We start from the raw sequence: 228869 nt of genomic DNA on the forward strand, positions 1-228869 counted from the left end.
CTCGCGACGGTCGTGGTCGGCGCCGGCCTGACGGCCGCCGACGCCGTCGCGTGGGCCGTGGACCCCCGGGGCGGGGCGGCCCGGTGAGAGCCTTCCGGACGCGTGCGGCCGCGCTCGCCGCCGGCTGCGTGCTGGTGATCGCCCTGGGCGGGGAGGCGCTGGCCGGCCGGGATCCGATCCGCACCGTGGCCGTGCCGTGGGCTGCCGCGGGACCGGGCCTGCCGCTGGGCGCCGACGCCCTGGGCCGCGACGTCCTGGCCAGGGTGCTGGCCGGCGGGCGCGAGCTGACCCTTCTCGCCCTGGCCGCGGCCGCCGCCGCCTGTGCCCTGGGAGTGGCGGGCGGGCTGTGGGCGGGATGGAGCCGGAGCCGGGCCGTCCGCACGGTCACCGCCCTGTCGGATCTGCTGCTGGTGCTCCCCCTGCTCCTGGTGGCGATGCTGGCGGTGGTAGTGCTGCCCGGCCCTTCGGCGGTCGTCGCCGGGACGGTGCTCGGCGGCGCCCCGCTGACCCTGCGGGTGGTGGCCGACGCCACCGCCCAGGCCCGGCACGCCGGTTACGTCGAGGTCGCGCTGGCCCGGGGAGAGCGCGGCCTGTCCGTATTGTGCAGGGAGGTGCTCCCCGCGCACGCCGGACTGATCGGCGCCGACCTCGGTCAGCGCACGGTGCTGGCCGTGCAGCTGACCGCCGCGCTGAACGTCCTCGGTTTCGGGCCGCCTCCGCCGGCCCCCGACTGGGCGGCGATGCTCCGGGAGAACCTGCCGGGCATCGGCCTCAACCCGGCCGCGCTGCTCGCCCCCGCCGTGGCGCTGGCCCTGCTGGCGGGCACCGTGGCGGGGTTGTCGCACGTCCTGGCGGCCCGCCCATGAGCGGGCGGGCCGCAGGGCAGGCCGTGAACGGACGGGCTCCGGACGGGCGGGCTCCGGACGGGCTCACGGTGAGCGGGCTGACGGTCACCGGCCCGGACGGGGCCCCCGTGGTCCGGGATCTCGACCTGAGCGCCGCGCGCGGCGAGGTGCTCGCCCTGACGGGCCCCTCCGGCGCGGGCAAGACGACGGTGCTGCGCGCCGTCCTGGGCGCGCTCCCGCCCGGTCTGACCCGGGCCGCGGGCCGCGTCGAATGGGATCGCGCGCCCCTGAGCGCCACCCGGCACTGGCGGCGCCGGCACGTCGGCTACCTCGGCCAGGACCCCTCCTCCGCGCTGCACCCGCTGCTGACGGCGCGGGCCGCGGTGCTCGAACCCCTGCGGGCGCTCGGGTTGCCTCGCGCCGAACGGCCGGCGCGGGCCGAGCGGATGCTCGCCGAGGTCGGACTGGAGCCGGCCGAGTTCGCCGGCCGGCTGCCGCACCAGCTCTCCGGCGGGCAGGCGCAGCGGGTCGCCCTGGCCAGGGCGCTCGCCGCGGATCCCGACCTGCTCATTCTCGATGAGCCCACCAGCGCGCTCGACCCGGCGGCGCTGGCGACCGCCGTCGCCCTGATCCGCCGCCGCCGGGCGGAGGGCCGCTCGGTGACGCTGGTCGTCTCGCACGACGGCTCCGTGGTGACCGGGCTGGCCGACCGGATCACACGGCTGGGCGCACCCCCCGCACCGTCCGCGCCGGCGGCTCCGGTCGGCGCCGTCCGCCCGGCCGACCGGATCACACGGCTGGGCGCACCCCCCGCACCGTCCGCGCCGGCGGCTCCGGTCGGCGCCGTCCGCCCGGCCGCGGCCGGGCCGGCCGACGCGGTGCTCGCGGCCGACGGCCTGAGCCTCGACCGGCCGGACGGCGCGCCCCTGCTCGGCGGCGTCCGGATGACGGTCGCCCCCGGTGAGTTCGTCGCCGTCCTCGGCCCTTCCGGGTGCGGCAAGAGCACGCTCCTGCGCGCCCTGGCCGGGCTCTGCCCGGTCCGGGCGGGCCGCGCCACGCTGCTGGGCGAACCGCTGCCCTGGCCGGTGCGGGACAGGAGCGTCCGCGCCCTGCGCGCGCTGGCCCTGGTCGGGCAGGACCCGCTGGCCGCGCTCAACCCGGCGCGGCCGGTCGCGGCCGCGCTGCGGCGGCCCCTGCGCCTGCTGCGGGGACTCGACCGCGCGGCGGCCTCCGCCGAGGCGGAGCGCCTGCTCGCCGCCGTGGGACTGCCCGCGGACACGGCGCACCGCCGTCCCGCGGCCCTGTCCGGCGGGCAGCGGCAGCGGGTCGCCCTGGCCAGGGCGCTGGCGGCGGGCCCGGCGCTGCTGCTGGCCGACGAGATCACCGCCGCCCTCGACGCCGAGGCCGCCGAGCGGGTCCTCGACCTGCTCGACGGGCTGCGCCGCGACACGGGCCTGGCCGTCCTGGCGGTCACCCATGACGAGGCCGTGGCCGCCCGGGCCGACCGCGTCCTGCGGATCGACCACTGCACGATCAACGATCGGAGGAAGACCACCGATGTCCGGTGAACAGATCGAGCGGACGCTGCTCGCCCACCCGTGGATCACCCGCGTGGAACGCGGCGGCGCCGTCGTCACGGCGTCCCCGCAGGCGCTGGCCGTCCGGCGCGGGCCGACGGGATCGCCCGTCCTGGGCGAGCTCGTGACCGAGCACCTGGAGCACTGGGGAGAGGTCTACGACTGGACCTACCGTTCCGGGCAGGACGCCCAGGACCCCCTGCTCGACCTGTCCGGCTGGCGGGCGACCGGCACCGGCGAGCCGCTGCCCGCCGAGCACATGGCCGAGTGGGTGGACCGCACGGTGGAGCTCGTCCTGCGCGCCCGGCCGCGCACCCTGCTGGAGCTGGGCTGCGGCACCGGCCTGCTGCTGCACCGCCTGCACCCGCACCTCGACGGCTACGTCGGCACCGACATCGCCGGGCACGTGGTCGACCGGCTGTCCGGGCTCGGCCTGCCGAACGTGCGCGTGGTGCGGGCCGCCGCCCACGAGACCGGCGGCGCGATCGTGCGCGGGGCGCTCGGCGAGCTCGGCGAGCGGCCGGACTGCGTGCTGCTCAACTCGGTGACCCAGTGCTTCCCGAGCGTGGCGTACCTGGCCGCCGTGCTGCACGACGCGATCCGGCTCGTCGCGCCGGGAGGAACGGTGATCGTCGGGGACGTCCGCCACTCCGGACTGCTCGACGCCCACTGCCGGCGGCTGGAGCGGGCGGCCGATCCCGGCGTCACCGAACCGGAGCTGACCCGCCGGGCGGAGCGGCGCGCCGCCGCCGACACCGAACTGCTGCTGGACCCCGCCACCCTGGCCGCCGTCGCGGCGGGTTCGGGCAGGCGGATCACGGTGAGCCTGCTCGCCAAGACCCTGACCGCCGACAGCGAGCTGACCCGCTACCGGTTCGACGCCGTGCTGCACGTCGAGCCCGCGGACGCGCCCGAACCGGCCGTGCACGCGTGGGACGCCCTCGGCGCCGACCCGCTCGCCGGGCTCACCGGCCTGCTGACCGGTCCCGTCCGCGTGCGCGGCATCCCCAACCGGCTGCTGCCCGGCCCCGGCTCCGGTTCCGGCGCCCGGCGCGCGGTCACCGGGGCCGAACTGCGTGCCGCGCTCGCCGGTCACGACGCCGTGGTCCTGATCGACCCCGACGACCCGGCCCTGCTGCAGGTCGCCGCGCCCGCCGCCGCGGGCGCGACCCCGCTCGACGCCCTGGCCGGGGTGAGCCGCCCGCACGAGCCGCTCGGCGCGTTCGCCAGGACCCGGCTGGTGGAGGTGGCCCGCCGTACCCTGCGCGCGGCGGGGCTGCCGGTGCCCGCCGAGATGACCGCGCTGCTGCCGAGCGGGCCCGGTCACGACGCCGTCACCCTCGCCCGGGACTGCGCGGACGCCGACCGGGCCGGCCTGCTCGCCCTCGGCGGCGGGGGAGCCTCGGCGGAGATCCCCGCCGCGGTCGCAAGGTTCGACGAGATCGCGCTGCACGCCCTGGGCCGGCTGATGGCCGGGGCGTTCGACGGCCGGCACACCGCCGAGCAGGTCCTGGCCGGGCTGGGTACGGCGCCGCGGCACGCGTGGATCGTGCGCAGGTGGCTGCACGTCCTGCACGCCGAAGGGCGGGCCGAGCGCGACGCGGACGGGCGCCACCGGTTCCCGCCGGTCGCCGACCGCCCCGACCTGGACCCCTCCGGCCCGCTCCTGGCGCAGGCGTGCGCCGCGCTGGGCTACCCCGCCCAGATGACGACGTTCTTCCGCGAGGCGCTCACCCTGCTGCCGGAGCTGCTGCGCGACGAGATCCCGGCCCAGGCGCTGCTCTTCCCCGACGGCGACCTGCTCACCTCGCTGAGCAAGGACCAGGACAACGCCAGCAACGCCTACCTGAACGCCGCGTTCGCATCGGTGATCCGGCAGGCCGCGCGGACCCGGGCGACCCCGCTGCGCGTGGTCGAGCTGGGCGGAGGGGCCGGCGGCAGCACCGCCGCCGCGCTGCGCGGGCTGGCCGGGGCGGAGGCGGACTACCTGTTCACCGACGTGTCCCGGTTCTTCACCACGGCCGCCGAGGACCGCTTCGGCGGCCTGCTCCGCTACGGGCTGTTGGACATCGACGCCGATCTGGTGGAGCAGGGCGCACCGCGGGGCGGCGCGGACGTGGTGCTCGCCGCGAACGTCCTGCACTGCGCCCGGGACGCGGGTCGGTCGCTGCGGTGGATCCGGGAGCTGCTGGCACCGGGCGGGCTGCTGATCGTGACCGAGGCGGTACGGGAGCACCCCCTGGTGCTGGCGACCATGCAGTTCCTGCTCTCACCCCGGGACGGCGCACCGGCGCCCGGCGGCGGCGACAGGCGCGGCGGCACCGGCCGGGTCTTCTTCACCGGCCGGGAACTGCCCGCCGAACTGGCGGAGGCGGGCCTTCGCGTGCTGCTCGAACTGCCGGGCGCGGAATCGCCGCTGGCCGCGCCGGCGCAGCACCTGTTCGTGGCCGCCGCCGTCTGAGCCCGCCCCGCCGAGTCCGGTCCGGGCCCGCCCGGCGGGGCGCCGGCGCCTCGCAGCGCCCGCGCCCCGCCGGGGCACCGGGGCTCAGCGCGCGGCGGGGTCGACCGGGAGACCCGCGCGGAACAGCTCCTGCTCCAGCCAGACCGCCGCGCGCACCCCGTCGGCCGCGCTCGGGCCCACCAGGGTCACCGGCTCCGGCACGGCCTCCAGATGGGCGAGGTCGCCGGCGGCGTAGACGCCCGCGACGGTGGTCCGGCCGTACTCGTCGACCTTGACGCACCGGTCGGGCAGCAGCCCGCATCCGAGCTGGACGGCCAGGTCGTTGTTCGGCCGGGTGGGCGCGCGGTGGTAGACCGCCTGCCGTTCCAGGGCCGTGCCGTCGGCGAACCGGAGCGTCAGCCCGTCCGGCTCCCCCTCGATCGCGGCCACCGGGGTCTCGACCACCGGGATGTCCCGGGCCTTGAGCACTGCGGCCACCGGCTCGGGCAGGGCGCCGGGCCCGTGCGTGCACAGGACGACGTCCGTGCTGTACCGGTCGGCCACGTAGGCGGCGAGCATCGCGTCGGAACCGTTGCCGATGACCGCCAGGACCTTGCCGTCGGTCTCGTACCCGTGGCAGAACGGGCAGTGGAAGACGCTCACGCCCCACCGCTCCGCCAGGCCCGGGATGGCGAACGGCACGTCCGTCTGACCGCTGGCCAGCACCAGCCGGGCCGCCCGCGCGCTCCTGCCGTCCTCCAGCGCGACCGTGAAGGCGCCGGACCGCCCGCCCGCCGTGCTCGCGCGCCCCCGCCAGAACTCCACCGTCGGATAGGCGGCCAGCTCGGCGCGGCCGTCCGCCAGCAGCCGGGCCGGGGATCCGCCGTCGCGCCCCAGGTACATGTGCATCTCCGCGGCCGGCGCGTTGCGCGGACGGCCGGCGTCGATCACCAGGACCCTGCGGCGCTGCCGTCCGAGCACGAGCGCGGCGCTCAACCCGGCGGGGCCGCCACCGGCCACGATCACCTCATACATGCGGATCCTCCTCGACGACGTACATCCCGAGGCCCTCCGGCCCGGTGGGGGTCAGGGACAGGCCGCGCCCGCGGAGCTCCTCGCGCAGCGCCCGCTCGCCGAGCACCCGCCAGGCGTAGGACGTCTCGACCTCGCGGACGAGCCGTTCCCCCTCGTAGACCCGGTAGGACATGTGCCAGACGACGCCGTCGGGGCCCGCGGGCTCGGCCCGGCCCCACCCCTCGTAGCGGTGCCGGCCCAGCCGCACGTCGGCGAAGCGGGCCGGCGGCACCTCGACCGGTTCGGCGGGGGGCTGCAGGTTCAGCACCGCGCGACCGCCGGACGCCGGCAGGTCCCACAGCCGGTGCCGCTCCTCGGGGGTGAGGTGGCCGAGGACGTTCATCGCGACCACCCCGCTCACCTGGGGGCTCACCTGGGGGCTCACCTGGGGGCTCACCTGGGGGCTCACCCGGGGGCCCGCCTGGGGGCCCGCCTCGGACGGGAGCGCGGCCTGCGGCAGGCCGCCGGGCAGCACGGTCACCCGGTCGCGGAGCCCGGGGCGTTCGGACACGCGGGCCGTCAGCACCGACCGGAGCGCGGCGGACGGCTCGATGGCGATGATCTCGGCGTCCGGCAGCGCTTCGGCGATCACCAGGGTGCCCAGCCCGCCGCCCGCGCCGAGATCGACGACCGGGCCGGGCCCGAACGCCTGCAGCGCCTTCGCCAGCGCGGGACCCAGGGCCTCCCAGTGCGGCGCCATCATGACGTCGATGAACTCGGCCGACCGTTCGTACGGATCGGTCCGTTCCACCCCCTGCAGCGGGTCGCCCTTCCTGCGCGGGGTACGGCGGGGCTTCATGCGCTCTCCTGGAGAGTGAGGATGGGGGCGAAGGGGTCGTCGTAGCCGGCCCAGGCGTCGGAGCCGGCCAGCGCCTCCTCCTCGGTGAGCAGGCAGGAGTCGAGCAGTGCGGTGATGCGGCCGGCGTCGAGGTCCGGGCCGGTGAAGACCAGGTGCTGCACGCGGTCGCCGGTGATCTCGTTCCAGTCGAGGGCGGCGGCCGTGCGGCGGGCGGGGGAGACCAGCTCCCACGCGGCTCCGGGGAGGGCGGCGAGCCACGGGCCGGCGTCCTCCACCGAGACGACGCCGGCGACCGCGTCCCAGGCCAGCAGGCGCTCGTGGCGCGTGGCCAGCCAGAACCGGCCGCGGGAGCGCACCGACTCGGTGACCAGCTCGTCGACGGCCTCGAACAGGCGCGCGGGGTGCAGCGGGCGCAGCCGGTGCCAGACCACCGTGGTGATCTCGTCGGTGCGGGCGTCGCAGGGCAGCCGGGCGGTGGCGGGGTCCACCCGCTCGGCCAGCTCGGTCGTGCGCACCGCACCGCCGCGGACCCCGGGCAGAGCGGTGATCCGGTGGACGGGGGTGAGCGGGGCCAGGTGCGCGAGCACGGCGCGGGACAGGTCGTCGTCCTCGGCGTCGCCGCCGTGCAGCACCAGGCCGGTGGCGTACTCGATCTGCCGGGCCAGCACCTCGGCCAGGTGGCGCTCGTCGCCGTCGGCCGCCATCCGGCCGGTCTCGGCCAGGCGGTCGCCCCGGGTGATGTCGATCGGCATGTGCGCGGCGTCGAGCGCGGTCAGCACGGCGGTGAGCCGCAGGGCGGCGCGGGCCTCCTCGCAGCCGACCGCCTCGGCCACCGGCCGGGGCTCGACCGCGTCCCACAGGTCCACCACCAGCAGGGAGGCCGCCGGAGCACGCCGGACCAGTTCGGGGAGCAGGTCCTCGCGCACGGTGCAGGTGACGCAGCCGTGCGCGAGCCGGACCTCGGCCAGGTCGAGGACGCCGGAGCGGTCGCGGACGACGCGTTCGACCCGGCCGGAGGCCACCTCGCGCAGGTCGTGGTGGACGGCGACGGCGCCGGGATGGTCGTGCAGCAACCGGTCGACGGCGGCGCTGCGGGCCCGGGCGTGCAGGCCCGCGACGAGGACGACGGGAGTGGACACGGGATCCTCCTTTGCGGATGGAGGCGCGGACGCGGGCGCGGTGACGCTCCCGGTGCCGCGGTCGGATGGCGGTCGAAGAAATGAAAACCATTCCCATTATCATTACACGATCCGACCGCCCGGAGGGCACCCCCGCGGGTGAAGGCGACCTCCACCCGCGCGGAGGCCACCGCGCCGCTTCGGTTTTGCGTGGCACCTCATGCCCGTCTGTGGCGTTATGTGCTCTTACGGAACCTCGCATGGGGCATGAAGGGGGCAGACCAAGCAAGCGTCAGAGGGCGATTCGTGAGCCGGCACGCCTTTCGCCTCTGGGATTGGGAGAGGTGGGCCGGTCGGAAACCCGTCGCCGGGGCTACGGGCGCGGCCGAGCGGGCTTCCCTCCGCTCCGCCGGGACGGAAGCCACCGCGCCCTCTACGCCTTGCCGGGCTGCAGCCGGCCGCTTCGGAGAAAGGGCGGAGGGACGCGCCAGAGGCGGCGTTGGCGTGACGCCATGCCGATGGAGAGTGTTTCCCCGCGATGCGACCGCTTCATCCTCGGCGGGCGGTCGGCGGTGAAGCAGGAATCCCTTAGGGAGGGGAGCAGTCAAGTTCGCGCCGCACCACCGGCGGTGATGCCGGCCTGGATGCCGTCAAGCAGCCAGACCAGGCCGAGAGCGAAGCCGGTGTCCCGGTCGCCTTCCGCGACGAGCGGGCCGTAGGCGGCGAGGGCCGGGTAACGCCCCCCATTGGCCTGGAGGTGTTCTCGAGCGGCCCGTCGCGTTTCCTGCTCCGCGTCGGCCGGCCAGGTGGCCTGCATCAGCCCCGAGCCGATGACGTAGTTGGACAGTCCGTACGCCGCGGCGGTGAGGTGGGGCTCGACCACCCCGGCGTCCAGGAGGGTCGCGTACAGGAACTCGCTGCGGGCCAGCACGTTGGGGCCCAGCATCGGACGGCCCAGCAGCGCCGCCGACCAGGGATGCCTCAGCAGGACCGCGCGCCATCCGCCGATCAGCGCGGTGATGTCGGCGCGCCATCCTCGGTCGCTCTTCGGCGGGATCTCGACCTCGGCGAAGATGGCGTCCAGGGCCAGATCGAGGACGTCGTCCTTGGTCTTCACATGCCAGTACAGCGTGGTGGAGCCGGTGCCGAGCCGTTCGGCCAGGCGTCGCATGGTCAGCCGGTCGACGCCTTCGGCGTCCAGGAGGGCCACGGCCTCTTCGACGATCCGGTCCCGGCTGAGCGGCGGGGCGTCGCGTCCCGTCCGCGTGGACGGCCGCAGCCACACGTCCCCTGCCGCCCCCGCGCGGCGCTTTCCCGATCCTGCCTTGCTCGTATCCATAGACGTGAGTCTAGTATGGGGATCGGGTACCGGATCATTGATCCGGTACCTGGAACATCGATCCGGAAGTGGCGGGGAGCCCGAACCCGCATCAGGGAGGCGCCGTGGCAGGACACATCGAGGCGGACCGGCTGACCTACGTGCTGCCGGACGGGCGGCTGCTCCTGCACGAGGTGTCGTTCCGCGTCGGCGACGGGGTCAAGGCCGCCCTGGTGGGACCGAACGGCGCGGGCAAGACCACCCTGCTGCGGCTCATCGCCGGAGATCTGCGACCGGACGACGGCCGCGTGGCCTCCTCCGGAGGGCTGGGAGTGATGCGGCAGTTCATCGGCGGCATCCGCGACGACCGGAGCGTGCACGACCTGCTGCTGTCGGTGGCACCGGACCGGGTCCGGGCCGCCGCCGCGGCACTGGTGCGGGCGGAGGCGGCGATCGCGGCCCGCGACGACGAGGAGACGCAACTGGCCTACGCCCAAGCCGTCGCCGACTACGCCGACGCCGGCGGCTACGACATGGAGGTCGTCTGGGACGTCTGCGCCACCGAGTCCATGAGCCTGCCCTACGACGCGATCCGGGGCCGCCCGGTGACCTCCCTGTCGGGAGGCGAGCAGAAACGCCTCGTCCTGGAGGCCCTGCTGCGCGGCCCGGACGAGGTCCTGCTGCTGGACGAGCCGGACAACTACCTGGACGTGCCCGCCAAGCAGTGGCTGGAGGGCCGGCTGCGGGCCACGGACAAGACCGTGCTGCTGGTCTCCCACGACCGCCGGCTCCTGGCCGAGGCCGCCGACCGGATCGTGACCGTGGAAGACCGCGGCGCCTGGATCCACGGCGGGGGTTTCGCCACCTACGCCACGGCGCGCCAGGAGCGCATCAGCCGGCTGGAAGAGCGCCGCCGCCGCTGGAACGACGAACACGCCAAGCTCAAGCAGCTGGTGCGCACCCTGCAGCAGAGCTCGGCCAACAACGACGCGCTGTCCTCGGCCTACCGGGCCGCGCGCACCCGGCTGAGCCGCTTCGAGGAGGCCGGCCCGCCCGAGCGCCCGCCCAGGGCGCAGAACGTGCGGATCCGGCTGCGCGGCGGCCGCACCGGCAAACGCGCCGTCGTCTGCGAGAGCCTGGAGCTCACCGGTCTGATGCGGCCGTTCGACACCGAGATCTGGTACGGCGAGCGCGTCGGGGTGCTCGGCTCCAACGGCTCGGGCAAGTCCACCTTCCTGCACCTGCTGGAGCAGGCCGCCGACGGCGCGGTGCCCTCGATCCGGCACAGCGGTTCGGTCCGGCTGGGAGCGCGGGTGGCCCCGGGCAGGTTCGTGCAGACCCACGCCCGGCCGGACCTGCACGGCCGCACCCCGGCCGAGCTGGTCATGACCGGCCACGCCCTCACCTTGAACGAGGCGATGGCCGCTCTGGCCCGCTACGAACTCGCCCCCGCCGCCGGCCAGCGGTTCGAGTCCCTGTCGGGCGGTCAGCAGGCCCGGCTGCAGATCCTGCTGCTGGAACTGTCCGGTGCCACCCTGCTGCTGCTGGACGAGCCCACCGACAACCTGGACCTGGCCAGTGCCGAGGCCCTGCAGCAGGGCCTGGCCTCCTTCTCCGGCACCGTGCTGGCCGTCACCCACGACCGCTGGTTCGCCACCGACTTCGACCGCTTCCTGATCTTCGCCGCCGACGGGACCGTCTACGAGAGCGATGAGCCGGTCTGGAACGAGGGCCGGGTCGAGCGCGCGCACTGACGTCGCAGGCCGATGAGCGGTATCGCCGGGATCACCGAGGACCGAAGTGCTGCCCGGCATGGCAGGAGAAGGCTCCTGCGGATTCGGCCTCCGGCGGCCCGGCGCCGGCGACCGCGGTTCAGACGCCGGTCGGCCGGTAGGTGAGGACGACGACGCCGGAGTCGAAGGCGGTGCTGTCGGCCAGCTCGACGCCGGTGACGCTGCCGGGACGGAACAGCGGCTCCCCCTCGCCCTTGAGGACGGGGTAGATCCACACCTTGTACTCGTCCAGCAGCCCGTGCCGGGCGAGGTCGTCGGTGAGCCGGCCGTTGCCCCAGATGAGGATGTCCTTGCCGTCCTCCTCCTTGAGCTTGGCCACCTGCGCGGCCAGGTCGTCGCCGGGGATCACGACGGTGGGGTCCCAGGCGCCCGTGTCGACCGGCCGGGAGGCGACGACGTACTTGGTCATGGCGTTGACGTGGTCGGCGTAGGGGTTGCCGCCCATGTTCGGCCAGGCCTGGGCCATGCCCTCGTAGGTGACGCGGCCCAGCAGCAGGGCGTCGCAGCCGGTGGTCATGGCGAAGGCGTAGGCCATCGCGTCCTGGCTGTTGTGCTGCATGGACCACAGGTGCGGGTCGTCGATGAAGCCGTCGAGGGTGGTGTAGGTGGAGGCGATGACCTTGCGCATGTCGGGTCCTTTCGGGGGCCGGTGGCGGTCGACTGATGAAGACGTTATAGTCATGATTATTGATAGTCAAGATTCTTGATTGAATTTTCCGGGGGAGCCCGCCATGCGAAACGACACCCCGTCTCCCGACCTGGGCATGCTGACCGGCCGGCTGATGCGCGCGATCCAGGAAGAGCTCTTCTCGACCCTGGCCGAGCAGGGCCATCCCGACGTCCGGCCACGGCACGGCTCGGTCCTGGCCCATCTGGATCCGCGGGGGACACGGGCCACCGACCTGGCCGAGCGTTCCGGTCAGCACAAGCAGATCGTCGGCACGATCGTCGACGAGCTCGTCGCCCTCGGCTACGTCCGGCGCGAACCCGACCCCGCCGACCGGCGCGCCAAGCTCGTGGTCTTCACCGACCGCGGCCGCGACGAGGTCGCCAAGGCGCGCGCCATCCTCGCGGCGATCGAGCAGCGCCACGAGCGGGCCCTGGGCGCCGACGCCTACACGACCTTCAAGGAGATGTTCCAGCAGGTCACCGACCGGCAGAGCGCCTGGCGAACCCACGGCGGCCACCGGTAGCCTCGCGCCGGCGCCGCGCTCGGGCGAAGCCCCGGCCGGCAGGGCCGGTCAGCCCTGCCCCGCCAAGGGGACGGTCGTGCGGAGCGCGCCGTCGTGGCTGCGCGCGCCGGACAGCGCCCCGGTGGTCTCGGCCAGGCCGTCGAGCGCCGTGACCGCCCGCGCCCGGGCCGCGGCGTCCAGGTTGCGGGCGAGCGTCACGTGCGGGAGCCACCGTCCCGGCGCGTGCAGCGGGTTGCCGCCGCACGCGCCGCCCAGCACCCGCCACACCTCCGCGTGTACGGCCAGCAGCCGGGCCTCCGGCACCACGCCCCAGGCCAGCGTCCGCGCCCGGCCGGCGAACAGCAGCAGCGGCCCCAGCCTGACCGGCACCGGCAGGCCGCCGAACGCCTCGGCGAACGCGGCCGGCGCGTCGGGCGGCAGCCGTTCGCAGACCGCCAGCGTCAGGTGGGGGCGGTTGGTGGGGTGCGGGTGGCGGGCCTGGCTGGGCAGCCCCTCGGCCACCAGCCGGTCCCAGGCCGCGCGCACCGCCGAGTCGAGCACGTCGTCGCAGGTCAGCTCGATGGTGTGCATCCGGCAACGGTAGCGGGCGCACCGTGTCCGATCACGGACCTCGACCGGCCTCCCCCCACTCGACGATGCCAACTTGCGGGAATTGCCATTCCCGGTAGTTGGTGAACATCTTCGCCAACGCAACAGATCAGATTTATTTATTTTTATTTTCTGGAAAACAGAAAATGCTAGGCTCGGGGCATGACACAGGAGCCGACCGCACCGCGGCCGTGCCGGCACTGCGGCACACCCGTCGAGCAGCGCCCGGGGCGGGGACGGCCCCGCGCCTACTGCCCGCAGGGCGACTGCCAGGCCGCCGCCAAACGGGAGCGGGAGCTGCGCCGCGCCACCCCCGGCCTGGAGGGCGCACTGGCCCGGGCCGAGGAGTTCTACGAGCGCATGGAGAAAGGGATGGCCGCCGCGATCGCCCCGCTGGCCCAGGTGCTGGCCGAGGAACTGAGCCCGGCCGGGGTGGAGGCCCGGGTGAGCGCGGTGCAGGCCGAGGCGCACACCCGGGTCGCCATCGCGCGCACCGAGCGGGAGCAGGCCTTCGAGCAGGTACGGCTGGCCCGCGAGGCGGCCGAGCACGCCCGCCGCGAGCGGGACGGCATGGCCGAGCGCACGGCCGAGGCGCTCGCCGAGCGCGACACCGCGCTGCGCGACGCCGAGACGGCCCGCGAGCAGGCGCTGGCCGCGCTGCGCGAGGCGGCGGCCACCGAACGCCTGGCCCGCAACGCCGAGGCCCAGGCGCGCCGCCGCGCCGAGCAGGCGGAGGCGGCCCGGGACGCGGCGGTGCGGGAGATGACCGAGCGGGTGGAGGCCGCCGACGCCGAGCGGGACCGGGCACTGGCACAGGCCGCGCAGGACCGGGAGCGCACCGCCGAGGCACTCGCCGAACGCGACGAGGCGCGCCGTGAAGCGCAGTCGGCGCGCCGGGCCGGAATCGAGGCCGAGCAGGCCGCCGCCGCCGCCGCGGCGCAGGCCGAGGCCGCCGCGGCCGAGCGGGACCGGGCGCTGGCCCGCGCCGAAGAGCAGTCCCGGGCGCGGGCCCGCGCCGAGACCCGAAGGGCCGAAGCGCTGGCGTCGCAGGCGCAGGCCCAGGAGCGCGCCGAGGCCGCCGGATCCGCGGCCGCCGAGCGGGTGGCGCAGGCCGAGGCCGCGGCGGCCGAGCGGATCGCCGAGGCCGAGGCGCGGGCCGCGCGCTCGCGGGAGCAGGCGGAGGCGATGCGGGCCGAGCGCGACGAGGCGCGCACCGGGCTGCTGCTGGAGCGCGCCCGGGTCGCCGACCTGCGGGAGCAGGTGCAGGCGGCGCGCAGCGAGGCGGCCGGCCTGCGCGAGAGAGCCGTCACGGCGGAGCTGCGCGGCGGCGGCCCGGCCGGACCGCCGCCCATCCCCTGACGCCCGGCGACCACCGCGGCACCCCTTCGACGACGGGCACCGCTATGACCTGCCTCGATGCTGGGTAGGGCAACCGGTGCCCCCGCCCGTCGGCACCGCAGCGGGACCGTCCGGCACACCGACGGGCACACCGGGAAAGTGAGGCAAGGGGTGATGGCCTCTCCACCGTGGCCGAGCGACGAGGCCGGGCGGCTTCAGGAGCTGCGAGAGCTGCACGCCCTGGACGCCGTGCTGGAAGGCGACCTTCGCGCCATCGCCGAGGTCGCCGCCTACGTCTGCCGCACGCCCATCGGCGTGGTCAACCTCATGGACGCCGACTACCAGCACTTCAAGGGACGCCACGGCATCGACCTGCCCGGTATCGGCCGCCGCCAGATGTCCTTCTGCTCCCACGCCATCCGCGGCCGCGACGTGCTGGAGGTCCGCGACGCCCTGGCCGACGAGCGCTTCCGCGACGACCCGGCCGTCCGGGGCGAGCCGTACGTGCGCTTCTACGCCGGCGCCCCCGTCGTCACCGGCCGCGGCCACGCCCTGGGCGCCGTGTTCGCGGCCGACCACCGCCCCCGCCGGCTGCTGGGCGAACAGCGGCGCGTCCTGCGCACACTGGCGGCCGGCGTGGCGCACCTGGCCGAGCTGCACCACCACGTCCGCCGCGCCGAACTGGTCGAACGCCGGATGCAGGAGCTGGAGGAGGTGAAGAACCAGTTCCTGCGCACCGTCAACCACGAGCTGCGCACCCCGCTGACCTCCATCCGCTCCTACCTGCAGCTCCTGCAGGACGGCGACCTGGACGAGACCACCGCGCAGCGGTTCCTGAGCGTCATCGACCGCAACAGCTCCCGTCTCGGCGAGCTGCTGGACCGGCTGCTGCTGATCGCCAGCCTCAACGCCCGCACCACGCTTTTCACTCCGGCGCCGGCCGACCTGGCGGCGCTGGCCCGCCAGGTGGCCGACGCCGCGGCCGAGCGGGCCCGCGCCGGAGGCCTGACCGTCACCGTGCGCGCGCCCGCTCCGGTGATGGCCTGCGCCGACGCCGTCCGGACCCGGTACGCGATCGAGCAGCTGCTCGACAACGCCATCAAGTTCACCCCGCCGGGCGGCCGCATCGAGATCGCCGTGCACGCCGACCCGGTCCCGGCGGTGGAGGTGTGCGACACCGGCATCGGCATCGACCCGGGCGAGCTCGACCGCGTCCGCGACGACTTCTACCGGGGCGTCGGCGCCGAGGACCGCGCGATCGGCGGCGCCGGGATCGGCCTGTCCCTCGCGGAGAAGATCGCCCGGATGCACGGCGGTGACGTGCGGATCGACAGCCGGCCCGGGCACGGGACCCGGGCCCGGCTGACCCTGCCCGGCCCGGTCTCCTGCCCGTAGTCCGCGCCGGGCCCGGCCGCCTGCGAGGCCCGAGGTCCCGGCCGGAAAGGACCTTGGTCGGTACCGGCGGCGGGTGCGGGCCGATGTCATGGAGGTCGCCGACACGGCGACCTATGTGACGAGGAGCGATGTGATGACCACGGCCAAGTCCGGCGGGCAGGACCCGGCCGCCTCCGGGGGGCGGGCGGCGGCGATGCTCGCCCTGGCGACCCTGGGGTTCGCGGTGAACTTCTGGGCCTGGGCGCTGCTGAGCCCGCTGGGACCCCGCTTCAAGGAGCTGCTGGGCCTGTCCGCCGCCCAGCAGGCGCTGCTGGTCGCGGTCCCGGTGGTGGTGGGCTCGCTGGGCCGCATCCCCGTCGGCGCCCTGACCGACCGGTTCGGCGGCCGGGTGATGTTCCCCCTGGTGTCGGCCGCGACCATCGTCCCGGTGCTGTTCATCGGCGTGGCCGGGCAGGGCTCCCTGCCCGTGCTGCTGGCCGGGGGCTTCTTCCTGGGCATCGGCGGGACGGTGTTCGCGGTGGGCGTGCCGTTCGTCAACGCCTGGTTCCCCCCGCACCGCCGCGGCCTGGCCCTCGGCGTCTTCGGCGTCGGCATGGGCGGCACCGCGATCAGCGCCCTGACCACCGTCCCGCTGGTGAAGACCGGCGGCTCGGCCACCCCGTTCCTGATCACCGCGGCCGTGCTGGCGCTGTACGCCGTCGTCGCGTGGCTGGTCATGCGGGACGCCCCCGGACGCGTCGCCCCGGTCCAGCCGATGGCCGCGCGCATGGCGGCCGCCGCGCGCCTGCCGATCACCTGGCAGGCCTGCGCGCTGTACGCGGTGGCCTTCGGCGGCTACGTCGCCTTCTCGGTGTACCTGCCGGCCTACCTGCAGACCGCCTACGACCTGGAGCAGGCCGACGCCGCCAACCGGATGGCCGGATTCGTGCTGCTGGCGGTCCTGATGCGCCCAGTGGGGGGCTGGCTGTCGGACCGGATCGGGCCGCTGCCCGTCCTGTCGGGCGTCTTCGCGGTCGTCTGCGCCGCGGCGGCCGTCGTGGCCTTCACCCCGTCACTGGTGCCGGTGGGCACCGCGGCCTTCCTGGTCATGGCGGCGGCCCTGGGCGCCGGCAGCGGCGCCACCTTCGCGCTGGTCGCCCAGGTCGCCCCGGCCGACAAGGTGGGATCGGTCACCGGCCTGGTCGGCGCCGCCGGCGGGCTGGGCGGATTCGTCCCGCCGCTGGTGATGGGCTTCCTGTACGGACGGTTCGGCTCCTACGCGCTGGGACTGGCGCTGCTGGCCGTGGTCTCGGCGGCGACGCTGGCGCTGACCGTGACCGTGGTCCGCTCGGCCGCCCTGCGGCGCGCGGTGCCGGCCGCCGCCGGCTCGGGATCCTGAGAGCAGGGGAGAGAGGGCTCGGCGATGACGACGGTGGGAGACGTCATGGGGGTGGTGGCGATCGCGGTCCGGCGGGAGGCGTCGTTCGCCGAGCTGGTCGAGACGATGCGGCGCTTCCAGGTCGGCACGGTCACCGTCATCGACGCCGAGCGCCGCCCGGTGGGGATGGTCTCGCGTGAGGACGTCCTGCGCAGGGACGTCGTGCGGCGGGGCGGCCCGGCGGGCCCGGAGACCGGTCCGACCGCCGGGGAGCTCATGACCGGTCCGGCGGTCGCGCTGGTCCCGGGCAGCGCGACCGCGGAGGCGGCCCGGCTGATGCGCGTCCACGGCGTGGCGCAGCTGCCGGTGGTCGATCCCGTCACCGGCAGGATCGTGGGGACGATCCACCTGCACGACCTGCCGCACGGGCCGCCGGCGCGCGGACGCGGTCCCCGGCGGCTGGCCGCCCCGCCGGGCGGGCGGTAGCGGCCCGCGGCCTGCCCCGGCCGAGCGGCCCGCCCCCGCCGCTCGGCCGGGGCAGGCCGGAGACGCAGACACCGACGCCGACGCAGACGCCGAGGCGCTCGCCGGAACGTCCCCGGCGAGCGCCTCGGCGGCGGATCCGCTACGCCCCGGTCAGCACTTGCCCGCGCCGTCGAAGGTGCGCACCCCCCGGGGGACCTTGCTCGTGATGGTCCCCCCGGGGCGGACGGTCCGGCACTCGCCGTCGCCGCCGCGAGCCCAGACGATCTTGATGCGCACGGTGTACGTGCAGTTGTTCTTGGCGTAACCCGTCTTGGTGATCCTGCCCACCTTCTGCCAGACGTGGACGCAGCCGGGTGCGTTCCCGGCGGGCTTCGCGACGGTGACGGCGGACGCCTCGGCCGCAGCCGGGACCGACAGGCCGAGCCCGGCCACGGCGCACAGGGCCAGAACGGACGTACGGAGCTTTCGCATGGAACCTCGTTTCGGGAGTCGCGCCGCCTCTCCCGGCGGCGCTGCAACGACGAGAGCCATCGAAACACCGGGGGACGATCCGCCGAATCCCGCGGAAAACTGAGATCGCACGGACTTCGGCGGTACACGACGCCACCGGTCTACGTCGTCTGCCGTACACCTCCGGCGGGACGGCGCACCCACCGCAGGAGCTCCGCGCAGGGCCGGGCCGCCGCGGCCCGCCCTCTCCCCGCCCTTCTCCCGGGTCCTTCCCCGGCTCCCGCCTCCGCGCCGGGGCGGTCCGCCCTCCCAAGTGGCCGCAGGTCCGGCGCGGGTGCGAGACTCGCGATATGACCGACAGGCAACGGCGCTCCCTGAACACCCACATGCGGCTGGACGACCTGCTGTCAGAGCTGCGGACGCGGCTCGAGGCGGTCCTGGCCACCCGCGACCGGGTGCACGCGCTGCTGGAGGCCGTCGTCTCGGTCGGCAGCGACCTGGACCTGGAGACCGTGCTGCAGCGCATCGTCAGGACCGCCACCACCCTCGTCGACGCCGGCTACGGCGCACTGGGCGTGATCGGCGAGGAACGCACCCTGGTGCAGTTCGTCCCGGTCGGCCTCAGCGAGGAGGAGATCGTCCGCATCGAGCACTGGCCGCACGGCCTGGGCCTGCTCGGGCTGCTCATCGACCAGCCGCAGACCCTGCGGCTGGCCGACATCGGCGACCATCCCGCCTCCTACGGCTTCCCGCCCGGCCACCCGCCGATGGGCTCCTTCCTCGGCGTGCCGATCCGGGTGCGCGAGGAGGTGTTCGGCAACCTCTACCTGACCGAGAAACGCGGCGGCGGGCAGTTCGACGAGGAGGACGAGTCGATCGTCGTCGCGCTGGCCGCCGCGGCGGGCGTGGCCATCGAGAACGCCCGCCTGTACGAGGACACGCGGCGGCGCGAGACCTGGCTGCAGGCCTCGGCGGAGATCACCACCAGCCTGCTGTCGGGGGCCGAGCCCGCCGACGTGCTGAACCGCATGGCCCAGCGGGCGCGCGAGATGGCCGGCGCCGACATCGTGGCCGTCATGCTCGCCGACGAGGCCCGCCAGGACCTGCAGGTCGTGCTCGCCGACGGCGAGGCCGCCGGCTCCCTGATCGGCCGCCACGTGCCCGTCGCCGGCTCCCTGGCCGGCACCGCCCTGCTGCGCGGCGAGCCCGTCATGCTCAACGAGCTCGCCGAGACCGACCTGCTGACCCTGACCGCCGAGCACCTTTCGGTGGGGCCGGTGGCCGCCGTGCCGCTGGGCGCGGCCGGCGCCGCGCGCGGCGTGCTGAAGCTGGGCAAACGCGCGGGCCGCGTCCCGTTCAGCCACGCCGACGTGCGCACCCTGCACGCCTTCGCCGGTCAGGCGGCCCTGGCGCTGGAGCTGGCCGAGACCCGCAGGGACGCCGAACGGCTCGGCCTGCTGGAAGACCGCGACCGCATCGCCCGCGACCTGCACGACGTCGTCATCCAGCGGCTGTTCGCCGTGGCGATGACGCTGATGAGCACGGTGCGGATGGTGGAGCGGCCCGAGGCCTCCGGACGGCTGCAGCACGCGATCGACGAGCTGGACGAGACGATCCGGCAGATCAGATCGACGATCTTCGCGTTGCAGACGCCGCGCCAGGCGGCCGGGCCGAGCCTGCGGGCGCAGATCGTGGAGCTGGTGGAGAGCTCGCGCGGCCATCTGGGCTTCATGCCGGGCCTGCGCATGGAGGGCCGGCTCGACAACGAGGTGCCCGAACCGCTCGCCGAGCAGCTGCTGGCGGTCCTGCGCGAGGCCCTGTCGAACATCGTGCGCCACGCCAAGGCCTCCCGGGCCCAGGTGTCGGCGCAGGTCACCGCCGACCGGCTGGTCCTGGCGGTCGGCGACGACGGCGTCGGCCTGCCCGAGGGCGGCAGGCGCAGCGGCCTGCGCAACATGGCCGAGCGCGCCGAGCGGCTGGGCGGGTCCTTCCAGGTGGCGGCTCCACCGGAGGGCGGCACCCTCCTGGAGTGGAGCGTGCCGCTCACCTGATCCGGTGCGGTGCGAGCAAGGAACAACCCCGCAGTCCCCTGAGCCCTCCGCCCTCGCCATGGCTCCAGGACCTGGGCGTTCTCCGTGCATGAGTCGACGTCGCCCCCGCCCTCGGGTTCTCGGCGGTGATGCCACGGATCCAGCGGTCCTGGGAGGCTTGATCGCTTACCTGGTCAGGGCTGTGTGATGCGCTCGAGCCATCGCTGCAGGAGGGCGGTTTCGACCGGTTCGAGGGCCTCGGCGCCGCCGAGCTGGAGTTGCGCGCGCAGGCGCAGCGCGGCGGTCCGCAGAGGGTCGCCGTCCTGCCGGTCGGACGTGTGGGCGAGCACGTGCGAGAACACGGCGTCGCGCATGCGGTGGGACGGCGCGGGATCGTCGAACAGGGCCGGCCTGGCGATGTGGTCCAGCGCGGTCCCGATGTTCGCCGACAGGATCAGCTGAGCGGCGGTCCGCGGCTCGAGCTTCAGCGCGCCCACCGCCGCGCACCGGGTGAGCGCCGCCACCAGCAGGTCCATCACACGCTCTCGCGCCGTCGAGTGCGACCACGGCCGCGGAGTGAACATCAACTGGTAGAGCGCCGGGTTCGCCTGAGCGAACGCCATGTGGCCGTCCCAGCCGGCGTGCAGGTCGGCGACCGGGTCGCCGGTCCGCTCCTGGGCGGCCTTGAGCGCGGCGTACCGCTCGTACCCGTGGTCGGCGACGGCGTCGAGCAGCCCGCGCTTGTCACCGAACAACCGGTAGAGCACGGGCTGGCTCACGCCGACCGCCTCGCAGACCGCGCGTGTGGCGATCTCGTGGTCTGAGGACGACGCCAGCTGCCGCTCCGCGGCCTCGATCATCGCCGCGCGGAGCGGGTCCGTCTCTGCCATGCGATCAATGATACCGACACACGATAGCGATGGTACGAATCTGTGCTACCGTCATCTCTTAGCGACGATATTGAGAATCCGTATCGACGATAAGGCGGGAGGTTTTCATGAGTGATCAGCGTGTGGCCGTCGTCAGCGGCGGCTCCCGCGGGATAGGCAAGGCGATCGCGGTGGCGCTGGCGGCGCGCGGCTGTGCGGTCGCGGTGGGCTTCCACGGGGCGGCCTCCGCCGCGGCGCAGGTGGCCGAGGAGATCACGGCGTCCGGCGGCCGGGCCATCCCGGTCCAGGCCGACGTGGCCGACGAGGACGCCGTCGCGGAGATGTTCGACGCGGCGGAGGAGTCCTTCGGCGGGGTCGATGTGGTCGTCAACTCGGCGGGGCGGCTGTCGCTGTCCCCGATCGCCGACCTCGACCTGGACGAACTGGACGCCCTGCACCGCACCAACATCCGCGGCGCGTTCGTGATGGCCCGACAGGCCGCACGCCGCGTGCGCGCCGGGGGAGCGATCGTCAACCTGTCCACCTCCGTGGTCGGGCTGCAGTTCCCCGCCTACGGGGCGTACGCCGCGAGCAAGGCGGCCGTCGAGGCGATGACGCTGGTGCTCGCCCGCGAGCTGCGCGGACGGGACATCACGGTCAACGCCGTCGCGCCCGGCCCGACCGCCACCGAACTGTTCCTGAACGGCAAGGACGAGGCGACGATCCAGCGGCTCGCCGAGCAGCCGCCGCTGGAACGGCTCGGCACCCCCGAGGACATCGCCGAGGTCGTCTCCTTCCTGGCGGGTCCGGCCGGGCACTGGATCAACGGGCAGGTCGTGCGCGCGAACGGCGGAATCGTCTGATGGCCGCGTCAACGTCCTCGCACCCCACAGGCCGACCGCATCGTCCTCGGCCGCCTCACTCCGAACCACCACCACACGAAAGGTGATCATCATGCCGTTCGCCAACCTCAAGGTCCCCGCCGGCACCCTGACGCCCGAGTCCAAGAAGAAGCTCATCGACGCCGTCACCGACGCCTACGCCGCCGTGTACGGCGAGCGTGCCAGGGCGACCACCCTGGTCCTCCTCGAGGAGGTCCCCGACGGCGGCTGGGGCCTCGGCGGCAACATCCTCACCGCTGAGATGCTCGGCCGTAGCTGACGGCTGCGCCACCCCATCGAGGCCCGTCGACCCTTCCGGTCCGAGGCCACCCGGGACGGACTCGCCGCGGCCGTCGCCGCCGGCCGCAAGCCCGGCCGACGGCCAAGCACGCCCCCACTCACCCGAGAGCAGGAAGAGCCGGCCGACCGACTGCAGGCCACCGGTCATCCGGTCGTCGAGATCACCGGCCTGATCCGGTGCGGTGCGAGCACCGCACCGGGAAACCGGCCGACCGGCACGGTGTTCCTCGACGCCGTACCGGTCGGAGCATGGGCCGCCGTCCCCTCCGGGGGGCGGCGGCACGTCAGCGCGACGGCTCCCAGCCGCGCCGCGGGGCGCGCGAGCCGGTCGGCTGATCGTCGCGGCTGCGGTAGACCACGTACGGGCGGGTCAGGTAGCCGACCGGCGCGGTCAGCATGTGCACCAGCCGGGTGAACGGCCAGACCGCGAACAGCACCAGCGCACTGAGCGCGTGCAACTGGAACAGCAGCGGCGCGCCGGCCATCAGCGCCGGATCCGGCTGGAAGTAGAAGATCGACCGGAACCACGGCGAGATGGTCGTGCGGTAGTCGTAGCCGCCGCCGACGATGTTCGCCATCACCGTGGCGGCCAGGCCCAGCACGATGGTGACGGCCAGCACCGCGTACATCAGCTTGTCGTTGCGGGTGGTGGCGGTGAACACCGGGCCGACGGTGCGGCGCCGGTAGACCAGGATCGCCAGGCCGCCGAGGGTGGCCACCCCCGCGATCGTGCCCAGCACGACCGCGACGATGTGGTAGGTGTGCTCGCTGACGCCCACCGCCTCGGTCCAGCTCTTGGGGATCACCAGCCCGCCGATGTGGCCGAGCAGCACCACCAGGATGCCGAAGTGGAACAGCGGGCTGCCGATGCGCAGCAGCCTCGACTCGTACATCTGCGACGAGCGGGTGGTCCAGCCGAACTTGTCGTAGCGGTAGCGCCAGACATGCCCCAGCACGAACACCGTCAGCGCCACGTACGGCGCCACCACCCACAGCACCACGTCCAGTGCGTTCACCTGCTCGCCTCCATCACCGCGTACGGTTCCAACCCGACCTCTTCGGCCGGCGGGCCCTGGGAGGCCAGCCGCAGCGCGGCCTCCTCGTCGCGCAGGCTCGCCGGGCCGAGCGTGGCCAGCACCGCGGCCACCACGTCGGCGTACGGCGAGTGCTCGGCCTCCAGCGCCTTGCGCAGCAGCTCCACCCCGGCCCGGTTCTCCTGCAGCAGCCGCCGGGCCTCCCGGACGGCGCCGCGCGCCAGCAGCTCGCACACCACCGCCAGGTGGTCGGGCAGCTCGCCGTCGGCGAGCTCGAAGCCCGCGCTGCGGAAGGCGTGCTTGAAGCGCAGCAGCGCCGCGCCGCGCTTGCGGGTGTCACCGTAGGCGTAGTACGTCAGGTACGGGCAGCAGCGCCGCTTCAGGTCGAACGTCGCCACGTAGTGGGCGGCCAGCTCGACCCGGCCGGCGGTCTCGGCGTGCTCCAGGAAGGCCGCGAGCCGCGTCCGGACCTCCCCTTCCGGCAGGCCGGCCACCGCCCCGGCGAGCACCTCGCGCTCGCCGTACAGCCGCTCGTCGGGGTAGCCGAGCAGCACCGAGGCCACCATGTGGGCGGTGCGCAGCGCGCCGGGGTCCAGCTCGCTCACGACTCCTCCTTCTTGCCGTTCTTGGGGAACAGCCCGTCCGGGGTGCCCTTGCCGTCCCAGTTGAGCAGGTTGACCCGGCCGCGCAGCTCGCTGGCGTCGTCCAGGTCGTCGCCGCGCTGGCGCTCCTTGAGCGCGTGGAAGTTCTCCACCGCGATCGGGGCGGGCGTGCCGGAGGCCTCACCGAACGGGCCGCCCATCCCGGGGCCGCCCTCGTAGTCGAGGCTGCAGCCGCTGCCCAGCGCCAGCTCCTCCAGCTGCGCCCCCTGCTCGGCGTGGGCCTTGGGGATCACGTAGCGCTCGTCGTAGGCGGCAATGGCCAGCAGCCGGTGCATGTCCCGGATGTTCTGGCCGGTCATGCCGACCGCCTCGGCGATCGACTCGTCGGCCTCCTGGCCCAGGTTGAGCCGGCGCATGTAGGAGCGCATCGCGGCCAGGCGGCGCAGCACCGCGCGCACCGGCTCCGGATCCCCGGCGGTGAACAGCTCCGCCAGGTAGCCGATCGGGATGCGCAGCGCGTCGATCGCACCGAACAGGTTGCCGGCGTCCTCGCCGTCGTGGCCGGTGCCGCTCAAGACGTCCACCACCGGCGACAGCGGCGGGATGTACCAGACCATCGGCATCGTCCGGTACTCGGGGTGCAGCGGCAGCGCCACCCCGAACTCGAAGATCAGCTTGTGGATGGGGGAGCGGCGCGCCGCCTCCAGCCAGTCGTCCGGGATGCCCGCCGCACGGGCCGCCTCGATCACCGCCGGGTCGTGCGGGTCGAGCATCACGCTCTTCTGCGCCTCCAGCAGCTCCTTCTCGTCGGTGACGGAGGCCGCCTCGGTCACCCGGTCGGCGTCGTACAGGATGAGCCCGATGTAGCGCAGCCGGCCTACGCACGTCTCCGAGCAGACCGTGGGCAGGCCCACCTCCACCCGCGGGAAGCAGAACGTGCACTTCTCCGCCTTACCGGTGCGGTGGTTGAAGTACACCTTCTTGTACGGGCAGCCCGTCACGCACATCCGCCAGCCGCGGCAGCGGTCCTGGTCGACCAGGACGATGCCGTCCTCGGAGCGCTTGTAGATCGCCCCCGACGGGCACGAGGAGGCGCACGAGGGGTTGAGGCAGTGCTCGCAGATGCGCGGCAGGTAGAACATGAACGCGTTCTCGAAGTCCAGCTTGACCTGGTCGGAGACCTTGCGCAGCACCGGGTCGGCCGGCGCCAGCTCCGGACCGCCGGCCAGGTTGTCGTCCCAGTTCGCACTCCAGCTGATCTTCGTGGGCTCGCCGGTGATCAGCGAGCGCGGCCGCGCCACCGGCGTGTCGGCCTGCATCGGCGCCGAGAACAGCCGGTCGTAGTCGTAGGTCCAAGGCTCGTAGTAGTCCTGGATCGACGGCATCAGCGGGTTGGCGAAGATCGAGAACAGCTTCTTCAGCCGCCCGCCCGCCTTGAGCTTCAACCGGCCGCGCGAGTTGAGCTCCCAGCCGCCCTTCCACTTGTCCTGGTCCTGGTAGGTGCGGGGGTAGCCCTGCCCGGGACGGGTCTCGACGTTGTTGAACCACACGTACTCGGTGCCGGCCCGGTTGGTCCACGCCTGCTTGCAGGTGACCGAGCAGGTGTGGCAGCCGATGCACTTGTCGAGGTTCATGACCATGGCGAGCTGTGCCATGACGCGCATCAGTAGTCGACCTCCTGGTTGCGGCGGCGGATCACGGTGACCTCGTCACGCTGGTTACCGGTCGGACCGAGGTAGTTGAACGCGAACGACAGCTGGGCGTAGCCGCCGATCAGATGCGTGGGCTTGATCATCAGACGGGTCAGGGAGTTGTGGATGCCGCCGCGCTTGCCCGAGGTCTCGCTCTTGGGCACGTCCACCACCCGCTCCTGGGCGTGGTACATGTACACCGTCCCGGTCGGCATGCGGTGCGAGACGATCGCCCGCGCCACCACGACGCCGTTGCGGTTGAGGGCCTCCACCCAGTCGTTGTCGCGGATCTCCGCCCGCTCGGCGTCGGCCGGGCTCATCCAGATCGTCGGCCCGCCCCGCGACAGCGTCAGCATCAGCAGGTTGTCCTGGTACTCCGAATGGATCGACCACTTGGAGTGCGGCGTCAGGTACCGCACCGTGATCCCGCCCGCGCCCTCCTGCCCGGCCGAGCCGATGCCCGGCTCACCGAACAGCGCCGTCATGTTCAGCGGCGGCCGGTAGACCGGCAGCGCCTCGCCCACCTCGTGGATCCAGTCGTGGTCGAGGAAGAAGTGCTGGCGGCCGGTCAGGGTGTGCCAGGGCTTGCGGTGCTCGACGTTGATGGTGAACGCCGAGTAGCGGCGCCCGCCCGTCTCGCTGCCCGACCACTCCGGCGACGTCGTCACCGGCACCGGCCGCGCCTGCGTGTCGGCGAACGTGATCTTCTTGTGCTCGTCGGCGAGCCCGGCGAAGCTCGTGCCGGTGCGCCGGCCCAGCGTCGCGAAGCCCTGCGCGGCCAGATGCCCGTTGGTGGTGCCCGACAGCGCCAGGATCGTCTCGCACATGTGGGTGTCGCGGGCCAGCGACGGCCGCCCGTCGGCCACCCCGCCGCGCACCGTGCCGTTCATCCGGCCCAGCCGCTCGATCTCCCCCGACACGTCGTAGGTCAGGCCCTTGGTGGTGGCGCCGAGCTTCTCCATCAGCGGCCCGAGCGCCGCCATCTTCTGCGCGATCGCGCCGTAGTCCCGCTCCACCGTGACGATCTTCGGGAAGTCCCGGCCCGGCACCGGCGTGCGGCCCTCGGCCCGCCAGTCGCGCACCACGCCGCCCGGCGTGGCGAACTCGTCCGGCGTGTCGTGCAGCAGCGGCACCGCCACCACGTCCTTGCGCACCCCCAGATGGGTGGCGGCCAGCGCGCTGAACGCCTCGGCGACGGCCGTGAACGCCGCGAAGTCGGTGCGGGTCTGCCACGGCGGGTCGATCGCCGGGCTGAAGGCGTGCACGAACGGGTGCATGTCGGTCGAGGACAGGTCGTGCTTCTCGTACCAGGTCGCGGCCGGCAGCACGATGTCGGAGAACAGCGTCGTCGACGTCATCCGGAAGTCCAGCGACAGCAGCAGGTCCAGCTTGCCCTGCGGCGCCTCCTCGCGCCAGCGCACGTCACCGGGACGGTGCTCCGGCCCGGCCTCGGTGGCGCGCAGCGAGGAGTCGGCGCCCAGCAGGTGCCGCAGGAAGTACTCGTTGCCCTTGGCCGACGAGCCCAGCAGGTTGGCCCGCCACACCGTCAGCACCCGCGGCCAGTTGGCGGGGGAGTCGGGGTCCTCGCAGGCGAAGCCCAGCTCGCCGGCGGCGACCTTGCCCGCGATGTACGGCCCCGCCTCCTGCCCGGAGGCGGCCGCCTCCTCGGCCAGCTCCAGCGGATTGCGGTCGAACGTCGGATACGACGGCATCCAGCCCATCCGCGCCGAGGCCGACAGCAGGTCGGCGGTCGCCTTGCCGGTGAACGCGCCGCCGCCCAGCGGCGAGGAGACCGTGCCGGCGCTGTAGGTGTCGTAGCGCCACTGGTCGGTGTGCAGGTACCAGTAGGCGGTGCCGATCATCTGCCGCGGCGGGCGCGACCAGTCGGTGCCGAACGCCATGTGCGCCCACCCGGTGACCGGCCGGCACTTCTCCTGCCCGACGTAGTGCGCCCAGCCGCCGCCGTTGACGCCCTGGCAGCCGGTCAGCGTGGTCAGCGCCAGGAACGAGCGGTAGATCGTGTCGGAGTGGAACCAGTGGTTCGTCCCCGCCCCCATGATGATCATCGATCGGCCGCCGGACTCCTCGGCGTTGCGCGCGAACTCCCGGGCGATCTTCACGGCCTTGGCCGCCGGCACCCCGGTGATCGCCTCCTGCCAGGCCGGCGTGTACGGCGCGGAGGCGTCGTCGTAGGAGGCCGGCCAGTGCCGCTCGCCGCCCGCCTCCGGCCCCTCACCGCCGGCGCGGCTCGAGCCGCCCGGCCGGGCCACGCCGTACTGGGCGAGCATGAGGTCGAAGACCGTCGTCACCAGCCGGCCGGCGACCTCGCGCACCGGCACGCCGCGCCGCAGCACCCCGCCCGCGCCGTCGTCGCCGGCCTCATCGAAGCGGGGCAGCAGCACCGTCGCGGTGCGCCCGCCGTGCAGGCTCAGCAGCGGATCCACGCCCTGCAGGTCGAGGTTCCAGCGCCCCTGGCCCTGCTCGGAGTAGCGGAAGCCGAGCGAGCCGTTGGGCACCACCGGCTCACCGGTCGCCGCGTCCATCAGCACGGTCTTGAACGCCGCCTCCTGATCCGCCTGGCCGAGGTCGGCGGCGGTCAGGAACTTGCCCGGCACGTACCCGCCGTCCTCGCGCTCGACCAGCGTCACCAGGAACGGCAGGTCGCTGTGGCGCTTGACGTAGTCGGTGAAGTACGGCACCTGCCGGTCGACGAAGAACTCCTTGAGGATCACGTGCCCCATCGCCATGGCCAGCGCCCCGTCGGTCCCCGGATGCGGCGCCAGCCACTCGTCGGCGAACTTCGTCGCGTCGCTGTAGTCGGGGGTGACCACCACGACCTTCTGCCCCCGGTAGCGGGCCTCGGTCATGTAGTGCGCGTCCGGGGTGCGCGTCACCGGCACGTTGGAGCCCCACAGCATCAGGTAGGCCGCGTCCCACCAGTCGGCCGACTCCGGCACGTCGGTCTGGTCGCCGAACACCTGCGGCGAGGCCACTGGCAGGTCGGCGTACCAGTCGTAGAACGACAGCATGGTCCCGCCGATCAGCGAGACGAACCGGGCGCCGGAGGCGTGCGAGACCATCGACATCGCCGGGATCGGCGAGAACCCCGCGACCCGGTCGGGACCGTAGGCCTTGATGGTGTGCACGTGCGCCGCGGCGATCATCTCGGTCGCCTCGTCCCACGTGACGCGGACCAGACCGCCCTTGCCGCGCGCCGACTGGTAGCGGCGCCGCTTGTCCGGATCGGAGGTGACCTCCGCCCAGGCCGCCACCGGATCGCCGAGGCGCGCCTTGGCCTCCCGGTACATCTCCACCAGCACGCCGCGCGCGTACGGGAAGCGCACCCGGGTGGGGGAGTAGGTGTACCAGGAGAACGCCGCACCGCGCGGGCAGCCGCGCGGCTCGTACTCCGGCCGGTCGCCCCCCACGCTGGGGTAGTCGGTCTGCTGCGACTCCCAGGTGATGATGCCGTCCTTGACATAGACTTTCCACGAGCACGACCCGGTGCAGTTCACCCCGTGCGTGGAGCGCACCACCTTGTCGTGGCTCCACCGGTCGCGGTAGAACGCGTCCGCCTGGCGGCCGCCGATCTGGTGCAGCGTCCGCAGGTCGTCGGAGACCGTCCCGGCGCGCAGATGCCGCCCCAACCGCAGCAGCGCGTCGTCGACCGGCCCGTCCATGCCCGCCATATGTGATCCTCTTTCTCTCGTCACAGACCGCACATCCCCGCGATGCCCGCTTCCATGACCGTTTCCGCTGATCGTTTTCTACCGATCATTCCATGGGCGTGCATCCCGGGAAGGAACGCGGCCGGCTCCGGCCGCGGGATCCGTGGCGGGTCCCTGCCGCCCCAGGCGTCCCCTGAGGCGGTCCTCATCCTCCCGACAGGGCATATCCCGACCTCAGGGTCTTTAGTCCCGCAGGTCGGGCCCAAAGGCCCAAAGATCTACGCAATTCCGCCCGCAACAGCGCGCCTCCTCCACGGGGTGCGGCCGGCCGTCAGGGGTCCGCCGTCAGGCCGCCGACGGCGCCGAACCGGCCGGTGCGCGCCGGACCGTCACCGCGCACCCACCCGGAACAGGCCGTGCGCACCGCCCTCGGCCTGGCGCATCGTGTGGTCGACCACCGGGTAGACGCCCGGCTCGGCGAAGACCAGCTCGGCGAACCCGCCCTGCGCCGGCGCCAGGTCCAGCACCTGCGCGCCCCCCGCGTCCCCGGCGCGCAGCAGGTAGGCGCCCTCCTTGTAGACGGTGTCGAACGGCGCCCCCACCACGTGCAGCGCCGTACCCGAGCTCGGTCCGGCCGCCACCGCCCAGATCCGCACCCGCTCGCCGGCCTTCGCCTGCAGCGGGGCGTGGTCGTAGCCGGCCGCGGTGCCGTTGAACATCCACCCGTCGGGCCGGCCCTCGCGCAACCTGGCGACCTGGGCGTCGCCGCCCGGCTCGCCCAGGTACAGCTCCCCCTGGACCAGCAGGAACTCGCGGTCCACCCGGGACAGGCCCGGCGGGTCGATGACGACCGCGCCGTACATGCCGGAGGCGATGTGCTGGGTCATCGGCATCGTCGAGCAGTGATACAGCCACGCCCCGGCGAAGTCCGCCCTGAACCGGTAGGTCAGCCGCTCACCCGGCTGAATCGTGCGCATCACCCCGTCGGGGGCGTTCGCCCCGGCGTGGAAGTCGATCCCGTGCCCCATGGTGCCGCCGTTGACGAACGTCACCGTGAACACGTCCCCGACCCTGCCGCGCAGCACCGGCCCGGGCACGGTCCCGTTGAACGTCCACATCCGCTGCCGCACCCCGGGCGCGACCTCCAGCACCGCGCGGTCGTCCACCCGGATCTCCACCTCGTGCGCGGTGCCGCCCGGCGCGGGCTTCAGCGCCGCGTCGTACGGCCTCCACCCGGGCGACATCGGCGCCCCCAGGTCCAGGCCGCCTCCCGCCGCGGCGCGGTCGGCCGCGGCGCCGTGCGCACCGTGCCCCGTCGCACCCGCGCCCGTGCCCGACGCGTCTGCACCGGCGCCCGTGCCCGCCGCAGCGCCGGCCGCGTCCGGAGCCGGACCGGCGAGCGCACCCACCGGCACGATCCGCAGCGTCATGCCCGCGGCGCGGTGCCCCGCCACGGTGCACCAGCCCTCGACCGGCCCGCCGAGCGGCGCCAGCGTCAGCACGGCGCTCTGCCCGGCCGCCAGCATCGGGGTGCGCTCCCCGGTGCCCAGGCGCAGGTCGTGCCGCTGGGCGTCGGTGTTGGTGACGCGCAGCGTCAGCACGGTGCCGGGCGCCGCCTCGATCACCGCCGGCCGCACCCGCATCCCCGACAGCGTCACCTCGACCGTCCTGGCGCCGGTGGCCGCGACCTGCGGAGCGGAGGCCGGAGCGCCGGTGACGGCGACCACGACCGCGGCGGCCGTCAGCAGGCACCCGGCGACCACCCCGGCCCGCGCGGGCGACGTCCACGCCGCCCCGGCCCGCCCGCCGTCCGGACCGCCGCCGTCCGGACCGCCGGATCCGGGCCGCGCCCGCTCGGCGGCCCGCACCAGCGCCAGCGCGGCCAGCGCGACGAACACCGCGACCGGCGCCAGCACCAGCGCCCAGCCCAGCACCTCCAGCGGCCGCGGCACCGGCAGCGCCAGCAGCGGCACCCCGGCGTTGAACGCCGCCAGCCGCACCGCCCAGCCCCGCTCCAGCAGCGCCGCGTTCTCCTTGAACCGCGCCGGACCGCCGCCCAGCACCGCCGGCAGCAGGTGCAGCAGCGACCCCAGCAGCACCTGGCCGACGAACCCCGCCACCACCAGCGGCAGCAGCGGCTCCAGCCCGGCCGCGACCTCGCCCGGCGCACGGCCCGCCACGACCACCACGTCCGCGGCCAGCGCCACCTCGAACCACACGACGCCGGCGCCCAGCATCCAGGCCGCCCCCGTGTGCGGACGGCGCGAGCGCACCGCCTCGGCCAGCGGCACCAGCGCCGCCAGCGCCCCGGCCGCGTACACCGCCAGCCCCACCGCCGCCACCACGCGCAGATCCGCCAGCAGCCCGCCCACCAGCAGCGCCAGCCCCGGCACCGCCAGCCGCAACCCGAGCACCGACGCCCGCCGGGTCCGCTCCGGCATCCGGGTGCGCAGCACCGTCGGCCACAGCGTGAACAGCGTCCCCACAACGGTCAGCCCCACCCAGCCCAGCAGGTTCACCTGGGCGTGCGCCGCCTGCAGCCGCTCGTACGCCGCGCCGCCCGCGACGTGCGCGGCCAGCAGCCCGCCCAGCGTGCCGCCGGCCGCCAGCGCCCCGGCCGCGCACACGTACCAGGCGATGACGTGGCCGAAGCGGCCCGGCAGCGCCCGCCGCGCCAGCCGCACCAGCGCCGCCGCGTGCCACACCACGACCCCCACCACCGCACCCGCCCCGCCGACCGCCACCGCCGCCGGACCGGCCGCCACGCCGTACAGCACGGCCAGCGCCCCGCCGTTCAGCAGCGCCAGCCGGGCCAGGCTCCCGCGCGGATCCGGCGTGCGGGCCCGCAGCAGCGCGACGGCGAAGTGCTCGCTCCAGATCAGGACCGCCGTGCTCACCGCACCCAGCAGGAAGACGTGGATCAGCAGCCAGCGCGGCGCCGGCAGCCCCTCCCCGGCCACCGCGACCGCGACCGTCGCCCCCAGCCACGCCACCACGAGCGCGTTGGCCCGCAGATGCCAGGGCGCGCGGCGGCGCCCCGCCCCCGGCGGAGGCCCCGGCTGCGCCGGCGGGCCCTTGTCGATCCGCACCTCGACCGATGCCACCTTCAGGTCACCTTCCCCTCGGCGCCCGGCGCGCCCGCAGCACCAGCGCGGCGGCGCACCCGGCGAACACCAGCAGAGCGATCTCGGCCCCCAGCCCGCCGGCCACGCGCACCGCCTGCTCGGCGGCCAGATCCCCGGCCACGCGCACCGCCACCGCCGCGTGCAGCAGCGCCGCCGGCACGTACAGCACCGGCCGGTACGGCAGGGCCACCCGCAGCACGGCGGGCAGGATCACCGGCGCGTGCGCGAACACCATCGACATGACGAACCCCAAGAACAGCGCGTGCAGCGCCGCGTCGTACAGGTACTCGCCGGCGGCCAGCCCGGTCGCCCCCCACAGCAGGCCGGCGACCGCCAGCCAGCCGTACCCGGCCAGCAGGCACACCGCCGCATACCGCGGCAGGCCGCTGCCGCGCACGGTGCGCCGCGCCACGTCGAACCAGGCCAGCCAGAGCGCCGTGGCCAGCAGGCCCGCCCCGGCCAGCCGCGTCCCCGCCTCGGGATGCCAGGCCGACCCCGCCGCGCCGGCGGCCAGCAGCGCCGCCGCCCCCGTCAGCGCCGCCGCCGCGCCGCGCCGCAGCACCGCCACGTGCGCCAGCTCCAGCCGCTCCCCGGCGATGGTCAGCACGTGGAAGGCCGCCAGCCAGCCCACCAGTTCCGCCACCGGCCGCCCGGCCAGCCACAGCAGCCCCCCGGCGTACCAGGCCAGCGCGCCGCCCAGCTGCAGCAGCGTCTCGCGGCCGACCCGCCGCCCCAGCAGCGCCAGGTAGATCCCGGCCAGCCAGCCCGCGGCGGCGGCCAGCGCCAGCCGGCCCGCCTGCTCGGCCCCCGCGACCAGGAGCACCGCGCCCAGCGCCGAGACCGCCGGTGCGATGTAGCCCCAGCGGCGGCGCAGCGCGACCGCACGCTCCAGGCAGATCAGCGTGCCCAGGAAGCCCGAGGCCATCAGCGGCCCGTGCTCGCGCGCCAGCGCCTCCGGTGCGGGGGTCTCGGGCAGCAGGAGCGCGAGACCCCCGTAGAGGCCGGCGAGCAGGGCGACAGCGGCGCCGGCCAGCATCGGAAGCCGCCCGGCGGCCGGGCGGAGCCGGGAGCGCGGGGCGGCGGCCGGCCCGGTGACCGGCGGACGGCCAGCGGAATGCGCCGTCGTCGGTTCTGTGGGCACGGCCGTATCTCTTCTGGTCGTCGTACGGAACGCCCTCCACACTAGGCGGCGGCCCCCGTCCCGGTCCCGGGCTCAAAGGCCGTCACCGCAAGGACCAAAGTCCCCTTCCGTCCCACTACGGGACTTTCAGCCCGGCCATCAGGGGCCTGTGGCCCTTCCCCCCACCCCACCCCCCGCCAAAAGCTCCTAAAAAGGGCGGACCCGGACCTCGGGCCCGCCGCCGCGCCCGAGGGAGAACCACGCATGAACCACCTGCCCGGACCGGCCACGGCACTGGTCGGCGCCGCCGGCGCCGCCGCGCTGACGGCCGGCGCCGTCATGACGGCCCTCGGCCTGCAGGCCAGGGGCCAGATCCGGGACGAACTCATCCGCCAGAAGATCACCTTCCCGGACAAGGGGCTGCCCGACGGCCTCACCGCATGCGCCGGCCGGCGCGTGCAGACCGGACCGCAGGCACGCGCCTTCGCCGACGTGATCGGCGGCAACGTCCGCAAGGCCACCCAGGGCCGCACCTACTCCGAGATCAGCGCCGACCTGCACGCCGCCGGCGGCCACGACGAGACCCTCGGCGCCCTGCGCCAGACCGCCTTCATGGGCGAGACCCTGCGCGCCTCGCTGATGACCGCCTACCAGGCCTGGCAGCTCACCTCCCTGACCGCCGGCCTGGGCGCGGTCCTCATGGGCACCGGCGGCGCCTTCCTCACCCTGAGCGCCGTCCTGCACTCCAGCGACCGGACACCCCGCCGCTGAACCGCCGCCGGACCGCCGCCGGCCACCCCGCGGCCCGCCGGACACGCACCCCGCCCCGACAGGCCCGCAGACACCCGACGGACCGGGCCCCGCCCGCGCGTGTGACCGCCGACCCCGCCACCGGGGACTTTGGTCACTACGCCGCGCAGGACCCGGCCCGTTTGAATCATGTCCATGCCCCGACGGGGCGCCCGCCGCCCGCGCCGACCAGGAGGTCCCCGCCGTGACGATCGCCGAGAACGCCCCGCCGAGGACCGCGCCGAAAACCCCCCGCCCCCTCCTCATCCAGGGCGGCATGGGCGTCGGCGTGTCCGGCTGGCGCCTGGCGCGGGCCGTGGCCCGCACCGGACAGCTCGGCGTGGTCTCCGGCGTCGCCCTGGACGTCGTGCTGGCCCGCCGACTGCAGCAGGGCGACCCCGGCGGCGACCTGCGCCGCGCCCTGGCCGCCTTCCCCTTCCCCGACATCGCCGCCCGCATCCTGCAGCGCTACCACGTGCCCGGCGGCCTGGCCCCCGGACGCCCCTACCGGCCCGTCCCCAAACTCGGCCTGCGCCCCCACCCGCACCGCACCGAACTCACCGTGGCCGCCAACTTCGCCGAGGTCTTCCTGGCCCGCGAAGGCCACGACGGACCCATCGGCGTCAACTACCTGGAAAAGATCCAGATGGCCACCCCCGCCGCCGTCTACGGCGCACTGCTGGCCGGCGTCGACTACGTCCTCATGGGCGCGGGCATCCCCTCGGAGATCCCCCGGCTGCTCGACACGCTCGCCGCCCACCGCCCCGCCGAGATCACCGTCACGGTCGCCGGCGCCGAATCCGACCGGCGCCACACCACCGGCATCGACCCCGCCGACCTGCACGGCGCCACCCGGCCCGCCCCCCTCAAACGCCCCGACCTGCTGGCCATCGTCTCCTCCGACGTGCTGGCCGCCTACCTCGCGCGGCGCCCCGAGACCCGGCCCGACGGATTCATCATCGAAGGCCCCGCCGCCGGCGGCCACAGCGCCCCGCCCCGCGGCCGGCTGCGCCTCGACGAGACCGGCCAACCCCTGTACGGACCCCGCGACCACCCCGACACCGGCAAGATCGCCGCCCTCGGGCTGCCGTTCTGGCTCGCCGGCGGCTACGCCGGCCCCGAAGGCCTCCAACGCGCCCTGCAGTCCGGCGCCACCGGCGTCCAGGTCGGCACCGCCTTCGCCCTGTGCCGCGAATCCGGCCTGGACGAGCACCTGCGCCGCCGCCTGCTCACCGGCGCCGCCGACGGCACCCTGACCGTCCGCAACGACCCCGACGCCTCCCCGGCCGGCTTCCCCTTCAAAGTCGCCGACCTGCCCGGCACCGCCGCCGCCGCCGACGTCTACACCACCCGGCCGCGCCTGTGCGACCTGGGCCACCTGCGCACGCCGTACCTCAAGACCGACGGCACCGTCGGCTACCGCTGCCCCGCCGAACCCGTCGCCACCTACGTCCGCAAGGACCGCCCGGAAAGCGACACCACCGGCCGCAGATGCCTGTGCAACGGCCTGGTCAGCGCCATCGGCCTGGCCCAGCACCGCCCCGACGGCTACACCGAACCACCGCTGCTCACCCTCGGCCAGGACCTCGCCTTCCTGGCCGACCTGCCCGCCGACCACACCGCCGCCGACGTCGTCGCCGGCCTCCTCGGCACCCGCCGAGCCGAAAGGACCGCCCCGTGAACCACCGCCCGCTGCGGTCCGTCCGCCGCGACACCGCCGCAGCCCCGTTCATCGTGATCTGGGAGGCGACCCGCGCCTGCCCCCTGGCCTGCCGCCACTGCCGCGCCGAGGCCCGCCCCGACCGCGACCCCGCCGAGCTGACCACCGACGAGGCCACCGACCTGATGCGCCAGATCACCGCCTTCGGCCGGCCCTCCCCGCTGTTCATCATCACCGGAGGCGACCCCTTCTCCCGCCCCGACCTGTACGAACTGATCGCCCGCGCCCGCGCACTCGGCCTGCCCCCGGCCGTCTCCCCATCGGCCACCCCCGCCCTGACCCCCGAGAACCTGACCCGCCTGTACCGGGCCGGCACCTCGGTCATCTCCCTCAGCCTGGACGGCGCCACCGCCGCCGCCCACGACGAGTTCCGCGGCTTCGGCGGCGTCTTCGGCCGCACCCTGCAGGCCTGGCAGGCCGCCCGCGACACCGGCCTCAAAGTGCAGATCAACACCACCGTGACCCGCACCAACCTGCTGGACCTGCCCGACATCGCCCGCCTGGTCCGCGAATACGGCGCCCTGACGTGGAGCGCGTTCCTGCTCATCCCGACCGGCCGCGGACGCGCGCTCAACTCCCTGACCGCCGCCGAGACCGAGGACGTGCTCAACTTCGTCTACGACATCGGCCGCACCGTCCCCGTCAAGACCACCGAGGCCCACCACTTCCGCCGCGTCGCCCTGCAACGCCACATCCTGGCGGCCCGCGGCGCCGACCACGAGCGGATCCTCGGCCTCGGACCGCTCTACCGCGACCTGCGCCGCCGCGCCGAGGAGCACGGCCTCATCGGCGCCGACCGCACCCGCAGGCCGCCCATCGACGTCAACGCCGGCCGCGGCCTGGTGTTCGTCTCCCACACCGGCGAGGTGTCGCCCTCCGGATTCCTGCCGCTGCCGGCCGGCAACGTCCGCGACCGCCCGCTGACCGCCATCTACCGCGACTCGGAGGTCTTCACCTCCCTGCGCGACCCCGCCCGGCTGGGCGGCCGGTGCGGCGCCTGCGAGTTCGCCGCCGTCTGCGGCGGCTCACGCTCGCGCGCGTTCGCCGTCACCGGCGACGCCCTGGCCGAGGAGCCCTGGTGCGGCTATGCGCCCGGCAGCTTCCCCTACGCCGAGGACCTGGCGGCACTGCTTTGACGTCCTCCTCCGCCTGAAGACGGGGGATTCCAACGGCAACCACCCCGCAAGGAGGAGGCCGCGTTGAGGTTCGCGGTTCACCGGCCCGCCCAACGGCGAGCCTCCCCGCGCAGCCACCGTGCGCCCCACGGCGGTGTCCCGGAGGTTGCAGGCCGCGTTCACGTCGGCGTCGGTCCGATGCCCGCAGGCGCGACACCGGAACACCGCTTGGCTCTCGCGGTTGTCCGGGGCGCGGTGCCCGCAGGCGTTGCAGGTCTGCGACGTGTACGCGGGGTTGATCTTGACGACGCGTCCGGGGGCCTTGTCCTCCAGGCGGGTCACGAGCCGCCCCCATCCGGCGGCGAGAATCGACCGGTTCAGCCCTGCTTTCTGGCGGACGTTCGTTCCCGGCTGCTCGACGGTGCCCTTCGCCGACCGGGTCATGTTCCGGATCCTCAGGTCTTCGACGGCGATGACGTCGAAGCGGCGCGCCAGATCGGTGGAGGTCTTCTCCACCCAGTCCCTGCGCCGGTCGCTCTGGCGGGCCTTCAGCTTCGCGAGGGCGGCCTTGACCTCGGCCCGCCGGTGGGAGCCGCAGCGGGCGCGGGCGAGTTTCCGCTCAAGCCGCAGCAGCCGCCTGGCCTCGGGCTCGCGCAGCCCGGGAGCGGTCAGCAGTTCCCCGGTCGACAGCGCCGCCGAGGCGGCCACGCCCCGGTCCACGCCGACGGCCTCACCCGTTGCGGGCGCGGGCACCGACTTCGGGACGGCGGCGAACGCGACATGCCAGCGTCCAGCGCTGTCGCGGGTGATCCGGTAGGACTTCACCCCGTCGGGCACGGCGCGGGACCAGCGGAACCGCACCCAGCCGACCTTCGGGATCTTCACCTCGCCGGTGTTGCGCGACAGGCGCCGCACATGGCCGGGTTCGACGGCGACGATGCGGAACCCCTCACTCCGGCCGCGTCTGCGCCACGTCGGGCGCCGGTGGGTGCCGCCGAAGAAGTTCGCCATGGCCTGGGCGAAGTCCTTGAGGGCCTGCTGCTGCACGACGATCGACCCGGCGGCCAGCCAGCCGAAGGCCGCTCGCGCTTCGGTGAGCTGGCGGCACTGCTCGGCGAACCCCGGCGCGCGCTTGCGGCCCGGCTTCCAGTGGGCGTGCTGCTCGACGGCGAGGTTCCATATGAACCTGGCGTGCGCGCAGTGCTCCGCCAGCGCCGCTTCCTGGGCGGGGGTGGGGGAGAGCCGGTACCGGGACATGCCATCAATTTACCATCGGAGAGATGGGTCGTGGCGGGTATTCTGCCGACATGAAACAGATCACGTTGCGGCTTCCCGACGACCTTCACGCACGACTCAAGGAGTTGGCCGAACATGAATACCGATCCCTGCACGCGCAGGTGCTGCACATCGTGCAGCAGGCCGTCCCGGCTCCGCCGGACCGTCCCTGACGGGACGCCCATTCCTCCCCGGCCTGAAGGCCGAGGCATCCTGGGCGGACTGAGGTGATGCGCGCCCGGCCCGGACACGCGCTCGTCCCCCGGCCCGCCGTCGAGGCGGTCCGGGGGACGAGCGAATCCACCGCGGCCGGGCCCGGCCCTACTGATCGACGCCCTACTGATCGATGCGCCGGCCCGACACCTGCTCGGCGGCGATGACGACGAAATGGTCACGCGTTCCCGGCGCCCACGGCGTCAACGGCAACGCGGCCAGCCGGACGACCTCGGCCGGATCCTCCACCGCCCGGGCGTGCCCCACCACCGTCACCGACCACCCGGTGCGCATGACCGGGTCGAACTCGTCGACCTCGAAGGCCACGACGGTCTGGCGGGTGGCGGCGGCCAGCTTGGAGCCGACCGTCGTACGGATCACGATCTCCTCGCCGTCGAGGCAGAAGTTGACCGGCTGCACCGCCGGCAGGGCACGGTCGGTGAACACGATCCGCCCGATCGGGCATGAGCCCAGCAGGCTCATGCACTCCTCGTAGGAGAGCACCTGCAGGCCGGCCGAGTCCAGTCTCATGCCCACAGCCTGCCACAGTCCCGACCTGCACGGTTAGGGGCGAAAGTCCCTTGGCCGCCGCCGGAGGCCCCGCCCGCACCCGGCCGGGCGGAGCACGGCCCCTCCAGAAAACGCCCCTGGACCGGCCCGACGGAACCGACGAACATTCTTGATCGCGAAAGGACCTTCTCCCCTAGATGATCAAGAGAAAAGAGGGAACTGTCATCCCCATGGAGAAACTGCAGCGAATCGACGCCTACTGGCGAGCCGCCAACTACCTGTCCGTCGGACAGATCTACTTGCTGGACAACCCCCTGCTGACCGAGCCCCTCGCACCCGAGCACATCAAACCCCGCCTACTCGGACACTGGGGCACCACACCCGGACTGAACTTCTGCTTCGCCCACCTCAACCGGATCATCTCCGAACGCGACCAAGAGATGATCTACATCGCCGGCCCCGGCCACGGCGGCCCCGCCGCGGTCGCTCACGCCTGGCTCGAAGGCTCCTACACCGAGAAATACCCCGAGATCACCCAAGATGCTCCAGGAATGCGGAAACTGTTCCGCCAGTTCTCCTTCCCCGGAGGCATCCCCAGCCACGTCGCCCCGGAGACCCCCGGCTCCATCCACGAAGGCGGCGAACTCGGCTACGCCCTCGCCCACGCCTACGGCGCCGCCTTCGACAACCCCGGCCTCGTCGTCGCCTGCATCGTCGGAGACGGCGAAGCAGAGACCGGACCACTGGCCGCCAGCTGGCACTCCAACAAGTTCCTCGACCCCCAGCGCGACGGCGTCGTCCTGCCCATCCTCCACCTCAACGGCTACAAGATCGCCAACCCGACGGTCCTGGCCCGCATCCCCGAAGAAGAGCTCGTCAAGCTCATGGAGGGCTACGGCTACCGCCCCCACATCATCTCCGGCGACGACCCCGCCACCATGCACGAACTGACCGCCCGCACCCTCGACACGGTCTTCGACCAGATCGCCGAATTCAAGAACGGCCAGGCCGCCCGCCTGCCGATGATCATCCTCAGGACCCCCAAGGGTTGGACCGGCCCCCGCGAGGTCGACGGCCTGCCCGTCGAAGGCACCTGGCGCTCCCACCAGGTCCCGCTCGCCAACGTCCGCGGCAACGACGAATACCAGCGCATGCTGGAAGAGTGGATGCGCTCCTACCGGCCCGAAGAGCTCTTCGACGCCGACGGCCGCCCCAAGCCCGAGATCCTGCAGACCGTACCCGCCGGACCGCGCCGCATGAGCGCCAGCCCCCACGCCAACGGCGGCGAGATCCTCCGCCCCCTGGCCCTGCCCGACTTCCGCGACTACGCCATCGAGGTCAAGGCGCCGGCCGCCCAGCACAGCGAGCCCACCCGCGCCCTCGGCGCCTTCCTGCGCGACATCATCACCGCCAACCCCCAGACCTTCCGCCTCATGGGGCCCGACGAGACCGCCTCCAACCGGCTCGGCGCCGTCTTCGAGGCCACCGACCGCACCTGGAACGCCGAGATCGTGCCCGGCGACGACAACCTCGCCGCCGGCGGCCGCGTCATGGAGGTCCTCAGCGAACACCTCTGCCAGGGCTGGCTCGAAGGCTACCTGCTGACCGGCCGCCACGGCCTGTTCAACTGCTACGAAGCCTTCATCCACATCATCGACGCCATGTTCAACCAGCACGCCAAGTGGCTCGACGCCTGCGACGACATCCCCTGGCGCCGTCCCATCGCCTCACTCAACTACCTGCTCTCCTCCCACGTCTGGCGCCAGGACCACAACGGCTTCAGCCACCAGGACCCCGGCTTCCTCGACGTCGTGGTCAACAAGAAAGCCGACGTCGTCCGCGTCTACCTGCCGCCGGACGCCAACACCCTGCTCTCCGTCGGCGACCACTGCCTGCGCTCCCACGACTACGTCAACGTCGTCGTCGCCGGCAAGCAGCCCGTCCTGGACCTGTTCACCATGGACGAGGCCATCGCCCACTGCACCCGCGGCCTGGGCATCATCGAATGGGCCAGCAACGACGGCGGCACCGACCCCGACGTCGTCCTGGCCTGCGCCGGAGACGTCCCCACCCTGGAGACCCTCGCCGCCGCCGCCCTCCTGCGCGAGCACCTGCCCGAACTGAAGGTCCGCGTCATCAACGTCGTCGACCTCATGCGCCTGCAGCCCCCCAGCGAGCACCCCCACGGCATGTCCGACGCCCAGTTCGACGCCCTGTTCACCGCCGACAAGCCCGTCATCTTCGACTTCCACGGCTACCCCTGGCTCATCCACCGCCTCACCTACCGCCGCAACGGCCACAACAACATCCACGTCCGCGGCTACAAGGAGGAGGGCACCACCACCACCCCCTTCGACATGGCCATGCTCAACGACATCGACCGCTACCACCTGGTCATGGACGTCATCGACCGGGTCCCCGGCCTGGGCACCCGCGCCGCCCACCTGCGCCAGCAGATGTCCGACGCCCGCCTGCACGCCCGCGCCTACACCCGCGAGTACGGCGAAGACGTCCCCGAGATCCGCGACTGGGTCTGGAACCACTGATCGCCCCTCACGGGCCCGGCCGATCCGCACCCGGGCCCACCAGGGCACACCCCGGCCGCGGGAGGACACCCCTCCCGCGGCCGGCCCCTTTTCCGGCGGCGGACCACCGCTTCCCAACCACCCCACCAGGCACGATCATGGGGGAGAGGAGCACCCGGACCACCCCGCCGGACAGGCCCGGCCCACCGGAAAGGACCAGCCACGATGGACCTCATGAGACTGGCCGAACAAGCCCGCGACACCACCGCCGTCAACCGCGTGTTCGGCGAACCCGTCACCCGCGACGGCGTCACGGTCATCCCCGTGGCCAAGATCGCCGGCGGCGGGGGAGGGGGATGGGGCGCCGGACGGCAGACCGGCACCCGCCCCGGCAACGACACCGGCAACGACACCGGTGAAGGCGGAGGCGGCGGATTCGGCCTCGGCGCCGCCCCCGCCGGAGTGTTCGTCATCAAGGACGGCGACGTCCGCTGGCAGCCCGCCCTCGACGTCAACCGCATCGTCCTCGGCGCCCAGATCGTCGGCGTGGTCCTGCTCCTGACCATCCGCACCGTCACCCGCCTGCTCACCCGCCGCCGCACCAGACGCTGACCACCCCGCCCGCACCGGGGCGGCCCGCCCGGCGGCCGGAACCCCCGGCCGCCCTTCCCCGAACACCGCCACGACACCGCCGGCCCCCGCCACCCGGAACCTCCCGCCCGACCGACGCCCCGAGGGCGAAAGTCCCGCCGACCGGGGACTTCGGGACAAGGGCCCCATGCCGTACGCCTCTGCGGATCCCCGGACCCGAACCGATGTACTGGGTGACGTAACCGAGAGACGAACGCCCGGCAAGGGAACCCGCAAGGAGACGATCATGGCCATCATCGAAGGAAGCGCCCCGGTCACCGGACGCCACACCACCGCCGCGACCACCACCCCGGCCGCCGCGCTCACCCCCCGCACCCCCGCCGCCTACGCCTTCGGGGTCGCCCGCATCGCGCTGGGCTGGGTCTTCCTGTGGGCCTTCGTCGACAAGATGTTCGGCCTCGGCTTCGCCACCCCCGCCGCCAAGGCGGTCGTCAACGGCGGCAGCCCCACCACCGGCTTCCTCAAGGGCACCGGAGAGAACGCCCTCGGCGGCTTCTTCGGCACCCTGGCCGGCCAGGCCTGGGTCGACTGGCTGTTCATGACCGGCCTGCTGGGCATCGGCCTGGCCCTCATCGCCGGCGCCGGCCTGCGCATCGCCGCCGCCAGCGGCACCGCGATGATGCTCCTGATGTGGGCCGCCGAACTGCCCCTGACCACCAACCCCTTCATGGACGACCACATCGTCTACGCCATCGTCATGATCGCCCTGGCCCTGGCGAGCGCCGGCGACACCCTCGGCCTCGGCGCCTGGTGGGGCAAGACCGCCCTGGTCAAGCGGCTCCCCATCCTGAAGTGACCGCCCGCACGCAAAGCGCCCGCCCTCCCTGACCCGGAGGACGGGCGCTTTCCGCGTCCCCGCCCCCGCAAGGCCCCGCCCCCGCAAGGCCCTTCGCCCCCGACCGCGCAGGCCCTCGGCCCCTACAGCGCCCCACCCGCCGGCGAGACGCTGAAAACACCCGGACGGAGGCGGCACACCCCGCACACGCCCCCGCCGCAGAGAGCACCGAGACGGAAAAAGGAGACCGATCCCCATGCGCGCACTCGTGGTCTTCGAATCGATGTTCGGCAACACCCAGACGATCGCCGAAGCGATCGCCCAAGGCCTCACCACCCGCATGGACGTCGAACTGGCCGAAGTCGCCGACGCACCGACGGCCATCGCCGACGACGTGGACCTGATCGTCGTCGGCGGCCCCACCCACGCCTTCAGCATGAGCCGACCCGCCACCCGCCAGTCGGCCGCCGAACAGGCGCCCGACGGACTGGTCTCCAAAGGACAGGGACTGCGCGAATGGCTCGCCTCCCTCGACGGACGTCCCGCCCACACGACGGCCGCCGCCTTCGACACCCGCGTCAAGAACCCCTGGGTCCCCGGCTCGGCCGCGCGCGGCGCCGCCAAACACCTGCGCAGACACGGCTTCCCCATCGTCACCGAGGCGCACAGCTTCTACGTGGCGGGCACCTCCGGCCCGCTGCTGGAGGGGGAGGCCGAACGCGCCCGCAACTGGGGCGCCGAACTCGGCGCAGCCCTCCTCGCCGCCACGCGCTGAGCGCGGCTCAGATCTCGACGCCGCGGCGGAGCATCCGCCAGACCCTCTCGGCGATCTGCGTCCGCTCGGCCGCGACGGGGACCTCGGCCAGGAGGAGGGCCAGCATGCCGACGGCCAGAAGCAGATCGTCGGTCGTCACCTCCGCCCGCACGCGGCCCGCGCGCTGGGCCTCGGCGAGCCCCGCCTCCAGAAGCCTCCCCACGCGCTCGCGCAGGCCGAGGATCCGCGGATCAGGCTGCGGCGGAACGCTGACCAGGCGGATGAACGTGGTCGAGGCGATCGTCTGCTCGGTGACCAGGGCCAGCACCTCGTCCAAGGAGGTCCCGGGTTCGGCGGCCAGCGCCTCCAGCTCGGCGATGCTGTCTTCGAAGACGGCCAGGACGAGACTGAGGCGATCGGGGAAATGCCGGTAGAGGCTGCCCTGCCCGACCCCTGCCGCCCGCGCGACATCGGTGAGCGAGGTGTCGTATCCGGAGACGGCGAAGGCCTCGCGAGCCGCCGCGATCAGCGCCGCCCGGTTGTGCGCCGCGGCTTTCGGTCCTCGGTTGGGTCGGCGGGCGGCGGTCACAACGGACATGATACCGACCGGACGCATGAGTCCGGTCGGGGGCGGGGCCCTGCGCACCCGGCGAAGGCGCCTCCGGCCCCCGGCGGCGGACAGGCCGCGCCGCCGTCGTCCAGGCCCGGCGCCCCGCCGTGCACGGGGGGAGAGGCCGTGCATGCCGGAGACGCGTCCCCGGCCGGGCGACGGCCGTACGGGATGACAAAAGGGTCTTTCATCCTTATACCAAACAGAATTCAGCTTCTGTCTGGTATAAGGATGAAAAGGGCGAAATCCGCCTCACCGGGGCCGGCGCAGCCACCGCAGAGCCGCGTCGGCGCAGTCTTCGGGGCCGGTGTTGAAGGCGATGGCCGCCCCGGGCGCGTGCCGCCGCACCAGGTTGACCACCTCCTCGAAGAGTTCGAGCAGCGATTCCTCTTTGCGGATGCCGCCACCGATCACCACACAGGCATGGTCCGCGCGGGTCAGCGCCTCCGTGATCACCCCTTCGGGATCCTCGTCGAGCGCCACCAGGCACCAGTCGGCATCGATCCCGTGATCGTCGAAACGGGCCCGGCCGCGTGCCATCGCCGCCTGGACCGGCTCCGGGTCCCAGCCCTGGATCTTGGCGGGATCGAGACCGATCACCAGTACCCGTGCCGCTGTCACGCGTCCTCCTCGCGGGACGTCCCTACGCCCGGCCGACGGCGCCGCCGACCGGAGTGATGCCACGTTATCCCGGCCTCGCCGCAGGCGCGCTCCGGGACGTCGCGCACGGAGCGGCGCCTCGACCGCCATCCGGTCGGAGCCACGTTTGATGCATAATTTTACTTATGCTGCATTCGCGGTGCGCTCCCCCTCGGCGTACCGGGCACCTCGAGGACCGCGGCGGTGGCCCGTCGTACGAGATCGCCCTGCTCAGGCTTCCGACTGCTCAGGCTTCCGAAGGCCGGGGCGGGATGTCCTCCGGTGACGGCCGGGTGAGCCTGTCCGGGATACCGAAGTCCCAGTGCTCGCTGGTCATCGAGATGAGCCCCTGCGGGGTGCGCCAGCTGCGCGGCGTGATGACGCGGGAACGGACGCGCCACGGGCGGTCGTCCGCGGTGAGCCACAGTTCCCACGTCATCTGGTCGGTACTGTGCAGTTCCAGGTATCGATGCAGCTCGGCGGCCATCGGGTCCTCCTGCTGGGCGGACGGCCGCAGCAGGAACACATGGCGGCGCAACCGCTCCCCGTCCCGCTTCTCCGGGGTGACGGACCGCAGTCGGCCCAGTCGCTCGATCATGGTGATGGCCGGGTGCAACCCGTGGTTGGTGCACCCCGGAAGGCTGTCGGCCCATATCCATCGCTCACCCGTTGCGCGCGGCCCAGCCCCGCACGGCTCAGTTCCAGGCGGCCGGTAGTAGATCTCTGTGCCGATCCGCAGGATGTCCATGCACCCGTCCTCGATCGTCTCCACGCTCCGCTCGAGATCGTTGGCGAAGTCCGTGACGCCCAGGATGCGTAGGACGGTGTCGCGGTTGTGATCGTCCCTCACGATGGTGTGCGCGGTCCTGGCGGTGCCGAGCCCCCTCCAGATCCGCTGGAGGTCCGGGGGCGGGCCGAGCGGTGGGCGGCGTGCGGTCAGCAGGCGGCGGAGTCGCGACATGCGCCGCAGCATATTCCCGCGACCTGCAAGGGGATACGGGCGGACATCACCGGCCGGGCGGTGCGGAGGCCGGCGCCGGCCGGTGGACACTACCCGGCGGGGCGGTCGATCCCGAAGGACCGGCGGACGCCCTGGTCCGGGAGATGCGGGAGGAGCTCGGCTGTCGAGGTGCCCGGGGGGCATAATTCTGCCCACGCGTCGTCGGGGTCGTGGTGCCGGATGGAGGCTGTGGTGGGCGGTGGTGATCCGCTGGTGCTCATGCGGGTTCCGGAGGCCGCGGCGGAGTTCGTGTCCTCGCTGCGGACGAAGAAGCTGTCGGTGAACACGGTGGCGGGGTACGAGCGGGACCTGCGGCTGGTGGCGGGGATCGCGGCGGATCTGGCGGGTGTGGCGGCGGCGGATCTGGAGGTGCGGGCGCTGACGGGGCGGCTGGTGCGCAGGGCGTTCGCGGAGTTCTCGCAGCCGCGGTCGGCGGCCAGTGTCAACCGGGCCTGGAGCGCGTGGAACCGGTTCCTGACCTTCTGCGTGGCGGAGGGGCTGCTGGAGGGCAATCCGATGGCGGCGGTCCCCCGGCCGCGGCAGCCGGCCAAGGCGCCGAAGCCGTTCCTGGGGGACGGCACGGCGTCGGCGACGCTGCTGGAGCGGATCGCGGCGGGGGCCCGCAAGGCGCGTGATCCGTGGGTGGAGCGGGACCTGCTGGCGCTGGCGCTGGCGCTGGTGACGGGGATGCGGTCGGCGGAGCTGCTGGGGCTGACGCTGGGGTCGATCGGGGGTTCTCCCGGGGACCGGCGGATCCAGGTGCTGGGCAAGGGCGGCCGGACGCGGTCGCTGCCGATCGAGCCTGCGGTGGAGCGGCTGGTCGAGCGTTACCTGCGCAGCCGGATGGAGCGGTTCGGGCTCGCCTCGCTGCCGGGGTCGGCGGTGCTGCTGGTGGACACGGCGGGTGAGCCGCTGCGGCGGGGCGGGCTGCAGTACCTGGTGCGGCAGTGCTATCGGTATGCGGGTGTCCACGACCGGGTGCAGCGGGGCACGCTGGTGCACGCGTTGCGGCACGAGTTCGCGACGCGGCTGGCGGAGCGGGGGGCGTCGGCGCACGAGCTGATGGAGTTGCTGGGGCACTCGTCCATCGTGACGGGGCAGGCCTATGTGGCGTCGTCGGCCCGTGAGGTGCGGCGGGCCGCGCAGGGCAATCCGGTGTACGGCGTGCTGGACCGGTTGCCGGCCGGGGGCGGCGGTGCGCCGGGGGGCGAGGGGGGTTCGGCTCCGGCGGGGTGAGGTGGGGGCGGGGCGGGGTCGGGCCTCGCCCGTCCCGTCGCCGTGCCGGACGGCGTCGGTGGCGACCTCGTTCACGGCGGAGTCGAGTGCCTCGGCGTCGTCGTGCGGCAGGCCGAGGGCCGCCGCCCGGGCGGCGGGTCTTCCCGCGGTCAGCGGATCTTCTTGACGAAGCGGCTGGCCGCGCGGTGGCTCATCCCGGTCTCGCCGCGCACGATGAAGACCGCCTGGTCGAGTTCGCCGGTGGATTTGAGTTCGCGGACCTGTTCGACGAGTTCGGGGCTGAGGGTGCTGCCGAGCAGGGCGTTGCGGGGCCGCTGGGCCAGCCGTACGGCCAGCAGGATCAGGCCGATGACCAGTGCTGCGAACAGCGCGGTCAGCAGGATGATGGAGAGCGTGTCGGTCATGGGGGTGCGGTCTCGCTTTCTCGGCGTGGATCAGTGTTCACCGGCCTATTCAATCCCGGGTGCCGCTGCGGCGGTAGGCGGTCGGGGGGCGTGCGGGCTGAGGGTGCGCGTGCGGGGTCCGGGCCGGGCGGGGTTAAACCGTTTGCGGAACTGTCGCAGGCTTCTGTTACGGTCGCGGGCGTGTCTGAGCAACCTCTCATCTACGCGCGTGGTCTGGTCAAGAGATTCGGTGACTTCACCGCGGTCGACGGCATCGATCTGGACGTGGCCGCGGGTGAGGCGTTCGGTTTCCTGGGGCCTAACGGGGCGGGCAAGTCCTCGACGATGCGGATGATCAGCTGTGTGTCGATGCCGACCTCCGGTGAGCTGCGGATTCTGGGGATGGATCCGGTGCGGGACGGGTCGCGGATCCGGGGCCGGCTGGGGGTGTGCCCGCAGTTGGACAATCTGGATCCGGATCTGAGTGTGCGGGAGAATCTGACGACGTATGCCCGGTATTTCGGGTTGTCGCGGGCTGAGGCGCGTCGGCGGACCGAGGAGTTGCTGGACTTCGCGCAGTTGCGGGAGAAGGCCTCCGGTGCGGTGGAGCCGTTGTCGGGTGGGATGAAGCGGCGTCTGACGATCGCGCGGGCGCTGGTCAACGATCCGGATCTGGTGCTGCTGGACGAGCCGACGACGGGGCTGGATCCGCAGGCGCGGCATCTGCTGTGGGAGCGGTTGTTCCGGCTCAAGCAGCGGGGTACGACGCTGGTGCTGACGACGCACTACATGGACGAGGCCGAGCAGTTGTGCGATCGGCTGGTGGTGATGGACGGCGGGCGGATCGTGGCGCAGGGGTCGCCGCGTTCGCTGATCGAGACGTATTCGACGCCCGAGGTGGTGGAGCTGCGGTTCCCCGACGAGGCCGACTACGCGGGCAAGCTCGAGGGGATCGGGCGGGTCGATCCGCTGCCGGACCGGATCCTGCTGTACGCCGAGGACGGCGACGCGGCGGTGGCGGAGGTGCACCGGCGGGGGCTGGCGCCCTCCAGCGTGCTGGTGCGGCGCTCGTCGCTGGAGGACGTGTTCCTGCAGCTGACCGGCCGGACGTTGGTGGACTAGCGGTGGCGCATCCGACGGTGGCCGTGCTCGAGCGGCATCTGTTCCTGTATCGGCGGCTGTGGCGGGCGTCGGTGTTCTCCTCCTTCGTGCTGCCGGTGCTGTTCCTGGTGAGCATCGGGATGGGGGTGGGGGGTCATGTCGGCCGGATCGGCGGGGTGGACTACCTGGCGTGGATCGTGCCGGGGGTGATGGCCTCGACGGCGTTCCAGATGGCGATCGGCGAGTCGACGTATTCGGTGCTGGGCGACTTCAAGTGGGTGCGGGGCTATCACGCGATGCGCGCCACTCCGGTCGAGATCCGCGACATGCTGGCCGGCTGGCTGCTGTACATCCTGTTGCGGGTGGAGATCGCGGCGGTGGTGTTCCTGGGGGTGACGGGGCTGTTCGGGGCGCTGCGTTCGCCGTGGGCGGTGGTGACGCCGCTGGTGGCGGCGCTGGTGGCGGTCGCGGCGGCGGCTCCGGTGACGGCGTTCGCCGCCAGCATCGAGCACGACAGTTATTTCGCGTTGCTGTTCCGGTTCGTGATGATCCCTTCGACGTTGTTCGCGGGGGTGTTCTTCCCGGTGGAGCAGTTGCCGGCGGCGGTGCGTCCGCTGGCGTACGTCTCGCCGCTGTGGCACGGGGTGGAGCTGAGCCGGGCGGCGACGCTGGGCGGTGCTCCGCCGTGGCCGGCGGCGGTGCACGTCGCCTGTCTGGTGGTGTTCGCCGTCGTCGGGCTGGTGTGGGCGCGCGCGGCCTTCCGCACGCGGCTCCAGGACTGAAGGAGGACCAGGTCATGGTCACCACGATGCTGGCCGCCCGGGTCTCCCCCGGCCGGGTGGGTGCGGTGCTGGGCCGCAATGTGGCGGCGCTGCGTACCGGCCCGTCGTACTGGCTGGTGCTGCTGTCGGGGTTCTTCGAGCCGGTGCTGTACCTGCTGTCGATCGGGGTCGGGGTGGGGGCGCTGGTCGGGGGGCTGGAGCTGCCCGGCGGCGGGGTGGTGGACTACGCGGTGTTCGTGGCTCCGGCGATGCTGGCGGTGTCGGCGATGTCGGGGGCGCTGTCGGAGACGACGTTCAACTTCTTCTTCAAGATGAAGTACTCCAAGACGTTCGAGGCGGTGCTGGCCACGCCGGTCCGGCCGTTGGAGATCGCGCTGGGTGAGTTGTCGTGGGCGCTGGTGCGCAGTTCGCTGTACACCGGGGCGTTCTTGGTGGTGATGGTGGCGTTGGGGCTGACGTCGCCGGTGGGGGCGCTGGCGGCGTTTCCGGCGGCGCTGCTGGTGGGGGTGGCGTTCGGCGGGGTGGGGATGGCGATCAGCACGCTGATGCGGGGCTGGCAGGACTTCGATCTGCTGACCACGGGGCAGTTCGCGTTGTTCCTGTTTTCGGGGACGTTCTCTCCGGTGCGGGATTATCCGGCCGTGATGGAGGCCGTGGTGGCGGTGACTCCGTTGTTCCACGCGGTGGAGCTGGTGCGGGGGCTGGCGGTGGGGCAGCCGGGGTGGGGTCTGCTGGGGCATGCGGCGTACCTGGTGGTGATGGCGGTCGCGGGGTTGGTGTTCGCGGCGCGCCGGATCCAGCGGACGCTGTGCGTGTGAGGTCTGCGGCTGCGGGTTCCGCACCGGGGGTGCGGTGGTCCCGCAGCGCGGGGCGGGGTGTCAGGGGAGGGTGAACGGGGTGGTCGTGACGACGGCGGAGAGCGGGATCGGTCCGTAGACGTGCGGGAAGGTCTCGGTGGGGGCGGGGTCCGGCGCGGGGGTGGCCGGGGGGCCTGCCGGGGGTTCCATGCGGACGTCGAGTCCGGTGGGGTCGATGGTGAGCAGGGTGAGCGGTTCGGTGACGTCGCGGTAGAACCGGTCGGCGACGCCGTCGAGTTGGGCGCGGTCGGCGCAGGCGTGGATGAAGCCTTCCTGTTCCAGCGTGCGGCCGAGGGTGGAGACGCGGTACTCCCCCGTCGTGCGGGCGTTCTGCCAGTCGGCGTCCAGGGCCAGGTGCAAGATGACCGCCGGGACGGGTGCCGGGCCGTTCGCCGGGTCGTGGGCGGTGCCGTTCACCGGGGCGCTCTCCCGGTCGCCTGCCGCCAGTCGCGCTGCAGGATCGCGTACACCAGTTCGTCGGTCCACTCGTCTTTGACCCACTCGTTCTCCACCAGGTGGGCCTCGCGTCGCAGGCCCAGGCGTTCCAGTACGCGGGCCGAGGCGGTGTTGCGGGCGTCCAGGCGGGCGGCGACGCGGTGCAGGTCCAGGCCGTCGAAGGCGAGTTCCAGCAGGGCGCGGGCGGCCTCGGTGGCGTAGCCGCGGCCGTGGTGGTCGGGGTGGAAGACGTAGCCGATCTCTCCGGCGCGGTGGGTGCGGCTGTGCCAGAACAGCAGGGCGTCTCCGGCCAGTTCGCCGGTGGCGGCGACCTCCACCGCCAGGGAGAGGGCCTGGCCCTCGTCCAGCAGCGCGCTCTGGCCGATCTTGGTCTCCAGGGCCTGGCGGACCTCCTCGCGGTCGCGGGGTCCCCAGTACAGGTAGCGGGCGACTTCGGGCAGTGACTGGAGGGCGTGCAGGGCGTCGAGGTCGTCGGGGGTGAAGGGGCGCAGCAGCAGGCGTTCGGTGCGGATCGGGTAGGCGGGTTTCAGCATCCTTTCAGCCTAGGACACGATCTTCAGGGATGGGCGGCTCCGCTGCGGGTGGAGCGGGTGGAGCGGGTGGAGCGGGGGTGGTGGGCCCGGTGGCGGGCGGGGAGAAGGCCGGGTGGCTCCGTGGTCGGCGGGGTGCGCGGGGCGGTCCGGCCGCGAACCGGTTGCGGCCGGAGTCGAAAGCGTGTTCCACTGGGCCGTATGGGTTGGGACTCCCCCGCGCTGGTGGCCGAGGTGCCCGACACCCGGCCGCGGATCGAGCGCACCGCGGTGAGGCGGGTCCACGGCGCGCTGACCTGCTACGAGGTGCGGGCCCGCACCGCGTTGGAGGCCGTCGCCGGCGGCTGGGCGGTGAACCCGTACCGCGGGTGCGCGCAGGCGTGCCGCTATTGTCCGGCGCGGCGGGGTCACCGCTATCTGGGGCTGGATGCGGGCGCCGACTTCGATTCGCGGATCGTGGTGCGTACCGACATCGTGCGGCGGCTCCGGGCCGAGCTGTCCCGCAGGTGGGACGGGGGGCCGGTGGCGGTGGGCCTGACCGGCGACTGCTACCAGCACGCCGAGGAGGTCTACCGGCTGATGCCCGGGGTGGTCGCCGCGCTGGCCGAGGCGGGGGCGGCGTTCACGGTGCGCACCAAGAGCCCGCTGGTGCTGCGCGACGCCGGTCTGCTGGCCGGGGCCGCGGGGGCGAGCGTGGCGGTGTCGGTGGCGTTCGTCGACGACCAGGTGCGGCGGGCGGTCGAGCCGGGGGCGCCCAGCGCGCAGAAGCGCCTGGAGCTGGTGGCGGGGCTGGCCGAGCGGGGGGTGGTGTGCGGGGTGGCGATGGCGCCGGTCCTGCCGCTGCTGACCGATTCGCCCGACCAGTTGGCCGCGACCGTGCGGCGCGTCGCCGCCGCGGGGGCGGTGAGTCTGGAGCCGCAGGTGCTGCGGCTGCCGCCGGGTGCCCGGGAGTGGTATCTGTCGTGGCTGGCCGGGCGGCATCCTGGGCTGGTGGACCGGTACGCGGAGCTGTACGGCGGGGGGCCGGAGGCCGAGGCGGGGTACACGGCGCGGGTGATCGGTCAGGTGGAGGCGCTGGCCGCCCGGTACGGCCTGGCCGTGGGCCCGCCGGCGGGCCGGCCCGCGGTGGCGGCGGCCCGGCAGCTGTCGCTCATCTGAGGCGGCGGTGCGGGGGCGTTCCCGCGCCGCGGGAGGGTCGCCGCACCGGCCGGGGTCAGGCCAGGGCGCTGCCCTTCTTCCACTCCTTGAACGACAGCTGCCAGTAGCTCCAGCCGTTGTTCCACTCGACTTCGCGGTCGGTGCCCTTGATGGTGATCACGTCGCCGCGCTGGGCGTTGTCGTAGAACCACTTGGCCTGGTCGGGGCGGGCGTTGATGCAGCCGTGGCTGACGTTGCGCCGGCCCTGGGCCCAGACGTTGTTCTTGGCGTGGACGTATTCGCCGCTGTTGGAGAACCGGACCGCATGGTTGATCATGACGTCGTAGTACTCCGGGTGGCCCTTCTCGAAGCCCGGGGAGATCATCCGTTCGGGGTTGGACTTGCCCATGACCAGGTGGACGCCGCTGGTGGTGGTGTAGGCGCGGGTGGTGGCCATGCCGGCGCTGATCAGCATCTTCTTGACGACCTTGCCGTCCCGCTTGACGATCATGTTCTTCTTGCGGGTGTCGACGGTGGAGATCTGGGCGGCGCCGATGCGGATGGTCTTGGTCAGGTCCTTGGTGCCGTACATCTCCTTGCCGCCCTGCACTCCTTCGAGGCGGGCGGTGAAGGTCACCTTCTGGTGGGCCTTCCAGAACCTGGCGGTGCGGTAGATCACCGTGGTGTCGTCGACCCACCGCCACGCGCCCTGGACGGGGTGCTCGGCCTCCACCTGCAGGGCCCGCTCGACGTTGGCCTTGCCGGCCTTGGAGGGGATCGGGTGGTTGAACCTGACGATGATCGGCGCCCCCACGCCGACCTTCTCCCCCTTGACCGCGGGGGTCACGTCCGTGACGGCCAGTTCGATCTTCGGCTTGAGCGTGGTGAAGGAGCTGCTGGCGGTGGTGCCGCCCGCGGCGGTCGCCGAGACGGTGTAGTCGCTGGCGGGTTTGAGCGGCGTGGTGGAGACCCATCTGCCGCGGGAGGCGTCGAATTCGCCTTCGACCTGGTCGCCGCCGCTTTCGACGGTGACCTGCTCCAGGGGGCCGCCGGCGGCGGTGACGACCACCTTCTTGTCCGGGCGGACGGTGTCGCTGCCCTCGGCGGGGCTGATCTTTATGACCGGCGCGGCCGGGGTGGCCTGCGTGGTGCCGGCGCCGGCGTCCTTGCGGTCCGCGACGGGCGCGGTCTCGGCCGATCCGCTGGAGCAGGAGGCGACGAGCACGGCCGTGGCCGCCGCGGCCAGTCCGGCCAGCGGCGTCCTGAGTCGTCGTGATCCCAGGTTCAACACAACCCCATCCCCCATACGGCAGCAAACTGCGTCTAAAAACACTAATAGGAGATGCGTGTGGGACGTCCAGGGTTCAGACCGAAAGTGTCACATTTAAGTAACATTCACTGGTCGGACGGCTGTTGACCAGGAGTCACCGGACTCATCATGATGAATCCGGCCCCATCCGCCCGCCGACGGGCCGCCGCCCGGCCCGGAACGATCCCGGCCCCGCGCCGCCCCCCGCCGCCCCCCGCCGCGCCGCCCGCACCGCCCCGCGGCGCCTGCCGCCGAGCGCGCCGTCCGCCCCGCCATGATCGGTGGATAGGCTGAGGCGATCCGATATGGCCCGGCATGGAAGGTTCGGTATGCCAGAAGGATGTGCGCGGGGCGGCCCCGCCCTCCCCGCGGCGGCCCGTCCCCCTGCCGGGTGGTCCGCCGGCCCGTCCGCCGAGGTCCCGCCGGCCGCTCCCCGCTCCCCCGGCCCCCTGCCGGGCGAGCGCCGGGCCACGGAGTTCCTGCTGGAGGCCGGCCGCCGCCTGTCGGCCTCCCTCAACACCCGCCGCTGCGCCCGCGCCACCGCCGAGCTCGCCGCGTCCTTCCTGGCCGACGCCGCGCTGGTCGTGCTGCCCCCCGACGAGACCCGCCGCTCGGCCTGGCTGCGCGTCACCGCCGGACGCCCCGGCCTGCAGGAAGGCGCCGTGTCCGTCGCCGAGGCCGCCCGGGTCCCCGGTCTGGCCGAGGCGCTGGCGGGGTTCCCGCCCGTCCCCAGCCGCTGGCTGGACCCCGCGCAGGCGCCCGGCTGGCTGCTGCCGCCCGGCTTCGGCCCGGCCGGGCACCTGCTGGTGACGCCGCTGCCCGGCAACGGCGTGGCCGCCGGGGCGCTGGTCCTGGCCCGCCGCCGCGGCGGCCCCGCCTTCCACGACGGCATCGAGACCCTGGTGCGGCTGTTCGCCGCCCGGGCCGGCGCGGCGATCTCCGCCGCCGCCCTCCACCAGGAGCAGAACGCCGTCAACGCGGTGCTGACCGCCGCGCTGCTCCCCCCCGATCTGCCGTCGATCGACGGGGTGGAACTGGGCGGATCGCTGCGCGTCGCCCATCAGGCCGCCCGCGTCGGCGGCGACTTCTACGACGTCTGCCTGCCCGCCGCAGACGACCCGCCCGCGGCCTGCGGGCAGGTCCCGGCGCCGCTGGCGGTCCTGGGCGACGTGTGCGGCAAGGGCGCCCAGGCCGCCGTGCTGGCCGGGCAGATCCGCCAGTCGCTGCGCGCGCTGCTGCTCGTCGAGCGCCGCCCCGCACGGCTCGCCTCGCTGATCAACCGGTCCCTGCTCGCCTGCCCCGCACCCGACTCCTACGCGACCATGGTGATGGCCGAACTGCACCGCACCGGCGGCGGGCGCCTGCGCCTGGACCTGGCCGTGGCCGGGCATCCGACGCCGCTCGTCCTGCGGGCCGACGGCACGGTGGACGAGCCGCCCGGGCACGGGACCCTGCTCGGTCTGCTGCCCGACGCCGAGCCCGCCCTGTGCGCCGTCGACCTGGCTCCGGGCGAGCTGTGCCTGCTCTACAGCGACGGCGTCACCGAGGCGTTCGGCGGCCCCACCGGCCGGGAGATGTACGGCGAGCAGCGCCTGAAGGACGCCCTGGCCACCTGCGCCGGGATGCCGGCCGAGGCGGTGGTGCAGCGGCTGGAGCAGCTCGGCACCGAATGGCTGGCCGGCGGCGGGCACGACGACCGGGCCCTGCTGGCGATCAGGGCCCGCCCCCGGTGAGGCCGGTGACGCCTGTCCCCGCCGCCGCCGTCGGCCGCTACCTGGAGCTGATCGGGCGGGGCGAGGAGTACGCCGCCGTCGACCTGGCCCTGGAACTGCTCGACGGCGGCGCGTCGGCCGAGGCCGTGCTGCTGGACCTCGTCGCCCCGGCCCAGCGGCGCGTCGGCGACCTGTGGGCCGGCAACACGTGGTCGGTGGCCCGCGAGCACGCGGCCACCGCCGTCAGCGAGCGGGTCGTGGCGGCCGTCGCGGCACGCGTGCGCCCCCCGTCCGTCCGGGGCCGGATCACCGTCGCCTGCGCCGACGGCGAGTACCACGCGCTGCCCACCCGCCTGCTGGCCGAGGTCCTGCGCCTGCGCGGCTGGCGTGTCGACTTCCTGGGCGCCAGCGTGCCGGGCCCGCACCTGATCGCCCATCTGCACCAGGTGGGTCCCGACGCGGTCGCGCTCAGCTGCACGCTGCCCACCCGCCTGCCGCGCGCCCACGCCACCATCACCGCCTGCCGGTCCGTCGGCGTGCCGGTCCTGGCCGGCGGGCGCGGTTTCGGGGCCGACGGCCGCTTCGCGCGGCTGCTGGGCGCCGACGCCTGGGCGCCGACGGCCGACGCCGCCGCCGACCGCCTCGACCGCGGCCTGCCGGGCTTCCCGCCGGAGGCCCCGTACACGGGCGTGCCGGCGCATCTGGCCGACGACGAGTACACGCAGCTGGTGCGGCGGCGCGGCGAGGTGCTCGGCGGGGTGCTGGGCGCCCTGACCGCCGCCCACCCGCCGGTGGCGTCCTACAGCGCGCGGCAGCGGGAGGCGACCGCCGAGGACCTGGCCCACCTCGCCGACTTCCTGGCCGCCGCGCTGTACGTCGACGACGCCCGCCTGTTCACCGAGTTCGTCGCCTGGACCGCCGGGGTGCTGCGGGCGCGGGGCGTGCCGGCCGCCTCCCTGGCCGCGGGTCTGGAGGCCTTCCGCGGCGAGCTGCGGGACTTCCCGCGCGCCCGCCGCATCCTGGCGCAGGCCGCGGCCGCGTGCGCGGCGGCCGTAGGCCCGGACGCGGCCGTAGGCCACGGGGACGCGCCACGCGACGGCGACCCGGCGGGCCCGCTCAGCCCTGGCGGATCCGGTGGGTGAGGCTGGTGTGGCGGCGCCCGGCGCCGCGGGTGCGCACCGCCTGGCCCAGCGCCCGGCGTGAGCCGACGATGACGACGAGCCTCTTGGCGCGGGTGATCGCGGTGTAGAGCAGGTTGCGCTGGAGCATCATCCACGCGCTGGTGGCCAGCGGGATCACCACCGCGGGGTACTCGCTGCCCTGGGAGCGGTGGATGGAGACGGCGTAGGCGTGGGCGAGCTCGTCGAGCTCGTCGAAGGAGTACTCGACCTCCTCGTCCTCGTCGGTGCGCACCAGCAGTTTGTGGTCGTCGGGCCGGATGTCGGTCACCCCGCCGACGGTGCCGTTGAACACCCCGGCGGCGCCCTTGTCGTAGTTGTTGCGCAGCTGGGTGACCTTGTCGCCGACGCGGAACACCCGCCCGCCGTAGCGGCGCTCGGGCATGCCCTCGCGGGCCGGGGTGAGCGCCTCCTGCAGCACGGTGTTGAGGTTGCCGGCCCCGGCCGCGCCGCGGTGCATCGGCGCCAGCACCTGCACGTCGCGGCGGGCGTCGAGCCCGAACCGGCGCGGGATGCGGTTGGCGACCACGTCGACGGTCAGCGCCGCGATCTCCTCCGGCTCCTCGCACGGGAACAGGAAGAAGTCCTTCATGCCCTCCAGGGCGGGCATCAGGCCGGTGTTGACCCGGTGGGCGTTGGTGACCACGCCCGACTCGGCGGCCTGGCGGAAGATGTGGGTCAGCCGTACCCGCGGGATCTCCTCCTCGGCGGCCAGCAGGTCGCGCAGGACCTCCCCGGCGCCGACCGACGGCAGCTGGTCGACGTCGCCGACGAACAGCAGGTGCGCGCCGGGCGCGACGGCCTTGACGAGCTTGTTGGCCAGCAGCAGGTCCAGCATGGAGGACTCGTCGACGACGACCAGGTCGGCGTCGATCGGGTTGTCGCGGTCGAAGGTGGCGTCCCCGCCGGGGCGCAGCTGCAGCAGCCGGTGCACGGTGGTCGCCTCGTGCCCGGTCAGCTCCGCCAGGCGCTTGGCGGCCCGGCCGGTGGGCGCGGCCAGGATCACCTTGGCCTTCTTGGCGCGGGCCAGGGTGACGATGGAGCGCACCGTGAAGCTCTTTCCGCAGCCCGGGCCGCCGGTCAGCACCGCGACCTTCTCGGTGAGCGCCAGCCGTACCGCCTTCTCCTGCTCGGCGGCCAGCTCGGCGCCGGTACGGCCGCGCAGCCACTGCAGGGCCACCGGCCAGTCGACGTCGGCGAAGGCCCCCAGCCGGTCGTGCCCGGCGCCCAGCAGCGCGCGCAGCGACCGGGCCAGCGACAGCTCCGCGCGGTGGAACGGCACCAGGTAGACCGCGGGGATCGTCACGTCCCCGGCGGGCAGCTCCTCGCGGACCACGCCCTCTTCGGCGACCAGGTCCTCCAGGCACTGCGCGGTCAGCTCGGCGGGCACGTCCAGGATCTTGACCGCGTCGCCGATGAGGTTGGGCGCCGGCAGGTAGCAGTGGCCGTCGTCGGCCGCCTGCGACAGGGTGTAGCGCAGGCCCGCCTTGACCCGCTCGGGGCTGTCGTGGGGGATGCCGACGGCCTGGGCGATGGTGTCGGCGGTCTTGAAGCCGATGCCCCACACGTCGTCGGCCAGCCGGTACGGCTCGCTCCGCACGACGGTGATGGAGCGCTCGCCGTACTGCTTGAAGATGCGCACCGCGATGGAGGTGGACACCCCGACGCCCTGCAGGAAGATCATCACCTCTTTGATGATCTTCTGCTCCTCCCAGGCGGCCGCGATCAGCTTGGTGCGCTTGGGGCCCAGGCCGGGGACCTCGACCAGGCGCTCGGGGGCGGTCTCGATGACGTCCAGGGTCGCGGTGCCGAAGTGGCCGACGATCCGCTCGGCCATCTTCGGCCCGATGCCCTTGATCAGCCCGGAGCCGAGGTAGCGCTGGATGCCCTGGACGGTGGCCGGCAGCACCGTGGTGTAGGACCAGACCTCGAACTGGCGGCCGTAGCGCGGGTGCGAGCCCCACCGGCCGGTCAGCCGCAGCGACTCGCCCACCTGCGCGCCCAGCAGCGGCCCCACCACGGTCAGCAGCTCCGAGCCCGAGCGCTCGGTCGCCACCCGGGCGATGGTGTAGCCGGTCTCCTCGTTGGCGTAGGTGATGCGCTCGAGCACCGCCTCCAGCACGGTGCCGCCGGGCCGCTGGGCCTCCGCAGTGGTCATGGCGGGTATTGTGCCGCAGATCCCCGACATGCTCCCCGCCGGGCGGCCCGGCCCCGGTCCGGGCGGAGGCGGGCGGAGGCGGGTTTCGCCGGGGCGTGGCGTGGCAGATCACCAGGGTGAGCGGTGCGGTGGACGGCGTATGGGATCTGGTGGTCGTCGGGGCGGGTCCCGCGGGTGCGGCGGCGGCGCTGCGGGCCAGGCAGCTGCGTCCCGACGCGCGGGTGCTGCTGCTGGACCGGGAGGACTTCCCCCGGGACAAGGCCTGCGGCGACGGCATCGCCGCCCACGGCCGCGACGAGCTCGCCCGGCTCGGCCTGCCCGGCCTCATCGACGACTACCGGCCGGTGCGGCGCCTGGAGGTGGTCTCCCCGGGCGGTGAGCGGGTCCGGGCGACCGTTGCCCGGCCCAACCACGTCGTACCCCGCCGCGTCTTCGACGCCCGCCTGGTGCAGGCGGCCCGGGCCCGCGGAGTCGAGGTGCGCCGCCACCGCGTGCGGGCGCTGGCCGAGCGCGGCTCCCACGTGGTCGTCGACGGGGTCTTCGCCGCCCGCGCGGTCGTCGCCGCCGACGGGGCCAACTCGGCCGTGCGGCGCCTCATCGGCCTGCCGGCCACCCCCGAGCGGCACACCGCGATCGCGGTGCGCGGCTACGCCGACGTGCCCGTCGGCGACGACGTCCAGCTCATCGCCATGCAGCGGGAGGGCTGGCCCGCCTACGCCTGGTCGTTCCCGGTCGGCGACGGCAGCGCCAACGTCGGTTTCGGCATGCTCCTGCCCCGGTTGCAGTCCTGCGACCTGCCCGGCCGCCGGGTGCTGCACGGCCGGCTGGCCGAGCTGCTGCCCCATCTGCCCGCCCGGGACCTGCGGGCCCACCACCTGCCGCTGTCGTGCGGGCGGCCGGGGCCGGGCGCGGGCCGGGTGATGCTCGCCGGTGACGCCGCCAGCCTCATCAACCCGCTCACCGGTGAGGGCATCTACTACGCGCTGCTGTCGGGTCGGCTGGCCGGGGAGGCCGCGGTGCGGGCGGCGGGCGACCCGCTGCCCGCCTACCGGCGGGCCCTGCGCGGGGTCCTGGGGCGGCACCTGCGCACCACCGACGTGCTGGCCCGCGCCGCCCGCTGCCCCGGTTTCATCGACGCGGCGATCGCCGTCGCCTCCCGGCGCAGGGAGGTGTTCGACCTGCTGGTGGAGGTGGGTCTGGGGGCGGGGACCGTACCGCCGCGGCTGGTGGGCGCGGTGGCCGGTCGCTGGCTGCTGGACGGGGTGCGGCCGCGCGGCCGGTGAGCGGAAGGCGGCCCGCCGCTCGCCGGGGTGCGCTGCGAGGCGCTGCGAGGAGGCGGTCCCGCGCTGCGGGCGCACTGGCCGGCGGGTCGGCACAGGAATACGGAAGTACGGCGAGAGCGCTACACTCAAATCGCCTTCACTTCACAGAAGTCCTATCACACAGGAGTCTATCAAAGAGATGGGATCCCGTCAACCCGGCCCCGCGACCGCCGAAGCACTGCGGACCGAGCAGGCCCGCCTCACCGCCCTCTACGAACGCCTGGACGCCGTCCGCGAACGGACCCGCGCCGCGCTCGCCGCCGCCCATGCCGGCGGCGAGCGCGGCGGCACGCACCAGGCCCGGTTCGAACGCGAGGTCTCCGCCGCCGAGCACGCCCGCCGCCTGGCGCAGCTGTCGGGCGTGGAGCACGGCCTGTGCTTCGGCCGGACCGACGACGCCGACGGCCGGACCCTCTACATCGGCCGGACCGGGCTGCGCGACGCCGACGGCGAGATCGTCCTGACCGACTGGCGCGCCCCGGCCGCCCGCCCCTTCTACACCGCCACGCCCGCCGACCCCGGCCAGCTGGTGCGCCGCCGCCACCTGCACACCCGCGAGCGCACCGTGGTCGGCCTCGACGACGAGGTCTTCGACCTGGACCGCCTCGCCGAACCCGACCGGCGCACCCTCGTCGGCGAGGCCGCGCTCATGGCGGCGCTGCGCCGCAGCCGCACCGGCAGGATGAGCCAGGTGGTGGCGACCATCCAGGCCGAGCAGGACCGGGTGATCCGCTCCGGCCCGGCCGGGGCGCTGGTCGTCGAGGGCGGCCCCGGCACCGGCAAGACCGTCGCCGCGCTGCACCGCGCCGCCTACCTGCTCTACACCCACCGCGAGGTCCTGTCGCGGCGCGGCATCCTCGTCATCGGCCCCACCCCCCTGTTCTCCCGCTACATCGGCCAGGTGCTGCCCTCCCTCGGCGAGACCGACGTGGTGGTGGCGACCGTGGGCGAACTGCACCCCGGCGTGCGGGCGCACGCCGACGACCCCCCGGCCGCCGCCGTCGTCAAGGGCGACCTGCGCATGGCCGCCGTCGTCGCCGCCGCGGTCCGCGACCGCCAGCGCCTGCCCGACGGCGACCTGGAGGTCTCCTTCCCGGTACGGACCTCCCTGCGCGGCGGCGTCGAGGTCGCGGTCGAGGAGATGACGATCAGCGCCCCCCGCACCGCCTGCGCGGCCGCCCGCGACCGGGCCCGGCGCTCGGGCCGCCCGCACAACGTCGCCCGCAGACTGTTCGTCCTGGACGTGCTGCGGGCCCTGGCCGCCGACGAGGCCGCCCGGCTGGACGCCCCCGCCGACGCCGAGGACCTGGCCTACGCCCGCAAGGTGCTGTGGAACCGCCCCCAGGTGCGCGCCGCACTGGACTCCCTGTGGCCCGACCTCACCCCCGAGCGGCTGATCGGCGACCTGCTGTCCGACCCGCAGGCGCTGCGCCGGGCCGCGCCGGAGCTGTCGGCCGACGAACGCGGCGCCCTGCTGCGTCCGCCCGGCTCGCCGTGGACGACCGGCGACGTCCCGCTGCTGGACGAGGCCGCCGAACTGCTGGGCGTCGACGACTCGGTGAGCCCGGCCGCCGAGCGGGCCGCCGCCGAGACGCGGCGCAAGGAGGAGGCCTACGCCCGGGGCGTGCTGGAGTTCACCGGCCTGGCCGAGGAGGAGACGATGGAGGCCGCCGCGCTGGCCGAACGCCACCGCTCGACCGGGCCGCACGCCACCACCGCCGAGCGGGCCGCCGCCGACCGCACGTGGGTCTACGGGCACGTCATCGTCGACGAGGCCCAGGAGCTGTCGGCGATGGCCTGGCGGACGGTGATGCGCCGCATCCCGGCCCGCTCCCTGACGATCGTCGGCGATCTCGCGCAGACCGGCTCGGCCGCCGGGGCCCGCTCCTGGGGCGAGGTCCTGGACCCCTACGTCGCGGGCCGGTGGCGGGTGGAGCGGCTGCAGGTCAACTACCGCACCCCGGCCGAGATCATGGAGGTCGCCGCCGACGTCCTGGCGGCGGTCGCGCCGGACCGGCGGCCGCCGGAGTCGGTGCGCGCCGGCGGCGACCGGCCGCGCGCGGTGCGCGCCGGCCTGCGGGAGCTGCCGGACCTGGTCGGGCGGGAGCTGGAGGCGATCGGCGCGGGCCGGCTGGCGGTCATCGTGCCCGACGCCCGGTACGCCGAGACCGCCGCCGCCCTGGCCTGCACGCACGCCCCCGGGCAGGACGCGCGGCCCAGCCTGCCGGCCGCGGGGGCGCGCGCCCGGACCTGCGCGGAGCCCGGGGCCCCGGCCGCGGCTCCGCGGCCGGGCGCACCGGCCGGGCCCGACGCGCTGGACCGCACCGTCGCGGTGCTGACGGCCGCCGCCGCCAAGGGACTGGAGTTCGACGCGGTGATCGTGGTCGAGCCCGCCGAGATCCTGGCCGGCTCCCCCATGGGCGGCCACGACCTGTACGTCGCGGTCACCCGCGCCACCCGCCGGCTGACCGTGGCCCACACCGGCCCCCTGCCGCCGATGCTGTCGCGGCTGGCCCGGCACTGACGCGGGCGTCCGGCGGGCCCACCGGCACTAACGTGGGCGGTCAGTGGTCCCAGTCGTCTCACAGGGGAGGAGCCCCGTCGATGTCACCGGTGCTGGAGGGTACGGCTCGCGCGCTGCTGCGCAGGATCGCGGCCGAGCAGTCCGAGTCGAGGCTGCCGTCGCTGGCGGCGGCCGTGGTGCGCGACGGGCGGATCGCCTGGTTCGGCGCGCGCGGCCGCCTCGGCACCGGCCCCGGCGGGGGCCCTGGCGGGGGCCCTGGCGGGGGCCCTGGCGGGGGCGGGGCCGAAGGAGACGGCGCGCCCACCGCGGCCACCCAGTACCGGATCGGGTCGATCACCAAGAGCATGGTCGCCGTCGTGGTGATGCGGCTGCGCGACGAGGGCCGCCTGGACCTGCCGGACCCGATCGGCAAGCACCTGCCCGGCACCCCGGTGGGCGAGGTGACCGTCGCGCAGCTGCTGTCGCACACCTCCGGCCTGACCGCCGAACCGCCCGGCCAGTGGTGGGAGCGCACCCCCGGCCTGCCGTTCGCCGAGCTGCTGGCCCTGCTCGGGCCGGAGACGGCCCGGCACCGGCCGGGTCGCCGCTACCACTACTCCAACCTCGGCTTCGGCCTGCTGGGCGAGCTGGTCGCCCGCCACCGCGGCGCCGACTGGGCCGCCGCGGTGCGCGAGGAGGTCCTGGAGCCGCTCGGCATGCGCGACACCACGACGCGGCCGCGCGCACCGCACGCACGCGGCTACGCCGTCCACCCGTGGGCCGACGTGCTGCTGCCCGAACCCGAGCACGACGCCGGCGCCATGGCCCCGGCCGGGCAGATCTGGTCCACCCCGGCCGACCTGGCCCGGTGGGCGGCGTTCGTGGCCGGTGACACCGGCGGCGTGCTGGAGCCCTCGACGCTGGCCGAGATGCGCGAACCGGCGACCGTCGACGACGGCGACGCCTGGACCGGCGGCTACGGCCTGGGCCTGCAGCTGGCCAGGGCGGGCGGGCGCCGCCTGGCCGGGCACACCGGCTCCATGCCGGGTTTCCTGGCCACGGTCTGGGCCGATCCGGCCGACCGGACCGGCGTGCTGTTCTGCGCCAACTCCACCTCCGGAGCGAGCCGGACCCTGCTGACCGACCTGCTGGCGATCCTGGACGCCTGCGAGCCGCGGCTGCCCGCCGAATGGGCGCCCGCCGAGGTCGACCCGGCCCTGCTGGAGCTGGCCGGCCCCTGGTACTGGGGGCCGGCCGCCTACGCGCTGCGGCTGCTGGGCGGCCGGGAGCTGTCGCTGACGCCGCTCGGCGGCGCCGGCCGCGCCTCCCGTTTCACCGCGCGGCCCGACGGCACCTGGCTCGGCCTGGACGGCTACTACGCCGGGGAGACGCTGCGGCCGGTCCACCGTCCCGACGGGTCGGTGGGCCACCTGGACCTGGCGACGTTCGTCTTCACCCGCACCCCCTACGACCCTCAGGCCGGCGTGCCCGGCGGCGTGGACGAGGGCGGCTGGCGCAGCTGAGCGACGAGCGCCGCCACAGCGTCCTCAGCGTCCTCAGCGCCCCCGCCGTCTCCGCCGCCCCCGTCCTCGGCGCCCCCGCCGTCTCCGGGAATGCCGAGCGCGCCGTGCAGCACCTCCACCCGGTGCACCACGCGCGGCGCGCTCAGCGGGACCGCGACCACCGCCGTCCCCCCGGCCGAGGCCGCCGAGGCCGGCAGCAGGGTCAGCCCGTGCCCGGCGGCGACCAGGCTCAGCACCGTACGCAGGTCGTGGCCGTCGTAGCCGGAGCCCGTCCGGAACCCGCCGGAGCCGGGCGGCTCACCCGCCAGCTCGCGCAGCCGCTCCACCGCGACCGCGGCCGGGGCCTGCAGCCACAGCGCACCCGCCAGGTCCGCCAGCGCCAGGCCGCCGCGCCCCGCCAGCGGATGACCGGACGGCAGGACCACCGCCAGCGGCTCGGCCGACGCGCCGACGGCGGTGAGCGGGCCGACGTCGGGCAGGCGCAGCGGGTCGCTGGGCGCGGCGATCCCGTCGACGAGCCCCAGGTCCGCCGCGCCGGAGGCGACCTGCTCGGCGACCCGGCGGCGATCGGCGGTGCGCACCGTCACCCGCAGCCGGGGCCCGCGCAGGGCTCGGGCGAGTGCGGGCGGGCAGGCCAGCGGGGAGGCGGCCACGACGACCGTCCGCGCCGGCCGGGCCGCGGCGCGCAGCACGTCGGCGCGGGCCGCCCGGTGGCGCAGCAGCAGCGGGCCGGCGTGCTCCAGCAGGCGCCGTCCGGCCGGGGTGGGCGCAACCGGCCGCCGTCCCAGCAGCGCCACCCCCAGATCGGCCTCCAGGGCCGCGATCTGCTGGGAGACCGCCGACTGGGTGTAGCCGAGCCGCCGGGCCGCGGCGGAGAAGGAGCGCAGGTCGGCCACGGCGACGAAGGTGCGCAGCAGATGGGGGTCCACAGCGCATCAGTATCCCCCATCGGATCAGCGTTCCTTATCAGAGCAGCAGGGATCATCGTTGGCGCTTACCGTCCGGAGGCGGCCAGGATGGGCGCATGACCACCGCGACCGTCGCCCTCGTCGGCGACCGATCCCCCCACGTCCAGGCCCACGCCCGCATCCCCGCCCTGCTGTCGGCGCTGCGCGAGCGCGACGGGCTGACACTGGACGCCTACTGGATCCCCACCACCGACACCGGTGATCTGGAGCGCTTCGACGCCGTCTGGATGCTGCCGGGCAGCCCCTACCGGAGCGAGGCTGGGGCCCTGCAGGCCGCCCGCACCGCCCGCAAGCACGCCGTCCCCTTCCTGGGCACCTGCGGCGGCTTCCAGCACGCCCTCCTGGAGTACGCCCGCACCGTCCTGGGCCTGGCCGTCTCGCACGCCGAGAACGACCCGGCCGCCTCCGATCCCCTGCTGGTGCCCCTGGAATGCTCCCTGGCCGGCCACGAGGACACCGTACGGCTGGCGCCCGGCTCCCTGGCCGAGCAGATCATCGGCGCCGAGCAGACCGTGGAGCGCTACTCGTGCAGCTACGGTCTCGACGCCCGCTACCTGCCGGTCCTGGCCGGCGGCGGGCTGCGCTTCTCCGGCCACGACGCCGCCGGGGCCGCGCGGATCCTGGAACTGCCCGGCCACCCGTTCTTCCTGGCCACGCTCTTCCAGCCCGAACTGGCCGGCGACGGGAGCCGTCCGCATCCGGTCATCACCGCCTTCGCCGCGGCGGCCGTCGCGCACGCCGCCGGCCGGGCGGGCCGTTGTGATCGCCGTGCGGGACGAGTGTGATCGTCGCAGAACTCCGACTCGGCCATGTCCGGCACCGGCGCGCCCAGGTCGGCCTGCGCCCGGACGGGCCGCAGGTGCTCGCGCAGGAGGGGTGCCGTGCACCGGCCCACCTCGCCGGCGGCCCGCCTGTTGTCCTCAGCCGGCGCCCGTCCGCGCCGATGGTGCGGCGACATCCCCTCGCGGCCGTCCACGGGCGGACCGCCGGCGGCCCGCCGGAAAGGACCTGATCGTGCCCTCCCTTGACGAATCCGTACGGCCCGTGGTGACCGTGCGCCGCAACCCGCTGCTGGGCAGGTTCTCCGACCTGCGCATCAGCACCAAGATCCTCGTCGCGGTGGCGCTGGTGGCCTCCATGGCGGGCGTGATCGGCGTGACCGCGCTGGGCCGGATGTCGACGATGAACGACAACATGCAGGCGATGGAGCGGGGCAACACCAACCAGGCCCGGCTCGGCGTGGTCCGCGCCCGGCTGGCCGACATGTACAACACCTCCGTCGGAGCCGTCGTCGAGGCGACCGCCGAGAAGCGGGCGGAGCGCACCCGGCAGGTGCACGACTTCACCGAGCAGGTGACCGCGGCGTTCGAGGCCTACAAGACGGACACCGCGGGCTACCAGCCCCTGCAGAAGGACCTGGCCGCCTTCGAGGAGACCTGGCGGGAGTTCGTGGCCCTGCGCGACGCCGTGATGTTCGGCGCTCCCCTGCCCGCCGGGGCGGGCACGGACCTCACGGCGGCCGGCGTACGGCTCGGCGAGACCTCCATGGAGATCAACACCTTGATGGACGCCCTGGCCGACAACGAGCGGAACTGGAGCAGGGCGATGGCCGCCGACGCCGACGCCGGCTACGACAGCGCCCGCCTCTCGGTCATCGCGCTGCTGACGGTCGGCCTGGTGCTGTCGGTGGTCGCGGCCCTGCTGATCTCCCGCACGATGGTCGGCACGCTCAAGACGCTCTCGGGGGCCCTTGCGGCGATGGCGCACGGCGACCTGACCCGGCGGGCGGAGGTGACCTCCCGCGACGAGGTCGGCCGGATGGCGGTGGCGGTCAACCAGGCCACCGGCGCGATGCGGCAGGCCATGGAGGCGCTGGCGGGCAGCGCCGACACGCTGGCCGCCAGCTCCGGGGAGCTGGCGTCGGTCAGCGACCGGATCGCCGCCTCCGCCGACGAGGCCTCCACCCAGGCCGGGAACGTCGCCGCCGCGGCCGGGCAGGTCTCGCAGAACGTGCAGACCGTCTCGGCCGGCAGCGAGGAGATGGGCGCCTCGATCCGGGAGATCGCGCACAACGCCGGCGAGGGCGCCAAGGTCGCCGCGCAGGCGGTGGCGGTGGCGGAGTCGACCAACGAGACGGTCGCCAAGCTGGGGGCCTCGTCGGCGGAGATCGGCTCGGTCATCAAGACGATCACCTCGATCGCCGAGCAGACCAACCTGCTGGCCCTCAACGCCACCATCGAGGCGGCGCGGGCCGGGGACGCCGGCAAGGGCTTCGCGGTCGTGGCCGGGGAGGTCAAGGACCTGGCGCAGGAGACGGCCAAGGCCACCGAGGACATCTCCAAGCGGGTCGAGGCCATCCAGGCCGACACCGAGAGCGCGGTCGCCGCGATCGCCGAGATCAGCGGGATCATCAGCAGGATCAACGACTACCAGCTGACGATCGCCGGCGCGGTGGAGGAGCAGACCGCCACCACCGGCGAGATGAACCGCAGCGTGACCGAGGCCGCCCAGGGCAGCGCCGACATCGCGGCCAACATCGCGGTGCTGGCCGACGCCGCGCACATCACCGCCGAGGGCGTGGGGGAGAGCCGCCGGGCCGCGGCCGACCTGGCCGGCCTGTCGCAGCAGCTGCGGGAACTGGTCTCCGGCTTCCGCTACTGACGGCGCTGTCCATCGGCCGCGCCGTACGCCCCGCGGAGCGGACGGGTGATCCGGCGGCCGGATGTCGGTGCCGGCCGGTAGCATCCGGGCAGATCGAGAAAGGGCGTCCCCGAAACCATGCGGCCTGCGGAGCTGAACCGTCTCACCGTGCAGGAGTCGGCCGATCGCTATGTGGAGCTCATCCGGGCCCGGACCTCGACCGGCGCCCTGTCACCGGCCACCGCGGAGCTGTACGCCCGGGACGTGGCGACCTTCGTGCGGCTGGCCGGCGCCGGCCGGGTGCTGGACGATCTGACCGGCGAGGACGTCGACGCGGTCCTGCTGGCGTTCGCCCGCAAACCCGACGAGCGGCGCACCCGGCCGGACGGGGCGGCCCGTCCGGCTCCCGGGCAGGCCGTGCAGTCGGCGTCGTCGCAGGCGCGGTTCCGGCGGTCGGTCTCGGCGCTGTTCAAGCACGCGACGCTCGCGGGCTGGGTGCAGATCAACCCGATGGCGGCGGCGACGGTGACCGCCAGGGAGCGCGGGGGACTGCGCCCGGAGCGGCGGGCGCTCACCCGCGAGCAGGCGCAGGGCCTGATCGGCGCGGCCCGGGAACTGGGCGGTGCCGGCGGCGCGGAGGCGGGTCCCGCCGCCGCGCCGGGTCCGGCCCCCGGACCGGAGAGCGGCGCCGATCCGGGCGCCGATCCGGGTGCCGGCCACAAGCGGCGCAGACGCCGCGACCAGCGCACCGAGCTGCGGGACGCGCTGATCGTGCTGCTGCTGACGACGCTGGGCCCCCGGGTCTCTGAGCTGGTCCGCGCCAACGTCGAGGACTTCTACACCAACGACGGGGTCCGCTACTGGCGGATCTTCGGCAAGGGCGGCAGGACCCGCGACGTGCCGCTGCCCGCCGACGTGGCGCGGGTCCTGGACGCCTACCTGGAGCGGGGCAGGTCCGGCGGCTCGCCGGACAAGGCGCTGCTGCTGTCGTGGCGGGGACGCCGGCTGGCGCGGGGGGACGTGCAGGCGGTGATCGACCGGGTGCAGCGGCGGGTGGAGTCCGACCGGCGGCGTTCGGTGACGCCGCACGGCCTGCGGCACACCACGGCCACGCACCTGCTGGCCGACGCGGTGGACATGGACGCGGTGCGGCGGGTCCTGGGCCACAGCGACCTGGCGACGCTGGGCCGCTACCGCGACGAGCTGCCCGGTGAGCTGGAGGTGGCGATGCGCGCCCACCCGCTGCTGCGCCGGCCCGCCCGGCGCGCCGACGGCGCCTGACCCGCGGCGCCCGCCGTCCCGTACGGCGGGGCGCCGGGTGGCGGTCAGGCGGCGCGTTCGGCGGCGCGTTCGGCGGCGCTCACCTCGGCCAGGACGTCCAGGGAGATGTCCAGCGCCTGGGCCAGGGCGGCGACGGTGAAGAAGGCCGGAGTGGGGACCCGGCCGGTCTCGATCTTGCGGAGGGTCTCGGCGGACAGGCCGGCGGCGGCGGCCACCTCGGCCATGCTCCGGTCGCCGCGCGCCTGGCGCAGGATCGTGCCCAGCCGGTGGCCGCGTTCGCGGTCCAGTTCGCTCAGTGGAGGTCGCACCATGCACGCGATCCTAACAACCGTGATAGTAATACCGGTATAAGTATTGGATCCGCGGGAGTGGTGAGGAGCGCCGACCATGGTGGAGATCAAGACACCGGCCGAGATAGAGGCCATGGCCGAAGCCGGCAAGGTCGTCGCGGCGGCCCTGGCCGCCGTCGGCTCCCACGCCGCCGTCGGGGTGAGCCTGCGGGAACTGGACGAGATCGCCCGCACCGTGATCGACGGATCGGGCGCCACCTCGGCGTTCCTCGGCTACCGGCCGTCCTTCGCCCCGACCCCGTTCCCCGCGGTGATCTGCACGTCCGTGAACGACGCCATCGTGCACGGCATCCCCGACGGCTACCGGCTGCGCGACGGCGACCTGCTGAGCGTCGACTGCGGCGTCCTGCTGGACGGCTGGGCCGGCGACGCCGCCGTCAGCCTCACCGTCGGCCGCCCCCGCCCCGCCGATCTGGCGCTCATCGCAACCGCGCAGGCCGCACTGGAGGCCGCCATCGCGCTGTGCGTGCCCGGCGGCCGGCTCGGCGACCTCGGCCACGCGATCGCACGGACCGGCCGGGCCGCCGGCTGCGGCACGATCGAGGAGTTCGGCGGGCACGGCATCGGCCGGGCCATGCACGAAGACCCCCACGTGCCCAACCGGGGCCGCCCCGGCCGCGGGCTGACGCTCCGGCCCGGCCTGGTGCTGGCCATCGAACCGATGTTCACCGCCGGCGGCGCCGACGGCCACGTGACCGCCGCCGACGGCTGGACCCTGTGCAGCACCGACGGCAGCCGCGCGGCCCACGTCGAGCACACGGTGGCGGTCACCGACGACGGACCGCGCGTGCTGACCCGGCGGTGACGGCCGCCTCCCGCGCCCCACCCGGGACGGACCGCGCACGGCCCGCACAGGTCAGACCCGCACAGGTCAGACCGGACCCGGGAGCGCCCTGCCTCCGGGCTGCCTCCGGGCTGCCTCCGGGCTGCCTCCGGGCTGCCTCCGGGCTGCCTCCGGGCTGCGGCGGTGAGCGCGTCCGCAACCCGCACCGCGGGGCCGGCCCGTCGCATCCCCGCCCTGCGGAGAGCACCGCCGGCGCCAGGCTCTAGGCTGAAGGCCGCTCCCGCCCGAAGGAAGGTGCCCCACCGTGCCCGGCCTCCCCGCCGCCCCCGCCCCCGCCCCCGCCGCGCTGCGCCTGTTCCGCCACGTCGCGATCGCCGAGGCGTGCTCGTGGGCGGGCCTGCTCACCGGCATGTACGTCAAGTACGTCGCCGCCGCCGGCGACCTCGGCGTGAAGATCTTCGGCCCGGTCCACGGCGCCCTGTTCGTGCTCTACGTCCTGAGCGTGTTCGCCGCCGCCCGCACGGCCCGCTGGAGCACCGGCACGATCGTCCTCGGCCTGGCGTGCGCGGTGCCGCCGTTCACCTCGCTGTGGTTCGAGCGGCGTGTCTCCGCCCGCGTGCGCGCCGCCGCGGCCCCCGCAAGCTGAGACCCCGCCCCTCGCCCCCTGGACAAGACGCTCAAAGACCCAGCACGGCCCGCGTGACGGCACGGCACCGATCCGGGCGCGTCAGCACCTCGGCCGAATCGGCGAACTGGTCCACCGACCCGGCCGGCGGCAGCCCCGCCACCACCGGATCGGTGATCGCCGCCTCCAGCGCGTCGGCGAACCGCCCCGCGCCGATCACCTCGAAGGGGCGGCCCGACAGACCCCGCACGGACGTCTCCGGCGCCCCGGCCAGCCCCACCCGGTTGTGCAGCGCGGCCACCCGCTCGTACGCCCGGCCCAGATGCCGCTCACGCTCCCGCCAGCGCGGCGCCGCCACCGCCCGCGACAGCGCCTCCCCCAGCTCGGACGCCCCCGACAGGCGCGCGAACCCGCTGCCGAGCCATTTCGCGTACGGCGGATAGCGGCGGCGCATCAGCAGCGCCAGCCGCATCACCTCCCGCGCCAGCCCGGCGGTCAGCACCGCCGAACCCAGATCGTCGCCCGCCTCACCGCACCGCCCCGGGAACGTCTCCTCCCGCGCCAGGCGCCGCCACTGCCCGGCCAGCACGTACCGCCACAGATCAGCCGGATACCAGCGCAGCGCCGCCCGCGCCGGCTCCAGCACCCCCAGCCCGTCGTGGAAGACCTCCCCGCCGGTGACCTCCGCCAGCCGCTGCCACGGCGCCGACAACCAGTCCAGCACGGTCGTCCCCCGGCCGGGATCGAACCCCAGCCGCTCGGCGAACCACTCCCCGGCATCGGCGACCACGACGCCGCTCCCGCCGCCGAACACCGTCGGATACCCGCCGAACACCTCGGGCAGGCCCGACCCGACCGCCTCCCGGACCTCCTGCACCCGGCCGCCGGCGGTGAACAGCACCACCCGGGGCCCCCAGCCGCGGTCGGCCGAACGCTCGGTGTCGAACGCCAGCACCTCCGACCCCGCGCCGATCAGTGCGGCACTGTGCGGCACCCCGGCGACCAAGGGCCGCACCACCTCGGTGTAGAAGTCACGCGAAAGCTGCAGACCCGGCACGAAACTGGACATCATTTCGTCCACTCTGCCCGGGGCCCTCCCCCTGCGCACCCGGTTTTCCCTCCGCCGCAACACCGCCGGCGCCAGGACGCGTCCGGACGGGCCGACCCCGCGCGGCCCCCTCCGCAAGCCCTCCTCGCCAGGGTCCTCCCTCCGCGGCCCCCGGCCGACCCCTCAGCCGGCCCCTCAACGCCGACCCGTCCCTCAGCGGGCGCCGACCGCGGACAACTCCGCCGCGGCGACCGGCCGGATCCGCAGACCCAGCCGCGCGTAGACGCGGATCGCGCCCCGGTTGCCGGTGTCGACCATCAGCGCCACCCGGCCGTGCTCGGCCGCCAGCTCGCCGACGACGAACCGGCACACCGCCTCACCCAGCCCCCGGCCCCGCCACGGCGGCGCGGTCCCCACCCCCGCCACGAAACCGACCTGCGGCGCCGACCACGCATCGGCCGCCACCGCCACCAGCTCCCCGCCGACACCCCGGATCCCGGCCCACCGGCGGATCCCCGCCACCCCGGGAACCGCCCACGCCGACGGCGACGCCACCGCCAGCAGCGCCGCCACCTGACCGTCGGCCTCCGGCGGCAGCCACACCGCACCCCCGCCGCCCGGCCGCACCTCCCCCGCCGGCCCCGCCCCGGCCGCCACCGCCCCGTCCCCCCGAACACCGCCGGCCGCGACCGCCTCCCCCGTCTCCATCCACTCGAACCCCGTCGGCGGACGCGCCCCCGGCAACCGCCCCACCAGCTCGGCCACCAGCGACCGCTCCCCCAGCAACCGGTAGGACGGCCCCAGCCCCGGCAGCACCCGCCGCACCAGCTCCGCCGCCTGCGCCGCCGGGCCGCACACCGTCAACCGGTCGCGCCGGTTCAGCCGCGGACTGGCCACCGCCACCGCCCCGTCCAGCGCCCACGCCCGCACCCCGCCGCGCAGCCCCTGCGCGGCCCACACCACCATGCAGTCGTCCCCGGACGCGGCCGCCACGTCCGCGACCGTGAACAGCTCCACCACCGGCTACAGGATCGCACCCGGAACATAGGCGGCCGCCTGCGGATACCGGGCGGCGATCTCACCGACCCGCGCCACGACCGCCTCGACCTGCTCGGCCGCCGCCCCCGTGAAGGAGACCCGGTCGGCCAGCAGCGCCCGCAGCGCCGCCCCGTCCAGCGGGAACCGCTCATCGGCCGCCAGCCGCTCCAGCAGCTCGTTGCCCGCGCCCCGCTCCCGCATCGCCAGCGCCGCCGCCACCGCGTGCTCCTTGATCAGCTCATGCGCCGTCTCCCGGCCCACCCCGGCCCGCACCGCCGCCATCAGCATCTTCGTCGTCGCCAGGAACGGCAGATACCGGTCCAGCTCCGCCGCCACCACCGCAGGGAACGCCCCGAACTCGTCCAGCACCGTCAGCATCGTCTCCACCAGCCCGTCGAAGGCGAAGAACGCGTCCGGCAGCGCCACCCGGCGCACCACCGAACACGACACGTCCCCCTCGTTCCACTGGTCCCCCGCCAGCTCCGACGCCATCGACGCGTACCCGCGCAGCACCACCGCCAGCCCGTTCACCCGCTCGCACGAACGGGTGTTCATCTTGTGCGGCATCGCCGACGACCCGACCTGCCCCTCGGCGAACCCCTCGGTGACCAGCTCGTGCCCGGCCATCAACCGGATCGTCGTGGCCAGCGACGACGGCGCCGCCGCCAGCTGCACCAGCGCCGTCACCACCTCGTAGTCCAGCGACCGCGGATACACCTGCCCCACACTGGTGAACCGGCGGGCGAACCCCAGATGCGCCGCGATCCGGTCCTCCAGCCCCGCCAGCGCCCCCCGGTCCCCGCCCAGCAGGTCCAGCATGTCCTGCGCGGTGCCCACCGGACCCTTGATCCCGCGCAGCGGATAGCGGGCGATCAGCTCCTCCAGCCGCGCGAACGCCACCAGCAGCTCGTCGGCCGCCGACGCGAACCGCTTGCCCAGCGTCGTCGACTGCGCCGCCACATTGTGCGAACGGCCCGCCATCACCGTCTGCGCGTGCTCGGCGGCCAGACCCGCCAGCCGCGCCAGCAGCGCCACGCACCGGTCCCGCACCAGCACCAGGCTGTCGCGGATCTGCAACTGCTCGACGTTCTCCGTCAGGTCCCGCGACGTCATGCCCTTGTGCACCTGCTCGTGCCCGGCCAGCGCGTTGAACTCCTCGATACGGGCCTTGACGTCATGCCGGGTGACGCGCTCGCGCTCCGCGATCGACGCCAGGTCGACCCGCTCGACCACCTTCTCGTAATCGGCCACCACCCCCGCACCGACCTCCACGCCCAGCTCGGCCTGGGCGGCCAGCACGGCCAGCCACAGACGGCGCTCGGCCACCACCTTGTACTCGGGGGACCACAGACGGGCCAGCTCCGCCGAGGCGTAGCGGGCGGCCAGGACATTGGGGATACGCGGCTTGGCAGTCACGTTGCCTCAGCTTATCGGCGCCCCCGCGCACCGCGCGCCCGGGGTCCTCCCATCGGCGCACCGCCCCCGCGCACCACCCGCCGGCACCCGCCCGGCGCGCCCCGGCCCCGGCGGCCCCGCCGCAGACCGGACCCCGCGAAAAAGCCGACCGCCGTACGGCGGGCGCACAACCCACCGCACGGCGACCGGCCCACGCACCGCTAACGCGAGGACGCCAACTCGTCGGCGTCGTACACCTTCACCTCCGGCCCGTCCTGCACGGCCCTCCCCCGACCACGGCTCAACCGCTCCTTGGTCCGCTCCAGCATCACGTACAGCGTCGGCACCAGCACCAGCGTCAGCAGCGTCGACGACAGCAGCCCGCCGATCACCACGATCGCCAGCGGCTGGGAGATGAACCCGCCCGACCCGGTCAGCCCCAGCGCCATCGGGACCAACGCGAAGATCGTCGCCACCGCGGTCATCAGGATCGGCCGCAGACGCCGGCGACCCCCCTCGATCACCGCCTCCACGACGCCCAGCCCCTGCTCCCGGTACTGGTTGATCAGGTCGATCAGCACGATCGCGTTCGTCACCACGATGCCGATCAGCATCAGCATGCCGATCAACGCCGGCACGCCCAGCGGCGTACCCGTGGCCAGCAGCAGCCCGATCGCGCCCGTCGCCGCGAACGGCACCGACACCAGCAGGATCAGCGGCTGCACGAAACTCCGGAACGTCGCCACCATGATCATGAACACGATCGCGATCGCCGCCAGCATCGCCAGCCCCAGCTGACCGAACGCCTCCTCCTGATCCGCGCTCACCCCGCCGATCTCGTACGAGGCGCCCTCCGGCAGCGACAGCTCCGCCAACCGCGTCGTCAGCGACGCCGTCACCGCACCCAGGTCGCTGGCCGTCGCCGTACCCGACACCGTCGCACTGCGCTCACCGTCGATACGGGTCACCTGCGGAGGACCCTCGACCTTCTCCACCTCCGCCACGTCCGACAGCTCCACCATGCCCGCCGCCGTCGGCAACTCCAGCTTCCGGACCGCCTCGACGTCCTCGGGCGCGTCACCGGTGCGCAGGACCAGGTCCTCCGCCCGGCCGTCCAACGTCACCTGACCCAGCGGAGCACCCCGGAACCGCTGCGCCAGCACCTGGCCGATCGACGACTCCGTCAACCCCCTGGCCGCCGCCTTCTCCCGGTCCACCCGGACCTCGACCCGCTCGGCGCTCGCCGTCAGGTTCGACGAGACGTCCCGCAGCCCCTCCAGGCCGGCCATCGCCTTGCGCACGGTCTCCGCGGCCGTCTCCAGCACCGCGATGTCCGGCGCCTGCACGACGACCTGCACCTGGTCGACCGAACCGCCCATACCGCCGCCCTGGCCGCCGCCCACGGTGATCTCACCGGCGCCGGCCAGAGCCCCCAGCCGCTCGCGCAGCGTCTCCTCCAGCGCCGGGGTGTCCGTGCCCTCGGCCACCGTCACCGAGTACGACGCGCGGTCACCGCCGCCGCCCATCGCCCCCAGGAACCCGCCACCGGCCCCCACGTTCACCTGGTAGGACTGCACGCCCCGGTCCTTCAGCCCGGCGAGCACCTCCTCGACCTTCTTCGCCGCCGCGTCCGTGGTCGCCAGATCCGTTCCCACCGGCATCTTCTGGCTGATCGAGACCGTGTCCTGCCCGGAGGAGTCCAGGAAGTTCGTCTCCAGCCGCCCCGCCAGGCCCATCGTCGCCACGAAGACCACCACGCCCACCAGGACCGTCACCAGCCGCCGCCGCGTCGCGAACCGCAGCACCGGAAGATACGCCCGCTGCAGCGGACTGCGCAGCTCCTTGGCCTCGGCCTCCTCCCGGGCCGCCCGCGCCTCCTCCGTGCCCAGCACCGGAGCCTTCAGGAACCAGTACGCCAGCACCGGGATCACCGTCAGCGACACCAGCAGCGACGCCAGCAGCGCCACCGTCACCGTGATCGCGAACGGCGCGAACAACTGCCCCACCATGCCGCCGACCACCGCGATCGGCGCGAACACCGCCACCGTCGTCAGCGTCGAGGCCGTCACCGCCCCGCTCACCTCGCGCACACCCGCCAGCACCGCGTCGCGCTTGGCCTCGCCGTACTCCAGATGCCGCTTGATGTTCTCCAGCACCACGATCGAGTCGTCCACCACCCGGCCCACCGCGATGGTCAGCGCGCCCAGCGTCAGCATGTTCAGCGAGTAGTCGCCCAGCCACAGCGCGATCAGCGCGATCACCACCGACAGCGGGATCGACACCGCCGTCACCAGCGTGGAGCGCACCGACAGCAGGAACACCAGGATCACCAGCACCGCGAACGCCAGCCCCAGCAGGCCCTCGGTCGTCAGGTCCTCGATCGACCGCTCCACGTACGGCGCCTGGTCGAAGATGACCGTCACCGCCGCGGTGTCGCCGATCGCCCGGACGATCTCCGGGATCCGCTCGCCCACCTCATGGGAGATCGCCACCGCGTTGCCGTCCGGCGCCATCGTCACCGACACGCCCAGACTCGGCTCACCGTTCGTCCGCGTCAGCGACGTCGCCGCCTCCTCCGTGCGCTCGATGTCGGCGACGTCGGCGAGCCTGACCGGCTTGGGCGCCTTCGGCGCCGCCGCGGACCGGGACTGCCCCGCCTGCCCCATCGCGCCGGGCACCTGACGGCCCTGCGGGGCGGCCTGCTGCTGGGCCTGCGGAACCTGCACCGCCGGAGCGGCCGGCGTCAGGTAGAGGTCCTGCAACTCCTTCAGCGACCCGATCCGGCTGCCCACCTGCACAGTCAGCGACTTGCCGTCCTCGGTCAGGCCGCCCGCCGGAACCGGCTGGCCGTTGGCCCGCAGCACCTCGGCGACCGCGGTCGGCTGCAGGCCGAGCAGCGCGAGCTTCTTGAGGTCCGGAGTGATCACCACGCTCTCGTCGCGCACACCGGTCACCGCCACGTCGCGCACGCCCTCGATGCCCCGCAGCTCCGGAACCATGATCCGCTCGAGCTTGTCGGCCATCGCCCGGCCGTCGCCGCCGTCCTCCACCGCCAGCACCAGCACCGGGATGTCGTCGGTGCCGCCCGTCATCACCCGCGGGTCGGTGCCCTCCGGCAGGGAGGCCTCGATCCGGGCCACCGACTGCTGCATCTTGGCGACCGCGTCATCGATGTCCGTGCCGTACTCGAACGCCACCTGGACCTGGGACAACCCCTCCCGGGAGGTGGAGGTCACCTCGGTGACCCCCGCGATGCCCTGGAAGCTGTCCTCGATCGGCTTGGTCACCTGCTCCTCGACGATCTCCGGAGAGGCGCCCTGGTAGGCGGTCACCACGAACGCCCCCGGGAACGAGAGCGAAGGCAGCAGCTGCTGTTTCAGCGACGGGATCGCGAAGGCGCCGAACGCGCTCACCACAACCGCGATCATTATGACGAGGCTGCGGTTGGCGAGGCTCAACCTGGCCAGGGCTGTCATAAGAGGGGGCTCCTCGAGGACGTCAGAAGAATGTTCCCGCCAGCCTAACACTTCGCCTCGAACGAATATTTAACGGATCCTCACGATCCTGATAACCTTCTCAGGAAACGAGAGGTGAGCGTGGACGACGAACGTGACCGGCTGATCGACCGGATCGGCGAGATACAGCGCGACCTGGGCCGCATCTTCGCCCAGAACCGCCCGTCCTCCCCCCTGTTCGACTCCAACCTGACCATGCGCCAACTCAAGGTCGTCATGCTCCTGGCCGCCCGCGGCTCGGCCTCCGGCCAGGAACTCGCCCACCACCTCGGAGTCGGCCTCGGCACCGTCACCGGCCTCGTCGACCGCCTCGTCGGACACGGCCTCGTCGCCCGCCACGAAGACCCCCACGACCGCCGCGTCCGCCGCGCCGAACTCACCCCCGCCGGCCACTCCCTGCTGGAGCGCATCTCCAACGCCGGCCTCGACGACTTCCGCCGCCTGCTGATGCACCTCGACACCCCGACCCTGCACGACCTGCACTCCGTCATGGACCGCATCCAGGCCGTCGCCACCGCACTCCACGAAGAAGAACCCCCCACCAGAAAAGTAGGATGACAGGCTTTCCGACCATGCCCGGATACCTCGACGCCCTCTTCTCCCTCGCCGGACGAACCGCCCTGATCACCGGCGCCAGCTCCGGCATCGGCTACGCCATCGCCGAAGCCCTCGGCCGCGCCGGCGCCGACCTCGTCCTCGTCGCCCGCCGCCCCGAACCGCTCACCGCCGCCGCCGACCGCCTGCGCGCCCACGGCGTCAGCGCCACCGCCGTCAGCGCCGACCTCGCCGACCCCGCCGACCTGGCCCGCCTCCGCCGCGACGCCGCCACCCACCACGGCGACATCGACATCCTCGTCAACAACGCCGCCAACAACATCCGCCGCCCCATGGCCGACCTCACCACCGACGACTACGAGCAGACCATCGCCGTCAACCTCACCGCCCCCTACCTCCTCGGCCAGCACTACGGCCCCCGCATGGCCGACCGCGGCTGGGGACGCATCATCAACATCGGCTCCCAGCAGTCCATCCGCGCCTTCGGCGACAGCGGCGCCTACGGCATCGCCAAAGCCGCCATCACCGGCCTGACCCGCTCCCAGGCCGAAGCCTGGTCCCGCCACGGCGTCACCAGCAACACGATCATCCCCGGATTCGTCCTCACCCCCCTCACCGAACCCGCCCAGGCCGTCCCCGGCCGCGTCGAAGCCCTCGCCGCCCGCACCATGACCGGCCGCAACGGCCTGCCCACCGACTTCGCCGGCCTCGCCGTCCTCCTCGCCGGACCGGCCGGCGCCTTCATCACCGGCCAGGCCCTCTGCGTCGACGGAGGCTTCTCCGTCCACTGACACCGGACACGACCGGCCCGCACCGACCCGAGAGGCCAATGAGCACCCCACCCCGGCAGGCCGCAGGCGCCCGCCGCGCCGTCTCCTTCTTCTTCATCGTGCTCGGCACCGTCTCCGGCGCCTGGGCCGCCCGCATCCCCGCCGTCAAAACCGACCTCGGCCTCAGCGACGGCCGGCTCAGCTACGGCCTGCTCGCCATGGCCGTCGGCCTCATCGTCGGCATGCGCTTCGCCGGCCGCCTCACCGACCACTTCGGCAGCGCCCGCGTCATCGTGCCCGCCGCCGTCGGCACCGCCCTCGCCATGATCCCCCCCGGCTACGCGCCCACCCTGCCCGCCCTCATCGCCTCCCTCTTCGTGTACGGCCTCGTCAACGCCTCCCTCGACGTCTCCATGAACGCCCACGGCGTCGAGGTCGAACGCCTCTACGGCCGCCCGATCATGTCCTCCTTCCACGGCATGTTCAGCATCGGCGGGCTGCTGGGCGCCGGCATCGGCGGGCTGTTCGCCCTCCTCGGCCTCGGCGCCGGCGCCACCCTCGCCGCCACCGGCGTCCCCCTGGCCCTCGTCTCCCTGTACGCCGGCCGCCACCTCCTGCCCGCCGGCCCCCGCCCCTCCGCCCAGGACGAGCCGAAGACCGCCGAACCCGCCCGCTGGACCGGCTGGATCGTCCTCATGGGCGTCGTCGCCTTCGCCGGGCTCGTCGGAGAGGGCGCCGCCGTCGACTGGACCTCCGTCTACCTCTTCGAGGACCTCCACGCCTCCGAGACCGTCGCCGCCCTCGGCTTCGCCGTCTTCTCCGTCGCCATGACCGCCGGCCGCTTCGCCGGCGACCGCCTCGCCCTGAGACACGGCCCCGTCCGCCTCGTCCGCGTCTCCGGCGTCATCGCCGCCCTCGGCCTCGGCGGCGCCCTGCTGGTCGGCAGCATCCCGGTCGCCATCGTCGGCTTCGCCCTGTTCGGCCTGGGCCTGGCCACCATCGTCCCCCAGGTCTTCTCCGCCGCCGGCAACCACGACCCCGCCCGGGCCGGACAGGCGATCGCCCAGGTCGCCACCGTCGGCTACAGCGGACTCGTCGCCGGACCCGCCATCATCGGCGGCGTCTCCGAACTCACCGACCTGCCCACCGCCCTGGCCGTCCCCGCCGCCCTGGCGATGTTCATGGCCGCCTCCGCCGGAGCCCTGCGCCCCCGCGCCGTCGGAGAGGACGCCGCCGCGACCGCACGCCCCGATCCCTGAGACCGAACGGGGCCTGCCCGGGCTCTTGTCGTGTTGTTCTTCGGGTGGGGAGGATTCATGAACCCTCCCCACCCCTTTACAAAGTAGATTTATTGATTACCGCCGCCGGACCTCGCGGAAGCCCCGGCCCTCATGCCACATCTGGATGACCAGGTGCTCTCCGTCCGCGTCCACGAACGTACGGACCACCTCGGCGACATCGATCCGGAACAGGTGCGACTCCTGCCCCTCCGGCAGCTCGAATCCCCCGAGCACCTGCGGATCGGTCACCTCCACCGCCCGGCCCGCCAGCTTGGCGTCCCCCGCCCACCCCGACGGGTCCTCGTCGTCGGGATCCTCCGACCCGCTGTGCAGGGCGAGCCGCGGATCGCGCCGCAGGTCCTTCGCCTTCACCGAACCCGGCATGGACCCCAGCCACAGCTCCCCGTCCTGGAACCGGGCCTCCGTCCCGCTGATGCGGGGCGAGCCGTCCCTGCGGAGCGTCGCCATCGTCTTGTGCCGGTGCGCGTCCAGCAGCTCGCGCACCCTGCCCGCCAACTCGGGCACTTCCGTCTCGATCTCCCGCCACGAAGCCATGCCGGCCATCGTGCACCCCGCCACCGACAATCCGGCGGTGCCCGCCGCCGACATCATCACGAGCCGACCGCCGACCGCACGCCGCGCCCGGTCGGCGCCGCACCCGGGACCCGCTCGGGCGCGGCGCCCCGGCCGTCAGCCCTCCGGGGCCGCCGGCGGGCCGTACAGCAGCGCGAGCGCGGCGGCCGTCTCGGCCATCGCGGCGCGCAGCTCGGGCGGCTCCAGCACCTCGACGTCGGTCCCCAGGCGCAGCAGCAGCCACCGGGCGTGCCGGACCGACTCGACCGGCAGGCGCAGCACCCTCCAGCCGCGCTCGTCGGGCGGCCCGGCGCCGGCCAGCGCGGCGTCGGCGGCGTCCTCCCCCACCGTGTAGCGCAGCAGGCCCTCCAGCCCGGGGGCCAGCCGGATCAGCGCGTGCGCGGTGTACATGCGCTCGCGGAAATCCGCGGTGTAGCGCGCCCAGAAGTCCGCCAGGCCGAACCCCTCGGGCCGCTCGAAACGGCCGTCGAGCACCTCGGCGTCCACGATCCGCCCCACCTTGTAGGTGCGCGGCGCCTCCTGGCCCGGGGCGGCCACCATGTACCAGGAGCCGCCCTTCAGCACGAGACCGTACGGATGGACCAGGCGCTCCACCTCCTTGGGGCCCCAGCGGCGGTAGGCCATCCGCACCGGCCGCTGCTCCCACACCGCTCCGGCGACCAGCCCCAGGAACGGCGCCTCCTCCGCGCTGTGGTACCACCCCGGGACGTCCAGGTGGAAGCGCTCGCGCATCCGGGCGGCGTGGGAACGCGGCTCCGGCGGCAGGGCGGCCAGCAGCTTCAGCTCCGCGGCGGCGGCCACCTCGCCCAGCCCCAGCTCCGCCGCCGGCCCGGGCAGGGCCGCCAGGAAGAGGGAGGAGGCCTCCTCGGCCGTCAACCCGTTGAGCCGGGTGCGGTACCCGTCCAGGAGCCGGTAGCCTCCGGCCGGTCCGCGGTCGGCGTACACCGGCACCCCCGCCGACGACAGCGCCTCCACGTCCCGGTAGACCGTCCGGACCGAGACCTCCAGCTCCTCGGAGAGCTCGGTGGCCGTCATCCTCCCCCGCGTCTGCAGCAGCAGCAGGAGGGAGAGGAGACGACTCGCACGCATGCGCCCATTCTCCCCCGGGCCGCGCCCCGGGTCGGCGGCCTCGCAGTGCCGGCCGGTCCGGCGCCCCGCCCGCCCGAGGCGCGGCCCGCTTGCACGAACGGCTTCAAGCCGGTTGAAAGCGGTCCGGCGCACACTGCGCTCAGTCGCAGACGGAAAGGATCCCCCCATGCACACCGCTCGCACCCTGGCCGGGCTCTCCATCGCCGGTCTCACCGGTCTGGCCGTCCTCACCCCCGCCACCGCTCACGCCGCCGGCCCCGCCGCGGGCGCCGCGGACGCACGCTCCGCGCAGACCGCCGCCCCGGGCCCGTGGGGGCCCCACTACGCCGCCGGCCGCAAGGCCAGAGCGGCCGGTTCGCTGACGGCCACGGCGAAGGACGACCCGAGCAGGCCCGCCGACCGCGTCACGGTCACCGGCCGCGTCACCGACCTGACCGGCTCCCCCTCCACCTGCGGCTGGGCCGTCTTCCGCCTCTCCGTCGCGGAGGCCGGCGGCCGGGTGTCCCTCAAGCAGCGCCACTACCGCGCCTGCGCCCACGGCAGGCCGCTGACGTTCACGTTCTCCCACAAGAACGTGTACCAGGTCGAGCTGAAGGTGTGCGCCGAGGCCAAGGCGTCCAAGCCGTCCCTCCACTGCCTGTACGCCGGAACGTGGAAGCCCCTCTACACCTACTACGCGTGAGCCCTCTCCGGGATGAGGCGCCGCCCGGTCAGGCGGCCTCCGGTCAGGCGGCCTCCGGTCAGGCGGCCTCCGGTCAGGCGGCCTCCGGTCAGGCGGCCAGGAACCGGTCGTAGCCGAGCTTGGCGACCATCGCGGCGACCACGCACAGCAGGACGATCCGTACGAACTTCGCCCCCCTGCGCAACGCCATCCGCGCGCCGAGCTGGGCTCCGGCGATGTTGCACACCGCCATCCCCAGGCCGAGGAGCCACAGCACCTCCCCCTGGAACCCGAAGACCAGCAGCGCCCCCACGTTCGTGCAGAAGTTGACGATCTTCGAGTGGGCCGAGCCGTCCACGAAGTCCATGCCGAGGATCACCGTGAAGGCGATGATCAGGAAGGTGCCCGTGCCCGGTCCGATGATGCCGTCGTAGAAGGCGATGCCGACGCCGGTGACGCCGATCGCCGCCAGCGTCCTGGCCGGGGTGCCCAACTGGGGCCGGGGATGGGTGCCGAGAGCGGGGCGGAAGGTGACGAACAGCGCCACCCCCACCAGCACGGCCATCACCAGCGGGATCAGCGCCTCCTTGGAGATCAGCGTCACGGCCGAGGCGCCGAGCCCGGACAGCAGCACCGCGGCCAGCCCGGCGGGGACCGCCACCCGCTTGTCGATCTTCGTGGTGAGGGCGTAGGTGACGGCCGCCGAGGCCGTGCCGAAGACGGAGGAGAACTTGTTGGTGGCCATCGCCTGGACCGGCGGCACGCCCGCCACCAGCAGCGCGGGGAGCTGCACCAGCCCTCCCCCGCCGACCACGGCGTCGATCCACCCCGCCCCGGCAGCGGCCACCATCAGCAGCACGATCTGCCCCATGTCCATGCACAGCCCCCAAAATCACACGTCCGCCGGCCAGAGCGTACCGACCGCTCCCCGCGAGGGGAGTCCCGGCTCAGATCGCGGACATCGCCGGACCGCAGGAGGGGACCGACGACTGTGCGGGGGCCGCCGGTGCTAGGCAGGGTCGCGGTACACCGGTGCCGGCTCCCCGTAGTGCACCCGTCGAACGGCACCGGGCAGGGCTTCGGCCAGAGCCTGGGACGCGTCGGCGGAACATCCGACGGTGAACTCGATCTCCTCGTCGACCTCGCAGGCCAGGCACCAGGCTTGATCTTCGGGCCACACGAGGTGAGGGTCTGGACCGCCCAGCGCAGAGCCGTACCAGGCGAGGGCGGGCGCGTCGCTCAGTACGTCGACAGGGCCGGTGAAGAGCAGCATCTCTCGATGGGGAACGGCCACCCGTGGCGCTTCAGGAGCCGGCGGGTGCCCGCTCCACCCCTCCCAGATCGCCGCGTATCCGCTGGAAGGCGTGGCCGTGCATGTCGCGAGAGTCGCGAGTGCCACGCGAACGGCGCGGTCTTCTCCCTCCGGGTCGACACCCTCCGCCCCATGGGCGAAGGCGATACGCACGTACACGTCGAAGCCCGGCGGGCCGTAGCGAACAAGATCCCACCAATCGACATCAGCCCGGAGCAACCATCGAGCCGCGTCGGCGTTCGGAGCGGGTCGCACCTCGGTCATGTCCTCAGTTTGTCGCAACCGCAGGCGGTACCCGAGGCGGGGCCGGCTCCGGCGGGTGGCGGAGGAGGCCGCCGGGCGGGGTGCGCTTCCGGTTCAGCACCTTTCCCGGCCGGGTCCACGACGGTCTCGAGCCGGCCGCCGGCCGGCTCGGCCTCGAACGTCCTGGGCTCGTAGCAGGGGAACGCCTCCGACGCCTTCCCGATCGTGGTGTCCGGATCGAGCTGCTGGAACTCCGCCCTGTCGGCCTCGAGGTTCCGCCGTTCCGCCGTGTTCGTCTTCGGCGGCACGCAGTTGATCGAGATCGACACCGGTGTTCTCCCGGCGGCCGGGGCTCCGGTGTCCCGCGCCGGCGGGGCGCCGTCCCGGGCGGACTCGCCGGAGCCGCACGCGGCGGGCCGCACCGCCCCCGGGCACCGCTTCGGACCGGCCGGGCCGCACCCCGGGTCACCCCCCGGCGACATCGCCGAGCCGCCCCGGCCTTCCGGCGCACGGTCTCACCCCTCGCCGGAGGCCCTGAGCAGCGACTCGCGCCGGACCTCGAGCTCGCTGATCAGGTTCTCCTGCTCGTCGGCCAAGTTGATCATCTGCGCCCGCTCGTTGGCGTCGGTGGCGCCGAGCTCGCCGACCTGGTCGCGCATGGCCGCGACCTCCGCGCGCAGCCGCGCCAGCTCCTCGTCGAGCCTGCGCAGTTCTTCCTCGTTGCTCATCCGCTGTCCATACCCCGCGATGTCCCGAGATCACGCGGACGGGGCGGCCCCCGCCCGCCTCTCAGATCCCGCTGCGCGGATCCTCCGGCCCCTCCAGGTCTCCCGGCTCCCCCGGACCCGTCCCGCTCTCCGACGGCGACGGCGACGGCCGTCCCGGCTCCGGGGTCGCGGGGACCGGCGGCGGCGTCGGCTCGAACCTCGTCGGCGGCAGCGGCCCGGGGAACTGCCCGGCCTCCTCCTCCGGGCGGAGGAACTGCCAGAGCATCACCGCCAGCAGCACCAGCAGGACGGTCAGCACCGCCCCGGCCAGGAGCACCGACCTGCGGGTCTCCACCGCCGGAGGGGCCCCCGGGGAGGGCGCCGGCAACGCGGGCGAGCGGTCGCCCACCCAGTGTGGCGCGAAGTCCGGGCCGTGCCGCTCACCGATCAGCGTGCCGCGCACCAGCACCGGCTCCAGGAACCGCTCGGCCCCCACCCGGCCCGGTTCGTACGGCGTGGCGACCCAGGGCGCGGCGCCGCCGTCCATGGCCAGCACCTGCGGGACCGCCCCGGCCTCCGCCGTCCGGCCCCGCGCCGCCCTGGCCATCCAGCCCCGGACCCCGCGACTGGCCGCCGCCTCGCGCACCGCCGTGACGAAGCGGTCCCTGGCCGCCGGGTCCTGCGCGGCCCCCTTGGTCAGCACCGCCAGCGAGACCGCCCGGCCGCCGGAGTCCTGCCCCAGGTAGACCAGTCCCGCGGGCCCCACGCGCAGGCGGGCCTGCAGGACGAACCGCCCGAGCCGGGGCGGGTCACCGTACTGGAGCGGACTGGCCACGTCTGCCATGAAAGCACACGGGAAAGCGGGTGACGGCGATCACACCGCGCACAGGTGGGTATCAACCGGAAATGCGCACCACTCCAGCCATGCGGCAGAGCCCTCTGTTCGGTGGGATGTCACCATGACCGTCGCCGAGGACGTCCCCAGCGAGACCGACGCCGGACTGGTGCGCGAGGCCCTGACCGAGGTCCGGCGGGTCATCGTGGGCCAGGACCACATGGTGGAGCGGCTGCTCGTGGCGCTGCTGGCCCGCGGCCACTGCCTGCTGGAGGGCGTGCCCGGCGTCGCCAAGACCCTGGCCGCCTCCACCCTGGCCACCGTGGTGGGCGGCACCTTCGCCCGCATCCAGTTCACCCCCGACCTGGTGCCCAGCGACATCGTGGGCACCCGGGTCTACCACCCCTCCCGCGAGGCCTTCGACGTCGAGCTCGGACCGGTCTTCGTCAACTTCCTGCTCGCCGACGAGGTCAACCGCGCCCCGGCCAAGGTGCAGTCGGCCCTGCTGGAGGTCATGGCCGAACGCCAGGTCTCCCTGGCCGGGCGGACCCACCCGCTGCCCAAGCCGTTCGTCGTGCTCGCCACCCAGAACCCGATCGAGTCCGAGGGCGTCTACCCGCTCCCGGAGGTCCAGCGCGACCGCTTCCTCTTCCGGGTCCGGGTCGGCCACCCCAGCGCCCACGAGGAACTGGAGATCCTGCACCGGATGAGCGTCACCCCGCCCACCCCCCGGGCGGTCCTCGACCCGCAGCGGCTGTCCGCCCTGCAGGAGCTCGCCGACCAGGTCTCGGTGCACCACCTGGTCGCCGACTACGTCGTCCGGCTGGTCATGGCCACCCGCTCCCCCGACGAGTACGGCCTGGCCGGGCTGGAGGACACCATCGAGATCGGCGTCAGCCCGCGCGCCACGCTCGGCCTGGTCTCCGCCGGCCGCGGCCTGGCCCTGCTGCGCGGCCGCGACTACCTGCTCCCCGACGACGTCCGGGACGTGGCGGTGGACGTGATGTCCCACCGGCTGATGCTCACCTTCGACGCGCTCGCCGACGGGATCGACCCCGACGACGTGGTCCGGCAGATCCTCGCCGCCGTGCCCCCGCCGCTGGTGGTCTGGAACCAGGGCCCCCGATGACGCGCGGGCCGCGCCTGAGCGCATCGGAGCAGGCGCTGCGCAGGCTGGAGCTGGCCATCGTGCGGCGGCTGGACGGGCTGCTGCACGGCGCGCACCAGGGCCTGCTGCCCGGCCCCGGCAGCGAGGCCGGCGACAGCCGCGTCTACGTCCCCGGCGAGGACGACGTCCGCCGCATGGACTGGGCGGTGACCGCCCGCACCTCCGTTCCGCACGTCAGGGACCTCGTCGCCGACCGGGAACTGGAGACCTGGGTGCTGGCCGACCTCTCCCCCAGCATGGACTTCGGCACCGCCGCCGTGGAGAAGCGGGAACTGGTGATCGCCGCGGTCGGCGCGATCGGGTTCCTCACCCGGCGGATCGGCAACCGCTTCGGCGCCTACGTCCTGCACGACGAGTACGTCCACCGGATGCCCGCCCGCGGCGGCCGTCCCGCCCTGTACGGCCTGCTGCACTCGCTGATGGACGCGCCCCGGGGACTCCCGGTCGCCGACGCCCCCGACCTGGCCGAGGGCGTCGAGGTGCTGGCCTCGGCGCGGCGCCGGCGCGGCCTGCGGGTGGTCGTCTCCGACTTCCTGGACGCCGAGCCCGCCCTCGACCCCGGCCTGGAGCTGTCCTGGGAGCGGCCGATGCGCCGCCTGGCCGCCCGCCACCAGGTGCTGGCCGTGGAGGTGATCGACCCGCGCGAGCTGGAGCTGCCGCCCGTGGGCCTGGTCAGCCTCACCGACCCCGAGTCGGGACGCGGCCGCCAGGTCCGGCTCACCGCGAAGGTGCGCGCGGCCTACGCCCGGGCGGCGGCCGTCCAGCGGGAGGTCAACCGGATGGCGCTGCGCCGCTGCGGCGCGGCGCACCTGGTGCTGCGGACCGACCGCGACTGGGTGGCCGACATCGCGCAGTTCGTGCTGAGGCAGCGGCGCACCGCGCACCTGTCCCACCGGCACCCGGCGGCGGGGGCGGCCCGGTGACCTTCCTGTCTCCCGCCTGGCTGTGGTTGTTCGCCGCGCTCGCGGCCCTCGCCGCCGCCTACGTGGCGGCCCAGTTCGCCCGCCGCCGCTACGCGGTGCGCTTCACCAACCTGCCCCTGCTCGACCTGGTGACGCCCTCCGGGCCGGACTGGCGGCGCCATCTCGCCCCCGCGCTGTTCTTCGTGATGATGAGCCTGCTGGTGCTGTCCGTCGCCCGTCCGGCCGACGCGGTCCGGGTCCCCCGCGACCGTGCGACGATCATCATCGCGCTGGACGTCTCGCTGTCGATGGAGGCCGGCGACGTCGCGCCCAACCGGCTCGCCGCGGCCAAGGAGGCGGCCCAGAAGTTCGTCCAGGACCTGCCGGAGCGCTTCAACGTCGGCCTGGTCGCCTTCGCCCGCTCCGCCGCGGTGGTCGTCTCCCCCACGCTCGACCACCAGGCCGTGTCCACCTCGCTGGCCAACCTGAACACCCGGGCCGGCACCGCCATCGGCGAGGCGGTGTTCAGCTCCATCGACTCCATCCGCTTCTTCGACCAGCAGGCCGTCAGCGATCCTCCGCCGGCCGCGATCGTGCTGCTGTCCGACGGCGACAACACCTCGGGCCGGTCGGTGGCCGAGGCGGTCGAGTCGGCGGTCAACGCCCGCGTGCCCGTCTCCACGATCGCCTACGGCACTCAGGACGGCACCGTCTCCATCGACGGCAGAGAGGTGAACGTCCCGGTGAACAAGGCCACCCTGCAGGCCCTCTCGCAGGGCACCGGCGGGCGCGCCTACGAGGCGGAGTCGGGCAGCGAGCTGCGCGCGGTCTACGAGCAGATCGGCACGTCCCTCGGCTACCGGACCGTCAACCAGGAGATCGGCCGGTGGTTCACCGTGGCGGGGGTGGTGACGGGCCTGCTGTTCGCCGTCTCCGCCCTGCTGCTGGGGGCGCGCCTCCCCTGACCCGTCCCTCCTGACGGCGCCGCCGGGCCCGCGTCGGCCGGCGGCGTGCGGAGCGCTCCGCCGGAGGCGGGACAATGAGCACGTGGCACATTACTTCGAGGAGCGCCCCACCAGCGCCGGCCGGCCGGGGTCGGTCACGCTCGTCCTCCCCGACCTCCACCTGAGGCTGGAGACCGACAGCGGGGTCTTCTCCCCCGAGCGGGTCGACCAGGGCACCCGGATCCTGCTGGAGAGCGTGCCCCCTCCCCCCGCGGAGGGCGACCTGCTGGACCTGGGCTGCGGCTACGGGCCGATCGCGCTGACGATGGCCTCCCGCGCCCCCGGCGCGACCGTGTGGGCCGTGGACGTGAACCGGCGTTCCGTGGAGCTGTGCGCCAGGAATGCACAGACCGCCCGCCTTGACAAAGTAAGGTCAGTGCACGCCGACGAGGTCCCGCCGGAGGTCCGCTTCCGCGCCATCTGGTCCAACCCGGCGATCCGCATCGGCAAGCCCGCCCTGCACGCGATGCTGACGCGCTGGCTGTCGCGCCTGACCCCGGACGGCGCCGCCCACCTGGTGGTCCAGAAGCACCTGGGCTCCGACTCCCTGCAGCGCTGGCTCAACGAGCAGGGCTGGCCCACCACCCGCGCGGCCTCCCGGTCGTCCTACCGGATCCTCCGGGTCGGGGCGCGGTGAGCGCCGCCCGGCCGGGCGGCGGCGAGAGCCACGACCGAGAGCACGACCGAGACCCACGACGACCAGGAACGGTGAACGCCCCATGACCGCCAACCCGCGCAGGCAGCTGCGGCCGACCGACGTCAAGCGGCTCAACCGCACCTGGCGCAGGAACACCGAAGGCCGCCTCGCCCTGATCGTGGAGTCGGTGACCGGGCCGTTCAACATCGGTTCGATCTTCCGTACGGCCGCCGCCTTCGGGGCCGACCGCATCTGGCTGGCCGGCAACGCCACTCCCCCGACCAACCCCAAGGCGCAGAAGACGGCGCTGGGCACCGACCGGCTCGTCGCCTGGGAGGAGCCGGTCCCGGTCGCGGAGGCCGTACGGGCCGCCAAGGCGGACGGGTTCCGGGTGGTCGCGGTGGAGCTGACCGGCGACGCCGTCCCGCTGCACGAGGCGGAGCTGTCCGGCGACGTGTGCCTGGTGGTGGGCAGCGAGGACCACGGCTGCTCCCCCGCGCTGCTGGAGGCCGCCGACGCGGTCTGCTACATCCCGCAGGTCGGCCGGGTCGGGTCCTTCAACGTCGGGGTCGCCGCGGCGATCGCCGTGGCCGAGGTCCGCCGCCGGGAGTGGGCCGCGCTGGAGCCGGTCCGCACCGCCGAACCCGGGTGAGCGGGGAGCCCGAGGACGATCAGGGGCTCCTCAGCGCGTCGGCGAGCGGGCCCTGACCGGTCACCGTGATCCGCCCGTCGGCCACGGCGTCGGCGACCGTCCCGACGTCCCGGGCGAGGGCGACGCAGGTGTCGGCGTCCGTGGCGAGCCGCGCGTCGGCGGCCTCGGCCGGGCCGTCCCCGTAGGACGGCGCCTCCTTCCCGCCGAGCCGCAGGTGGAAGACGCCCTCCTCCAGCGCGACCTCGACGACCCCCGCCCGCCCGTCCGCGATCCGTTCGAGCCGGTGCACCAGGGGGACGGCGAACCAGTGGGCGCGCACGGCGTCGGTCGGGCTCCGCTCGGCGAGGCCGTCCGCGCCCCAGGCGGCCAGCGCGGTCAGGACCGGCAGCAGGCCGCGACCGCGCGGGGTGAGCTCGTACACCGTGGCGGCGCCGGGCGGCGGCAGCCGGCGGCGGGTCACGACGCCCTCGCGCTCCAGGTCCTTGAGCCGGGCGGCGAGCACGTCCGTGCTCACCCCCGGCAGGTCGGCGTGCAGCTCGGTGTATCTGCGGGGACCGGCCAGCAGCTCCCGGACGACCAGCAGCGCCCACCGGTCGCCGACGGCGTCGAGTGCCCGCGCGATGGCGCAGTACTGGTCGTAGCTCCGTCGTGGCATGCCGCCACCCTAACGGTTGGACTTTCCAAGTGCTTACTTGGTAGAACCAAGTACCATCGCAGACGGCGCAGACGTGCACACGGATCGGGAGACCACCGCATGGAGTTCAGGCAGTCGAGCAAGCTGAACGGGATCTGCTACGAGATCCGCGGGCCGGTCGTCGAGCACGCCGACGCGCTGGAGGAGGCGGGTCACAGCGTGCTCCGGCTGAACACCGGCAACCCGGCGCTGTTCGGCTTCGAGGCGCCCGAGGAGATCGTCCAGGACATGATCCGGATGCTCCCGAAGGCCCACGGCTACACCGACTCCCGGGGCGTGCTGCCCGCGCGGCGGGCGGTGGCCCAGCACTACCAGGAGCGCGGCCTGCCCGACGTGGACGTCGACGACGTCTACCTCGGCAACGGCGTCTCCGAGCTGATCTCGATGGCGGTCCAGGCCCTGGTCGACGACGGCGACGAGGTCCTGATCCCGTCCCCCGACTACCCGCTGTGGACGGCCGTGACCACCCTGGCCGGCGGGCGGGCCGTGCACTACCTGTGCGACGAGTCGGCCGGCTGGTACCCCGACCTCGACGACATGGCCGCCAAGGTCACCCCCCGCACCAGGGCCGTGGTGATCATCAATCCCAACAACCCCACCGGCGCGGTGTACCCCCGGCACGTCCTGGAGGGGATCCTCGACCTGGCGCGGCGGCACGGCCTGATGGTGCTGGCCGACGAGGTCTACGACAAGATCCTCTACGACGACGCCGTCCACCACCACGTCGCGGCGCTCGCCCCCGACCTGGTGTGCCTGACCTTCTCCGGGCTGTCGAAGGCCTACCGGGTGGCCGGCTACCGCTCCGGCTGGCTGGTGGTGTCCGGCCCCCGCGAGCACGCCCGCGACTACCTGGAGGGCCTGAGCATGCTGGCCTCCATGCGGCTGTGCCCCAACACCCCGGCCCAGTACGCCGTCCAGGCGGCGCTCGGCGGCCGGCAGAGCATCACCGACCTGGTCCTGCCCGGCGGGCGGCTGCGCGAGCAGCGCGACCTCGCCTGGGAGATGCTCAACCGGATCCCCGGCGTCTCGTGCGTGAAGCCGCAGGGGGCGGTGTACGCGTTCCCCCGCCTCGACCCCGAGGTGCACAAGATCGTCGACGACCAGCGGTTCGTCCTGGACCTGCTGCTGCGCGAGAAGATCCAGGTCGTGCAGGGCACCGGTTTCAACTGGCCGCGCCCCGACCACTTCCGCATCCTCACCCTGCCGCACGCCGACGACCTCGACGCGGCGATCAGCCGCATCGGCCGCTTCCTCGACGGCTACCGCCAGGTGTGACGCCGCCCCGCCGGCGGGCCCGCCCCCCGGGTACGGCCCGCCGCCGGGAAGCGGTCCCCGGCGGGAGGCGTCCGGCGGCGGTCATCCGGCCGGCGTCAGCCGCGGGCCTTCGAGGAGCGGAAGAGCTTGGCCGCGAACGTGGCCACCACGGCCACCAGGCCGATGATCAGGGCCCACTTGAGCAGGCCGAACAGGAAGCCCAGCACCGAGCCGAGCAGGAAGAAGGCGAGCACCACGGCCGCCACGATCAGCAGAATTCGTCCCATGCGCCCACCGTAGGCCGCGGCGGGGCCGGACGGCGGGCTCGCGGGCCGAGATCAGGGACAAGCCAGGGTCGCCCCTCAGGGTCCCCCGCCGCCGTACGGCGGGTGGCGGGCGCGGCCGGTCCCTCGGGTCTCCGGGAACGGCCCCTCGGGCTTGCGGGAACAAGCCACACGAGCCCACGGCCTCGGTGCGGTGTCCGGCCGGGGCGCGTCCCACGGGTCCGTTTGCTCTCACCTGGGCGGGTAGACGAGCCGCGACAGCCGTTCCCTGACAGGAGAAGAGTCCGATCATGATGAACGAGAACCTGTGGGACTACCGGCCGGACGTCTACGGCGGCGACCGCTCGCTGGACATCATCGGCTTCGAGGTGCACACCCCCGACGGGGAGATCGGGCCGGTGGAGGAGGAGAGCACCATGGCCGGTGACAGCTACGTCGTCATCGACACCGGTTCGTGGGTCTCCGACAGGAGCACGCTGCTGCCCGCCGGTCTGGTCACCCGCATCGACCCGGCCGAGCGCACGCTCCATGTCTCCCCCACCAGGGAGGAGATCATGGATGCTCCGCAGTTCCACGGCGCCGAGGCCGGTGCGCCCCGCTCCCGCGAGCGGCTGGGCGCGTACTACGCCCACCGGCTCGCGGAGCGGACCCCGGCCGGATGAGGAGAGCCGGGCGGCCGATCCGGCACGGCCGCCCGCCGGCCGGCCGGCGGGGAGGTGCTGCGGCGACCGGTCGCATGCGCCGAGTGCACCACGGCCGCCTGGCGCCTCACGCGCCCACGGCCGCCTGATCGCTCGCCCCGGCCGGGGCCGGCGGTCGGGCGGGGTGGAAGACCGCGAGGATCTCGCCGATCCGGTGGTCGCGCTCGAGGGGGTGACGCAGGGGCAGGGCGGGGTTGACGCGGTAGCGGTTGCGCCGTCCTTCCCGGGTGGCGGTGAGGTAGCCGGCGGCGGTCAGGTCGGCCAGGATGCGCTGCGCGGCCCGCTCGGTGATCTCGACGCGGGCCGCCACGTCACGGATCCGGGTGCCGGGGTCACGGGCGATGCACAGCAGCACGTGGGCGTGGTTGGTCAGGAAGGTCCAGTCCGGCATACCCGCCATCCTACAAAGCACGCTGCGGGTTTCACGAATGAGAAGTGCCGAACTCGAAAGCGTGAATCGGGGTCAGGACGGGGCGGCGCTGTGGGTACCGGCGTCGGAGCCGGGGGTGCGCCGGGTGGCCAGCAGGCTCCAGGCGATGGAGGCGCCGATGGTGACCACGATGACGCCCAGGGTCAGCGGGATCGGCAGTTTGCCGACCGGGGTCTCCGAGGCGATCAGCTTGACGCCGGCGAAGGCCAGCAGGAGGGCCAGGCCGTAGTGCAGGTGCACGAACCGGCGCAGCAGCCCGGCCAGGCAGAAGTACAGGCTGCGCAGCCCCAGGATGGCGAAGGCGTTGGCGGTCCAGACGATGAAGGTGCTGGTGGTGATCGCCAGGATGGCCGCGACCGAGTCGATCGCGAAGATCAGGTCGGTGGCCTCGATGGCGATCAGCACCACGAACAGCAGCGTGGCCACCCGCCGGCCGCCGATGCGGGCGAAGAACCGGTCGCCGTGGTAGCGGGCGTCGGTGGGCACGATGCGGCGCACCAGGCGTACCAGCGGGTTGCGCTCGGGCGGCGCCTGCCGGTCGTGCCGGAAGGCCATCTTGTAGCCGGTGTAGATGAGGAACGCGCCCAGCAGGTAGGCGGTCCAGAAGAACCGATCCAGCAGTTCGGCCCCGAGGAAGATGAACACCAGCCGGAAGGCCAGCGCGCCGATGACGCCCCAGAACAGCACCTTGTGCTGGAGCTCGGCCGGGACGGCGAAGGCGGTGAAGATCATCGCGAAGATGAACACGTTGTCGATCGACAACGCCTTTTCGATCAGGTAGCCGGCGAAGTAGGTGCCGGCCGCCTCGCCGCCCTGCCAGCCCCACAGGATCACGCCGAACAGCAGGCCGGCGGCGATCCAGACGCCGGACCAGACGGCCGCCTCGCGAAAGCCGATGACGTGGTTGTCGCGGTGCAGGAACAGATCGATGGCCAACATGGCGGCCACGGCCAGCATCACCGCGGCCCAGGCCCACCAGGCAACAGACAACGGGGAGACCTCCTCGACCAGCCGCCGGCGGATGCGGCGGCGCCGGTGGTCGACGGTCTCCCCAGGCCGCCGGCGAAGGGCGGCCGCAGCGCCGGGACCCGGATGGGCCGGGCCCGTCTTGACGGCGGTGCGTGGAGCCTTGGGTACTCCCCATCGATCTACGTACCAGTATTCACGACACAAAAGACATGTGTCAAGTTTCAGGTATTCCCGCTGCACCAGTTGCGTCACAACGCCGCCGCCCACCTCGGCGAGGTCGAAGTACCGCTGCAGCCCATCATGGGCGGGACCCGCCACAACGACCCCCGCACCGCCATGCGTTACGTCGACCCCCGGCGCCGAAGCCGTCGCCGCTGGGCGGCTCCGCGAGGTCGCGGGCAGGGCGAACGCCGCCCAGCGCGGCACCGGACAGTCCCCCGGCAGCCCCGGACCGGCCATGGTCGCGGAGAGGCCGCGTCCAGGAGAGCACGTCCGGCCTCAGTGAGCTCGTGCGCGGCCGTGCGGCCGGCCCTGCTGCTGTCGATCAACCCGACGTCTCGCAGGATCGCCAGGTGCTCGCTGGCCGTCGGGGCGGTGACGCCCACCAGCCGAGCCACGACGGTCGTCTGCAGCGGAGTGGTGAGCGCGGCCAGGATCCTCGACCGAGTCGCTCCCAGAAGCCGGTCGAGGGATCTCGGCGTGGGAGGCGGCGCCCAGAGGTACCGCCCGGACGCCGGGTAGTAGATCGCCGGAGTCCAGTGGTCTGAGGTGGTGCACTGCATCCGGTCGGTGATGAACAGCGACGGAACGAGGATGAGTCCCTCAGGGCAGCCGACATCGATGTCGACGGTCTTCTCGACGGTGATGGCGTCGCCTTCGCACGCAGCGGAGTGGTGCAGGCGCGGAAGGACCGCACGCAGCCCCTCGCGGTTGACCTGGACGGCCCGGTCCAGCATCTCGGCGCGCAGCGCCTGCCGCATGGACGGCCATTCCGGTTCCACGGCCGCCTTCCAGAGGCGGCGTAGCGCCTCGGCGGCCTCGGACCTGGCCCGGTCGGGGTCATCGAGCAGCCGACGGCCGATCTCTTCCCCGCGCCCCGTCGCGGCGTCGACCAGCTCGGCGTACGCCTGGTCCGCCGGCGCGGCCCGTCGTCGCCGCATCAGCCAGTCGGCGGCCAGTCGGCGTCGGAAGGCGGAGCGGAGAGGTTCGGCAACCGCGAATCCGGGCCGTGAAGCCCGGGGGTCCGCGGTCCGGGGGTCCGGGCGCACGTCCCGGACCCCCGTCCGGGTCACCTGAGCGCCGAGCGCCCGCCGACCAGCGGGAGCGTCACGGAGCTGTCGCCCGGCTTGACCTCCACCCGGGTCCCGGCGGGCAGGCGGAGGGTGAAGTCGCGGTCGGTGGAGATCAGCACGACGCCGATCCGGTGCCCGGCCTTGACGATGTGGTCGCTCGGCTGCAGGTCGAAGCGGAAGTCGTAGAACCGGCCCTCGCGCAGCAGTTCGGTCCGGGCGGCGGAGTGCCGGTTGCGGACGTCCAGCCAGCCCCGAGTGATGATCTTGAAGGGGGCGGTGGCGGTGACGTGCTCGGCCAGCCGGGCGCAGCCGGTGTCGCCGGGCACGCCCTGGCCGTAGCAGACCGGGGTGGCGCCGTAGGCGACCCGGCCGTAGGCGCGGGCGTCGGTGCCGTAGTCGACCAGCAGCGCCGTCAGGTACGGCGAGCGGCCGCCGGAGAAGGCGGCCTTCACCGCGACCTCCGGCGTGCCGGACAGCCGGGTGTCCTTGGCCAGCGGCGCCGACAGGTAGGCCAGCCGGTTGGGGTCGGCGGCCGTCTCGTTCTCGGCGAGCTGCTCGGCCGTGCGCGCGGGAGCGTCGGTGAACACCTCCGTAGATTTCGCGGCGTGTCCGCGGCCGGGCCGCGGGGTCAGCGCGCCGCTGCCCCCGTTCTCACCGGCGGCCAGGGCGAAGCGCACGTCGCGGGTGCCGGGCAGCGGCCAGGCGGCGTGCTGCGCCCACTGGCCGGGCCCGTGCTCGACGTCGGCCTGCGGCTCCTCCATGATCCCGTTGGGCAGGCCGTACAGGTGGAAGTCGAACCAGCGGTGCAGCTGGCGCAGCCACTCGGCGTTGCGGGAGGCGAAGTTGAACGGGTTGAAGTGCGCGCCCTGGTGGAGCCAGATCTTGCGCGGCACGCCCCGCCCGCCCAGCGCGTCCCACCACTGCACGGCCTGCCCGGTCTTGACGTTCCAGTCGTTGAGGCCGTGCACCAGGAACACGCTCGCCCGGACCTTCCGGACGTCCTTCAGGTAGTCGCGCTCGTCCCAGAAGCGCGTGTAGTCGCCGGTGACGCGGTCCTGGTCGTGTTCGATCCGGTCCATCAGCGCGCCGCAGGCCTCCTGGCCGTTCTCCCGGGTCAGCACGTAGCGGGCGAGCACGTCGGCGTCCTCGCCCTGGTAGCCGCCGGGCGCCACGACGCCGCCGTTCGAGCGGTAGTAGTCGTACCAGGAGGAGATGGCCGCGATCGGCACGATGGTCTTCAGGCCCTTCACCCCGGTCGCGGCGACGGCGTTGGGCAGGGTGCCGTTGTAGGAGATGCCGATCATGCCGACGTTCCCGGTCGACCAGTCGGCCCGCACCTCGTTTCCGGCCGCGTCGAAGCCCTTGGCTCGGCCGTTCAGCCAGTCGATCGCGGCCTTCGGCCCGGCGGTCTCGTTGGGCAGGCCGGTGGTCGGGCAGCCGGTGGCCCGGCCCGAGCCGAGGTTCTCCACCAACGCGACCGCGTACCCGCGCGGGACGAAGTAGTTGTCGTAGTAGCCCGGGAAGGGGCCGGCGGCGGCGCGGGCGGCGGCCGGGTCCTCGGCCTGGCCGAACATCGTCTCGCGCAGGTCGCTGAACTTGTTGCGGCGGTACTCCATGCCGGCCGGGTCGGAGCCGTCGAGGTCGACGACGTGGTTGTCCACGTCGTTGCCGCCGGCGTAGTAGGGGCTGGCCTCCATGATGACCGGGACCTTCAGCCCGGTGGCGGTCGCCGCCGGGCGCATGATGTCGACGGCGACCCGGTCGGGGCGGCCGTCGGCGTCGCTGTCGGTCCCGGCGACCTCCACGAACACGGTCTCGGTCAGCGCGTCGGCGCGCGAGTGGACCGGTTGGGTCTCACCGTTCTCGATCGGCGCGGACGGCAGGGGTGGTGGGGTGGGCGTGGACGACGCCGACGCGGCGGGGGCGGCCGCCGCCGGCAGGGCGCCTGTGGGCACGGCCACCGCCAGGGCGAGCAGGAGGTGTTTCCATCTGGTCATGGGGGGTGCTCCGAAAGCCGATGGAGATTTGACGACTGCCGTCAATCTCCACGGCCGGATCTCCTCCCGCAAGATCCAGGATGTAACGAATCACGTGCCGCCGGGGGTTTCCGGTCCGCCCCCGCGCAGCGACCGCCGTCCGCACGGAGCCGGAGTCCTGGAGCCGCGGACCGCGGGACCTCACACGGTGCGGAACTGCGAGACGAGGTCGCGCAGGTCCGCCGCCATCCGGGACAGCTCCCTGGCGGTGTCGGCCGCCTGGACCGCGCTGGTGGTCGTCTCGGACGTGGCCGTCGCCACCTCGGAGATGTTCGTGGAGATCTCCTGGGAGCCCAGGGAGACCGCCATGACGTTGCGGACCATCTCGCTGGTGGTCACGCTCTGGGTGCCCACCGCTTCGGCGACCGCCTCCTGCAGGGAGTCGATCCGCTGGACGATGCCGGTGATCTCGCGGATCGTCTGCGACACCGCCTCCGCGTCCGAGCGCGCCGCGGCGACGCGGCCGACGATGTCCTCGGTCGCCTCGGCGGTCTGGCGTGCGAGCTCCTTGACCTCGCCGGCCACGACGGCGAAGCCCTTTCCGGCCGAGCCCGCACGGGCGGCCTCGATGGTGGCGTTGAGGGCGAGCAGGTTGGTCTGTTCCGCGATGGAGGTGATGAAGGCGACGACCTGGCCGATCTTCTGGCTGGAGGCGCTGAGCCGCTCGACCGTGTTCTCGGCCGCGCCGGCCGCGGTCACCGCGTCGGCGGCGACCCTGCTCGCGCCGGCGGTGCTCTCGGCGACCGCGTTGATGGTGCTGGTGAGCTCTTCACCGGCCGCGGCGATGGTGGCGATGTTCACGTTGATCTCCTCGGCCGCCGCGGACACGGCCTGGGAGCGGGTCGAGGACTGCTGCGCCCCGTCGGACATGCCCGCCGCGACGGTCGACAGCGACGCGGAGGAGGCGCTGAGCCGCCGGGCGCTGTCGGTGATCGCACCGATCAGGGTGTTGAGCCTGGCGATGGACGTGTCGACCGCCTCGCCGATCTGGCCGACCTCGTCGGCTCCGGCGACGTCCGACGTCTGGTCCAGACGGCCGTCGGCGAGACCGCGGATGATCTCGGCGACGCGGACGAGGGGACGGGCGATGGCGCGGCTCAGGGCGAGGGCGAGGACGAGCGCGAGGAGCACCGCCAGCAGGCTCAGCCCGACGATGATGAGGCGGGCCTGCTCGGCGGCCTCGACCGCGCCGTCGCGGGACGCCTTGGCCTCGGCCATCACCACCGCCTTGAGCTCTGCCAGCTGACCGCGTGCGGCGTGCGCCAACGGCTCCACCTCGGTGTTCCGCAGGACCGTGAAGGCGTAGTTCATGCCGTTGCCGGCGAACGGGTCCAGCCGGGCACGCTGGGTGCGCCAGGCCTTCAGATTCGCCTCGAAGGAGGTCCGCACCTTCTCCGGGAGATCGGCGTTGGTGCCGATGAACTCCGCCCACCGCGCGTCGAGGCCGGCGTCGGTGGCCGCCGACCGCTTCTGCACCTTCTCCAACTGGGATGTGTCGGGCGAGAGGGCGATCTCGGACATGTCCGCGGAGATCGCGTAGAAGTCGGCGGTGATGGCTCCCACGAGGTCGACCGAGCGCAGGCCGTCATGGTAGAGCGACTCCATCCGCGCCTCGGACTGGTTCAGCTTGACGATGCTGATGTAGCCGATGCCGGCCATCAGCAGGCAGACGGCGAGGAAGGCGCTCAGCAGCTTCCTGCCGACCGACCAGTCGCGCAGGGACGACAGGGCGGTGCGCTTGCGGGTCGTGCGAGGCGTGGCGGACATGGCGGTCCTTCGGTCCGGAGCGGTGGGAGGCGGTCGGCGGGCGGTCAGGAGGACCTGTGGATCAGCGCGACTTCCGACGCCATGGACTGTCCCTGGTTCAGAACGGCCCTCACCGTCGTGGTCCCCTCGAAGGCGTCGGCCAGGTTGTGGCTGATGCGCGTCGCCAGGTCGGCGAACTCGGGAATGGCGACGAACTGGATGCCGGCGGCCGGGCGCGGCTGCAGGCCCGGGTTCACCGGGTCCGCCTCCTGGATGGCCTTGAGGGTGATGTCGCCGAACGCGGCGGACGCCTGCCGGTACTCCGGCAGGGAGTACGTGCTGGCCCGTTTCCCCGAGGGCACCCGGGACCAGCCGAGCGTCTCGCCGACCAGCCGCTCGTACTCCTTGCCGGTGGCCCACTTGACGAAGGTCGCGGCGTCCTCGGTGTTCTTCGACGCCGACGGGACGGACAACGCCCAGGTCCACAGCCAGCCGGAGGACTTCGTGCGCTCGACGGGCGCGTACACGTAACCGACCTTGCCGACCACCCGGCTGGTCGAGCCGTCCTCGAGCAGCCCCGCGGCGGAGGTGGCGTCGTACCACATCGCGACCTTGCCGCCGCCCATCGCCTCCAGGCACTCGGCGAACCCGGCCTCGGCCGGGTCCGGCTGGCCGTGGGCGCGGACGAGGTCCACGTAGAACTCGGCCGCCTCGACGAAGGCCGGGGAGTTCACCCGCGCCTTCCAGTCCTCGTCGAACCAGGTGCCGCCGAAGGTGTTGACGACGGTCGTCATCGGGGCGAACACCTGTCCCCAGCTGGGGAGACCGCGCAGGCAGATGCCCTTCATCCCGGGCCTGGACCCGTCCGCCTTCGCCGCGAGGTCGGCGACCTGCCGCCAGGTGGGGCGCTCGGGCATCCTCAGGCCCTCGGCCGCGAAGACGTCCTTGCGGTACATCAGCATGGACGACTCGCCGTAGAAGGGAACGGCGTACAGCTTCCCGTCGGAGCCGGTCAGCGACTGCACCATCGGCGCGAGCAGGTCACCGGCGTCGTAGGCGGCGTCGCCCTCCGTGGTGCTCGACAGCTCGTGGAGCCATCCCCGGCTCGCCCAGATGGGGGCTTCGTACGCGCCGATCGTGGCCACGTCGTACACGCCGCTCTGCGTGGCGACGTCCTGGGTGATCTTCTCCCGGACGTCGGCCTCACCGGCCAGGGTGAGGTTGACCTTGATCCCGGTCTTCTTGGTGAAGTGCTCGTCCACCAGCTCGGCGAGGTCCTTCATCTGCGGGTTGTCCGTCATGATGACGTTGATCGAACGGGCCGCCGCGGTCGCCGTCCCACCCTGTTCGGCGTCACCGCAGCCGGTCAGGGCCACCAGCCCCGTGACGGCGGTGACGCCGACGAGCGATCTGATCCGGTGACGTGCCATGGCGACCTGCTTCCGATGAATGGCCTGCGGTCACACGTCCGGCGGGCCCCATGCGTCTTCCATCGGTTGATCGCACACCCACTTGAGGACACCCGGGTCCGTGATGCGCGGCCGATGCGCCGGGAACAGGAGACCCGCCCTCCCGGGGAATCCCGTACGGGGGACCGCTCCCCCTCTGGCAGGCTGGACCCGTGAGCATGCGGTTCGTCCCGGATCATCTGGTGCTGTCGGTGGTGGTCGGCTCCCGCGCGTACGGGCTGGAGACCGAGGAGTCCGACGTGGACCGGCGCGGCGTCTTCGCCGCGCCCACCCCGCTGTTCTGGCGGCTGGACAAGCCGCCGACCCACGTCGACGGACCGCTGCCCGAGCAGTTCTCCTGGGAGGTCGAGCGGTTCTGCGCGCTGGCGCTGGAGGCCAACCCCACGGTCCTGGAGTGCCTGTGGTCGCCGGTCGTCGAACGCGCCGCCCCGGCGGGCCGCGACCTGCTCGCGCTGCGGCGGGCGTTCCTGTCCCGGCGCGCCCGCGAGACGTTCACCGGCTACGCCGACGCCCAGTTCCGCAGGCTCGACCCGGAGCGGCCGAAGTGGAAGCAGGCCATGCACATGATCAGGCTGATGATCAGCGGGCTGCATCTGGTCCGCGAGGGCGAGCCGCTGGTGCGGATGGACGGGCACCGCGACCGGCTGCTGGCGCTGCGGCGGGGCGAGATCCCGTGGCCGGAGGTGGAGCGCTGGCGCGCCGAGCTGCGCTCCGCCCTCACCGCCCTCGGCGACCGGAGCGCCCTGCCCGAGCACCCCGACCGCCGCGCCGTCGACGACTACCTGACCACCGTACGGAAGGCCCTGCTGTGACCGCGACGCTCCCCGCCTGGCTGCCGGAGATCGCCGCCGAGCAGCCGCACGCCCTGGCCTTCGCCACGGTCAGCGGCGCGCACCTGTACGGCTTCCCCTCCGACGACTCCGACGTCGACCTGCGCGGCGTGCACGTCCTGCCGCCGGAGCAGGTCGTCGGCCTGCGCACCGGGCCCGAGACCGTCTCCCGCTCCTGGACGCGCCGGGGCGTCGAGGTGGACCTCGTCACCCACGACCTGGCCAAGTTCTGCCGCCTGCTGCTGCGCCGCAACGGCTACGTCCTGGAGCAGCTCCTCTCGCCACTGGTGGTCGCCACCTCGTCGGTCCACGAGGAGCTGGCCGCCGCCGCGCCGGGCTGCCTCACCCGCCACCACGCCCACCACTACCTGGGCTTCGCGCGCACCCAGTGGCGCCTGTTCGAGCGGTCCGGCGAGCTCAAGCCGCTGCTGTACACCTTCCGCGTGCTGCTCACCGGCATCCACCTGATGCGCACCGGCACGCTCGTGGCCGACCTCACCCGCCTCGGCGGCGGCCCGCCGTACCTGGGGGAGCTGATGGCGGCCAAGCGCGCCGCCGAGCACGGGGCGCTGCCGTCCGGCGCTCCGGAGCGCCCGCGGCTGGAGCGCGACGTCGCCCGGCTGACGGCCGATCTGGAGGCGGCCCGGGACGCCTCGCGCCTGCCGGAGGCCGCCACCGCGGACGGCGTCCTGCACGACCTGGTCGTCCGCACCCGCCTGGCGGCCGGGGCCGGGCCCCCTCCAAGCCGACTCCCCGGCCGTGACGCGACCGTCTCGCAGGAGCGCGGCCTGCGCTGATGTCGATGTGCTGCAATCGGCGCCGTGGGCCATGGTGGACGTATGAGCGATCGACAGGCCGCTGCCGGCCGGAGCCCGGACGGCCCGCAGCATGGTCACCACCACGGGCACGGGCACGGGCACGGGCACGGGCACGGGCAGGCAGGGGTCTGGGCGAGGATCACGCACCTGCTCCGGCCGCACGCCCACGATGCCTCCGACAGGATCGACACGGCGCTGGAGTCCAGCGCCGAGGGCATGCGGGCGCTGTGGATCTCGCTGGGGGTGCTCGGCCTGACCGCGGCGGTCCAGGCCGCCATCGTGGCGCTGTCGGGGTCGGTGGCGCTGCTGGGCGACACCGTGCACAACGCCGCCGACGCCCTGACGGCGGTGCCGCTGGGGATCGCGTTCCTGCTGGGCCGCCGTGCGCCGGACCACCGCTACACCTACGGGTACGGCCGGGCCGAGGACCTGGCCGGGATCGTCATCGTGCTGGTGATCGCGGCCTCGGCTATCACCGCCGGGTGGACCGCGGTCGACCGGCTGGTCCATCCTCGGCCGGTCGCGCACCTGGGGGCGGTCGCGGCCGCGGGACTGGCCGGGTTCGCCGGAAACGAGCTGGTGGCCCGCTACCGCATCCGCGTCGGCCGCAGGATCGGCTCGGCGGCGCTGGTCGCCGACGGCCTGCACGCCCGCGCCGACGGGTTCACCTCCCTGGCGGTCCTGATCGGCGCCGGCGGCGCCGCGGCGGGCTGGGACCGGGCCGACCCGGTGGTCGGCCTGCTGATCGCCGCGGCGATCGCGGGCGTGCTGGCGCAGGCCTCCCGGCAGATCTGCCACCGGCTGATGGACGCGGTCGACCCCGCCGTGACCGCCCGGGCGCGGGCGGCGCTGTGCGCCACCGGCGGGGTCCTGCAGGTGGGGCGGGTCCGGCTGCGGTGGGTCGGTCACCGGCTGGAGGCCGACTGCCAGATCGTGGTGGACCACACCCTGTCGGTGGTCGCCGCCCACCGGGTCGCGGTCGCGGCCGAGCACGCCCTGCTGCACGCGCTGCCCCGGCTGGCCGCCGCCACGGTGCACACCGACCCCCGGCCGGTGGACGGTGCCGACCACCACGCCCTGCTCGCCGGCCACCGGTGAACGCCGACACCGTGGGGGACCGCTCCCCCGCTGAGGGCTGGACCCGTGAGCAGGCGGAACGCGCCGCCCCGGCGGGCCGCGACCTGCTCGCGCTACGGCGGGGCGAGATCCCGTGGCCTCCCCTGGCCGGCTTCGACCCCGTGATACCGGTGGGCGAGGCGAGCGACCCGCCTGCCGAAGCGGAATCGTCCTTCGACGTGATCCTCGGTCTCGTCCTCCTGCAGCCGGCCCGCGCCTGCACCGAACCCCGCACAAGAAGGCACCTCGCATGGAAACGCCATGGCAGTCGTATCAGCGTGTCGAGTTCACCCAGCAGCCTCCGGAAGCCTCGTTGAACGGGATGGCGCTCCCACTGGCCGGCAGCGACTGGGAAGCGGTCAGCGGCGTCCCGGCCGCACCTGCTCCCACCGCTCTCGCATGGCCGGCCGCGCACCGCCTTCAGGGGCCGGCCGAGTTGACGCTGGAAACCACCGCCCAGCCGTTGTCCGTAAGCGTCATGACGTTCGACGCCGTGGGCGCTGACGGCATCCCGACCAGCAGGGTCGACCGGTGGACCTGCAGCAGGCTTCAGCCGGTGGACGGCTGCGGTTTCCACGCGCTGGAGGACGGCACGCACGCGGTCTCCCTGCCCGCCGCCCTGTTCGCCGACGACAAGGCCGTCTGGCACACGATCCAGGTGTTCTGGGACGTCCCCTTCCCCGTGCGGCACCCGGACCATGAAGATCGCGCCTCGTGCACCGCGGTCTGGCTGTTCCGGCACGCTTGAACTCCGAAGCGCCGGCGGTGCGCAGCGGCGCCGGACATCGCCCACGACCCACTCCTGGCACGGTGCTCTGTGACGCGCGGCGCTGTTCGGCAGGGTTTCAGCGGCGTTATCTGGCGTCGATACGCTTCGCGGAATGCGGAGGACCGCTCGCCGACCACACCGAGGGGTTCGCCAGGCAGCTCGCCGAGGCCACCGAGAGGGGACTGATTCCCGACCCGGACGCCGTACGCGCGATCTGGGACGATGCCGCCGCCGCGCCCGGCTGAACCGGCCCGGCGTTATGGCTGCACGGCGACCTGCATCCGGCCAGCGTCCTGACCGCGGACGGCACCATCTGCGCGGTGATCGACTTCGGTGACCTGCGTGCGGGCGATCCGGCCTGCGACCTCGCCGCCGCCTGGATCATGCTGCCGGACGGCGCCGTCGGCCACTTCCGCTTCGCCTACCGGCCAGCCCTGGACGACGCGACCCTGCGCCGCGCCCGTGGATGGGCGGTGGGACGCGCCCTCAGCGGCATCCTCATCGGCGAGGCCGGCGTCCGCGGCCGCCCAGGCGGCAAGGCCACGTGGGGCCCGCCCGCCCGCGCGGCGCTGCGGCGCCTCATCGGCCTTCCGGTAGCCCGGCCGAACGGGGTGGGAAAGCGCTGCGCACCGTGATCCGATCACCGTCCGCCACAGCGGTGCATCCCGAACACGCCCCCAGATGCGAACCGGTCACCGCCACGGGCGATGGACGATCTTCTCCGTGGAGCGACCGGGATAGACGACGATCAGGTGCTCCTCGACGGGCGCATCGGGGTCGTCCTCGTCCCACTCGAACGAGCGGGCGTAGACGCGCATCCGGTAGCGGCCGGGGCCGTCGACAGCCAGGTTGGGCAGCGGCCGGATCGCTCCGCTGTCGCCGCCCTCGGGGTAGGGCGGGACGACCAGGCGGCCGGTGCGGCTGGCGATGCCCACCTCGACCACCCGGTCCCAGCCGTTGAGCCGCAGCGGCGGGGCGGCGCCGAAGGCCTTGACCGTCAGACACATCGGCGCGTTCTCGCCGCCGGTCGTGATGGCGGCGCTGCTGCCGACGGCGTCGATGAACCCCTCGTCGATGGCCTTGAAGATGTCGCCGCTCGCGCCTTCGGTGTGGTCGCGGTCGTCGAAGACGGCGTAGCCGCCCCCTTCGAAGAGCAGGTACGCGGCGGTGCCCTGCCGCCCGGCCCGCACTCTCGGCCAGGGATCGGTGCACCGGGCGTTCGCCTCGGCCTTCCACGCGGCCCACTCCCGCTGCTGCTCGCGTTCCCGGCGGGCCTGTTCGCGCGCCTCCTCGGCCCGCTGCCGGGTGATGACGTCGGGGCACAGGAACTCCAGGGCATCACTGAGTTCGGCCGCGTCCGCCGACCCTCCGGCCCGCCGCAGCAGCGCCTGGCGCTCCTCGGCGCCGGGCGCCGCGCACAGTTTTCTGCCGTGGACCAGGATGCGCTGGTCCGGCAGGTCCTCGGGGAACATCGGCGTCCCGGTGGGGGTGCCGCCCCGGGCCAGGCACAGGAACGCCTGCTGCCGGTCCCGCGGCCGGGTGTCGGCGTAGGAGCCGATCCGCTCGAAGCAGTCCTCGTCGGCGCCGGTGAAGCTCAGCTGGGCGCCTTCCTCGGCGCCGACCGCGATGAGCGGCAGCACGAGCGCGACGGCGACGAACCGCAGCCGCCCGCGGCCGGTGGCGGGCGACGCGGTGGTTTCCGCAGCGGGCGTGCCTCCGGGTCCGGCGAGTTCGTGCGCGGTGCGCGCCAGCCACACCGTGCTCAACATGCCGAGCGTGCCGATCACGATCCCCAGGCCGTTGAGCAGCAACGACTCACTCTGGAGGGCGAGAGTGCGCAGGGGGGAGGCCAGCAGGACGACGAGGGCGATCCTGCCGACCTCGATCGTGGCGTTGCTCCACCGCCCGTCGCGGCGCTGCCCGATGAGGATCATCACCGTCCAGCCGCAGCTCGCCAGCCCCAGGAAGCTGATCATCGAGAGGTCGGGATCGCCGAGGAGAAGCAGCGGCGCCGGGGCCAGCACGCCGGTCAGGCCGAGCACGAGAGCGACGACCCGGAACCGGGCCGAGACCCCACCGACGACCCGCGTCAGCAGGACCACCGTGACGGCCCACAGCAGCAGGCTCCCGACGTCCTCCACGGCGTCGGACAGCTCTTCGACGAGCTCCCAGACCACCAGGTCGCCGGCGACGCCCGCATACAGCAGGCGCCGCAGCCAGACCACGCCGGGCGTCAACCCCTCGGTGCGCGGCAGCGCAGGACCGCGCAGCACCTGCCACAGCATCCACGCGTTGAGCCCGCAGATCCCGATGAGCAGAGGCCCGAGCCAGCCTTCCTGCCCGTGGTGCGCGTAGAGGAGGACCCAGGTTGTGGTCATCGTGGCCGACGAAAGCGCCGACGGGTCGCCGGACACGACGGCGAGCACCGCGGCGACGGCCACGGCGGACAGGTAGAGCGCGACGACGACGGCGGCGGCGCGCCCGAAGCGGTATCGGCCGGCGGCGGCCCAGATTCGTGTAACGATGTAGATGATCTTAGAGGTATGTCCGGATGTGTTCTGTCGTGCCATGTCGTATGCGACGCCTCGGGCCATCGGTATGCGTGTTGATACCTGATGGCTGCCCCCCGGGAGGCGGGCTTGTGTCTGCCGCGGGCAGAGCACGGCCAGCAGTCCGGCACTTCGGTCAGACAGACCGGCGCCCGGGCGGGTGATGTCCTCTTTTCATCCTGAGCCGCAGGCCTGAGCTCGATTTCGGCGGCACTATGCCTGATGCCGAGCGGCTAGTTCGGCCAACTGGTCGAACGTCTGGACGAGGGTCGCGCGCCGCTGCGTGCGGTACTCCGGACGCGGCTCCAGGTTGCCTATCGTTTTGTCCCAGACGGTCATGTACGCCCTCTTCCATTGCGCGATCATGTCCGCTTCGGGCAGTTGGGCGCCGACGTAGCGCTGCTGGGCGATGACGTACAGCAGTTCGAGGTTGCACGGCACTGCGACGCCCCAGTACTCGTCGGGCTCGATATGGAGCGGATCGCCCGACATCGCCTCGGCGACCTCGGTGATCAGTCGATCGGTGATGATCGAAAGATGGTCCGCCGCCGTGTCGTCGTTGAAATTGCCCGGGCCCCATGTCCCCATTCGATCTCTCCGGACACACGTCACCGCTGAGGCAGGCACCGGGCCGGGGCCGCCTTGAGCCGTCGGCTCAGGCTCTGGCCGACGAGCTCCCGGAGGAGGTGGGGGCGCCGAGGCCCGAGTCGGGTGTGCCGTCGAGGGAGACGCCCCGCGCACTGAGCAGAATCACGAAGGCGCAGCTTCCGGTGAGGGCGATGTCGGCCAGGTTGCCGACGAACAGCCCGCCGTAGTCGATGAAGTCGACGACGTGGCCCCGGGCGAAGCCGGGCGGGCGGAACAGGCGGTCCAGCAGGTGAGAGGCGGCGCCGCCCAGCAGCCCGCCCAACGCCACGGTCCACGCCGCCGAGCGCAGCCGCCGCCCGACATACGCGATGCCGGCCGCGGCCGCGGCCGCCACTAGGGTGAACACCCACGTCGCCCCCTCCCCGATCGAGAAGGCGGCACCCGGGTTGAACAACAGCCGCAGCCGAATCACCCCCGGAACCACCGAGACGGGTTCACCTTCGGCCAGCGCCGAGATCGCCCACACCTTGGAGGCCTGGTCGGCGAGAAGGACCATGACGGCCAGCACGAGCATCCACCCGTACCGCCGCGTTCCTCGTCTCCCTGCGTGCGCGCTTCGTTCGTCCGACATGCTTACCTCGCAATCGTGGGATCGAGCACGGCAAATCTAGCGAACCGGCCTGTCGACGAATACGGCGATGACGGCTCGCCCCTCACCTCCGTGTACCGGCGCAAGAGTCAACGACGGCCGGGGCCGGCACCCATCCGGCCGGCTCGGCGGCGGTTTGACTGCAGGGCGGCCGTATCCCCGGCGGGCTGCGCGCGGACCGGTGCCGCTTCACTGAACACAGATCGTGGCTTTACGTCGTAGATTCGCCGGGCGAGCGGCATGAACCGTAGCCCGGCCGGCCCTTACCCGCGGCTGTCCATGGGGCTGAGCGACCCGAAGCGGTCGCGATACAAGACGGCGACGGTCAAGGCGCCGGGCAGGCTCCCGAGGCCGGAGTGCTACACCCCGCCGAGCAGCTCCCACCAGGGGTCGAGCTGCGGCACGTCGCCGACGTCGATCCGGTCGCCCGGCCGGGGGATCGCGAGCCGCACGTCACGGGCCTTGGCCTCGTGCCACAGCCGGTCGACGGGCTCGGCCCAGGGGTGCAGGGCCAGGCTGAACGTCGCCCAGTGCACCGGCAGGAGCAGCTCGCCGCCCAGGTCGAGGTGGGCGGCGACCGCCTGCTCGGGGTCCATGTGGATGTCGGGCCAGCTGGGACTGTAGGCGCCGATCGGCATGAGCGTCAGGTCGAAGGGGCCGTGCGCGGCGCCGATGCGGGCGTAGCCGTCGAAGTAGCCGGAGTCGCCGGCGTAGAACACCCGCCGCCGCGCGCCCGCGACCGCCCAGGAGCCCCACAGGGTGTCGTTGCGGCGCAGGGTGCGCCCGGAGAAGTGGCGGGCCGCGGTGGCGGTGAACCGCAGCCCCGCGACGATCGCCTCCTCCTCCCAGTCGAGCTCGATGATGCGGGAGGGGGGCACGCCCCAGCGCTCCAGGTGGGCGCCGATGCCCAGCGGGACCAGGAACGGCGCGGTCTGCGTCGCGGCGAGCACGCGCACCGTCGCCCGGTCGAGGTGGTCGTAGTGGTCGTGGGAGATCGCGATCGCGTCGAGCGCCGGGAGGTCCGCCAGCGGGACCGGCAGCGGGTGCAGCCGCCGCGGGCCGGCCATCGGGACGGGGGAGGCGCGCTCGCTCCACACCGGGTCGAACAGCACCCGCCGTCCCTCGATCTCGACCAGCGTGGTCGCGTGGCCGTACCAGACGACGCTCAGGCCGGTCTCGGACGGCGGCGTGGCCGGGGAGGCCACCAGCGGGACGGGACCCGCCGGACGGCGCCCCTCCCGGTCGAGGAGCATCCGGGCCAGCAGCCTCGGCGCGCTGCTCGGCGGGACGAGATCGGCCGGGACGGAGTTGCGGAAGGCCCCGTCACGGAACCGCGGCGACCGGAGCACGCGCGCCAGCCGCTCGCCGGCGATCCTGCCGCCCAGCTCCGCCGGGACGTCCCGCAACGCCCATCCGGCGGCGGCCAGCGCCAGTCCGCCCGCGACCAGACGTCCGGCCGTTCCTCTTCCCGCCATGCGGCACACTCCCCTCACGCGTCGATCCAGACGGTTCAACCGGTCGCCGGCCTCCGGTGTTCCCGGGACGCGGGCCGCCGCGGGGGGGGGGCGACGGCGGCCGGGGGACGGGCCCCGGCCGCCGCGCGGTCACGCCAGATGCCGCTCCACGGTGGCGACCTTGGCGTCCATCCGGCCGCCCCCGCCCTCGCGGATGTCGGCCTTCAGCACCAGGCTGACCCGTCCGCACCGGGCCTCGACCGCCGCCACCGCGGCCCTGACCACGGACATCACCTCGTCCCAGTCCTCCCCCTCCACTGTGGTGAACATCGCATCGGTCCGGTTCGGCAGGCCGGAGGCCCGCACCACCCGGACGGCCTCGGCGACGATCTCACCGACGTCCTCCCCGGCCCCGATCGGCGTCACGCTGAACGCCACGAGCACTGACATCTCCGTCTCCTCCCCACCCGGGAGCCCGTCCCGGGTCTTCCGTTCCCGGGTCTTCCGTTCCCGGGTCTTCCGTTCCCGGGTCTTCCGTTCCCGGCGCGACGCCCCGCTGCGGCCCGCCGCGCCGCCGTGACCCCGCGCGACCCGCTACAGCCCGCCGCGACCCGCTGCAGCCCGCCGCGACCGGCCGCGGCCCGCCGCGACCGGCCGCGGCCCGCCGTGATCCACTGTGGCCCGCTGCGACCCACTGTGGCCCGCTGCGACCCGCCCGCTTCTCCGGGCGGCCGGATCCGTGCGCGCCCCGGATCACGCTCCGGTGACCGGGACCGCCGCCGCCGGGTCCCCCCTGCGGACGGTACCGGGGCGGGACACCCTCATGATCACTCCGAACGCGTTCGCGTGCCGCTCGATGAGCCGTTTCTGCAGTCCCGGCCAGCGCTCGCGCCCGTCCGGGTCCCAGCTCGGCACCGCGCACCGGATGCACGGCCCCGCCTCGGGCCCCTCCACCGCGAGCTCCACGTCCCCCACGGTGACCACGGTTCCGGCCGTCCACCCCTCCTCGGCGAAGGCGGGGGCGTCCAGCGCGAGGTGGAGGTTCGGCCGGAACCTGCGCAGGTCCACCGGCGCTCCCAGCTCCTCCTCCAGCGCGGCCCGGGAGGCCTCGGTCGTCACCAGCACGGTGGGCCCCCGGTCCTGCTGGCCGTCGGCGGCCCGCAGGCGCAGCGGCGTCCCCAGCGACTCCGCCAGCGCCCCGGCCAGGCCGGGATCGTCCCACTTCCACTCGGACCCGTCCGGCGCCGTCAGCGTCGGCACGCCGTCGGCGGCCCCGTCGTCCCCCGGGTAACCGCTGCGCCAGTGGAGCATCTCGGCGCGCTGCCGCACGGTCAGCAGCCTGCCGACGTGGTGCTCGCGCCCGTCGACCAGCGCGTAGGCGCGGTCCCCGGCCATGCCCCGCGCGTCGAACCGCGCCTGCCCGACCTCCTCGCCCCGCAGTGACTTCACCGGCCAGCGCAGCACCCGCTGAACGCTCCCGCGATATGTCGTCATGTCCCCTAAAGTAGCGATTCCCGATGTCTCCGAGGACGCCTTCCGGCGCTGCCGTCCCGGGCGGGTCGGTAGAGTCGCGGGGTCATGAGAGAACACACGATCACCGCGCTGTGGGAGGAGATCCCCGACGACGCCGACGACCTCGCGCTGGTCAGCGGCGGTTTCCGGGTCTATCTCTGCCTCTGCGGAAAGCAGCTGGGCGACCGGGCGGCGGCCGAGCTGCACGCGATGGAGACCGACCAGTGCACCACCTGCCTGGGCTCCGGGACCGAGCAGATCGTGCCCGACTACGCCCAGCCCTGCACCTCCTGCGCCGGGAGCGGACGGCGCAGGGCGCAGCTGCAGTGGCAGCTCGCCTGCGCCGAGGCCGAGGCGGTGATCACCGTCGACGTGGTCCGCGCGCTGATCGCCCTGCTGCCCGGGCCGTTCCGGCTCTCCCAGGTCGCCGACGCCGTCCGGGACGCCCTGGGCCTGCCGGTGGGCCGGCTGCCGGTCGGCCCCCGGGTGCGCGACGTCCTGCGGGGCCTGGAGGCGGCGGGCGAGCTCGTCCTGGTCTCGGCCCCGGACGAACTGCTGCGCGGCACCACCGTGGTGCTCTACCGGGACCCCTCCTGGGAGCACGCCCGGGACTGAACCGCTCCGCGCGGGCGCGCCGTACGGACGCCGGGCCGACCGGGTCCCCGCCCGGGACGGGCGGGGCGGGAGCCGGCGCTCAGCGCTCCTGCAGCACCTCGGAGACCGGCCGCCGGACGCCCGGCGTGTCGTCGAAGGTGAAGCCCAACCGCATGATCATCTGCGGGTACTCCCCCGAGCAGAGCTCCTGGCGCAGGAACTCCCGCAGGTGGAACATCTCCAGCGCTTGGGTGTGGAACGCCGCGCTGACCCCGTAGGCGAAGGCGTGCAGCAGGACGCGCTGCAGCGCCTGCCCCGCGGTGATCCAGGCCTCCCGGGAGTCGCCGGGGGTGGTCAGCACCGCCACCACCCCGGCGGAGGTCGCGGCGAACTGGTCGGCGGCGTGGCCCCAGGGGTGGCCGCGGGCGTAGTCCCGCTGGGCGAAGAGGGGGTCGGTCCGGCCGGTCGCCCGGGGATAGGCCTGCGCCGGGACGCCGTCCCTGCGGGAGCTGCCGGGCGGGCGGGCCCAGCGGACCACCTCCAGGCCGGAGACCCGGTCCTGGGCCTGCACGTCCTGCGCGGCGCAGGTCAGCGCGGCGAGCACCCGGACCGAGGCCTCCGAGCGGACCGGGGCCAGGCGCGCGCCCTCGGCGGACGCCTGGGCGACGAGCGCCTCGATCAGGCGCTCCGGCACCGGCAGGTCGGTGAAGCCCGCCCGGTGGGTGCGGCGGCGCTCGATCTGGGCGTGCAGCAGCCGGGTGTGCTCGTCGGACGGCGCCTGCCCGCCGATCCGGACCGTCGCCAGCAGGCTGGGGCGGTCCGGGTCGGGCAGCACGCGCACCTGCGGCTCGTAGCCGAGCTTGAGCAGGGTCAGCCGCACGTTCAGCAGGGCGGCGCCGCAGCTGATCAGGAGTTCGCGGCCGGCCGGGTCGCCGACCCGCAGGCCGCGGTCGGGGTCGGCGTCCAGCCGGATCTCCCCGTCCTCGATCGTGAAGGCCCACGGCTGGGTGTTGTGCACCGACGGCGCGTGCACGGCGGCCTCCACCGCCGTGCGGAGCGCGAAAGCGGTCTCCTCGGGCGTCTTGCTCCCCACCGGGTGAACGTTCATCTCCGCACCTCGCATCCCGCTCCCGGCCGGCGTCCTCTCGTCGGCCTGCCTGTGCCTTCAGCATCCCCGGGCGGATCAGGCGGGATAAGCGCCGAAGGTCCCCCCGGGGGAGGACCTTGGCAACCGGCCGGGGGCTACGCCCTGCCCTGGGTCAGGCGCTTGCGGAACACCCAGTACGTCCAGCCCTGGTAGGCCAGGACCACGGGGGTGAAGATGCCCGCGACCCAGGTCATCACCGTGAGGGTGTAGGGCGTGGAGGCGGCGTTGGTGACGGTCAGGCTGTTGGCCGGGTCGAGCGCGGGCATCACGTTCGGCCACAGGTTCCCGAAGAGGGTGACGGTCACCGCGAGGATCGCCACCGCGTTCGCGGTGAACGCCCAGCCGTCCCGGCCGCGCAGGGTCGCCAGGAGCGCACCGGCGATGCCGAGCGCGGCCGACGCGGCGGTGGCCCAGGTGGCCGGCTTGCCGACCGTGACCTGGGTGATCACCAGGAAGGCGCCGCCGGCGACCAGCGCGGCCACGCCGGCCTTCTTGGCCCAGCCCACCGCGCGGGCGCGCAGCTCGCCGGTGGTGCGCAGCGCCAGGAAGAGCGCTCCGTGCAGGGTGAACAGCGTCAGCGTGGCCAGGCCGCCCAGCAGCGCGTAGGGGTTGAGCAGGGTCAGCAGCGAGCCGGTGTACTCGTGGTCGGCGTCCAGCGGCACGCCGCGGACGATGTTGGCGAAGGCCACGCCCCACAGCAGGGCCGGCAGCAGCGAGCCGAAGAACAGGCAGCGGTCCCAGCCGCGGGTGCTGTCGCTCTTGTTGCGGTACTCGATGGCCACCCCGCGCAGGATGAGCGCGACGAGGATGAGGAAGAGCGGCAGGTAGAAGCCGCTGAACAGGGTGGCGTACCACTCGGGGAAGGCGGCGAAGGTGGCGCCGCCGGCGACCAGCAGCCAGACCTCGTTGCCGTCCCAGACGGGGCCGATGGTGGCCAGGACGGTCCTGCGGTCGGTCTCGTCCCGGCTGACGAACGGCAGCAGGATGCCGACGCCGAAGTCGAAGCCCTCCAGGACGAAGTAGCCGATCCACAGGATGGCGATGAGCAGGAACCAGACGGTGGTGAGTTCCATGGGGGGATCCTCAGTAGGAGAGCGCGGGGGCGGCGCCGGTCCCGGTCTCGGACTCGCCGGAGGGATCGGTCACCCCTTCCACGGGACCGATCTTGATGAACTTGAGCAGCAGCCGGATCTCGATCACCGCGAGCACCCCGTAGAGCAGGGTGAAGCCGACCAGCGTGGTGGCGACCTCGGCGACGTCCACCCCGGGGGAGACCGCCGAGGCGGTGCTCATGATCCCGTAGACGGTCCACGGCTGGCGGCCCATCTCGGTGAAGATCCAGCCCATCGAGTTGGCCAGGAACGGCAGGCCGATGCCCAGGACGGCCAGCCGGTAGAACCAGGGGCTGCGCGGCAGCCGGCCCCGGCGGGTGAGCCAGAGCCCGGTCAGGGCGAGCAGCCCGGCCAGCACGCCGAAGCCGATCATCAGACGGAAGGTCCAGTAGGCCAGGCCGACGCTCGGCCGGTAGTCGCCGGGGCCGTACAGGGCCTGGTAGCGGGCCTGGATGTCGTTGATGCCCTCGACCTCGCCGTCCAGGGTGTTGGTGGCCAGCAGGCTGAGGCCGTACGGGATCTGCAGGTTGACGTGGTTGCGGCCGTTCTCCACGTCGCCGACGGCGAACAGCGAGAATCCGGCGGAGCTCTCGTCCTCCCACAGCGCCTCGGCGGCGGCCATCTTCATCGGCTGCTGCTCGGTCATGATCTGCGCCTGCCAGTGGCCGCTGAAGGCGACCCCGGCCGAGGCGACCAGGGCGACGGCCATCGCCAGGCGCGCCGAGGTGCGGAACAGTTCGACGTCCTGCTTCTTGAGCAGCTTCCAGGCGCTGACGCCGGCGACGAACGCGCCGGCGGTGACGAACGCGCCGAAGATGACGTGCGGGAAGGTGGCCAGGGTGGTGACGTTCGTGAGCACCGCCCAGATGTCGGTGAGCTCCGCGCGGCCGGTCTCCGGGTTGAGCCGGTAGCCGACCGGGTGCTGCATCCAGGAGTTGGCCGCCAGGATGAAGTAGGCCGACAGGTTGGTGCCGATCGCGGCCAGCCAGATCGTCATCAGGTGGAGCCGGGGCGGGAGCCGGTCCCAGCCGAAGATCCACAGTCCGAGGAAGGTGGACTCCAGGAAGAAGGCCATCAGCCCTTCCATGGCCAGCGGGGCACCGAACACGTCGCCGACGAAGCGGGAGTAGTCACTCCAGTTCATGCCGAACTGGAACTCCTGCACGATGCCGGTGACCACCCCCATCGCGAAGTTGATCAGGAAGAGCTTGCCCCAGAACTTCGTCAGCCGCAGGTAGGCCGGCTTCTTCGTCCGGTGCCAGGCGGTCTGCAGGCCCGCGACGATGATCGACAACCCGATCGTCAGCGGCACGAAGAGGAAGTGGTAGACCGTGGTGATCCCGAATTGCCAGCGGGAGAGGTCCAAGACGTCCATGGGGACTCCGTCTCACGAGTGATTTCCCGGCAATCGTCCCGACGCGGCGGAGTCACTCCGTAGGGTCTGCCGTCCCCCTCCGCAGGGACCTTGGTCCCGCCCCCACCATCCCGACCAGCGTGGTCCCGGTGACGGCCGCCACCGTGGCGGCCATCGCCACCGCGCCGAGCATCCCGATGAGCACCACGAGCGGCGGCGACTGCCCCGGCTGCCAGAGCGGGGTGGTCACGAGGCCGAAGGCCGCCAGGCCCATGCACCAGCCCCCGGTGCTCGCCACGATCCACCGCCACGCCCCGGCGACGCGGCCGCGCAGCACGCGCCACTGGAACAGCCCCATCGACACCAGCAGGGCCGGGCCCATGACGGCCAGCAGCGGCCAGGGGACGGCCGTCAGCCCCTCGCCGAGCAGCACGGGGACCGAGCCGATCGTCCAGGCGACCGTGGCCCCGGCCGCGGTCGCCCGCACCCACGTGCGCGTCGGCACCGAGGGCAGCGCGCCGCGCAGCGCGTACGCCTGGCCGAGGCCGAGCAGGGCGCCCTCCCCCGCGCCCGCCAGGACCAGCAGGAAGACCTGGGCCAGCGGCCCGAGCCGCGCGGAGCCGACCACCAGGGCCGCGACCACGGCGGGCAGGGCGAAACCGGCGATCTCCCCGGCCAGGGTGGCCAGGAACCAGCGCCGCCACAGGCCGCGCGCGCCCCCCGCGCCCGGCCCGCCGGGAACCGGCCGCTCCAGGCGGATCCGGATCGCCACCCCGTCGCGGGCCCAGGCGGGCGGGGCCGCCCCCGCGGGCCGGCCGGGGGCCGACGCCATCTCCAGCAGGGTCTCGGCCACCCGGTGGACGTCCGCGGACACGCTCGCGACGCCCTCCCACTCGCGTCCGCGCAGGCGCACGCGGACCGGGGCGCCGCCGGGCCCGGACAGGTTGCGCCACCACATCCGGTCGCGGTGGCTGACCAGCAGCAGCTCGCCGTCCCTGGCCACGTAGTTCGCGGGCACCGTGATCCGCCTGCCGGTCCTGCGGCCCTCCACCGTCACCAGGGCGACCGAGGCGCTCAGCAGGTCGTGCAGGGGGGAGCGGAGCAGACGGCGGACGAACGGGTTCACCAGGCGGTTCTGGACCGCGCGCAGCGGGCTCCGCGTCCCGGGGCCCGCTGCGGGGCCCGGCCGGGCCTGCGGGCCGTCCACGACTCCGGGCGGCGCGTATGCGGGCGGCGCGTGCGAACCGTCCCCGGTCCGCGGCCGGTGCATCACCATGTCGTCCTCCTACCGTCTCCCCCATTCGACCGTCTGCCGGTGTCCGGCACAGGGGCCGAAAGACCCTGCCGGGCGGGACCTCCGGCCCGCAGGGGCCCGGGTCCCTGCCTTACGATGGCGATCGATCATGACGGGCCTCCGGCGGCCGGGCACGGGTTAGAGTCACCCGGGCGGGGGGAGGTCCGGAGTGATCCGGTTTCGAGCACGCCGGTCCCCGGGCGCTCCGGCATCCGGGACCGCCGCTGCCCTCTTCATCGGGAGAATCCATGACCGAACGCATCACGGCCCCCGGCGATCTCGGCCGCCGGGTCGCGGCCAGGCGTGAGGCCCTCGGCCTCAGCAGGGAACGGCTGGCCGAGCGGGCCGGGATCGACCCCGGTTACCTCGCCTATCTGGAGGAGGCCGCCGCCTCCCCCGCCAGTGAGACCGTGCAGCGGCTGGCCGCCGCCCTGCAGACCGGCCCGGAGGAACTGCTGGGGGGCACGGTCGACCTGCCGCCCGGACGCGGCCCGGCCGGCGCCGAGCCGTCGCTGGACGAGCTCGACCCCAACGAGTGCCTGCACCTGATCTTCCCCGGCGGTGTGGGCCGGGTCGCCTTCGACGACGGCGGCGGGCCGACGATCCTGCCGGTCAACTACGTGCTGCACGACAACGCGGTGGTCTTCCGCACCGCGGCCGAGGGCCCGTTCAGCCGGCACCTGCGCACCGGCGTCCCCGGGGTCGAGTTCAAGGTCGCCTTCGAGGTCGACCGGATCGACGACCCCAACCGGGAGGGCTGGAGCGTGCTCATCCGGGGCGGCGCGCACCTGGTCTCCTCCCCCGACGAGCAGGCGGCCGTGGCGGCGGCGGGCGTGCAGTCCTGGGCGGGCGGCACGCGCGACCTCTACATCAAGATCGTTCCCAGTGAGGTCTCCGGCCGCCGGATCCGGCACCGCTCGTGACCGTCCGGCGCGGGATCCGGCGATCGTGCGGGCACCCGCGTGCCGATGACGCCCCGATCCGTGTTTTGATGGTCTCCCGCAGGACAGGGGTGACCGGAAGGCTCGGTTGCCGGCGGTCGAGGTGAGGAGAGCTGACGACATGGATGTGATTCGCGTGGTCCTCGTGGACGACCACGAGGTGGTACGGCGCGGCGTCGCGGCCCTCCTCGACTCCGAGGACGACATCCAGGTGGTCGGCGAGGCCGGGACCGCCGAGTCGGCCGTCACCCGCATCACCGCGCTCCAGCCGGACGTGGCGGTGCTGGACGTGCGCCTGCCCGACGGGAGCGGCGTCGACGTGTGCCGCGAGGTCCGCTCCCGCCTGCCCGGACTCGCCTGCCTGATGCTGACCTCGTTCGCCGACGACGACGCGTTGTTCGATTCGGTGATGGCGGGCGCCTCGGGATACGTCCTCAAGCAGATCCACGGCTCCGACCTGGTCGGCGCCGTGCGCACCGTGGCCTCGGGCCAGTCGCTGCTCGACCCGCAGACGACCGCGTCGATGCTGGCGCGCCTGCGCGACCAGGAGAGCCGCAAGGACCCGCTGTCGGCCCTGTCGGCGCAGGAGCGGCAGATCCTCGACCTGATCGGCGAGGGGCTGACCAACCGGCAGATCGGCGAGCGGATGTTCCTGGCGGAGAAGACCGTCAAGAACTACGTCTCCAACCTGCTCGGCAAGCTCGACATGCAGCGCCGCACCCAGGCCGCGGCTTTGGTCACCCGGCTCAAGGCCGAACGCGGCGAGCGGGGAGACCTTCGTCCCTGGTGATCCCGGCAGGTCGGCGGTGATGCTGGAGGCATGAAAGTCGACTCCGCCGGGCTGCGGGTGCTCACCCGTGCCGAGTGCATCCAGTTGCTCGCCTCCACTCCCCTGGGGCGCATCGTCTTCACCGACCGGGCGCTGCCTGCGATCCAGCCGGTCAACTACGTGCTGGACGGAGACGACCTGGTGATCCGCACCGGCTCCGGCTCCAAGCTGGCCTCCGCGGTGCGCGACACCATCGTGGCGCTGGAGGCCGACGCGTTCGACCCGGACGGCCGCACCGGATGGTCGGTGACCGTCGTCGGGCAGGCGCGGGCCGTCCGGGAGGCCCACGAGGTCAGCCGGCTGGCACACCTCCCGCTGGCCCCGTGGACCTCCCGGAGCCCCGGTTCCCCGGAGGCCCAGGACCACTACATCGTCCTGCCGATCGAGCAGGTCTCCGGCCGCCGGGTCGACACGCACCCCTGACGCCGCATCCCGCCCCCCGCCGGAGGCGCGGTCCTCTGCGGGCGGACCGCCCCGCCCGGAGGGGACCGGGCGGCGGACCGGCCGGGATCACCCCCGGTCCAGGGGGGCCTGCCAGCGCAGGCGGCTGCCCCCTCCTTCGGCGCGCTCGGCGGTGAAGGAGCCGCCCAGGCGCTCGGCGCGCTCGGCCAGGTTGCGCAGTCCGCTGCGCCGCCCGCCCTCGGGGATGCCGACGCCGTTGTCGCCCACCTCCAGCAGCAGCGTGCCGTCGCGCACCTCCACCAGCACCTGCGCCCTGCTCGCCCGGGCGTGGCGGGCGACGTTCGACAGCGCCTCACGCAGCACCGCCCGCAGCTGCTCCCCCACCTCCTCGGGCACCGTGTTGTCCAGCGGCCCCTCCATCCGGATGCCGGGCATGAAGCCGAGCTGCTCGCGGGCGGCCTCCACCAGCTCCGTCACCCGGCCGCGCAGCGTGCGGGCCGGACCGTGCTGCGGCGGCGACTGCAGCGCGAAGATGGTGGAGCGGATCTCCTTGATGGTCTGGTCCAGCTCGTCCACGGCGTGCTGCAGCCGCGCCGACGCGGCGGGGTTCTCGACCATGCGGACCGTGCTCATCAGCGTCATGGCCACCGCGAACAGCCGCTGGATGACGACGTCGTGCAGGTCCTTGGCGATGCGGTCGCGGTCCTCCAGCAGGCCCAGCCGCTCGGCGTCGCGGCGCGCGTCGGCCAGCTCCAGCGCGACCGCCGCCTGCCCGCCCAGGGACTCGGCCATCCGCAGGTCCGCCTCGTTGAACGGCAGCGCCCCGCTCCGCTTGGCCAGGACGAGCACGCCGCGGGACGCGTCCACCCCGCCCAGCGGCACCGCGATGGCCGGGCCCAGCGGCACCCCCTCCAGATGCGGCGGATACCCGGCGAACTCCTGCAGGTCCGGCGTGCTCTGCGGCCGGCCGCTGCGCAGCGCCGCCCCGGCCAGCGACCGGTCCGTCCGCATGTCCCGCGCGCGCAGCAGCTCCTCGCCGAGCCCTTCGACGATCTCGATCCGCACCATGTCCTCGTGCGGGAAGCTCACCATCGCCGTATCGGCCCCGGTCAGCTCCCGGGCGCGCCGGGCCATGATGGTGAGCACCTCCCCCGGGTCGTCGCCGGACAGCAGGCTGGTGGTCACCTCCGACGAGACCCGCAGCCAGTCCTCCCTGCGCCGGGTCTCCTCGTACAGCCGGGCGTTCTCGATCGCCACGCCCGCGGCGGCGGCCAGCGCGTTGACGACCGCCTCGTCCTCCTCCTCGAACGCCCCGCCCCCGGCCTTCTCGGTCAGGTAGAGGTTGCCGAACACCTCGTCGCGCACCCGGATGGGCACGCCCAGGAAGCTGCGCATCGGCGGATGGCCCGCGGGGAAACCGTAGGACTCGGGGTGCTCGGCCAGGTCGGCGATCCGCAGCGTCTGCGGATCCTTGATCAGCAGGCCGAGCAGCCCCTTGCCGTGCGGCCAGTGCTCGATCTGCGCGATCTCCTCCTCGGTGACCCCCACCGGGATGAAGCGCTCGAGGGTGCCGCCCTCGCCGATCACGCCGAGCGCCGCGTACCGGGCGTCGACCAGCTTGGCCGCGGCCTCGGTGATCCGCCGCAGCACGGTCTCCAGGTCCAGGTCGCTGCCGACCGAGACCACCGCCTCCAGCAGCGCGTGCACCCGGTCGCGGGTGGCGAGCACCGTGTCCAGCCGGTCCTGCAGCTCCGACAGCAGATCGTCCAGCCGCATCTGCGGAATCAGAGGTCTCTCGCCCACGCCCATCCCTCCACCACGCCCCGGCTCACCCCCCAAGCTTCCCATCCGGCGCCGGAGGGTCAAAAAAGAGCACCCGCCCCGACGGGGCGGATGCTCTGTCACGGACCCCCTCCTGGTCCGCCGGGTCTCACAGCGTGCTGGTCAGCGGCCAGGTCGCGTTGGGCGTGATGACGGTGCCCGCGGTCCCCTCCAGGATCCGCACGGCGTCGTCCAGCCGGCCGATGGCCGCCATGTCGCCGGTCGTCTCGACGAACCGGCAGGCCGCCTCGACCTTCGGCCCCATCGAGCCGGCCGGGAAGTCCTCGGCGCGCAGCTCGTGCGGGGTGGTGTGGCCGATCTCCTCCTGCTGCGGGGTGCCGAAGCCCCGCATGACCCGGGGCACGTCGGTGAGGATCAGGAAGGCGTCGCACTCCAGCGCCTCGGCGAGCATGGAGCCGGTCAGGTCCTTGTCGATGACCGCCTCGATGCCCTGCAGGCGGCCCTTGTCGTTGCGGATGACCGGGATGCCGCCGCCGCCCGCGCAGACCACCACGACGCCGTCGCGGACCAGCCCGCGGATCAGCCGGGTCTCCACCACCCGCTGCGGGCGCGGCGAGGGCACGACCCTGCGCCAGTGGGGGCCGTCGGGCTTGACCGTCCAGCCGTTCTCCGCGGCCAGCCGCTCGGCCTCGGCCCGGTCGTAGACCTGGCCGACGAACTTGGTCGGGTCGTCGAAGGCCGGGTCCACCGCGGAGACCAGCGTCTGGTTGACCATCGACATGACCTGGCGGCCCGGCAGCGCGTTCTGCAGCGCCTGGAGCATCCAGTAGCCGATCATGCCCTGGGTCTGGGCGCCCAGCGTGTCGAACGGGTACGGCCGGCTCAGGTTGGAGTCGCCGGCGCTCTGCAGCGCCAGCATGCCCACCTGCGGGCCGTTGCCGTGCGTGATGATCAGTTCGTGGCGGGCCGCGACCTCGGCCAGCGTCTTGACGGCGACGGCCACGTTGGCGATCTGGACGTCGGCGTCGGGGCTCTCCCCGCGCCTCATCAGTGCGTTGCCCCCCAGGGCGACGAGAACGCGCATCGCTCAGCTCCCCAGGGTGGCGACCATGACGGCCTTGATCGTGTGCAGCCGGTTCTCGGCCTGGTCGAAGACGATGGACCGCGGCGACTCGAAGACCTCCTCGGTCACCTCCAGCGCCTCCAGGCCGGTCTTGGCGTACAGGTCCTCGCCGACCTGGGTCTCCCGGTTGTGGAAGGCCGGCAGGCAGTGCAGGAACTTCACCGCCGGGTTGCCGGTCGCCTTCACCAGCTCGGCGTTGACCTGGTACGGCAGCAGCAGCCCGATGCGCTCGTCCCACACCTCCTTCGGCTCTCCCATCGAGACCCACACGTCGGTGTAGAGGAAGTCGACGCCCCGCACGCCCCCGGCGACGTCGGCGGTGAGGGTGAGCCGGGCGCCGGTCTGCTCGGCGAGCTCGCGCGCCGGGCGCACCACCGTCTCCTCGTCCGGCCACAGCGCCTCGGGCGCGACGATCCGCACGTCCATGCCGAGCATCGCGCCGGTGACCAGCAGCGAGCTGCCGACGTTGTTGCGGGCGTCGCCGAGGTAGGCGTAGGAGATCTCCCCCAGCGGCTTGTCGCTGTGCTCGCGCATGGTGAGCACGTCGGCGAGCATCTGCGTGGGGTGCCACTCGTCGGTGAGGCCGTTCCAGACCGGGACCCCGGAGTAGGCGGCCAGCTCCTCCACGTGCGCCTGCCTGCGGCCGCGGAACTCGATGCCGTCGTACATCCGGCCGAGCACCCGTGCGGTGTCCTTGACCGACTCCTTGTGGCCCATCTGCGAGCCGCTCGGGTCGAGGTAGGTGACGTGCGCGCCCTGGTCGTGGGCGGCGACCTCGAACGCGCAGCGGGTGCGGGTGGAGGTCTTCTCGAAGATCAGCGCGATGTTCTTGCCCGTCAGCCGAGGCTGCTCGGTGCCGGCGTACTTGGCGGCCTTGAGGTCGGCCGCCAGATCGATCAGGTAGCGGATCTCCTGCGGAGTGAAGTCGAGTTCCTTCAGGAAACTGCGGTGACGCAGGTTGAACGCCATTGTTCTTCCCCTGTGGTCGTGTTGCGGATTCGGTGAGCGGCGGACGGTCAGATGCCGTCGCGCTCGATCGGGCAGCTCATGCAGCGCGGTCCGCCGCGTCCCCGGCCCAGTTCGCTGCCGCGGATGGTGATGACCTCGATGCCGTTGGCGCGCAGGTAGTTGTTGGTGGTGGTGTTGCGCTCGTAGGCCACGACCACGCCCGGCTCGATGGCCAGCACGTTGCAGCCGTCGTCCCACTGCTCGCGCTCGGCGGCGTGCACGTCCTGGGTGGCGGTCAGCACCCGGATGTCGTCCAGGTCCAGCGCCCGTGCGATCGTCCGGTGCATGTCCTCCGGAGCGTGATCGGTGATCTTGAGTTCCTTCTCGTTGTCCCCCGGTTCGATCGTGTAGGACGGCAGCATGCCGAGTCCGGCGTACTTGGTGAACGTCCCCTCGTCGACCTGCGTCATAACCGTGTCCAGGTGCATGAACGCGCGCGCCTTCGGCATGTTCAGCGCCACGATCCGGTTGGCCGAGCCCTCGGCGAACAGCCGGTGCGCGAGCATCTCCACGGCCTGGGGCTGGGTGCGCTCGCTCATCCCCACCAGGACCGCGCCGCGGCCGATGACCAGCACGTCGCCGCCCTCGACGGTGGCCGGGGCCGCGGCCATGCCGGGCATCCACACGTGGTAGCCGTTCTCCACACCGGGCCGGTCGTAGCCGCCGGCGAACATCGGGTGGTAGCGGTAGAGCGCCTCGTAGTTGACGGTCTCGCGCCGGCGGGCCTTCTTGCGCATCGCGTTGATCGAGACGCCGTCGTAGATCCAGCACGAGGTGTCGCGGGTGAACAGGTGGTTGGGCAGCGGCGGCAGGACGAAGCCGTCGGTGTCCAGCGTGCGGAACGCCACCGAGTTGCCCGGCGCGCAGCCGTACTCCATGATCTCCCGCTTGGTGATGCCGCCGGTGAGGAAGCGCGCCAGCGTGGCGGAGTCCATCGCGTCGAGCGTGTTGCGGATGGCGTCGGTGGCCAGCGGCCCGAACACGCGCTCGTCGATGATGCCGTCGAGGATGTGCTTGCGGCCTTCGAGGATCGAGACCGTGTCGCGGAGCAGGTCGGTCAGGAGGTGGACGGTGATGCCGCGGTCCCGCAGGACCTGCTGCCACTCCAGGTGCTCCTCCACCGCGCGCTGCACCCACAGCACGTCGTCGAAGAGGAACTCGTCCTTGTTGGAGGGGGTCAGCCGCTTCAGCGAGAGCTCGGGCTTGTGCAGAACCACCTGTCGCAGGCGGCCCACCTCGGAGTCGACGTGGAAGGTCATCGCAGTTCTCCTGTCATTCTCGTGGTCTCCCTGGGGCCGTACTCGCCGCGCGAGGCCTTGACCCAGATGTAGACGGGGATGCCCGCCAGCAGCATGAGGGTGCCCTGGAAGACGGCGTCGTTGCCGGCACCGAAGATCATCCAGAAGCTGAACAGCAGGGCCACGATCGCCATGGTCATGTTCCAGGCCAGGCCCTTGCGCGCCGCCGCCTGCCGCTCCCCGGTGGCCAGCCAGAACAACTGGGCGGCGGCGGAGAACAGGTAGGGCACGACCGTGGTGAAGGCGGCCAGCAGCAGGATGGTGTTGAAGGCGTTCTCCGCGGCGAAGGCCAGGACGAACGTGATCGAGGTCAGCGCCGTGCCGACGATGATGCCGACCCACGGCACGTTGCCGTTCCGCATCCGGGTGAACATCTTCGGGAACAGGCCGTCACGGGCGGCGGCCATCGGCATCTCGGCGACCAGCAGGGTCCATCCGTTCAGCGCGCCGATGCCGGAGATGATCGCGAAGGCGGCCATCACCACGCCCCAGGCGCTGCCGCCGAACATCGCGTTGATCGCGTCGGCGAAGGGCGCCGTGGATTCCACCAGCTTCTCGTGGGGGACGGTGCCGAAGACCGCGACGGTGCCGAGCATGTAGAGCACCGCGCAGGCCAGGGTGCCGTAGATGCTGGCGCGGCCGATGTTGCGCTCGGGGTCCTTGACCTTCTCCGCGACGATGCTGACGCTCTCCACTCCGGAGTAGGCGAACAGCACCAGCGCGGCCGACACCGAGATCGCCCCGATCCACGAGCCGTCCGTGGCGTTGAAGGGACCGAAGTTGTCCGCCTGGATGAAGAACAGGCCGACGATCGCGACGAAGATCAGCGGGGCGAACTTCAAGATGGTGGTGACCAGCTGGAAGAGGCCCATCTTGGTGACGCCGGCGAGGTTGATGAGCGCCGGGATCCACAGGCCCGTCAGTCCGATGACCACCTGGGCGGGGACGCTGCTCCAGTCCAGTCCGAACGCGGCGTCGGCGAAGTAGACGACGTAGCCGACCCAGGCGAAAGCGATACCGGCGTTGCCCGCCCAGGCGGTGATCCAGAAGGACCAGGCGTTGAGGAACCCGGGGAACTCCCCGAAGCCCTCACGGGCGTAGGCGTACGGCCCGCCGGAGGCCGGGATGCGCCGGCCGAGCCGTCCGAAGACGACGGCGAGCGCGAGCGCGCCGAGGGTGACGATCCCGAACGCCAGGATGCTCACGGTCCCGAACGCCGCCAGCGAGGCCGGGAGCAGGAAGATCCCGGTGCCGACGATGTTCCCGACGACCAGCGCCGTCGCCTGGGACAGCCCCAGGCGGGCGCCGCCTTCTGCGGGCGCGGACGGCGTGCCCTCCCGGGCCGGCTGTTCTGTGGCGAGTGGGCCCTGCGGGCGCCCGCCTGCTTCCTCTTTCATCTGTGCTTTCCCTAGGTGGTGACCTGGCCGCATGCCGGTCGGCAGCGGTCTCCCCACGGCATGGGCCGCCGGAGCGGCCCGGGTCTGCTTGCGCACCGAGAGAGGCGACCGGACGGGGTCCGGGCCTCCTGCGGGAGGGGTCGTCCTTATTTGACCGTTTGTGGCGGGCCGTTCACCCAGCCGAACGGCCCTGACCCTCAGGACCTCCGTCCTTTCTGTGCCTTTTCCATGCCTTTTGGCGCCCGTCTTGACCCCCGGCGGCGCGGCGCGGCGGTTTCCCGGTCCCGAGGTCCCCTCCCACGGGGACCTTCGGCCCTGCCCGCAGAGCCGTACGGTGGGCAGCCTCAGGAGGGACCAAGGAGGTTCCGCCATGCTCAGTCCACTCGCCACCCATGCCGGCCTGCGGCGGCTCGTCACCGCGGCGAGCGCCGCCCCCTCCGTGCTCAACACCCAGCCCTGGCGCTTCGGCGTCCACCGTCGCGAGCACATCGAGCTCCACGCCGACCTGGACCGCTGGCTGCCGGTGGCCGACCCCCGCGGCCGGTCGCTCCACATCAGCTGCGGCGCGGCCCTGTTCAACCTGCGCCTGGCCCTGCGCGTCGCCGGCTGGCGGCCGGTCTCCTGGCCGCTGCCGGCGATCGGCGACGACGCGTCCTCCCTGCTCGCCGCGGTGCGGCCGGTGCGGGCCCCGCTCGCCTCGGCGGCCGAACACGAACTGTACGCCGCCATCCAGGACCGCCGCACCAACCGCCAGCCCTATTCCGACCTCCCCGTCCCCCCGGCGGTCCTGGCGGAACTGGCCGCGGCGGTCCGGCTGGAGGGGGCCGACCTGGTCCCGGTGGGCGGCCCGGCGGGCGCCGCGCTGCTGGACGAGGTCGCCATGGCCGAGGAGCGGCTCGCCAGCGACGCCGAGTACCGCACGGAGCTCGCCCGGTGGACGAACGGCGGGCCGCGCTGCGACGGGCTCCCCGCCTACGTCCAGGGTCCGCGCCCCGACGGCGTCTCGGTCCCCGTCCGCAGCTTCGCCCGGACGGGTGCCGAGACCGCCCGCTTCGAGGCGCGTCCGCAGCTGGTGGTCGTGACCACCTCCGGAGACGGCCCGCAGGACTGGCTCCGGGCCGGCCAGGCGCTGCAGCGCATGCTGCTGGTCGCCACCCTGCACGGCGTGTCGGCCTCGTTCCTCAACCAGCCGCTGGACCTGCGCGACATGCGCCACCACACCGACCCGCAGCACCGGCGCGGCCACCCCCAGATGATCGTCCGGATCGGCTACGGGCCCGCCGTGCCGCGTGCCCCCCGGCGGCCGGTGCCCGAGGTCCTCAGCGCCGCGTGAGCGGCGGGGCGGACGGGCGCGGGCCGCGCCGGTCCGTTCGTGACGAAGGTCCCGCCCTCCGGTGACGTCCGTCTCCGGCCTGCACCTTCACCGGGGGGCGAACATAGACTGTAGACGTAGCCAAGCAGGAGGTTCCACCATGAGCACGACGACCGAGACCGGACGAACGGCAGAGCAGGGCGCCTGGCGCGGCTTCCAGCCGGGCATCTGGTGCTCCGCCATCGACGTGCGGGACTTCGTGCGCGCCAACTACACCCCCTACACCGGGGACGAGGGCTTCCTGGCCGGCCCGACGGAGCGCACGCTGGCCGTCTGGGAGAAGCTGACCGCGATGTTCCCCGCCGAGCGGGAGCGCGGCATCTACGACGCCGACGTCTCGACGCCGTCCACGATCACTTCGCACGCCCCCGGCTATGTCGACCGGGAGAACGAGCTGGTCGTCGGCCTGCAGACCGACGCCCCCCTGAAGCGGGCGATCATGCCGAACGGCGGGCTGCGGATGGTCGAGAACGGCCTGGCGGCCTACGGGTACACGCTCGACCCCCAGGTGAAGGAGATCTTCACCAAGTACCGCAAGACCCACAACGCCGGCGTGTTCGACGCCTACACCCCGCGGGTGCGCGCGGCCCGCCGCTCGCACATCCTCACCGGCCTGCCCGACGCCTACGGCCGCGGCCGGATCATCGGCGACTACCGGCGGGTTGCCCTTTACGGTGTAGATCAGCTGATCGCGGCCAAGAAGGCCGAGCTGCGCACCCTGGACGAGGTGCCCTCCACCGCGGACGTCATCCGCGACCGGGAGGAGCTGGCCGAGCAGATCCGCGCGCTGGGCGAGCTCAAGGAGATGGCCGCCTCCTACGGCTTCGACGTCTCCGGCCCCGCCGCGACCGCGCACGAGGCGATCCAGTGGCTGTACTTCGGCTACCTCGCCGCGGTCAAGGAGCAGAACGGCGCCGCCATGTCGCTGGGCCGCACCTCCACCTTCCTGGACGTCTACCTCCAGCGCGACCTGGAGGAGGGCACGATCGACGAGGTCCGGGCCCAGGAGCTCGTCGACGACTTCGTGATCAAGCTGCGGATCGTCCGCTTCCTGCGCACCCCCGAGTACGACCAGCTCTTCTCCGGCGACCCCACCTGGGTCACCGAGTCGATCGGCGGCATGAGCCGCGACGGCCGCACCCTGGTCACCAAGACGAGCTTCCGGTTCCTGCAGACGCTGCACAACCTCGGGCCCGCACCCGAGCCCAACCTCACCGTGCTCTGGTCGCCCGACCTGCCGGAGGGCTTCAAGCGCTTCTGCGCGCGGACCTCCATCGAGACCAGCTCGATCCAGTACGAGAACGACGAGCTGCTCCGGCCGGAGTACGGCGACGACACCGCCATCGCCTGCTGCGTCTCCGCGATGCCGGTCGGCCGGCAGATGCAGTTCTTCGGCGCCCGGGTGAACCTGGCCAAGACCCTGCTGTACGCGATCAACGGCGGTCGCGACGAGATCACCGGTGAGCAGATCGGCCCCGCGCTCCCGCCGCTGACCGGCGACCGGCTCTCCTACGACGAGGTCGCCGGCGCGCTGGACAAGATGATGGACTGGCTGGCCGAGACCTACGTCGACGCGCTCAACGTCATCCACTACATGCACGACAAGTACGCCTACGAGCGCGTCGAGATGGCGCTGCACGACTACCCGGTCAAGCGCACCCTCGCCTGCGGCATCGCCGGCCTGTCGGTGGCCGCCGACAGCCTGTCGGCCATCAAGTACGGCGGCGTGCGGGTGGTGCGCGACGAGACCGGCCTGGCGGTCGACTACGTCGTCGAGGGCGACTACCCCGCCTTCGGCAACGACGACGACCGGGTCGACGGCATCGCCGCCGGGCTGGTGCGGAGCTTCATGGACAAGATCCGCACCTACCCGTCCTACCGCGGCGCCGAGCACACCCAGTCGGTGCTGACCATCACCTCCAACGTGGTGTACGGCAAGCACACCGGCAACACCCCCGACGGCCGCCGCAAGGGCGAGCCGTTCGCCCCCGGCGCCAACCCGATGAACGGCCGCGACCGGCACGGCATGGTCGCCTCCGCGCTCTCGGTCGCCAAGCTCCCCTACGACCAGGCCAGGGACGGCATCTCGCTGACCAACACGGTGACGCCGTCCGGGCTGGGCCGTACCGCCGAGGAGCGGATCGCCAACCTCGCCGGGGTGCTCGACGGCTACTTCGACGGCGGCGGCTTCCACATGAACGTCAACGTCCTCAACCGCGAGATCCTGCTCGACGCGATGGAGCACCCGGAGAAGTACCCGCAGCTCACCATCCGCGTCTCCGGCTACGCCGTCAACTTCGTCCGCCTGACCAGAGAGCAGCAGCTCGATGTCCTCAACCGCACCTTCCACGGCTCGGTCTGACGCCGCGTCCGCGGCTCCGGTCACCACCGGCTCCGTCCACTCCTGGGACATCTCCACAGGCGTGGACGGGCCGGGCACCCGCTTCGTGGTGTTCACCTCCGGCTGCCCGCTGCGCTGCCTGTACTGCCACAACCCCGACACGTGGCGGATGCGGGACGGGCAGCCCACCACGGTCGACGAACTGGTGGCCCGGGCCGAGCGCTACCGGCGGTTCATCAAGATCACCGGCGGCGGCGTCACCATCAGCGGCGGCGAGCCGCTGCAGCAGCCGCTCTTCACCGGCGAGTTCCTGCGCCGGTGCCACGAGAGCGGCCTGCACACGGCCCTGGACACCTCCGGTTTCCTGGGCGCCCGCGCGAGCGACGCGCTCCTGGCCGACGTCGACCTCGTCCTGCTGGACATCAAGTCCTGGGACCCGGAGACCTACCGCAAGACGACCGGGAACGAGGTCGCCCCGACGCTGCGCTTCGCGCGCCGCCTGGCCGAGCTGGACAAGCCCACCTGGGTCCGGTTCGTCCTGGTCCCCGGCCTGACCGACGCCGAGGACAACGTCGACGGCCTGGCCCGCTTCGTCGCCACCCTGCCCAACGTCGAGCACGTCGACGTCCTGCCGTACCACCGGATGGCCGAGGCGAAGTACGCCGGGCGCGGCCTGCCCTACCCGCTGCCGGGCGTCGAGCCGCCGGACGCCGCCCTCCTGGAGCGCGTGCACGCGCAGTTCGGCGCGCACGGGGTGCGCAGCCTCTGAAGGACCCGCCCGCACGGGTGAGGCGGCGGCTCGGGGAGCCGCCGCCTCACCCGTGCGGGCCGCGCAGCACCCTGAAGGTGATCCCCGCCCGCTGGAGGCGCCCGATCAGCGCCTCGCCCATCGCCGCGGCGGTGGTGGTCTGGCCCGCGGTCTCCGGCAGGTCGTCGAAGGCCAGGCAGAGCGCCGACTCGCCCAGCATCTTCGCGGTCTCGTCGTAGCCGGGATCGCCGCCGGAGACCTCGGTGACCACCCGCTCGCCGCCGCCGCGCCCGTCGAAGGTGACGGTGAACCAGCTCTTCGCCCGCTGCTCGGGAGTGGGCCCGCCACCGGCCGGGAAGCGCTCCAGCAGCCGGGAGCGCACCGGCGGGATCTGCGCCAGGAGCGCCAGCGCCCCGGCCCCCGCCGCCAGTCCCAGCGCCTCGGGCAGCCGCCGGACCGCCAGGTGGTGGCGGTAGGCGAAGTCCGGGCCGTAGCGCTCCAGCGCGCGGGCGGAGCGGGCGACGATCCGCGGGTCGATCGTGGGCAGCGGCAGCGCCCAGCCGCCGACGCGGTGCGGCGCGCCGGGCAGGCCCCGCACCCGGCGGCCGGCCGGGCGCTCCTCCAGCCTGCGCCGGGCGAGTGCGGCCCGCGCGCCCTGCCGGGCGCGGGAGAGCGCCGTGACGGCCGAGTGCACGGTGCCGCCCGACGCCCTCCCTCCCGCGCGCACGTATCCGTCGACGGTGATCGGCACGCCCTCCGGGAGCCGCTGCACGGTGAAGTAGACGCCCAGGTCGTGCGGGGCCGAGTCGAACCCGCAGGCGTGCACGAGCCTGGCCCCGGTCTCCCGGGCGGTCGCGTGGTGCCGGGCGAAGACCAGGTCGACGAACTCCGGCTCGCCGGTGATGTCGGCGTAGTGGGTGCCCGCCGCCGCGCAGGCGGCGACGAGCGGCTCACCGTGCAGGACGTACGGGCCCACCGTGGTGGCGACCACCCGGGTCCGCCGGGCGATCTCCGCCAGCGAGGCCGGGTCGGCCGCGTCGGCGTGCAGCAGGGGCAGCTCCGGCAGGCCGATCCGCTCCCTGACCGCCTCCAGCCGCGCCCGGTTGCGGCCGGCCAGCGCCCAGCGCCGCTCCGGGCCGGCGGTGCGGGCGAGGTACTGCGCGGTGAGCGCGCCGGTGAACCCGGTGGCGCCGAACAGCACGATGTCGTACGGACGGTCCTCAGGCATGGGGGAAGCGTCTCCCGGCCCGGTCCCTTCCGCAACCCCCGTACCGCGAGGAGTCCGGTCGGCGTGATCACCGCGGCGGGACCGTTCGGCGGCCGGCCGTCCTGGTTGGTAGGTTCGGGGAAACACAGGCGATACATGGACAAGCGGAGGATCGGCGCGGTGGAAGTCGAGCAGACGGCGTTGCCGGGGATCGGATTGCGGCACGAGTTCACCACACGCTCCGGACGCCGGATCGGGATCGTCTCCCACCGGACCGGCCGCCGCGACCTGGTGATCTACGACAAGGAGGACCCCGACCGCGCGTGCGAGGTCGTCAAGCTGAACGACGAGGAGGCCGACGCGCTGGTCGAGCTGCTGGGCGCCCCGCGCATCGTGCAGCGCCTCAACGCCCTGCACCGCGAGGTCGAGGGCCTGGTCAGCCTGCAGCTGCCGATCGCCCCCGGCTCGCCGTACGCCGGGCGGACCATGGGCGACGCGCGGGTGCGCTCCCGCACCGGCGCGTCCATCGTGGCCGTGGTCCGCGCCGGGCAGGTCTTCGCCAGCCCGGCCCCGGACTTCGCCCTCACCGGCGACGACATCGTCGTCGTGGTGGGCAGCCCGGACAGCACCGACGCCGTCGCCGACATCTTCACCAACGGTTAGGCCGCGAGTGCACCACACTGCGATCCTGTTCCTGGAGTTCGGCGCGGTCCTGCTCGGACTCGGCATCCTCGGAGCGCTGGCGCTGCGCGTCGGCATCTCCCCCATCCCCCTCTACCTGATCGCCGGCCTGGCCTTCGGCACCGGCGGCATCGTACCCCTGGCCACCAGCGAGGAGTTCATCGCCACCGGCGCCGAGCTCGGCGTCATCCTGCTGCTGCTCACCCTCGGGCTGGAGTACAACGCCGACGAGCTCGTGACCAGCCTCAAGGGCAACGCCCGCGCCGGCATCGTCGACCTGGTGCTCAACGCCGCGCCCGGCGCGGTCTGCGCGCTGCTGCTCGGCTGGGGCCCGGTCGCCGCCGTGGCGATGGCCGGCGTCACCTACGCCACCTCCTCCGGCATCACCGCCAAGGTGCTGTCCGACCTGGGCTGGATCGGCAACCGCGAGACCCCGGTGGTGCTCTCGCTGCTGGTCTTCGAGGACCTGACCATGGCGGTCTACCTGCCGGTCCTGACCGCGATGCTGGCGGGCCTGTCCCTGGCGGGCGGGGCGGTCACCGTGGCGATCGCGCTGGCCACGGTCAGCGTGGTGCTGCTGGTCGCGCTCCGCTACGGGCGGTTCATCGAGGCGTTCGTCTCCAGCCCGAACTCCGAGGTGCTGCTGCTGAAGGTCGTCGGGCTCGCGCTGCTGGTCGCCGGGATCGCCCAGCACCTGCAGGTGTCGGCCGCGGTGGGCGCGTTCCTGGTCGGCATCGCCCTGTCGGGGGAGCTGGCCGAGGACGCCCAGGCGCTGCTGGCCCCGCTGCGCGACCTGTTCGCCGCGGTGTTCTTCGTCTTCTTCGGCCTGCAGACCGACCCGGCGAAGATCCTGCCCGTCGCCGGGCTCGCCGCGGCGCTCGCCCTGGTGAGCATGGCGACCAAGCTGCTCACCGGCGTCTACGCGGCCCGGCGCGCGGGCATCGCGCGGGCGGGCCGGATCCGCGCCGGCATCGCGCTCATCCCGCGCGGCGAGTTCAACATCGTGATCGCGGGACTGGCCGTGGCCGCCGGCGCCCATCCGGACCTGGGGCCGCTGGCCGCCGCCTACGTCCTCATCCTGGCGGCGTTCGGCCCGCTGGCCGCGCGCCTGGTCCAGCCGTTCATCACCCGCATCGCCGGCCGCCCCGCCTGATCGCCCGCCTTCCGGCCCCCGGTCAGGCGCTCCGCTCCCCGGTCTCCTGACCGGGGGCCGGAGCACCGCGGGCGGTGCAACCGGACGGCACCCGCGCTGCACGGGATCCGGTCGGGTTCGCCGAGCAGTATGGCGGCATGCGGATGACCTGTGACCGCCGGACCCCGCGCGGGCCGGGCGCCGGCATCGTCGCCGCTCTGGTGGCCGTGGTGGGCCTGGTGGCGTCGCTGGGCACCGGCGTGGTGCTGCACCGGGCGGAGGACAGAGCCGCCGCCCAGGCGATGGACCGGCGCACCGAGTCGATGCGGCAGGCGGTGCTCGCCGAGAGCCGCCGCTATACCGAGTCGATGCAGGCGATGGCCGCCGCCCTGCAGGCTCAGCACGAGCTGACCCCGGACGCCTTCGCGACGGTGACGGCGCCGCTGAGCCGGATGGGCCTGCCGGGCGCCAGCGGGATCGCGTTCGTGGTCGCCGCGTCCGACACGCAGATCGCCCGCGTGCAGGCGGACTGGCGGGCGCGCGGGGCCGCGCAGGTACGGTTGCGCCCGGCCGGCACCGGTGAGCACCTGTTCTCGGTGCTCCAGCGTCCGCTGAGCGCCACAGGGCTGCCGCAGCCCGGCCTCGACGTGTCGGCGTCGGCGCCGGCCGCGGAGGCGATGCGACGGGCCCGCACCGAGGGCACGGTCGTCTCCTCGGCTCCCTACCGGCTGCTGAGCGACCGTCAGCTGCCCGCAGAACGGCAGCAGCTGTCGTTCGCCCTGGCCGCACCGGTCTACGCGCCGGCGGCCGGCGCGGCGCGGGGACCGTTCCGCGGGTGGCTGCTGCTGGGCATGCGCAGCCAGGACTTCATCGGCGCCACCATGCAGACCGCGGCGCAGGACACGCTGCACAGCACGCTGCTGGCGCACGTCGGCGGAGGGTGGCAGCCGCTGGCCGCCGGCGGACCGCGGACGGCGGGCATGGACCTGCAGCGCCGGACGGACCTCACCGTGGCGGGACGGCAGTGGGTGCTGCGCACCGGCGCCGCGTCCGAGGCGCTGCCGGGCGGGGAGACGCACCTCGACACCGGCATCGCCGGCGCCGGCGCCCTGCTCACCCTGCTGCTCGCCACGCTGGTGCTGGTGCTGGCCTCGGGCCGGCAGCGGGCCGAGGACCGGGTGCGGGCCGCCACCGCGGAGCTCCGCGAGGCCGAGTCCGAGGCCCGGCGGCAGGCGGGCCTGCTGGGAGCGGTGATGGACAGCATCAGCGACGGCGTGGGGGTGGTCAACGACAAGGGCGCGTTCCTGCTGCACAACCCCGCCGCCAGGGCCATCCTCGGTGTCGACGACGACGTCGACGGCGCGGACAACTGGCAGTCCCACTACGGACTGTTCCGCCCCGACGGCGCGACCCCCCTGCCCACCGAGGAGCTGCCGCTGGTGCGGGCGATCGCCGGCCAGAGCTGCGACGACGTCGAAATGCTCGTCCGCAACGCCGCCCACCCCGGCGGGGTGCTCCTGAACGTGTCGGCGCGCCCGCTGCAGGCGCGGGCCGGGTGGCCGGGCGCGGTGGCGGTCTTCCGCGACATCACCGACCGCGTCACGGCCCAGGAGCAGCTGCAGCTGCTCAACGAGCGGCTCAACCGCCTCAACGGCGATCTGGAGCGGCACGTCGCCGAGCGCACCGCCCAGCTGCAGGCCCAGAGCGAGGCGCTGCGGCAGGCCAACGCCGAGCTGGAGGCGTTCTCCTACAGCGTCTCCCACGACCTGCGGGCGCCGCTGCGCGCGGTGGACGGTTTCGCCAAGGTGCTGGCCGCGGACTACGCCGATGCGCTCGATGAGCCGGGGCGGCGCTACCTGGACAAGGTCCGGGCGGGCGCGCAGCAGATGGGGCAGCTCATCGACGGACTGCTGTCGTTCTCCCGGCTGCAGCGCCAGTCCATGGCCCGCGGGCCGGTGCGCCTCGACACACTGGTCGACGAGGTGTGGGAGGAACTCGCTCCCGCCCGCGCCGACCGCGACGTCCGCCTGCGCGTCGGGACGCTGCCGACCGCCGACGGCGACCGGCGGCTGCTCCGCCACGTGCTGGGCAACCTGCTCGGCAACGCCGTCAAGTACACCCGCGGCCGCGAGCGCGCCGAGATCGAGGTGGGCAGCCACCGCGACGCCTCCGGGCACGTCGTGTACGCCGTCCGCGACAACGGCACCGGCTTCGACATGCGCTACGCCGACAAGCTCTTCCAGGTCTTCCAGCGCCTGCACCGCGCCGAGGACTACGAGGGCACCGGCATCGGCCTGGCCCTGGCCGCCCGGGTGGTCCACCGCCACGGCGGGCGGATCTGGGCCGAGGCCGCCCCCGACGCGGGCGCCGCCTTCTTCTTCACCGTTCCCGCCGCCGGAGCCCCGGCGACCGTCGATCAGGAGATCCGATGATGAGACTGTCCCCGTCCCGCGTGCTGCTGGTGGAGGACAACCCCAACGACCTGGAACTGGCCCAGCTGGCGTTCGAACGCGGCCGCTTCGCCAACCAGGTCGACGTCGCCCGCGACGGCGCCGAGGCGCTGGACTACCTGTCCGCCCGCGGCGCGTTCGCCCACCGCGACCCCGACGACCTGCCGCGGGTGATCCTGCTGGACATCAAGCTGCCCCTCATCGACGGCATCGAGGTGCTGAGCCGGATCAAGAACGATCAGCGGCTGCGGCACATCCCGGTGGTCATGCTCACCTCCTCGGCCGAGGACCGCGACCTGGCGGCCTGCTACGCCCTGGGCGCCAACAGCTACATCGTCAAGCCCGTCGACATGGAGCAGTTCTTCAACGCCATCCAGAACATCGGCGTGTACTGGCTGCTGCTCAACCACCCCGACGACCACATCCATCCCGCCGACGTGCCGTGACGGCCCGGGGGCCGCGACCGCCCGGGAGCCGCCTCCGCCGGAGGCGGAACGGCCCGCCGCCGGACGGGCCCCGGCGGGCGGGCCCCGGCGGGCCGCACGGATTCAGTTCCGAGCCGTCCCCCCGTGCGCGGCGACGGGCAGGGTGAGGATGAACCGGGCGCCCCCGCCGGGGTTGTCGGCGGCGGTGATGGTGCCGCCGTGGCGCTCGACGACCCGCTGGCAGATCGCCAGGCCCAGCCCGGTGCCGCTGTAGGCGGTGGTGGCGCGGTGGAACCCGGTGAAGATCGCTTCGTGCTCCCCCTGCGGGATGCCGATGCCGCGGTCGGCGACCGTGATGCGCACCCAGCCCTCGTCGGCCGGTTCGGCCGTGATGTCGATGCGCGCGACGCGATCGATCGTGGTGTACTTGATCGCGTTGCCGATCAGGTTGTTGAAGAGCTGCCGGATCAGGGCCGGATCGGCGCGGACGGCCGGCAGTGCTCCGACGTACACCTGCGGGCCGGGACCGGCCGACTCGGCGCGGACCATGGTGACGTGGTCGTCGACGAGCTCGCCGACCAGCGTGTTCAGGTCGATGTCGACCGGATCCAACGCGGCGTCCCGGGCGGTGGCGTAGGTGAGCAGGTCATCGATCAGCCGGCCCATGTGACCGGTCGCGGTCAGCACCCGCTTCAGGTAGCCGGCGTCCTCGTCGTGACCGGGCCGCTCGACCAGGTTCTCGTACACCAGCTCGGTGAACCCGCGCATCACGCTGAGCGGGCGTTTGAGGTCGTGGGCGACGACCCCGGCGAACACGTGCAGTTCGGCCTCGCGCCGCCGGGTCTCCTCGTACAGCCGGGCGTTCTCGACCGCCACGCCCGCGGCGGTGGCCAGCGCGGTGACCACGGCCTCGTCCTCCTCCTCGAAGTCCCTCCCGCCGGACTTCTCGGTCAGGTAGAGGTTGCCGAACACCTCGTCGCGCACCCGGATGGGCACGCCCAGGAACCCGTGCATCGGCGGGTGGCCCTCGGGGAAGCCGTAGGAGGCCGGATGATCGGCGATGTCGGCCAGCCGCAGCGTCTGCGGCTCCCTGATCAGCAACCCGAGCAGGCCCAGCCCGTGCGGCCAGTGGTGGACCTGCTCGATCTGCTCCTGGCTCATGCCCACCGTGATGAACCGTTTGAGGGTGCCGCCCTCGCCGATCACGCCGAGTGCGCCGTACCGGGCGTCGACCAGCCGGGTGGCCGCCTCGATGATGCGTCGCAGCACGGTCTCCAGGTCCAGGTCGCTGCCGACCGAGACCACCGCCTCCAGCAGTGCGTGCACCCGGTCGCGGGCCGACAGCAGCGCGTCCAACCGGCCCTGCAGCTCCGACAGCAGATCGTCCACGCGCATGCTGGGAAGCAAGGGCTTATCGCTCACCTCTTCTCCCCTTCCCCCTGGTCAGGCGGAGGACCCCCTTTCCGGTCAAGTCTTCCACCTTCCTTCGGAGCGCCCGGAGGAGGACCCGCCCCGCGGCTGCGGGAGGAGGGCGGCCGTCCCGTCCGCGCTGCGGCGCACGGACCGGCCGGGGCCGGGGCGGCCGGCCGCCGGGGTGCTGATCGCGTGCACCGGCGCCCGCGGGACGCCGGCGGTCCGTGCGCGGCGGCTCCCGCGGGCGTGCCGGGTCAGTGCTGGCCGCGTGCGAGGAGCGCCTCGACCCGCCGGGCGAGCTCGCGAGGGCTGAACGGCTTGGTGACGTAGTCGTCGGCTCCGGCGTCGAACCCGGCCTCCACGTCGCTTTCCTGGCCCCGGGCGGTCAGCATGATGATGGCGATCTCGGCGGTGGAGGCGTCGGCCCGCAGCTTGCGGCAGATCTCCAGCCCCGAGTAGCCGGGCAGCATGACGTCGAGCACGGCCAGGTCCGGGGGGTCCGCCTGGGCGACGGCCAGGGCGTCGCGTCCGTCGTCCACCGCGGTGACCTCGTGACCCTCCATTTCCAGGCGGAAGGTGACCAGGTCCTTGATATTGGTGTCGTCCTCGACGAGCAGGATCGTTGCCATCGGTGTTCTCTCCAGTGGCCAGTAGGGATGCCCCGTTCATCGACCGAGATCGGCCGGTATTTACCAGAAAGGGAAACTTCAAGGGCTTTGGTCATCGACCGGAACCGCCGAACACCGTGTGCGGGCCCTTCCCTTCAGGTACCGCCGGGCCGGGCCGATGACTCAGGCATGACGACGTTTCCCCGCCGGATGCGGGCGGTCCTGCGGGAGTCGGTCCCCGGACCGGCCCTGGCGGTGCTGTGCGCGGGGGTGGCCGCGTCGCTGGTGCTGGGCACGATGACGGGGACGGCCCAGCGGCGTTCGGCGGAGGCGGCGATCGACCGGCGTGCGACGAGCACGCAGGCGGTGGCCGCAGCCGAGTTGCAGCGGTACGTGGACGCGCTGCGGATGACCGCCGACGCGCTGGCGACCGGCCCCGAGCCGACTCAGGCGCGCTTCGAGGCGGTGACCCGTCCCCTGGGGTACATGCGCCTGCGGGGTGCGACGTCGGTCATGTTCGTCGCCCCGGTCGCCTCCGCCCGGGTGGCCGAGGCCCAGCGCCTGTGGCGGGCCCGCGGCGCGACCGGACTGGAGCTCATTCCCGCGGCGGGACGGCAGGAGCAGCTGTTCGTGACGCTGCGGCGGACGCTGGGCGACTCCTCCCCGCCGCCCCTGGGCGTCAACGCGGCGCTGGCGGCCGAACCGGCCGAGGCGCTGCGGCGGGCCCGCGCCACGGGCTCCCCGGCGGTCTCGGCCCCGTACGTGCTGCTGAGCGACCGCGCGCTGCCCAAGGCCCTCCAGCAGTCGTCCTTCGTCGTCGCCGCTCCCGTCACCGGCACCGTCGCCGGGCAGCAGGACCGGATGCTCGGATGGGCCGTGATCGGGGTGCACGGCACCGATTTCCTGTCCTCCACCGTCAGCTGGGCCCGCCAGGGCAGGCTGCGGCTGACCCTCGACGCCGACGGCACCGAGGTCGTACGGCTCGGCGAGGACCACGACGACATGCTGTACCGCCGGGTGAGCGTGCCGGTGGCCGACCGGCGGTGGTGGCTGACGGTCGGCACCGACAGGGCCACGCTCAACGGCGGCGCCCACCTGTCCACCGTGATCACCGGGGCCGGGTTGCTGCTGACGCTGCTGCTGGCGGTACTGGTGTCGGTGCTGGCCGGTTCCCGTGCCCGGGCCCGCGCGCAGGTGGCGGCCGCCACCGCCGAGCTCCGCCGGACCGAGGCCGAGGCCCGCCACCAGGCCGCGCTCCTGACGACGATCATGGACAACATCAGCGACGGGGTCGGCGTCGTCGACGCCGACGGCTGCTTCCTGCTGAACAACCCCGCCGCCACGTCCATCCTCGGTGTCTCCGAGGACCGCGACGGCGCCGAGACCTGGCCGGCCCACTACGGGATCCGCACCCTCGACGGCGACCCGTTCCCCGCCGAGCAGCTACCGCTGGCGCGCGCCCTGGCGGGCCATGCCAGCGAGGAGAGGTCGATGGTCATCCGCAACCCCGCCCACCCGGAGGGGATCGTCGTCTCGGTCTCGGCCCGGCCACTGGACCTGCCCCGGGGCCGGCGGGGGGCGGTGGCGGTCTTCCACGACATCACCGAGCGCCGGCGGGCGGCGCAGGCGATCGAGGACCTCAACACCGACCTGCGCCGGCTCAACGCGGAACTGGAGCAGCGCGTCGCCGAGCGCACCGCCCAGCTGCAGGCCCAGAGCGAGGCGCTGCGGCAGGCCAACGCCGAGCTGGAGGCGTTCTCCTACAGCGTCTCCCACGACCTGCGGGCCCCGCTGCGCTCGGTGGACGGTTTCGCCAAGATGCTGATGCTGGACCACGCCGACCGGCTGGACGGCAGCGGCCGCCGCTACCTGGACAAGATCAGGGACGGCGCCCAGCGGATGGGGCAGCTCATCGACGGACTGCTGGCCTTCTCCCGGCTGCAGCGCCAGGCCATGTCCTTCCGCCCGGTCGCGATGGGGGACGTGGTCGCCGAGGCCTGGCGGGATCTGGCCGCCGAGCGGGCCGGCCGGGACATCACGCTGACCGTCTCCGACCTTCCCACCGCGCACGCCGACCCCGGCCTGATGCGGCATGTGATCATGAATCTGCTCGGCAACGCCGTCAAGTACACCCGCGGCCGCGAGCGCGCCGAGATCGAGGTGGGCAGCCACCGCGACGCCTCCGGGCACGTCGTGTACGCCGTCCGCGACAACGGCACCGGCTTCGACATGCGCTACGCCGACAAGCTCTTCCAGGTCTTCCAGCGCCTGCACCGCGCCGAGGACTACGAGGGCACCGGCATCGGCCTGGCCCTGGCCGCCCGGGTGGTCCACCGCCACGGCGGGCGGATCTGGGCCGAGGCCGCCCCCGACGCGGGCGCCGCCTTCTTCTTCCGTCTGCACCCCGACGGCGACGACCCGTCCACGACCGAGGAGCCCGCCCATGACACCGCCGCCTGACCCCAGTGCGCCGCCGGTCCGCGACCGTCCCGCCGCCCCCGCCGGCCGCTACCCCCAGGACCGGCCATGTCCACTGCGCTGAACGTCTTGTTCCTGGAAGACAACCCCGACGACGCCGAACTGCTGGCGCTGGAGCTGCGGCTGGCCGACTTCGCTCCCGACTGGCGGCGGGTGGACGGCCCGGAGGACTTCCTGAGGGAACTCCAGGACCGGCCCGACATCGTCATCGCCGACTACTCCATGCCCCAGTTCACCGCGCTGGACGCCCTGCGGCTGCTGCGCGAGGCCTCCTGCGACGTCCCCGTCATCGTGGTCAGCGGCATGATGACGGAGGAGGCATGCGTGGAGTGCCTGCGCCACGGCGCGGTCGACTACCTGCTCAAGGACCGGCTGACCCGGCTGGGCCCGGCCGTGCACCACGCCCTGGACCAGCACCGGCTGCAGACGGAGCGCCGCCGGGCCGAGCGGGCCGCGCAGGAGAGCTCCGCGGTCCTGCACGCGATGGTCAACGCCGCCCCGCTGATGTTCTACCTCACCGACCCACACGGCCGGTTCTTGACGATCAATCATGAATTCGAGCGCCTGTTCGACCTCACCCGGGAGGAGGTGATCGGCCGGACGGCGCGCGAGCTGCCGCTCGGCCCGCTGGCGGCCGACCTGAGCCGGCGCGACACGCGCTGCCTGCGACTGCACACCACCCTGGAGGCCGAAGAGACGATCACCACGTCCGACGGGGAGCGCGTCTACCTGTCCACCCGCTACCCGGTGCCCGATCCCGACGGCGGCGTCCACGCCGTCGGCGCCATGTACACCGACATCACCCGCCAGAAGACCATCGAGGCCGAGGTGCGCTCGGCGCGGGCCGCGCTGCAGCGCCAGGCCGAGGACCTGGCCCGTTCCAACGCCGAACTGCAGGAGCTCGACCGGCTCAAGAACCAGTTCCTGGCGACCGTCTCCCACGAGCTGCGCACTCCGCTGACCAGCATCCGCGGTTACACCGAACTGCTGGCCGACGGCTACATCGGCCGGCTCGGGCCGGCCGAGCAGCGCGTGATCGGCATCATCGACAGCGAGGGCAAGCGGCTGCTGAGCCTGATCGAGGATCTGCTCACCTTCGCCCGCATCGACAACGACGCCCTCGCCCTCAACCGCGGCGAACTCGACGTGACCGGCCTGATCGAGAGCTGCTGCGTCGCCGTGCAGCCCGCCTTCACCGCCGCCGAGGTCGGCCTGGCCCTCGCCGTACGGCCGGCCCTCCCCCGCCTGTACGGCGACGGCGCCCAGTTGGAGCGCGTGCTGCTCAACCTGCTCAGCAACGCCGTCAAATTCACCCCGCGGGGGGGTGCGGTCACCGTCAGCGCCCAGCACGGCGGAGACGCCGTCACCGTCGCCGTCGCCGACACCGGCGTCGGCATCCCGGCGGAGGAGCAGGACAAGCTGTTCACCCGCTTCTTCCGCTCCTCCACCGCCTACGACAACCAGGTGCAGGGCACCGGCCTGGGCCTGGCCATCAGCAAGGCCATCGTCGAGGCCCACGGCGGCACGATCGGCGCCCGTTCCGCACCCGGCCAGGGCACCACCGTCACCGTCACCCTGCCCGTCCACCCGTCCTCCCCGGAGCGGGGCAGCGGCGGCCGGCCCGCCGACGGCGTCCCCGCGTCCTCCGCCTCTCCTCCGCCCACCGCCTTCACCCCGCCCACCGCCGACCGCCCGATCGACCACCGCTAGGAGGACGCCGCGGACCCCGTGCGGCCGCCCGTCCCCCGGCACCCGGCGGGGCGGGGTCAGGCGAGGACGGCCTCGTCGAGGGAGGCGGTCATCCGGCGCAGGGTGGCCTTGAGCGCCACGAGCTCCTCCAGGCCGAGGCCGGTCGCCGCGTAGATCTTTTCCGGGACCTCCTCGGCGCGCGACCGGAGCCCGGCTCCGGCGGGCGTGAGCCGGACGAGCACCGAGCGCTCGTCGGCGGCGCTGCGCTCCCGGCGGACCAGCCCGGCCGCCTCCATCCTCTTCAGCAGCGGCGAGAGCGTGCCCGAGTCGAGCCGCAGGGCCGTGCCGAGCTCCTTGACCGTGACCGGCTCACGCTCCCAGAGCACCATCATCGCCAGGTACTGCGGGTAGGTGAGGCCGAGGTCGCGCAGCAGGGCGCGGTAGACGCCGTCCAGCGCCCGCGCCGTGGCGTGCACCTCGAAACAGAGCTGGTTCTCCAGGAGCAACTTCACCCTGCCCAGCATACCGGTTGACTTCCGACAACTAAATTGTGCACAATCTAGTTACGTACAACCTAATTGTGCGCCATCAAACGGAGGTCCCCATGAGCACGATCTACACCGCCATCGCCACCGCCGCCGGCCGCGAGGGACGGGCGGTCTCCTCGGACAACCGGCTGGACGTCCGGCTGGCCCCGCCGAAGGAGCTCGGCGGCTCGGGCGAGGGCACCAACCCCGAGCAGCTGTTCGCGGCCGGTTACGCCGCCTGCTTCGCCAGCGCGCTCAGCCTGGTCGCCCGCCGGCGCAAGCTCGACGTCGCCGACGCCTCGGTGACCGCCGAGGTCGGCCTGCGGGCCGAGGGCGAGGCCTTCGGCCTGGTCGTCACGCTGCGGGTGGAGCTCCCCGACGAGCTCCAGGGGGAGGCCGGCACGGCCCTGGTCGAGGCCGCCCACCAGGTCTGCCCCTACTCCAACGCCACCCGGGGCAACATCCCCGTGGACCTGGTGGTCGAGTAACCGGCGCCCTCGCGGAGCGGGCCGTCGGCGCCTGCCCGACCACGGCCCGCCGCGGCCCCGGCCCCCTCCCGGCTCCCTCGCCGGAGGCGGGCGCGGACCCTGCGGTACGGCGGAGCGGACCGCTCCGAGCGGCTCCGCCGGGTCATTCCCGGTCCCCGTCTCCCCCCACCGGGTCCGCCGAACTGGTAGGACAGAGACAGCCCGCCCTGCCCCCCGCGGGCGGAGGAGCTGAGACCATGACCGTCTTCACCGTCTCGTCGCACCGGTTGGACACCGCGCTCGTCGTCCGGGCGGGCGGCGAACTCGACTACGCCCACGCCCCCGTCTTCCGCGCCGAGCTGACCGGGGTCTGGGAGTCCTGCGCCCCCGCCACCGTGGTCGTCGACGTCACCGGCCTGACCTTCTGCGACTCGGCGGGGATCGCCGAGCTGATCTGGGCCCTGCACCGCAGCCGCGACCTGGGCACCCGCCTGGTGCTCGCCGGCGTGCACGGCGTCCTGGAGCGGATCCTGGCCATCACCGGACTACGCCCCGCCTTCGAGCTCTCCCCCACCGTCGAGGAGGCCCTCAGCGGGGCGTAGCGGCGCCCGCGGGCACACGGCTCAGCCCTTGCGGTCGACCTTCTCCGACGCGAGCACGCGCGGCGCGTCCACGATCACGTCGGAGAAGATGTCCACGAGGAGGGCGATCACGCCGCCGACCGCGATGATGCCGGCCCCCGCCCAGACCAGCGGCCAGTTGGGGCCGAAGCACAGGGCCACGCCGCCGACCGTGAATCCCGCCAGGATGACGATCACCGCGAGCCAAGACTTGGGGCTTCCTCCGTGACTTCCAGCCATGACGTCTTCCCGTTCCTCTCGATATGGGGCACCGTCGCACGTCGTCCGCTGCGGCGACCACGCGCTCCGGCGTCTGTTGAAGGTCCTGCGGTTCGGCAGGCTCCTGTCCGGACGCCTCACGATCGTAGGCGGTATCCCCTCCGCCCCGCGCCGCAGGTCCCGCCCTCCCGGGTCGGCCTGTGCGGCCGGGACGTCCCGGCCGCGGCCGCCGCGCCGTCCCCCGACGCGACCGGGCGCGCGAACAGCGGAAGGAACATACCCGGATGAAGATGGAGCAACCCACCGATCCCCGGCCGTCGAAGCACGGACATCCCCAGCGGCCCGGCCCCGTACCCGCCTTCCCCCGCCTTCCCCGGCCTCGCGCCGCCGTCCGGCGGCACGGGCGCGTCCCCCCGCGGCACGGGCGGAACCCTTCAGCGGCACGGACGACTTCAGCGGTACGGACGGCGGATCGCCGGACAGCCGGGATCAGCCGACATGTCCATCGAAACACCCATATAATGACATTGAATAACATTTGCAATACAGGCCGTCATCTCCCCGGCATCCGGCCCGTCAGAGGAGCCTCATGTTCCACAGCAAGCCCATCGAGGAGCGGATCGCCGAGCGGGAGGCCAAGCGCAAGCCGCTCGCGGAGGGCAAGCACTTCGAGCACGGGCCGGCGAAGTTCCTGTTCGTCTTCATCATCGTGTTCGTCGTCATCGGCCACATCGCGGGACTGCTCTTCCTGATGGCCATCGGCCTGCACTGAGCCGGTCCGGCCGAAGGCGGGCGGGCGGCGCCCGGACGATCCCGCCCGCCCGTCGAGAGGCCCGTTTCGGACATGAGATGATGATGATCAGGCCGGGCCGGAGTTGGACTGCCCGCCGGTGACCAGGAGGTCCGCATGCCCGACATCACCCCAGAACCCGAGAACCCCGACTCGCAGCCCGAGAGCTCCGAGGACGAGATGAAGCGCCGGTTCCGCGAGGCCCTCGAACGCAAGAAGCTCTCCCAGGCGGGAGCGGGCGAAGGCGGCCGGGGCAGGAGCGACTCGAAGATCCACGGAGCCCACGGCCCCGCCTCCGGCAGGCGCTCCTTCCGGCGCAAGAGCGGCTGATCCCCGGGCGCGGCGACCGGCCGCCGGCTCCGTTGCCCGCGTGCGCCTCCGCCTGGGATCATGTGCGCTCCGGTTCGGGTCGCGCGGGCCAGGTCGGCCACCGGCGATCTGCCGCGCGGGGACGTGGGTGAGGAGCAGCGATGTGGGAAGAGCGGTTCGCCGAGCTGTCGGCCGTCGGCGCGCGCCAGGGCGGGCTGATCACCGCGGCGCAGGTCGGCCGGCTCGGCGTCGACCGGTCGGCTCTCACCCGTTTCGTCGACAGCGCGCTGCTCGTCGAGCTGGACTGGGCGGTGTACCGGTTCGCGTGGTCGTCGGCGGGGCCGCGCTACGCCTACCCCCAGGCCGCCTGGCTGGCGCTCCTGCCCGAGCTCTACCGCTGGGAGCGGCCCCGCTCGGCCGTCGAGGACGCCGTGCTCTCACATGAGTCGGCCTGCCGCCTGCACGGACTGGGTTCCGTGCCGAGCCCTTTGATGACCTTCACCTCTCCGGAGGCGCTCGACGCCCCCCGGGCGACGAAGATCCACCTCGGGCGCCTCGCGCCGGACGACGTGACCGTGGTCGAGGGGGTCGCGGTGACGACCCCCCACCGCACCGTCGTCGATCTCGCGACGGACTGGACCGACCACGGCGACCTCCGCCGGATCCTCATGGACGCGGTGCTGAGGGACCTCGTCGACCTGCGCGCGATCCACGCGGACCTGGTCCCCCTGGCGGGGCGGCACGGTTTCCCGGACGGAGGCGGCGAGTTCGTGGCGTACTTCCTCCCGGACCTCGACCCGGCCGCCCTCTCCCCGCGGAACCGGCGAGGCCACGCCCTGCTGACCCGCCCGGAGAGGGTGGCCGCCGTCCGGCCCGCGGTGGCCCGGATCATCTCGGAGGCCGGCGCCGCGCACGACCCGGACGAGACCCTGAGCCGGGACATCGCCGCCGAGATCATCGCCCGGATCGGCTAGGCACCGGCTCGTCGGGATACAGATCCCGCCAGAGCCGCCGCAGGAAGCTCTCCACGTCGCCGTCGCCGTACCTCACCGCCCGGTACAGCGGCGGCGCCTCGGCGGGGGCCGCGAGGGCGCGGCGCAGCTCCGCCTTGAACTGCGCCATCTCCGCGTCGTCCGGCCGCCTCGCCAGCCGCTTCAGGCCGTCGTAGGCCCCCTCGTCCGCCTCGGGGTGGCAGTACGTGGCGCACACGCGCAGCAGCACCGAATCCGTCACGGCGGGTCCACGAACAGCGTGGTGATCTCGTACCCGTCGCCCCGGCGGTTCGGCTGGAAGAAGATCTCCACGGTGCCTCCGGCGAAGCTCTCCACGGGCACGGCCTTCGGCTCCGGCACGGACGGCGCCTGCCCGGGGGTGTTGCGCTCCCTGACCCACCTGTCCCGGTTCGCCATCGCGGTCTCCAGACTGCCGTCGACCGGCGTGAGCCGGTATCCGGAGCAGTAGAGGTGCCCGTCGGGGCCGAGCACCTCGCCGAGCGGCAGGGAGACCCGGTCCGGGCGCCGGTCGGGGTCGAGGGGGACGGCGAGGGCCCGTTGCACCCGCGGATGCTCGACGGTCCGCGCGAAGAGGACCGCGAAGGCCGCGGGGTCGTGGATCGCCGTGGTCAGGTCGACGCAGCGGTGCGGGCGGTCGCCCACCTTGAACGCGTCGATCCCGCGGGCCCGCTTGTCGTCGTCGAGCTGTGCCGGGTCCTCCAGGTGCACGAGGCGGGCCCAGAGCCGGCCCTCGGCGGCGGCGAACCCCTCGTGGCGGACGAGCGGGTGCCCCTGCCCCTGGTCGACCGCGACCAGGACCCGCTGGACGGCGGGGTCCAGGCCCGCGGCGGCGGCGAGCCACGGCCGGGCCGCGGCGTGCCGCGCGATGTACTCCGCGGCCTGCTCCGCCGTCACGTGCGGCAGCCCCACCGCGGAGGGGTCGAACCGTTCGAGCACCTCCCGCGGTGTCGGCTCTCCGGCCCCGAGGGGGGAGTCCAGGCGCGCCGCGTACGGCGGGACGACGGGCCCGGTCACCCGGTCGATCTCCTCCCCCAGCGCGGCGCACTCCGCCGGCTCCAGCCGGAACAGCCGCAGGTCGTCGAGGGCCCGCCGGGCGAGATCGGACGAGTCGAGCAGCGGCCTGAGCGCCTCCGCGACGGCGGTGCCGCGCTCGGCCGGATCGGCGTCGTAGGCCCGGGAGATCCGGACGGCGTCGGCGTCGAGCCGGGAACGCTCGACGTGCAGGACGGTGTACGGATGCGCGATGGAGACGCCCTCGTACTCGTGGTCGACGGTGAAGCGCGGCTCCAGCACGCCGAGCAGGGCGAGCCGGACGCCGTGCCACTTGCGGCCGGCCTCCTCCGGCGTCGCGGCGTCCGTGCGCAGCCACCGGCGGAGCTGCTCGGCGTAGTACGCGCTGCGCTTCCAGTCCTCCTCGGTCCAGGGGACCCAGCGCTCTCCGTCGATCGGGCTGCTGCGGCCCAGCCGCAGCGACCACCGGTCCAGCTCGCCGGTGCTCACGAGCCTGTCGATCCGGTCGGCGGCGACCGCTACCCGCGCCGGCTGGTAGACGGCGACCGGCTGCCCCCTCCGGTTGGCCGGGTCGGGCAGGTCGGGGCCGAACGACATCCGCCGCATCGCGGGAAGCGGGGCGCTGCTCGTCTCCGTGACGTGGAACCTCCTGACGGGACGCCCCATCCGGTCGAACCGCGGGTTCCCCTGATCGTCGAGGACCTGCTCCGACCGGCCGAAGGCCCAGTCCTGCCAGTAGAGCAGCCAGCGGTTGCCCTTGTTCCCGTCGTGCTCCCTGGCCTCGAAGTAGACCGTGGGCACGCCGAGCATCGCCGGGATCTCCAGTGCGCCGCTCTCCATGCCGATCTGGACCACGTCGCTCAGGGTCGTCAGGCGGTGGAAGAACAGGGCCTGCTCGGCGTAGTTCAGCGCCCGCCCGCCGTTGCGGGCGGCGTCCCAGAACTCCACCAGCGTCCGCGTGTCCACCCCGTCCAGCACGCCCTCGGCGCGCCACGCCTCCTCCAGGCCGGGGCGGCCCGCGAAGACGTCGTCGCCGAGGAGGACGACGCGCCGCCCGGGCTGCCGTTCGCGCAGCACCTCGATCGTCTGGCGCAGGACCTCGGGCCGGGTGTCCAGGTGCGGTCCGTGTCTTCCGCCCATCGGCTGGCCCCGGGTGTCCCGGACCCAGAGCAGGGCGTACCGCTCCGCCCCCCCGTTGGCTTCACGGAGCCGGTCGACCACGGCCTGCGCGCGCGCCGCGCGGTCCGCGGCGGTCGCCTCGTCCGGTCCGAGCATCCTGTCCACCATGCGCTGCCGGGTCCCGTCCGGATCGGTCCGGATCGCCTGCAGGGTGAAGAGCTGGGCCCGCATCCACCGGGACTCGCCGTAGTGGCTCTTCTGACCGGCGTTCGCCAGCACCAGCCGGATCCGGTGGGGCTCGACGCCGTAGTCGCCGATCAGCCGCTGCCGCAGGCGCAGGGCGTCCCGGAACGGCTGGGCGTGCAGTTCCAGGAGGTCGTCGACCAGGGCGGCGGGATCGGTGCCGACGGGGCTCTGCCCCATGACCCGCCGGCGCATGGCCGCGGCGTTGGCCTGGTCCGCGGTGAGCCCGTCCGGCACGGCGGCCAGGTGGGCCACATGGGCCTGGTGCGCCTCCCACTGGTAGGTCTTGAAGGCGCGGTCCGGCTCGAAGGCGATCTCGACCGTCGTGTCCGGGTCGGCCATCAGCGCCGCCGCGTGGCTGTAGAGCTCGCCGCGCTGGTGGGCGTAGAACCGCAGATGCTTGAGGTTCTCGTTGTCCGGACCGGGGATGCGGGTCAGCTCGGTGTAGGCGCCGTCGTACATCAGCCGCCCCCGGATGAGCTCGATCTTCTGCGCGGGCGGGAGGTCGGTGCGCTCGCCGAGCCGCCGCAGCTCCGCGTCGAGTCCTCCCGCCGCCAGGGCGTCCCACCGCTCGATCATGTCCGGGGCGGCGTGGACCGCCGACGCCGGCGCGTCGGCGGGGATCTCCAGTCGCGGGCCGCGCGGTGTCACGGCCGGTTCGGCCGTCTCCCTGTGGTCCCTGTGGTCCCTGTGGTCCCTGTGGTCCGGGTGACCGGCGGGGACCGCGGTGTCCTCGCCCTCCGCCCACCGGCGCAGGGCCGGGTCCCACCGGCTCGGCGGGGGCGTCTCCGGTCCGAGGAGGGGATCGAGGAAGGCCTGCGCCACCGGAACGGCCTCGGCGAGCGTGGCGTACGGCAGGCCGGGCGTCGTCCTGGCGTACTGGTCGAACTTCCGGACCCAGTCGGGGTTGGGGATCTCGAAGGCCTCCGGCACCTCCAGCCGCTCGCCCTGCTCCAGCCGCCAGGCGAACTCGGCGTGCAGCATGGCGTGCGTGGCGGGCCCGTCCCACGACGAGTTGGAAATGATCATCAGGATGTCGACCAGGTCCTGGCACCGGTACGGCAGGTCGCCCGACTTGCAGCTGAACAGGCCGCCGCCGCGGGCGGTGCAGTCGTCGCACCGCGTCTCCAGCGTTCTGATGCCGTGCGTGTAGATGCCCGAGACCTTGTGCGCCAGGGTGTCGTGGTAGGAGATGACCCGCAGGCGGGGGCTCTCGTCCGGGTGGCCGGTCGAGAGGATCTGCTGCGGGAAGGAGATGATGTCCGGCTCCTTCCACACGGGCCGGGTGCGGGGCGGGGCGAGGTCGACGCTGAGCTGCATGATCTCCATGTCGCCGCAGTAGACCGTGTGCGCCATCCTGACGGCCTTCCCGTGCAGGATGTACGCCCTGGACTCCCGCTCGAACCGCAGCCAGTCCCCGTGGTCGCGGGTGAGCGCGGCCTCGTACTCGTCGGCCATCGCGTCCGGATCCGTGTCCCCCGACATCCTGACGAGGTCGATGTCGGTGCTCGCCCGCCCGCCCGGGTTCCTGGAGAGCATCGCCTGGCCGCCCTTGAGCATCCAGTCGTCCGGGTTCGCGGAGAAGATCCTGCCGAGTGCGCGCTGGAGGGCGAACTGCTGCAGTTCGTCGAGCGGCGCCGTTCCGCGGCGGTGGGCCTCGGCCTGCACCTGCCCCATCAGGTCGCGCCAGAACCTCAGGAACAGCCGGGGCTCGCGGTCCGGGTTCCGGTCCCCCGCCGGGCTGAGACTCGACCGGAACCCGGCGGTGAGGTCCTGCGGAACCCCGATCCCGGCGCGGCGGAGCTCCAGGACGCCGCTCAGCGAGTCCGTGCGCTCCCGCAGCGCCCTGCGCAGCGCGTCCGCGCCGGTCTCCCCTGGACCGGGTGCCGCCCCGGCCGCGACGCCCGCCAGCGTGCGGATCGTGTGGTCCTCCACCGGCGCGCCGGCGTCCCGGCCCAGCAGCGCGTTGACCTGCTCGCGCATCAGGTCCGTCCGGGGAAGGGCGTCGCCCGCCAGCAGCTCGGACAGGTGCTTCAACCGGGCGAGCTCGGTGACGGTGAAGGAGTGCTCCGGCCCGGTGCCGTAGACCTCCTGGGCCGTCAGGACGAGCGCGTCCGTGTACGCCAGGTCCCGCGGCGTCGGCGGCCGGTCGCCGCCGAACAGCGCGTCCATGCGCTCCAGGCGCCTGAGGTGGTCCAGGAGCGGGCGGCCGTCGGGCGGGAAGTCGGTGAGCAGCCGCTCCGTGTTGCCCGGCAGGCGGGGCCCGAGCTCGTAGTCCGGACGCGACCACTCCTCCGCGCGCGCCTCGGTCCGCGTCTCGGGCCGCGTCTCGGGCTGCGGCCCGGTCCGCGTCTCGGGCTGCGGCTCGGGCCGCGCCTCGGTCCGCGCCTCGGTCTGCGGCCCGTGGGCGGGCGGCGCCGCGGGGTTCCGGTCGCCTCCGGGCAGGAGCGCGTGGACGTGTTCGAGGTGGCGGTCGTGCAGGCCGACCGTCTCGGGCACCGTACGGCCGTCCCGGTCGAGCACGACGTGGCCGCGCGACCACAGGAGCACCGTCTGGCCCATCAGGCTGCCGTCGGCGCGGACCCGGGCGGCGCCCAGGTCGCGGCGGTCGTGGTCCTGCGCGTCGACGTACTCGTCTCTCAGGCCCAGAAGGTGCATCGCCTCATGGGCGAAGACGACCGGTTCCATCTCCGCGTACCAGCTCAGGTAGTGGATGGGGGCGCGGGAGCGGTAGGACGCCAGCTGGTCCAGCGGAGTGGGGATCACGTCGCCGTCTCCGTACCAGCTCCGCCGGTCCGCGAAGTCGACGGCGCGCGTGCCGGTGCCGGGATGCAGGAGCACGGCCTCGCCGGGCGGGGTGGACTCCGGTACCGCCTCGAACTCCACCCGCACGTGCAGCTGCGACCCGTCGGGGAGCGCATGCTGGTGGTTGCAGTAGAGGTCCACGCCGTCGAGCAGGCGGGCGCGCGCGGCGGCGATCTCCTCCGGGCTCAGCCGGGGATCCGCCAGGTAGCCCACCCGGAGGGTGATCTCGGTGACGGGATGCGACCGCCCCTTCCACGGGACGAGCAGCCGGCGCGCCTCCGTCCGGACCGCCGCCGAGGCGGGCGGACGGGAGACGGTGATCGGCTCGGGGTCGACCGATCCCCGCAGTCCCTCCCAGTGGCGGGCCTGCGGCACGTCGCGCGGGTCGTAGGCGCCGGCCAGAGCCTGGCCGGGCCGGGGCGGCGATTCCATGGTGAGTTTCGGCGTCCGCGTGGCGTGGCCCGTCCCCGCGGAGGGAGCGGCGTGGCCCGTCCCCGCCGGGGGAGCGGCGGGCCTCCTGTTGATGAGGCCGTCGATGCTCCGGGGAGCGGTCCCGGAGCCGCCGGGGCCCGCGAGGTGCACGGCGGCGTCGGCGGCGGCCACCCGCCCGCGAGGCGCGGACGGGTGGTCGTCCGCCCGACGGGCCTGCTCCGGGACGGCCGCCGACGGCGCGTCGGAGGAGACCGGCGCGGCGAGCACGGTCTCCCGCGCTCCGCCGGGCGCCGGTGCCGCGGCGTCCTGGCCCGCCCGGCTCTGCCCGGGCACGGCGTCCTGGCCCGTCCGGCTCTGCCCGGGCACGGCGTCCTGGCCCGTCCGGCTCTGCCCGGGCACGGTCTCCGGATCGGATGCGGCCTCCCGGTCGGGCGCCAGGCCTCGGCCGGGCGCGGCCTCCCCGTCCCGGTCCGGTACGGCCTCCGGACCGGACGCGGCCTCCCCCGGCCGGCTCTGCCCGGCGTCAGGCGCCCTGCCGGGCGTTCCGTCGGGCGTTCCGTCCGGTGCTCTGTCCGGCGTTCCGTCGGGCGTTCCGTCCGGTGCTCTGTCCGGCGTTCCGTCCGGTGCTCTGTCCGGCGTTCCGTCGGGCGTTCCGTCCGGTGCTCTGTCCGGCGTTCCGTCCGGTGCTCTGTCCGGCGTTCCGTCCGGTGCTCTGTCCGGCGTTCCGTCCGAAGAGGACTCCTGCCCCGCCCGCACCGGGTCGGCCGCGGCGGATCCGGACCGCGGTGCGGGGGGCGGGTCGGCGGTCGGCGGGACCGGCGGCTGGATCCCGCTCACCCGCGGCCCCGCGCCCGGCCGGCCGGGACCGCTCTGCGGCCCCCCTGCGGCGGCCTCGCCCCGAGCGCCCCCGGACCCCTGGCCGTTCCCGGGCGTCCCCGGGCCCTGGGCGCCCCCGAGGGGGACCTGTCCGCCCGGGGAGCGCGCCGCGCCGGAACCGTCCGGCCCGTCGGGATGCGCCTGCGGGCCCGCTCCGGGACCCGGGCCGGCGGGGGCCGCGCCCGGCTCGGCGCGGGCCAGGTCGGTGGCCGCCGCGGCGTCGAGCGCGGAGTTCAGCGCGGCCCCGGGGTTCAGCAGCGCCCCGGCGACGCTGGGATCGAACGGGCTGATCGTGTTCGTGCGGCCGATCCCGCCCATGAAGCCGCCGACGAGCGATTCGGCCGTCGGCGGCTCCCACCGCCCGTACACGAGGCCGTTGGCGACGAAGCTGCCCGCGGGCGAGGCCGCCACGTTGTTCACGCCGGTGTTGAGCGCGCGTCCGGGGAACCGCAGGAACGCGTTGCCCCATCCCGGCAGGTCGCCCGCCGCCCGGTTCAGCCGGCCGATCCCCGGTATGCCGTTGACGAGCCCGGAGACCGGGCCGCCCAGCTTGGTGCCGACGACGGCGCCCGCGCCGGCCCCCACGGCCGCGGCCTTGGTCTTGTCCCAGTCCCAGCTCGTCCGCGTCCCCATCTGCAGCTGCTGGTACTGGGTGTAGGCGTCGATGAAGGTCTCCTCACCGATCTCCTCGACCAGCTCGCGCATCAGCGAGCCGGACACCAGCCGGCCGCCCAGCGACCCGCCCGCGAGGGTGGTGAGCCTGCCCGCCACGACGACCCCGGCCGGGCGCGCCGCCGCGATGCCCAGACGCGCGAGGATCTTGCCGATCGCCGCGCGCAGGGCCGCCGCGGTGGGGCCGACCAGCGGCGCGCTCGCCCCTGCGGAGAAGAACGCCGCGAGCAGCGCGGCGGAGATCGCGATGACGGCGACCCAGAAGGCCACGTTGATAGAGATCTTGGAGTACTGCGTCTCCAGCGCGAAGGCGTCCGACTGACGGGCGTACTGGTGGTGGGCGGCCATCTTGGACAGCGCACCGGTCCGATCGTCGTACATCCTCCCCACCCGGGAGAACGCGGCCGGCGCGGCGGGAGAGGCCCACTCCGCCGAGATCGTCCGCACCGCCGCGCCGGTCGGCTCGAAAGCGCCCGCGTACACCTCCACGGCCCGCTGGTGGGTGTCTCTCAGCTTCCACAGCCCGCTCTCGCTGGCCTCGGGCCAGGCCTGTCCCGACATGAGCATCGGGATCAGCCAGTAGACCGCCCAGTCGGGCAGGTTCTCCGTCTCCCAGACCGGCCGCACGTCGGTGGCGGACACCCCGCCGAAGCCGTCCTCCGACGGCAGGCCGCCCGGGGACTGGGAGTTGACGTCACCCCGACCGGACATGCCGACCCGTCACGCTTCCACGGTCTTCGCACCCCGGGCGAGAGCCTCGGCGATCGCGGCGTCGGTCGCGCGGGAATGGGCGATGGTCCTGCGCAGCAGCGGCCCTGCGGCCACGATCTGCCCGACCAGCGCGCTCCCCGACTCGACCAGCCGCACCGGGCCGTCCTCCCTGAGGTACTGGCTCGCGAACGCCCTGCCCTCGGGTCCGCTCCCCCACGGAGCGGCCTCGTTGAGCCCCTTCAGCTCCGCCGACACCTCCCGCCACGCCCGATCGAGGTCGGAGGCCATGGCCTCCCACTGGGAGATCCCGTTCTCGATGGTCCTCCCCAGGTGGAGGACCCCGTGTTCAGAGGTGCCCAATCTCCCTCCCCGCCATCTGGTCGGCCAGGCGCGCCATCGCGGCCTCCGCGTCGCCGTCGAGGTAGGCCCGCATCTGCTCGGCCGGGATCAGCGGTTCGAAGATCTCCACGACTCGCCGCTGCGCGCTCTCCGCCGCGCGGTGGACGGTGCCGGTGATGACATCCGCCAGCGCCCGGGCGTCGGGGCGGCGGTAGATCCTCGGGTCGATGTCGAGACGGATCAGCTCGCCGCGCGGACCGACCGTCGCCGCGACCAGGCCGTCCTGGGACTTCTCCGTGACCTGTACGGTCTTCGCGTCCCGGAGGCGGTCCAGACCGTCGTCCTGCAACCGCGCGAAGGTCCGGCGCAGTTCGTCGGCGTAGGCCTGCATGCCCGCCACGTCCGGCTCCCCGACCGGCTGCACGCCGTCCCCCATGACAGACGTCGTCCCTTCCTCACCGCGAATAACGGTCGATAACTTATCTCACATTGGCCATCCATTATCCCAAAATTCACAAAAGACACCCGAGGTCGAGGTCGACGGCCTCCTCTCGGAGCCCCGTCACCTCGTCGCGGTCGACCCAGCGACGGTGCACGCCCCGTTCGATCCGCTCCAGCCCGAGAGCCGCCGCCACGGGCGCCAGGCCGCCGAGGTACTCCAGCAGCAGCTCGGTCCCCCTCGCGGCGAGCACGAGGAAGGGCGCGCCGTTCCATTCGCACACCGTCGTGACGAGGTCGACCCGCTCGCACTCCGCGGCGGGCACCGGTCCGGCCCGCCGCCCGGACGCCGGCTCCCCGCCCGCCCCGTCCGCCTCGTCCGCCCCGTCCGGGGGCGGGTCGCACAGGCGCATCCACACCCCGTCGGGCCGGAGCTCGGGGACGGCCCGGTGGCAGAGCCCGCCCCAGCGGACACGGTAGAAGGGGGGCGTCATTCCGCCGCCCCCGGAACGAGCCGCCACCCGCGGTCCCCGTCGTACACCGCCCGCAGGCGGGTCACCCCGTCGGCCCCCAGCTCGACGATCTCCGCCCCGTGCGGCAGCGGAACCCCCGCCACCTTGTACTCCCTGATCGTCTGGTCGACGTTCGGCACCAGTCCCATCCCCACGAAGGGCGGTTCCTCGACCACCCAGCCCGCCACCGCGCGCATCCCCTCCTCGTCCACCCCGCCGTAGGGCGTCCGGTAGAGGTCGAACCCGATCGCCGGCCAGCGCAGGATGTTCACCGCCCCCCTGTCGGTGATCGCGTCCTCCTGCAGCAACGCCTCGGCGAGGACGGAGGGCGTCGCGATGTGGGCCACGTCGAGGGCGTGGTGGCAGTATCCGGACACCCATGAGCCGCCGTCGAGCAGCTCCTGGATCTGGGCCGGCCGCAGCAGCTTCTGCACGATCGGGACGCCCGGCTCGGCCGCGTGGTCCTGCGCGAGCGTGGGCACCGCGAGCCGGGCCACCGTACCGGACTCGAGGAGGAACGAGGGCTCCAGCCCCGGGTTGACCGCCAGCCCCCACCTCGGATCCGGCCACCCCGCGGCGAGTTCCACCATCAGCACGATCCGGTGATGGGCCACGGCGCCGCCGGTGCCGGTCCGCAGCGCCTCCTCCGAGGTGTACGCGATCAGCCAGGTCCGCTCGGGGTCGGGCCGGGTGGGCCAGGCCACGGGTTCGTCGCCGGTCGCCGCGGCCTCGCTGATCGGCATCGCGAAGTCCGCCGCCCGCAGCAGGCTCAGGCACAGGGCGAGGTCCCCCCGCCTCCGCGCCGCCGAGAGCCGCTGTTCGAAAGGACTGAGCCGCCACATGCGGATCACCGTACCGGCGCCGGTGCGGCCGCGCGCCCCGCGGGACCCGGCGGCGGACCGCCCGGGTGCCGGCGGACCGCCCGGGTGCACGACCGCGGCCGGGCCGCCGACGGGCGCCCCGGGCCGGCCGTCCCTGGTGTCGCCCGGACAGGCCGCGGCCCCGGTCCCGGGGAGCCGGGACCGGGGCCGTGCGCGGGTCCGTGCGGTGTCCCCGCCGGGACGGGTGCCGGTTACCGGACGCTGCGCCTGCCGTACAGGCTCACCGCCAGGATGACTCCGACGGCGGCCACGGCGATCTGCAGGGCCAGTTCGATCCAGTCGATGCCGCCGGTGCTGGCGACGCCGAAGGCCCCGGCGATGGCGGTGCCGATGAGCGCGGCCACGATGCCGATCACGACGGTCAGCCAGATCGGGATGCCCTGCCGTCCCGGGACGACCAGGCGGCCCAGGGCCCCGATGATGGCGCCGATGACGATGGCGGTGATGATGCCGGTGGCTGTCATGTTCCCACTCCCTCTCGTTCGAGCCGCCCTCCGACTGCCCCGGCACGGGGGGCCGACACATCACGGATGCATCACGGTCTCGCGGCGGCTCTTGATGCCCGGCCGCACCGGGGTTCCGCTCACGCCGTCTCGTCCTCGATGATCTGGAAGGCCGCGGTGGAGCCGCTCGCGGCCGACTCGATCGCGCCCTGCGTCTCGGTGATGGTGTCCCCCGCGGCGTACAGGCCCGGGACGCTGGTACGGCAGGAGCCGTCGGTCTTGACGTAGCAGTCCTCGCGGAGGACCAGGCCCCGGTTCCTCGCCAGGCCGGAGACCAGCGGGACCGGGCGCTGGTCGAGCTGCCAGAGCAGGGTCCCCCGCTCGACGACCGCGCCGTCGTCCAGTTCGACCGCGCGCAGGTCGCCGCCGTCGTGGCGCAGCCCGCGGATCCTCCCGGTGACCGTCTCCACGCCGGGATCGCCCTCCGGCGCCGCCCCGTCGGTGAAGACGATCACGTCGTCGCTCCAGGCGGCGAACGCCCGGGGCGCCTTCGCCGCGAACTCCGGGTCGGCGGTGACCACCCCCCAGGCGCGCTCGCGGTTCTCCCAGCCCGAGCAGAAGGGGCAGTGGATGACGGTCGCGCCCCAGCACTCCCGGAACCCCTCCAGTTCGGGGAGGACGTCGGTCATCCCCGTGGCGAGCAGCACCCGCCGGGCCCAGAGCGGACCTCCGTGCTCGGCGACCACCTCGAACCCGTCCTCCTCTCCCGGGCCGGGGACCAGGTCCGCGGCCTCGGTCTCGAGGAGTTCGGCCATGCCGTACCGGGCGAGGTCGCGCCAGGCGCGGCCGCGGTACTCGGCGGGGCTCACGCCGTCCAGGCCGAGGATGCCGTGCACCCCGTGCGAGCACGCGTTGCGCGGGTCGGCCGGCGACTCCAGCACCGCGACGCGGCGCAGGGACCGGCTGAGCGTCATGGCCGCGGTGAGTCCGGCGGGCCCGCCGCCGATGATCGCGACGTCATAGTGCTGCATGCCGCTCTCCTGCCCCCCTGCGGCGGCCCGTCACCTCCCGCGGGGAGGGCGGAAGCCAGGAGGGGACGAGCGGCGGACGATCTCCCCTGCTCGGCCCCGGCCCGGCTCCCGCACGGGGGCGGCGGGACGGCCCGGCGAACTGCCCTGCCTTGGCCTCTTGTGCTCCCACACATACGGGTGTAAACAAATACGAAACAACACGGAAACGGCGGTGAATCAACACCATGTACGCCGAGGAGCGGCAGCAGGAAATTCTGCGGCGCGCCCGAGAGGCCGGGCGAGTGGACGTGATGGCACTGGCGGAGGAGTTCGCCGTGACCACCGAGACGATCCGCCGCGATCTGACCGCGCTTGAGCGGGTCGGGGTGCTGCGGCGCGTGCACGGCGGCGCCATCCCCGTAGAGCGGCTGGGCTTCGAACCCGCCCTGGCCGCCAGGGACGAGGTGCTGACCGCGGAGAAGGAGCGCATCGCCAAGGCCGCCCTCGCCGAACTCCCGGAGGACGGCGCGGTCATCATCGACGCCGGGACGACCACCGCCCGGCTGGTCCAGGCCCTGCCCCCCGACCGGGAGCTCACGGTCATCGTCAACTCCCCGCCCCTGGCGACCGCCCTGGCCGTCCGGCCGGGCCTCAATGTGATCATGATCGGCGGCCGGGTACGCGGACGGACGCTGGCCACCGTCGACGACTGGGCCCTGCGCCCGCTGGCCGACCTGCACGTGGACGTGGCGTTCATGGCGGCCAACGGCTGCTCGGTGGCCAAGGGCCTGACCACGCCCGACCCGGCCGAGGCCGCGATCAAGCGGGCGATGATCGGCGCCGCACAGCGGAGCGTGCTGCTGGCCGACCACACCAAGTTCACCAACACCTATCTGGCCCGCTTCGCCACGCTGGCGGAGATCGACCTCGTGATCAGCGACACCGGCCTGGACGCCGCGCTGGCGGCCGAGATCGCGGCCTCCGGCCCCGAGGTGGTGCGGGCATGATCGTCACACTGACCCTCAACCCCAGCCTGGACCGGACGATCGATGTCGGGACGCTGACCCGCGGCGCGGTCATCCGCGCCACCGACACCCACCTCGACCCCGGCGGCAAGGGGGTGAACGTCTCCCGCGCGCTGCTGGCCAACGACGTCCGCTCCTGCGCGGTCGTCCCCTACGGCGGCGACGAGGGGCGGCGGCTCGTCTCCCTGCTGTCGGCCGAGGGCATCGACATGGTCACCGTGCCGGTCGCCGGGCCGACCCGGTCCAACGTCACGCTGGCCGAGCCCGACGGCACCGTCACGAAGATCAACGAGCCGGGCACGGCCCTGTCCTCCGCGGAGCTGGACGCCCTCGCCGAGGCGGTGCTCGGCGCGGCGGACTCGGCGGACTGGGTGGTCGCCTCCGGCAGCCTCCCCCCGGAGGTCCCGGTCGACATCTACGCCCGGCTGTGCCGCCGCTTCACCCGCGCGGGGATCCTCGTCGCGGTCGACACCAGCGGACCCGCGCTGCTGCCGGCCCTGGCGGCGGGCCCCGCGCTGGTCAAGCCCAACCGGGAGGAGCTCGCCGAGGCGACCGGCCGGGCGATCACCACGCTCGGCGACGCGATCGAGGCCGCCTCGGTGCTGCGCGCCCGGGGAGCGGAGACCGTCCTGGCCAGCCTCGGCGCCGACGGCGCGGTCCTGCTCCAGGGCGACCAGATCTGGTACGGCGAGGGCCCGGTCGCCGAACCCCGCAGCACCGTCGGCGCCGGCGACGCCATGCTGGCCGGTTTCCTGGCCGCCGGAGCCAGAGGCGAGGCCGCCCTGGTCGAGGCACTGGCCTGGGCGACCGCCGCCGTCGGGCTGCCCGGCAGCCGGATGCCCGGCCCGGCCGACATCCGCCGCGACCACGTCCGCACCTTCACCGCCGATCCGGCCCTGCCGCTGCAGGCCGGGGGCTGACAGCAGCGCCCCACCACCCCCTGACCGGCACACCCCCGCCGGTCGCCCCGGAAGGAGCACCAATCACATGAGCACTGACTACACCCCCACCGTCCAGGGGACCGGGGTGAGAGCCACCATCCAGCGCTTCGGCGGCCACCTCGCCGGAATGATCATGCCGAACATCGGCGCCTTCATCGCCTGGGGCCTGATCACCGCGCTCTTCATCCCCACGGGCTGGTTCCCCAACGAGGGCCTGGCCGCCCTCGTCGACCCGATGGTCAAGGTCCTGCTCCCCGTCCTGATCGGTTACACCGGCGGGCGGATGGTGCACGGACAGCGCGGCGCCGTGGTGGGCGCGATCGCCACCATGGGCGTGGTCGTCGGCGCCGAGGTGCCGATGTTCCTCGGCGCCATGATCGTCGGCCCTCTCGCCGCCTACCTGATCAAGCTGGTGGACGGCTTCACCCAGGAGCGGACCAGGGCCGGCTTCGAGATGCTGGTCGACAACTTCACCTCCGGCATCATCGGCGGCGCCATGGCGCTGCTGGGCGTGTGGGGCATCGGCCCGATCATCGAGACGGTGACCAGCGCGGCGGGCGAGGCCGTCGGCTGGCTGGTGGGCAACAACCTGCTCCCGCTGGCCTCGGTCCTGATCGAGCCCGCCAAGGTGCTGTTCCTCAACAACGCCATCAACCACGGCGTGCTCAGCCCGCTGGGCGTGGCCGAGGCCGCCGAGCAGGGCAAGTCGATCCTGTTCATGCTGGAGAGCAACCCCGGCCCCGGCCTCGGCCTGCTGCTGGCCTTCATGTTCTTCGGCCCCCGGGCGCTGCGCCCCAGCACCCCGGCCGCGATCGTCATCCACTTCCTCGGCGGCATCCACGAGATCTACTTCCCGTACGTCCTGATGAAGCCGCGCATGATCCTCGCGGTCATCGCCGGCGGCGCCGCGGGCGTCTTCACCTTCATCCTGACCGGCGGCGGCCTGGTGGCTCCGCCGTCCCCCGGCAGCGTCTTCGCCTACTTCGCGGTCACCCCCAAGGGAGGCTGGTTCGCCTCGGGCGCCGGCATCCTCGTCGCCGCGGCGGTCTCCTTCGCGGTCGCGGCGGTGCTGCTGGGCTTCGGCCGGGGCCAGGAGCAGGACCCGGCCGCCGAGCAGGCTCCGGACGCGAGCACCGCGACCGAGCCGGGTACAGCCCCGGAGGGGGCCGCCCCCGAGGCCGCGACCGCCGCAGCACCCACATCCAAGGAGGCATGAGCCGTGACCGGCATCGACAGCAAGGACATCCGGAAGATCGTCGTGGCCTGCGACGCGGGCATGGGCAGCAGCGTCATGCTCGCCACCCAGGTCCGCCGCCAGCTCAAGGGCCAGCAGATCGAGGTGGTGCACACCCCGGTCAACTCCATCCCCGGCGACGCCGACGTGGTGCTCTGCCACGCGGGGCTGGCCGACCGGGCCAGGGCCTCGGCCCCGGGCACCGTGCTGGTCCCCTTCCAGGTCTTCATCGGCGACCCCGCGGTGACGCGGCTCATCGACACCATCAAGAAGGGCGGGACCGTCGGTGGCTGAGGCCGTCCCGCTCCCCCTGGACCCGCGCGCCGTACGGCTGGACGCCGCGGCGACCGGACGCGACGACGCGATCCTGCAGTGCGGCCGGGTGCTGATGGAGGTCGGCGCGGTCGAGGCCTCCTACCTCGACGCGATGCTGGAGCGTGAGCGCAGCGTCTCGACCTACATGGGCGAGGGCGTCGCCATCCCGCACGGCACCCTGACGGCCAAGGACGCCGTCCGGCACGACGCCCTGTGCGTGCTGCGCTTCCCCGACGGCGTCGACTGGGACGGCGAGCGGGTCACGGTCTGCGTCGGGATCGCCGCCCGCGGCGACGGCCATCTGCGGCTGCTCTCCGCGCTCGCCCGGATCCTGATGGAACCCGACCGCGCCCGGGCCCTCCGCGATGCGGACGAGGTCGCCGAGGTGCTCAATCTGCTGGAACCCATAGAGGAGGAAGAAGAATGAAGGTCGCCCGTTTCCACGCCCCCGGTGACATCCGGGTCGAGGACGCCGACGAGCCCGTCGCCGGGCCCGGCGAGCTCAAGATCCGCGTACGCAACTGCTCCACCTGCGGCACGGACGCCAAGATCCTCAAGCACGGCCACCACCACATCAGGCCGCCCCGGGTCATGGGGCACGAGATCGCCGGCGAGGTGGTCGACGGGACCGGCGCGTGGGCTCCGGGCGACCGGGTGCAGGTGATCGCCGCGATCCCCTGCGGGACGTGCGGCGAGTGCCGCAGGGGCCGGATGACGGTCTGCCCGAACCAGGAGTCGATGGGCTACCACTACGACGGCGGGTTCGCCGAGTACATGGTGGTGCCCGCGAAGGTCTTGGCGGTGAACGGCGTCAACCGCATCCCCGACGGGGTCGGCTTCGCCGAGGCCTCGGTCGCCGAACCGCTCGCCTGCGTGCTCAACGGCCAGGAGCTGGCCCGGGTCGGCGAGGGCGACGACGTGGTGATCATGGGGTCGGGCCCCATCGGCTGCCTGCACGTGCGGCTGGCGCGTTCGCGCGGCGCCGCCCGGGTGTTCCTCGTCGACGTCAACGCCGGACGGCTGGAGGCCGCCGCCGCCCTGGTCCGGCCGGACGCCGCCGTGCACGGCGGCGGTCCCGGGGCCGCCGGGTCCGCCGGAGATGCCGTGGAGCAGATCCTCAAGCTGACCGAGGGCCGGGGCGCCGACGTCGTCATCACCGCCGCCGCCGCCGGCGCGGCCCAGGAGCAGGCGCTGCGGATGGCGGCCCGGCAGGGGCGGATCAGTTTCTTCGGCGGCCTGCCCAAGGACCACCCGATCATCCGGTGCGACTCCAACCTGGTGCACTACCGGGAGCTGACCATCGTCGGCGCCAACGGGTCCAGTCCGGCGCACAACGCCCAGGCGCTGGAGCTGATCGCCGGTGGAGCGGTCCCGGTGGCCGACCTGATCACCCACCGGCTGTCGCTCCCCGAGGTCCTCGACGGGATCGACATCGTCAGCCGCGGCGAGGCCATCAAGGTCACCGTCGAGCCCTGAGCCGCCGGGCTCCACCCCCCACCCCCCGACACCCGCTCCACCCTCAGGCCGGCCCGCCCCTCGCACCGGCTCACCCCCCACGCCAGACCCCACCCCCACCTCGCCAGAGAGGAAATCCGGACATGCCGGAAAGGACAGTCGTCATCGCCTCGCGCACCGGTCTGCACGCCCGGCCCGCCAAGCTCTTCGTGCAGGCCGCTGCGGCGCAGGACGTGCCGGTGCGGATCCGTCTCGGCGCGGGCAGATCCGTCCCCGCCACCAGCATGCTCGCCGTGATGGCCCTCGGAGCGGGGCACGGCGCCGAGGTCGTCCTGGAGGCCGAGGGAGCGGGCGCGGACGCCGCGCTCGACTCCCTGGCCGGACTGCTGAGCCGCGACCTCGACGCCGAGGAGGCACCGGATGCCTGAGACCGCGGCCGGGACGCTGCGCGGCCTCGGGGTCGGGCCGGGGCGGGCGGCGGGCAGAATCGCGCGGATGGCGGGCCCGCTCCCGCTCCCGGACCCGGTCCGCGCGGCCGATCCGGACCGGGAGCTCGCGGAGGCGCTGCGCGCGCTGCAGGCGGTCTCCGCCGAACTGGCGGCGCGCGCCTCGGCGGCGGCCGATCCGGCCGCGAGCGCGATCCTGGAGGCGCAGTCGTTCATCGCCGCCGACCCGGGCCTGATCGAATCGGTGCAGGAGAACGTCGCCGCGGGGATGGACGCCGTCCACGCCCTCGACGCCGCCTGCGCCGGTCACCGGGAGGCGCTGCTGGCGGCCGGCGGCCTGTTCGCCGAGCGCGCCGCCGACCTGGACGACATCCGCAACCGGGCCGTCGCCGCGGTGCTCGGCCTGCCCGTGCCCGGCGTGCCCGATCCGGGCCACCCCTTCGTCCTCGTCGCCGAGGACCTCTCCCCCGCCGACACCGCGGGTCTCGACACCGGGACCGTGCTCGCCCTGGTCACCGAGAAGGGCGGGCCGACCAGCCACACCGCGATCCTCGCCCGCGCCCTCGGCCTGCCCGCCGTGGTCGCCTGTCCGGGTGCCGCGCACCTCGGCGAGGGGACCTGGGCGGCGGTCGACGGGACCACCGGGGAGGTCCGCTCCGGCATCGGGGAGGAGGAGGCCGCCGGGATCCTGCGGCTCGCCGCCGCCGACCGCCTCCGGCAGGCGGAGAGCCGCGGTCCCGGCCGGACCGCCGACGGGCACCCGGTCGAGCTCCTGCTCAACATCGGCTCCGCCGCCGATCTCGTCCCGGGGGTGGACGCCGAGGGCGTGGGGCTCTTCCGCACCGAGTTCCTCTTCCTCGACCGCCGGGAGGAGCCGGGCTTCGACGAGCAGGTCGCGGCCTACGAAGCCGTCTTCCGGGCCTTCCCCGGCGGGAAGGTCGTCGTCCGTACGCTCGACGCGGGATCGGACAAACCGCTGCCGTTCCTCGACCCGGGCCCGGAGCCCAACCCCGCCCTGGGCGTGCGGGGGCTGCGGGTCGCCCGCGGGCGGCCCGGCGTGCTCGACACCCAGCTCGACGCGATCGCCGCGGCCGCCCGCGCGAGCGGCGCGCAGCCGTGGGTGATGGCGCCCATGGTCTCCACGGTCGCCGAGGCGGACGACTTCGCCGCGCGGGCGCGGGCGCGGGGGATCACCCGCGTCGGAGTGATGATCGAGGTCCCGGCCGCCGCCCTCCGGGCGGACCGGCTGCTGGAGCGGCTCGACTTCCTCAGCATCGGCACCAACGACCTCAGCCAGTACGCCTTCGCCGCCGACCGCCAGCACGGCGAACTCGCCGACCTGCTCGATCCCTGGCAGCCGGGCCTGCTCGCCCTGATAGCCGGGTGCGCGCAGGCCGGGCTGGCGGCGGGCAAGCCGGTCGGGGTGTGCGGAGAGGCCGCGGCCGACCCCCTCCTGGCTCCCGTGCTGGCCGGGCTCGGCATCACCAGTCTGTCCATGTCGGCGCCCGGCCTCGCTCCGGTCCGGGACGCGCTGGCCCGCCGTACGCTGCAGCACTGCCGCGACGACGCCCGGCTCGCCCTGGACGTCGACGACCCGGCGCAGGCCAGGGCGGCGGTCGCCGCGGACCGGTGAGCCCTCCGCCGGCCGGGCCGGCCGTCCCCCGGCGGTTCAGCGGACGACGTTCAGCGGACCACCTTGACCGCCGCCCTGACCAGGTCGCTCCGCGTCCCGTCGCCGTTCCAGGTCCCCCAGACGGCGACGTGGCGGACCGATCCCGGGCGGACGGCGGAGGAGAGCTCCAGCTGGACGCGGATCAGCCGGTGGGCGCCGCGCGCCAGGGCGACGCGCAGGCCGGAGGCCGAGTGCATCCCGGCGGTGACGTCGGTGTTGCCGGAGAAGTAGCGGACCGTGGAGCCTGCGGCGGCGCGTCCGCCCCTGACCGCGATGACGGCGGTCGTGGTGCCGTCGTTGTGGACGCGGACGTAGAAGCCGCCCGGTCTGAGCGTCCGCCCGGTCCAGCGCATCGTCGTCGTCCTGGTCTGCGCCGCCGACGCGCCGGCGGTGTAGACGTTGTCGCCCACGTAGCCGGAGCCCGCGGAGGTGCTGATCAGGGCGTCGGGGCGCTGGTCGCTGGCGGCGACGGTGACGGTCATGGTGACCGGTGATCTCAGCTCGGCGCCCGCGCCGGACGAGGAGAGCGTGATGGTGAGCGTTTCCGCGGCCTCGGGAACGGCGTCGTCGCGGACGGACAGCATGACGGCCGCGGTGGTCTGGCCGGGGGCGAAGGTCAGCGTGCCCGGGGTGAGGACGAAGTCGGATCCGGGAGCGGCCTGCCCGCCGGTGTGCGCGTAGCCGACCGTGGTGGACGCGGTGCCGGTGCGGGTGACCGTCAGGGGGACGGTCCCGGCGTTCTCGGTGACCGTCCTGGCCGCCTGCTGGAAAGCCGCCGCCGACCTGCTCAGCGCCAGATTGTGGTGGCTGCCGGCGGCGATCCGGGTCACCCCGCCCAGCCCCGCGGGCACACTGGTCTGACCGAGGTCGTTGCCGCCCCAGGCCGTGACGGTGCCATCGGACCTCAGCGCCAGATTGTGGTGGCTGCCGGCCGCGATCCGGGTCACCCCGCCCAGCCCCGCGGGCACACTGGTCTGACCGAGGTCGTTGCCGCCCCAGGCCGTGACGGTGCCATCGGACCTCAGCGCCAGGCTGTGGTAGTAGCCCGCCGCGAGCTGGGTCACCCCGCCCAGCCCCGCGGGCACATCGGTCTCGCCTTCCACGTTCATGCCCCAGGCCGTGACGGTGCCGTCGGACCTCAGCGCCAGAGCGTGGTACGGAGCGGCGGCGATCTGGGCCACGCCGGTCAGCCCGGCGGCCCCGCCGATCAGGCCGTGGACGTCATCGCCCCAGGCGGTGACGGTGCCGTCGGACGTCAACGCCATGCTGTAGAAGGCGCCGGCGGCGATCTGGGTCACCCCGTCCAGCCCCGCGGGCACGCCGGCCTGGCCGAGGTCGTTGCCGCCCCAGGCCGTGACGGTGCCATCCGATCTCAGCGCCAGGCTGTGGTAGTAGCCCGCCGCGAGCTGGGTCACCCCGTCCAGCCCGGCGGGCACGCCGGTCTGGCCGTCGCCGTTGTACCCCCAGGCCGTGACGGTGCCGTCGAACCTCAGCGCCAGGCTGTGGTAGTAGCCCGCCGCGACCTGGGTCACCCCGTCCAGCCCCGCGGGCACATCGGCCTGACCGTCGAGGTCGTACCCCCAGGCCGTGACGGTGCCGTCCGCCGCGGCGTGCGCGGAGGCGTGCGCAGGGGCGTGCGCGGAGGCGTGCGCAGGGGCGTGCGCGGAGGCGTGCGCAGGGGCGTGCGCGGAGGCGCGCGCAGGGGCCCCGAGCGCGGCGACGGCCGCCAGGAGGCAGGCCAGCAGTGCGGCCATCGACCGGGGACGCCCTCGCAGAGGCCGGACCGGTGCCGGAGTCGCCGGTGAAGCGCCCATCAGGCGTCCTCCTCTTTCCGCTTCCGCATCGCGGGCAGGACGGCACCGGTCTCCGCCGGTCGAAGGCCGGAGTCACCCCCTCTCATTGCACGAAATGTGCGCAATATGGGAGATATGCCGAAAAAAGACGAAAGCGTCGGCTGAGATTGACGGCCGCTCCGCAACGGCCGGGCCGTCCTCCCCTGTCGACGGACGGACGAACGGCCGGACGGACGAACGGCCGGACGAACGGGCGGCCCGGCTCCGAGCCCGGAGAACGGCCCGGCATGAGATCACCCGGAGGCGGACCGGCCCGCGGTCACCCGGAGGAGCCTGAGGGTCCGGACGGCCCGGCCAGGACCGCCGAGCCTTCTTTGACGTAGTCCAGCAGCGGGCGGACACGGCCGTCGAGGTGCCACTGCTCCAGGGCGCCGAAGTAGACGCCGAACAGGTAGGAGCGGACGGCGACGCGCGCCCGCGTCGGATCGGCGCCCGTGGACCTCAACGCGGCCGTCAGGCGCTCGCTGAGGTCGTCCAGGGCGGTGTACACGGCTTCCCGCACCGCCGGCTCCTCCAGCACGTAGCGCACGCCGGACCAGGGGGTGTACAGCGCCGCCCCGCCGGAGGGGGCCGCGGCCGTGTGGACGCTCGCGACGATCCGCTCGAGCGTGCCCGGGAGATCGTCCAGGTCGAGCTGCTCCGCCAGCAGGTCCTGCCCGATGGCGGCGTGGGTGTCGGTGGTGAACAGGCCTTCCTTGGTGCCGAAGTAGCGGTAGAAGGTGCGCGGCGACACCCCGGCCGCCGCGGCCACCTGCTCGACGGTGACCGCGGTGTAGCCGTGCTCGTCGAACAGGTCGATCGCGGTCTCGATGATGTGGTGCATCGCGGCCAGCCGGTTGCGCTGGCGGAGGGTCAGAGCCACCGTGCCAGCGTACCGCGTATCTGGCCCACACCCGCTAGATGGCAGTGCATGCCATCTTGACATGAAATGCCATCGGCAGAAGGATGGAACCGCCCCTCACCGCACGGCGGCGGGGCGCCGCTCCCGTCCCGTTCGCGGCGACCACCCGGTCCGTGCGGCCCCGTACCGCTCCGGTGCCGCCGCGCGTCCGCCGGCCGCCCGGCGGTGCCCGACCTCCACCGTGCGAACGCGGCGATCCGCCATCCGGTCGCGGATCCCGCCCGAGGAATCGAGACGACAATGCCCACCCATGCACTTGCGGGGCACCTGGTCATCGCCACCGCCCCCCTGGCGGCCCTGCTGGCGCTGGTCTACGCCTGGCGGCCGACGGCCCGTCGCCGGCTGCGCCTCCCCCTGCTGGCCGCGGGTGTCCTCAACATGGCCCTGGTCGGCTGGGCCGCGACCGCCGGGTCCACGCTCCTGGACACGTTCAAGGCGTCGGGAAGGACCACGGACGGGGAACTGGCGACGGCCGTGGTGCACGCCCACCAGGCGGACGCGCTGAGCGTGGCCTCACTGGCGCTGCTGCTGGCCGTCCTCGCCCTCGTGTGGTGGCTGCTGGCGCCGGGCAGGCCTCCGACGACGGGCGCGACGGCCGCCGCCTGCGTCCTGAGCGCCTGCGCACTGGCCGTCTGCTGGTTCGACGCCACCACGCTGATCGAGGCCACGCGGTCGGTGTGGAGCCATCACCCCCTGTGGCAGGGCTGAACCGATGACCGGTCTCCGCGCCGTGCTCCGCCGTCTCACCGGGCGGGCGGAGTGAGGCCCCTGGAGGCGGTGCTGGTCACCGCGGACCTGCTGGCCTTCCTCCTCCTGGTCGGCCCGGTGCCGCGCGGGCTCCGGCGGGCGGTGCCCGCCGCGCTCGCGGCGGCGGTGGCCCAGGCGCTGCTGGAAGGTCCGCGCTGGCAGGTGATCCCCGCCTACGCGCTGGCGGCGGCCGTCACCGCGGCATGGCTGCGGCGCGCCGTCGCACCGGCGCGCCGGCCGGTCGGGCGCACCCGGTTCCGGCGGCTCGCCACCGCCGTCACCGCGGTGCTGGGCGCGGCAGGGCTGATCGTCTCGGCGGCGGCGCCGATCCTGCTGCCCGTGTTCTCCTTCCCCCCGCCCGCCGGTCCCCACCGGATCGGCACCGCGACCTACCACTGGACCGATGACGGGCGTCCCGACGTCCTCGCGGCGGACCCGCGGGCCCGCCGCGAACTGATGGTGCAGATCTGGTATCCCGCCGCCGACGGGCCGTCCGCGCCCCGCGCCCCCTACGTGCAGGACGGCGACGTCTTCGTGGCCATGGCGCACCTGGCCGGGGCGCCGGGCCTCACCTTCACCCACCTGCGCCACGTGACGACGAACGCCTCCGCGTCCGCGCCCGTGGCCGGGGCCGGGGTCGGGGAGCGGTCCCGCCATCCGGTGCTGATCTTCCTGGAGGGGGCGATGGGCTTCCGCCAGATGAACACCTTCCAGGTCGAGCACCTGGTCTCCCACGGCTACGTCGTCGCGGCCGTCGACCACCCGCACGCCGCCGCCTCGGTGCGCTTCCCCGACGGGCGCCGCACCGCCGCGCCGCCCCCGGACCGGCTCAAAGCCCTGATCGACCGGAGCTTCGACCCGGCCGGCACGGCCCCGGCGCCCGGCGGCCAGGCGCTCGACGGCGGCCTCGTCCCCCAGCTCGCGCGTGACGTCGCCTTCGTCCTGGACCGGCTGACCGCCCTGGACCGGGCGGACCCGGCCGGCCTCCTGACCGGGCGGCTGGACCTGGACCGCATCGGCGCCTTCGGCGTCTCGCTGGGCGGCATCGTCACCGGTGAGGCCTGCCGGGCGGAGCCGCGGCTGCGCGCCTGCCTGATGATGGACACGCGGATGACCCCCGGCGTGGTGCGCGACGGCCTGGACCGGCCGAGCATGTGGATCACCCGCGACGCCGCCACCATGCGGCGGGAGGGCTGGTCGCCCGAAGAGGTCGCCCAGCACCAGAACAGCATGCGGGCGGTCTTCGCCAAGCGGCCCGCGGACGGCTACCTCGTGCGCGTACCCGGGATGTTCCACGCCGACTTCACCGACGTCTCCTCCTGGTCGCCGCTGCTGTCCCTGCTCGGCCTCACCGGCTCGGTCCCCGCGGAGCGGGGGCACGCCATCCTCAACGCCTACAGCCTGGCGTTCTTCGACCGGCACCTGAGGAACCGCCCGGCGCCGCTGCTGGACGGCCCCGCGCGGGACTATCCGGAGGTGCTGCTCGAAACGCGCCCCTGACCCGCCGCACCGCGGCGGTGCGACGGCACGGAGGCCGCGGCGAATTCCATCGGAAACGAACAAGGAAGGAAGTCCGATGACGGAGCGATCGGAACACCGGGGACCTGGCATCGTCGACCGGCTGTACGCGGTGAAGCGGTGGATGTACCGCGGTGGCCGCCCTCATCTGCTGGCACGGGCGATGAACCGGGTGGCCACCCTCCAGCACTCCACGGGGCTGCTCGTGCCCCGCCGGGCGGTCACGCTCGAGGTGCGCGGCCGCTCCAGCGGCCGGATGATCGCGGTACCGGTGGTGGTGGCCGACCACGAGGGCCAGGAGTACCTGGTGTCCATGCTCGGCGAGGACGCCAACTGGGTCCGCAACGTCCGCGCCGCCGACGGCCGGGCGGTCCTGCACCGGAGGGGGCGCCGACCGGTCGTGCTCCAGGAGGTCGAGGCCGGCGCGCGCGCGCCGATCCTGCGTCGCTATCTGGCGCTGGCGCCCGGCGCCCGGCCGCACGTGCCGGTCACCCGCGACTCCCCGCTGGAGGCCTTCGCGGCGATCGCCGCGGATCACCCCGTCTTCCGGATCACCGCCGCCCCTCCGGCGGCATCGCCGATGTGATCCCGCCACCGGTCCGACCACGACGAACAGGCCTTATCGGGTGTTTCACGCCCATCATTGCGGGCAGGGCGAAACAGCAGATGTCGAGGCCGTCACCGGCCGGCCGCCGAGCGCAGCGGGTCACGGCCCGCCGGCCTCGGCGGCCGGCCGCGGCCGGCACCCGTACCCGAACACACCACCGGCAAAGGATCCGCGATGGCGAGCATTCATACACACCGTGACGACACCCGGTCGACCTCGGCCCACGGCCCCGCCGCCAAGGTGTGGGCGATCACCCGCATCGCCCTGGGCTGGATCTTCCTCTGGGCCTTCCTGGACAAGCTCTTCGGCCTGGGATTCTCCACCCCCTCCGAGCGGGCCTGGATCAACGGGGGCAGTCCCACCTCCGGGTTCCTCAAGGGCACCGGCGAGAACGCCCTCGGCGGCATGTTCTCCGGCCTGGCCGGCCAGGGCTGGGTCGACTGGCTGTTCATGCTCGGCCTGCTCGGGATCGGCACCGCGCTGATCCTCGGCATCGGCCTGCGCGTCGCCGCCGTCACGGGCGCCCTGCTGATGGTGCTCATGTGGATGGCCCAGCTCCCGCTGGAGACCAACCCGATCATCGACGACCACATCATCTACGCGCTCGTGCTGGCCGGTCTGGCGCTGAGCAACGCCGGCGACACCTGGGGCCTGGGCCGCCAGTGGGGCGCCACCAACCTGGTGCGCGGCAAGCCCTTCCTCAAGTAGCACCCGACCGCGTCCGCCGGCCGGTCCCGTCCTCGGACGGGGCCGGCCGGCCGCATGCGCAGGTGCCGACCACCGACCACCGACCACCGACCACCGCACCGGGCACCGGGCACCGGGCACCGGGCACCGGGCACCGGGCACCGGGCACCGGGCACCGGGCACCGGGCACCGGGCGGCAGACGCGCATGGGCGCCGGGCGGCAGACGCGCATGGGCGCCGGACGAGCACACGGGCGCCGGACAACAGGCGCACATTTGGCTAATTTGTGAAAAATACGCCAGCGCGTCACATTCACCGAGCGGACATAGGCACACCATGTGCAACGTCACCCGGGCGGTCATGACCGCCCTGTCGCTCACCGTGCTGATCACCCCTTCCGTGCCGGCCGCCGCGGCGCCGACTCCCCCACCGCTCCGGGCCGCCGCCTCCGCCCTCGCCGCCCCGCCGCCGGCCGGGGCGCGCGCAGCACCCGTACCGGCGGGCACCCGGGCGATGTGGCTGTGGAACTCCGCCACCGCGGCCCCGGCCGACGTGCTGGCCTGGGCACGCGACCAGGACGTGAAGGAGATCTTCGCCTACGCCCCCGCCAACCTGCCCACCAACTCCGCCCAGCTGACCCGGATGCGCGAGCTCAAGCGCGGCGCCGACACGGCCGGCATCCGCCTGACCGCCCTGGGCGGAGAACCGGAGTGGGCCACCGACCACGCCGCGGCGCGGGCCTGGCAGCGCGCGGTGCTGGGCACCGGGCTGTTCGCCGGCAGCCACGTCGACGTGGAGCCCTACGCGCTGCCCGCCTGGCAGAGCGACCAGGAGACGCTGGCGCAGTCCTTCGTCCGGATGCTGGAGGTCCTGCAGGCCGACAGCACCCGGCCGCTGGAGGCCGACGTGCCGTTCTGGTACGGCGAGATCCCCCTGGAGACCGGCGCCGTCCTGGCCGATCAGGTCCTGGCGCAGGTGAACGCCGTCACCGTCATGAGTTACCGCGACACCGCCACCGGTCCCAACTCGATGGCCGACGTCGCCGCCGACATGCTCACCCGCGGAGCCGCCGCGGGCAGGCCGGTCCGGCTGGCCGCCGAGACCGTTCCCCTGGACGACTGCCCCCACTGCACCTTCGCCGGAGAGGAACCGGCGCACATGACCACGGTGCTGGCCGAGGTGGACACGGCCGTCGGCGCGTACGCGACGTTCAACGGCATCGCGATCCACCACTACGACTCCTGGCGCACCCTGGCCGCCTGACGGACGGGAGGGGGCGGGCGCGTCCGGCACGCCGGACGCGCCCGCTCTCCCGTGCCCGTCGATTCGGACGGTCCGGCTCTCCCGTGCCCGTCAGTCCGGACGGTCCGGGACGTCGATGCCCGCGGCCTCGCATATCCGGGCCAGCGGCCGGAAGGCCACGATCGACCGGCCGGTACGGCCGAGCGGGGCGACCGTCTCCGCGACGGCCGGGACCGTCGACTGGCGGGCGTGCTGCGCGGCCGCGACCAGCCCGGTGAAGACGTTCCGGCCGTCGTCCGAGTGGTGGGTGGCCGCCAGGATCCGGCAGGCCCGTTCGGCGGGCGCGTCCAGTGGCCGCGCCTGCGGCGCGCCGGGTCCGGTGGCGATCCCCGCCGCCACGAGAACCGCCAGGAGCGGTGCCGACATCGCGTCCCCCTGCTTTCCGGATGATGGTGTTCCCCTGACCAGGGGGAATACCCGAACGATGCGTGCCTATGCCGCGATCTGGACCGCCCCGCCCGAGAGGAGGCGCCCGGCGGGTGGCCGGGGCCGTCCGCACCGGTGGGAGCACCGGTCGCGCAGACGCCCGCGGCTCCGGGGGAGCCCGTCACCCGCTCTTCTCATCCGTGACATCCGGGCGTAACACTGAGGCATGTCCTCCCCGTCCTCCGCCACCCCGGCCGTGCCCCTGCGCGGTCGCGACGCCGAACTGGCCGCCCTGCGCCGACTGCTCGGCGCCGCCCGCCGCGGGGCGGGCGGCGCCGTGCTCGTACTGGGCGCCCCGGGAACGGGCAAGTCCGCGCTCCTCGACTCCGCCTGCGCGGACGCCCTCGGCCCCGCCCCTGCCGCCGGCCCCGGCCCCGGCACCACCCGAGCCGCCGGCCTCGTCACCGGCCCCGGCCCCGGCCCCGGTACGGACGCCCGCGTCCCGGATCCCGGCGGGAGCGCGGACGGCGACGACGCCGCCCGTCTCCGCCCGGACGGGGACCGCTTCGTCGTCCTGCGGACCCGCGGCACCGCGGTGGAGGCCCGCCTGCCGTACGCCGGGCTGCACGCGCTGCTCCGCCCGGTCGCCGATCGGCTGGGCGCACTGCCCCCGGCGCAGGCGGCGGTGCTCGCCGAGGCGCTGGAGCGCGGTACGGCCGGCGGCGGCCTGGCGCTTCCCGCCGCCGTCCTCAACCTCCTGCTCGCCGTGGGGCGCCCGGTCCTGGTCTGCGTCGACGACCTGCACCACCTCGACGCGCCGAGCCGCGACGCGCTGTTCTTCGTCGCCCGGCGGCTGGGCGGGGAGCGGATCGCGCTGCTGCTGGCGGGCGACGGCGAAGGCCCCGCCGTCCGCGCGGGCGGCCCCGCGGACGGGGGCGGCGGGGACGGGGACGCGCCCGGCGACGTCCCCCGGCTGCGCCTCGGCCGCCTGGACGAGGAGGCGGTCCGGCAGGTGCTCGACGACCTGGCGCCGCCGGGCCTCTCCGAGGAGCTGCGGGCGTCGCTGGCCGAGGTCGCCCGCGGCAACCCGCTCGCGCTCCGCGAACTCGTCGGCGCGCTCACCCCCGACCAGGTGGGCGGCGCCGCCGCTCCCCCGGAGACCCTGCCGCCGGACGGGCGGCTGTGGCGCGCGTACGCCGGCCGGCTCTCCCGGTTGCCCGGGGAGACCGCGGACCTGCTGCTGCTGCTCGCGGCCGACCCGGACCTGGACACGGCCACCCTGCTGCGCGCCGCCGAGCCCCGCTGCGCGCTCACCGCGCTGGAGCCCGCCGAGCGGGCGGGCGTCGTCGTCCGCACGGCCGGCGACCGCTACGGCTTCCGCGACCCGGCGATGGGCCCGGTCGTCTACGCGGGGGCCTCCCCGGCCCGCCGGCGGGAGGCGCACCGCCTGCTGGCCGGCGTCCTGGACGCCGAGCACCAGCGCCTGCGGCGGGCCTGGCACCGGGCGGCCGCGCTGGACGGCCCCGCCGAGCGGCTGGCCGACGCGCTGGTGGAGGAGCTCGCCGAGGGACCGGACGGCACGGCCGGCGGGGCCGGGGGCCGGGGCGGCTTCCCCGAGGCCTTCCGCGCCTTCGAGCGGGCCGCGGAGCTCACCGCCCGCGGTGACGTCCGGGCGGCCCGCCTGGCCGCCGCCGCGCGCCACGCCTGGCACGCGGGCCTGCCGCAGCGCGCCCGGTCGCTGCTGGCCCGCCTCAACTCCCTGGCGGTCACCGAGGAGGTGCGGGGCCGGGCCGAGCTGGTCCGGGGCAGCCTGGAGCTGCGCAGCGGCAAGACCGGCGACGCCTGCGACGAGCTGCTGGCGGCGGCCGACTGGCTGCTCGCCCGCGACCGGGAGCAGGCCGTCCGGGCGCTGATCCGCGCGAGCGAGGCGACCTACCTCGCCGGGGACAACCACCGGTTCATGGCCATCGCGCGGCGCGCCGCCGCGCTGCGGCGGCCGGACGACCCGCCCGCCACGCAGCTGATGTTCGAGTACCTCGCGGGCGTGGCGGCGACGTTCCGCGGGCGGCACCGGGAGGCCGCGGCACCGCTGCGCCGCGTCGTGGAGCTGGCCCCCTCGGTGGACAACCCCTCGGTGCTGGTCTGGGCCTGCGTCTCCAGCCTCATGCTCGGCGAGGACGCCCAGGCGCTGAGGCTGTCCACCCGGGCGATCGGCATCGCGCGCGCCCAGGGGGCGGTCTCCACGGTGCCGCAGGTGCTGGAGTTCCTGATCCAGGCCGAACTCTGGATGGGACGCTACGCCTCGGTCGCGGCCAACGCGAGGGAGGGCCTGCGGCTGGCCCAGGAGACGGGCAGGCTCACCAGCGCCGCCCAGCACCTCGCCTGGCTCGCGCTGACCGCCGCGGTGCAGGGCGACGAGGAGACGTGCCGGATCCGGGCCGGGAGCGCGATGGAGCTGGCCGACGCCCACGGTCTGGGCATCGCCGGGGCGCTCGGCACCTGGGCGCTGGCCCACCTCGACGTCGCCGCGGGCCGCCACGCGGACGCCGCCGCGCGCCTGCGGGCCACGGCCCGCTCCGGCGGTGCGGGCGGCCATCCGGTCGTCCGGGTCATGGCCACCCCGCACTTCGTCGAGGCCGCCGTGCGCACCGGCGACGTCGAGCACGCGCGGGCGGCCCTGGTGGTGCTCGACCGCTGGACGGGCAGTACGCGCAGCCCCGACCGGCTGGCGCTGGCGGCGCGCTGCCACGCGCTCCTGGCCGGCCCCGGCGAGGCCGAGGAGCGCTTCCGCGAGGCGCTGGACCTGCACGAGCGGGGCTCCTGCGGGTTCGAGACGGCCCGCACGCAACTGCTGTTCGGCAGCGTGCTGCGCCGCAACCGGCGGCCCGGCGCGGCCCGCGAGCACCTGCACGGCGCGCTGGAGACCTTCGAGCGGTACGGCGCGCGGCTCTGGGCCGAGCAGGCCCGGGGGGAACTGCGCGCCTCGGGAGAGGCCCTGCCGTCCCGGCGCGCCCGGGCCCGGTCGGCCGAGGCGCGGATGCGGGCCGAGGAGGCGCCCGCGGCCCGGGTCCTGACGGCGCAGCAGTTCCAGATCGCCCGGCTGGTCGCCGACGGCGCCACCAACCGCGAGGTGGCCGCCCGGCTCTTCCTGAGCCCGCGCACCGTCGAGCACCACCTCAGGAACATCTTCTCCCGGCTCGGCATCCGATCCCGCATCGAGCTGGTCCGGCTGCTCTCCTAGGCCCGCCCGCCGGCGGCCCGCCGCCGGGAGGAGGGGGTGCGCGCCCCCTCCTCCCGGGACACCTCGATGACGTCGCGATCCCCGGATCGGTTCAGCGGGCCGGTCAGGCGGCGTTCTTCCACGGGGCGATCCGCAGCAGGTCGTCGATCCGCGCGGGCGGCACGGGCGGGGAGAACAGGTAGCCCTGGGCCAGCGGGGAGCCCATCTGCTGCAGCACGTCGGCCTGGTCGCGCGACTCGACGCCCTCGACGACGGTGGACAGCCCCAGGCTGGCCGAGAGCTCCAGGATCGCCTTGGTGAAGGCCCGGGTGCGGTGGTGGTCGGCCTCGGTCAGCGGGGTGGTGAACGAGCGGTCGATCTTGAGGATGTCCACCGGGAGGGTGCGCAGGTAGGCCAGCGAGGAGTAGCCGGTGCCGAAGTCGTCCAGGGCGATGCTCACCCCGTGGGCGCGCAGCCCCGCCAGGACCTCGACGATGCGGCGGGTCTCGGCGGCGGTGGTCGCCAGCAGCATGCTCTCGGTGATCTCCAGGGTCAGGGCGTGCTCGGGCAGCTCGTGGCGGTCGAGCAGCCCCAGCACCGCGTCGCTGAAACCCTCGTCGCGCAGCTGGCGGCCCGAGACGTTGACGGCCACCGTGATGCCGTGCTCCTCGTGCCAGCGGCGGGCGTCGGCGCAGGCCCGTTCCAGGACCCACAGGCCGATGTCGATGATGAGACCCGTCTCCTCGGCGATGGGGATGAACACGTCCGGGCGGACCGGGGGACCGCCGGTGGGGGTCCAGCGCAGCAGGGCCTCCACCTTGCGGATGTCGCCGGTGGCCAGGTCGACGACCGGCTGGTAGAGCAGGGTGAGCTCCTGGCGGGCCAGGGCGTGCCGCAGGCCGGTGGCGAGCCGGGTGTGCTCCAGCCGGGCGGCGCGCAGCCCGCTGTCGAAGACGGTGATCTGGTTCTTGCCCGCGGACTTGGCCGCGTACAGGGCCAGGTCCGCGTCGCGCAGCGCCTCGGAGGCGCCGTCCACCGGGACCTCGGCCAGCACGCCGATGCTGGTGGTCAGGTACAGCTCGCGCTCGCCCATGCGGTAGGGGGCCTGGACGGCGGTCAGGACCTGCTGCGCCGTGGAGAGGGCCTGCGCGACGGTCGCGTCCGGCAGCACGACGGCGAACTCGTCGCCGCCGGGCCGGGCCAGGACGTGGTCGCCGGCGACCAGGCCGCGCAGCCGGCGGGCCACGATGGTCAGGAGCTTGTCGCCGACCGGGTGGCCGTAGGTGTCGTTGACGTCCTTGAAACCGTCCAGGTCGAGCAGGAGCAGCGCGGGCGGGGGCGTGCCCGGCCGGGCCGCGTGGGCGGTGATCGCCTCCTGCAGCACCTCGCCGAGCAGCGTGCGGTTGGCCAGGCCGGTGAGCGGGTCGTGCGCGGCGCGGTGGGCCAGGCGGCGCTGGAGCACGTCCTGGCGGCGCAGCGCGGCCGACAGCTCGTCCGCCTGCGCGGTGAGCTGCTCGGCCTGGCGGTCCAGCTCGACGGCGCGCGCCTCGGCCAGCCGGGCGGCGAGGTTGAGACGCACCACCAGCAGGACGGCGAGCAGCACGGTCAGCCCGATGACCACCATCTCGGCGTGGAAGCGGCGCGGGACGCCGTCCCCGGCCAGGCCGAGCCCCGCCACCGAGACCAGCGGGCTGACCACGGTCAACGCCAGGAACGTGGTCACCCGCGCCCGGTTGCCGACCTCGGGCGTCACGATCTCGGCGGCCCCGGCGAAGCTGGGGTGCAGCGCCGCGCCGCCGATCAGGACCGGCCACGCCATCCAGGCGGCCAGGGTCAGCGCGCCGTCCGGGCGGCCCGCGGCCAGGTTGAGCAGGTGGCCGCTGTCGGAGACGACCACCATGGCGTAGGCCAGGCTCACCAGGACCAGCCAGCCGGCCCGTCCCTTGCCGAGCGCCAGCCGCACCACCAGGCCCAGCATGAACAGGTCGATGACGGGAGTGGAGACGGTGAAGACCAGATCGATGCCCGTCCGGTGGACGCCGTGCAGCAGGGGGTGGAGCAGGAAGGTCCACGCGGGCATGGCCGCGCCCACGGTGATGATGCCCGCGTCCAGCAGCGCCGACCTGGGCGAACCGTGGCCGCGTCGGCTCAGCGCCACCAGGGCGGCGAGTCCGAGCAGGGAGGCGCAGAGGGTGACGACGGTGTGGAAGTGCAGCAGCTGGGGGACCTTCAGCCACGTCCAGCCGATCGCCCGGCCCAGCGCGGTCGCCAGCCAGGCGGAGAGGGCGGCGGCGACGACCATCCGCCACGGCCGCAGGCGGCTCAGCCCGTGCCGCCGGATCACGACCACCATGACCAGGACCGTCGCCCCCTGCACCCCGGCCTGGAGCAGGGCGGCCGGCAGGGCGGGCAGCAGCGGGGAGAGCAGGACCGACAGGCCGCCGACCAGGAGGTACACCAGCCAGCTCCGCGTGGCCCGGCTTTCGGCGTCGCCCCGATGCGGGGCCCGCCGGAGCGTCGAGCACGGTGGCTGGCGCATGGAGTGGTCCTTCCGTGAGATCTGGCTCCTCCTCATCGGCACGCCGGAACGGCAGTTGACCAAAGCAGGTGAAGGATTCGTCGGCCTCCGGAGCCGCGGGCGCTCTCCCCGGTTGCGGACGGATGGGTGATTTCACCGATGCACCCGACGCCTGACAGAGCGAAAGTACTTCCTGTCAACGTTTCGAGGGGACCAGCGGAACCCCCCGCGGCGCGGAGCGCCCGCCCCGGCGGACGCTCCGCGCCGGACGGCCTCCGACCCGGACGCCGTCGCCCGGTCCCCTCCTCCGAGCAGGGAGCAACCGACGTGCAGTCACACCCCCCGACCCCCGCGAACCGCCGGACCCGCACCGTCGCCACGCTGGCGCTGGCGCTGACCCTCGTCGGCGGCGCCGGCGCGATCGCCCCCACCGCCCACGCCGCCGCCGGCCACGAACGCGGCCCGAACCCCACGAGCGCCGCCCTGGAGGCCTCCCGCGGTCCGTTCAGCGTCTCCAGCACCACCGTCTCCTCCCTCTCGGCGAGCGGCTTCGGCGGCGGGACGATCTACTACCCGAACGACACCGGCCAGGGCACCTTCGGCGGCGTCATCGTCGCGCCGGGCTTCACCGCGAGCAGGTCCACCATGGCCTGGCTCGCCGAGCGGCTCGCCTCGCACGGCTTCGTGGTCTTCAACATCGACACCATCACCCGCTCCGACCAGCCCGACAGCCGGGGCCGGCAGCTCCTGGCGGCGGCCGACCACCTGGCGGAGGAGAGCAGCCCCGCGGTCCGCAGCCGGCTCGACGCCGGCCGCATCGGCGTCATGGGCCACTCCATGGGCGGCGGCGGCACCCTCGCGGCGGCCGAGAGCCGGCCGTCCCTGCAGGCCGCCGTCCCGCTCACCCCGTGGCACACGGACAAGAGCTGGGGGAGCGTCCAGGTCCCGACGATGATCATCGGTGCCGAGAACGACTCGGTCGCCCCGGTGAGCTCGCACGCCGAGCCGTTCTACAACAGCCTGTCCTCGGCTCAGGAGAAGGCGTACCTGGAGCTCAACGGCGCCAGCCATTTCGCGCCGAACAGCTCCAACAGCACGCTCGCCAAGTACAGCATCGCCTGGATGAAGCGCTTCGTCGACGACGACCTCCGCTACGACCAGTTCCTGTGTCCCGCCCCCGGGCGCAGCACGCGGATCGAGGAGTACCGCTCCTCCTGCCCCCACTAAGGACCGTACGGAGCGCAGCCCGTCACCCGGCGAAGGCTCCGGGGCGCCCGGCCGTCAGGCGCGCCGCCCGCCTTCCCCGGGGGGCGCGACCGCGCCTGCGGCCATGCCGTGGTCGCGCAGCAGCCGCACCGCGGTGACCTTGTACTCGGGGCAGGAGGTGACGGTGTCGGCGTGGTCGGAGGTGAGCGCGTTGACCCCGCTTTCGGGGAAGTGGAAGGCGCAGAACACCTGTCCGGGCGCCGTCTCCGCGCAGATCCGGGCGGTCAGGCGGGCCCGGCCGTGGCGGCTCTCCACCGTGACCGGGTCGCCGTCGCGCAGGCCGTACCGGGCGGCGTCGGCGGGGTTCAGGTCGAGCCGGTCGACGGCCTCCAGCCGGAGGTTGCCGGTGCGCCGGGTCATGCCGCCGGAGTTGTAGTGCGCCCAGCGCCGTCCGGTGACCAGGACCAGCGGATGGTCCTCGTCCGGTTCCTCGCCCGGCGGCAGGTAGGGGCGGGCCGCCAGGTGCGCCCGGCCGTCGGGGGTGGCGAAGCGTCCGGTGTGGAGCCGGGCCTCTCCGGGACGTGCGGGATCGGGCACCGGCCAGCAGAGCGCCCCCTCGCGGTCCAGCCGCTCGTGCGATACGCCCGCGAACAGCGGCGCCAGCCGGGCGCATTCGGCCAGCGCCGCGGCCGGGGTGGCGCATCCCAGGTCGGCGTCGAGAGCGGCGGCGAGGGCGTGGACGATCGCGAAGTCGGACCGGGCCTGCCCCGGCGGGGCGAGGGCGGGGCGCACCCGCTGGAAGCGGCGGTCGAAGTTGACGAACGTGCCGTCCTTCTCCAGCCAGGAGGCGGCCGGCAGCACCACGTCGGCGCGGCGCGCGGTCGGCGACAGGAACAGCTCGTGGCAGATCACGAGCGGGCACGCCTGGAGCGCCTCGGCGACCCGGGTGGTGTCGGGATCGGTGGTGCACACGTCCTCACCGATGATCCACAGCGCCCGCAGGTCGCCGGCGCGGGCGGCGGCGAACATCTCGGGGATGCGCAGGCCGGGCTTCTCCGGGACCGCGTGTCCCCATACCCGGGCGACCCGCTCCCGCGCGGCCGGGTCGGTCACCTTCTGGTAGCCGGGCAGCAGGTCGGGCAGCGCGCCCATGTCGGAGGCGCCCTGGACGTTGTTCTGGCCGCGCAGCGGGTTGACGCCGTAGCCGCGGCCGGTGCCGACCGCGCCGCGCAGGATCGCCAGGTTGGCCAGGGCCCGCACGCCGTCGGTGCCGTGCAGGTGCTCGGTGACGCCCAGCCCGTAGACGATCGCGGGCCGCCGGGCGCGGCCGTACAGGCGGGCGGCGGCCACGATGTCGGCGGCCGGGACCCCGGTGATCGCCTCCACCCGTTCCGGGGGGTAGCCGGTGAGCAGCCCGGCCAGTTCCGGCAGGCCGGTGGCGCGCTCGCGCAGGAACTCCTCGTCGGTCAGGTCTTCGGCGAGCAGCACGTGCGCCAGGCCGTGGAAGAGGGCGACGTTGGTGCCGGGCCGGGGCCGCAGGTGCACGTCGGCGTGGCCGGCCAGCCCGACCGCGCGCGGGTCGGCGACGACCAGGCGGGTCCCGCGCAGGACGCGCTGGAGCAGGCGGGCGCCGACCACCGGGTGCGCTTCGACCGGGTTGGCGCCGGCCACCAGCAGGCAGTCGGCCCGCTCGACGTCGTCGAAGGAGTCGGTGCCGCCGGCCAGGCCGAACGCCGCGGTCAGCCCGGCGGCCGAGGGGGAATGGCACAGCCGCGAGCAGTTGTCGACGCTGTTGGTGCCGATCACGGTCCGCATGAACTTCTGGATCAGGTAGTTCTCCTCGTCGGTGGCCCGGGCCGAGGAGATCGCCGCCACCGCGTCGGGTCCGCCGGCGGCGACGGCCGCGCGCAGGCCGCGGGCGGCGTGGTCGAGGGCCTCGGCCCAGTCCACCGGCTCCAGGCGGCCGTCGCGGCGCAGCAGCGGCCGGGTGAGCCGTTCGGGCGAGGTGCGGAAGCCGTGCGCGAAGCGGCCCTTGACGCAGGCGTGGCCCTGGTTGACGGGTCCGTCGCGGGCGGGCAGGACCGCCACGATCTCCTCGTCCCGGGTGAGCACCTCCAGGGTGCAGCCGACCCCGCAGTAACCGCAGGTGGTGCGGGTGGCGGTGGTCGGCGGGCGCGGGCCGGGCGGCAGGCCGGGCTCGCTGAGCGCGCCGGTGGGGCAGGTGTCGACGCAGCCGCCGCAGGCGACGCAGTCGGAGTCGATCCAGGCGCCGCCGGTGCCGGGGGCGACCACGGTGTCGGCGCCCCGGCCGGTCAGGGTCAGGGCGAAGGTGCCCTGCACGTCGGCGCAGACGCGCACGCACCGGCCGCACGCGATGCACAGGTCCCGGTCGAGGTGGACGTAGGGGTGGCTGTCGTCGCGGCCCCGCCCGCCGCTCCCCCGGGCGGCCTCCGGCGTGATGTCCAGGGCGTGGCAGGCGCGGGCCAGTTCGGAGCCGTCCGCGCCGCCGTCGAGGGCGCGGGACGGCAGGACCGAGACGATCAGCTCCACGGCGTCGCGGCGCAGCGCCTCCAGTTCGGCGGTGCCGGTCTCGATGCGCACGCCGTCGGCGATCGGGGTCACGCACGCGGCGACGACCCTGCCATCGGCGCCGACCAGGCAGGTACGGCAGGAGCCCGCCGGGGTGAGGCGGTCGTCGTGGCAGAGCGCGGGCAGCTCGACGCCGGCGGCGCGCACGACGGCCAGCACCGTGGCTCCCTCGGCCGTCTGGACGGGCACGCCGTCGACGTCGGCCCGCACCGTCCGTACCTCACCGGTCCGATGGGCCTCCGGGATCTCCCCGGGTACCGGGCGGGTCACCGGTCCCACCCCGCGAGCCGGTCGCCGTAGGCGCGGACCAGGCTGCGCACCGCGGCCGGCACCCGGCGCCCGAAGGCGCACAGGCTCGCCGCGCCCATCACCCGCAGCAGCCGCGCGTACTCCGCCGCGCCGTCGCCGTCCGGTCCGCCGGGCCCGGCTTCCCGCACGATCTCCAGGCCGCGACGGGAGCCGACCCGGCAGGGCGAGCAGGCTCCGCAGCTTTCAGCGGCGGCGAACTCCCACACGTGCCGCAGCACGTCCTCCGGCCGCGCGCGCCGGTCGAAGGCGACCAGGCCGGCGTGGCCGAGGGCGGCGCCGCGGCTCGCCAGCGCGGCCTCGGTCAGCGGCACGTCCAGCCGGTCGGCGGCCAGGAACCCGCCCAGCGGCCCGCCGACCTGCACGACGTCGAACTCGGTGCCCTCCTTCGGGCCGCCGCCCAGTTCGGTGACGATCCGCAGCACCGGCGTGCCGAGCTCCACCTCGTAGCAGCCGGGCCGGGCGAAGCGCTCCGACAGGCACACCAGTTTCGTCCCGGCCTCCGCCGGGGTGCCGCGGCGGGCGTAGGCGGGTCCGCCGCGGCGCACGATCCACGGGACGGCGGCCAGCGTCTCGACGTTGTTGACCACGGTCGGGGCGCCCCACAGGCCCTCCCGCGCCGGGTACGGGGGTCGGGGCCGCGCGCAGCCGCGCCCGCCCTCCAGACCGGCGATGAGGGCGGTCTCCTCGCCGGCGACGTAGGATCCGGCGCCCTCGGCGATCCGGATGTCCAGGTCCGCGCCGCCGCCGTGCACGTCCCGGCCCAGGTGCCCGTCGGCGTAGGCGTCCCGCAGCGCGGCGCGCATCCGCTCCAGCGCCCGCGGGTACTCCGAGCGGACCAGGACCACGCCCCGGCGGGATCGGCAGGCGAAGCAGGCCAGTGCCAGCCCTTCCAGCACGCGCGCCGGGTCGGCCTCCATCAGCAGCCGGTCGGCGTAGGAGCCGGGGTCGCCCTCGTCGCCGTTGGCGATGACCACGGTGTCGGGCGAGCCGCCCGCGGCGGCCCATTTGGCGGCCACCGGGAACCCCGCTCCGCCGCGCCCGCGCAGACCGGAGGCCGCCACCTCGGCGCGGACCCGCTCCGGGGTGCGGGCGGCCGCGGTCTCGGGCCAGACCTGCCACGGGCCGCAGGCGCCGGTGATCCCGGCGAGCACGACCGGGTCGCCGGTGGCGTCGGCGACCGGGATCGGCGGGTCGTGCGGCCGGGCCCGGCCGGCCAGCTGGTCGGCGACGTCCGGGCCGGTGCAAGGGGCGTCTCCGTCCAGGCAGGCCGGTCCGGCGTAGCAGTAGCCGAGGCAGCGGACGGCCTGCACAGAGACCTCGCCGACCTCGCCGACCTCGCCACCGGCTCCGGTGGGGCCGGCGGTGACGCCGAGGGCCTGCTCGACCTCGGGCAGGTGCTCGCCCAGGCGGGCGGCGAAGCAGGCCGCGGCGGTGCAGACCCGCACGTGGCGGCGGCCGTGTCCGGCGGCCAGGTCGGCGTAGAAGGTGGCCGGTCCCAGCCCGGCCGCCGCCGGCAGACCCAGCCGTTCGGCCGCCGCGGGCGCCCATTCCCGCGGGCCCTCCGGTACGGTGGCCGCGGCGTCGGCCAGGGAGGCGATCAGCCGGACGCCGGGACGTCCGCGCCGGTCGGCCAGCGCGCGGAAGGCGTCGAAACGGTCGGTCGCGTCCACGGTCGTCTACCTTCCCGGCCTCCTGACCGGTGCCGTCCTCCGTGGCTCAACTCTGCGGACGGATTCGGTCAAATCGCCTTCCGGGAGTCGGCGTGTCCGCTGGAGGCGCTCGACGGCGGCGTGCACGACGTCCAGAGCGGCGCCGCGGCCGAGGCTCCGGTGCCGGGGACCTCGACCTGGCGGGTCCCCGGCGCCTCCGGCAGGCGGTTCACAGGGCCGCCAGGTCGGCCTCCCGCTCCTGCTTGGTCACCACGCGCGCGTCCGGACCGGGGAACACGAGCGTTTCGTGCTCGGCGTCCATCCAGCGCACCACATAAGGCGGCGAGCCGTCCGGATGGCGCAGCTCGACGACCACGCCGACCCGCCGGGGCTCGTGGTCGTAGGTGCCTTCGACGATCAGCCGGTCCCCTACCGCTGCCTTCATCGCCTTCCCCCTTTTCCTCGGCCGTCCCGCACGGCGGGCGGTCACGGGGGCGGGCCGCCGAACGGCGCCCCGCCTTCATCTCCATCATCCCTCCGGCCTGCGGTGCGACGCAGAGGGCGGGTGTCCTGAACCGCCCGGGCCCAAGGACCCGGTAGCGCGCATACGCGCAGCACCGGGCCGTCATCGCGGTCAACGAATGGACGGCACCGCGTGCCTGGCCCAGAGGGCTCACGGAGGGCGTCGGCGTCGATGACGGCGGCGATGCGCCAGCGCACCTGGCCCGCGCGGATGCGGGGCAGGTCCGCACCGTGGACGAGGGCGGGCACGGCCAGGATGGAGCCGCCGCCCAGCAGCCCGAGCAGGACGCCGATCACGGCGCCGAGGCCGAGTGCGGTCAGCATCGCCTGTCCGACCGGCCCGCTGCAGCAGGCTGGTGGCGGCGGCGGCCCGGCAGCCGCTCGAAGCCGACGGTGTCGGCGCCGGCGACCAGGTAGGCCGCGCCGGTCAGGCGGGCCAGGGCCAGGGCGCCGGAGACGTAGTCGTTGTGCAGGTGGGTCTCGGCCACGTGCGTGATGCGCACGCCGAGCCGTCCGGCCAGGGCCAGGATCCGGTCGATGTCGCGCTGCGGGTCGACCACCAGCGCGACGCGGCCGTCGTGGGCCAGGTAGCCGCGGTCGCCCAGGGAGGAGGTCTCCACCACCTCGACGTGGATCGTGGTCATCGTCTCGCCGCCTTCGCGTCGTCGAGTATCAGGAGCGGGTTGTCGGTGTCGTCGGTTGCGGGATGGGCGGTGTGCGGAGGGCGTCAGCGGCCCTTCTCCAGCGGCAGGCCGGCCCGCTGCCAGGCGTTGGTGCCGCCGGCCAGGGAGCGCACCCGCGCTCCGGCGTTCTGCAGCGCCTGCGCCGCGACCGCGCTGCGGCCTCCGGACAGGCACACCGTCACCACGTCCCTGCCCGCGTAGCCGGCCAGGTGCGGGCCCAGCTCGTCCAGCGGGACGTTCACCGCGCCCGCCAGGTGGCCGGAGGCGAACTCCGGGCGGGTGCGCACGTCCAGCAGGACGGTGCCGGTCAGGTCGGTGCGCCGCAGCTCGGCGATGGTGGTCTCACGGATCGTCATCATGTCACTCCTCAACGAATATACCCGGGGGGGGTATTCCACGGGCAGATGGATGCCCCGGCTCGGGATGGCTCCCCACCTGCCCACCCGGCGGGCGGGAGGCGTTCCGCGCCGGATGCGCGGGCCGGGCCGGGCCGTCCCGGTGCGGGACCGGGACGGCGCGGGGCCCTCCGAGCCGTCTCCAGGACGTCTCAGGACAGGGCCAGGAACAGCTTCTCCAGCCGCTCGGGGGTGATCGGCGGCTCCTGCCCGGTTTCGCGCGCCAGCTGGCACTGCCGCAGACCGGTCGAGATGATCTTGAATCCGGCCCGGTCCAGCGCCTTGGACACCGCCGCCAGCTGGGTCAGCACCCGCTCGCAGTCCTCGGCGTTCTCGATCATCGCGATCACTCCGCCCAGCTGGCCGTGGGCCCGCTTGAGCCGGGTGAGCGCGTCGGCCAGGACGGTCGCGTCCATCTCCACGTTCTCCACCTCCGCGTCCAATATGCCCCTGGGGGTAACCAGGAGGATGATGGTCGATTTCCGGGCCGCCCTCGGGCGGCCCTGCCGGTCCGATCGCGTATACGCCGCTCAGGCGGCGGTGGCGGCCTTCCACGTCGTGTAGCCGCCGTCCAGGTTGGCCGCCCGCCGCCCGAGGCCGGTCAGCAGCCGGGTCGCGGTGTGCGCGCGCACCCCGACCCCGCAGTAGACGACCAGCGATCCGGCCGGCAGCTCGCCGACGCGCTCGCGCAGCCCGTCGAGCGGCACGTTGAGCGCGCCGGGGATGTGCCCGGCCGCGTACTCGCCCGCCGTACGGACGTCGACCAGGTGCGCCCCGGCGGCGACGGCCGCTTCCAGCTCGTGCCACTGCACGCTCTGAGTGGTGCCGTCCATCAGGTTGGCGGCGACGTAGCCGAGCATGTTGACCGGGTCCTTGGCCGAGCCGAACGGCGGGGCGTAGGCCAGCTCCAGGTCGGCCAGCTCGGGCGCGGTCAGCCCGGCGCGCATCGCGGTGGCGATCACGTCGACGCGCTTGTCCACGCCCTCGGTGCCGACCGCCTGCGCGCCCAGGATCTCCCCGCTGCCCGGGTCGAAGACGAGCTTGAGCGCCATGGGCGCGGCCCCGGGGTAGTAGCCGGCGTGCGAGGCCGGGTGGGTGTGGATGACCCGGTGGTCCCGGCCGGCGGCGCGGGCCCGCTTCTCGTTCCAGCCGGTGACCGCGACCGTCAGGCCGAAGACCTTCACGATCGCGGTGCCCAGGCTGGGCGCCAGCCGCACCGGCCGGCCGGCGATGACGTCGGCGACCTGCCGCCCGGCGCGGTTGGCGGCGTTGGCCAGCGGCACCAGCACCGGGCCCCCGGCGACCGCGTCCATCTTCTCGGCCGCGTCGCCGACCGCGAAGATCCGCGGATCCGAGGTGCGCATGTGCTCGTCCACGGCGATGCCGCCGCGCGGCCCGATCGCGAGCCCGGCCTCGCGGGCCAGGGCGACGTCCGGGCGGACCCCGATGGCGAGCACGACCAGGTCGGCGGCCAGGCGGCGGCCGTCGGTCAGCTCCACGGTGTCGTCGTGCACGGCGGCCAGGGCGGTGCCCAGCTCCAGGGCGACGCCGCCCCGGCGCAGCTCGGCGTGGACCAGCGCGGCCAGCTCCGCGTCCAGCGGGGCCAGCACCTGGTCGGCGAGCTCGACCACGGTCACGTCCAGACCGCGCCGGCGCAGGTTCTCGGCGGTCTCCAGGCCGACGAAGCCGCCGCCGACCACGACCGCGGTGCGCGGCTCGGCGGCGAGCGCGCCGACGAGGGCGTCGAGGTCCTCGACCGTGCGCAGCGTGCGGGCACGCTTGACCCCCGGCACGTCCGGCACGAACGGCGCCGCGCCGGGCGACAGCACCAGGTGGTCGTAGGTCTCGGCGTAGACCGCGCCGGAGGCCAGGTCCCGGACCGTCACCGTGCGCGCGGCGGCGTCGATGCCGATCACCTCGTGGCGCACCCGCACGTCCAGCGCGAAGCGCTCGCGCAGGCTGGCGGGCGTCTGCAGCAGCAGCGCGTCCCGCTCGGCGATCACTCCGCCCAGGTGGTACGGCAGGCCGCAGTTGGCGTAGGAGACGTGGCCGCTGCGCTCCAGCACCACGATCTCGGCCGACTCGTCCAGGCGGCGCAGCCGGGTCGCGGCGGACATGCCGCCGGCGACCCCGCCGATGATGACGGTCTTCATCGAAGTGATCTCCTCGGAGTGCGGATGCAGGGTGGCCCGGTGCGCGCCCTTCCACCACCTCCAACAGATACCCCCCTGGGTATATTTCCATGAGAGATCACCACAGGAGTGACGTCGCCCACTATGAGGGAGAGCCGTCACCGTGGGCGAGCCCGGCTTTTTCGGGGCGGGGCGGTACCGTCACCCGGAATCCGCTGGGGTAGGACGCAGTGCTCATCCACTTCTCTCCCGTCCGGTCCCCCGCAGACCACGGACGGCTCCCGGTTCCGCGCCGCCGCGCCGCAGGGCCTTGTGCAGGGCGTCGGCGCCGATGACGGCGGGGACCGCCAGGGCGGCCAGCGCCCAGCCGGCCGGTGGCGGCAGGGCGCCGCCCAGCAGGCCGGCCAGGGGCGGCGAACCCAGGAAGACCAGGAGCAGGACCGCTTCGCTGGCCACCGCTCCCAGCAGGAGCCGGTTGCTCCGCCACGGCAGGCTCCCGGCCCAGCGGGTCTGGCTGCGGCAGGCGAAGGCGTTGGCGAGCTGCCCCAGCACCACCGCGGCGAAGGCGGTGCCGGAGGCCGCGGCCAGCAGCGCGGGATCCGGATCGGCGCCGAGCGCCCAGCCGCCCAGGGCGAGCACCGCGGTGAAGGCGGCCATCTCCACGACGGCCTGGGCGGGCCCGAGGACGCCGAAGACGCGCACGAGCAGGCGCCGGTCCAGGAGCGCCCCGGTGCGTGCGGGCCCGTCCATGGTGCGCGGATTGGCCGGTTCCGCACCGAGGGCGAGCAGGAACCCGTCGGTGGGGGCCATGCCGAGCAGCAGCGTCAGGGCGAAGAACAGCGTTCCCACGCCGAGTGCGATGGCTGCGACGACCTTGATGACCGTGCCGAGGCGGCGGGCCAGCGGGCTGGGCGGCCTCCTCGCCGCCTGGGTGAGGGCGGCGATGGCGGCCAGCCGGGTGCGGGCGCCGGTGGCCGTCACGACGGCCTCGGCCTGGCCTTCGACGACGAACGTCCCGGCGAAGACCGCATCGCCTCCACGGGGACGGGCCGGGACGCTCTCCCCGGTCAGCATGGACTCGTTGACCGCCAGCGCGTGAACCTCGGCCAGGTGCAGGTCCGCGCTGATGCGGTCGCCGGCCTCCAGCAGGACCACGTCCCCGGCGACCAGGTCGGCGGCGTGCACCACGGTACGGCGGCCGTCGCGGCGGACCGTGACGTCGGCGGGGATCAGCTCGCGCAGCCGCCTGCTCGCCTGGTCGGCCCGGTACTCCTGGGCGAAGGCGAAGACGCCGTTGAGCAGCACCACCACGACGATGGCGACCGCCAGCTGGGGCATCCCGGCCAGCAGCGCCAGTGCGGCCGCACCCCACAGCAGCAGCGCGAAGAAGTGCACCATCTCCCGCAGCAGCAGCAGCGGCACCGGGCTGCGCCCGCGGGCGGGCAGCCGGTTGGGGCCGTCGGCGGCCAGACGGCGGGCCGCCTCGACCGAGTCCAGGCCCGCCCGCACCGGACCGGCGGCCGATGCGTCCGCGAGACCACCCGCTGGATCGCCGGCCACAGGGTCATCTCCCGTGTTCTGAGGGGGTCCCGTCCTCCCGCTCCCGATGCGGCCGGTCGGCGGGAGCGGGTACGACGGCGACGGGGCAGCGGGCGTGCTCGACCATCACGCGCACGACCGTGCCCGGGTGCCCCTCCCGGTGCCGGGCGCGGTCCGCGCCGACCACGATCAGGCTCGCCCCGGCCGAGGCGGCGCCCAGCACCTCCTTCGGCGTGCCGGTCACGGTGCGGGCCTCGACCGCGACACCGGGATACCGGCTGCGCCACGGCGCGAGCCGCTCCTCCATCCCCTCCTGCCCGGCCCGGGTGAGGGCCTCGACGTCGGGCAGGGGCGCCATCGCCGTTCCCCACGCCATGGCCTGCAGGTGGACGGCGTGCACGACCACCAGGCGCAGCCGCCGCAGCGCGGCCTCACCGAAGGCGAACTCCAGCGCCTCATCGGATGTGGCCGGGCTCAGCCCCAGCACCACGGGACCGGGATCGGCCGGAACGGGGATCGGCCCGGGACCCCGCACGACGATCACCGGGCAGCAGGCGTGCGCCGCGACGTAGACGGTGACGGAGCCGATCACGGACCGGGCCAGGGCGCCCAGGCCGCGGGAACCGATCACGACGAGGTCCGCGCCGGCCGACAGTTCGGCGATGCGCTCGCCCGCCGGGCCCTCGTACAGGTCGGTGGCGATCTCGGCGACCGCGCTGCACGAGCGCGCGCAGGCGGCGCCGTGGTAGAGCACGTGCTCGGCGGCCTTGCGCAGGTGGGCCTTGGCCTCCTCGGAGGCCTCGCCGTACGGCCAGCGCCACGCATGGGTGACCGTCAGCGGCAGCCTCCTCAGCTCGCACTCGTCCATCGCCCAGTCCAGGGCCTGCATGGAGAAGTCCGAACCGTCGTAACCGACGACGACTGCGCGGGTCGCGGTCATGGTCCTCACCTCGAATCCATCGTCGAAAGCGGCGGCCCGCACCGGCAGAGCACAACGCCCCCGTCGCCGAGGACCTCCGGCCCGGCCCCCGGGCCGCGCTGGCGAGTGGCCGCCGCCGTGCAGAGGTGATACCCACCCGCGCTCCGGACACGGGCGGCGCACTGCACAGGCGGGGCCCGCAGTCGCAGCGGTCCCGGGCACGGCCGAAAGGTCCCCTGACAGGAAGCGGCGTACCGGACGACGGCGGCCACCCCGGCCCGCCGCCCGGCGGGCGTTGTCGGTGGCGCAGTGCAGTATCGCGGCATCGGTCCGCGCGCAGAAGAGGAGATCACAGTGCCGCCGGTGAATCAGCGGGTGCTCGGCCACGCGTTCCTCAAGGGGATGTACGAGGACGCCTACTTCCCCGATCACGTCGTCGACCGGGGCAGAGCGATCCTGCTGGGGCTGTGCGAGCGGATCGAGGCCGGGCGGCCGCAGGACCTGGCGGCCCTGTACGCGCTCACGGAGGTCGCCACGCGGGAGTTCAACGCGCTGGAGGCGGAGTTCGAGGCGGCCGGCAGCGCGATCGAGACCGTCGCACGGGAGGTGATCGCCGAAGACTTCCGGTTCGTCGCCGCGGCGTACGGGTTCGCGGAGGCGGACGCCGAGGAGCTGATCGCCGCGCGCGACTGGTGACGGCGACGGCGGTCCACCGGCGGGCCCACCCCCTTCCGTGACCGTTACCGGTGTTTTTGGTGATACCCCAGGGGCAATAAGGTTTGTGCCCTATGCCCGGGAAAACAGATAATCAGCTGCGCAGGCCTCGTTTCTGGCTGCTCGTCGCCGGTTGCCTGGCCGTGCTCCTGGCCGGTGGAAGCGCGGTCGCGGCCCTGCCCCTCCCGGGTCCCCGCCCCTCTCCGGCCGCCCTGCCCGGACCGGCCTCTCCCCCGCCGGGGGCTCCGGCGCCCCGGGCCGCGGCGGGGGCCGCCCCGCCGGTACCGACACCGACAGTGACAGTGACACCGACGATGGCACCGGCACCGACGGTGACCGTCGCGCCGACGCCGGCAGTGACACCGACGATGGCACCGACGGTGATACCGACGGTGACGCCCACGATGGCCGTCACCCCCACGCCCCCGCCCGAGCCCGCCCCCGAGGCGCAGCGGACCCGCCTGCTCGCCAACGGGCGGCGGCAGCCGGAGAAGGTCCGGGTGCCGAGGTCCGCGAGCGGTCGGTACGCGGTCGTGCCCGGAGAGGCCGCTCCCCCGGCCCGGCGCAAGGGGAAGGTCATCCGGTACGTCGTCGAGGTGGAGCGCGGGCTCCCGTTCGACCCCCGGGAGTTCGCCGATGAGGTGCACCGGACCCTCAACGACCCGCGGAGCTGGGGTTTCCGCTTCAAGCGGGTCTCCCGCGGACCGGTGCGGATCCGCGTCTCGCTGTCCAGCCCCGCCCTGACCGACCGCCGGTGCCTGCCGCTGCGCACCCAGGGCACGCTGTCCTGCTGGAACGGTGAACGGGCGGTCATCAACGCGGTCCGGTGGAACCAGGGCGTTCCGGGGTACCGCGGCGACGTCGCCTCCTACCGCGAGTACGTCGTCAACCACGAGGTCGGCCACGGACTGGGCCACGGCCACGTGCCCTGCCCCGGACCGGGCAGGCGCGCCCCGGTCATGCTCCAGCAGACCAAGTCCCTGTACGGCTGCCGCCCCAACGCCTGGCCCTCCCCCAAGCGCTGACCCGCCCCGGCGGTCCCCCCGGAACGGCGCGGAGGGCGGCGGAGGGCGGCGGACGACCGCGGAGAGCCGGAAGAGGGGCGTCGCCGGTCGGCACAGAGTCCGGCAAGGCACGGCGTGCTTCCCCGTTCTCCGCGGATCGTCGGCTATACGGTGCTCGCGTGACTGCATTCCGTAACGATCTCCGTCGTATGACCGGTGTGCGGGGTCCCGCCGCGGCCCGCAGACTTCACGAGCTCGACGCGCTCCGCGGTTTCGCGCTGTGCGGGATCATGGTGGTCAACACCTGGCAGCACACCTGCGACCGGTTGGCGCACCCGGCGCGCAACTCCGTCGACTGGGTCATCGACGGGCTCTTCCAGGCCAAGTTCTTCCCGATCTTCTCGTTCCTGTTCGGGATGAGCCTCGTGCTGTTCCTCCGCTCCGCCGAGGACCGGTCGGAGCACCCCCGCCTGGTGCTGCTGCGCAGGCTGGCCGTGCTGGCCTGCTTCGGCGCCGCGCACCGGCTGGTGAACCCGGACGAGGTGCTCCTGCCGTACGCGGGGTTCGGCGCGATGGTGCTGCTGCCCGCGTCGTTCCTGCCGGACCTGATGGTGCTGCTGGCCGGGGTCGGCGCCACCGTCTGGGGGGTCGGCCACGGCGGCGGCGGAGCCCTGGTCAGCGGGCTGTTCCTGCTGGGCATGGCCGCGATGGAGTTCCCGCTCTCCGAGCGCCTGCTGGCGCCCGCCTTCCTGGTCAGCACGGTGCTGGCGGGAGGGCTCGTCTACCTGTGGATCGCCTCCTCCACCGGCGGCCTCCTGCTCTTCCGGAGCGCCTACACCGCGAGCGGGGTGGCCTGCTCGGCGGCCTACGGCACCGGGTTGCTGCTGCTCCTGCGCACCCGCCTGCGCGACCTGCTGATGCGGACCCTCACCCCGCTCGGCCGGATGGCCCTGACGAACTACCTGCTCAGCACGGTGGCCATCCTCGGCACGCTGCCGCTGCTGGTCGCCGATCCGACCCGGCTGTCGGTGCCGGTGCTGGCGGTGGCGGTGCTGGCCGCCCAGGTCGCCTTCAGCCGGTGGTGGCTGGCGCGGTTCCGCTACGGCCCGGTGGAATGGGTGTGGCGGTGCATGACCTGGCTGGAGCGGGTCCCGAACCGCAGGTCGCCGACGCCCGCCTGAGCGCCCGCCGCGGAAGGGGCGGCGACCTTCAAGTCTTCCGGCTCAGGAATTCACCCGATGCAGACGATGCCGCGGCCGGAGCCGGGTACCCGATCCGACATGCGCTATCACGCCCTGGCCTGTGACTACGACGAGACGCTGGCCGCCGAGGGCCGCGTCGACGACGGCACCGTGGCCGCCCTCGAACGTCTCGCCCGCTCCGGACGGCGGCTGATCATGGTGACCGGACGGGAGCTGGAGGACCTCCGGCGGGTCTTTTCCCGGCTGGACCTGTTCGACCGGGTCGTCGCCGAGAACGGGGCCGTGCTGTACCGCCCCGCCGACCAGACGGGCGCGCCCCTGGCGGAGGCCCCGCCGGCGCGCCTCGTCGAGCTCCTGCGCGAGCGGGGCGTGGAGCCGCTCGGCGTCGGCTCGGTGATCGTGTCCACCCGGGAGCCGCACGGCGACACCGTCCTGCACGCGATCCGGGAGCTCGGCCTGGAGATGCAGCTGATCTTCAACAAGGGCGCGGTCATGGTCCTGCCCTCGGGCGTCAACAAGGCCAGCGGGCTGGCCGTCGCGCTGGCGGAGCTCGGCCTGTCGGCGCACAGCACGGTGGGGGTGGGCGACGCGGAGAACGACCACGCGTTCCTGGTCGCCTGCGAGTGCGCGGCGGCGGTGGCCAACGCGCTCCCCGCCGTCAAGGAGCGCTGCGACCTGGTGACCGCCGGGGAGCGCGGCGCCGGGGTGGCCGAGCTGGCCGGGCGGATCGTCGAGACCGACCTGTCGGAGGTGGACGTGGACCGGCACCACCTGCTGCTGGGCGCCGTCGAGGGCGGGGAGCTCCGGTTCTCCCCGTACGGCCTGCGGCTGCTGGTCGCCGGACCCTCGCACAGCGGCAAGTCCACCGTCACCGCCGCGCTGCTGGAGCGCATCGCCGAGGCCGGATACCAGTTCTGCCTGATCGATCCGGAGGGCGACTACATCGAGGGGATCGAGGGTGCGGTCGTGCTCGGCGACGGCCGCCGCGCGCCCACCGAGGACGAGATCCTCCAGGTGCTGCAGGAGCCCGGGGAGAGCGTGGTGGTCAACCTGCTGGGGATGTCCATCGACGACCGGCCGGGCTTCTTCGAGGCGTTCCTGCCCCGCCTGGCCGCGCTCCGGGCCCGCCACGGGCACCCGCACTGGCTGGTGGTCGACGAGGCCCACCACCTGATGCCCGACGGGTTCGGCCTGGAGTCGGTGGGCCTGCTGCGGGAGGCGGGCGCGCTGCTGCTGGTCACCGTGCATCCGGCGGCGGTCAGCGGACCGGTCCTGCAGGCCCTGAACGCGATCGCCGCGGTGGGCGAGTCCCCCGGCGACGCGCTCGGCACCTTCGCCGCCGCCACCGGTCAGATCCTGCCGCCGGAGGACCTCCCCGACCTGCCGACGGGGCACCTGCTGCTCTGGCAGCCGCCGGCCGCTCCGCTGCGGGTGGAGCTGACCCCGCCCCGGCGGGAGCGCCAGCGGCACCGTCGCAAGTACGCGATCGGGGACCTCGGGGAGGCCAAGAGCTTCTACTTCCGGGGTCCGCACGGGGCGCTGAACCTGCGCGCCGAGAACCTCGCCGTGTTCTGCCGGCTGGCCGACGGCGTCGACGACGACACCTGGAACCACCACCTGCGCCGGGGCGACTACTCGCGGTGGATCGCCGAGCAGGTCAAGGACGAGGAGCTGGCGGCGGAGGTGGCCCGGGTCGAGCGGGAGCCCGGCGACTCCGCGGCCGAGGCCAGGCGGCGCGTGCGGGAGCTCGTCGAGGACCGCTACACCGCCGCCGCCACCGGCCCCGGCTGAACCCGCCCGGTCCACCGGCCCCGGCTGAACCCGCCCGATCGCGGTCAGCCGCGCGGGACCGGCCGCAGGTCGCCGTCGACCAGGCCGTCCAGGACGAGCTCGCGGAGCAGGCCGCCCGCCTCGCCGGCGCGGCGGAGCGCGTCGGTGAAGAGGTCCAGCTCGCGGAAGACCTGCCCGTAGCGCCGCTGCTCGGCGAGGGGCAGCCGGGGCAGCCGCAGCCGCCGCGCGTCCGGGCGGGAGGCGGACGCCGCGGAGCCGGACGCGCGGCCGGCCGAGGCCCGCAGGAACCCGGCGACGAAGTGGGGGTCGAAGGAGCCGGGGTCCGGCCGGATGAGCAGCAGCTGAGGGCCGAGCGCGGTCTCCTCCTCGACCACCGCGGCGGTCGGCGTGCGTCCCGCGACGGAGACGACGACGTCGCCGGGCCCGGCGACCACCAGGTCGGGCCCGTCCGTCCCCCGGCCCGTGGCGGACCGCCCCGCGAGCAGGTCCTCGGCGGTCAGCAGCGCCAGCTCGCCGTGCCCGGTCTCCATCCGCCCCGGCGTCTGGACCATGCGCAGGGCGCCCGTCCTGGCCAGTTCCCCCAGCGGGACCGCCGCCAGCGGGCTGTGCGGCGTCTCGGTGACCGGGGGGAGCAGACGGGTCAGCTCGGCGACCGCCGCCAGCAGCTCGCCCGCGGTCGCGCCGACGCCGCCGGCGACGGCGGGGCGGCGGGCCAGGTGGCGGGCCGGGGTGAGGTCGACGTCCTCGTCGAGCAGGTCGATGACCGGGACGGCGCGGCTGCCGGCCGTCTCGCGCCGCGGGTCCTCCACGAAGGACCGCCAGGCCGGCACCGCCGCGTCCCGCGACTCCGTGGCGTCGATCATGAGCACGTGCGTCGGGACCGGGTCGCCGTCGTCCGGCCGGCGCAGCAGCCACAGGTGGGGCGGCATCGCGGACTGGGGGGCCGACCCCGGCGGCAGGGCCACGACCGCGCGCAGCGCGCCCGTCCGGATGAACCGGGAGCGGATCCGGCGGCCGGATCTGCGGTTCGCCGCGGCGGGCGGCATCAGGACGATGACCTGCCCGCCCGGCCGGGCGTGGGCCAGGCAGTGCTGGACCCAGGCCAGCTCGGACTCCCCGCGCGGGGGCAGGCCGTACTGCCAGCGCGGGTCGCCCGCCAGTTCCTCGTAACCCCAGCCGCGCTCGCTGAACGGGGGGCTGCACAGCACGGCGTCGGCCTGCAGCCGCGGGAAGGCGTCGCCGGTCAGGGCGTCGCCCCGCCGGATGTCGGCGGTGATGCCGCGCACCGCCAGCCGGGCGCCCGCCAGCCGGGCCGCGTCGCCGTCGCGTTCCTGCCCCACCGCCCGGACGGCGCCGGGGTCGCCGGCGGCGATCAGGAGTCCCCCGTGGCCGCACGACGGATCGAACACCTCGGCGGCCCGGGGCTCGACGAACGCCGCCATGAGGCCGGCGACCTCCGGGGAGACCGCCTGGACGCGGCGCGCGTGGGCCTGGGCGTAGCGGGTGTAGAGGAACTCCACGGTCTCCTCGGGCCCGCGGACCTCGGCGAGCGCGGCGGCGGCGCGGATCAGCGGGACGTCCTCGTCGCCCACGACCAGGTCGGGCAGCGCGTCGGCGACCTCGGCGTCCCCGGCCTCCAGGAGCGTCCTGAGCCTGCGGTGGGCGACGGCCGCCGCGAGCCGGCTGACCAGCGAGAGCAGCCGCAGGTCGTCGGCCGAGTTGCGCACCTGCTGCCAGAGCAGCTCGTCCTCGGGGAGCTCCTCCAGCTTGCCCTGCGCCCGCAGCCAGGCCTCGACCTCCGCCAGGGAGAACAGCGGGCTGGAGGCGGTGCCGCCGACCGGCCCGGGGAAGTCCCCGAAACGGCGGCGCCAGTTGCTCACCGCGGCCCGGCCGACCCCCGCGAGCCTGGCGATGTCCCCCGAGGTCACCGTCGGACCGTCCTGCGTGGCCACTTCCCACCTCCCGCTGGGTCACCCGTCTCCCGGACCGGCGGCGCCCTGCGGTGCCGCCGGCGTCCCGGCCGGCGGAGACGGCCGGGCCCGCGGTCGCGCGCGCTTTCCGGTCCGCCCCACCTCCGGAATGTACCGGTCCAGAATCACCCATGTTGCGGCATGAGGTACGGAATTCCGCCATTTCTTACCCGGCAGACCTCTCCGGCTATTTGATCGAACCCGCGGTCAGGCCCCCGACGACCTTCCGTTCGATGAGCGCGAACAGGATGATCACCGGGATGGTGGCGATCACCGAGCCCGCGAACAGGTTCTGCCAGTCCACCTGGTACTGCCCGATGAAGGAGTTCAGCGCCACGGTCAGGGGCTGGCCGGACGGGGTCGTGGTGAGCGTCAGGGCCACGACGAACTCGTTCCAGGCCGCGATGAAGGTGAAGATCAGCGCGGTCACCACGCCGGGCATCGCCAGCGGGAGCGTGACCCGGAACAGCGCGCCGAACCGGCCGTTGCCGTCGATGAAGGCGGCCTCCTCCAGCTCGCGCGGGATGGAGGAGAAGTAGGCGTTGAGGATCCACACCGCGAACGCCAGGTTGAAGCCCCCGTTGACGAGGATCAGCGACCAGACCGTGTCCACCAGCCCGAGCTGGAAGAACTCGCGGTAGATGCCGACCAGCATGGCGGTGGGCTGGAACATCTGCGTGATCAGCACCAGGACCAGGAACGCCGTCCGGCCCCGGAACGCGTGCCGGGCCGTGTAGTACGCGGCGGGCAGCGCCACCAGCAGCACCAGGACGGTCGACCCCGCCGCCACCTGCAGGGTCACGCCCAGGTTCTGCGCCAGCCCGCCCGTCCAGAAGTTCGTGAAGTTCGACCAGGCGAACGTCGTCGGCAGGAAGGTCGCCTGGCGCAGTTCCTCCTGCGGCCGGAGCGCGGTGAGGATCATCACCAGGTAGGGGAAGACGAAGACGAACGCGACGAGGTAGGCGCTCGCCGCGACGATCACGGTCGTGACCGACGGGAGAGCGCGCACCCGCGCGGGGCCCGGACCCGCCGCCGGCCGCCGTCGCGCCGGGGCGGCGGGGGTGGCCGGGGCGCTCCCGGCGACGGTCACGGGAGCTCCTCCGCCGGTCTCGCCCTCCGGAGGGCGGCGCTCGTCGACGACCTCGCGGTGTTCGGTCATGAGACCTCCGCCCTCCACTTGCTGACCCTGAGGAAGACGATCGTCAGCACGATCACCATTCCGAAGTTGACGACGGACATGGCCGCCGACTCGCCGATGTCGGAGCCCTTGAGGATGTACATGAAGACGGTCGAGGTCGCGGTGGAGTAACCGGGCTGACCGTGGGTCATGGCCCAGATGATCGGGAAGCTGTTGAAGACGTTCATCACGTTGATGAGCGTCGCCACGACCAGGGCGGGCCGCAGCAGCGGCAGCGTGACCGACCAGTAGGTGCGGAGCCGGGAGGCGCCGTCCATCCTCGCGGCCTCGTAGACGTCGGGGGGGATCGCCGACAGCCCCGCGAGCAGCGCGTAGGTGGTGAACGGCAGGGAGACGAAGACCGCGACGAAGACGAGCCACGGCATCGCGGTCGCCGCGTTGCCGAGCGGGTCGGCGTCGGCGCCGCCGAGCGCGTCCAGCAGGCCGAGGTGCCGCCGGATCATGTTGATCAGCCCGACCTCGGGGTCGAGCATCCACTTGAAGATGATCGACGTCATCAGGACCGAGGCCGCCCACGGCGCGATCAGCGCCCAGCGGGCGAACCGGCGGCCCGGGAAGCGCTGGTCGAACAGCTGCGCCAGCCCCAGGGAGAGCGTCACGGTGAGACCCACCACGGCGACCACCCACAGCAGGCTCCTGGCCATCACCCCGCCGAAGTCGGGCTCGGCGAACAGCTTGGTGTAGTTGTCGAACCCGTTCGAGCCCTGGACCACACCGAACCGGCTGATCTTCAAAAACGACGACTGGACCATCACCACGACCGGCCAGACGACGACGACGGCGATCAGGGCCACCGCCGGGCCGATCCAGGCCAGCGGGGCCAGCGCGCGCACCACCCTGCCCGGGGTGAATGTCTGCTGCATGCGTCCTGCTTTCGAACGTGGCGCCGGATGCGGCGGGCGCGCCGGGAGAGCGCCCGCCGCATCCGGTCACCGGTGATCGGAGTCGGGATCCCGCGAGGGGCTAGTTCGCGGTGGCGGTCTTCTGGATCGCCCCGAGGACCGCCTTCGGGTCCCCGTCGATCGCGCTGCCGATGGTCTGCTTGATCTGGGTGTTCACCTCGGACCACTTCGGGTCCTGGAAGGGGTAGAAGGTCGCGTTGGGCAGCGCGTCCAGGAACGGCTTGAGCTTCTCGTCCGACGACAGCTTCTCGATGCCGGACTTGGTCACCGGGAGCAGCTTGTAGGTGTCGCTGATCTTCTGGGCCGCGGTGCCGCCGTAGAAGAAGTCGAAGAACTTCTTGATCTCCTCCTTGCGGCCGTTCTTGTTGAAGGCCATGATCCAGTCCTCGACGCCGAGCGTGGTGTCGAGCGGGCCGGTCTTGCCCGCGATGGGGGCGACGCCGAAGTCGGTCAGGCCGCCCTTCTCGAAGATCGGGATCGACATGGGGCCGCCGTTGACCATGCCGACCTTGCCCGCGGCGAAGTCGGCCCAGACGTCCTTGCGGTTCTTGGTGCCGGGGTTGGGGGTGGTCAGGCCCGCCTTGACCAGGCCCTGGAGGTACCGGAAGGCCTCGACGTTGGCCGGGGAGTCGATCGCCCAGGCGCCGGAGGCATCCTTGTAGCCGCCGCCGTTGCCCATGAACCACAGGAACGACTCGGCCTGCGCCTCCTCGTTGCCCAGCGGCAGGCCGAACGGCTGGGAGACGCCGGAGGCCTTCAGCTTCTCGGCGGCGGCCTTGAGCTCGTCCCAGGTCGTGGGGGCCTCGGCGACGCCGGCCTTGGCGAACAGGGCCTTGTTGTAGAACAGGGCGCGGGCGGAGGAGACGAACGGGATGCCGTAGCCGACGCCCTCGACCTTGCCGAAGTCGGCGAACTTCTCCAGCAGGTCGGCGGAGGTGTTCGGCGAGAGGACCTCGTCGGTCCTGTAGAGCAGCCCGTCCTTGACGAAGCCCGAGTAGTCGCCGGTCTGCAGGATGTCGGGCACCTGGCCGTTCTGGACCATGGTGGCGACCTGCTTGTCGATGTCGTTCCAGTTGATCACCTGGACGTCGACCCTGATGCCGGGGTTGGCCGCCTGGAACTCGTCGACGACGCCCCTCCAGAACTTCTCACCGCTGTTCTCGGCGGTGGGTCCGTCGCCGTAGTCGGCGGCGACCAGCTTCAGCGTCACCGCGCCGCCGGCGGCGCCGCCCCCGCCTCCGGCGGGGTCCTCGGAGCCGCAGGCGGTCATTACCAGTGCGGCGGCCAGGCCGAGCGTGACCGCTCCAACGAGCCTCTTGTTCACGTGCTTACCACCTTGGTCGTCGTACGGCCCGTGCCGGTCCGTACCAGTGGGGGATACCGAGGAGCGCCTCGGTGCACCGCTCTTCGGCCTCGGACCGGCTCCGGCCTGCGCGGCCGGGCCGATTCGCGGCCGGTGTGATGCGGACCACGTTAGGTGGCGGGAAACTCCCGGTCCATACCGGCCGATATCGGTTTCGCAACGCCGCTCCCCGGGCCGCCTCACTGGTCCGTACCAGCGGGGCGCGCCCAGCGAGCGCGGGACGGCCGCGCCCCCCTCCGTCACGCGGCGTTCTCCGCACTGGTAGAAAGGGGGGCTACCTGCCCTGAACCCGCAGGCGTGAGGAGCCGACCATGCTGTTCGAGCCCGACCGCGGCTCGGCGTTCACCGTCTCGTCCGAACCGCGTGGAGAGGCGATCGTCGTCCGCGCCCGCGGAGAGCTCGACTACCGCTCCGCGCCGGCGCTGCACGAGCACCTGGGCCGCCTCTGGGCCGCGCCGGGAATGGCGGTCCTCGTCGTGGACCTGTCCGGGGTCGCCTTCTGCGACTCGGTCGGCCTCAGCGAGCTGGTCGACGCGCTGCAGCGCAGCGAGGCCGCGGGTGTCCGGCTGATGCTCAGCGGTGTGCACGGCGTCCTGTCCCGGGTGCTGGCGATCACCGGTCTGCGCAAGGCCTTCGAGATCCACCACGAGCCGGGCGACGCCCTCCGGACCGCCGCCGACCGGTCCGCCGACCGGTCCGCCGGGCCGGCCGACGGGGACCCCTGCCCGACTCCCTGACCCGCCCGCCGCCCGCCGCCCGCCGCCCGCCGCCCCTGAAATTGTGAACGCAATACACCTGTATCCGACCGCGGATCGGTCAGGTTCCACGTCATGGGATACGTTGGCGTCCACACCCACGGCGTACCCGGATGAGATGACGGAGGTCGGCGATGCCAGGCGACGAGGCGACCGTCAGCGCGGCCGACATCGCACGGATGGCAGGTGTCGGCCGCGCGGCCGTGAGCAACTGGCGGCGCCGCCACGAGGACTTCCCCGAACCCGTGGGGGGGACGGCGACCAGCCCGGCCTTCTCCCTCCAGGCCGTCGAGGCGTGGCTGCTCACCCAGGGCAAGGTCCAGGAGCTGCCGCTGCGCGAGCGCGCCTGGCAGCAGATCCGGACCGCCGCCGACGACCTGCGGCTCGGCGAGGTCGTCGCGGAGGTCACCGAGCTGCTGCGCGGCGAGGGGCGGCCCCGCCTCGTCCCCTCCTCCGCGTGGAGCCTCGTCGAGCGGTACGCCGCGGAGCAGGGTCCCGCGCACGCCGTCCGGTTCCTCCTCGACCGCTACGCCGACGTGCACTCCCGGCGCCTGGTCGAGACCCCGCCCGAGGTCGCGGAGTTCATGGCCGGGCTGGCCGGGCCGGGCCTGCGCTCGGTCCTCGACCCGGCCTGCGGTCTCGGCGTCCTGCTGGCCGCGGCGTGCAGGGCGGCGGAGCCCTCCGGTCCGCCGGGGGCGCCCGGAGCCGAGCACGCCTACGGTCAGGAGAGCGACCCCTCCCTCGCGCGGCTGGCGCAGTCGCGTCTGACCCTGACCGGGACGGGCGGCGAGGTCAGGACGGGCGACTCCCTCCGGCACGACGCCTGGTCCGGCGTGAGCGTCGACACCGTCGTGTGCCATCCGCCGTTCAACGAACGCAACTGGGGATACGCCGAGCTGACCGGCGATCCGCGCTGGGAGTACGGCCTGCCCCCCAAGACGGAGTCCGAGCTCGCCTGGGTCCAGCACGCGCTCGCCCATCTGGAACCGGGCGGCGTCGCGGTGCTGCTGATGCCCGCGATCGCCGCCGCCCGCCGCTCCGGCCGCCGCATCCGCAGCAACCTGCTGCGGCGCGGAGCGCTCCAGGCGGTGATCGGCCTGCCGCCGAGGATGGCCACCGGCACCGGCCTGCCCGTGCACGTCTGGGTGCTGCGCAAGCCGTCGGGCGAGGGCCGTACCCCGTCGCGCGTGCTGATGGCCGAGGCCGATCCGGCGAACTTCGACGCGGTCACCGCCCTGTGGCACGCGTTCCGGGCTGACCCGGAGGCCGATCTCGACCGGCCCGGCGAGAGCCGTACGGTGCCGATCATCGACCTGGTCGACGAGGACGTCGACGTCACCCCCTCCCGCCATCTGGGAGCGGCGGACCAGGTCTCCGCGGAGGGCTGCCTCGCCTTCCGCGAGCGCCTCGCCGCGCAGCTCGAACGGCTCACCGCGCTGATCCCCGAGGCCGTTCCCGGTCCGGGCCGGGAGATGCCGGGCGTCGCGCTCTCGGAGCTGGAACGGATCGGAGCGCTCTCGCTGCACCAGGCCGGGCGCTTCGAGATCGACGGCTCGGGGGACCCCGTCCTGACCGACCGGCAGGTGTTCGACGGCGACCGGACCGAGGTGCTCACCGAGCCCGCCGACCGGATCAGGATCGAGCCGGGAGACGTGGTGGTCGCCTCCCGGAGCGGCGGCCTGGCGGCCCGGGTGGTCGAGGAGCCCGGCCTGCTCCTCGGCCCGCGGCTCACCCTCCTGCGACCGGATCCCGACCGGCTCGACCCGTTCTTCCTGGCGGGGTTCCTGCGGACCCCGTCCGCCGCCTCGGCGGTCGGCACGTCCTCGGGCGTGCAGTCGGCCGCGACCCGCTTCGACCCGCGCCGGGCCCAGGTGCCGCGCCTGGGCCGGGACGAGCAGCGCCGCTACGGCGACCTCTTCCGCCGGATCTTCACGTTCGAGGCGGAGCTGCGCCGGCTCGCCCTGAACGGCGGCCTGACCGCGACCGCGATCGCCCGCGGCCTCGCCACGGGAGCCCTCGCCCCGCCGTCGCCCGGCTCCGCGGACCCCGGTCGCGCCGCGACCGCGGGCACCGGGCCCGGAGACGCCGCGGGCACCGGGCCCGGAGACGCCGCGGGCACCGGCGCCGCGACCGCGGGCACCGGGCCCGGAGACGCCGGGGCCGGAGGGGCTCGCGCCGCCGGGCGGCCTGCGGTGCCCGCCGTCTCCTGCGTGTTCGTCTGCCACGACGGCGACGGCCGGATCCTGCTGGCCCGCCGGGGGCCCGGCGCGCGGGACGAGCCCGGCGCCTGGGACTGCGGGGCCGGCGCGCTGGAGTACGGCGAGTCGTTCGAGGCGGCCGTGACCCGCGAGGTCCGCGAGGAGTACTCCGCCGACGTGCTCGGGCTGGAGCAGATCGGGGTCCGCAACGTCGTCCGGCGGGACCCGCCCTCCCACTGGGTGGCGGTCGTCTTCGCGGTCCGCGTCGACCCCGCGGCCGTCGCGATCGGCGAGCCGCACAAGTTCGACGAACTCGGCTGGTTCGCCCCGGACGCCCTGCCCGGCCCGCTCCATTCGCAGCTCCCCGAGACCCTCGCGCTCTTCCGCGCCCCACGGTCCCGCCCGGCGACGGCCTCCTGACCCGGCGGTCCGCCCCGGAGCCCGCCGTCCTGAGGACCGGATGCGGCACCGGCTCCGCCCGGAGAAGTCCTGGTCGAGCACCAGGCTCTCGCCCTGGGCCGCCGCCTCGCTGCGGGGCGGGTTACCATCGCGCATGGTCTCCACCCCCCGCCTGCTGGCCGTCAGCGACCTCCACGTGCGCCATCCCGAGAACCGCAGGATCGTCGAGCGCCTGCAGCCGGAGACCGACGGAGACTGGCTGCTCGTCGCCGGTGACGTGGGCGAGATCATGGCCGATGTCGAGTGGGCGCTGCGCCTGCTCGGTGAGCGCTTCGCCACGGTGGTGTGGGCTCCGGGCAACCACGAGCTGTGGACGCCGCCCGAGGATCCGGTGCGGCTGCGCGGCGAGGCGCGTTACCGGTATCTCGTGGAGATGTGCCGCGACCTCGGCGTGACCACTCCTGAGGACCCGTACCCGGTGTGGCGGGGGGAGGGTGGCCCGGTCACCGTCGCCCCGCTGTTCCTCCTGTACGACTACACCTTCCGGCCGTACGGCGCCGCCACCGCGGAGGAGGCGATGGACCGGGCCCTGGAGGCGGGGGTGGTGTGCACCGACGAGGTGCTGCTGCACCCCGATCCGTATCCCAGCAGGCAGGCCTGGTGCGCCGCCCGCGTCGCCGAGACCGAGCGGCGGCTGGCCGGCCGCGATCCGGCGCTGCCCACCGTGCTGGTCAACCACTACCCGCTGGTGCGCGAGCCGACCCGGGTGCTGCGGTACCCGGAGTTCGCCCTGTGGTGCGGCACCGAGCGCACCGCCGACTGGCACCTCAGGTTCGACGCCGCCGCCGTGGTCTACGGTCACCTGCACATCCCCCGCAGCACCCGCTACGACGGGGTGCCGTTCGAGGAGGTGTCCGTCGGCTATCCCCGTGAGTGGAGCCGCCGCGCGGGACCGCCGCCGCGTCCCCGGGCCGTCCTACCCGCGCGCACGGCGCCCTCTTCCGAGGACGGCGGGTGATCGGGGCGCGGGCGGCGGGTTCCCGGCGGCGTCCTACGCCGGCGCCGGACCGCCCTCCGGCTCACCCGCCCCCGGTCCGCTCGTCTCCGGCGCCGGACCGCCCGCCGGCTCACCCGCCCCCGGTCCGCTCGTCCCCTGCGCCGGACCGCCCTCCGGCTCACCCGCCCCCGGTCCGCTCGTCCCCTGCGCCGGACCGCCCTCCGGCTCACCCGCCCCCTGCGCCGGACCGCCCTCCGGCTCATCCGCCCCCTGCGCCCGGCCCGGTTCGCCGAGCTGCTCACGCAGGTACTTCCAGACCACGGCGATCAACGCGGCCGCCGGCACCGCCAGCAGGCTGCCGACGATGCCCGCCAGACTGCCGCCCAGCGTGACCGCGAGCAGGACCACCGCCGCATGCAGGCCCAGACCGTGGCTCTGCACCATGGGCTGGAAGACGTTGCCCTCGAGCTGCTGCACCACGACGATGATGATCAGCACGATGAGCGCGTCGGTCGGGCCGTTCGACACCAGGGCGATGAGCACGGCCACGAACCCGGCGAAGAGGGCGCCGACGATCGGCACGAACGCCGCGACGAACGTCAGCACGGCCAGCGGGAGCACCAGCGGGACGCCGACGATCCACAGCCCCAGCCCGATGAAGACGGCGTCCAGCAGGCCGACGAAGGCCTGGGAGCGGACGAACGCCCCCAGGGTGTCCCAGCCGCGCGCGGCGACGGCCGGGATGTCGACCGCGAGCCGGCCGGGCAGCTGGCGGGAGAGCCACGGCAGGAACCGGGGGCCGTCCTTCAGGAAGAAGAACATCAGGAAGAGGGCCAGCACCGTGGTGACGAGGCCGTTGAGCACCGTGCCCACGCCGGTGACGGCGGCGTTGACGATGCCGCCGACGCTGCCCTGGATGCGGGTCGCGGCCGTGTCGAGCCCCTGGGCGAACTGGGCGTCGCCGATGTTCAGCGGCGGACCGGCGGCCCATTTCCGCAGCTGCTGGATGCCGTCGACCACACCGGCGGTGAGCTCGCCGGACTGGGACGCGACCGGTACGGCGATCAGCACCACGATGCCCGCCGCCACGATGAGGAACAGGACGGTCACCACCGATGCGGCCAGGGCCGGGGGCCACCCGCGCCGGCGCAGGAAGCGGGTGGGCGGCCAGGTCAGCGTGGTCAGCAGCAGTGCGACGAGCACCGGCCACGTGACCGACCACATCTGGCCCAGCGCCCACAGCACCACGGCGGTCATCAGCAGGACCAGGAGCAGTTCCAGGGAGATGCGGGCTGAGGAACGCAGTGCCGCTCGGGTCTTCGTGGAACTCAGCGTGGCAGGCATGGGATCACCCTAGTGCGCCCGGCGATCGGCCCGGCGGCCTCGGATCGGCGGCCGGGCGGGGATCGGCCGAGGCCCCGTCGGTGTCCGGGCGGGGGCGTCCGGGCAGGGGTGTCCGGAATGCGCTCACCGGCTACCTGGATGCGGGCCTTCACCTCCGGCCTTCAGGCCGGAGGTGAAGGCCCGCGCGGGAGCGCCCGCTAGGGCGCGGGCGTGCCCTGACCGGCCTGTTCTTGCTGCCCGGCCCACCAGGCGTAGGAGACGACGACGGCGCGGGGTTCGCCGTGGCGCTCCACGATGGTCGCTTCGCCGGTGAAGTGGGCGACGTCGATGCGGCGGCCCAGGTTGTCGCGGAGTTCTCGAACACTCATACGTTCCGTCACGGAACCAATGGTACTATCGGCACCGTGCAGCTTCGATACCAGTACCGCCTCTACCCGACGCCCGCCCAGCGCCACGCGCTGGCGCGCGCGTTCGGGTGCGCGCGGACGGTGTACAACGACGCCCTGCGCGCCCGGCAGGACGCCCGCGAACAGGGACTGCCGTACGTCTCGGACGGGGACCTGTCGAAGCGGCTCATCACGGCGGCGAAGCAGACGCCGCAACGCTCCTGGCTGGGCGAGGTCTCCGCCGTAGTGCTCCAGCAGGCGCTGGCCGATCTGAACACCGCCTACCGCAACTTCTTCGCCTCGGTCACGGGCAAGCGGAAGGGGCCGAAGGTCGCCGCGCCCCGGTTCCGCTCCAAGAGGGACAACCGGCAGGCCATCCGCTTCACGAAGAACGCGCGCTTCCAGGTCACGGCGGGCGGGAGGCTGCGCCTGCCGAAGATCGGGGACGTTGCGGTGCGCTGGTCACGATCCCTGCCCTCGGAGCCGTCATCGGTGACGGTCATCAAGGACGCGGCCGGGCGGTACTTCGCGAGCTTCGTCGTGGAGGTCGGCGAGGAGCCGCTGCCCGAGACGGCCGCCGAGGTCGGGATCGATCTGGGGCTGACGCATTTCGCGGTGACCTCGGACGGCCGGAAGATCGGCAATCCCCGGTTCCTGCGCCGGGCGGCGAAGAAGCTCCGCAAAGCCCAGCAGGTCCTCAGCCGGAAGGCGAAGGGGTCGAACAACCGCAAGAAGGCCGTCGTCAAGGTCGCCAAGGCTCACGCGAAGGTGGCCGATGCGCGCCGGGACTTCACGCACCAGCTGTCCACGCAGATCATCCGCGAGAACCAAGCGGTGTATGTGGAGGACCTGTGTGTGACGGGCCTGGCCCGCACGAAGCTGGCCAAGAGCATCCATGATGCGGGCTGGTCGCAGTTCGTCGGCATGCTCGCCTACAAGGCCGCCCGTCATGGGCGGCATCTCGGCAGAATCGACCGGTGGTTCCCCTCCTCGAAGATGTGCGGGGCCTGCGGGACGCTCGCCGAATCCATGCCGCTCAACGTCCGGTCGTGGGCCTGCCCGTGCGGGGCCGTCCACGACCGGGACGTCAACGCGGCGAGAAACATCCTGGCCGCCGGGCGGGCGGACAGGCTAAACGCCTGTGGAGACCAGGTGAGACCACCGCTCGCGGTGGCGCAGGTCGGCGAAGCAGGAAGCCTCAGAGGTGCCGCATGACGCGGCACGGGCTGTATCCCCCGCCTTCAGGCCGGGGAGCGCGTCAATCGAAGGGGGACGGGTCCCCGGTGCCCCGGCGCAGGATCTCCGGCTCGCCCTGCGAGAGGTCCACGACCGTCGTCGGGGTGGCGCCGCACTCCCCTGAGTCGATGACGGCGTCCACCGCATGGTCGAGCCTCTCCTTGATCTCCCAGCCCTGGGTCAGGGACTCGGTCTCGTCGGGCAGCAGCAGGGTGCTCGACACCAGCGGCTCGCCCAGCTCGGCCAGCAGCGCCTGCACGACGACGTGGTCGGGGATCCGGACGCCGACCGTCTTCTTCCTGGGGTGCAGCAACCGCCGCGGCACCTCCTTGGTGCCGGGCAGGATGAACGTGTAGCCGCCCGGGGTCGCCGCCTTGACCGAGCGGAACTGCGCGTTGCTCACGTGCACGAACTGGCCGAACTGGGCGAAGTCCTTGCACACGAGGGTGAAGTGATGGTCGCCGCCGAGGTTGCGGATCTCCCTGATCCGGTCGATCCCGTCCTTGTTGCCCAACCGGCATCCCAGCGCGTAGCCGGAGTCCGTCGGGTACGCGATCAGCCCGTCCGCCCGTAGGAGATCGGCCACCTGGCCGATCAGCCGGGGCTGCGGACTGTCCGGATGCACGTCGAAGTATTTCGCCACACTCCAGAGCTTAGAGAGGATTGCGCACGCAATCGCCCGGACCGGCGCCCGGACCGGTCGGCTCCCCTCCCGAGCCGACCGGCCTCCCCCTTCCCGCCCGCCCCTGCCCGCTCCCGTGAGAGGGCGAGGGCGAGGGCGAGGGCGAGGGCGACAGAAAGTCGATCGACTGGGAGAGCGCTCTCTAAATTTTTACCGCACCTGTTGACCGGAATTAACGTTCGCGCAACAGTGGCATTAATCGGTCTTCTTGCTGCAGCGACGATCGACCGCCCCTCATCCGCCCCCCGAGAGAGGCCTCGAATGAACCGTGTCCGCACGAGAAATCGCTCTCTGAGATGGATCCCGATCATCATCGCCGCGTTGGCGCTGCCGATGGCCGCCGTCGCCGCCAACGCCGCGGTCCCCTCCACCCCCTCCGGCTGGTCCCTGGTCTGGAGCGACGACTTCACCGGCGGCGCCGGATCCCTCCCCTCCTCCGCCGACTGGATCGTCGACACCGGCCACGCCTACCCCGGCGGCCCCGGCAACTGGGGCACCGGCGAGATCCAGCGCTACACCTCCGACCCCGCCAACCTGAGCCTGGACGGCGGCGGGAACCTGCGCATCACCCCGATCAAGAACGGGAGCGAGTGGACGTCGGGCCGCATCGAGACCCGGCGCGCCGACTTCAAGCCCGCCGACGGCCGCATCCTGCGCATCGAGAGCCGGATCCGGATGCCCGACGTCACCGGTGAGGCCGCACTGGGCTACTGGCCCGCCTTCTGGGCGCTGGGCGCCCCGTACCGCGGCGACTACTGGAACTGGCCCGCCATCGGCGAGTTCGACATCATGGAGAACGTCAACGGGATCGACTCCGTCTGGGCCGTGCTCCACTGCGGGGTGAACCCCGGAGGTCCCTGCAACGAGACCACCGGCCTGGGCGCCAGCCGTCCCTGCCCGGGGACGTCCTGCCAGTCGGCGTTCCACACCTACCGCTTCGAGTGGGACCGCTCCGTCTCCCCCGACCAGCTGCGCTGGTACGTCGACGGACAGCAGTTCCACAGCATCAGCCAGAACCGGTTCGACGCCGCGACCTGGAACGCCATGACCTCCCACCAGGGATACTTCCTGCTGCTCAACGTGGCCATGGGCGGGGCGTTCCCCAACGCGCTGGGCGGGTCGACCCCGACCGCGGCCACGGTCTCCGGCCGGTCGATGCTCGTCGACTACGTGGCCGTCTGGCAGAGCGGCTCCGGGTCCGAGCCCACCCCGACGGTCACGCCCACCGGCGACCCCGGCGGGGTGGACGCCCGCTCGACCATCCAGGCCGAGGCCCACCAGGCGCAGTCCGGCACCCTGGTGGAGTCCACCACCGACTCCGGCGGCGGGCGGAACGTCGGCGGGATCGGCAACGGCGACTGGCTGCGCTTCGACGACGTGCGGTTCGGGAGCACGGCGGCCACCCAGTTCCGGGCCCGCGTCGCCTCCGGGGCGGCGGGCGGGGTCAGCGGACTGGTCCAGGTGCGCCTGGGCAGTCCGACCGCCGCGCCGATCGGCGACTTCGCCATCGCCGGCACCGGCGGCTGGCAGAGCTGGCGCACCGTCCCGGCCAACATCACCCCGGTGACCGGGACCCATACGGTCTACGTCACCTTCAGCAGCGGGCAGCCCGCCGACTTCGTCAACCTCAACTGGTTCTCGTTCGGCGACTGACCCGGGCGGGATCCCGGCCGGGTCGCGCCCGCGGTGTCCCCGCACCGCGCCCTCGGTGACCCGGCCGGTCCGGTCGCTCCCGAGGGCTCCGGCGGCCCCGGCCGCCCCGGCCGCCCGTACGGCTCAGAGCCGCACGGGCAGCCGGGCCAGGCGCCACATGCCCGGCAGCGGCCGCCGGGGAAGGTCCTCGGGCGCCACGGCCAGGGCGAGGTCCGGGAAGCGGCGCAGCAGCGCCGCCAGGGCCACCTCGCCCTCCTGCCGGGCCAGCGCGGCGCCCAGGCAGTAGTGCATCCCGTGGCCGAAGCCGACGTGCGTCTCCCGCCGCCCGTCCGGTTCGCGGGTGATGTCGAGGCGGTCGGGATCGGCGAACACGCGCGGGTCGCGGTTGGCTCCGGCCAGTACGGCCACCGCCGCCTCGCCCCGGCGGACCGTCAGACCGCCGATCCCGACGTCCTCGGCGGCGTAGCGCATCCGGGCCAGGTGGACCGGCCCGCACCAGCGCATCAGTTCGTGGACGGCGCGGGGCATCAGCTCCGGCTCGCGGCGGAGCAGGGCCAGCTGACCGGGATGGGCGAGCAGGGCCGCGGTCCCGTTGCCGATCAGGTGGGCGGTGGTCTCGTGCCCGGCCAGGACCAGGGTCAGGACCATCGTGACCAGTTCGGCGTCGCCGAGCCGGTCGCCGTCCTCGTCGTGGACGTGGACCAGCCCGGTGAGCAGGTCGTCGCCGGGGGCGGCGCGGCGCCGTACGATCAGCTCCTCGATGTGGCCGACCATGTCGCGCAGCACCGCGCCGAACCCCGCCGGGTCCGGGGTGAACAGTGCGGCGCCCCATTCCCGCCACCGGGGGCGGTCCTCCTGCGGGATGCCGACCAGCTCGCAGATGACGGTGATCGGCAGCGGGTAGGCGACGTGCTCGATCAGGTCGGCGACGCCGTCCTCGGCCGTGCCGGGGAGCCGGTCGAGGAGGTCGTCGGCGATCGCGGCGACCCGCGGGCGCAGTTCGGCGACCCGGCGTGCGGTGAAGGCCCGGGAGACGAGCCGGCGCAGCCGGACGTGGTCCTCGCCGTCGGCGTCCAGGATGCCGTCCAGCACGTACCGCGCGTACTCCGGGGGGATGCCGCGCGCCCGGATCACCTGCTCGCGGATGTTCTGCACGTCCCCCCCGGGGACGTGGGCCGGGTCGTTGACGAACCGGGGGTCGCCCAGGACCGTCCTGACGTCGTCGTACCGGGTGACCAGCCAGACGGGGGCGGCGGCGCCGGGGAAGGCGCCGCGCACCATGGGGGCCTGCTCCCGCATCCGCGCGAACCCGCCGTACGGGTCGCTCAGCAGTGCGGGATCCGTCAGGTCGAACGCGCCGGTCGCGGCCGGACCTGCCGCCGGAGTGCTCATGGTCTCCCCCTCGTGGTCTTCTCGTGCCCTCCCCCCATGGTCTTCCCCTCGCGGACGTCCCGGTGGACGTCAGGCGAGTTTCTGGCGCACGATCTCCTCGTGCAGCCGGTCGTGCAGGCGGCGGCCGAGGGCGACGACCTCGGCCGCCGCCGCGTGCACCGCCGCGGGTGCCGCCCGGGGACCGGGGGGCTGCTCGAACGCCGAGCGCACGACCCCGGCGAGCACGCCCGCCGTCGCCGCGACGCCCGGCTCCTCCCCCGGGGCCGCCGGCCCGCTCACCAGGAAACCGGTCATGACGGCGGCGAACGCGTGGCGCTGCAGCCGGAGCGGGGTGTCGGTGCGCACCAGGCCGTGCGCGCGCAGCGCCTCGAAACAGCCGTCGGCGACCCGCTCGGCGGTCTCGACGAGGTCCCCGAGCAGCGCGGGTGCCCTTCCGAGCAGCGCGCCCAGCGCCTCGGAGTCGGCCGTGAGGACCGTCCGCGCGACGGGGTCGTGGTGGATCAGGAGGTAGGCCGACCGGGCCAGCTCGCTGAGCAGGGCCGCGGAGGGATCCGCCCGCGCGTCCTGGACGAGGTGCCCGGTCATCCACCGCAGGGAGCGCATCAGCACCGTCAGGAACAGCGCCTCCTCCGTGGCGAAGTGCAGGTGGACGGTGCCCCTGCCGACGCCCGCGCGACGGGCGACGTCCTCGACGGTGACCCGTCGGCATCCCTGGACGGCCAGCAGCTCGGCGGCGGCGTCCAGGATCCGCTCGGCCCGCCGGTCGCGCCCGGCCTCGGCCGGGGTCATCGAGGTCGTGCCGGAAGGTGTGTCCAGTGGTGTCACGTCGCGGGGTCTTCCTGGTGCGTTCGTTCGCGGTGCTCGTCGGCGCCGGCCGGGTGGCCGGACGGGAGGTCCGGCGACCCGGTCAACCCTAGTGGGGCCCGGCCGGGCCGCCCTGGTGCGAGGCCGGGCGGCGGACGCCGGCCGACCGGGGCCTCAGGACGCTCCGTCCGGTGCCGATGGGACCTTCATGACCGAGCACGTTCAATCCCTCGACGCCCGGGACAGGACCCTGGCCGGGCTTCTGGAGTACCCGCACGGACGCGTCGTGGCCCTGGCGCCCGACGCGCGGCGCGTACCGGTTCCCGCGGCGCTCGGCCTCGGTGACGACCGGCTGGTCCCCGTGCCGGAGGGCGGGGCCAACATGCTGGAGCTGCTGCACCCGGACGACGTGGTGCCGGCCCTCACGACGTGGGAGCGCGTGGCCAGAACGGGGGTGGCGTCGCTCGACGCCCGCCTGCACGACGAACCGGACCGTCACTACAAGGTGACCGCCATCGACATGCGGCACCGCTACGGCGTTTTCGTCTGCGTCCTGGTGCCTCTCGACGACGACGGGTCCGTCTCCGGCACCTCGATCGAGCAGTCGCTGGCGTCCCTGCGTCCGCGCTCCGGCCGGATGCTCAAGAAGTTCGACGGGGTCATCACCGAGATCGACGACCGGGTGACCCGGATGCTCGGCTGGACCCGGCAGCAGATGATCGGTTCCCGGTCGACGCACTTCTTCCATGAGGAGGACGTGCACCGCTCCATCGCCGGCTGGCTCGACATGCTGGGCACCAGGCAGGGGTCGCGGTCACGGGTGCGCCACCGCTGCGCGGACGGCGGCTGGCTCTGGATCGAGATCGAGAACATCTATCCGCAGGCGGCCGAACTCGCCGACGCCGTCATCGTCAGCCACATCAGCGACATCTCCGAGGAGATGGCCGCCTACGAGGCGCTGGGCCAGCGCGAGCACCTGTTCCGCCGGCTCGCCGACTCGCTGCCCATCGGCCTGCTGCAGCTCGGGCAGGACGGTTCCGTCGTCTACGCCAATTCCCTGCTCGCCGCGATGCTCGGCACCGGTGCGGCCAGGACCGCTCAGGAGCAGCTGGCGAGCGTCGCCGACCGTGACCGCATGATGCTGGACACGGCGCTGGAGCACGTGCTGCGCGGAGGACCCGACCGCGAACTCGAGGTCGCCGTCGAGCCGGTCGCGGCCCGCGGGGAGCCGCGCCGCTGCACGATGACCCTGATCGGCCTGTCGGATGAGGAGGGCGCGCCCGGAGCCCTCATCTGCGTCCGCGACATCACCGAGAGCGTGCGTTCACGCGAGGAGCTGCGGATCAGGGCGACGTTCGACCATCTCACCGGCTGCCACAACCGCGCCTCCAGCCTCGCGATCCTCGACCGGGAGCTGAGCGTGCAGGACCACCGGCGCACCGGAGTGATCTTCATCGACCTCAACGAGTTCAAGTCCGTCAACGACTCCCTCGGGCACGCGGCGGGCGACGAGCTGCTCGTGCAGGCGGCGAACCGGATCAGGGGGGTGCTCCGCGGCGACGACGTCGTCGGGCGGATCGGCGGGGACGAGTTCCTGCTGATCTGCCCGCGGCTCGACCTGCCCGCGGAGGTCACCGCCATCGCCGAGCGGGTCGCCGAGGCGCTGGAGGGCGAGGTCGTGCTGCCCGGCGGCACGGCACGGCTCAGCGCGGCCATCGGGGTGACGTGCTCCATGCCCGGCTCCACGGGCGACGCCCTCATCGCGCAGGCCGACACCGCCATGTACGCGTCCAAACGCCGGCGGTCCCGGCGCCCGGTGCCGTTCGACGAGGCCTTCACGGGAGCGGAGACGGAAGCGGGAGCGGGAGCGGGAGCAGGAATGGGAATGGGAGCGGGAACGCCCTCGCCGCCGCCCCCGGGGGCCGTCCGGACGTGAGAGGCGCCGTCTGGCGGGCAGGAGCCGCGCATGACTACGCAATCCTTCTGGATCGAATCGGCGGCGGGCCGGCCGTACCCGGTGCTCACCCAGGACCTCGAGGTCGACGTCGCCGTGGTCGGCGCCGGGATCGCCGGGCTGAGCACGGCCTGGGAACTGGTGAAGGAGGGCCTGTCGGTGGCGGTGCTGGAGGCCGGGAGGGTCGCGGAGGGCGTCACCGGGAACACCACGGCCAAGCTCTCGGCCCAGCACACGCTGATCTACGCCAGGCTGGCCAAGTCCGCCGGGGCGGAGACCGCGCGGCTGTACGCCACCTCCCAGACGGAGGCGGTCGAGCACGTGGCACGGACCGCCGCCGAGCTCGGCGTCGACTGCGAACTGGAGCGGCTCCCCTCCTACACCTACGTGGAGTCCGAGGACGGCGTCGAGGAGCTGCGCAGGGAGGCCGAGGCCGCCGCGGAGGCGGGGCTGGCCGCGGAGTTCACGACCGCACCGCCCCTGCCCTTCCCGGTCGCCGGGGCGGTGCGGGTGGACGGGCAGGCGCAGTTCCACCCCCGCCGGTACCTGCTCGGCCTCGCCGAGGCGATGACCGCCCGCGGAGTGCGGATCTTCGAGGGCACCCGCGTCGTGGCGCTCGACGAGGGCGAGCCGTGCAGCCTGCGGACCGAGGGCGGGGCCACCGTCACGGCCCGGGACGTCGTGGTGGCCACGCACTACCCGGTGTTCGACCGCGCCATGCTGTTCACCCGCATGAAGCCGCACCGCGAACTGGTCGTCGCCGCACCGATCCCGGTCGGCGCCGACCCGCGCGGCATGTTCATCACCACCGAGCAGAACACCCGCTCCGTGCGGACCGCGCCGTACGGCGAGGGCCGGCGGCTGCTGATCGTCACCGGCGAGCAGTTCGAACCTGGCGCCGGCGGGGTGGGCGAGCGGTTCGACCGGCTGGCCGCGTGGACGGCCGAGCGGTTCGGCGCCACCGAGGTCGCCTACCGCTGGGCGGCCCAGGACAACCACACCACCGACGGGCTGCCCTTCATCGGACCGCTCCACCCGGGCGCCCGTCACGTCTACGTCGCCACCGGGTTCGGCGGCTGGGGCATGAGCAACGGCGTCATGTCGGGCCTGCTGCTCACGGATCTGATCCGCGGGCGGCAGCGGTCGTGGACCCGGCTCTACGACCCCCGGCGGCTGCACCCGCTCCGGGAGGCGGGGCCGGCGCTGAAGATGCAGGCGGCCGTCGCCGCCCACTTCGTCGGCGACCGGCTGGGCACCGGATCGGCCGGCGCGCTGGAGGAGCTGGGCCCGGGGCAGGGTGCGGTCCTCAAGGTGGGCGGGAAGCGCTGCGCGGTCTACCGCGACGAGGACGGGCGGGTCCACGCGGTCTCGGCGGTCTGCACCCACCTGGGATGCGTGGTGGGCTTCAACGACGCCGAGCGCACCTGGGAGTGCCCCTGCCACGGCTCGCGGTTCGGCGTGGACGGCTCGGTCCTGCAGGGACCGGCCACCGAGCCCCTCGACCGGATGGAGCTGCCGGCCGCCGAGACGGAGCGCGAGGCGACCGGATGACCGGCTGACACCGCCCGGCCTCCTCCGCTCCGGCCCGCCCCGTTCCGGCCGGACGGACGGAACGGGGCGGGGCGGGGCGAGGCGAGGCGGGGGTCACCTCTGCCGCTGGTGGGCGCCCCGCCGGGAGCCGCGGAACAGGTCCCTGCGCTGCAGGAGGTAGGCGAGCTTGGCGGCGGTGACGCGGACCGCCTCCTCGTGCCGGTGGCGCTTGGCCGGGACGGTCGCGGCCCAGCGTTCGAGCACGCGGGCCATCTCGTCGGCGACCTCGCCGATCACCCGGTAGCGGGTGCTGAAGGCGTACAGGTCGCCGTGGACCTCGTCGACCAGGTCCCCGTCCACCCTGCGGGTCAGCGGGGTGATCCCCTTGAGGATGCCCGCCTCCATCCCCGGGGTCACCGGGGCGCGGCGGGCGTCGCCGTCCGGGACCATGACCAGCGCCCGGACCCGGGCGAGGGCCAGCGCCCGCTCGGCCTGCGGGGTGGCGGGGTGCTCGGCGAGATCCAGCAGGCGGCGCAGGGTCTCCTGCGTCTTGTCGTCGAACATGGAGGAGCCCGTTCCCGTCGCGTGGTGTCGCGCACATGCTATTCGACCGGGATGCGACGGCGGCCCGTGACGGGCGATGGTAGACCGCGGGCCGCTCCACCGCTTCCCATCCATCGAACTCGGTATCAGTCAGCCGATCGTCCCTCTTGTCAGGGTTTACCGGAATAAAGTCCAGCCTTGTCGATTGATGACCCCTTTTCGGAGGGCGGGGGACGAAAGTGACGGGCGGGCGTGGATCCGATAGGCGACGAACTGCTGGAAGTCGTGGTGGCGGAACTCGGGTACCGGGAGCGCCCCGGACAGCACACCAAGTTCGGCGAGTGGTACTCGGCCACCGTCCGGGACCCCCGGTACCGCACGGCCCCCTGGTGTGACATGTTCATCGCCTGGGCGGCGGAGCAGGCGGACGTGACGGACTACGTCGGCCGGTTCGCCTGGACGCCCTCGCACGCCCGCTGGTTCGAGACCAACGGCGCCTGGACCGCCGAACCGGAGCCCGGGGCCCTGGTCTTCTTCGACTGGTCGGGCGGCGACGACATCAGGGGCATCGACCACGTCGGCATCGTGGAGCGCGTCGAGGGTGGAACGATCCACACGATCGAGGCCAACGTCGACCGGGTCTGGCTGAAGCGCAAGGTCCGCGACCAGGAGAAGGTCGTCGGCTACGGACTGCCGCGCAAGGTCAGGGAGAACCTCGTCCGGCCCTCCGTGGAGGACGGGGAGGACGGGGCGGACGGGGCGGACGGGGCGGACGAGGCGGCGCAGGCGGGCAGGCCGATCGAGGTGCGCCCCGCGCCCGCCGCGGACACCACGGCCCTGACCCTGTCCGACGCCGACGGCGCGCTCCCCGCGCTCCTGGAACCCGCTCCGCTGACGGTGCTGACCGTCCTGGTGCTCGGCTGGGCCTTCCTCGTCGCCCGCCGGCGGCCGCGCCCCGCGCCGAGCGGGCGGCACCGGCGGCGGTCCGGGCACCGACGCACCGGAGGGGACCGACGGGATTTGATCGATTAGGTTAGGCAAAGCTAAGTTGGTCGTGCAACCTCCTGACAGAAGGCGATTCCATGACCGTGAACAGCGCCCCGGCCCCGGATCAGGCCAGGGAGATCCCGGCCTACCGTTTCTTCCACGTGCAGGTCCTGCGCTCGCACCGGCTCAGCCCGAGCTTCGTGCGGATCACCCTCACCGGCGACGACCTGGCCGCCTTCGCCCCGTGCGGTTTCGACCAGCGCATCAAGATCGTCCTTCCCCTGGCCGACGGCACCCTCACCCCGCTCGGCGACGACGACGCCTGGTACGGACGCTGGCGGATGCTCCCCGACGCCCTGCGCAACCCGATCCGCACCTACACCGTGCGCGCCGTACGGCCGGAGCTGCGCGAGCTCGACGTCGACTTCGTCCTGCACGGCGACGCCAGCCCCGCCTCCCGCTGGGCCACCTACGCCGCCCCCGGCCACCGGCTCGCGGTGCTCGGCCCCAACGCGGAGTTCTCCGGCCCGACCGGCGGCCAGGAGTGGGCGCCGCCGCCCGGGGCCGACCGGTTCCTGCTGGCCGGCGACGAGACCGCGGTCCCCGCGATCTGCTCGATCGCCGAGGGCCTCTCCTCCGAGGTGCGGGTCCGGCTCCTGCTGGAGGTCCCCGAGGCCGCCGACGCGCTGCCGCTCGACGTCCCGCCGGGCGTGCGGGTCACCTGGCTGCCCCGCGACGGGGCCCGCCACGGCGAGCTGCTGGTTCCCGCGGTGCGCGAGGCCGTCCGCGAGCTCGCCGCGCCGGAGGTCTCCCCCGGCGCGGCGACCGCGCTGGAGGACGTCGACGTGGACGCGGACATCCTCTGGGAGGTCCCCCAGCCCACCGGTTCCGTCGCGGGCGGGTTCTACGCCTGGCTGGCCGGCGAGGCCGGGGTGGTCAAGCTGCTCCGGCGCCACCTGGTGCAGGAGGCCGGGATCGACCGCTCCTCGGTGGCCTTCATGGGCTACTGGCGGCTGGGACGCACCGAGGGAGACTGAGGGCGGCCCGTCCCGTCCCACCGGTCCTCTCCGGGGTGCCGGGACGCGTCGCGCGGCGTCCCGCCTCGCCGGTCAGGCGCCCGCCCCGGAGAGGGCGCCGAGGCGGGCCGGCCCCGTTTCCAGGCGCCCGCCGCCGCCGCGGTGGCCGCCTCCGCGGCCGTGATCGGATTCCGTCACCCCGGCGACGGCCACGGAGCCGCGCCGACCCGCCCCGCACCTTCCGTTATTACGCTACTGTAGTAGCGAAAAGGAGGGCGGGATGAACCAGGCCCGGCGGGGACGCCCGCGTGACGCACAGGTCGACGAGCGGATCCTGCGGACGGCCGCCGGACTGCTCCTGGAGCGCGGCTACCCCGGGTTGTCCATCGACGAGGTGGCCGAACGGGCCGGCGTCGCCAAGACCACCCTCTACCGCCGCTGGCCGACCAAGGACCACCTGGCCGTCGCGGTGGTCGCCCGGCTCCAGGACGACGACCGCATCGACGACACCGGCGACATCCGCCGGGACCTGACCGGCTACATGGAGAAGATCGCCGACGCGCTCAACCGCATGCGCTCGGCCGGAAGACCCGCCGACCGCGACGACCGGTCGGCGGGGGTCGTGGCCGAACTCGTGGCCGCCGGCGCACGCCACGACGACATCGGGGAGATGGGCCGCCAGGTCTACGCCCGGCGCAACGCCCTGGCCCTCGGACTCATCGAGCGGGCGCGCCTGCGCGGGGAACTGCGGGCCGATCTCGACGCCGCCGTGCTCCTCGACCAGCTCGCCGGCGCCCTCTACTACCGCGTCCTGGTCACCGGCGCCCCGGTGGACCGCGCCTATGCCGAACGCCTCGTGGCCGGCGCGCTCGACGGCGCGCTGAACCGGAAGGAACCCCCCACGTGTCCGTGAAAGGCGCCGTCATCGGCTCCGCCTCCGCACTCCTCGCCCTCCTCACCGTCGCCGGCGGGCCGGCGCCCGGCGCGTCGGCCGCCGTCCCGCCGCCCCGTCCCGCCGTTCCGCTCCCCGCCTCCGCCTCCTCCTCCACCACCTCCTCCTCCACCACCTCCTCCTCCTCCACCACCTCCACCACCTCCACCACCTCCACCACCTCCACCACCTCCACCACCTCCACCACCTCCACCACCTCCACCACCACGGTGTCCCCCGCCTCCTCCCCCGCGGTGTCCTTCACCGCGTCCTTCGTGCGCGGGGCGCCGGCGGTGGAGGACCACCCGTGCCCGGTGCGGGTCCCGCCGGGCACCCGATGCGGATACCTGGTGGTCCCGCAGCGGCGCGACGTGCCGGAGGGGCCCACCGTCAAGGTGGGCTTCGCCGTCCACCGCTCGACCGCCGCCGACCGCAGGGAGGACCCGGTCGTCTACACCAGCGGCGGTCCGGCGTCGGGCTCGATCCCCCTCACCGGCCACCTCGCCGACATGTTCCGCGACCGCGACGTGGTCGTGCTGGAGCAGCGCGGCAGCGCGTGGTCGCGGCCCCGGCTCGGCTGCCCGGAGACGGTCCGCGCCGTGCTGGACACCCTCGTCACCCCCGGCCAGGCCGGGCAGGAGAAGGGTGTGATCGCCGCCGGGGCGAAGGCGTGCCGCGACCGGCTCGGAGCGGACCTGCGGGGGTACCGGACCGGGGAGATCGCCGCCGACGTGGTGGATCTGCGCCGGGCCCTGGGATACGCGCGGTGGAACCTGTTCGGGGTCAGCTACTCGACCCGTTCGATGCTCGCCGCCGCCGCCGCGGACCCGGAGGGCACCCGCTCCGTGGTGCTGGACTCCTTCCTGCCGGCCGGCAAGGACTGGTACGACGACGTCTCCCGCGATCTGACCGAGGCGATCGGGAAGCTGGCCGGCCAGGGCTGGCCGGATCTGCCGGCGCGGTTCGAGCGGATGGTCGACCGGCTGAACCGCGACCCGGCGGTCGTCACGACGGACGATCCCCTGACCGGAAGGCCGCTCACCGTCCGGCTGACCGGCGACGACGCGGCGACCGTCATCGGCGAGGCCCTGCGCGAGGTCGACGTGGTGCCGATCGTGCCCGTGCTGATCGACGGGCTGGCGGCCGGTCGCGACGACCTGCTCCAGCCGCTGGCCGACGCGGCCGGCCCCGGGCTGACCAGCCATGAGTTCGGCCTCTACCACGCCGTCCAGTGCCAGGACGAGGCGCCCCACAACGCCTTCGCGCCCGCGCGGCCGCAGCTGTTCACCGTGGTGCACGACCAGGCGGTGTGCGACGCCTGGAAGCTGCCCCCCGCACCCGCCCCCGAGGCCGTCACCGCGGCGCCCGTCCTGGTGGTGGGCGGTCAGTACGATCCGACGACGCCCACCCGCACCGCGGAGCCCGCCGCCCGGGCGCTGCCGAACGCCCGGTTCACGGAGTTCGCCGGAGTCGGGCACGCGGTGTTCCTGTCGAACCGGTGCGGCCGGCGGACCATCGCCGCCTTCGTCGCCGATCCCTCGGCGGCCCCGCCCTGCGACCCCGCCGAGGCCGCCCACCCGGTGATCGGACCGGGGCGGATCCACCTCACCACCGCCGTGTACCGGGCGCAGCGGGCTCCCTGGACGCTGCTGCCCTTCGGCCTGTTCGTCCTGACCGGGCTGGTGCAGCTCGGCGTGGGACTGGCCCGCCCGCGCCGGCGCCTGCCCGCCCTGGCGGCGGGGGTGTGCGGGCTGGCCCTGGCCGGGCTGACGGCCGACGCGCTGTACGGCGTGGCCGCCGAGAACGAGGTCGTGCTGGGGGTGGGGATCCCCGCCGCCGTGCCGTGGTACGGCCTGCCGGCCTGGGCCGGTCTCGCCGTCACGCTGTGGGCCGCCTGGCGGGCACGGGCCGCTCGCGCCTCCCGAGGGCCGGCCGCGGGCGGGTTCCTCCGCGATCCGACGGCGGCCCACCTTCTGGCCGCGGCGGTCTCCGCCGGGTTCCTGGCGTGGTGGCACCTGTACTTCCTGTGATCCGTACCCGGGCCGCGGCGCCCGGCCGGACCTGCAGGACGGCGGCGGCCGACAGGACGAGCAGACCGCCGGCGAGCTGCACCGGGGTGAGGGACTCCGTCAGGGTGAGTGCGGCCAGCGCCGTGGTGACGACCGGTTCGAAGGTCGACAGGATGGCCGCGGTCGACGGACCGGTGCGTCGCAGGCCCGCGAAGAAGGTGAGCATCGCCACGACGGTGGACACGACGGCGATGCACGCCAGCCACGCCCACCCCCGCACGCCGAAGCCGAGGTCGACGCCGCCGGTGAGCAGGGCGCGCACGGCCAGGGTGGCGGTGGCCCCCGTCATCACCAGCGCGGAGAGCACCACCGGTGGCAGCCGGTGCACGACGGTGTCCGAAACCAGGATGTAGACGGTGTAGGTCATCGAGGCGCCGAAGGCCAGAAGCGCGCCGAGCGGGTCGACGTCCGGCCCGCCGGCGCCGAGCAGGACGAGCAGCGTTCCGCCGCACGCGGCCGCCAGCGCGGCGACCCGTCCGGCGGTCGGGCGGTCGCGGCCGAGCAGGACGGCCCCCACGGTGACCAGCAGCGGATAGGTGTAGAAGACCAGGGAGAGCAGCGAGGCGTCCATCCGCTCCAGCGCCGAGAAGTACAGGCTCGCCTGCGCGGCGTACCCGATCGCCCCCAGCCCGAGAGCCGTCCCCAGCACGCCCGCGCTCGCGCGGCCGGGGCGGGACGCCGGAACCGCGGGCGAAGGGCCCAGGCGCGGCTCCGGCGCCGCGGGCGAGGGGCCGCGGCGCAGCCCCGGCCGCAGGAGCAGCAGCGTCGCCAGTACGGCGGCCGCCAGGCCGAAACGCACCAGCAGCAGCGCCGCAGGTGAGACGCCCGCGGCGTAGGCGAGCTTGCCGAAGACCGCCATGGCGCCGAAGCACGCCGCCGACAACAGACACAGTGCGGGACCCATGCCCTCCAGCATCGGCGGCTGCGACTCATCATGTCCAGCGATGATTTCTCGACCTGATTCGTTAGCATTCATGCATGATCGCATTTGATCTCCGCCGGCTCCGGCTGCTGCGCGAGCTCGAGGAGCGCGGCACGCTGGCCGCGGTCGCGGCGGCCCTGGACTACAGCCCGTCCGCGGTCTCGCAGCAGTTGAGCGTCCTGGAGAAGGAGGTCGGCGCGCGATTGCTGGAGAAGGCCGGGCGCGGTGTGCGGCTGACCGACGCCGGACGGCTGCTGGCCCGGCATGCGCGGGTCCTGCTGACGGCGGCCGAGGTGGCGGCGGCGGATCTGGCGGCCCTGGGCGGCGAGATCCGCGGCACCGTGCGCGCCGGCGGTCTGCAGTCGGCGGCGCGGCGCCTGCTGGTGCCCGCCGTGGCCCGCATGATGCCCGAGCACCCGCTGGTGCGGGTGGAGGTCTGCGAGCTCGAACTGGAGCAGGCGCTGCCGGGTCTGCGCCTGGGAGCGGTCGACCTGGTCGTCAGCGACGAGTACGACGGTCACCCGCGCCCCCGGCCGGCCGGGCTGCGGTTCACGCCGTTGCACGAGGAACCGCTCAAGCTGGTGCTTCCACCGGCGCATCCGCTGGCCCGGCGGGAAGGACCCGTCGCTCTGGCCGCGCTGCGCCAGGAGGCCTGGGTGGCCTCGGACGCGGGGACCGGCCACCACGCCATGGTGGTGGGGACCTGCCGGTCCCTGGGCGGCTACGAGCCCGACGTGCGGCACCGCTCCAACGACGCGGAGCTCCAGCTCGAACTCGTGCGCACCACGGGGGCCGTCGGCCTGCTGCCGGTCCTGACGCTGCCGGCGGCGGATGCGGCGCTGGCGGTCCGCGATGTCGCCGAAGCCGACGTCCGGCGCCGCCTCGTCGCGGTCACCCGGGAGGGACCCATGGCTCCCGCGCTGAGCGCGTTCCTGGAGGCCGTGACCGATCAGGTGCGCCGTATCGGCTGACGCCTCCGGTGGCCGGCGCCCGACCGGCTCCCCGGCCGCGCCGGTCCGACCTGCCGTCCCCTACCCCGCGCTCATTCGGATGCGCCCGCGCCACCGCGACCGGCCGGTTCGCAACCTGACATCGATGTCATCACGAAACCTCTGGTGAAATCCCCCACATGGGTAGGAAAGTCATAGGGGGTGGGTCATGGGAGCGAACGATCGAGAACGCATCGGTGACCCGAAACGCCTGCGGGTGCTGCGCGCCACCGGTCTCCTGGACGCCCCGGCGGTGCCGGTGCTGGACCGGGTGACCCGGATGGCGACCCGGCTGCTGGACGTACCGGTCGCGATGGTGTCGTTGATCACCGGGGACCGGCAGGTCGTCATCAGCACGGCGGGGGTGCCCGATCCGCAGGCGGTGCGGGAGAACCCTCTGGCGCGGTCGCTGTGCCGGCACGTCGTGGCCGACAGCGCACCGCTGGTCATCGACGACGCCCGCGGGGACGGCCGCTGGCACGATCTCGTCGAGCACTCCGGCGGGCGGCCGGCGGCCTACGCCGGAGTGCCGCTGAGCGCTCCCGGCGAGCAGGTGATCGGCGCGCTGTGCGTGATCGACGCCACCGCCCGCGCCTGGGACCGCGAACAGGTGCAGACGCTGGAGGATCTGGCCGCCGTGATCGAACCGGAGATCGCGTTGCGGCTGTCCCGGGCCGAGGCCGCGCAGGCGACGGCGCACCGGCAGCAGGAGCGCACCTTCCTGCGCGCCCTGCTCGACAGCCTGGAGGTGTCGGTGATGGCCTGCGACGAGAACGGCCGGCTGGTGATCAACCGGCCGCTGCGGGAAAGCCTGCACACCGACAGCCCGCCGGCCGACGTGCGCTCCTGGCTGGAGACCTACCGGCTGTACGCCCCCGACGGGCGGACTCCGCTGACGATCGAGGAGATGCCGCTGGCCCGGGCATGGGCCGGCGAGCACTTCACCGGCCAGCAGGTGATCACTCCCACCGACGCCGGGCCGCGCCGCTTCCTGGTCAACGGCCGGCCCATCGACACCCCCGAGGGGCGGCGTCTGGGCGCGGTGATCGCCGGCCACGACATCACCGACGCCCACCGCATCGCCCTGCTGCGCGAGGCCCAGCAGTCCGTCACCCGTGCCCTGGCCGACGCCGCCTCCAGCCAGGAGGCCGCCACCGGCGTGGCCGCCGCGGTCACCGAAGCGCTGGGGTGGGCCTACGGCGAGTACTGGCAGGTCGTCGAGGACGAGACGGTCATCACCCGCATCGGTTCCTGGACCAGGCCCGGCCGGGACCTGTCGTCCTTCACCGCCGACCACCCGGACGTCTTCGCCCGGGGGCAGGAACTGCCCGGGCTGGCCTGGGAGCGCGGTGAGCCGGCCTGGGTCGCCGACACCGCGGCCGAGCCGGACGGCTCCCCCCGGGTGCGGGCCGGGCTGCGGGCCGGCCTGCGCTCGGCCCTGGCCCTGCCGGTGCGCAGCGGTGAGCAGGTGCTGGGTGTGCTGGCCTTCGCCAGCGACCACCCCCAGCAGCCCGACGACGATCTGGCCGGCCTGCTGGACGGGGTGTGCGCCCACGTGGGCCGGTACATGGAGCGCCGCCGCGCCGAGGAGCTCGCCCTCGCCCTGGCCGAGAGCCGCCGCCGGTTCGAGCGGGTCCTGTCCCGCATCGACGACGACGTGTGGAGCGCCGAGGTGGCCGCCGACGGTGCGATCCACGCGGTGTACCGGAACCGGCAGGCCGCCACGGTGTTGGGCCGTCCGCCGCCGCAGGGCGTCGACACGGTCCAGCTGATCGCCCGCCGGGTCCACCCCGACGACCGGGCGGCGTACACCGCCTTCCTCGACACCCTGCGCTCCGGGGAGCCGGCCGGCCTCGAATGCCGCATCATGGGCCTGGACGGCGTCACCCGCTGGATCTGGACGCGGGGCGTCCCCCGCCGCGAGGCCGCGGCGTTGTTCGTCGACGGCATCTCCACCGACGTCACCGACCGCCACGAGCTGGCCGAGCAGCGCGAACGCCTGCTGGCCCAGCACCGGCGGCAGGTGGAGCGCCTGCGCCAGATCGACGAGGTGAAGAACCAGTTCCTGCGCACCGTCAACCACGAACTGCGCACCCCGCTGACCTCGATCCACAGCTACCTGCAGCTGATCCGCGAAGGGGATCTGGACGCCGCGACGCAGGCCCGCTTCCTGGAGGTCATCGACCGCAACAGCACCCGGCTGGGCCAGCTCCTGGACGAGCTGCTGCTGATGGCCAGCCTGAACGCCGGGAACGCCGCCTTCACCCCCTCCGAGACCGACCTGGTCGCCCTGGCGCAGAACGCCGTGCAGGCGATCACCGCTCAGGGGCGCACCGAGCACCTGACCGTGGCCGTGCACGCCCCTGCGCGGGCGACCGCCTGGGCCGACGCCGGACGCATCCGGCACGCGCTGGCCCATCTGCTGGACAACGCGGTCAAGTTCACCCCGCCCGGCGGCCGGATCGACGTCACCGTCACCGCCGGCCCGGCCCCGGCGATCGAGGTCGCCGACACCGGCGCCGGCATCGACCCGCACGACCTCGAGCACGTCTCCGACGACTTCTACCGCGGCGGCACCGCCGAGCAGCAGGCGATCGGCGGCACCGGCGTGGGCCTGGCCCTGGTCCGGAGGATCGCCGACATGCACGGCGGGAGCCTGCGCATCGACAGCCGGCCCGGCCGCGGCACCCGGGTCCGCCTGGTCCTGTCCGCCGCGGCCGCGCACCCGCCCGAGCGGCGGTCCCGCAGACGACCACCGCCTCCGGCCCGGCAGCACCGGCGGCGGTGAGCCGTCCGCTCAGGACGTGTTGCGCCACCGACGGCCGTCGCGGCCGATGAGCCGGTCCGCGTCGGCCGGACCCCAGGAGGCCGCCTCGTACGTCGGGATCGGCGAGTCGTCCTTCTCCCAGCGCTCGATGATCGGGTCGACGATCCGCCAGCACTCCTGCACCTCGTCGCTGCGGATGAACAGCGACGCGTCACCGATCAGGGCGTCGAGCAGCAGACGCTCGTACGCCTCCGGGGACTCCTCGACGAACGTCTGGTCGTAGGAGAACTCCATGCTGGCCGTACGCACCCGGAAGGAGTGGCCCGGCACCTTGGCGCCGAAGCGCAGCGAGATGCCCTCGTTGGGCTGGATCCGCAGGATCAGCGCGTCCGCGTCGAGACCGGTGAGCTGGTCGTCCGGGATCGGCAGGTGCGGCGGACGCTGGAACTGCAGCGCCACCTCGGTGAGCCGGGCCGGCAGCCGTTTGCCGGTCCGCACGTAGAACGGCACCCCGGCCCAGCGCCAGTTGTCCACGGTCAGGCGCATCGCCGCGTACGTCTCGGTGCGGGACAGCGGGTCGACGCCGGCCTCCTCGCGGTAGCCGGCCATCAGCTCCTCGCGGGTGCCGCCCCGGGTGTACTGGCCGCGGACCGCGGCGTCGGCGAGGTCGCGGTCGCCGGGGAGCCGGATCGCCTGCAGCAGTTTCACCTTCTCGTTGCGCAGCCCCTCGGCCTCGAACGAGGCGGGGGGCTCCATCAGCGCGAGCGCGAGGACCTGGAGCACGTGGTTCTGCACGATGTCGCGCATCGCGCCGGCGTGCTCGTAGAAGCCGCCGCGGGTGCCGACGCCGAGGGTCTCGGCGACGGTGATCTGCACGTGGTCCACCCAGGAGCGGTCCCAGATCGGCTGGAAGATCGAGTTGGCGAAGCGCAGCGCGAGCACGTTCTGGACGGTGTCCTTGCCCAGGTAGTGGTCGATGCGGAAGACCTGGTTCTCGTCGAACGCGTGGTGCACGACGGCGTCCAGCTCACGGGCGGTGGCCAGATCCCGCCCGTACGGCTTCTCGATGACCAGGCGGGAGAAGGAGCCCTCCCGGGCGCGGTTGAGCCCGGCGGCGGCCAGTCCGTTGATCACCGGCTCGAACGCGCCCGCTGGGGTCGACAGGTAGAAGAGCCGGTTGCCGGAGGTACCGCGGACCGCGTCCAGCTCGCCGAGGGTCTCGGCGAGGCGCTCGTAGGTGTCCGGGTCGTCGTAGCCGCCGGCGACATAGCGGATGCCGCCGGCGAGCTGGCGTTTTTCGGCGAGGTCGCGTCCGCCGAGCCCGCCGAGGGTGCTCTGCGCGAACTGGTCGTCGCTCATCGGCGTCCGGGCGACACCGACCAGGGCGAACTGGTCGGGCAGGCGGCCGTGGCGGGCCAGGGTGTCCACCGCCGGCAGCAGCTTGCGGCGGGTCAGGTCACCGGAGGCACCGAAGATCACCAACGTGGCCGGCGGGGCGCTGCGCTCCTGAACCATCTGGGGCATCCCGTACATGATTCGCCTTCCGTGACGGCGAGCCGTCGGGCTCGTCCCTCTTCGACGGACACCCGTGGCGTGGTGGCCGGGCCGCGCGGACGGCCCCGCAGGCGGCAGAGCCAACGTAGCCCAGGCCCCCGTGCGCCCGATGCAGCGGTACCGGCCCCCGATCGCCGGCGCCCGTCCGCTCCCGGCCGCGCGTTGCGGTTCCGGTGCAGGGCCCCCGGCAAGTTCCACCGCCTCCGGGTCCGACCGATGGATCTGATCGGCCGGGCCACGGATGGACCGGCGAAGACCTGGTCAAGGAGAGAACATCATGGGTCTGCGCATCAACCAGAACATCGGCGCCATGAACGCCTACCGGAACCTGTCGGTCAACGACGGGGCGATGGCGAAGTCGCTGGAGAAGCTCTCCAGCGGTTACCGCATCAACCGGGCGGCGGACGACGCGGCCGGCCTGTCCATCAGCGAGGGCCTGCGCGCCCAGACCGGTGGCCTCAAGGTCGCCGTCCGCAACGCGCAGGACGGTGTCTCGGTCGTGCAGACCGCTGAAGGCGCGCTCACCGAGACGCACTCCGTCCTTCAGCGTATGCGTGACCTTTCCGTCCAGGCCGCCAACGGCGGCTCGCAGGACGCGAAGGCCCAGGAGGCGGCGAACAAGGAGTTCGGCCAGCTCAAGACCGAGCTCGACCGGATCGCCGAGACCACGTCGTTCGGCACCCAGAAGCTGCTCGACGGCAGTTACCACGACGAGTACACGAGCAGGACGCATGCGGGCATCTACGCCACCCCCGTCCTGGCAGGCGGTACTCCGGCGGACCAGTTCGACCTCACCGCCACGATCGCCGGCGTCCAGCAGACGGTCACGGTGACCATCCCGGGGGTGGGCATGTTCCCCAACGACCCGCAGGGCTACACCAACGCCGTCAACCAGGGTATCGAGACCGCGTTGAAGGACGCCGGCGGCGTCGGCGACGAAGTCGAACTGACCTACGAGTTCGTGAGCAACGGCCTCAACCCCTTCGACCCGAACGACGATCAGTACACCTTCCAGGTCGAGGGGAAGAACGCCTTCTCCATCGCCAACTCCGGCGGGAACGTCGGAGTCGGCATCGTGGACACCTCTCCTTCGGTCCCGGTGACCAGGTCCCGCCCCGGTGGCGTGTTCCAGGTCGGTGCCGACAACGCCGCCGAAGAGCGCATCGAGGTCTCCATCGCCGCGATGGACACCGGGAGCCTACGGCTCGCCGCCACGACCCTGAACTCGACCGGGGACGCCCAGCGGGCGATCGACGCCCTGGACGGTGCCATCCAGGAGGTCTCGGACCAGCGGGCCAGGCTCGGCGCGTACCAGAACCGGTTCGAGCACACGCTCAACAACCTGAACGTGGCGATCGAGAACCTGTCGGCGTCGGAGTCGCGCATCCGCGACACCGACATGGCCCAGGAGATGGTCGGCTTCACCCGCAACCAGATCCTGTCCCAGGCCGGCACCTCGATGCTGGCCCAGGCCAACCAGGCGCCCCAGTCCGTGCTCAAACTCCTGGGCTGACGCCGTGACAGGCCGCGGCTCCGGA

At 73.9% G+C, this 228869-nt stretch carries 202 protein-coding genes and 3 pseudogenes (1 of these 205 cut by a window edge); 105 read left to right on the top strand and 100 right to left on the bottom strand.

From position 1 onward, the window contains the following. The 4 genes in view from HS045_RS20315 to HS045_RS20330 are tightly spaced (at most 23 nt apart) and all read left to right on the top strand, a layout consistent with a single transcriptional unit that may run on beyond the window. Positions 1 to 87: the final stretch of an ABC transporter permease gene (locus tag HS045_RS20315; RefSeq protein ID WP_196453040.1), read on the top strand. Its footprint begins 876 nt before the window's first position; only the last 87 of its 963 coding nucleotides appear in the window; the start codon falls outside the window, past its left edge; its stop codon occupies positions 85 to 87. Continuing rightward, positions 84 to 866, top strand: coding sequence for an ABC transporter permease subunit (locus HS045_RS20320; protein WP_307827617.1), 783 nt, complete (start codon positions 84 to 86; stop codon positions 864 to 866). Before HS045_RS20315 ends, HS045_RS20320 begins: the two co-directional genes overlap by 4 nt. 23 nt (positions 867 to 889) lie before the next feature. Further along, positions 890 to 2413 (top strand): ATP-binding cassette domain-containing protein, encoded by a 1524-nt coding sequence (locus tag HS045_RS20325; protein ID WP_307827618.1) that lies wholly within the window; start codon positions 890 to 892, stop codon positions 2411 to 2413. After that, positions 2403 to 4883, top strand: a complete 2481-nt coding sequence (locus HS045_RS20330; protein WP_196453042.1) for a methyltransferase — start codon at positions 2403 to 2405, stop codon at positions 4881 to 4883. Before HS045_RS20325 ends, HS045_RS20330 begins: the two co-directional genes overlap by 11 nt. 84 nt (positions 4884 to 4967) lie before the next feature. Here the strand turns inward: HS045_RS20330 and HS045_RS20335 are convergent, their stop codons facing one another. The 4 genes from HS045_RS20335 to HS045_RS20350 all read right to left on the bottom strand — a co-directional run bounded on the left by HS045_RS20335 (position 4968) and on the right by HS045_RS20350 (position 9192). Continuing rightward, the gene (locus HS045_RS20335; RefSeq protein WP_196453043.1) at positions 4968 to 5897 is read right to left on the bottom strand and encodes an NAD(P)/FAD-dependent oxidoreductase; all 930 of its coding nucleotides are present in this window, start codon (positions 5895 to 5897) and stop codon (positions 4968 to 4970) included. Then, a complete protein-coding gene (locus HS045_RS20340) occupies positions 5890 to 6735 on the bottom strand; it encodes a class I SAM-dependent methyltransferase (RefSeq protein WP_196453044.1) in 846 nt (281 codons plus the stop codon). Before HS045_RS20340 ends, HS045_RS20335 begins: the two co-directional genes overlap by 8 nt. Continuing rightward, positions 6732 to 7874, bottom strand: a complete 1143-nt coding sequence (locus tag HS045_RS20345) for a GTP-binding protein (protein WP_196453045.1) — start codon at positions 7872 to 7874, stop codon at positions 6732 to 6734. The genes HS045_RS20340 and HS045_RS20345 overlap by 4 nt, the downstream gene beginning before the upstream one ends. Positions 7875 to 8457: 583 nt before the next feature. After that, positions 8458 to 9192 (bottom strand): TetR/AcrR family transcriptional regulator, encoded by a 735-nt coding sequence (locus HS045_RS20350; protein ID WP_196453046.1) that lies wholly within the window; start codon positions 9190 to 9192, stop codon positions 8458 to 8460. Between the two features lie 104 nt (positions 9193 to 9296). Here HS045_RS20350 and HS045_RS20355 point away from each other — a divergent pair, with 104 nt between their 5' ends. Next, positions 9297 to 10925, top strand: coding sequence for an ABC-F family ATP-binding cassette domain-containing protein (locus HS045_RS20355; RefSeq protein WP_196453047.1), 1629 nt, complete (start codon positions 9297 to 9299; stop codon positions 10923 to 10925). 118 nt (positions 10926 to 11043) lie between these two features. Here the strand turns inward: HS045_RS20355 and HS045_RS20360 are convergent, their stop codons facing one another. Further along, positions 11044 to 11592, bottom strand: a complete 549-nt coding sequence (locus HS045_RS20360) for a dihydrofolate reductase family protein (RefSeq protein WP_196453048.1) — start codon at positions 11590 to 11592, stop codon at positions 11044 to 11046. 103 nt (positions 11593 to 11695) lie between these two features. Here HS045_RS20360 and HS045_RS20365 point away from each other — a divergent pair, with 103 nt between their 5' ends. Beyond that, a complete protein-coding gene (locus HS045_RS20365; RefSeq protein ID WP_196453049.1) occupies positions 11696 to 12157 on the top strand; it encodes a MarR family winged helix-turn-helix transcriptional regulator in 462 nt (153 codons plus the stop codon). Positions 12158 to 12205: 48 nt separating this feature from the next. On the opposite strand, the gene HS045_RS20370 is transcribed toward HS045_RS20365, so the two are convergent. Beyond that, complete coding sequence (locus tag HS045_RS20370; protein WP_196453050.1) at positions 12206 to 12727, bottom strand: 2'-5' RNA ligase family protein; 522 nt, start codon at positions 12725 to 12727, stop codon at positions 12206 to 12208. 180 nt (positions 12728 to 12907) lie between these two features. Here HS045_RS20370 and HS045_RS20375 point away from each other — a divergent pair, with 180 nt between their 5' ends. From HS045_RS20375 to HS045_RS20390, 4 genes are all read left to right on the top strand, one after another. Beyond that, positions 12908 to 14104, top strand: coding sequence for a zinc ribbon domain-containing protein (locus HS045_RS20375; RefSeq protein ID WP_196453051.1), 1197 nt, complete (start codon positions 12908 to 12910; stop codon positions 14102 to 14104). 153 nt (positions 14105 to 14257) lie between these two features. Further along, entirely contained in the window at positions 14258 to 15478 is a 1221-nt protein-coding gene (locus HS045_RS20380; RefSeq protein ID WP_196453052.1) for a HAMP domain-containing sensor histidine kinase, read from the top strand. Between the two features lie 133 nt (positions 15479 to 15611). Then, positions 15612 to 16856: an MFS transporter gene (locus HS045_RS20385; protein ID WP_196453053.1), complete on the top strand. Its 1245-nt coding sequence runs from the start codon at positions 15612 to 15614 to the stop codon at positions 16854 to 16856. A gap of 24 nt (positions 16857 to 16880) precedes the next feature. Next, complete coding sequence (locus tag HS045_RS20390) at positions 16881 to 17321, top strand: CBS domain-containing protein (RefSeq protein ID WP_196453054.1); 441 nt, start codon at positions 16881 to 16883, stop codon at positions 17319 to 17321. 150 nt (positions 17322 to 17471) lie between these two features. Here the strand turns inward: HS045_RS20390 and HS045_RS20395 are convergent, their stop codons facing one another. Next, positions 17472 to 17792, bottom strand: a complete 321-nt coding sequence (locus HS045_RS20395; protein WP_196453055.1) for a hypothetical protein — start codon at positions 17790 to 17792, stop codon at positions 17472 to 17474. Positions 17793 to 18121: 329 nt separating this feature from the next. Between HS045_RS20395 and HS045_RS20400 the strand changes: the two genes are divergently transcribed. Next, complete coding sequence (locus HS045_RS20400; RefSeq protein WP_196453056.1) at positions 18122 to 19822, top strand: GAF domain-containing protein; 1701 nt, start codon at positions 18122 to 18124, stop codon at positions 19820 to 19822. Between the two features lie 173 nt (positions 19823 to 19995). Here HS045_RS20400 and HS045_RS20405 read toward each other — a convergent pair whose 3' ends face one another. Then, positions 19996 to 20691, bottom strand: a complete 696-nt coding sequence (locus HS045_RS20405) for a TetR/AcrR family transcriptional regulator (RefSeq protein WP_196453057.1) — start codon at positions 20689 to 20691, stop codon at positions 19996 to 19998. Positions 20692 to 20798: 107 nt separating this feature from the next. Between HS045_RS20405 and HS045_RS20410 the strand changes: the two genes are divergently transcribed. Then, the gene (locus tag HS045_RS20410) at positions 20799 to 21533 is read left to right on the top strand and encodes an SDR family oxidoreductase (RefSeq protein WP_196453058.1); all 735 of its coding nucleotides are present in this window, start codon (positions 20799 to 20801) and stop codon (positions 21531 to 21533) included. A 91-nt stretch (positions 21534 to 21624) separates the two neighbouring features. Beyond that, on the top strand, positions 21625 to 21831 hold the full coding sequence (locus tag HS045_RS20415) for a 4-oxalocrotonate tautomerase family protein (protein WP_196453059.1): 207 nt from the start codon (positions 21625 to 21627) through the stop codon (positions 21829 to 21831). 304 nt (positions 21832 to 22135) lie between these two features. Here HS045_RS20415 and narI read toward each other — a convergent pair whose 3' ends face one another. The 6 genes from narI to HS045_RS20445 form a co-directional block, all read right to left on the bottom strand. Beyond that, the gene (gene narI / locus HS045_RS20420) at positions 22136 to 22867 is read right to left on the bottom strand and encodes a respiratory nitrate reductase subunit gamma (RefSeq protein WP_196453060.1); all 732 of its coding nucleotides are present in this window, start codon (positions 22865 to 22867) and stop codon (positions 22136 to 22138) included. Further along, a complete protein-coding gene (gene narJ, locus HS045_RS20425) occupies positions 22864 to 23490 on the bottom strand; it encodes a nitrate reductase molybdenum cofactor assembly chaperone (protein ID WP_307827619.1) in 627 nt (208 codons plus the stop codon). The genes narI and narJ overlap by 4 nt, the downstream gene beginning before the upstream one ends. Next, the gene (narH, locus tag HS045_RS20430; protein ID WP_196453061.1) at positions 23487 to 25151 is read right to left on the bottom strand and encodes a nitrate reductase subunit beta; all 1665 of its coding nucleotides are present in this window, start codon (positions 25149 to 25151) and stop codon (positions 23487 to 23489) included. Before narH ends, narJ begins: the two co-directional genes overlap by 4 nt. Then, on the bottom strand, positions 25151 to 28867 hold the full coding sequence (locus tag HS045_RS20435) for a nitrate reductase subunit alpha (protein WP_196453062.1): 3717 nt from the start codon (positions 28865 to 28867) through the stop codon (positions 25151 to 25153). Before HS045_RS20435 ends, narH begins: the two co-directional genes overlap by 1 nt. 368 nt (positions 28868 to 29235) lie before the next feature. Beyond that, on the bottom strand, positions 29236 to 31950 hold the full coding sequence (locus HS045_RS20440; RefSeq protein ID WP_196453063.1) for a multicopper oxidase domain-containing protein: 2715 nt from the start codon (positions 31948 to 31950) through the stop codon (positions 29236 to 29238). Positions 31951 to 31957: 7 nt separating this feature from the next. After that, positions 31958 to 33112, bottom strand: coding sequence for a hypothetical protein (locus HS045_RS20445; protein ID WP_196453064.1), 1155 nt, complete (start codon positions 33110 to 33112; stop codon positions 31958 to 31960). A gap of 243 nt (positions 33113 to 33355) precedes the next feature. Here HS045_RS20445 and HS045_RS20450 point away from each other — a divergent pair, with 243 nt between their 5' ends. The 3 genes from HS045_RS20450 (at position 33356) to HS045_RS20460 (ending at position 36736) form a co-directional block, all read left to right on the top strand. Beyond that, the gene (locus HS045_RS20450) at positions 33356 to 33862 is read left to right on the top strand and encodes a hypothetical protein (protein WP_196453065.1); all 507 of its coding nucleotides are present in this window, start codon (positions 33356 to 33358) and stop codon (positions 33860 to 33862) included. A 223-nt stretch (positions 33863 to 34085) separates the two neighbouring features. Then, positions 34086 to 35561: a nitronate monooxygenase gene (locus HS045_RS20455; RefSeq protein WP_307827620.1), complete on the top strand. Its 1476-nt coding sequence runs from the start codon at positions 34086 to 34088 to the stop codon at positions 35559 to 35561. Next, positions 35558 to 36736, top strand: coding sequence for a TIGR04053 family radical SAM/SPASM domain-containing protein (locus HS045_RS20460; protein WP_196453066.1), 1179 nt, complete (start codon positions 35558 to 35560; stop codon positions 36734 to 36736). Before HS045_RS20455 ends, HS045_RS20460 begins: the two co-directional genes overlap by 4 nt. Here the strand turns inward: HS045_RS20460 and HS045_RS20465 are convergent. Further along, positions 36626 to 37972, bottom strand: coding sequence for an RNA-guided endonuclease TnpB family protein (locus HS045_RS20465; protein ID WP_196453067.1), 1347 nt, complete (start codon positions 37970 to 37972; stop codon positions 36626 to 36628). The two genes, HS045_RS20460 and HS045_RS20465, sit on opposite strands and share 111 nt — an antisense overlap. Positions 37973 to 38022: 50 nt before the next feature. On the opposite strand from HS045_RS20465, the gene HS045_RS20470 reads away from it, so the two are divergent. Further along, positions 38023 to 38163, top strand: coding sequence for an Arc family DNA-binding protein (locus HS045_RS20470; protein ID WP_196453068.1), 141 nt, complete (start codon positions 38023 to 38025; stop codon positions 38161 to 38163). Positions 38164 to 38326: 163 nt separating this feature from the next. On the opposite strand, the gene HS045_RS20475 is transcribed toward HS045_RS20470, so the two are convergent. After that, positions 38327 to 38734: a pyridoxamine 5'-phosphate oxidase family protein gene (locus HS045_RS20475; protein ID WP_196453069.1), complete on the bottom strand. Its 408-nt coding sequence runs from the start codon at positions 38732 to 38734 to the stop codon at positions 38327 to 38329. 209 nt (positions 38735 to 38943) lie between these two features. Here HS045_RS20475 and HS045_RS20480 point away from each other — a divergent pair, with 209 nt between their 5' ends. The 4 genes from HS045_RS20480 to HS045_RS20495 all read left to right on the top strand — a co-directional run bounded on the left by HS045_RS20480 (position 38944) and on the right by HS045_RS20495 (position 43439). After that, a complete protein-coding gene (locus HS045_RS20480) occupies positions 38944 to 41259 on the top strand; it encodes a phosphoketolase family protein (RefSeq protein ID WP_196453070.1) in 2316 nt (771 codons plus the stop codon). A gap of 204 nt (positions 41260 to 41463) precedes the next feature. Next, positions 41464 to 41850 carry a spore germination protein GerW family protein gene (locus tag HS045_RS20485; protein WP_196453071.1) on the top strand — a complete coding sequence of 129 codons (387 nt, stop codon included), beginning with the start codon at positions 41464 to 41466 and terminating at the stop codon, positions 41848 to 41850. A gap of 265 nt (positions 41851 to 42115) precedes the next feature. Next, positions 42116 to 42685 carry a hypothetical protein gene (locus HS045_RS20490; protein WP_230884504.1) on the top strand — a complete coding sequence of 190 codons (570 nt, stop codon included), beginning with the start codon at positions 42116 to 42118 and terminating at the stop codon, positions 42683 to 42685. Between the two features lie 235 nt (positions 42686 to 42920). After that, the gene (locus HS045_RS20495; RefSeq protein ID WP_196453072.1) at positions 42921 to 43439 is read left to right on the top strand and encodes a flavodoxin domain-containing protein; all 519 of its coding nucleotides are present in this window, start codon (positions 42921 to 42923) and stop codon (positions 43437 to 43439) included. Between the two features lie 7 nt (positions 43440 to 43446). Here HS045_RS20495 and HS045_RS20500 read toward each other — a convergent pair whose 3' ends face one another. From HS045_RS20500 to HS045_RS20510, 3 genes are all read right to left on the bottom strand, one after another. Continuing rightward, the gene (locus tag HS045_RS20500) at positions 43447 to 44016 is read right to left on the bottom strand and encodes a TetR/AcrR family transcriptional regulator (RefSeq protein ID WP_230884505.1); all 570 of its coding nucleotides are present in this window, start codon (positions 44014 to 44016) and stop codon (positions 43447 to 43449) included. Positions 44017 to 44280: 264 nt separating this feature from the next. Next, entirely contained in the window at positions 44281 to 44649 is a 369-nt protein-coding gene (locus HS045_RS20505) for a hypothetical protein (protein WP_196453073.1), read from the bottom strand. Positions 44650 to 44914: 265 nt separating this feature from the next. Next, positions 44915 to 45628, bottom strand: a complete 714-nt coding sequence (locus tag HS045_RS20510; protein WP_196453074.1) for a hypothetical protein — start codon at positions 45626 to 45628, stop codon at positions 44915 to 44917. On the opposite strand from HS045_RS20510, the gene HS045_RS36430 reads away from it, so the two are divergent. Beyond that, positions 45598 to 45813, top strand: a complete 216-nt coding sequence (locus HS045_RS36430; RefSeq protein WP_374191396.1) for an NUDIX domain-containing protein — start codon at positions 45598 to 45600, stop codon at positions 45811 to 45813. The genes HS045_RS20510 and HS045_RS36430 overlap by 31 nt on opposite strands. A 46-nt stretch (positions 45814 to 45859) precedes the next feature. Then, the gene (locus HS045_RS20520; protein WP_307827621.1) at positions 45860 to 46903 is read left to right on the top strand and encodes a tyrosine-type recombinase/integrase; all 1044 of its coding nucleotides are present in this window, start codon (positions 45860 to 45862) and stop codon (positions 46901 to 46903) included. 149 nt (positions 46904 to 47052) lie between these two features. Here HS045_RS20520 and HS045_RS20525 read toward each other — a convergent pair whose 3' ends face one another. Beyond that, on the bottom strand, positions 47053 to 47307 hold the full coding sequence (locus HS045_RS20525) for a hypothetical protein (RefSeq protein ID WP_196453076.1): 255 nt from the start codon (positions 47305 to 47307) through the stop codon (positions 47053 to 47055). A gap of 180 nt (positions 47308 to 47487) precedes the next feature. Between HS045_RS20525 and HS045_RS20530 the strand changes: the two genes are divergently transcribed. The 3 genes from HS045_RS20530 to HS045_RS20540 are packed head-to-tail and all read left to right on the top strand — an operon-like array spanning position 47488 to position 49987. After that, positions 47488 to 48408: an ABC transporter ATP-binding protein gene (locus tag HS045_RS20530; protein WP_196453077.1), complete on the top strand. Its 921-nt coding sequence runs from the start codon at positions 47488 to 47490 to the stop codon at positions 48406 to 48408. 17 nt (positions 48409 to 48425) lie between these two features. Further along, on the top strand, positions 48426 to 49169 hold the full coding sequence (locus HS045_RS20535) for an ABC transporter permease (RefSeq protein ID WP_196453078.1): 744 nt from the start codon (positions 48426 to 48428) through the stop codon (positions 49167 to 49169). Positions 49170 to 49183: 14 nt separating this feature from the next. Beyond that, positions 49184 to 49987 carry an ABC transporter permease gene (locus HS045_RS20540; RefSeq protein WP_196453079.1) on the top strand — a complete coding sequence of 268 codons (804 nt, stop codon included), beginning with the start codon at positions 49184 to 49186 and terminating at the stop codon, positions 49985 to 49987. A gap of 60 nt (positions 49988 to 50047) precedes the next feature. Here HS045_RS20540 and HS045_RS20545 read toward each other — a convergent pair whose 3' ends face one another. Beyond that, positions 50048 to 50443, bottom strand: coding sequence for a DUF952 domain-containing protein (locus HS045_RS20545; protein WP_196453080.1), 396 nt, complete (start codon positions 50441 to 50443; stop codon positions 50048 to 50050). After that, positions 50440 to 51015: a GNAT family N-acetyltransferase gene (locus tag HS045_RS20550; RefSeq protein WP_196453081.1), complete on the bottom strand. Its 576-nt coding sequence runs from the start codon at positions 51013 to 51015 to the stop codon at positions 50440 to 50442. The genes HS045_RS20545 and HS045_RS20550 overlap by 4 nt, the downstream gene beginning before the upstream one ends. A 198-nt stretch (positions 51016 to 51213) precedes the next feature. Between HS045_RS20550 and HS045_RS20555 the strand changes: the two genes are divergently transcribed. Next, positions 51214 to 52170, top strand: a complete 957-nt coding sequence (locus HS045_RS20555; protein ID WP_196453082.1) for a radical SAM protein — start codon at positions 51214 to 51216, stop codon at positions 52168 to 52170. 55 nt (positions 52171 to 52225) lie between these two features. Here HS045_RS20555 and HS045_RS20560 read toward each other — a convergent pair whose 3' ends face one another. Then, positions 52226 to 53440 (bottom strand): Ig-like domain-containing protein, encoded by a 1215-nt coding sequence (locus HS045_RS20560; protein WP_307827622.1) that lies wholly within the window; start codon positions 53438 to 53440, stop codon positions 52226 to 52228. Between the two features lie 347 nt (positions 53441 to 53787). On the opposite strand from HS045_RS20560, the gene HS045_RS20565 reads away from it, so the two are divergent. Both HS045_RS20565 and HS045_RS20570 read left to right on the top strand, forming a co-directional pair. Further along, on the top strand, positions 53788 to 55191 hold the full coding sequence (locus tag HS045_RS20565) for a PP2C family protein-serine/threonine phosphatase (RefSeq protein ID WP_196453084.1): 1404 nt from the start codon (positions 53788 to 53790) through the stop codon (positions 55189 to 55191). Positions 55192 to 55196: 5 nt separating this feature from the next. After that, positions 55197 to 56312, top strand: coding sequence for a cobalamin B12-binding domain-containing protein (locus tag HS045_RS20570; protein ID WP_307827623.1), 1116 nt, complete (start codon positions 55197 to 55199; stop codon positions 56310 to 56312). Here the strand turns inward: HS045_RS20570 and HS045_RS20575 are convergent. Then, positions 56287 to 58506 carry an ATP-dependent RecD-like DNA helicase gene (locus HS045_RS20575; RefSeq protein ID WP_196453086.1) on the bottom strand — a complete coding sequence of 740 codons (2220 nt, stop codon included), beginning with the start codon at positions 58504 to 58506 and terminating at the stop codon, positions 56287 to 56289. The two genes, HS045_RS20570 and HS045_RS20575, sit on opposite strands and share 26 nt — an antisense overlap. Positions 58507 to 58601: 95 nt before the next feature. On the opposite strand from HS045_RS20575, the gene HS045_RS20580 reads away from it, so the two are divergent. From HS045_RS20580 to HS045_RS20590, 3 genes are all read left to right on the top strand, one after another. After that, positions 58602 to 59789, top strand: a complete 1188-nt coding sequence (locus tag HS045_RS20580) for an NAD(P)/FAD-dependent oxidoreductase (protein WP_196453087.1) — start codon at positions 58602 to 58604, stop codon at positions 59787 to 59789. 178 nt (positions 59790 to 59967) lie between these two features. Further along, positions 59968 to 62352: an ATP-binding domain-containing protein gene (locus HS045_RS20585; RefSeq protein ID WP_196453088.1), complete on the top strand. Its 2385-nt coding sequence runs from the start codon at positions 59968 to 59970 to the stop codon at positions 62350 to 62352. 80 nt (positions 62353 to 62432) lie between these two features. Beyond that, positions 62433 to 63854 (top strand): serine hydrolase, encoded by a 1422-nt coding sequence (locus HS045_RS20590; RefSeq protein ID WP_196453089.1) that lies wholly within the window; start codon positions 62433 to 62435, stop codon positions 63852 to 63854. Here HS045_RS20590 and HS045_RS20595 read toward each other — a convergent pair. Next, on the bottom strand, positions 63806 to 64783 hold the full coding sequence (locus HS045_RS20595; RefSeq protein WP_196453090.1) for a LysR family transcriptional regulator: 978 nt from the start codon (positions 64781 to 64783) through the stop codon (positions 63806 to 63808). The two genes, HS045_RS20590 and HS045_RS20595, sit on opposite strands and share 49 nt — an antisense overlap. Before the next feature lie 95 nt (positions 64784 to 64878). On the opposite strand from HS045_RS20595, the gene HS045_RS20600 reads away from it, so the two are divergent. The 3 genes from HS045_RS20600 to HS045_RS20610 all read left to right on the top strand — a co-directional run bounded on the left by HS045_RS20600 (position 64879) and on the right by HS045_RS20610 (position 68743). Beyond that, a complete protein-coding gene (locus HS045_RS20600) occupies positions 64879 to 65607 on the top strand; it encodes a hypothetical protein (RefSeq protein WP_196453091.1) in 729 nt (242 codons plus the stop codon). A gap of 229 nt (positions 65608 to 65836) precedes the next feature. Further along, complete coding sequence (locus HS045_RS20605; RefSeq protein WP_196453092.1) at positions 65837 to 67483, top strand: methyl-accepting chemotaxis protein; 1647 nt, start codon at positions 65837 to 65839, stop codon at positions 67481 to 67483. Between the two features lie 147 nt (positions 67484 to 67630). Beyond that, positions 67631 to 68743, top strand: a complete 1113-nt coding sequence (locus tag HS045_RS20610) for a tyrosine-type recombinase/integrase (protein ID WP_307827624.1) — start codon at positions 67631 to 67633, stop codon at positions 68741 to 68743. 44 nt (positions 68744 to 68787) lie between these two features. Here the strand turns inward: HS045_RS20610 and HS045_RS20615 are convergent, their stop codons facing one another. Then, on the bottom strand, positions 68788 to 69054 hold the full coding sequence (locus HS045_RS20615; RefSeq protein ID WP_196453094.1) for a helix-turn-helix domain-containing protein: 267 nt from the start codon (positions 69052 to 69054) through the stop codon (positions 68788 to 68790). 76 nt (positions 69055 to 69130) lie between these two features. On the opposite strand from HS045_RS20615, the gene map reads away from it, so the two are divergent. Next, positions 69131 to 69898, top strand: coding sequence for a type I methionyl aminopeptidase (gene map, locus HS045_RS20620; protein WP_196453095.1), 768 nt, complete (start codon positions 69131 to 69133; stop codon positions 69896 to 69898). Between the two features lie 283 nt (positions 69899 to 70181). Further along, positions 70182 to 70523, top strand: a complete 342-nt coding sequence (locus tag HS045_RS20625; RefSeq protein ID WP_196453096.1) for a DUF3817 domain-containing protein — start codon at positions 70182 to 70184, stop codon at positions 70521 to 70523. Between the two features lie 31 nt (positions 70524 to 70554). Here the strand turns inward: HS045_RS20625 and HS045_RS20630 are convergent, their stop codons facing one another. The 4 genes from HS045_RS20630 to HS045_RS20645 form a co-directional block, all read right to left on the bottom strand. Next, a complete protein-coding gene (locus tag HS045_RS20630) occupies positions 70555 to 71574 on the bottom strand; it encodes a DUF4037 domain-containing protein (protein ID WP_196453097.1) in 1020 nt (339 codons plus the stop codon). 189 nt (positions 71575 to 71763) lie between these two features. Further along, complete coding sequence (locus HS045_RS20635; protein ID WP_196453098.1) at positions 71764 to 72570, bottom strand: GNAT family N-acetyltransferase; 807 nt, start codon at positions 72568 to 72570, stop codon at positions 71764 to 71766. Between the two features lie 3 nt (positions 72571 to 72573). Next, positions 72574 to 74004, bottom strand: a complete 1431-nt coding sequence (purB, locus tag HS045_RS20640; RefSeq protein ID WP_196453099.1) for an adenylosuccinate lyase — start codon at positions 74002 to 74004, stop codon at positions 72574 to 72576. Positions 74005 to 74204: 200 nt separating this feature from the next. Then, positions 74205 to 77459, bottom strand: coding sequence for an efflux RND transporter permease subunit (locus HS045_RS20645; protein ID WP_196453100.1), 3255 nt, complete (start codon positions 77457 to 77459; stop codon positions 74205 to 74207). Positions 77460 to 77579: 120 nt separating this feature from the next. Here HS045_RS20645 and HS045_RS20650 point away from each other — a divergent pair, with 120 nt between their 5' ends. Genes HS045_RS20650 through HS045_RS20660 form a run of 3 tightly spaced genes read left to right on the top strand, consistent with a single transcriptional unit; the run spans position 77580 to position 80082 of the window. Next, positions 77580 to 78056 (top strand): MarR family transcriptional regulator, encoded by a 477-nt coding sequence (locus HS045_RS20650; RefSeq protein WP_307827625.1) that lies wholly within the window; start codon positions 77580 to 77582, stop codon positions 78054 to 78056. Then, on the top strand, positions 78053 to 78844 hold the full coding sequence (locus tag HS045_RS20655; protein ID WP_230884507.1) for an SDR family NAD(P)-dependent oxidoreductase: 792 nt from the start codon (positions 78053 to 78055) through the stop codon (positions 78842 to 78844). Before HS045_RS20650 ends, HS045_RS20655 begins: the two co-directional genes overlap by 4 nt. A gap of 38 nt (positions 78845 to 78882) precedes the next feature. Continuing rightward, positions 78883 to 80082 (top strand): MFS transporter, encoded by a 1200-nt coding sequence (locus tag HS045_RS20660; RefSeq protein WP_196453102.1) that lies wholly within the window; start codon positions 78883 to 78885, stop codon positions 80080 to 80082. A 96-nt stretch (positions 80083 to 80178) separates the two neighbouring features. On the opposite strand, the gene HS045_RS20665 is transcribed toward HS045_RS20660, so the two are convergent. Together HS045_RS20665 and HS045_RS20670 are read right to left on the bottom strand one after the other, a co-directional pair. After that, positions 80179 to 80658 (bottom strand): pyridoxamine 5'-phosphate oxidase family protein, encoded by a 480-nt coding sequence (locus HS045_RS20665; protein ID WP_196453103.1) that lies wholly within the window; start codon positions 80656 to 80658, stop codon positions 80179 to 80181. A gap of 135 nt (positions 80659 to 80793) precedes the next feature. Beyond that, positions 80794 to 81786, bottom strand: a complete 993-nt coding sequence (locus HS045_RS20670; protein WP_196453104.1) for a YafY family protein — start codon at positions 81784 to 81786, stop codon at positions 80794 to 80796. 166 nt (positions 81787 to 81952) lie between these two features. Between HS045_RS20670 and HS045_RS20675 the strand changes: the two genes are divergently transcribed. Continuing rightward, complete coding sequence (locus tag HS045_RS20675) at positions 81953 to 82468, top strand: hypothetical protein (protein ID WP_196453105.1); 516 nt, start codon at positions 81953 to 81955, stop codon at positions 82466 to 82468. 88 nt (positions 82469 to 82556) lie between these two features. Here HS045_RS20675 and HS045_RS20680 read toward each other — a convergent pair whose 3' ends face one another. From HS045_RS20680 to HS045_RS20700, 5 genes are all read right to left on the bottom strand, one after another. Continuing rightward, positions 82557 to 83324 (bottom strand): TSUP family transporter, encoded by a 768-nt coding sequence (locus tag HS045_RS20680; protein WP_196453106.1) that lies wholly within the window; start codon positions 83322 to 83324, stop codon positions 82557 to 82559. A 132-nt stretch (positions 83325 to 83456) separates the two neighbouring features. Next, positions 83457 to 84023: a hypothetical protein gene (locus HS045_RS20685; RefSeq protein ID WP_196453107.1), complete on the bottom strand. Its 567-nt coding sequence runs from the start codon at positions 84021 to 84023 to the stop codon at positions 83457 to 83459. Beyond that, positions 84020 to 84331: a hypothetical protein gene (locus HS045_RS20690; RefSeq protein ID WP_196453108.1), complete on the bottom strand. Its 312-nt coding sequence runs from the start codon at positions 84329 to 84331 to the stop codon at positions 84020 to 84022. The genes HS045_RS20685 and HS045_RS20690 overlap by 4 nt, the downstream gene beginning before the upstream one ends. A gap of 186 nt (positions 84332 to 84517) precedes the next feature. Then, positions 84518 to 84730, bottom strand: a complete 213-nt coding sequence (locus tag HS045_RS20695; protein WP_196453109.1) for a hypothetical protein — start codon at positions 84728 to 84730, stop codon at positions 84518 to 84520. A gap of 61 nt (positions 84731 to 84791) precedes the next feature. After that, positions 84792 to 85553 (bottom strand): hypothetical protein, encoded by a 762-nt coding sequence (locus HS045_RS20700; protein WP_196453110.1) that lies wholly within the window; start codon positions 85551 to 85553, stop codon positions 84792 to 84794. Between the two features lie 115 nt (positions 85554 to 85668). Here HS045_RS20700 and HS045_RS20705 point away from each other — a divergent pair, with 115 nt between their 5' ends. The 5 genes from HS045_RS20705 to HS045_RS20725 all read left to right on the top strand — a co-directional run bounded on the left by HS045_RS20705 (position 85669) and on the right by HS045_RS20725 (position 89907). After that, on the top strand, positions 85669 to 86673 hold the full coding sequence (locus HS045_RS20705; RefSeq protein ID WP_196453111.1) for a MoxR family ATPase: 1005 nt from the start codon (positions 85669 to 85671) through the stop codon (positions 86671 to 86673). Next, on the top strand, positions 86670 to 87635 hold the full coding sequence (locus HS045_RS20710) for a DUF58 domain-containing protein (RefSeq protein ID WP_196453112.1): 966 nt from the start codon (positions 86670 to 86672) through the stop codon (positions 87633 to 87635). The genes HS045_RS20705 and HS045_RS20710 overlap by 4 nt, the downstream gene beginning before the upstream one ends. Next, on the top strand, positions 87632 to 88579 hold the full coding sequence (locus tag HS045_RS20715; RefSeq protein WP_196453113.1) for a VWA domain-containing protein: 948 nt from the start codon (positions 87632 to 87634) through the stop codon (positions 88577 to 88579). The genes HS045_RS20710 and HS045_RS20715 overlap by 4 nt, the downstream gene beginning before the upstream one ends. Before the next feature lie 82 nt (positions 88580 to 88661). Then, positions 88662 to 89255 (top strand): class I SAM-dependent methyltransferase, encoded by a 594-nt coding sequence (locus tag HS045_RS20720; RefSeq protein WP_196453114.1) that lies wholly within the window; start codon positions 88662 to 88664, stop codon positions 89253 to 89255. An 82-nt stretch (positions 89256 to 89337) separates the two neighbouring features. Further along, on the top strand, positions 89338 to 89907 hold the full coding sequence (locus HS045_RS20725) for a TrmH family RNA methyltransferase (protein WP_196453115.1): 570 nt from the start codon (positions 89338 to 89340) through the stop codon (positions 89905 to 89907). A 19-nt stretch (positions 89908 to 89926) separates the two neighbouring features. On the opposite strand, the gene HS045_RS20730 is transcribed toward HS045_RS20725, so the two are convergent. After that, a complete protein-coding gene (locus HS045_RS20730; protein ID WP_196453116.1) occupies positions 89927 to 90562 on the bottom strand; it encodes a helix-turn-helix domain-containing protein in 636 nt (211 codons plus the stop codon). Positions 90563 to 90661: 99 nt separating this feature from the next. Here HS045_RS20730 and HS045_RS20735 point away from each other — a divergent pair, with 99 nt between their 5' ends. Next, a complete protein-coding gene (locus tag HS045_RS20735) occupies positions 90662 to 91876 on the top strand; it encodes a pyridoxal phosphate-dependent aminotransferase (protein ID WP_196453117.1) in 1215 nt (404 codons plus the stop codon). Positions 91877 to 91971: 95 nt separating this feature from the next. Here HS045_RS20735 and HS045_RS20740 read toward each other — a convergent pair whose 3' ends face one another. Next, complete coding sequence (locus HS045_RS20740; RefSeq protein WP_196453118.1) at positions 91972 to 92142, bottom strand: hypothetical protein; 171 nt, start codon at positions 92140 to 92142, stop codon at positions 91972 to 91974. A gap of 287 nt (positions 92143 to 92429) precedes the next feature. On the opposite strand from HS045_RS20740, the gene HS045_RS20745 reads away from it, so the two are divergent. Next, entirely contained in the window at positions 92430 to 92801 is a 372-nt protein-coding gene (locus tag HS045_RS20745; RefSeq protein ID WP_196453119.1) for a PRC-barrel domain containing protein, read from the top strand. A gap of 106 nt (positions 92802 to 92907) precedes the next feature. Here HS045_RS20745 and HS045_RS20750 read toward each other — a convergent pair whose 3' ends face one another. From HS045_RS20750 to HS045_RS20775, 6 genes are all read right to left on the bottom strand, one after another. Continuing rightward, positions 92908 to 93231 carry a winged helix-turn-helix domain-containing protein gene (locus HS045_RS20750; RefSeq protein ID WP_230884508.1) on the bottom strand — a complete coding sequence of 108 codons (324 nt, stop codon included), beginning with the start codon at positions 93229 to 93231 and terminating at the stop codon, positions 92908 to 92910. Between the two features lie 72 nt (positions 93232 to 93303). After that, positions 93304 to 94260, bottom strand: a complete 957-nt coding sequence (locus HS045_RS20755; RefSeq protein WP_230884509.1) for a TerC family protein — start codon at positions 94258 to 94260, stop codon at positions 93304 to 93306. Positions 94261 to 94580: 320 nt separating this feature from the next. Beyond that, a complete protein-coding gene (locus tag HS045_RS20760) occupies positions 94581 to 95399 on the bottom strand; it encodes a DUF5937 family protein (protein ID WP_196453121.1) in 819 nt (272 codons plus the stop codon). Positions 95400 to 95527: 128 nt separating this feature from the next. Continuing rightward, positions 95528 to 97528, bottom strand: a complete 2001-nt coding sequence (locus tag HS045_RS20765; protein ID WP_196453122.1) for a Xaa-Pro dipeptidyl-peptidase — start codon at positions 97526 to 97528, stop codon at positions 95528 to 95530. A gap of 180 nt (positions 97529 to 97708) precedes the next feature. After that, on the bottom strand, positions 97709 to 99334 hold the full coding sequence (locus HS045_RS20770; RefSeq protein ID WP_196453123.1) for a methyl-accepting chemotaxis protein: 1626 nt from the start codon (positions 99332 to 99334) through the stop codon (positions 97709 to 97711). 44 nt (positions 99335 to 99378) lie between these two features. Next, complete coding sequence (locus HS045_RS20775; protein ID WP_196453124.1) at positions 99379 to 100743, bottom strand: ABC transporter substrate-binding protein; 1365 nt, start codon at positions 100741 to 100743, stop codon at positions 99379 to 99381. 197 nt (positions 100744 to 100940) lie between these two features. Between HS045_RS20775 and HS045_RS20780 the strand changes: the two genes are divergently transcribed. From HS045_RS20780 to HS045_RS34785, 6 genes and pseudogenes are all read left to right on the top strand, one after another. Further along, entirely contained in the window at positions 100941 to 101594 is a 654-nt protein-coding gene (locus HS045_RS20780; protein ID WP_230884642.1) for a DNA polymerase beta superfamily protein, read from the top strand. Continuing rightward, positions 101591 to 102409: a DNA polymerase beta superfamily protein gene (locus HS045_RS20785; protein ID WP_196453126.1), complete on the top strand. Its 819-nt coding sequence runs from the start codon at positions 101591 to 101593 to the stop codon at positions 102407 to 102409. Before HS045_RS20780 ends, HS045_RS20785 begins: the two co-directional genes overlap by 4 nt. A 42-nt stretch (positions 102410 to 102451) precedes the next feature. Beyond that, positions 102452 to 103528: a cation diffusion facilitator family transporter gene (locus HS045_RS20790; protein ID WP_230884510.1), complete on the top strand. Its 1077-nt coding sequence runs from the start codon at positions 102452 to 102454 to the stop codon at positions 103526 to 103528. Between the two features lie 268 nt (positions 103529 to 103796). Then, positions 103797 to 104294 carry a hypothetical protein gene (locus HS045_RS20795; protein WP_196453127.1) on the top strand — a complete coding sequence of 166 codons (498 nt, stop codon included), beginning with the start codon at positions 103797 to 103799 and terminating at the stop codon, positions 104292 to 104294. Positions 104295 to 104356: 62 nt separating this feature from the next. After that, positions 104357 to 104560: a hypothetical protein gene (locus tag HS045_RS34780; protein WP_230884511.1), complete on the top strand. Its 204-nt coding sequence runs from the start codon at positions 104357 to 104359 to the stop codon at positions 104558 to 104560. Positions 104561 to 104575: 15 nt separating this feature from the next. Further along, positions 104576 to 104950: pseudogene (locus tag HS045_RS34785) on the top strand (phosphotransferase); the annotation flags it as partial. Positions 104951 to 105007: 57 nt separating this feature from the next. On the opposite strand, the gene HS045_RS20805 reads toward HS045_RS34785, so the two are convergent. From HS045_RS20805 to HS045_RS20830, 6 genes are all read right to left on the bottom strand, one after another. Further along, positions 105008 to 106885, bottom strand: a complete 1878-nt coding sequence (locus tag HS045_RS20805) for a hypothetical protein (protein WP_196453128.1) — start codon at positions 106883 to 106885, stop codon at positions 105008 to 105010. 192 nt (positions 106886 to 107077) lie between these two features. After that, the gene (locus HS045_RS20810) at positions 107078 to 107452 is read right to left on the bottom strand and encodes a DUF4259 domain-containing protein (protein WP_196453129.1); all 375 of its coding nucleotides are present in this window, start codon (positions 107450 to 107452) and stop codon (positions 107078 to 107080) included. A gap of 67 nt (positions 107453 to 107519) precedes the next feature. Continuing rightward, on the bottom strand, positions 107520 to 108083 hold the full coding sequence (locus HS045_RS20815; protein ID WP_196453130.1) for a signal peptidase II: 564 nt from the start codon (positions 108081 to 108083) through the stop codon (positions 107520 to 107522). A gap of 377 nt (positions 108084 to 108460) precedes the next feature. Next, a complete protein-coding gene (locus tag HS045_RS20820; RefSeq protein ID WP_196453131.1) occupies positions 108461 to 109576 on the bottom strand; it encodes an MBL fold metallo-hydrolase in 1116 nt (371 codons plus the stop codon). Between the two features lie 129 nt (positions 109577 to 109705). Then, positions 109706 to 109999 (bottom strand): MTH1187 family thiamine-binding protein, encoded by a 294-nt coding sequence (locus HS045_RS20825; protein ID WP_196453746.1) that lies wholly within the window; start codon positions 109997 to 109999, stop codon positions 109706 to 109708. A gap of 309 nt (positions 110000 to 110308) precedes the next feature. After that, positions 110309 to 111049, bottom strand: a complete 741-nt coding sequence (locus HS045_RS20830) for an MOSC domain-containing protein (RefSeq protein ID WP_196453132.1) — start codon at positions 111047 to 111049, stop codon at positions 110309 to 110311. Between the two features lie 84 nt (positions 111050 to 111133). Between HS045_RS20830 and HS045_RS20835 the strand changes: the two genes are divergently transcribed. Continuing rightward, positions 111134 to 111682: a hypothetical protein gene (locus tag HS045_RS20835; RefSeq protein WP_196453133.1), complete on the top strand. Its 549-nt coding sequence runs from the start codon at positions 111134 to 111136 to the stop codon at positions 111680 to 111682. Between the two features lie 79 nt (positions 111683 to 111761). Here HS045_RS20835 and HS045_RS20840 read toward each other — a convergent pair whose 3' ends face one another. The 4 genes from HS045_RS20840 to HS045_RS20855 all read right to left on the bottom strand — a co-directional run bounded on the left by HS045_RS20840 (position 111762) and on the right by HS045_RS20855 (position 116550). Continuing rightward, positions 111762 to 112769: a nitroreductase family protein gene (locus HS045_RS20840; protein ID WP_230884513.1), complete on the bottom strand. Its 1008-nt coding sequence runs from the start codon at positions 112767 to 112769 to the stop codon at positions 111762 to 111764. Positions 112770 to 112903: 134 nt separating this feature from the next. Beyond that, positions 112904 to 113881, bottom strand: coding sequence for a cytochrome d ubiquinol oxidase subunit II (cydB, locus tag HS045_RS20845; protein ID WP_196453134.1), 978 nt, complete (start codon positions 113879 to 113881; stop codon positions 112904 to 112906). Between the two features lie 10 nt (positions 113882 to 113891). After that, on the bottom strand, positions 113892 to 115295 hold the full coding sequence (locus tag HS045_RS20850; protein WP_196453135.1) for a cytochrome ubiquinol oxidase subunit I: 1404 nt from the start codon (positions 115293 to 115295) through the stop codon (positions 113892 to 113894). Between the two features lie 52 nt (positions 115296 to 115347). Next, positions 115348 to 116550 (bottom strand): hypothetical protein, encoded by a 1203-nt coding sequence (locus HS045_RS20855; protein WP_196453136.1) that lies wholly within the window; start codon positions 116548 to 116550, stop codon positions 115348 to 115350. 266 nt (positions 116551 to 116816) lie between these two features. Between HS045_RS20855 and HS045_RS20860 the strand changes: the two genes are divergently transcribed. The 3 genes from HS045_RS20860 to HS045_RS20870 all read left to right on the top strand — a co-directional run bounded on the left by HS045_RS20860 (position 116817) and on the right by HS045_RS20870 (position 118761). Next, positions 116817 to 117491, top strand: a complete 675-nt coding sequence (locus HS045_RS20860; RefSeq protein WP_196453137.1) for a pyridoxamine 5'-phosphate oxidase family protein — start codon at positions 116817 to 116819, stop codon at positions 117489 to 117491. A gap of 139 nt (positions 117492 to 117630) precedes the next feature. Next, the gene (locus HS045_RS20865) at positions 117631 to 118299 is read left to right on the top strand and encodes a response regulator transcription factor (protein WP_230884514.1); all 669 of its coding nucleotides are present in this window, start codon (positions 117631 to 117633) and stop codon (positions 118297 to 118299) included. A 30-nt stretch (positions 118300 to 118329) separates the two neighbouring features. Then, the gene (locus HS045_RS20870) at positions 118330 to 118761 is read left to right on the top strand and encodes a pyridoxamine 5'-phosphate oxidase family protein (protein WP_196453138.1); all 432 of its coding nucleotides are present in this window, start codon (positions 118330 to 118332) and stop codon (positions 118759 to 118761) included. An 87-nt stretch (positions 118762 to 118848) separates the two neighbouring features. Here HS045_RS20870 and HS045_RS20875 read toward each other — a convergent pair whose 3' ends face one another. The 5 genes from HS045_RS20875 to HS045_RS20895 all read right to left on the bottom strand — a co-directional run bounded on the left by HS045_RS20875 (position 118849) and on the right by HS045_RS20895 (position 125348). Continuing rightward, positions 118849 to 120549: a GAF domain-containing protein gene (locus HS045_RS20875; protein ID WP_196453139.1), complete on the bottom strand. Its 1701-nt coding sequence runs from the start codon at positions 120547 to 120549 to the stop codon at positions 118849 to 118851. 121 nt (positions 120550 to 120670) lie between these two features. Next, on the bottom strand, positions 120671 to 121606 hold the full coding sequence (arcC, locus tag HS045_RS20880) for a carbamate kinase (RefSeq protein WP_196453140.1): 936 nt from the start codon (positions 121604 to 121606) through the stop codon (positions 120671 to 120673). Positions 121607 to 121609: 3 nt separating this feature from the next. Beyond that, positions 121610 to 122614: an ornithine carbamoyltransferase gene (argF, locus tag HS045_RS20885; protein ID WP_196453141.1), complete on the bottom strand. Its 1005-nt coding sequence runs from the start codon at positions 122612 to 122614 to the stop codon at positions 121610 to 121612. Positions 122615 to 122661: 47 nt separating this feature from the next. Beyond that, positions 122662 to 123912: an arginine deiminase gene (locus HS045_RS20890; RefSeq protein WP_196453142.1), complete on the bottom strand. Its 1251-nt coding sequence runs from the start codon at positions 123910 to 123912 to the stop codon at positions 122662 to 122664. After that, complete coding sequence (locus HS045_RS20895) at positions 123909 to 125348, bottom strand: amino acid permease (protein WP_196453143.1); 1440 nt, start codon at positions 125346 to 125348, stop codon at positions 123909 to 123911. Before HS045_RS20895 ends, HS045_RS20890 begins: the two co-directional genes overlap by 4 nt. A 370-nt stretch (positions 125349 to 125718) precedes the next feature. On the opposite strand from HS045_RS20895, the gene HS045_RS20900 reads away from it, so the two are divergent. From HS045_RS20900 to pflA, 3 genes are all read left to right on the top strand, one after another. Beyond that, positions 125719 to 126681 carry a nitroreductase family protein gene (locus HS045_RS20900; RefSeq protein WP_196453144.1) on the top strand — a complete coding sequence of 321 codons (963 nt, stop codon included), beginning with the start codon at positions 125719 to 125721 and terminating at the stop codon, positions 126679 to 126681. A 139-nt stretch (positions 126682 to 126820) separates the two neighbouring features. Next, the gene (pflB, locus tag HS045_RS20905; RefSeq protein WP_196453145.1) at positions 126821 to 129082 is read left to right on the top strand and encodes a formate C-acetyltransferase; all 2262 of its coding nucleotides are present in this window, start codon (positions 126821 to 126823) and stop codon (positions 129080 to 129082) included. Then, positions 129048 to 129830 carry a pyruvate formate-lyase-activating protein gene (pflA, locus tag HS045_RS20910; protein ID WP_196453146.1) on the top strand — a complete coding sequence of 261 codons (783 nt, stop codon included), beginning with the start codon at positions 129048 to 129050 and terminating at the stop codon, positions 129828 to 129830. The genes pflB and pflA overlap by 35 nt, the downstream gene beginning before the upstream one ends. 46 nt (positions 129831 to 129876) lie before the next feature. Here the strand turns inward: pflA and HS045_RS20915 are convergent, their stop codons facing one another. Next, positions 129877 to 131037 carry a trans-acting enoyl reductase family protein gene (locus HS045_RS20915; protein ID WP_196453147.1) on the bottom strand — a complete coding sequence of 387 codons (1161 nt, stop codon included), beginning with the start codon at positions 131035 to 131037 and terminating at the stop codon, positions 129877 to 129879. A gap of 159 nt (positions 131038 to 131196) precedes the next feature. On the opposite strand from HS045_RS20915, the gene HS045_RS20920 reads away from it, so the two are divergent. The 4 genes from HS045_RS20920 (at position 131197) to HS045_RS20935 (ending at position 135725) form a co-directional block, all read left to right on the top strand. Then, on the top strand, positions 131197 to 131679 hold the full coding sequence (locus tag HS045_RS20920) for a cation:proton antiporter regulatory subunit (protein ID WP_196453749.1): 483 nt from the start codon (positions 131197 to 131199) through the stop codon (positions 131677 to 131679). Between the two features lie 7 nt (positions 131680 to 131686). After that, positions 131687 to 132850 (top strand): cation:proton antiporter, encoded by a 1164-nt coding sequence (locus HS045_RS20925; protein ID WP_196453148.1) that lies wholly within the window; start codon positions 131687 to 131689, stop codon positions 132848 to 132850. A gap of 137 nt (positions 132851 to 132987) precedes the next feature. Continuing rightward, positions 132988 to 135261 carry an ATP-binding protein gene (locus HS045_RS20930; RefSeq protein WP_196453149.1) on the top strand — a complete coding sequence of 758 codons (2274 nt, stop codon included), beginning with the start codon at positions 132988 to 132990 and terminating at the stop codon, positions 135259 to 135261. Then, positions 135258 to 135725, top strand: coding sequence for a response regulator (locus HS045_RS20935; RefSeq protein WP_196453150.1), 468 nt, complete (start codon positions 135258 to 135260; stop codon positions 135723 to 135725). The genes HS045_RS20930 and HS045_RS20935 overlap by 4 nt, the downstream gene beginning before the upstream one ends. 102 nt (positions 135726 to 135827) lie before the next feature. Here the strand turns inward: HS045_RS20935 and HS045_RS34790 are convergent, their stop codons facing one another. The 3 genes and pseudogenes from HS045_RS34790 to HS045_RS20945 form a co-directional block, all read right to left on the bottom strand. Next, positions 135828 to 136520, bottom strand: a complete 693-nt coding sequence (locus HS045_RS34790) for a HAMP domain-containing sensor histidine kinase (RefSeq protein WP_307827683.1) — start codon at positions 136518 to 136520, stop codon at positions 135828 to 135830. Positions 136521 to 136523: 3 nt separating this feature from the next. Further along, positions 136524 to 137099: pseudogene (locus tag HS045_RS34795) on the bottom strand (GAF domain-containing protein); the annotation flags it as partial. 272 nt (positions 137100 to 137371) lie between these two features. Next, positions 137372 to 137746 (bottom strand): response regulator transcription factor, encoded by a 375-nt coding sequence (locus tag HS045_RS20945; RefSeq protein ID WP_196453152.1) that lies wholly within the window; start codon positions 137744 to 137746, stop codon positions 137372 to 137374. 168 nt (positions 137747 to 137914) lie between these two features. Here HS045_RS20945 and HS045_RS20950 point away from each other — a divergent pair, with 168 nt between their 5' ends. Both HS045_RS20950 and HS045_RS20955 read left to right on the top strand, forming a co-directional pair. Then, positions 137915 to 140185, top strand: coding sequence for an ATP-binding protein (locus tag HS045_RS20950; RefSeq protein ID WP_196453153.1), 2271 nt, complete (start codon positions 137915 to 137917; stop codon positions 140183 to 140185). A 66-nt stretch (positions 140186 to 140251) separates the two neighbouring features. Continuing rightward, entirely contained in the window at positions 140252 to 141913 is a 1662-nt protein-coding gene (locus HS045_RS20955; protein ID WP_196453154.1) for an ATP-binding protein, read from the top strand. A 56-nt stretch (positions 141914 to 141969) separates the two neighbouring features. On the opposite strand, the gene HS045_RS20960 is transcribed toward HS045_RS20955, so the two are convergent. Continuing rightward, entirely contained in the window at positions 141970 to 142416 is a 447-nt protein-coding gene (locus HS045_RS20960) for a MarR family transcriptional regulator (protein WP_196453155.1), read from the bottom strand. Positions 142417 to 142496: 80 nt separating this feature from the next. Here HS045_RS20960 and HS045_RS20965 point away from each other — a divergent pair, with 80 nt between their 5' ends. Both HS045_RS20965 and HS045_RS20970 read left to right on the top strand, forming a co-directional pair. Further along, positions 142497 to 142907 carry an organic hydroperoxide resistance protein gene (locus tag HS045_RS20965; RefSeq protein WP_196453156.1) on the top strand — a complete coding sequence of 137 codons (411 nt, stop codon included), beginning with the start codon at positions 142497 to 142499 and terminating at the stop codon, positions 142905 to 142907. Between the two features lie 236 nt (positions 142908 to 143143). Next, positions 143144 to 143488, top strand: a complete 345-nt coding sequence (locus HS045_RS20970; protein ID WP_196453157.1) for an anti-sigma factor antagonist — start codon at positions 143144 to 143146, stop codon at positions 143486 to 143488. Between the two features lie 21 nt (positions 143489 to 143509). Here the strand turns inward: HS045_RS20970 and HS045_RS20975 are convergent, their stop codons facing one another. Next, positions 143510 to 143746: an HGxxPAAW family protein gene (locus HS045_RS20975; protein WP_196453158.1), complete on the bottom strand. Its 237-nt coding sequence runs from the start codon at positions 143744 to 143746 to the stop codon at positions 143510 to 143512. 568 nt (positions 143747 to 144314) lie between these two features. Between HS045_RS20975 and HS045_RS20980 the strand changes: the two genes are divergently transcribed. From HS045_RS20980 to HS045_RS20990, 3 genes are all read left to right on the top strand, one after another. After that, positions 144315 to 144497 carry a hypothetical protein gene (locus HS045_RS20980; RefSeq protein ID WP_196453159.1) on the top strand — a complete coding sequence of 61 codons (183 nt, stop codon included), beginning with the start codon at positions 144315 to 144317 and terminating at the stop codon, positions 144495 to 144497. A 135-nt stretch (positions 144498 to 144632) separates the two neighbouring features. Further along, positions 144633 to 144845, top strand: a complete 213-nt coding sequence (locus HS045_RS20985) for a DUF5302 domain-containing protein (protein WP_196453160.1) — start codon at positions 144633 to 144635, stop codon at positions 144843 to 144845. Positions 144846 to 144985: 140 nt separating this feature from the next. Beyond that, positions 144986 to 145798 carry a hypothetical protein gene (locus HS045_RS20990; protein WP_196453161.1) on the top strand — a complete coding sequence of 271 codons (813 nt, stop codon included), beginning with the start codon at positions 144986 to 144988 and terminating at the stop codon, positions 145796 to 145798. Here the strand turns inward: HS045_RS20990 and HS045_RS20995 are convergent. From HS045_RS20995 to HS045_RS21030, 8 genes are all read right to left on the bottom strand, one after another. Next, positions 145779 to 146057 carry a hypothetical protein gene (locus HS045_RS20995; RefSeq protein WP_196453162.1) on the bottom strand — a complete coding sequence of 93 codons (279 nt, stop codon included), beginning with the start codon at positions 146055 to 146057 and terminating at the stop codon, positions 145779 to 145781. The genes HS045_RS20990 and HS045_RS20995 overlap by 20 nt on opposite strands. Beyond that, positions 146054 to 153706, bottom strand: a complete 7653-nt coding sequence (locus HS045_RS21000; protein WP_196453163.1) for a nucleotidyl transferase AbiEii/AbiGii toxin family protein — start codon at positions 153704 to 153706, stop codon at positions 146054 to 146056. Before HS045_RS21000 ends, HS045_RS20995 begins: the two co-directional genes overlap by 4 nt. 9 nt (positions 153707 to 153715) lie before the next feature. Beyond that, positions 153716 to 154066 carry a hypothetical protein gene (locus HS045_RS21005; protein ID WP_196453164.1) on the bottom strand — a complete coding sequence of 117 codons (351 nt, stop codon included), beginning with the start codon at positions 154064 to 154066 and terminating at the stop codon, positions 153716 to 153718. Then, positions 154053 to 154481, bottom strand: a complete 429-nt coding sequence (locus HS045_RS21010) for a YbaB/EbfC family nucleoid-associated protein (RefSeq protein WP_196453165.1) — start codon at positions 154479 to 154481, stop codon at positions 154053 to 154055. The genes HS045_RS21005 and HS045_RS21010 overlap by 14 nt, the downstream gene beginning before the upstream one ends. Before the next feature lie 76 nt (positions 154482 to 154557). Then, positions 154558 to 154977 carry a hypothetical protein gene (locus HS045_RS21015; protein ID WP_196453166.1) on the bottom strand — a complete coding sequence of 140 codons (420 nt, stop codon included), beginning with the start codon at positions 154975 to 154977 and terminating at the stop codon, positions 154558 to 154560. Further along, complete coding sequence (locus tag HS045_RS21020; RefSeq protein ID WP_196453167.1) at positions 154974 to 155837, bottom strand: SseB family protein; 864 nt, start codon at positions 155835 to 155837, stop codon at positions 154974 to 154976. The genes HS045_RS21015 and HS045_RS21020 overlap by 4 nt, the downstream gene beginning before the upstream one ends. A 230-nt stretch (positions 155838 to 156067) precedes the next feature. Further along, positions 156068 to 156340 carry a GlsB/YeaQ/YmgE family stress response membrane protein gene (locus HS045_RS21025; protein ID WP_196453168.1) on the bottom strand — a complete coding sequence of 91 codons (273 nt, stop codon included), beginning with the start codon at positions 156338 to 156340 and terminating at the stop codon, positions 156068 to 156070. A gap of 119 nt (positions 156341 to 156459) precedes the next feature. Beyond that, positions 156460 to 157350, bottom strand: coding sequence for an NAD(P)/FAD-dependent oxidoreductase (locus HS045_RS21030; protein WP_196453169.1), 891 nt, complete (start codon positions 157348 to 157350; stop codon positions 156460 to 156462). Between the two features lie 224 nt (positions 157351 to 157574). Here HS045_RS21030 and HS045_RS21035 point away from each other — a divergent pair, with 224 nt between their 5' ends. The 8 genes from HS045_RS21035 to HS045_RS21070 all read left to right on the top strand — a co-directional run bounded on the left by HS045_RS21035 (position 157575) and on the right by HS045_RS21070 (position 164378). Then, on the top strand, positions 157575 to 158336 hold the full coding sequence (locus HS045_RS21035; RefSeq protein WP_196453170.1) for a DeoR/GlpR family DNA-binding transcription regulator: 762 nt from the start codon (positions 157575 to 157577) through the stop codon (positions 158334 to 158336). Next, on the top strand, positions 158333 to 159274 hold the full coding sequence (gene pfkB / locus HS045_RS21040) for a 1-phosphofructokinase (RefSeq protein ID WP_196453171.1): 942 nt from the start codon (positions 158333 to 158335) through the stop codon (positions 159272 to 159274). Before HS045_RS21035 ends, pfkB begins: the two co-directional genes overlap by 4 nt. Before the next feature lie 67 nt (positions 159275 to 159341). Next, the gene (gene mtlA, locus HS045_RS21045) at positions 159342 to 160511 is read left to right on the top strand and encodes a PTS mannitol transporter subunit IICB (RefSeq protein ID WP_196453172.1); all 1170 of its coding nucleotides are present in this window, start codon (positions 159342 to 159344) and stop codon (positions 160509 to 160511) included. 3 nt (positions 160512 to 160514) lie between these two features. Continuing rightward, positions 160515 to 160823: a PTS lactose transporter subunit IIB gene (locus HS045_RS21050; protein WP_196453173.1), complete on the top strand. Its 309-nt coding sequence runs from the start codon at positions 160515 to 160517 to the stop codon at positions 160821 to 160823. Continuing rightward, positions 160816 to 161271 (top strand): PTS sugar transporter subunit IIA, encoded by a 456-nt coding sequence (locus HS045_RS21055; RefSeq protein ID WP_196453174.1) that lies wholly within the window; start codon positions 160816 to 160818, stop codon positions 161269 to 161271. Before HS045_RS21050 ends, HS045_RS21055 begins: the two co-directional genes overlap by 8 nt. After that, the gene (locus HS045_RS21060; RefSeq protein ID WP_196453175.1) at positions 161268 to 162320 is read left to right on the top strand and encodes a zinc-dependent dehydrogenase; all 1053 of its coding nucleotides are present in this window, start codon (positions 161268 to 161270) and stop codon (positions 162318 to 162320) included. Before HS045_RS21055 ends, HS045_RS21060 begins: the two co-directional genes overlap by 4 nt. 122 nt (positions 162321 to 162442) lie before the next feature. Continuing rightward, complete coding sequence (locus HS045_RS21065) at positions 162443 to 162727, top strand: HPr family phosphocarrier protein (protein ID WP_196453176.1); 285 nt, start codon at positions 162443 to 162445, stop codon at positions 162725 to 162727. Next, positions 162720 to 164378, top strand: coding sequence for a phosphoenolpyruvate--protein phosphotransferase (locus tag HS045_RS21070; protein ID WP_196453177.1), 1659 nt, complete (start codon positions 162720 to 162722; stop codon positions 164376 to 164378). The genes HS045_RS21065 and HS045_RS21070 overlap by 8 nt, the downstream gene beginning before the upstream one ends. Positions 164379 to 164428: 50 nt before the next feature. Here the strand turns inward: HS045_RS21070 and HS045_RS21075 are convergent, their stop codons facing one another. Both HS045_RS21075 and HS045_RS21080 read right to left on the bottom strand, forming a co-directional pair. Continuing rightward, complete coding sequence (locus tag HS045_RS21075; protein ID WP_196453178.1) at positions 164429 to 166171, bottom strand: Calx-beta domain-containing protein; 1743 nt, start codon at positions 166169 to 166171, stop codon at positions 164429 to 164431. A gap of 358 nt (positions 166172 to 166529) precedes the next feature. After that, on the bottom strand, positions 166530 to 167132 hold the full coding sequence (locus HS045_RS21080) for a TetR/AcrR family transcriptional regulator (protein ID WP_196453179.1): 603 nt from the start codon (positions 167130 to 167132) through the stop codon (positions 166530 to 166532). Between the two features lie 279 nt (positions 167133 to 167411). On the opposite strand from HS045_RS21080, the gene HS045_RS21085 reads away from it, so the two are divergent. From HS045_RS21085 to HS045_RS21105, 5 genes are all read left to right on the top strand, one after another. Then, positions 167412 to 167879 (top strand): hypothetical protein, encoded by a 468-nt coding sequence (locus tag HS045_RS21085; protein WP_196453180.1) that lies wholly within the window; start codon positions 167412 to 167414, stop codon positions 167877 to 167879. 51 nt (positions 167880 to 167930) lie between these two features. After that, on the top strand, positions 167931 to 169418 hold the full coding sequence (locus HS045_RS21090) for a hypothetical protein (RefSeq protein ID WP_196453181.1): 1488 nt from the start codon (positions 167931 to 167933) through the stop codon (positions 169416 to 169418). Between the two features lie 76 nt (positions 169419 to 169494). Next, positions 169495 to 170022, top strand: a complete 528-nt coding sequence (locus tag HS045_RS21095) for a nitroreductase/quinone reductase family protein (protein ID WP_196453182.1) — start codon at positions 169495 to 169497, stop codon at positions 170020 to 170022. 195 nt (positions 170023 to 170217) lie between these two features. Beyond that, entirely contained in the window at positions 170218 to 170751 is a 534-nt protein-coding gene (locus HS045_RS21100; RefSeq protein ID WP_196453183.1) for a DoxX family membrane protein, read from the top strand. Positions 170752 to 171066: 315 nt separating this feature from the next. Next, positions 171067 to 171993, top strand: coding sequence for a hypothetical protein (locus HS045_RS21105; RefSeq protein WP_196453184.1), 927 nt, complete (start codon positions 171067 to 171069; stop codon positions 171991 to 171993). Between the two features lie 90 nt (positions 171994 to 172083). Here HS045_RS21105 and HS045_RS21110 read toward each other — a convergent pair whose 3' ends face one another. Beyond that, positions 172084 to 172398 carry a hypothetical protein gene (locus HS045_RS21110; RefSeq protein ID WP_196453185.1) on the bottom strand — a complete coding sequence of 105 codons (315 nt, stop codon included), beginning with the start codon at positions 172396 to 172398 and terminating at the stop codon, positions 172084 to 172086. Positions 172399 to 172624: 226 nt separating this feature from the next. Here HS045_RS21110 and HS045_RS21115 point away from each other — a divergent pair, with 226 nt between their 5' ends. Further along, positions 172625 to 175639 (top strand): LuxR family transcriptional regulator, encoded by a 3015-nt coding sequence (locus HS045_RS21115; protein WP_196453186.1) that lies wholly within the window; start codon positions 172625 to 172627, stop codon positions 175637 to 175639. A gap of 103 nt (positions 175640 to 175742) precedes the next feature. Here the strand turns inward: HS045_RS21115 and HS045_RS21120 are convergent, their stop codons facing one another. Beyond that, positions 175743 to 178157, bottom strand: coding sequence for a bifunctional diguanylate cyclase/phosphodiesterase (locus tag HS045_RS21120; RefSeq protein ID WP_196453187.1), 2415 nt, complete (start codon positions 178155 to 178157; stop codon positions 175743 to 175745). A gap of 306 nt (positions 178158 to 178463) precedes the next feature. Between HS045_RS21120 and HS045_RS21125 the strand changes: the two genes are divergently transcribed. Beyond that, positions 178464 to 179363 carry an alpha/beta hydrolase family protein gene (locus tag HS045_RS21125; protein WP_374191399.1) on the top strand — a complete coding sequence of 300 codons (900 nt, stop codon included), beginning with the start codon at positions 178464 to 178466 and terminating at the stop codon, positions 179361 to 179363. Positions 179364 to 179417: 54 nt separating this feature from the next. On the opposite strand, the gene fdhF is transcribed toward HS045_RS21125, so the two are convergent. The 10 genes from fdhF to HS045_RS21175 form a co-directional block, all read right to left on the bottom strand. Then, positions 179418 to 182201 carry a formate dehydrogenase subunit alpha gene (fdhF, locus tag HS045_RS21130; protein WP_307827626.1) on the bottom strand — a complete coding sequence of 928 codons (2784 nt, stop codon included), beginning with the start codon at positions 182199 to 182201 and terminating at the stop codon, positions 179418 to 179420. Next, positions 182198 to 183910, bottom strand: a complete 1713-nt coding sequence (locus tag HS045_RS21135; RefSeq protein WP_307827627.1) for an NADH-ubiquinone oxidoreductase-F iron-sulfur binding region domain-containing protein — start codon at positions 183908 to 183910, stop codon at positions 182198 to 182200. The genes fdhF and HS045_RS21135 overlap by 4 nt, the downstream gene beginning before the upstream one ends. 208 nt (positions 183911 to 184118) lie before the next feature. Continuing rightward, positions 184119 to 184334, bottom strand: coding sequence for a DUF1918 domain-containing protein (locus HS045_RS21140; RefSeq protein WP_196453189.1), 216 nt, complete (start codon positions 184332 to 184334; stop codon positions 184119 to 184121). A 41-nt stretch (positions 184335 to 184375) separates the two neighbouring features. After that, positions 184376 to 184735: a hypothetical protein gene (locus HS045_RS34800; RefSeq protein WP_230884516.1), complete on the bottom strand. Its 360-nt coding sequence runs from the start codon at positions 184733 to 184735 to the stop codon at positions 184376 to 184378. Further along, positions 184729 to 185055: an MBL fold metallo-hydrolase gene (locus HS045_RS21150; RefSeq protein ID WP_374191400.1), complete on the bottom strand. Its 327-nt coding sequence runs from the start codon at positions 185053 to 185055 to the stop codon at positions 184729 to 184731. The genes HS045_RS34800 and HS045_RS21150 overlap by 7 nt, the downstream gene beginning before the upstream one ends. Positions 185056 to 185138: 83 nt before the next feature. Then, positions 185139 to 185453, bottom strand: a complete 315-nt coding sequence (locus HS045_RS21155; protein ID WP_230884517.1) for a rhodanese-like domain-containing protein — start codon at positions 185451 to 185453, stop codon at positions 185139 to 185141. A gap of 188 nt (positions 185454 to 185641) precedes the next feature. Further along, positions 185642 to 185905: a metal-sensitive transcriptional regulator gene (locus HS045_RS21160; RefSeq protein WP_230884656.1), complete on the bottom strand. Its 264-nt coding sequence runs from the start codon at positions 185903 to 185905 to the stop codon at positions 185642 to 185644. Between the two features lie 114 nt (positions 185906 to 186019). After that, positions 186020 to 187642 (bottom strand): FAD-dependent oxidoreductase, encoded by a 1623-nt coding sequence (locus HS045_RS21165; RefSeq protein WP_196453190.1) that lies wholly within the window; start codon positions 187640 to 187642, stop codon positions 186020 to 186022. 213 nt (positions 187643 to 187855) lie between these two features. After that, the gene (locus tag HS045_RS21170; RefSeq protein ID WP_307827628.1) at positions 187856 to 189181 is read right to left on the bottom strand and encodes an HAD-IC family P-type ATPase; all 1326 of its coding nucleotides are present in this window, start codon (positions 189179 to 189181) and stop codon (positions 187856 to 187858) included. A 4-nt stretch (positions 189182 to 189185) separates the two neighbouring features. Further along, entirely contained in the window at positions 189186 to 190100 is a 915-nt protein-coding gene (locus tag HS045_RS21175) for a universal stress protein (protein ID WP_196453191.1), read from the bottom strand. A gap of 333 nt (positions 190101 to 190433) precedes the next feature. Between HS045_RS21175 and HS045_RS21180 the strand changes: the two genes are divergently transcribed. The 4 genes from HS045_RS21180 to HS045_RS21195 all read left to right on the top strand — a co-directional run bounded on the left by HS045_RS21180 (position 190434) and on the right by HS045_RS21195 (position 194790). Then, positions 190434 to 190775, top strand: coding sequence for a DUF5713 family protein (locus tag HS045_RS21180; protein WP_307827629.1), 342 nt, complete (start codon positions 190434 to 190436; stop codon positions 190773 to 190775). Between the two features lie 410 nt (positions 190776 to 191185). Continuing rightward, complete coding sequence (locus tag HS045_RS21185) at positions 191186 to 191818, top strand: DUF3152 domain-containing protein (protein WP_307827630.1); 633 nt, start codon at positions 191186 to 191188, stop codon at positions 191816 to 191818. 158 nt (positions 191819 to 191976) lie between these two features. Then, complete coding sequence (locus tag HS045_RS36230; protein WP_196453193.1) at positions 191977 to 192978, top strand: DUF418 domain-containing protein; 1002 nt, start codon at positions 191977 to 191979, stop codon at positions 192976 to 192978. A 99-nt stretch (positions 192979 to 193077) separates the two neighbouring features. Then, the gene (locus HS045_RS21195) at positions 193078 to 194790 is read left to right on the top strand and encodes an HAD hydrolase family protein (protein WP_196453194.1); all 1713 of its coding nucleotides are present in this window, start codon (positions 193078 to 193080) and stop codon (positions 194788 to 194790) included. A gap of 44 nt (positions 194791 to 194834) precedes the next feature. On the opposite strand, the gene HS045_RS21200 is transcribed toward HS045_RS21195, so the two are convergent. The 4 genes from HS045_RS21200 to HS045_RS21215 all read right to left on the bottom strand — a co-directional run bounded on the left by HS045_RS21200 (position 194835) and on the right by HS045_RS21215 (position 200184). Then, complete coding sequence (locus HS045_RS21200) at positions 194835 to 196742, bottom strand: N-6 DNA methylase (protein ID WP_196453195.1); 1908 nt, start codon at positions 196740 to 196742, stop codon at positions 194835 to 194837. Positions 196743 to 196947: 205 nt separating this feature from the next. After that, positions 196948 to 197919, bottom strand: coding sequence for a carbohydrate ABC transporter permease (locus tag HS045_RS21205; RefSeq protein WP_196453196.1), 972 nt, complete (start codon positions 197917 to 197919; stop codon positions 196948 to 196950). Further along, the gene (locus tag HS045_RS21210) at positions 197916 to 198821 is read right to left on the bottom strand and encodes a carbohydrate ABC transporter permease (RefSeq protein WP_230884518.1); all 906 of its coding nucleotides are present in this window, start codon (positions 198819 to 198821) and stop codon (positions 197916 to 197918) included. Before HS045_RS21210 ends, HS045_RS21205 begins: the two co-directional genes overlap by 4 nt. Before the next feature lie 100 nt (positions 198822 to 198921). Then, complete coding sequence (locus tag HS045_RS21215; RefSeq protein WP_307827631.1) at positions 198922 to 200184, bottom strand: extracellular solute-binding protein; 1263 nt, start codon at positions 200182 to 200184, stop codon at positions 198922 to 198924. 350 nt (positions 200185 to 200534) lie between these two features. Here HS045_RS21215 and HS045_RS21220 point away from each other — a divergent pair, with 350 nt between their 5' ends. The 3 genes from HS045_RS21220 to HS045_RS21235 all read left to right on the top strand — a co-directional run bounded on the left by HS045_RS21220 (position 200535) and on the right by HS045_RS21235 (position 204593). Next, positions 200535 to 200960, top strand: coding sequence for an STAS domain-containing protein (locus HS045_RS21220; protein ID WP_196453197.1), 426 nt, complete (start codon positions 200535 to 200537; stop codon positions 200958 to 200960). 152 nt (positions 200961 to 201112) lie between these two features. Beyond that, a complete protein-coding gene (locus HS045_RS21225; protein WP_230884519.1) occupies positions 201113 to 203596 on the top strand; it encodes an N-6 DNA methylase in 2484 nt (827 codons plus the stop codon). 133 nt (positions 203597 to 203729) lie between these two features. Continuing rightward, entirely contained in the window at positions 203730 to 204593 is an 864-nt protein-coding gene (locus HS045_RS21235; RefSeq protein WP_196453759.1) for a metallophosphoesterase, read from the top strand. A gap of 33 nt (positions 204594 to 204626) precedes the next feature. Here the strand turns inward: HS045_RS21235 and HS045_RS21240 are convergent, their stop codons facing one another. Both HS045_RS21240 and HS045_RS21245 read right to left on the bottom strand, forming a co-directional pair. Then, positions 204627 to 205916: an AI-2E family transporter gene (locus HS045_RS21240; protein WP_196453198.1), complete on the bottom strand. Its 1290-nt coding sequence runs from the start codon at positions 205914 to 205916 to the stop codon at positions 204627 to 204629. 197 nt (positions 205917 to 206113) lie between these two features. Further along, the gene (locus HS045_RS21245; protein ID WP_196453199.1) at positions 206114 to 206296 is read right to left on the bottom strand and encodes a type II toxin-antitoxin system Phd/YefM family antitoxin; all 183 of its coding nucleotides are present in this window, start codon (positions 206294 to 206296) and stop codon (positions 206114 to 206116) included. A gap of 24 nt (positions 206297 to 206320) precedes the next feature. Between HS045_RS21245 and HS045_RS21250 the strand changes: the two genes are divergently transcribed. Then, positions 206321 to 207517: an RNA-guided endonuclease TnpB family protein gene (locus HS045_RS21250; protein WP_196453200.1), complete on the top strand. Its 1197-nt coding sequence runs from the start codon at positions 206321 to 206323 to the stop codon at positions 207515 to 207517. A 43-nt stretch (positions 207518 to 207560) separates the two neighbouring features. Here the strand turns inward: HS045_RS21250 and HS045_RS21255 are convergent, their stop codons facing one another. Next, positions 207561 to 208181: an L-threonylcarbamoyladenylate synthase gene (locus tag HS045_RS21255; RefSeq protein WP_196453201.1), complete on the bottom strand. Its 621-nt coding sequence runs from the start codon at positions 208179 to 208181 to the stop codon at positions 207561 to 207563. A 360-nt stretch (positions 208182 to 208541) separates the two neighbouring features. On the opposite strand from HS045_RS21255, the gene HS045_RS21260 reads away from it, so the two are divergent. Further along, complete coding sequence (locus HS045_RS21260; protein ID WP_304609622.1) at positions 208542 to 209873, top strand: glycoside hydrolase family 16 protein; 1332 nt, start codon at positions 208542 to 208544, stop codon at positions 209871 to 209873. 123 nt (positions 209874 to 209996) lie between these two features. Here HS045_RS21260 and HS045_RS21265 read toward each other — a convergent pair whose 3' ends face one another. Both HS045_RS21265 and HS045_RS21270 read right to left on the bottom strand, forming a co-directional pair. Beyond that, the gene (locus HS045_RS21265; RefSeq protein ID WP_196453202.1) at positions 209997 to 211265 is read right to left on the bottom strand and encodes a cytochrome P450; all 1269 of its coding nucleotides are present in this window, start codon (positions 211263 to 211265) and stop codon (positions 209997 to 209999) included. Positions 211266 to 211334: 69 nt separating this feature from the next. Continuing rightward, positions 211335 to 212090, bottom strand: a complete 756-nt coding sequence (locus tag HS045_RS21270; RefSeq protein ID WP_307827632.1) for a helix-turn-helix domain-containing protein — start codon at positions 212088 to 212090, stop codon at positions 211335 to 211337. A 187-nt stretch (positions 212091 to 212277) separates the two neighbouring features. Between HS045_RS21270 and HS045_RS21275 the strand changes: the two genes are divergently transcribed. Both HS045_RS21275 and HS045_RS21280 read left to right on the top strand, forming a co-directional pair. Continuing rightward, complete coding sequence (locus tag HS045_RS21275; RefSeq protein ID WP_196453203.1) at positions 212278 to 214005, top strand: sensor domain-containing diguanylate cyclase; 1728 nt, start codon at positions 212278 to 212280, stop codon at positions 214003 to 214005. A gap of 30 nt (positions 214006 to 214035) precedes the next feature. Beyond that, positions 214036 to 215574 (top strand): FAD-dependent oxidoreductase, encoded by a 1539-nt coding sequence (locus HS045_RS21280; protein WP_196453204.1) that lies wholly within the window; start codon positions 214036 to 214038, stop codon positions 215572 to 215574. A gap of 93 nt (positions 215575 to 215667) precedes the next feature. Here the strand turns inward: HS045_RS21280 and HS045_RS21285 are convergent, their stop codons facing one another. Continuing rightward, the gene (locus tag HS045_RS21285) at positions 215668 to 216117 is read right to left on the bottom strand and encodes a hypothetical protein (RefSeq protein WP_196453205.1); all 450 of its coding nucleotides are present in this window, start codon (positions 216115 to 216117) and stop codon (positions 215668 to 215670) included. A 231-nt stretch (positions 216118 to 216348) separates the two neighbouring features. On the opposite strand from HS045_RS21285, the gene HS045_RS21290 reads away from it, so the two are divergent. The 4 genes from HS045_RS21290 to HS045_RS36235 all read left to right on the top strand — a co-directional run bounded on the left by HS045_RS21290 (position 216349) and on the right by HS045_RS36235 (position 221060). Next, a complete protein-coding gene (locus HS045_RS21290) occupies positions 216349 to 217128 on the top strand; it encodes a CHAP domain-containing protein (protein WP_196453206.1) in 780 nt (259 codons plus the stop codon). A 50-nt stretch (positions 217129 to 217178) separates the two neighbouring features. Continuing rightward, positions 217179 to 218120 carry a siderophore-interacting protein gene (locus tag HS045_RS21295; protein ID WP_196453207.1) on the top strand — a complete coding sequence of 314 codons (942 nt, stop codon included), beginning with the start codon at positions 217179 to 217181 and terminating at the stop codon, positions 218118 to 218120. Positions 218121 to 218379: 259 nt separating this feature from the next. After that, positions 218380 to 219012, top strand: coding sequence for a TetR/AcrR family transcriptional regulator (locus HS045_RS21300; RefSeq protein WP_196453208.1), 633 nt, complete (start codon positions 218380 to 218382; stop codon positions 219010 to 219012). Continuing rightward, positions 219003 to 221060: an alpha/beta hydrolase gene (locus tag HS045_RS36235; RefSeq protein ID WP_307827633.1), complete on the top strand. Its 2058-nt coding sequence runs from the start codon at positions 219003 to 219005 to the stop codon at positions 221058 to 221060. Before HS045_RS21300 ends, HS045_RS36235 begins: the two co-directional genes overlap by 10 nt. Before the next feature lie 46 nt (positions 221061 to 221106). On the opposite strand, the pseudogene HS045_RS21305 reads toward HS045_RS36235, so the two are convergent. Continuing rightward, positions 221107 to 222087: pseudogene (locus HS045_RS21305) on the bottom strand (DMT family transporter); the annotation flags it as partial. Between HS045_RS21305 and HS045_RS21310 the strand changes: the two are divergent. Both HS045_RS21310 and HS045_RS21315 read left to right on the top strand, forming a co-directional pair. After that, positions 222078 to 222992 carry a LysR family transcriptional regulator gene (locus tag HS045_RS21310; protein ID WP_196453210.1) on the top strand — a complete coding sequence of 305 codons (915 nt, stop codon included), beginning with the start codon at positions 222078 to 222080 and terminating at the stop codon, positions 222990 to 222992. The pseudogene HS045_RS21305 and the gene HS045_RS21310 sit on opposite strands and share 10 nt — an antisense overlap. A 187-nt stretch (positions 222993 to 223179) precedes the next feature. Further along, positions 223180 to 225798, top strand: a complete 2619-nt coding sequence (locus HS045_RS21315) for an ATP-binding protein (protein ID WP_196453211.1) — start codon at positions 223180 to 223182, stop codon at positions 225796 to 225798. 9 nt (positions 225799 to 225807) lie between these two features. Here the strand turns inward: HS045_RS21315 and zwf are convergent, their stop codons facing one another. After that, on the bottom strand, positions 225808 to 227301 hold the full coding sequence (gene zwf, locus HS045_RS21320) for a glucose-6-phosphate dehydrogenase (RefSeq protein ID WP_230884520.1): 1494 nt from the start codon (positions 227299 to 227301) through the stop codon (positions 225808 to 225810). 307 nt (positions 227302 to 227608) lie between these two features. Here zwf and HS045_RS35905 point away from each other — a divergent pair, with 307 nt between their 5' ends. Beyond that, positions 227609 to 228844 (top strand): flagellin, encoded by a 1236-nt coding sequence (locus HS045_RS35905; protein ID WP_196453212.1) that lies wholly within the window; start codon positions 227609 to 227611, stop codon positions 228842 to 228844. Positions 228845 to 228869: the final 25 nt, after the last annotated feature.

Origin of the sequence: Planomonospora sp. ID82291, assembly GCF_015711645.1 — a bacterium.
Classification (GTDB): Bacteria; Actinomycetota; Actinomycetes; order Streptosporangiales; family Streptosporangiaceae; genus Planomonospora.

Bases quoted from the DNA above. Each gene is read 5' to 3' on its own strand.
- HS045_RS20330 (WP_196453042.1), top strand. From the start codon at position 2,403: ATGTCCGGTGAACAGATCGAGCGGACGCTGCTCGCCCACCCGTGGATC.
- HS045_RS20335 (WP_196453043.1), bottom strand. From the start codon at position 5,897: ATGTATGAGGTGATCGTGGCCGGTGGCGGCCCCGCCGGGTTGAGCGCC.
- HS045_RS20340 (WP_196453044.1), bottom strand. From the start codon at position 6,735: ATGAAGCCCCGCCGTACCCCGCGCAGGAAGGGCGACCCGCTGCAGGGG.
- HS045_RS20350 (WP_196453046.1), bottom strand. From the start codon at position 9,192: ATGGATACGAGCAAGGCAGGATCGGGAAAGCGCCGCGCGGGGGCGGCA.
- HS045_RS20360 (WP_196453048.1), bottom strand. From the start codon at position 11,592: ATGCGCAAGGTCATCGCCTCCACCTACACCACCCTCGACGGCTTCATC.
- HS045_RS20365 (WP_196453049.1), top strand. From the start codon at position 11,696: ATGCGAAACGACACCCCGTCTCCCGACCTGGGCATGCTGACCGGCCGG.
- HS045_RS20370 (WP_196453050.1), bottom strand. From the start codon at position 12,727: ATGCACACCATCGAGCTGACCTGCGACGACGTGCTCGACTCGGCGGTG.
- HS045_RS20375 (WP_196453051.1), top strand. From the start codon at position 12,908: ATGACACAGGAGCCGACCGCACCGCGGCCGTGCCGGCACTGCGGCACA.
- HS045_RS20380 (WP_196453052.1), top strand. From the start codon at position 14,258: ATGGCCTCTCCACCGTGGCCGAGCGACGAGGCCGGGCGGCTTCAGGAG.
- HS045_RS20385 (WP_196453053.1), top strand. From the start codon at position 15,612: ATGACCACGGCCAAGTCCGGCGGGCAGGACCCGGCCGCCTCCGGGGGG.
- HS045_RS20390 (WP_196453054.1), top strand. From the start codon at position 16,881: ATGACGACGGTGGGAGACGTCATGGGGGTGGTGGCGATCGCGGTCCGG.
- HS045_RS20395 (WP_196453055.1), bottom strand. From the start codon at position 17,792: ATGCGAAAGCTCCGTACGTCCGTTCTGGCCCTGTGCGCCGTGGCCGGG.
- HS045_RS20400 (WP_196453056.1), top strand. From the start codon at position 18,122: ATGACCGACAGGCAACGGCGCTCCCTGAACACCCACATGCGGCTGGAC.
- HS045_RS20405 (WP_196453057.1), bottom strand. From the start codon at position 20,691: ATGGCAGAGACGGACCCGCTCCGCGCGGCGATGATCGAGGCCGCGGAG.
- HS045_RS20410 (WP_196453058.1), top strand. From the start codon at position 20,799: ATGAGTGATCAGCGTGTGGCCGTCGTCAGCGGCGGCTCCCGCGGGATA.
- HS045_RS20415 (WP_196453059.1), top strand. From the start codon at position 21,625: ATGCCGTTCGCCAACCTCAAGGTCCCCGCCGGCACCCTGACGCCCGAG.
- narH (WP_196453061.1), bottom strand. From the start codon at position 25,151: ATGCGCGTCATGGCACAGCTCGCCATGGTCATGAACCTCGACAAGTGC.
- HS045_RS20435 (WP_196453062.1), bottom strand. From the start codon at position 28,867: ATGGCGGGCATGGACGGGCCGGTCGACGACGCGCTGCTGCGGTTGGGG.
- HS045_RS20450 (WP_196453065.1), top strand. From the start codon at position 33,356: ATGAACCACCTGCCCGGACCGGCCACGGCACTGGTCGGCGCCGCCGGC.
- HS045_RS20465 (WP_196453067.1), bottom strand. From the start codon at position 37,972: ATGTCCCGGTACCGGCTCTCCCCCACCCCCGCCCAGGAAGCGGCGCTG.
- HS045_RS20470 (WP_196453068.1), top strand. From the start codon at position 38,023: ATGAAACAGATCACGTTGCGGCTTCCCGACGACCTTCACGCACGACTC.
- HS045_RS20475 (WP_196453069.1), bottom strand. From the start codon at position 38,734: ATGAGACTGGACTCGGCCGGCCTGCAGGTGCTCTCCTACGAGGAGTGC.
- HS045_RS20480 (WP_196453070.1), top strand. From the start codon at position 38,944: ATGGAGAAACTGCAGCGAATCGACGCCTACTGGCGAGCCGCCAACTAC.
- HS045_RS20485 (WP_196453071.1), top strand. From the start codon at position 41,464: ATGGACCTCATGAGACTGGCCGAACAAGCCCGCGACACCACCGCCGTC.
- HS045_RS20490 (WP_230884504.1), top strand. From the start codon at position 42,116: ATGGCCATCATCGAAGGAAGCGCCCCGGTCACCGGACGCCACACCACC.
- HS045_RS20495 (WP_196453072.1), top strand. From the start codon at position 42,921: ATGCGCGCACTCGTGGTCTTCGAATCGATGTTCGGCAACACCCAGACG.
- HS045_RS20500 (WP_230884505.1), bottom strand. From the start codon at position 44,016: ATGTCCGTTGTGACCGCCGCCCGCCGACCCAACCGAGGACCGAAAGCC.
- HS045_RS20510 (WP_196453074.1), bottom strand. From the start codon at position 45,628: ATGTCGCGACTCCGCCGCCTGCTGACCGCACGCCGCCCACCGCTCGGC.
- HS045_RS20525 (WP_196453076.1), bottom strand. From the start codon at position 47,307: ATGACCGACACGCTCTCCATCATCCTGCTGACCGCGCTGTTCGCAGCA.
- HS045_RS20540 (WP_196453079.1), top strand. From the start codon at position 49,184: ATGGTCACCACGATGCTGGCCGCCCGGGTCTCCCCCGGCCGGGTGGGT.
- HS045_RS20550 (WP_196453081.1), bottom strand. From the start codon at position 51,015: ATGCTGAAACCCGCCTACCCGATCCGCACCGAACGCCTGCTGCTGCGC.
- HS045_RS20555 (WP_196453082.1), top strand. From the start codon at position 51,214: ATGGGTTGGGACTCCCCCGCGCTGGTGGCCGAGGTGCCCGACACCCGG.
- HS045_RS20565 (WP_196453084.1), top strand. From the start codon at position 53,788: ATGCCAGAAGGATGTGCGCGGGGCGGCCCCGCCCTCCCCGCGGCGGCC.
- HS045_RS20575 (WP_196453086.1), bottom strand. From the start codon at position 58,506: ATGACCACTGCGGAGGCCCAGCGGCCCGGCGGCACCGTGCTGGAGGCG.
- HS045_RS20585 (WP_196453088.1), top strand. From the start codon at position 59,968: ATGGGATCCCGTCAACCCGGCCCCGCGACCGCCGAAGCACTGCGGACC.
- HS045_RS20590 (WP_196453089.1), top strand. From the start codon at position 62,433: ATGTCACCGGTGCTGGAGGGTACGGCTCGCGCGCTGCTGCGCAGGATC.
- HS045_RS20600 (WP_196453091.1), top strand. From the start codon at position 64,879: ATGACCACCGCGACCGTCGCCCTCGTCGGCGACCGATCCCCCCACGTC.
- HS045_RS20615 (WP_196453094.1), bottom strand. From the start codon at position 69,054: ATGGTGCGACCTCCACTGAGCGAACTGGACCGCGAACGCGGCCACCGG.
- map (WP_196453095.1), top strand. From the start codon at position 69,131: ATGGTGGAGATCAAGACACCGGCCGAGATAGAGGCCATGGCCGAAGCC.
- HS045_RS20630 (WP_196453097.1), bottom strand. From the start codon at position 71,574: ATGATGTCCAGTTTCGTGCCGGGTCTGCAGCTTTCGCGTGACTTCTAC.
- HS045_RS20645 (WP_196453100.1), bottom strand. From the start codon at position 77,459: ATGACAGCCCTGGCCAGGTTGAGCCTCGCCAACCGCAGCCTCGTCATA.
- HS045_RS20655 (WP_230884507.1), top strand. From the start codon at position 78,053: ATGACAGGCTTTCCGACCATGCCCGGATACCTCGACGCCCTCTTCTCC.
- HS045_RS20660 (WP_196453102.1), top strand. From the start codon at position 78,883: ATGAGCACCCCACCCCGGCAGGCCGCAGGCGCCCGCCGCGCCGTCTCC.
- HS045_RS20665 (WP_196453103.1), bottom strand. From the start codon at position 80,658: ATGGCTTCGTGGCGGGAGATCGAGACGGAAGTGCCCGAGTTGGCGGGC.
- HS045_RS20670 (WP_196453104.1), bottom strand. From the start codon at position 81,786: ATGCGTGCGAGTCGTCTCCTCTCCCTCCTGCTGCTGCTGCAGACGCGG.
- HS045_RS20675 (WP_196453105.1), top strand. From the start codon at position 81,953: ATGCACACCGCTCGCACCCTGGCCGGGCTCTCCATCGCCGGTCTCACC.
- HS045_RS20680 (WP_196453106.1), bottom strand. From the start codon at position 83,324: ATGGACATGGGGCAGATCGTGCTGCTGATGGTGGCCGCTGCCGGGGCG.
- HS045_RS20685 (WP_196453107.1), bottom strand. From the start codon at position 84,023: ATGACCGAGGTGCGACCCGCTCCGAACGCCGACGCGGCTCGATGGTTG.
- HS045_RS20695 (WP_196453109.1), bottom strand. From the start codon at position 84,730: ATGAGCAACGAGGAAGAACTGCGCAGGCTCGACGAGGAGCTGGCGCGG.
- HS045_RS20700 (WP_196453110.1), bottom strand. From the start codon at position 85,553: ATGGCAGACGTGGCCAGTCCGCTCCAGTACGGTGACCCGCCCCGGCTC.
- HS045_RS20705 (WP_196453111.1), top strand. From the start codon at position 85,669: ATGACCGTCGCCGAGGACGTCCCCAGCGAGACCGACGCCGGACTGGTG.
- HS045_RS20710 (WP_196453112.1), top strand. From the start codon at position 86,670: ATGACGCGCGGGCCGCGCCTGAGCGCATCGGAGCAGGCGCTGCGCAGG.
- HS045_RS20725 (WP_196453115.1), top strand. From the start codon at position 89,338: ATGACCGCCAACCCGCGCAGGCAGCTGCGGCCGACCGACGTCAAGCGG.
- HS045_RS20730 (WP_196453116.1), bottom strand. From the start codon at position 90,562: ATGCCACGACGGAGCTACGACCAGTACTGCGCCATCGCGCGGGCACTC.
- HS045_RS20735 (WP_196453117.1), top strand. From the start codon at position 90,662: ATGGAGTTCAGGCAGTCGAGCAAGCTGAACGGGATCTGCTACGAGATC.
- HS045_RS20740 (WP_196453118.1), bottom strand. From the start codon at position 92,142: ATGGGACGAATTCTGCTGATCGTGGCGGCCGTGGTGCTCGCCTTCTTC.
- HS045_RS20745 (WP_196453119.1), top strand. From the start codon at position 92,430: ATGATGAACGAGAACCTGTGGGACTACCGGCCGGACGTCTACGGCGGC.
- HS045_RS20750 (WP_230884508.1), bottom strand. From the start codon at position 93,231: ATGCCGGACTGGACCTTCCTGACCAACCACGCCCACGTGCTGCTGTGC.
- HS045_RS20760 (WP_196453121.1), bottom strand. From the start codon at position 95,399: ATGCGGCGACGACGGGCCGCGCCGGCGGACCAGGCGTACGCCGAGCTG.
- HS045_RS20765 (WP_196453122.1), bottom strand. From the start codon at position 97,528: ATGACCAGATGGAAACACCTCCTGCTCGCCCTGGCGGTGGCCGTGCCC.
- HS045_RS20770 (WP_196453123.1), bottom strand. From the start codon at position 99,334: ATGTCCGCCACGCCTCGCACGACCCGCAAGCGCACCGCCCTGTCGTCC.
- HS045_RS20775 (WP_196453124.1), bottom strand. From the start codon at position 100,743: ATGGCACGTCACCGGATCAGATCGCTCGTCGGCGTCACCGCCGTCACG.
- HS045_RS20780 (WP_230884642.1), top strand. From the start codon at position 100,941: ATGCGGTTCGTCCCGGATCATCTGGTGCTGTCGGTGGTGGTCGGCTCC.
- HS045_RS20790 (WP_230884510.1), top strand. From the start codon at position 102,452: ATGAGCGATCGACAGGCCGCTGCCGGCCGGAGCCCGGACGGCCCGCAG.
- HS045_RS20795 (WP_196453127.1), top strand. From the start codon at position 103,797: ATGGAAACGCCATGGCAGTCGTATCAGCGTGTCGAGTTCACCCAGCAG.
- HS045_RS20805 (WP_196453128.1), bottom strand. From the start codon at position 106,885: ATGGCACGACAGAACACATCCGGACATACCTCTAAGATCATCTACATC.
- HS045_RS20810 (WP_196453129.1), bottom strand. From the start codon at position 107,452: ATGGGGACATGGGGCCCGGGCAATTTCAACGACGACACGGCGGCGGAC.
- HS045_RS20815 (WP_196453130.1), bottom strand. From the start codon at position 108,083: ATGTCGGACGAACGAAGCGCGCACGCAGGGAGACGAGGAACGCGGCGG.
- HS045_RS20820 (WP_196453131.1), bottom strand. From the start codon at position 109,576: ATGGCGGGAAGAGGAACGGCCGGACGTCTGGTCGCGGGCGGACTGGCG.
- HS045_RS20830 (WP_196453132.1), bottom strand. From the start codon at position 111,049: ATGACGACATATCGCGGGAGCGTTCAGCGGGTGCTGCGCTGGCCGGTG.
- HS045_RS20835 (WP_196453133.1), top strand. From the start codon at position 111,134: ATGAGAGAACACACGATCACCGCGCTGTGGGAGGAGATCCCCGACGAC.
- HS045_RS20840 (WP_230884513.1), bottom strand. From the start codon at position 112,769: ATGAACGTTCACCCGGTGGGGAGCAAGACGCCCGAGGAGACCGCTTTC.
- cydB (WP_196453134.1), bottom strand. From the start codon at position 113,881: ATGGAACTCACCACCGTCTGGTTCCTGCTCATCGCCATCCTGTGGATC.
- HS045_RS20850 (WP_196453135.1), bottom strand. From the start codon at position 115,295: ATGGACGTCTTGGACCTCTCCCGCTGGCAATTCGGGATCACCACGGTC.
- HS045_RS20855 (WP_196453136.1), bottom strand. From the start codon at position 116,550: ATGGTGATGCACCGGCCGCGGACCGGGGACGGTTCGCACGCGCCGCCC.
- HS045_RS20860 (WP_196453137.1), top strand. From the start codon at position 116,817: ATGACCGAACGCATCACGGCCCCCGGCGATCTCGGCCGCCGGGTCGCG.
- HS045_RS20865 (WP_230884514.1), top strand. From the start codon at position 117,631: ATGGATGTGATTCGCGTGGTCCTCGTGGACGACCACGAGGTGGTACGG.
- HS045_RS20870 (WP_196453138.1), top strand. From the start codon at position 118,330: ATGAAAGTCGACTCCGCCGGGCTGCGGGTGCTCACCCGTGCCGAGTGC.
- HS045_RS20875 (WP_196453139.1), bottom strand. From the start codon at position 120,549: ATGGGCGTGGGCGAGAGACCTCTGATTCCGCAGATGCGGCTGGACGAT.
- arcC (WP_196453140.1), bottom strand. From the start codon at position 121,606: ATGCGCGTTCTCGTCGCCCTGGGGGGCAACGCACTGATGAGGCGCGGG.
- argF (WP_196453141.1), bottom strand. From the start codon at position 122,614: ATGGCGTTCAACCTGCGTCACCGCAGTTTCCTGAAGGAACTCGACTTC.
- HS045_RS20890 (WP_196453142.1), bottom strand. From the start codon at position 123,912: ATGACCTTCCACGTCGACTCCGAGGTGGGCCGCCTGCGACAGGTGGTT.
- HS045_RS20895 (WP_196453143.1), bottom strand. From the start codon at position 125,348: ATGAAAGAGGAAGCAGGCGGGCGCCCGCAGGGCCCACTCGCCACAGAA.
- HS045_RS20900 (WP_196453144.1), top strand. From the start codon at position 125,719: ATGCTCAGTCCACTCGCCACCCATGCCGGCCTGCGGCGGCTCGTCACC.
- pflB (WP_196453145.1), top strand. From the start codon at position 126,821: ATGAGCACGACGACCGAGACCGGACGAACGGCAGAGCAGGGCGCCTGG.
- pflA (WP_196453146.1), top strand. From the start codon at position 129,048: ATGTCCTCAACCGCACCTTCCACGGCTCGGTCTGACGCCGCGTCCGCG.
- HS045_RS20915 (WP_196453147.1), bottom strand. From the start codon at position 131,037: ATGCCTGAGGACCGTCCGTACGACATCGTGCTGTTCGGCGCCACCGGG.
- HS045_RS20930 (WP_196453149.1), top strand. From the start codon at position 132,988: ATGCGGATGACCTGTGACCGCCGGACCCCGCGCGGGCCGGGCGCCGGC.
- HS045_RS20935 (WP_196453150.1), top strand. From the start codon at position 135,258: ATGATGAGACTGTCCCCGTCCCGCGTGCTGCTGGTGGAGGACAACCCC.
- HS045_RS20945 (WP_196453152.1), bottom strand. From the start codon at position 137,746: ATGGCAACGATCCTGCTCGTCGAGGACGACACCAATATCAAGGACCTG.
- HS045_RS20950 (WP_196453153.1), top strand. From the start codon at position 137,915: ATGACGACGTTTCCCCGCCGGATGCGGGCGGTCCTGCGGGAGTCGGTC.
- HS045_RS20955 (WP_196453154.1), top strand. From the start codon at position 140,252: ATGTCCACTGCGCTGAACGTCTTGTTCCTGGAAGACAACCCCGACGAC.
- HS045_RS20960 (WP_196453155.1), bottom strand. From the start codon at position 142,416: ATGCTGGGCAGGGTGAAGTTGCTCCTGGAGAACCAGCTCTGTTTCGAG.
- HS045_RS20965 (WP_196453156.1), top strand. From the start codon at position 142,497: ATGAGCACGATCTACACCGCCATCGCCACCGCCGCCGGCCGCGAGGGA.
- HS045_RS20970 (WP_196453157.1), top strand. From the start codon at position 143,144: ATGACCGTCTTCACCGTCTCGTCGCACCGGTTGGACACCGCGCTCGTC.
- HS045_RS20975 (WP_196453158.1), bottom strand. From the start codon at position 143,746: ATGGCTGGAAGTCACGGAGGAAGCCCCAAGTCTTGGCTCGCGGTGATC.
- HS045_RS20980 (WP_196453159.1), top strand. From the start codon at position 144,315: ATGTTCCACAGCAAGCCCATCGAGGAGCGGATCGCCGAGCGGGAGGCC.
- HS045_RS20985 (WP_196453160.1), top strand. From the start codon at position 144,633: ATGCCCGACATCACCCCAGAACCCGAGAACCCCGACTCGCAGCCCGAG.
- HS045_RS20990 (WP_196453161.1), top strand. From the start codon at position 144,986: ATGTGGGAAGAGCGGTTCGCCGAGCTGTCGGCCGTCGGCGCGCGCCAG.
- HS045_RS21000 (WP_196453163.1), bottom strand. From the start codon at position 153,706: ATGTCCGGTCGGGGTGACGTCAACTCCCAGTCCCCGGGCGGCCTGCCG.
- HS045_RS21010 (WP_196453165.1), bottom strand. From the start codon at position 154,481: ATGGGGGACGGCGTGCAGCCGGTCGGGGAGCCGGACGTGGCGGGCATG.
- HS045_RS21015 (WP_196453166.1), bottom strand. From the start codon at position 154,977: ATGACGCCCCCCTTCTACCGTGTCCGCTGGGGCGGGCTCTGCCACCGG.
- HS045_RS21020 (WP_196453167.1), bottom strand. From the start codon at position 155,837: ATGTGGCGGCTCAGTCCTTTCGAACAGCGGCTCTCGGCGGCGCGGAGG.
- HS045_RS21025 (WP_196453168.1), bottom strand. From the start codon at position 156,340: ATGACAGCCACCGGCATCATCACCGCCATCGTCATCGGCGCCATCATC.
- HS045_RS21030 (WP_196453169.1), bottom strand. From the start codon at position 157,350: ATGCAGCACTATGACGTCGCGATCATCGGCGGCGGGCCCGCCGGACTC.
- HS045_RS21035 (WP_196453170.1), top strand. From the start codon at position 157,575: ATGTACGCCGAGGAGCGGCAGCAGGAAATTCTGCGGCGCGCCCGAGAG.
- pfkB (WP_196453171.1), top strand. From the start codon at position 158,333: ATGATCGTCACACTGACCCTCAACCCCAGCCTGGACCGGACGATCGAT.
- mtlA (WP_196453172.1), top strand. From the start codon at position 159,342: ATGAGCACTGACTACACCCCCACCGTCCAGGGGACCGGGGTGAGAGCC.
- HS045_RS21060 (WP_196453175.1), top strand. From the start codon at position 161,268: ATGAAGGTCGCCCGTTTCCACGCCCCCGGTGACATCCGGGTCGAGGAC.
- HS045_RS21065 (WP_196453176.1), top strand. From the start codon at position 162,443: ATGCCGGAAAGGACAGTCGTCATCGCCTCGCGCACCGGTCTGCACGCC.
- HS045_RS21070 (WP_196453177.1), top strand. From the start codon at position 162,720: ATGCCTGAGACCGCGGCCGGGACGCTGCGCGGCCTCGGGGTCGGGCCG.
- HS045_RS21075 (WP_196453178.1), bottom strand. From the start codon at position 166,171: ATGGCCGCACTGCTGGCCTGCCTCCTGGCGGCCGTCGCCGCGCTCGGG.
- HS045_RS21085 (WP_196453180.1), top strand. From the start codon at position 167,412: ATGCCCACCCATGCACTTGCGGGGCACCTGGTCATCGCCACCGCCCCC.
- HS045_RS21095 (WP_196453182.1), top strand. From the start codon at position 169,495: ATGACGGAGCGATCGGAACACCGGGGACCTGGCATCGTCGACCGGCTG.
- HS045_RS21100 (WP_196453183.1), top strand. From the start codon at position 170,218: ATGGCGAGCATTCATACACACCGTGACGACACCCGGTCGACCTCGGCC.
- HS045_RS21105 (WP_196453184.1), top strand. From the start codon at position 171,067: ATGTGCAACGTCACCCGGGCGGTCATGACCGCCCTGTCGCTCACCGTG.
- HS045_RS21110 (WP_196453185.1), bottom strand. From the start codon at position 172,398: ATGTCGGCACCGCTCCTGGCGGTTCTCGTGGCGGCGGGGATCGCCACC.
- HS045_RS21115 (WP_196453186.1), top strand. From the start codon at position 172,625: ATGTCCTCCCCGTCCTCCGCCACCCCGGCCGTGCCCCTGCGCGGTCGC.
- HS045_RS21120 (WP_196453187.1), bottom strand. From the start codon at position 178,157: ATGCGCCAGCCACCGTGCTCGACGCTCCGGCGGGCCCCGCATCGGGGC.
- HS045_RS21140 (WP_196453189.1), bottom strand. From the start codon at position 184,334: ATGAAGGCAGCGGTAGGGGACCGGCTGATCGTCGAAGGCACCTACGAC.
- HS045_RS34800 (WP_230884516.1), bottom strand. From the start codon at position 184,735: ATGCTGACCGCACTCGGCCTCGGCGCCGTGATCGGCGTCCTGCTCGGG.
- HS045_RS21150 (WP_374191400.1), bottom strand. From the start codon at position 185,055: ATGACCACGATCCACGTCGAGGTGGTGGAGACCTCCTCCCTGGGCGAC.
- HS045_RS21155 (WP_230884517.1), bottom strand. From the start codon at position 185,453: ATGATGACGATCCGTGAGACCACCATCGCCGAGCTGCGGCGCACCGAC.
- HS045_RS21160 (WP_230884656.1), bottom strand. From the start codon at position 185,905: ATGGACGCGACCGTCCTGGCCGACGCGCTCACCCGGCTCAAGCGGGCC.
- HS045_RS21165 (WP_196453190.1), bottom strand. From the start codon at position 187,642: ATGAAGACCGTCATCATCGGCGGGGTCGCCGGCGGCATGTCCGCCGCG.
- HS045_RS21175 (WP_196453191.1), bottom strand. From the start codon at position 190,100: ATGACCGCGACCCGCGCAGTCGTCGTCGGTTACGACGGTTCGGACTTC.
- HS045_RS21195 (WP_196453194.1), top strand. From the start codon at position 193,078: ATGCGCTATCACGCCCTGGCCTGTGACTACGACGAGACGCTGGCCGCC.
- HS045_RS21205 (WP_196453196.1), bottom strand. From the start codon at position 197,919: ATGACCGAACACCGCGAGGTCGTCGACGAGCGCCGCCCTCCGGAGGGC.
- HS045_RS21210 (WP_230884518.1), bottom strand. From the start codon at position 198,821: ATGCAGCAGACATTCACCCCGGGCAGGGTGGTGCGCGCGCTGGCCCCG.
- HS045_RS21220 (WP_196453197.1), top strand. From the start codon at position 200,535: ATGCTGTTCGAGCCCGACCGCGGCTCGGCGTTCACCGTCTCGTCCGAA.
- HS045_RS21225 (WP_230884519.1), top strand. From the start codon at position 201,113: ATGCCAGGCGACGAGGCGACCGTCAGCGCGGCCGACATCGCACGGATG.
- HS045_RS21235 (WP_196453759.1), top strand. From the start codon at position 203,730: ATGGTCTCCACCCCCCGCCTGCTGGCCGTCAGCGACCTCCACGTGCGC.
- HS045_RS21240 (WP_196453198.1), bottom strand. From the start codon at position 205,916: ATGCCTGCCACGCTGAGTTCCACGAAGACCCGAGCGGCACTGCGTTCC.
- HS045_RS21265 (WP_196453202.1), bottom strand. From the start codon at position 211,265: ATGAGCACTCCGGCGGCAGGTCCGGCCGCGACCGGCGCGTTCGACCTG.
- HS045_RS21275 (WP_196453203.1), top strand. From the start codon at position 212,278: ATGACCGAGCACGTTCAATCCCTCGACGCCCGGGACAGGACCCTGGCC.
- HS045_RS21280 (WP_196453204.1), top strand. From the start codon at position 214,036: ATGACTACGCAATCCTTCTGGATCGAATCGGCGGCGGGCCGGCCGTAC.
- HS045_RS21285 (WP_196453205.1), bottom strand. From the start codon at position 216,117: ATGTTCGACGACAAGACGCAGGAGACCCTGCGCCGCCTGCTGGATCTC.
- HS045_RS21295 (WP_196453207.1), top strand. From the start codon at position 217,179: ATGACCGTGAACAGCGCCCCGGCCCCGGATCAGGCCAGGGAGATCCCG.
- HS045_RS21300 (WP_196453208.1), top strand. From the start codon at position 218,380: ATGAACCAGGCCCGGCGGGGACGCCCGCGTGACGCACAGGTCGACGAG.
- HS045_RS21310 (WP_196453210.1), top strand. From the start codon at position 222,078: ATGATCGCATTTGATCTCCGCCGGCTCCGGCTGCTGCGCGAGCTCGAG.
- HS045_RS21315 (WP_196453211.1), top strand. From the start codon at position 223,180: ATGGGAGCGAACGATCGAGAACGCATCGGTGACCCGAAACGCCTGCGG.
- zwf (WP_230884520.1), bottom strand. From the start codon at position 227,301: ATGCCCCAGATGGTTCAGGAGCGCAGCGCCCCGCCGGCCACGTTGGTG.
- HS045_RS35905 (WP_196453212.1), top strand. From the start codon at position 227,609: ATGGGTCTGCGCATCAACCAGAACATCGGCGCCATGAACGCCTACCGG.